The organism is Thalassococcus sp. BH17M4-6 (assembly GCF_049323015.1).
Lineage (GTDB): Bacteria > Pseudomonadota > Alphaproteobacteria > Rhodobacterales > Rhodobacteraceae > Puniceibacterium.
This window is the reverse complement of record NZ_JBMPGU010000001.1, coordinates 1-230686: the sequence shown is the minus strand read 5'-3', so window position 1 is coordinate 230686 and position 230686 is coordinate 1. Positions and strand designations below refer to the sequence as shown.

Genomic DNA, 230686 nt, shown 5'->3' with positions numbered 1-230686 from the left:
GCCCAGGCCACCCGCGCGCTGCTCAAGGATCCGGTGGCGGCATGACCGGGCTGACCCATTTCGATGCCAAGGGCGACGCGCATATGGTCGACGTGTCCGACAAGGCCACGACATCCCGCATCGCCGTCGCCGAAGGCCACATCAGCATGGCACGCGAAACCTTTGATATCATTACCGAAGGCCGCGCCAAAAAAGGCGATGTGATCGGCATTGCCCGGATCGCGGGCATCATGGGGGCCAAGAAAACGCCCGAGCTCATCCCGCTTTGCCATCCGCTGCCGGTGACCAAGGTCGCGGTGGAGTTGACCCCCGACGCCGATTTGCCAGGGCTGCGGATCACCGCGACAGTCAAGACAACCGGCCAGACCGGGGTCGAGATGGAGGCGCTGACCGCCGTCAGCACAGCCGCGCTCACGGTTTATGACATGGCCAAGGCGGTCGACAAGGCCATGACCATCGGCGGTATCCGTGTGACCCTGAAAGACGGCGGAAAATCAGGCCGTTACGAGGCGACATGATCACCGTATCCGAGGCGTTGGATCAGCTTTTCGCGCTCGCCTCGCCCTTGCATGCGGAGGACGTTCCGCTGCTGCGGGCGGCGGATCGGATTCTGGCCGATGACGTGGTGGCAGAGCGTGATCAGCCGCCCTTTCCCGCCTCGGCGATGGATGGCTACGCGGTTTGCGAGGCGCAGCCGGGTGCCGTGCTCACCGTCATCGGCGAATCCGCCGCCGGTCATCGTTTTGATGGCGCCGTCTCCCCCGGCGAGGCAGTGCGCATCTTCACCGGCGCGCCGGTACCGGAGGGAGCGAAATTCGTTGTTATCCAAGAGGATGTGACGCGGAGCGATGATCAGATCACGCTTGGCGACAGGCTCGACGCCGCGCCCCACATCCGCCCGGCCGGGAACGATTTCCGCGCGGGTATGAAAGTGCCCGGCGGCACCCGGCTGGGGGCCAATGACATCGCCCTGCTCGCCGCCATGAACATCGGCACGGTTCGCGTCCGCCGCCGTCCGGTCGTTGCGATCATCGCCACCGGCGACGAGCTTGTCATGCCCGGAGAGACGCCCGGCCCCGACCAGATCATCGCCTCCAACAGTTTCGGCCTGCACGCGCTCATGCGGCAGCTGGGGGCCGCGCCGCGAATGCTGCCCATCGCACGCGATCATCCCGACAGCCTGCGCATGGTGCTGGCGCTTGCGCAGGACGCCGATCTGGTGCTGACCATCGGCGGCGCGTCGGTCGGAGATCACGATCTGGTCGCCCGGGTGGCGGGCAGTCTGGGGCTGGAACAGGCTTTCTACAAGGTTGCGATGCGGCCCGGAAAACCCTTGATGGCCGGACGTTTGGGCGGCGCAATGATGATCGGCCTGCCAGGCAATCCGGTCAGCGCAATGGTCTGCGGACACATCTTCGTGGCGCCGGTGATCCGGGCGATGCTGGGGCTGGGCCAGAGCGCCGCACCCTGCGCGCAGGCGCCGCTGGCCGCGGATATCGGCGCGAACGGCCCGCGCGAACATTACATGCGGGCGCGGCTGGACAACGGCGCGCTGCATGTCTTTGACCGGCAGGACAGTTCCCTGCTCAGCGTGCTGGGACAGGCCAACGCGCTGGTCGTGCGCCCGCCCCACGACCCCGCCCAAAAGGCCGGAGCGATGCAGCACTACATCGCGCTCTGATTTTTCGTGGCTTCCACCCCAAAGTTTACCGAAAATTATCACTTATCCACAAATGATTGACACAAAACAAGAACATGCGTAGAACAAAGCGTGATAGGGTGTGGAGACATGACATGCTGACCAAGAAACAACTCGACCTGCTGGCCTTCATCAACAAGCGCGTGACGCGCGACGGCGTGCCCCCCAGCTTTGACGAGATGAAAGAGGCGCTGGATCTGCGCTCCAAATCCGGGATTCACCGTCTGATCACGGCACTGGAAGAGCGCGGGTTCATCCGCAGGCTGGCGCATCGGGCCCGCGCGATCGAGATCGTGAAGCTGCCTGACAGCATGGGCGCACAGCCCGGCGGGTTCACTCCGCGCGTGATCGACGGCGACGCGCCCGACAGCCGCCCCGCCAATGCGATGCCGGTCGAACAGGTGGCGGCCGTGGGCGTGCCGCTGGTGGGCCGGATCGCCGCGGGCGAGCCGATCCAGTCGCTGAACGACCACCCCGAGGATATTGCCGTGCCGGGGCAGATGCTGCGCGGCAACGGACGGCACTACGCGCTTGAAGTCAAAGGCGATTCGATGATCGACGCGGGCATCAACGACGGCGATGTCGTGGTGATCCGCGAAACCGGCAGCGCCGACAACGGCGATATCGTCGTGGCCCAGGTCGAAGGGTACGAGGCGACGCTGAAGCGATTCCAGCGCAAGGGCGACATGATCGTGCTGGAAGCGGCCAATCCGGCCTACGAACCGCGTGTCTTGCCGCATGGATCGGTCACCGTACAGGGCCGTCTGGTCGGCTTGATCCGCACCTACTGACCGCGTCAGGGCTGGCGCGCCGCCCAGGCCTGCTGCGCCGCGGCGGGCCGCGGGGCGCCGTGCCAAAGCCGCCAGCCGGTCACCTGCCGCGCCGTCGTGACGCGCAGGCCTTGCGGACCCGGCCAAAGCGCCATCGCACCGGCGTCGCGCAGCGCACCGGGCCCGATGATCCGGCACGGCCAGACCTCGGGCACCGCGACAGACAGCACGATCACGTCATCGGGGTCGCATCCGCTCAGCAACTGCGCCGCCTTTTTCCCCTGTATATGAAGCAGCTGCCCCGGCCCCAGCGGATAGGCTGCGACCCGGTCGGCGGGCTTTTCCGGCCAGCGCGTCGCCGCCTGCCACTGTTCCGCGCCATCGCCATCGTTTTCCAGCCAGACATCGGCAACAAAGCTGCTGCCCTTCGCTTTCGACAGCGCGCGCCCTCGGTCCGTCAGCACGCCCACCAGCCCGCCATCCGCCGCGATCAGCACCGGAGGCCGCGCGGTTCCGGCCCAGAGTGTCGCGGCGCAGAGCATCGGGGCCAGCCCCAGCCATCGCGCCCGGCCCTGCCATAGCATGACGAAAAGCCCGCCGAGCGCCATGAGCGGCAATACCCAGACCGCCGGTGCGACCACATGGCCCACCGCGCCGTCCCAGCTGCTGACCTCGGACGCGACGCCGAGGATCCAGCGCAATCCCGGCTGCATGATCGCGAGGCCGATCCAGCCTGCCCCGACCGGCATCAGCAGCACCGCGAGCAAGGCCGCGGGCATCACCAGCAGGCCCATCAGCGGCACCGAAATGACATTGGCCAACAGGCCGTAATGCGACATCTGGTTGAAATGCGCCATGCCCACCGGCGCCGTTGCCAGCCCCGCGACCAACGACGACAGCACCACCGCCGCAACCGGTGCCAGCCAGCGCGGCAGGCGCCAGGCTTCGGGCAGATCACGCAGCGCGCCGAAGACCGCGACCAGCGCCGTGGTGGCTGCAAAGGACATCTGGAATCCCGGCCCCAGCAAAGCCTCGGGGCGCAGCAAGAGTACCACCAGCGCCGCCATGGCCACGGCGCGCAGCGACAGCGCCCGGCGGTCGCAAAGCACCGCCACAAGCGCCACGGCCACCATGACGAAGGCGCGTTCGGTCGCGACATTACCGCCCGACAGCGCCAGATAGCCCGCCGCGACGAAGAGCGCGCCAACAGCTGCGTATTTCTTGATCGGGTGCCGCAGCGCAAAGGCGGGCACGGTCAGGAAGGCCAGGCGCAGCGCGGAAAAGACCACCCCGGCCAAGAGCCCCATGTGCAGCCCGGAAATCGCCAGCAGATGCGCCAGATTGCTGTCGCGCAGGGTTTGTAGCGTCCCCTGCCCGATGCCGCTCCGGTCGCCGGTCATGATCGCGGCGGCAAAAGCGCCGATTTCGCCGGGCAGTCCGGCCTGCACCCGGGCCGACAGCGCCATCCGCGCCTTGAAGAGCAACTGCCCGTCCCCCGCAGGCGCCAGCAGCAGCACCGGCACGCGGGTATAGCCGACCGCGCCAAGCCGCTGGAACCAGGCGTGACGGCGAAAGTCGAAGCCGCCGGGCTCGACCGGCCCGCCCGCCGCCGAAAGGTGGCCGGTCAGGATGACGGTCTGGCCCGGCTCGGGCGTGATGAACCCCTGTTGCCCGTGCAGGGCGATGCGCACGCGTTGGGGCGTACGATCGGGGGCGGTGCGCTCCAGCACCACCCGGTCCAGCGTCAGCCGCACCGCGTCCGACGCCGACCGGTCGATGCCGACGATGCGCCCCTCGATGGGGCCGTAGTAGCGATAATCGATCTGCGGCCCCGCCACGTGATGCGCCCGCGCGCCCGCCAGCGCCAAACCACAGAGCATCAGCCCCACCGCCAGCAGCAGCGCCGCCAGCACCGGGCCGCAGCGGCGCTCCGCGATCAGCAGGGTCACGCCCGCCAGAGCGCTTGCCCCCAGCACCCAGACCGGCGGTTCGACACGCAGCGCGAAATAGCCGCCGATCCCGACCGCCAGACAGACGGGCACCCAGGGAAAAAGGTGCCCGCGCTGTCCCAGCAGCACAGCTTCAACCGTGCCAGGAAGCTGCCGCATGCTTGTCCTTGCCCCGCTCTCGTGGTTAAGGAAGCCTCAACGCTACTGCCCTACGGTTATCAGAAGGTTAACGCCGCCATGTCCGCGCCCGTCGTCACCCGTTTCGCCCCCTCGCCGACCGGCTATCTGCACATCGGCGGGGCGCGCACCGCGCTTTTCAACTGGCTGTTCGCCCGGGGACGTGGCGGCAGGTTCCTGCTGCGGATCGAGGATACGGACCGCGCCCGGTCCACCGCCGAAGCGACGGCGGCGATCCTCAAGGGGATGGCGTGGCTGGGCCTTGACCATGATGGCGAGGTGGTGAGCCAGGCCGCAGGTGCCGCGCGGCATGCCGAGGTGGCGCATCAACTGCTGGACAAGGGGGCCGCCTACAAGTGCTTTTCCACCCAGGGAGAGATCGAGGCGTTTCGCGAAGCCGCCCGGGCCGAGGGCCGTTCGACCCTGTTCCAGAGCCCCTGGCGCGACGCCGATCCGGCGGCGCATCCCGATGCGCCTTTCGTCATCCGGCTCAAGACGCCGCAGGACGGCACCACGGTCATCCGCGATGCCGTTCAGGGCGACGTGAGCATCGGCAACGACCAGCTGGACGACATGGTGCTGCTGCGCTCGGACGGCACACCGGTCTACATGCTGGCCGTGGTGGTGGACGATCACGACATGGGTGTGACCCATGTGATCAGGGGAGACGATCACCTCAACAACGCCGCGCGGCAGATGGGCATCTATACCGCCATGGGCTGGGATGTGCCGGTCTGGGCGCATATCCCGCTGATCCACGGGCCCGATGGCAAGAAGCTGTCAAAGCGGCATGGCGCGGTCGGGCTCGAGGAATATCAGGCCATGGGCTATCCGGCAGCAGGTATGCGCAACTATCTGGCGCGGCTGGGGTGGAGCCATGGCGACGACGAATTCTTTACCGACGCGCAGGCGCGCGAATGGTTCGATCTGTCCGGTATCGGCAAATCGCCCGCGCGGCTTGATTTCAAGAAACTGGAAAACCTTTGCGGGCAGCATATCGCCGTGGCCGACGATGCTGCACTGCTGCATGAAATCGTCGCATTCCGCGCCGCATCGGGCCAGCCCGCGCTGACGCAGGCGCAGCACGACGGCCTTCTGGCGGGCATGTACTGCCTCAAAGACCGCGCGAAGACCTTTCCGGAACTCCTTGATAAGGCGGAGTTTATCTTGACCTCCGCGCCGATCCAACCGGATAAGAAAGCCGCCAAGGCGCTCGACCCGGTATCCCGTGGTATGCTCGCCGAATTGACGCCGCACCTGCAAAATGCTAGCTGGACGCGAGACGATTTGGAGCGGATCACATCCCTGGTGGCGGAAAATCACGGGATGAAATTCGGCAAGCTTGCGGCACCCCTGCGTGCGGCACTGGCCGGACGGACCGCAACGCCAAGCGTATTCGACATGATGCTGGTGCTGGGGCGGGAAGAAAGCATTCTCCGGATCACCCAGGCCGCAGCCTCCGACACGGCCTAGCCCCGCGGGGCAATCGCCAGGAGAGCGTTGAGATTGACCGCACCGGCAGTGTCCGGCGCCTTGTGACAGAGGGATACTTTGATGGCCGAATCCACCAAGACCGCGACGCTTTCCATTGATGGCACCGACTACGACCTGCCGATTTTCTCGCCGACCGTCGGCCCAGATGTTATCGACATCCGCAAGCTTTATGCCCAGACCGGCGCGTTCACCTACGACCCCGGCTTTACCTCGACCGCGGCCTGCGACAGCACGATCACCTTCATCGACGGCGACAAGGGCGAACTGCTGCACCGCGGCTATCCCATCGACCAGCTGGCGTCGAAATCGCATTTCCTCGAGGTTTGCTACCTGCTGCTTTACGGCGATCTGCCCACCGGCGCGCAGCTTGAGGATTTCGAGAACCGCGTGACCAACCACACCATGCTGCACGAGCAGATGCAGAACTTCTTTCGCGGGTTCCGCCGCGATGCGCATCCGATGGCGGTCATGGTCGGCGTGGTCGGCGCGATGTCGGCGTTCTATCACGACAGCACCGACATTTCCGACCCCTGGCAGCGCGAGGTCGCGTCGATCCGGCTGATCGCAAAAATGCCGACGATCGCCGCCTGGGCCTATAAATACCACATCGGGCAGCCCTTCATTTATCCGCGCAACGATCTGGATTACGCGTCGAACTTCCTGCGCATGTGCTTTGCCGTCCCGTGCGAGGAATACGTTGTCAACCCGATCCTCAGCCGCGCGATGGACCGGATCTTTACCCTGCATGCGGATCACGAACAGAACGCGTCGACCTCGACGGTGCGTCTGGCCTCGTCCTCGGGGGCGAACCCCTTTGCATGCATCGCGGCCGGCATCGCCTGCCTTTGGGGCCCCGCGCACGGCGGTGCCAACCAGGCCTGCCTCGAGATGCTCAAGGAAATCGGCACGCCCGACCGGATCCCGGAATTCATCGCCCGCGCCAAGGACAAGAACGACAGCTACCGGCTGATGGGCTTTGGCCACCGGGTCTACAAGAACTTCGATCCCCGCGCGACGGTGATGAAGCAATCCGCCGACGAGGTGCTCGAGCTTCTGGGGGTCGAGAACAACCCGATCCTGGCCACCGCGAAAGAGCTGGAGAAGGCGGCGCTCGCCGATCCCTACTTTGCCGAGAAAAAGCTTTTCCCGAATGTCGACTTCTATTCCGGCATCATCCTTGAGGCGATGGGTTTCCCGACCTCGATGTTCACACCGATCTTCGCACTGGCGCGCACCGTCGGCTGGATTTCGCAGTGGAAGGAACAGATCAGCGATCCGCAGCTGAAAATCGGCCGCCCGCGCCAGCTTTACCTGGGCAATACCGCGCGCGATTACATCGATATCGAAAACCGCTAGACCCGGAACCGGTCCAGCGCGAATCTGCCCGGCCCCGGAAACGGGGTCGGGCTTTTTTGTGTTCGGACTGCCCCAATCGCTCATTCGCACTGTTTCCAAACTGCGATCATCCTTTGTCGTCTGCCAGGTTTCGTTTCAGGAACCGCGCCGCAACCCCCTGAAATACGGCGCAATTGGGGCGGAAAAAGTCTGTTTCCAAAAATCTCGGACGCATTTTCGGGAAATGGTGGCAAGACCTCACCAACGAATTTCCCAGTCACGCAAGGATGAGTGCAATGGCGACTTCCCCCCCGAAAGAGGTGTACTTTGGCTGCGACAACCAGGTGCGTCTGGTCATCACCGAAGATGACGGCAACCTGCTGTTCCAGATCTATGCCGAAGACCCGGAAAACATCGATATCGATGCGCTGTTCTTCAATCTGACGGATGATGCCGACGTGTCGCGGCTGGTCGCCTCGCCGGAATTCAGCGAGGAAATCGGATCGAACGGTGAGAACATCACCGATTTCGACGCCGACCTGAACGGCTTCAACCAGATGGACAACAGCGCCCAGGTGCGCGAGAATTTCGACGTTCGGGTCGAATTCGGCACGGTTCCCTACACCTCGGGTGGCGATGTCAACGAGGCGGCGCTGACCTTCTACCTGGACGGCGGCAATTCCGATCTGACCATCGACAGCATCGACCTGAGCAACATGACCGTGGTGGTGAACACCGACGGTGTCACCGGCACCGCGCTTGTCAGCAACGCCGGGTCGACCCCCGCCCCGGTCGAGGTCGTGGCCCTGTCCGAAGACTTCTCGGGCAGCAGCCTGAACGCCAGCGGCAACATCGCCCATAATGACGGCTGGTACCTGAATTCCCACACCGGAAAGGCCGTGACCAATGGCTGCTACGACGGTCGGCTGGTGTTCGACGAAGTGGCCACCGACGGGCCGGTCAGCCTGACCTTCGACGCGCAGGCCGGAGACCTGACGAAGTTCGAGGCCGGCGGCTGGTACGGCGACAGCTTCCGCGTCGAGGTACAGATCGACGGCGGCGACTGGGTCTTGCTGGACGAATTCGTGGTCAACCACGATGCCACGGCGATGGTCGGGTCGAAGACCGGGCAGACCATCGGCAGCGGCGAGGCCTCGACCCTGACCTATTCGGGCGGGCTGCTCGACGACACCAACGGCGACGTGCAGTTCCGCGTGGTGTCCGATTTCACCTCGTCCAACGAAACCATGAGCATCGACAATGTGGAAATCACCACGACCGAAGCCCCGGCTGGTGTCGAAACGACGGTGGAAACCGTTGTGGCCGAAGAGAATTTCGACGGCCTGCACTATGCCACCCAAAGCGGCGAAGTGCGCTGGAACGAAGGCTGGGATGTCGAGAACGGCGCGCTCAGCACCGATGGCTGCAACGATGGCAACCTGTGGTTCGAAAGCGTCGAGATCGAGGGCGAGGCCAGCGTGTCCTTCGACGCCCGCGCCCCGCATGTCGAAAACTTCGATGCGGGCGGATATTACGGCGACTCGCTTGAGGTCTGGGCGCTGGTCAACGGCACGGAATGGCACCTGCTCGACACTTATGTGGTGAACGCTGACGGCACCGCTCTGGTGGGCGACAAGACCGGCCAGACCATCACCACCGATACACAGACGCTGACTTACGAAGGTGGCGCGCTGGCCGGGGCCGATACCGTTCAGATCGTGCTCGATTCCGACATCTCGGCCCGGAACGAAGAGATCATCATCGACAACTACGTGGTGACCGACACCGTCGTGACCGACGGCGCCGCCGAAACCTGCGAAGAGTTCGAGGATGCGCATGCGGGCGATGTCGTGTCGGACCAGTTCGACGGCTTCACCGTCAGCGGTCAGCGCGCCGGGGACGATCCCGACAGCGAAAACGACGCGATGATCTTCGACACCAGCAACCCCACCGGCTACGACTGGGATCTGCACTATGCCAACCAGGGCAACGCCATCATCATCTCCGAAGACAACGACAGCCACGATCCCGACGACAATGCGGGTGGGGGCACGCTGACCTTCGAATTCGACCAGGTGTCGGACGTGACCAGCCTGACCGTGCTCGACGTGGAAGAGGCCGGCGGCAGCATTGATCTTTACGATGCCGAGGGCGAGCTGATCAACAGCGTGGCGATCCCCGAGGGCGAGAACAACAGCCTGCAGGTGATCGAGGTGAACACCAACGGCGTGGCCAGCATGGATGTGAACCTGGCTGGATCCGGCGCGGTCGACGATGTCTGCTTCAGCGTCGCGCAAGAGCAGGACGACACCTGCCTTGAATACGAGGTCACCTACGACGACTGGATGACCGACAAGGAGCTCGAGGAAGAAGAGCCCGCGGCAGAAGAAGAAGACGAATTGGCCATGGCCGGGATGTGATCCCGCAGCCCTGCCCGAAACAAAAGGCGCGTCCCGCGGGGCGCGCCTTTCTTGCTTTCCAGCCCCTGGCTTTCAGGCCGTAAGGTCAGCGCCCTTCGTACTGCGCCGGGCGCTTTTGCAGGAAGGCCACGACGCCTTCCTTGAAATCCCGGGTCTTGCCGCACTGGCCCTGCAGCTTCGCCTCGAGCGCCAGTTGATCGTCCAGCGTGTTGTCGAACGACGCGCGCATCGCCTGTTTTACCCGCTCAAAGGCGGCGGTCGGCCCCTTGGCCAGATGCGCCGCGCGACCGCGCCAGTGCGCATCGAACGCGTCGTCCGCCACCGCTTCCCAGATCATCCCCCAGTCGTCGGCCTGCCGCGCGGTGATCTTTTCGGCGAAAAGCGCCGCCCCCATCGCCTTGGCCAGGCCCATCTGGCGCGGCAGATACCAGGTGCCGCCCGCATCGGGGATCAGGCCGATCCGGGTGAACGCCTGCAGGAAGAAGGCCGATTCTGTCGCGATCACCACGTCGGCGGCCAGCGCAAGATTCGCCCCTGCCCCGGCCGCGGCGCCGTTCACCGCCGAAATCGTCGGCACCGGGCAGTCAAAGATCGCGCGCAGCATCGGCACGTATTCGTCCCGCAGCGTGCGTTCGAGATCGAGATTCGCCGCCGTGGCCCGGTCGCCCAGGTCCTGCCCGGAACAAAAGCTCTTGCCCGCGCCGGTCATGACCACCACCCGCGCCTCGCGCCCGCCGCGGCTCACCGCATCGGTGATTTCCGCCCGCATCTGGGTGTTGAGCGCGTTCATCACATCCGGACGGTTGAGCGTGATCACCGCTATGTCGTCGGTGATGTCAAAGGTGATGGCGTCGTACTGCATGATCGGCTCTCCGCATGTGATGGTGCGCGCATCAAACACGCGGGCGCCGCAAATGGCAAAGCCAAACGCGGCGTCACTTGAAGACGCGCCGCCGCGTCCGGGTCAGCCCGCCGGTATGGTCGCACGCAGCCGCTGCAGCAGCGCCCGGGCGTCGGCCGGCATCGGGCGTTCCACGCGGATGTATTCCGACCCGTCGGTGGTCCGGCTGAGCGCCCCCGCCTCGATCAGCGAGCGGCGGATCTGCGCGGCATCGCGGAACCCTGTCAGCGCGTCGATGCGTGCGCTGATCTGGCGTTCGGTCATTACCTCGCGCGCGGGCAGCTGTGCCCAGATCACCCAGCAGCAAAGCATCTGGATCGCGGTACGCGCGGGCCATTGCGCCAGCCGCCCCTCGGCATCGAAATAGCGCAGCGCCCGGGTCACGCGCTTTTCATCCACCACCGGGGCTGGTTCGGCGCGGGCGCGCAGGTGCTGGTAATTGCGGTAGCCCGCCGCGCGGGCCACCATCCCCAGCATTTCAAGCTGTTTGGGCGGATCGGGCAGTTCCGCGCGCAGCGCCTTGGCGAATTGCGACAGGTCGGAAATGGTCAGGGGAATCGTCTCTCGGGACATCGGTCTTCTCCGCTGCGACACCGCGCCCCGTTCGGGGAAGGAGGTCCGCCCTTGTCCAAAGGTATCGCCGGGATGGGATCCGATGAGAGGAGTAAGGCAGGTTTAGCAAGTGGCGGCGCCTGGGTGAACTGCGGACCCTGACCTATGGATTAGCACGGGCCGGCCGCCCCGGCAATCCTAGCCGTCCTTGAGGATATCCCGCAGCCGCGCCTGTTCCGCCTCGCTCAGCCCGCTTTCGGTCTCGGCCACGGCACTCGACCGGCCGCGCACATAGAAGACGCCCACCCCCAGCGCCAGCAGCAGCATCGCGGGCCCCGCCGCCCACAGCAGCCAGTTGGCGCCGCCGGTGGTGGGGTTCAGCAGTACGAATTCGCCGTAGCGTTCGACGATGTAGTCGATGACCTCCTCGTCGCTGTCCCCGGCGACCAGCCGTTCGCGCACCAGCAGGCGCAGGTCCCGCGCCAGCGACGCATTGCTTTCGTCGATGCTTTCGTTCTGGCAGACCAGACAACGCAGCCCCTTGGAAAGCTCCCGCGCACGTGCCTCCAACGCCGGATCGTCCAGCACCTCGTCCGGCAGCACCGCCCAGGCCGCCCCCGCGAAGACGCCCACCAAGGCGGAGGAGCTGCCCGCAAGCAACATCAGTGCGAGCAGCAGCGCCCTCATTCCGCAGGCACCGCCGCGGCGGCACGGGTCTTGCGCGCACCTGCCGCCACGCGGTAGCGGCGGTCCGTCAAGCTTACCAGCCCGCCCAAGGCCATGATCAGGCACCCGGCCCAGATCCAGTTGGCCAGCGGCTTGATATAGGTGCGCAGCACCCAGCCGCCGCCGTCCTGGGCGTCACCGATCACCACATAGACGTCGCGCAGGAACCGGTAGTCGATGGCCGCCTCGGTCGTGGGCATCTGCGCCACCGGATAGTTGCGCTTTTCGGGGCGCAGTTCCGCCACCTCGGTGCCGTTGCGGCTCAGCCCGACCACGCCCATGGTCGACAGGTAGTTGGGGCCGCGCACCTCCTCGACGTCACGCAGTTCCAGCTCGAACCCGCCCACGGCAAAGCTTTCGCCGATCTGCGCCACGCGGATATCCTCCTGCTGCCAAGCCATCAGCCCGGCGATGCCGATCATCGTGATGCCCAGGCCCGAATGCGCCAGCGCCTTGCCCCAATCGGCCCGCGGAAGCCGCGCCAGCCTGCGCAGATCGCGCGACTGGCCCAGTCGCCCGGCCAGGTCCGTGACCGCGCCGGCCACCAGCCAGACGCCCAGGAAGACGCCGATGGGACCCATCAGGCTGCGGCCGGTCTGCATGGCCCACACCAGCCCCGCCAGCGCCACGGCAAGACAGAAGGCCGGGACCAGCGACCGCAGGGTGCGCGAGACCTTGCCGCGTTTCCAGGCCATCATCGAGCCCAGCGGCAGGATCAGCCCAAGCAGCATCATGAACGGCGTGAAGGCAAGGTTGAAGAACGGCGGCCCGACGCTCAACTTCCGGTCGAACGCCATTTCGGCCACCAGCGGCCACATGGTGCCCACGAAGACCACGAAACACGCCACCGCCAGCAGGATGTTGTTGGCCACCACGGCGCTTTCGCGGCTGACCACGCCAAAGACGCCCTTGGCCTGCATCACGTTGGCGCGCCCGGCGAACAGCGTCAGCGCCCCACCGGTGAAGAAGACCAGGATCATCAGGATGAAAACGCCGCGTTCGGGATCGTTGGCAAAGGCATGCACCGAGGTCAGCACACCCGAGCGGACGATGAAGGTCCCGATCAGCGAAAAGCCGAAGGCGAGGATCGCCAGAAGGATGGTCCAGCTTTTCAGCGCCTCGCGCTTTTCCACGACGATGGCGGAATGCAGCAGTGCTGCGGCCAGCAACCAGGGCATGAAGCTTGCGTTTTCCACAGGGTCCCAGAACCAGAATCCGCCCCAGCCCAGTTCGTAATAGGCCCACCAGGAGCCCAGACCGATTCCGATGGTCAGGAATATCCAGGCGGCCAGCGTCCAGGGGCGCACCCAGCGGCCCCAGGCGGCATCGACCCGGCCCTCGATCAGGGCGGCGACGGCAAAGCTGAAGCAGATGCTGAGGCCCACGTAGCCGAGGTACAGGAACGGCGGATGAAAGGCCAAACCGGGGTCCTGCAGCAGCGGGTTGAGGTCCTGCCCGTCAAACGGCGGCACCGCAAGCCGCAGGAACGGGTTCGAGGTGAAGAGGATGAAGGCGAAAAAAGCCACGGCGACGGAGGACTGCACCGCCAGCACCCGTGCCCGCAGGGTCGGCGGCAAATTGCCCCCGAACCAGGCCGCCATCGCCCCGAAAAGCGCCAGGATCAGCACCCAAAGCAGCATCGACCCCTCGTGGTTCCCCCAGGTGCCCGAGATCTTGTAGAGCATCGGCTTGGCGGAATGCGAGTTTTCGACCACCAGCTTGAGGCTGAAGTCCGATACGATGAAGGCATGCATCAGCGCGGCAAAGGAAAACGCCGTCAGCAGGAATTGCGCCGTTGCCGCGGGTTCGGCCACGGCCATCCAGCCCGGCCAGCGTTTGTGCGCGCCCACCATGGGCACCACAGCCTGCACGATGGCGATAAGAAACGCGAGGATGAGGGCGAAGTGTCCGAGCTCTGTGATCATACCCCGGACTATAGGGGGCGCAGGGTCACGGGCCAATGGGATTCGGCACTTTCGGCGGTTCACGTTGTCGCGGGGCGCCGGGTGGCCCGCCGGACGGGTTTCCTGCGTCCGGCGGCTGGATTCAAGACCCGGCAAAGCCGGGCGCGCGGTCCTCGTTCCGGGTGCTGCGCCATTCCGCCAGTGCTGGATTTTCGGGGCCGTCATGGCCCACGCCGCCAGCGGACGGGGCGTCGCCGCGCAACGCGTCGATCGCCCCGATGCTTTGCACCACCTGCGGCACGGCGGCCATGGTCGCGGCCAGCTCGCGCTGGAAGTCCTGCCCCTTCGACTGGTGACGCGCGCCGAAATAGAAACTGACAATCGCCCCCAGCAGCCACCAGAGCGGCTCTGGCACCAGCGCGATGCCCGACATCCGCGCGGCGAACCACACCGGATCGACCATCGCCGCCACGAAAAGCCCCAGCGTGCCAAGCGCCATCGCTGGACGCGGCACGCGGTTGAGCGCGTCCATGAACCGGTCGAAAAGGCCGCGGCGGGTCAGCCGGAATTCCTGCCCGAACTGCTGCAGCGCCTGGGCCTGGTGAGTGGCGTCGCGGCCCGCCTGCGCCTCGGCATTCACGCGGAAAACCTCGGCCGTTTCGGCCACCACGTTGCGGCCGCCGCCAAAGACCAGCCCCAGAAGTTTCTCGATCAATCCCATTGTGCCACCCGTTCCTGAAAGGCCGCGTCGCTCAGGTGAAAGCGCGGCGAAATGAACGCCTCGGCCCGGGTGATCCAGCCGCCCTTGCCACCATCGCGGCGGCGCGCGTATTTGCGGCTGGCGGGGCGCCGGTCGGCCAGCGCGAAGTAGTAGTTGCGCCGCGCAATCCCGTAAGCGTCGGCCAGATGGTCGGGCGCCATGTCATAGGCGGCCCTTGCCGCGCCAGCCGTCTGCGGGCCGATGATGCCGTCCACCGTCACGCCCTGCCCCATCTGGCCCAGCAGGCGTTGCAGGATCTTGACCGCGTTGGTCCCGGCGTTGACATACATGTCGAAGACCGACGCCTGCAGCACCTTCGGCAGGGTGCCGATGCGGGGCCGGTCGAAATAATGCCGCACGAAAATCTCCACCGCCTGGTCGCGGTTCAGCCGTTTCACATCCGCGGCGCTGACCCGGCCGTCGCCGTCAAGGTCCAGCCCCAGCCGCTGCATCGTGTGGATCGTGACGCCGAAATTCGTGGCGCCGCCGGGGTCGTCGGGGTCGTTGACATAGCCGCCTTCGCGGGCGACGATTTCTTCGGCGATGCGCCGGACGTCTTGGGGATGTGCGGACATGGGGTGCCTCTGGCCTGCTCAAATCGCCGACCAGACTGCGCCCGCAAGGGTTAACCGCGTCGCACAGCACCGCGCGCCGCCAAGGTCCGTCGAAAGGATGCCATGACCGCAGACGACATCATCGCTCGGCTGGATCTGGCCCCGCATCCCGAGGGCGGGCACTACCGCCAGACCTGGATCGCCCCTGCCGAAGGCGACGCCCGCCCGGCGGGCACCTGCATCTACTTTCTGCTGCGCGCGGGCGAGGCAAGTCATTGACACCGTGTCGACGCGACCGAGATCTGGCATTTCTACGCCGGTGCGCCGCTTGTCCTGTCGCTGGCGCCGTCGCTGGACGGGCCGCGGCAGGATCATGTGCTGGGCCCCGACCTGGCTGCGGGCGCCGCGCCGCAGATCATCGTGCCTGTCGATCACTGGCAGGCCGCCCGCACGACCGGCGACTGGACCCTTGTGGGCTGCACCGTGTCCCCTGCGTTTCAGTTTTCCGGCTTCACCCTGGCCGGGCCCGACGTCACCATTCCCTGATCCCACGAAAAACGCGCCCCCCGGGGTCGGAGGGCGCGTTCCTGTCTTTAGCCGTCAGACGGCGGAAATCGCTTAGTTCAGCGGCGATTCGTCAACAGACTGCATGTTCTCCAGCTCTTCTTCGCTGTAGCCGACAACGACCTTGTAGCTTTCGTCTTCGACCGGCACGAGCTGCACGTTCTGCATCTCAAGCATGACGTGCTTGTCGCCGATGCCCAGGAAACCGCCGACCTCGGCCACGATGCCTTTGATCTTGCCATCGGAGGTCAGGATGATGTCCTCGATCTCGCCGATGTTTTCCCAGTTCTCACCCATTTCCGAGTAGGATTGGGTCGAGAATTCGGCCACGCCGTTCTGCGTGTCAGCCGAGTAGATTTCGCCACCCAGAATGTCGCGAACGCGGATCATGTTGGTGTCGTTCGACGCCATGTCGTTGGCATTTTCGGCAGCGGCGTCGGCGGCTGCAGCGGTTTCGTCTGCAGCGTTGTCCATGGCTTCACCGGTTTCGTCCGCGGCGTTTTCAACCGCTTCGCCGGTCTCATTAGCGGCATTATCGACAGCCTCACCGGTTTCTTCGGCGGCATTCTCGGTTGCCTGCGCGGTGTCTTCTGCGGCGTTCTCGACAGCTTCGCCCGCGTCGTTCATCGCTTCGCCGGTCGCATCTGCGGCGTTTTCTCCAGCATTCTCAAGGCTTTCGCCAGCGTTCTCGAGATTCTGCTCCATCTCTTCGCCATTGGTGTGGCTTTCCGCATATGCGGCGCCGGCGGCAAGGGTCAGGGCGAGGGCGGTTGTTGTAAACAGATGTTTCATGTCTAGTCCTCCTACGGATTTGCAACTGGAGGAAGAACACCCGCAACGCCCTACCGTTCCGTCGAAAAGCTGGAATATATTTCTATCTTCTCACGGAACTGTGAGCGGCGTGAGAGCGTTCGCATGCCCTCGCATACCCACAACGGATTTGACCTGAGGCGGTGGCTTACCCGGTGTGGCGCTGGACGTAGGCGATAAGCTGCGCGGTGGACCCGTCCTTGCCGTCGGTGGGCTTTTCGCCCGTCACCATCGGCCCCAGCGCCGTCGCCAGTTCCTTGCCCAGTTCCACGCCCCACTGATCGTAGGAATTGATCCCCAGGATCACCCCTTCGACAAAGACACGGTGTTCATAAAGCGCCACGATCTTGCCCAGCACCTCGGGGGTGAGCTGCGGATAGATCAGCGTGGTCGAAGGTCGGTTGCCCGGGAACACGCGGTGGCGGGCCTGGCGGTCAAGCTCGGGGCCGACAAGACCCTTGGCCGCCATGATCTTTGTCGCCTCTTCCAGCGACCGGCCGCGCATCAGCGCTTCGGACTGGGCAAAGCAGTTGGCCATCAGCAGCGCGTGATGGTGGCGCAGTTCAGGCTCGAAACCTTCGGCGGCGACCAGGAATTCGCATGGTACGACCCGCGTGCCCTGATGGATCAGCTGGTAAAAGGCGTGTTGGCCGTTGGTGCCCGGCTCGCCCCAGACCACGGGGCCCGAACTGACGGTCAGATCCTTGCCGTCCATCGACACGCCCTTGCCGTTGCTCTCCATCTCGAGCTGCTGCAGATAGGCGGGCAGCCGTGACAGACGGTTGTCGTAGGGCAGCACAGCACGGGTGGCGTGGCCCAGGCCCTGGTTGTGCCAGATGCCCACCAGCGCCAGCAGCACCGGCATGTTCTGATGCGGCGCGGCCGATCTGAAATGGTTGTCCATCTCCTGCGCACCGCGCAGAAAGGCGCGGAAGGCATCAGGCCCGATGGCGATCATCAGCGACAGGCCGATGGGCCCCCAAACCGAATAGCGCCCGCCGACCCAATCCTCGAATCCCAGCACGCGGTCCTCGGGGATGCCGAATTCGGCGGCCTTTGCCTTGTTGGACGACAGCGCGATGAACTTGCCGTCCAGCGACGCGCCCTTGTCTTCAAGCCAGGCCTTCGCGGTGCGGGCGTTGGTCATCGTCTCGATCGTGGTAAAGGTCTTGGAGGCGACGATGAACACGGTCTTTTCCGGGTCGCAGGCGCGCAGCACGTCCGAGATATCGGCCCCGTCCACGTTCGACACGAAATGGCAACGCGGCCCGTCGTGATAGGGCGACAGCGCAATCGCCGCCATCTTGGGGCCAAGATCGGACCCGCCGATGCCGATGTTGACCACATCCGTCACGTCGCTGGCGCGCACGTCGCGGGCAAGGGTCGTCATCTTGTCGAGCGTCGCCAGAACCTCGGGCATGACGTCCTGCCCGTCCACATGCACCGGCCCGCCATCAAGGTTTCGCAGGGCGGTGTGCAGCACCGCGCGGTCTTCGGTTTCGTTGATCTTGGCGCCGCTGAACATCTGCTCGCGCCGCGCCTCGACGCCTGCGTCCTGCGCAAGTTTGATCAGCGCCGCCCGCGCCTGTTCGTCCAGCTGGGTCTTGGAATAGTCGAAGAGCATGCCGACGGCGTTCAGCGAAAATTCCGCCGCGCGGTTGTCATTGTCGAAAAGGTCCAGAATTTGCCGATCGGCCGCACGTTCGGCCTGTTTGCTGATCTCGTCCCACATGTCGGTCACTCCGCCCAATGTACGATTGCGCCGTCCAGGACGGCATTGATCGGCGCCTCAAGCGCCTTCTTGCCCTTGGCGTTTTCAAGCGCCGCGCGCTTTTCCGCGCCGAAGATCACCACGTGCTTGCGCAGCGCACCGTTGAGCACCTGCGCAGTCAGGGTGACACGCGGTTCGGGGGCGCCCGGCGCACGCATCGGCATCAGCACCGGCGCATCGGGGGCCAGCGCATCCCCGAGCCGGTCGGCGCCCGGAAACAGCGATGCCGTGTGCATGTCCGCGCCCATCCCCAGCAGCACCACCGCCAGCGGCAATTCGGCGGTGATGGTCTGGCTTATTTCCGCCAGCCGCTCCTCGGGTTCCTGACAGGGCACATACATCGGCAAGAGCCGCGCGGCGGCGGCTTTTTCCACCAGCAGTCGTTCGCGCAGAAGCCGGGTGTTCGACCGCTCAGAGCTTTCCGGCACCCAGCGTTCGTCGGTCAGCAGGACATCGACCCGGTCCCAGTCCAGTTCGGTGGCGCACAAATCGTCGAAGATCGGTCCCGGCGTCGTCCCGCCCGGCACCGCAAAGGCGACCCGCTCGTCGTGCTTGAGCGCCGCGCGCAGATCCCCCGCCAGCTGCCCGGCCAGGTCGATGATCAGCATCTCGCGGTCAGGGTATTCCTGAAGCTCGTGGCTCATGCCTTGATCTCCCGCCATTTGCGGCCGTCGCGATGCATCAGCATCAGCGAATCCTCGGGGCCGGCGCTGCCCGGATCATAGAGCTTGGGCACGTCGTTGCGCGCGGTCCATCCCGCGATGATCGGATCGGTCCAAGCCCAGGCGGCCTCGACCTCGTCCCCGCGCATGAACAGCGTCTGGTTGCCCCGGATCACATCCATGATCAGCCGTTCATAGGCGTCAGGCACCTCGTCGGCATCGGGGCCAAGCGCGTCGGCAAAGGTCATGTCGAGCGGCACATCGACCAGCCGCATGCCCCCCGGCCCCGGTTCCTTGATGGTCACATCAAGTGTCATGCCTTCGTTGGGCTGCAGGCGGATCACCAGCACGTTGCGGTGCCGCCCCGCTTCGGCCCCGAAAATCGAATGCGGCGCGTCCTTGAAGACGACGGCGATTTCGCTGGTGCGCGCGCGCAGCTTCTTGCCGGTGCGCAGGTAGAACGGCGTGCCGGCCCACCGCCAGTTCGAGATATGCACCTTCATCGCCAGGAAGCTTTCGGTAAAGCTCTTGAGGTTCTCGACATCCTGCCGGTAGCTGGGCTCGTTTTCCGACTTGTCGTACTGGCCGCGCACGATGTGATGCGTCTCGACGGGTTCGAGCGCGCGGATCACCTTGAGCTTTTCGTCGCGCACCGCGTCGGGTTCGAACTTCGCCGGCGGCTCCATCGCGATCAGACACAAAAGCTGCATCAGGTGGTTCTGCACCATGTCCCGCATCGCGCCGGATTTGTCGTAATAGCCGCCGCGCCCGCCGACGCCCACGGTTTCGGCCACGGTCACCTGGATATGATCGACGTACTGTGCGTTCCAAAGCGGCTCGAACAGCACGTTGCCAAAGCGCACAGCCATCAGGTTCTGCACCGTTTCCTTGCCCAGGTAGTGGTCGATCCGGTATATCTGCGTCTCGTCGAAATGCTCGGCCAGCACGCCGTTCAGTTCGCGCGCCGTGCCCAGGTCGTTGCCAAAGGGCTTTTCCACCACGATCCGGCTTTCCGGCGACGCCAGCCCATGCTGGTGCAGCCGTTCCGCCAGCGCCCCGAAGAGCGACGGCCCGACCGAAAAGTAGAACGCCCGCACCCGGTCATTGGTGACGCGCGCGGCCAGATCCTGCCAGCCGTCGGTGCCGGTCGCATCGACGCGGACGTATCCCAGCCGCGACAGGAACGCCTCGAGCACGCCACCCTCGGGGGCTTCGGTGCCACCGAATTCGGCAATCGCCTCGCGCACGAACGCGCGGTAGCCGTCATCGTCCATTTCCGACCTGGCAGCGCCGATCACCTGCGCCTCTTCCGGCATCTGTCCGGCGCAGAAACGCCGGAAAAGACCGGGCAGAATCTTGCGGCGGGCCAGGTCCCCGGTGCCACCGAAAATCACCAGATCGAACGGGTCCACGGGAATAACGCGCGATACCATGTCAGCTGTGCTCCGTCATATGTCTCGTCCGTGCTGCGGCGGGGTCCTCACCCCAGGGCCGTTAGCGCTAACGCGGACCGTTTAGCGCATCTGCTTCGTCTTGTCTAACACTCTGACAGCCTATCACAATGGTGTCACCCGACAGCGACAGCACTGGCCAGTGCCGGGCGGCGCGGATACCTGTCTGACAAACAAGGAAAGATTTGACCGCTCATGAAAGATGCCAACCACACTGCAAATGCCGGGAAATTTGCCGATCCGCGGCTGACCGCCACGGGCGAGGACCGCGCCACGGTGGCGCTCACCCATCCGCAGACGCTGTGGTTCAACACCGGTACGCTGTGCAACATCGAATGCCTGAACTGCTATATCGCAAGTTCGCCCAGCAACGATGCGCTTGTCTACATCACCGAAGCCGAGGTGGTGGACTATCTCGATCAGCTTGACGCACGCCAGTGGCCGGTGACCGAAATCGGCTTTACCGGTGGGGAGCCGTTCATGAATCCCGAGATGATCGGCATGACCCGCGCCTGCCTGGCGCGCGGTTACGAGGTGCTGATCCTGACAAACGCGATGCGCCCGATGATGCGCCGCAAGATGCGCGAAGGGCTCGAGGCATTGCAGGCCGAATACGGGTCCAAGCTGACCTTGCGCATTTCGGTCGATCACTGGTCGGCCGACAACCACGATGCCGAACGCGGCGCGGGCACCTTCGACAAGACGATCGAGGGCATGCGCTGGCTGCGCGATCAGGGCATCCGCATGGCCATCGCGGGCCGCACCATGTGGGACGAAACCGACGCGCAAAGCCGTGCAGGCTATGCCGCGCTCTTCAAGGCCGAAGGGTTCGACATCGACGCCTATGATCCGGCGGCTTGCGTGCTTTTCCCGGAAATGGACGAGACCGTCGAGGTGCCCGAAATCACCACCGCCTGCTGGGGCATTCTCGACAAGAACCCCGACGACGTGATGTGCGCCTCCTCGCGCATGGTGGTCAAGCGCAAGGGCGCGGAGACGCCCGCCGTGCTGGCCTGCACCCTGCTGCCCTACGCACCCGAATTCGAACTGGGCGCGACGCTGGAAGAAGCCGAGCGTGACGTCGCGCTCAACCATCCCCATTGCGCCAAGTTCTGCGTGCTGGGCGGCGCGTCCTGCTCGGGCTGAGGCGGCCCTAGAACCGGTAGGTGCCGTAGATGCCCAGCGTGGCGCTGGGTGACGCGTCCAGCGAATATTTCGGGTCCTTCGCGCCTGCGGGCGTCGAATCCGGCAGGAAACGATTGATCTCGGGCGTCGCGCCGCTGCTGATCTCCAGGAAGCCGCCGTAGGAAAAATTGCGCAGCCGCACATCTATTGACGCCCGCAGCGACGCCGAAAGAACCGTGTCGGAAAACCTGTGGTTCTGGCTGTTGGCATAATTCAGCGCCCCGCCAAGCCCCTGCCCGCGTACCTTTTCCGTCACGTCGAAATCATAGGCGTCATAGCCCACCTGCCCCGACAGCGAAAACGTCGTCGCGCGGTTGCCGACGCCCAGAAAGGTGCGCGCATACCCCAGCCCGGCATAGGCCCCGGTATAGCTGCCGTCGAAAGTGGTGTCGTAGCGCCCCCGCCAGTCGCTGCTTGCGCCAAACGCGGGCGTGTCGGCGTGAAAGGTCGTGGTCTCGCTCTGGTCGAGCGATCCGCCGCGCAGGCCGAAGAAGATGCTGGTCACTCCGACCGAACCGCGCCCGCCCATGCCGCTGCCGCCGCTGCCATCGTGCACGTCCATCCGCAGCGGCAGGTCCAGCCCCAGCGAAAAGATCGAGCCGGTGCGCTCTGTGTCGAAGGACGCGTTGAGCAGATCGGTCGGCGAATTGACGTAGACGCCGGGCGTGCCGCCAATCCCGGTGATCCCGAATCCGCCCAGGAAGGTCTGATTGTCGATGCTGTCCGACCCGTCTAACCGGTAGCCCGACGCCTCGATGTTCAGCGTCAGCGGCAACACCATCCCGGCGTCAATGCAGATATCCGCTGTGGCGCCAAGCTGCGCGCCCGACAGCCGGTAATCGAACTCCAGCGCCGGGTTGCGCAGCGTTCCGGCGATCTCGGTGGCAAAGCCGCTGCGCTTGTGGTTGCGGGTGGTCACAAGGATCGCCCCCTCCGCCGCCGCGACCCCGTAGATCGAGGCCGCCACCGGCCCGCGCAGCACCTCGATCCGTTCGATATCCTCCGGGTCGGGCAGCGCCCCGTTGTTCATTGTATAGCTGTCCGGCCCGGTACGCTGCCCGTCCACGATGATCAGCGGCCCGGGCCGCCCGTCCCCAAGCCCGCGCACGGTGACGTTGGTTGCGCCCTGACCGGGCTGGAGGGTGGTGCCGTTCTCGAACCGCACACCGGGCAGAGAGTTGAGCGCGTCGGTCACGTTGGTCCCGGGCAGTCGCTGAAGATCGTCTGACGAAAGCGCCTCGATCGTCAGGGTGGAACAGCGCGCCCCGCGCGCCTCGGCCGCGTGGGTGAGGAAAAGAGCCGCACTGCAGGCGGCACCGAAAATCACGGTCTTGCAAGTCATGTCTGAAATCTCCCGATGAATGAAATTGCGGAAAACGCATACGATTCAAGAATACGGGGGCGCCATGATACGAACGCCACCGCCCTCGGACCAAGCGTTTTCTGCCCCGCCGGGCCTGGCGGCACACCTTTCGGCTGATTGGGCAGCTATCCACGCAACCCTGACAGCATGCCACCACCCTTTCGCCCGCCTCGGCGCGGCTCTGCCGGGCCGCGCCGAAGCCGCTTGATCGCCGTCCCGCCCCGTGCGACCAAGCGGGCAAAACCGGAGCTTTGCCATGCCGCCGCGCAAGATCATCATCGACACCGACCCCGGCCAGGACGACGCCATCGCCATCCTGCTGGCGCTCGCCTCGCCCGAGGATCTGACCGTGCTGGGCATCACCGCCGTCGCAGGCAACGTGCCCTTGCCGCTCACTCAGGAAAACGCGCGCAAGGTCTGCGAACTGGCGGGCTTTCCCGAAACCCGTGTCTTCGCCGGTTGCGACGCGCCGCTGAAACGCCCCCTGCACACCGCTGAACATGTGCATGGCCAGACCGGGCTCGACGGTCCGACCCTGCCCGCCCCGACCATGCCGCTGCAGGACCAGCACGCGGTCGATTTCATCATCGACACCCTGCGGGCCGAACCGCCAGGCACGGTCACGCTCTGCCCGCTGGGGCCGCTCACCAACATCGCCACGGTCCTGCAGCGCGCCCCCGACATTGCCGGACGGGTGCAGGAAATCGTGCTGATGGGGGGGGCTTATTTCGAGGTGGGCAACATCACCCCGACGGCGGAGTTCAACATCTACGTCGACCCTGAAGCCGCTGATATCGTCTTCAAATCCGGAATCCCGGTCGTCGCGATGCCGCTTGATGTCACGCACAAGGCGCTGGTGACCAAGGCCCGCAACGACGCCTTTCGCGCGCTGGACACGCCGGTGGGCATCGCTGTCGCGCAGATGACCGATTTCTTCGAACGGTTCGACAAGGAAAAATACGGCAGCGCCGGTGCGCCGCTGCACGATCCCTGCGTGACCGCCTACCTCATCCGCCCCGACCTGTTCTCCGGCCGGCATATCAATGTCGAGATCGAGACTGGCTCGGAGCTGACTTTGGGCATGACCGTCGCGGACTGGTGGCGCGTGACGGATCGTCCCGCCAACGCGACCTTCATCGGCGATCTGAACGCGCAAGGGTTTTTCGACCTGCTGACCGAACGGCTGGCGCGGCTATGAAATCGCTGCAACTCGCCACGCCCGACGACCTTGACAAGTTGCTGACCCTGGTCACGGCCTTCCACGCCGAACAGGGGATCGAAGCTGACCCCGACCACCAGCGCGCCGCCGTGGCGCCGCTGCTCGACGGCTCGCCCCATGGCGCGATATGGCTGATCGGACCGCGCAAGGCGCCAGTGGGCTACATCGCCATCACCTTTGGCTGGTCGATCGAATTCGGCGGGCTCGACGGCATCGTGGACGAGATTTTCATCCGCCCCGCCGTGCGCAAACGCGGCATGGGGTCCGAGGCGCTGACCGCGCTGGCCAAGGCGCTCAAGGGCAGCGGCGTGCGCGCTCTGCACCTCGAGGTCGACCGCGACGACGAGGCGACACAACGCTTCTACAGCCGCGCGCGATTCGAGCCGCGCGACCGGTACATGTTCATGTCCCGGATCCTGTAGCCGTCAGGTGACGGACGCGACCACGACCACCATCAGAAGCGAATAAAGCGCTATGCCGCCGCCGATCATCCAGATCGGATAGTTGCGGCCCACGCTGGCCTTGGCAAGTTCCTTGGCCTGGTAGATCAGGTCGGGCCACGTGTAGCTGACGAAATCGCCTTGGGTGAAAACCGCCTGCACCCGCCCCTCGTCATCCACCACCGGCAGGCGGCGGAAGCGTTCGTTCGACATGATCCGCAGCCAGTCCACCACATCGTCGCTGTCATGCGCCACGCGCGGATCGCGGGTCATGATCTCTTGCAGCGGGGTGGTCTTGGCGTCGCGGCCTTCGTTCACCAGCTTGCGCATGATGTCGCGCTCGGTCACCACGCCGATCAGCCGCGCGTCATCGTCCACGATCATCACCGACCCGTAGTTGCGCGCGCTCATTGCGGCCACGGCCTCGCTGACCATGACATCGGCCTCAAAGCTGAGCGGTTTGGGCTTTTTCTTGAATTCGGGGCGGTCCTTCAGGGCCATTCCGATCTGGTCCGTTGCGGTCATTGTCCAAGTCTCCTGTCTGTCCCGGTCCATCGGGTCTGACCATGACCCTAGCGCGATCTGCCCGCTGACAACCCCGCTGGCGAAAGCGGCCCGTAGTCCCTATATCTGCGCCATGACCCTGCACATCCCCTTCGACAACAGCTATGCCGCCCTGCCCGACGGGTTCTTCACCCGGCTCGACCCGACGCCGGTGGCACAGCCCGCGTTGATCGCCTTCAATCAATCGCTCGCCGATCAGCTGGGGCTCACCGGCACCGACGATCCGCGCCTGGCCGCGATCTTCGGCGGCAACGCCGTTCCGGATGGCGCGGCACCGCTGGCGCAGCTTTACGCAGGCCACCAGTTCGGCCAATTCAACCCGCAACTGGGCGACGGCCGCGCGATCCTGCTGGGTGAAACCGTGGGGCGCGACGGCATGCGTCGCGACATCCAGCTCAAGGGGTCCGGCCCCACTCCCTACAGCCGCATGGGCGACGGGCGCGCCTGGTTGGGCCCGGTGCTGCGCGAATATGTGGTGAGCGAGGCGATGCACGCGCTTGGCGTGCCTACGACCCGCGCGCTGGCCGCCGTGCGCAGCGGCGAGGATATCATCCGCGACACCGGCCCGGTTCCAGGCGCGGTGCTGACCCGCGTGGCACAAAGCCACATCCGCGTCGGCACCTTCCAGATCTTCGCCGCCCGGCGCGATCTCGGCGCGCTGCAAACGCTCTACGACTATACGCTGGCGCGACATTATCCGGATGCCAAAGACCCCGCCGAGCTGCTGCAGCGGGTGATTGAACGACAGGCGGCGCTGGTGGCGCAGTGGATGAGCCTGGGCTTCATCCACGGCGTCATGAACACCGACAACTGCACGCTTTCCGGCGAAACCATCGACTACGGCCCCTGCGCCTTCATGGATGCCTACGACCCCGAAACGGTGTTTTCCTCGATCGACCGCTTCGGGCGCTACGGCTACGCCGCCCAGGCCGACATCATCGTCTGGAACATGGCGCAGCTGGCCACCGCGCTGATCCCCCTGATGCCCGAGCCGGAGGCGGCGGTGGAGCAGTTCACCGCACAGGTCCACGCCATGCCCGATCTGATCCGCGCCGAGTGGGAGCGCCGCTTTGCCGCCAAGATCGGCATCAGCACCCCGCGCCCCGAGGACAAGACCCTGATCGCCGACCTGCTCACCCGGATGCAGGCGGGCCGCGCCGATTTCACCAACACCTTCCGCGCCCTGTCGGACGGCACCGCACGGGACGAATTCACCGACCCCGCCGCATTCGACGACTGGCAAACCGGCTGGCAGGACCGCCTCGCGAATGAGCCGGACCCTCAGGCCCTCATGCGCGCCACCAACCCCGCGATCATCCCACGCAATCACCGGGTGGAGGAGATGATCGCCGCCGCCGTCGCGGGCGACGACGCGCCGTTCCACCGGCTCAACGCCGCTTTGGCGACCCCCTTTGACGACAACCCGGACACAGCCGATCTGCGCCGCGCGCCGCTGCCGGACGAGGTGGTGCCTGCCACTTTCTGCGGCACCTGACCCCCCCCCTCTTCTTCTTGGTAAAATACCTCCAGAGAGCACGAGAGACAGCGTCTCTCGTATCCCCGTCAGGGGATCTCATTGGGCTTGGCCCGCCGGTTGATCAGCACGATCCCCACCGCCACCAGCGCCAGCGCGCCCAGGATGCCCGGCCCCAAGGGCTCCCCCAGCAGCAGCCAGCCCATGGCCACCGACAGGACCGGCGACAGAAAACTGAAGGCCGCCACGTCCGACGCGGGGTAGATCGTCAGCAGCCGCAGCCAGAAGAGGAACCCCAGGCTCGCCACGACGACCGATTGAAAGCCCAGGCCCGCCCAATGCACCAGCGCCAGATCGCGGATCAACGGGCCGAAAAGCGGCGCAACCGCAATCAGGATCACGCCGGACACCGCCAGTTGCCAGAAAAGCTGCGTCTCCGCCGGCACGTCCGACACGCGGGTCAGGCGCACCGTCAGCGCGATGCCCGCCCAGGCAAAGGCCGCCAGCAGCGCCAGAAGGTCGCCGCGCAGATCGCCTGCGCCGCGGCTTTCGGGATCGAAGAGCGCCCAGATCACGCCCGCCATGGCCAGCGCCAACCCCAGCGCGCGGCGGCGCGACAGCGTTTCCCCCGGCAGCCAGAAATGCGCAACCGTGGCCAGCCAGACCGGCATCGAATACAGCAGGATCGACGCCCGCGATACTGTGGTGAGGTCAAGCGCGATGAAAAGACAAATGAATTCAAAGGCAAAGCACAGACCCAGGCACATCCCCGGCCAAAGCGTCCGGCGCAGACCGTCAAACCGCTTGCCCCGAAACCAGACCCAAAGCCCCAGCACCATCAGCGCCAGAACAGACCGCAGGGCGGCGGCAAAAACCGGGCTGAATCCGCCGTTGGTGATCTTGATCACCACCTGGTTGAGCGCCAGCACGCTGGCAAAGACCACCAGCCCCGAGGCACCGGCCAAATCGATCGAGCTGCGGCGTTCCATACCCCGCTTGGACACCCGGCGCGCGGCCGCGTCAACCCTCTCTGGCATCCGGCGCGCGACTGGTGCTAGCGTTTGGGAAAATCTCGACAAGGCTCCGCCCATGACTCCCATCTGCGCTTTCGACATCGCCGCCGACGGCACCGCCCGACCGGTCACGGACCTGACGCGTCCCTGCGCCGCCGCCTATCGCTGGGTCCATTGCGACCTGGCCGACCCCGACACCGCGGACTGGCTTGACGCGACGCTGCCCGAGCTGGCCGCCGAAACCCTGCAGCAGGTGGAAACCCGCCCCCGGGTCCTGGCCCATACGGGCGGGCTGATCGTGGCGTTGCGCGGGCTGAACCTCAATGCCGGACAAACGCGCGAGGACATGGTGTCGATCCGGCTCTGGGTCACCGAAACCCTGATCGTGTCGTCGCGCAGACGCCGGGTTTTCGCGGCCGAGGAACTGCGCGCCGAGGTCGAGGCCGGAAAGGCCCCGCCCGCGCCGGGCGCCTTCCTTGCGTCGCTCTGCGAAAAGCTGATGGACAAGATCGAGGAGAACGGTGTGGCTCTCGAGGATATCCTCGACGAGCTTGAGGATGTCCTGTTCGAGGATGACACCGCCCAGGAATGCCGCCAGGTCCCGGAGCTGCGCCGCGCCGCGATCCGGCTGGGGCGGTTCCTCAACCCGCAAGCCACGGCGCTGCATGCGCTGGCAGAAAAACGGTCGCCCGTGCTGGACGAGGATGCGCGCGAGGATCTGGGTGAGATCGCCAACCGCGCGCAGCGCGCGGTCGAGGAATTGACGGCGGTGCGAGAACGGCTCGCCGCCCTTTCCGATCATCTGGACATGGCGCAGAACGCGCGGCTCTCGCGCAATTCCTATGCGCTTTCGGTGGTGGCGGCGGTGTTTCTGCCGATGGGCTTTCTGACCGGGCTCTTCGGCGTCAACGTCGCGGGCATGCCTGGCACCGACACGCCGATGGCCTTTGCCTTGCTGACACTGGCGACGCTGGCCATGGGGGGCCTCGTCTGGCTGCTGCTGCGGCTGCTGCGGCTCTACTAGGCGCGCGCGCTTCGGCCCGGGCTGCGAGGCTGCCTGCCCTTTTCCCCTGCACATGCCCGAAATCTGTGCCATGCTGGCGACAATCGAAGCTTTGCAGGAAAGGATTTGTCATGGGTCTTATGGGAACGCTGGCCAAGGTCGCGATCGGCTATGCCGCGGCACGCGGGGTCGACAAGCTGGGCCGCGGTCAGGGGCTGGGCGGCCTTCTGGGCGGCGGCGCGCAGATCAAGGGGCAGCATCCGGCCTCCGCCACGCAGGCCCAGATGGCCGATGCGATGAGCGGCGACATGTCCTCGGGCGGCAATCCGATGCAGGCGATGATGGACAAGCTCAAGGAAAGCGGCGTCGATCTTTCGGCGATGATGGGCGGCGCCGGGGGGGCCGGAAGTGCGGGCAATCCGATGGCGGCAATGATGCAAAAGCTGCAAGAGGGCGGCGTTGACCTTTCGGCCTTCATGGGCGGCGGCTCTGCCGCGCCGCAGGGCGAAAAGGGCGGGCTCTTGTCCTCTGTCCCCTCGGGCGGCGGGTCCGGGCTTGCGGGCGTCATGGGCGCGCTTGGCGGCGCGGCGGCGATGCAGGGCAAAGGCCTGGGCGGTCTGCTGGACCAGTTCAACACCGCCGACACCGCGCCCGAGGCAGAGAAAAGCGCGGCCCTGATGCTGCGCGCGATGATCCAGGCGGCCAAGGCCGACGGCGGCATCGACGCGGCCGAAAAAGCCAAGATCCTCGAAACCGTGGGCGACGATGCCAGCGCCGAGGATATGGAATTCGTGGCCGCGCAGCTCAAGGCCAAGGTCGACCCCATCGCCCTGGCTGTCGACACGCCCGACGCGCAGCGCATGCAGGTCTATTCCGCCTCGCTCATGACGATCCGCGTCGATACCCAGGCCGAGGCGGAGTATCTGGACGAACTGGCCCGCGCGATGAAGCTGGATGAACCGACGGTGAACATGCTGCACATGCAGATGGGGCTGAAGCCGCTTTACAACTGATGCGCCCATCATGACGGGGCATCCCCTCTTCGGGCTGCTTCTGGCAACCTTCGGCGCGATCCTGCTGTCGCCCGACGCGCTGTTCATGCGCTGGTCGGACATGGACGGTTTTCAGATGCTGGGCTGGCGCGGCCTGTCGATGGGCACGCTTTTCCTCATCGGCTGGCTGCTGACCAGCCGACAACGGCTGCCCGACCTGCGTGTGCTTGTGACCGGCGCGGGCGTGACCGTGGTGGCGTGTCAGGCGATCAACGCCACGCTTTTTCCCATCGGCATCGCCAGCGCGCCGGTGTCGGTGGTGTTGATCGCGGTGGCGACGGTCCCGGTCTGCGCCGCCGTTCTGGCGCGGGTCCTGCATGGAGAGGCGACGCCGCGCGCCACGTGGATCGCCATTGCCTTTGTGCTGGCGGGGATCGTCCTTGCCGTGTCGGGCAAGGGCGCGACCGCGCTGAACCCGCGTGCGCTTGTCGGGGCAGCCTGCGGACTGGGGGTTGCGATGACGCTGGCGCTCAGCTTCGTGACGCTGCGCCATCATCCGAACGTACCGATCCTGCTCTGCGTCGGCGCGGGCGCGCTGCTGGCGGGCACCTTGGGGATCACCGTCACCGAACCCGCGCGAATGACCGATGGCACGGTCTGGGCGATAGCGGTCGCCGCGATTCTGATCCTGCCCGCGTCTTTCCTTGCGCTGTCTGTCGCGTCGCGCCACACGGCGGCGGCGAACGTCAGCCTTCTGATGCTGCTGGAAACGGTTCTGGGGCCGCTCTGGGTCTGGCTGGGCACCGGCGAGGCACCGACGGCACGGATGCTTATCGGCGGCGCGCTGGTGGTGGGCACGTTGGCGGTTTACCTGCTGATCACCGACCGGCAGGCGCGGCGCAGGCGGGCGATCATGCGGCAGGCCCTCTGACCACCAGAGGTGCGGCGACCCGCGCGACAGCCCCGGGGGGGCCGCGCGCGGGTCAGTTCACAGCTTAGGCCGCTTTGGCACGGTTCGGCCTGCGGCGACGCCGGTTGCTGCTTTTGGGGGCGCCGGGCTTCTGCCCGCCGCGCCCACCGTTACCACGTTTCTGTCCGCCACGGTCGGGCGTATCCAGCCCTTCCCAGGGCCGCCCCGAGGCTACCGGAATGCTCATCTTGAGCACCTTCTGAATCGCCTTCAGCTCCCCGATCTCGTCCGGCGCGCAAAACGCCACAGCCGCCCCTTCGCGACCGGCACGCGCGGTGCGCCCGATGCGGTGGACGTAGTTTTCCGGCACGTTCGGCAGATCGAAGTTATAGACATGCCGCACCGCCGGGATATCGAGGCCCCGCGCCGCCACATCCGTGGCAACCAGCACCCTTACCTTGCCCTCGCGGAAGGCCTGCAACGCGCGTTCGCGCTGGCCCTGGCTCTTGTTGCCGTGGATCGACGCGGCCGCAAACCCGGCCTTTTCAAGCTGTTTCATCAGCTTTTCCGACCCGTGCTTGGTGCGGCCAAAGACCAGCGCCAGTTCGTCCCGGTGCGTGTCGAGCAATTCAATCAGCAGCTTCTGCTTTTCCGACTTGGCAATGAAATGCACCGACTGTTCGATCTTGTCGGCAGCCTTGCCCGGGGGGGAGACCTGCACTTTTTGCGGGTTCTTGAGGTATTCGCCCGCCAGCTCTTCCATCAGCTTCGGCATGGTCGCCGAAAAGAGCATCGTCTGCCGTTCAGACGGCAGATGCTTTGAGATCTGGCGCAGCGCGTGGATGAACCCCATGTCGAGCATCTGGTCAGCCTCATCCAGCACCAGGAACTTCGTCGCCCCCAGCCGCACGGCGCGGCGGTCCAGCAGGTCGATCAGCCGTCCGGGCGTCGCGACCAGAAGGTCGACGCCGCGGTCCAGCCGCTTGATCTGGTTGTTGATGGACTGGCCGCCCACCACCACCGCGACCTTGAGCGGGCTGCCCTGCACAAGCTCTTTCAGCGTGTCTGCGATCTGGTTGGCCAGTTCGCGCGTCGGCGCCAGCACCAGCCCCTGCACGCCCTTGGGTTCGGGACGGCCCATGGCGCGGATCTGCGCCACCAGCGGCAAGCCGAAGGCGGCGGTCTTGCCGGTGCCGGTCTGGGCCAGGCCCATCACGTCGCGGCCCTGCATCGCATGCGGAATGGCGCCTGTCTGGATCGGGGTCGGTTCGGTCAGGCCCATGTCGGTCAGACGCGCCACCAGCTTTTCCGGCAGGCCCATGTTGGTAAAATCGTTCAAAACTTATCCTTTCGGACCGCATCGCGCGGCCCATCACCGGCCCATGACAGGTGCCGGTCTTGTGGCGGGGCGTCGTGTCAGCGTTCGGACCGGATGCCCGGATGCCGCCGCACCCCCTGCCCCACGCGTGATTTTGGAAGCAATCCCGACACCTTGTCAGACCCATGGCGCATCTGGCGCCGGTCGCCCTGCTCACGCGGCAGAAGGTCGTCGGTGACCTGCACATGGCCTCTGCGGTGCAGAAAGTCAACCCGTTGCGCGGATCGGCTGTTGGCCTTGCGGCGCGATTCTGGCTAAGACGGGGGACGTTCCGCAAGAGGCCCGGCATGACCGACACGATCATCACCCGTTGCGAAGCCAAGGGTCTGCGCATGACCGACCAGCGCCGCACCATCGCGCAGGTGCTGGAGGATTCGACCGATCATCCGGACGTGGAAGAGCTCTATGGCCGCGCCGCTGATCGTGATCCGCGCATCTCGATCGCGACGGTCTACCGCACCGTGAAGCTGTTCGAGGAGGCGGGCATCCTGGAACGGCTGGAATTCGGCGACGGCCGCGCGCGGTACGAAGATGCCGAACGCGATCATCACGATCACCTCATCGACATGAACTCAGGCGAGGTGATCGAATTCGTCGACCCCGAAATCGAGGCGCTGCAGGAAAAGATCGCCGAAAAGCTGGGCTATCGGCTCAAAGGCCACCGGCTGGAGCTTTACGGCGTGCCGATCAAGAAGACCTAGCTGCCCGGGCTGCCCTCGGCCGGCTGGTAGACGCCTTGCTCCTTAAGCGCGTCGACCACCTCTTTGGGCATGTAGGTCTCGTCATGTTTGGCAAGGATTTCCGTGGCTTGAAAGGTGCCATCCACATATCGGCCCGTTCCCACCATACCTTGGTTTTCCTCGAAGAGATCGGGCAGCACACCGGCATAGGTCACCGGAACGGACGCGCCGCCGTCGGTCACGCTGAAGCGGATTTCCTGCCCTTGGCCGCGGATGAGCGAGCCTTCCTCGACCAGCCCGCCGATGCGGAAGACCTCGTTCGGCGACGGCGGCGCCTCTGCCACCTGGCTGGGCGAACGGAAGAAGTTGATCCCGTCACGCATCGCATAGCCGATGAGCGCGGTCGAAATCACCAGCGCCACGATGGCCACGGCCACCACTTGAATCCGGCGCTGTTTCTTGAGCGATTTCAGTGCCATGCACGTGTCTCCTCATCTCTCGTCAGGCTACGGGAAGCATGGCACGAGCATCAGCCCGGCCGTCTCGTCTTCACCTAACATCAAATTCGCATTCTGCAACGCCTGGCCCGAACTGCCCTTGGTCAGGTTGTCGAGCGCACCCACCACGATCGCCCGCCCGTCGATCCGGTCGCCGGTCACACCGATATGGCAGAAGTTGGAGCCGCGCACATGATGCGTCGACGGGGTTTCGCCGAAGGGCAGCACCTCGATGAACGGCTCGGCGGCGTAGGCCTTTTCCAGCGTGTTATAAACGGCTTGAGGATCGCCCTTGACGTAAGCCGTGGCAAGGATGCCGCGGTTCGCCGGGATCAGGTGCGGCGTGAACTGGATGTGCACGGGCCGCCCGGCCAGCGCCGAAAACTCCTGATCGAATTCGCCCAGATGCCGGTGCGTGCCGCCGACCGCATAGGCGTTCGTGCCTTCCGAAAGCTCTGCATGCAGCAGGTTTTCCTTGAGGCTGCGGCCCGCGCCCGACACGGCGCATTTCAGGTCGAGGATGATGTCCTGCAGGTCGATCACGTCCCCGGCAATCAACGGGCGCAGAATGAACTGCCCGGTCGCCGCGTTGCAGCCGGTCCCCGCCACCAGCCGCGCCTTGGCGATGGCGTCGCGATAGAACTCGGTCAGGCCGTAGACCGCCTCATTCTGCATCTCGACGGCACCGTGCGGATTGCCGTACCACTTGGTGTAATCCTCGGGGTCACGCAGCCGGAAATCGGCGGAAAGATCAACGATCTTGAGAGTTTGCGGCAGCTCGCGAATGACCTCCTGGCTGGTCTTGTGCGGCAGGGCGCAGAAACACAGGTCAATCTGGCTGAAATCGATCTGCTCCCAGGTGACAAGGTCCGGCAGGTCGAGGTGCCGCAGATGCGGAAACACCTGCGCCATGCTTTGCCCGGCCTTGGAATTGGCGGCCAGCGCGGCGATCTGCATGTTCGGATGCGTGGCGATCAGCCGGATCAGTTCGGCCCCGGTATAGCCGCTGGCCCCGATGATGGCGATTTTATGGGTCATATGGTCGTCCTCTGCGCGGCCTTGCGCGCGACATTAGCATCTGAAACGGAAAACAACGATCTGAAAAGCCTCAGGCTTTCTCGAATGTGATCTGTCGTCGCAGGAACTGCGTGGCGCGGTCCGACACCCGCCGCGGGTCGCCCGTGGTCAGGAATCTGGCTTGCGTGCCCGGCCCCATCATGTCGGGATGCCGCTGCAGATAATCGGCCAGCGATTCCGCCACGAGGTTGGCCTGGGAAAAAACCGAAACCTCCGGACCCAGCGCATCCTGAAAGATCTCCTGCATCAGCGGATAATGCGTGCAGCCCAGGATCGCCGCATCGGGGTCGGGCATCTTGCGCTTGAGCGCGTCCACATGGCTGCGGACCAGCGCCTCGGCCAGGATCATGTCGCCCTCTTCGATGGCATCGACGACACCGCCGCAGGCCTGTGCCTCGACATCCACGCCGATGGCGCGGAACGCCAGTTCGCGCTGGAACGCCCGGCTGCGCACCGTTGCGGGCGTGGCGAACAGCGCCACATGTTTCACCGCCACCTCGCGAGGCGGGGAATTGTCGCCCCACTGCCGTTCTGTCATCGCCTCGATCAGCGGCACAAAGACGCCCAGCACCCGCTTGTCGGCGGGAATCCAGCTTTCCTGCATCCGCCGCAGCGCCGCGGCACTGGCGGTGTTGCAGGCCAGGATCACCAGATCGCACCCCGCCTCCCACAGCCGCTCCACGGAGGCGCAGGTGAGTTTGTAGACGTCGTCGGCATCGCGCACGCCGTAAGGCGCGTTGGCGCTGTCGCCCAGATACACGAACGGCACATCGGGCAACCGCGCCGCGACCTTGTCGAGCACGGTCAATCCACCCAGTCCCGAATCGAACACACCCACCGCCATGACGGACTTTCCCTGGTTCAGTATGGCTTACGCCTTGATCTTCCAGCGTTCTTCGAATTCGAAACCGTAATCGAAAGACGTCAGAGGATTTGGACTAAGCTCATACGTCGCTTTGCGCAGGAAATCCATCATTGCGCGGCAGTCCTGCGCGCGGGCCTGCAATTCGGGCTGCGGTATCGGCTTGCCGATGACCACGCGCACCGGCGTGTCCACCCGTTTGCGGAACTCCTTGATCAGCAGGCCCATCCGCAGCGTGGTGTGCAGATGGCTGGCCAGTTGAAACAGCCTGCTGGTATGGCCGTCGAAATAAACTGGCACTACCGTGGCTTCGCTCTTCGCCACCATCCGCGCGGTAAAGCTGCGCCAGCCCGGGTCCATGGGTTTTGCAAAGGGCGTGGCGGCGGTCGACACCGTGCCGCCGGGGAACACTCCGACCGCACCGCCCTGCGCGAGATAGCGCAGCGCCGTCTTGCGGGTGTCGAGGTTCTGCGCCACCGCGTCGCGGGTGCCGTCGAACGATACCGGCAGGATCACCTGCTCGAGGTCCGCTGCCTTGCGAAAGATGCGGTGCGCAAGAATGCGGAAATCGCCGCGTACCACCGACAGGATATGCCCCAGCATCAGCCCGTCGAGGATGCCGTAGGGATGGTTGGCGATGACGATGAGCGGTCCGTCTCGCGGAATGTCGTTCAGCGTGCCGCCCACGACATCGAGCTGCAGCCCGTAGCGCTCGACCATGACCTGCCAGAAGTCGCGCCCCGCTGCGACCTCGGCCTCGTAACCGCGCGCGCGCTTGATCAGGCTCAGCCGTCCAGTCGCATTCTCCATCAGGCGAATCATCGCGCGCCCGCCGCGGGTGCTGGCGGAGAAGGAATAGCTGATGTCACGCGCGATCTGGCGCTGGTTGTCCATGCACGGGCCCCCTAGCTGGTGTCGCGCCTCTCATGGCGCAGATGTGTAACAGCCGTGTAAACGTTTCATGTCACGCTCACTCCGCCGCCTTGTCGGACGCGGCTCCACCGGCCCGGATCACCGCCAGCAGTTCCTCTCGGCGCTTGGCGGCCTTGACCTCGTTGGCCTGTTTGACCGGGCCGAAGCCGCGGATCTGCAGCGGCAGTTCGGCCAGGGCCAGAATCGCGTCGCGGGTGGCCGGGGTCAGCCGTGGCAGCACCTCTGTCAGATCCGCCTCATACTGTTTGATCAGTGCCCGCTCCATCCGCCGCTCTTCGGTGCGGCCGAAGGGGTCAAGCGGCGTGCCGCGCAGCACCTTCATGCGCGCCAGCAGGCCGAACCAGCGCAGCATGCCCTCGCCGTATTGCTTCTTGACCGGGCGGCCGTCCGCGCCCTCCTTCGACAACAGCGGCGGAGCGAGGTGGAAGGACATGCGGAAATCGCCGCCGAACTGCGCGGCGGCCTTGGCACGGGTCTCGAGATGCAGACGCGCCACCTCGTATTCGTCCTTGTAGGCCAAAAGCTTGTGATAGCCCTTGGCCACCGCCTCTTTCACAGCCGCATCGTCGATGGCGTCCAGCCGCGTGCGGTAGCGTTTGGCCAGCCGCTTGCCCTGGTAGGCCACCAGATGGTCCGTGCGGTAGGCGATCCGGTCCGCCAGCGTCCGCGGCAAGGCGACGACGTCCGCAGGACGAAGGAGCTGCGCCGCCGCCTCTGCGTGCAGCACCGCCCAGCGGCCGATCTCGAAGGCGCGCAGGTTCTTCGCCACCGCCGCCCCGTTCAGCTCGATCGCCGCCACCAGTGCCGCCTTCGACAGCGGCACCAGCCCGCGCTGCCATGCCGCGCCCAGGATCATCATGTTGGAGAAGATCGAATCACCCAGCGTGACCCGCGCCAGTTCCGAGGCATCGAATAGGTCCAGCCGCTCGCGCAGCCTGGCCTTCAGCGCCACTGTCAGCCGGTCCGAGGGAAGCGAAAATTCGGTGTTGCGGGTGAAATCGCCGGTGATGATCTCGTGGCTGTTGACCACGCCGCCGGTGCGGCCCGTCTTCATCAGCCCCAGCGTCTTGGCCCCGGCGCTGACCACCAGATCGCCGCCGATCAGCACATCGGCCTCTCCGGTCGCGACGCGGATCGCACTGATATCGCCGGGCTTTTCGGCGAGGCGGCAGTGGATATGCACGGCACCGCCCTTCTGGGCAAGGCCCGCCATCTCCATCATGCCCGCCCCCTTGCCATCGATCTGCGCGGCCTGCGCGAGCACCGCCCCGATGGTCACGACACCGGTGCCGCCCACCCCTGTCACCACCACGTTCCAGGTGCCGTCGATGTTCGGCAACTCCGGCTCGGGCATGTCGGGCAGGTCAATCTCCGTCGTGTCGCCCTTGCGCAGCTCCGCGCCCTCCAGCGTCACGAAAGACGGGCAAAAGCCTTTGAGGCAGGAAAAATCCTTGTTGCACGAGGATTGATCGATCGCCCGCTTGCGGCCCAACTCGGTCTCGTGCGGCACGATCGACACGCAGTTCGACTGTACCCCGCAATCGCCGCAGCCTTCGCAGACGTCTGTGTTGATGAAGACCCGCTTGTCGGGGTCGGGAAAGGTGCCGCGCTTGCGGCGGCGGCGCTTTTCGGCGGCACAGGTCTGGACATAGATGAGCGCGGTCACACCCTCGATCTCGCGCAGGGTCTTCTGCACGGATTCGAGCTCTGCACGTTCGTGCAGCGCCACGCCCTTGGGGAATGCGCCGCGGTCTATCTCTTCCTTTTCATCGTAGACCACCGCCACGGTGCCCACCCCCATCGCGGTCAGTTCGGCCGCGATCTGCTGCGGGGTCAGCCCGCCGTCGTTCCTCTGCCCGCCGGTCATGGCCACGGCGTCGTTGAAGAGGATCTTGTAGGTGATGTTCGTGCCCGCCAGCAGCGCCGCGCGGATCGCCTGGACGCCGGAATGATTATAGGTGCCGTCGCCCAGGTTCTGGAACACATGGTCACGCTTTGAAAACGGCGCCTCGCCAATCCAGTTGGCCCCTTCGGCGCCCATGTGGGTGAACCCGATGGTCGACCGGTCCATCCATTGCACCATGTAATGACAGCCGATCCCGGCATAGGCGCGCGACCCGTCGGGCACCTTGGTCGAACTGTTGTGCGGGCAGCCGGAACAGAAATAGGGCAGCCGTGCCGCGATTTCCTCGGCATTGTCGGCGCGGCGCGCCTCGGCCAGCGTCGCCAGCCCCGCCTTGATCCGGTCGGTGCCGCGCCCTTCCTCGATGAAGATTTCGCCCAGCTTTTCCGCGATCAGGAACGGGTCCAGCGCGCCGCGCGTCGGGAACAGCTCTTCCCCATGCATGGACCCCGCGCCGCCGCCCTTGTGCCAGCCATAGACCCGGCGCCCCTGGCGGTCGTCAAAGATCGCTTCCTTGATCTGCACCTCGATCAGCTTGCGCTTTTCCTCGACCACCACGATCAGGTCCAGCCCTTCGGCCCAGTCGTGAAAGCCCTGCATGTCCAGCGGAAAGGTCTGACCGATCTTGTAGGTGGTGATGCCCAGCCGCTCGGCCTCGTCCTCGGTCACGCCCAGAAGCGACAGCGCATGCACGAGGTCGAGCCAGTTCTTGCCCGCCGCCACAAGGCCGATCCTGGCCCCGGGCTTGCCCCAGACCCGCTTGTCCATCCGGTTTGCGCGGGAAAACGCCTCGGCCGCAAAGCGCTTGTGGTCGATCATCCGCGCCTCTTGCGCGTGCGGCGTGTCCGCCAGCCGGATGTTCAGCCCACCTTCGGGCATGTCGAATTGGGGGGCGACCAGCGACATCCGGTCGGGGCGGCCATCCACCACCGATGTGACTTCAACGGTATCCTTCATGGTCTTGAGCCCGACCCAAAGCCCGGAAAACCGCGACAAAGCAAAGGCATAGATCCCGTAGTCGAGGATTTCCTGCACGCCTGCGGGCGACACGACGGGCATGTAGGCATCCACCATCGCCCATTCCGACTGGTGCAGCACGGTCGAGGATTCGCCGGTGTGGTCGTCGCCCATGGCCATGATCACACCGCCATGTTTCGAACTGCCGGCCATGTTGGCATGGCGCATCACGTCGCCCGACCGGTCGACCCCCGGTCCCTTGCCGTACCAAAGGCCAAAGACCCCGTCGTACTTGCCTTCACCGCGCAGTTCGGCCTGCTGGCTGCCCCACAGCGCGGTGGCCGCCAGATCCTCGTTCAACCCTTCGCGAAACAGCACATCCGCCGCCGCCAGTTCCTTGGCAGCGCGGTTCATCTGCATGTCGACCGCACCAAGAGGAGAGCCGCGATAGCCCGTGACATACCCCGCGGTGTTCAATCCCGCCTTTGCATCGCGCGCCTTTTGCATCAGCATCAGCCGCACCAGCGCCTGTGTGCCGTTCAAAAGCACCTGGTCCTTGCCCAGATCAAAGCGGTCGTTCAGGGATATGTCCTGCTTGGTCATCGGTCGCCTCCCGTCGCTCAATGATCGTACATATAGAGCGATTTTAGGTCATAATCGCTGACCTTACCAGCGGTTTCTGGTTGTAAAAATCAGCCTACACCGCCTTATGCGCTAAAAAACTTCATTCTTTCGTGTAAGAAGACGCCGACCAACGGAAAGTTATCAGTATGGACTGGGACAAGCTCAGAATATTTCATGCCGTGGCGGATGCCGGCTCGCTCACCCATGCGGGGGACACGCTGCACCTGTCGCAGTCGGCGGTATCGCGCCAGATCCGCGCGCTTGAGGAATCGCTGAACACCACGCTGTTTCACCGCCACGCGCGTGGCCTGATTCTCACCGAACAGGGGGAACTGCTGTTCGACGCGACCTCGTCGATGCTCAAACGCATCGATGCCGCCACCGCGCGCATCCGCGACAGCGAGGAAGAGGTGTTCGGCGAATTGCGCGTGACCACCACGACCGGCTTCGGCTCGCTCTGGCTGGCGCCGCGCCTGCCCAAGCTTTACGAGAAATACCCCGACCTCAACATCGACCTCATGCTTGAGGAACGGGTGCTGGACCTGCCGATGCGCGAGGCTGACGTGGCGATTCGCATGAAAGAGCCCAGCCAGGCCGACCTGATCCGCAAACGGCTGATGCACATTCGCATGCGGCTTTACGCGTCGCCCGACTATCTGGCCCAGAACGGCGCGCCCGAGTCGGTCGACGAAATGTACCAGCACCGGCTGATCTGCCAGAACACCCGGTCCGCGCAGGTGCATGCGGGCATGAGCCTGGTGCAGGAACTGATGACGCATGACATCGGGTCGACCCTGACGGTGAACAACTATTTCGGCGTGTTGCAGGCGGTGATCTCGAATCTCGGGATCGGCGTGTTGCCCGATTACATCATCGAGGATTTCCCCTCGGTGGTGCGGGTGCTGCCGGACGTGGAATCCGTCGAGGTGCCGGTGTTTCTTGCCTACCCGGAAGAATTGCGCCAATCCAAACGCATAGCCGCATTCCGCGATTTCGTGCAGGATGAAATCATCGCCTACCGCCGGACCATGCGCGCCAAGGAAGAGGCCTGACAGCTGTGGTATGCATCACACGCATACCCGAAATGCTGCACCTGCGACACGAAATTTCTTGATCGTTCGCGGACCGGCGCTTATTTCATCAATCGAACGATGGGACGCCAATCGGCGCATCATCTTCAACCTCCCTGTTGGACTACGGCCGAGCTTTATGCTCGGCCTTTTTTTTGGCGATCCGGCCCGAACGTGGTAGGCTGGTCCCGTTTTTGACGTGAAATTATTGCTTTTAATGATGTTTTTGTCCCTCCAGAGGGGAAGGAATCTATCATGCAGACCAATTCATTCGAGGCCGTTTCCAAAACACTGTCTGCCATCGAGCGCAAGGAGGCATATAATTGTCTCCGGGGTGAGACACGCGCCGCCCTCACCGCTGCGCTTGACCGCATGCAAACCGCCTGCCGCGCGGGCGATTCCACCGCGCTTGCGGATGCGGTCGAGGATGGCATGCTCTGCCTTGTCCGCGGCATGGGCCACGACATCTCTGCCCGCGACGCCGAGGATCTGATCGACGGGGTCTTTCCGCAGGTGATGTGCCTGACCGGCGGCGAAGGCCGCGCCTATGAGGTGGCCCTGCCCTTTGTCGAGCGGCTTTTCACCCTGCGCGACCTCAGCGGTGCCAGCCCCGACGACCGCTTCGAACCGGATCCCACGCTTTTCAAGGACACGCTTGCGGCGCTTCAGGCGCGCATCGAAGGGCTGTGCCTGGATCAGACCGACCGCGCCGCCCTGCTGGCGCCGCTGCACGATCTAGAAAGACTTTCGAAAAAGGACATAGGCAAGCATCAGAACGCGATCGAGGATGCGATGGCCGCCTATTTCCAGCGCGTCGCGGCCTTCGAATCCATCGCCTATACGCCCACAACCGCGAACTATCTGCGGGGTCGTATCTTGTTCAGCGGGCCTGCGGTGGTGTGCCTCTTCGGCTGGTCCTGGCCGGCGCAGATCCTGGCCGGGCTGGTCATCGTGCTGGTGGGCGGCATCACTTACGTCTTTCAAAGCACCCAATCCAAACGCGCCTTCAAGGCAAGCAAGAAGGCCATCGACGATCTGTCGAAGACCGGAAAGCAGCTGGACAAGGCCATCGATGCCGAGGCCAAGCCGCTGGATGTCGAGGAAATAGACGAGGTGATCGCAAACCTCACCAAGCGTCGCGCGGGACTGCGGAAGGATCCGACCATCCGCGACAAGAAGCAGCGCATCCGAATTCGCAAACGGCTGGACCGGGCGATCAAGCGATTGAAGAAGAACAAGCGCGCGAAAGAGGCCGCGGACGACTGAGGCCGGGCCCCGGCACCCGGTCCCCGTTTTTGCCAGCCGCCCCCTTCCCCCGGGCGCCATGCTCCACTAAAGAGCGCACAACCGTTCCGAGGGGGATTTCACGCCTATGCAAGACCCGGCCATCACCGACGATCTGATCGCAGCGCACGGGATCAAACCCGACGAATACAGCCGTATCCTCGAGATCATGGGCCGCGAACCCACTTTCACGGAACTGGGCATCTTTTCGGCCATGTGGAACGAACACTGTTCCTACAAATCCTCCAAGAAGCATCTGCGCGGCCTGCCCACCGCCGGCCCCCAGGTGATCTGCGGCCCCGGCGAAAACGCCGGGGTGGTCGATATCGGCGATGGCCAGGCGGTCGTCTTCAAGATGGAAAGCCACAATCACCCCTCCTACATCGAACCCTATCAGGGCGCGGCGACCGGCGTGGGCGGCATCCTGCGCGACGTCTTCACCATGGGCGCACGGCCAATCGCCGCGATGAACGCGCTGTCCTTCGGCGAACGCGCGCACCCCAAGACCCGGCGCCTGGTGCATGGCGTGGTCGAAGGCGTGGGCGGCTACGGCAACGCCTTCGGCGTGCCGACCGTGGGCGGCGAGGTGCGGTTCCACGCGGCCTATAACGGCAACTGCCTGGTCAACGCCTTTGCCGCAGGGCTCGCCGACGCCGACAAGATCTTCTATTCCGCCGCCAGCGGCGTCGGTCGCCCCGTGGTGTATCTGGGCGCCAAGACCGGTCGCGACGGTGTCGGCGGGGCGACAATGGCCTCCTCCGAATTCGACGAAAGCATCGAGGAAAAGCGCCCCACCGTTCAGGTTGGCGATCCCTTCACCGAAAAGCGCCTAATGGAGGCGACGCTGGAGCTGATGCAGACCGGCGCCGTGATCTCGATTCAGGACATGGGCGCCGCGGGGCTGACCTGTTCGGCGGTGGAAATGGGCGACAAGGGCGATCTGGGCGTGCGGCTGGATCTGGAAAAGGTGCCGACCCGCGAACCGGGCATGACCGCCTACGAAATGATGCTGTCCGAAAGCCAGGAACGCATGCTGATGGTGCTGGACCCGGCGAAAGAGGCCGAGGCGAAGGCGGTGTTCGTGAAATGGGACCTCGATTTCGCCATTGTCGGCGAAACCATCGCCGAGGACCGGTTCCTGATCGTGCACCACGGCGAGGTCAAGGCCGACATGCCGCTCAAGGCGCTGTCGGGCAATGCGCCCGAGTACGACCGCCCCTGGGAGGAGACACCCCCTGCCGCGCCACTGGCCGAGGTGCCGCAGGTCGATCCCATCGACGCGCTCAAAGCCTTGATCACAAGCGACAATTACTGCTCCCGCGAATGGGTCTATGAACAGTACGACAGCCAGGTCATGGCCGACACGATGCGCATCCCGGGCTTTGGCGCGGGCGTCATTCGCGTGCACGGCAGCGACAAGAAGCTTGCCTTCACCAGCGATGTCACCCCGCGCTACGTCAAGGCGAATCCCGTCGAGGGCGGCAAACAGGCGGTGGCCGAGGCGTTCCGCAACCTCTGCGCCGTGGGGGCAAAGCCGCTTGCCACCACCGACAACCTCAACTTCGGCAACCCGGAAAAGCCCAGCATCATGGGGCAGTTCGTGGGGGCCCTTCAGGGCATAGGCGCGGCCTGTCTGGCGCTCGACATGCCGATCGTGTCGGGCAACGTATCGCTTTACAATGAAACCGACGGGGTCGGCATCCTGCCCACCCCGACCATCGGCGCGGTCGGCCTGATCGCAGCCGGCGAAGAGCCGATCCTGGGCTATGCGCAGGACGGCGATCTGGCGCTGCTCGTAGGCGAAACCACAGGCCACCTGGGCCAGTCCGCCCTGCTGGCCGAGGTATTCAACCGCGAAGACGGCGACACCCCGGCCGTCGATCTTGAGGCGGAGCTGCGCAACGGCACCTTCATCCGCGACAACCGCGCGCTCATCACCTGCTGCACCGACCTGTCGGACGGTGGGCTTGCGCTTGCCGCATTCGAGATGGCCGAGGCGTCGGGCCTGGGCGTGACGCTGGATGCGGGCAATATGGGCACGCTCTTTGGCGAGGATCAGGCGCGTTACCTGATCGCCTGCAGCTTTGATCAGGCCGAAGCATTGATGGCAGCGGCGGCGCAGGCGAGGATCAGCATCGAAACCGTGGGCCGCTTTGGCGGCGATGTCATCCGCATGGGCACATCGGACATGCCACTGGCCGAGGCATCGGCGAGCTTCCGGGGCAGTTTTGCCGCCGCCTTTGCCTGAGCCTTTTTTAATACAGGACAAAAAAACCCCGCGCAGGTAGCCTGCGCGGGGTTTGGTTTTCCGTCAGTCAAGCCCGATCAGGTCGCGCCATCCAGCAGCGGCGTGATCCGGCGCACCGCGGCACGGCGGTTGGCGCGTTCGGCTTCGGGGGTACGGATCAGCAGATCGCTTTCACCGTAGCCCTGCACCACCAGGTTTTCCGGCGGCACGTCGAAATACTCCGTCAGCGCCAGCGCGACCGACTCGGCCCGACGGTCCGACAGGGCCAAATTGTAGCTGCCTGCGCCCACCGCATCGGTGTGACCTTCGACCAGGAACACCTCGGACGGGTTGTCAGCGATCATTGCGCGCATGGCGTTGCCCAAGGCGGCGAGTTCTTCTGCCTCTTCGGGCCGGATCACAGCGGAGTTCGTCTCGAAGTTGATCGTATCGACGTTGATTTCCGGCACCAGCTGACGCACCGCGTCGATGTTGCGGATCTGGCTGAGCGAGAACGTGCGGTCGACGTTGGCCGCCTGCGCCGAGGCCAGCGTGGCCGCGAGATCGTCAGGGTCGACGTCGGCAAACTGCACGGTCCGGCGGTCGGTCGTTTGCGGCAGATCGTTGACCACCACGTCTTGCGACGCTTGGGTGTCATCGAACAACACCACGGTAGAGCCGTCTTCCAGCGTCCGCGTCCGGCGCAGAACGCGACCATCGGCGGCACGCACGGTTTCAACCTCGATGCCATCGGTGCGGGTCACGACCGTGCGGGTCGAGCCGTCCGAATAGCGGTAGGTCTTGACGTCCGATCCGGGCTGACGCAGCAGCGCGTCGTCGTTCTTGATGATGCGGTACTGACCGTCCCGTTCGACCACGACGCGGTCACCGGTGTTGGCCGCAACAGTTTCGTTGTTGCGCAGGAGCGACCCGATGGTCACGGCGCCGAGCCCAAGCAAAGCGGCCTTTTCAAAGTTGCTCAACCCATCATCATCGTCGTCGTCATCGGTGTTGCGCGCACGCGCTTCGCCGCGAAGGTCGGTGTCGAACTCCTCGGCCGAGCTGCGGGCAGTTTCCTCGGTTACGGTTTCCTCGACCACCTCGGCCTCTTCCACCTCGCCTTCGCCGCTGGCGGCGAGCGATCCGGTGGCTGCTGCATCGGCTTCGGCCTGTGCTTCGGCCTGCGCTGCGGAGTCCATCGGCTCTGCGTCTTCGGTGGCTGCGGTTTCAGGGGCGGGCTCGTCCGCAGCCGCCGTCTCGGCGGCAGGCTCTTCGGCAGAGCCGCGCAAAGCGTTGCTGCCACGTTCCACCACGGTTTCGTCGGTGGTTCCCTGAGGATCGGCGTCTTGCGCCACGTCCGGCTCGGCCGCCGGGGCGTCATCGGCCATTTCGGCTTCGGCTGCCGGGGCGTTTCCGGCCGGCGCTTCCTCGGCCACTTCCGGCTCGGCTTGCGGTGCCTCTGCGGCGGGTGCCTCTTCGGCAACCTCGGGTTCGGCCGCAGGCGCGTCTTCCGCGACGTCCGGTTCGGCGGCGGGTTCATTCGCGGCAGGGGCGTCTTCGGCGACCTCAGGTTCTGCGGCCGGAGCGTTCTCAGCGGGGGCCTCCTCGGCAACCTCGGGCTCTGCCGCCGGGGCATCCTCGGCAGGCGTTTCCTCCGCGACCTCGGACCCGGCTTCGGCTTCTGGCTGCTCTGCATTGCCGCGCAGCGCGTCCTGAGCCTGATTGACCAGACCCTGACCTTCCTCGGCGGCCTTTTCGGCCTCTTCTTCAAGCTTCAGACGCAGCAGTTCCTCGTCGGTCAACTCCGCGTTCTCGCCATTGTCCTGCTGTGCATAACCGATGGCGGGCGTCACAGACATGCTGATCACCAGCATCATGGCGGTGGTGGATTTCAAAAGTCCGGATGTCATTGGTATCGTCCTTTTCCTTTGCCGCAACGGCGGCTCGGGCAGACAACGCGCCATGTCGTGTAAGGTTTCCCAAAGCCGCAGGCGGACCTTCGCCGATGGCGGCGTTCAGCCGGACAACATACTGATAAGGCGCGCCTTTTCTCCCATGTCATCGGGCCGGGAAATCACCGCCGCCAGATCCTCGAGCGATTTGACCGAATGGCCGGCGCGAAAGCTGTCGACGTGCGGCAGCATCGTGCGGATGCCCGTGGCCTTGGGCGCGAACCCGTCCCACCGCAGCAGCGGGTTCAGCCAGATCAGCCGCCGCGACGACAGATGCAGCCGCTCCATCTCGCGCTCAAGCGCGCCGCTGTCGTCACGGTCCAGCCCGTCGGTGATCAACAGCACCACCGCCCCCTGCCCCATGACCCGACGCGACCAGTCGCGGTTGAAGGCATGCAGGCTCGACCCGATGCGCGTGCCGCCTTCCCAGTCCTGCGCCTCGGCCCCGGCGGCGCGCAAGGCGGCATCGACATCGCGGGTGGCCAGGTGCCGGGTGATGTTGGTCAGCCGCGTGCCAAAGGTGAAGGCATGCACCTTGGCCCAGCCCGCGCCCTTTTCGTTGGCCACCGCATGCAGGAAATGGAGCACCATCCGGCTGTACTGCGACATGGAGCCGGAGATGTCGCACAGTACCACGAGGTTGGGCCAACGCGGGCGCGGCGTCATATGGGCCAGCGCCCGGATCTCTCCGCCCTGACGCATCGCCGCGCGCATGGTGCGCCGCCAGTCGGTCTTGCGCCCGTGCAGCGCCGCCATCCCACGCCGCGACGGGATGGGTTTGACCGGCAGCTTGAGCCGCGCCAGCATGCGCTTGGCCTCGGCGATCTCGGCGGTGGACATCTGTTCGAAATCGAGGCGGCGCAGCTTTTCCTCGGCGGACATGGTGAGCGAAGCATCGACCTCGATCACCGTTTCCTCTTCCTTCTCTGTCTCCGGCGGCTCCGGCAGGTCGGGCTGGTTGCCGTCGAGCAGCGCCTCCGCAGCCCGCTTTTCTGCCGATTGCGCGACCTTTTCCTCCTGCACGCCGCGAATTGCAGGCAGCATCATCGACATCATGTGTTCGAGGTAGCGCGGATCGCGCCAGTAAAGGCGGAAGATCTGATTGAAGACCGCGCGATGCTCGGGGCGGTTCACGAAACAGGCGTGCAGGGTCCAGTAGAAATCGGCCTTTTCGGAAAACCCCGCCGCCTCGACCGCGCGCACCGCGTCGATCACCCGGCCCGGCCCCACCGGCAGCCCGGCCCGCCGCAGGGCCCGGGCGAAATGGGTGATGTTGTCGGCCAGACGCGGATTGTCGGGGATCTCAAGGGGGATCTGTTCAGCCATGGGTCAGCGCAGCCCTTTCTGATCGACGCCTGTTTGCCAGGGGCCCGTCACGCGTCCAACGATGCCTTGGCCTCGTCCAGCAGGCGCTTAGCCTCGGATCCCTGCAGCTTCTGGATGTCGTCCTGATATTTCAGGATCGCGCCCAAGGTGTCGCTGATCACTTCGGGACTGAGGTCGATGACATCCAGCGCCAGCAGGCATTTCGCCCAATCGATGGTTTCCGCCACACCGGGCTTCTTGAACAGGTCCTCGGTCCGCAGTTTCTGCACGAAGGCCACGATCTCCCGGCTGAGCGTCCCTGCCGCCTCGGGGGCGCGGGCGTGCAGAATCTCGATCTCGCGGTCAAATGTCGGATAGTCGACCCAGTGATAAAGGCACCGGCGTTTCAGCGCATCATGCACCTCGCGCGTCCGGTTCGAGGTGAGGATGACGATGGGCGGTTCGGGCGCGGTGATCGTGCCCAGTTCGGGGATCGTCACCTGGAAATCCGACAGCGCCTCGAGCAGGAACGCCTCGAACGGCTCGTCGGTGCGGTCCAACTCATCGATCAGCAGCACCGGCGCGCCGTTCTCATCCGGGCGCATCGCTTCGAGCAGCGGGCGTTCGACCAGGAATTCGTCCGAGAAAAGCTCGGATTGAAGCGCCTTGCGATCGGCCCCGCCCGATGCCTCGGCGGTACGGATGGCGATCATCTGCGCCGGAAAGTTCCATTCGTACACCGCCGATGCGGCATCCAGCCCCTCGTAACACTGCAACCGGATCAGCCGCCGCCCCAGGGATGCCGACAGCGCCTTGGCAATCTCGGTCTTGCCGACGCCTGCCTCGCCTTCCAGAAACAGCGGGCGCCCCAGCTTGAGCGACAGGAACACCACCGTTGCCAGCGCGCGCCCGCAGACATATCCGGTTTCGGCCAGCATGGACTGCACCGCGTCGATGGATGGGGGGATTTGCATGGCCGCTCCTGCTCGTGGTTCGTGTCTTGCTGCACGTCCAAGGACATAGGGTCAATAGCGCCAAGGTCGCATGAGGGCCGCGAAAACCTTGAAAAAGCGCGCCAAAGATTGACGCATCACGGGCAAGATGCGATGATTCGGTCAACAAAATCGTGCTACGTGGGACAAACCCCGGGCAAGAGCGGCGGACAGGCAGACCATGACCCACCCATTGGCGGAGGCGCGAGAATGCGCATAACCGCGATCACCTGCGTCAAGAACGAAGGGCCGTTCCTGCTGGAATGGATCGCCTTCAACCGGCTGATCGGGGTCACGGATTTTCTGTTCTATTCCAACGATTGCAGCGACGGCACCGATGCGCTGCTCGACGCGCTTGCGGCGCGCGGCATGGTGCAGCACCTGCCCAATCCCGCCAAGGGCCGCAACTACCAGATGGAGGCGCTGAAACACGCGCAGAAACAGGAGGTCGTGCAGTCGGCAGACTGGTGCTGGATCGCGGATGTGGACGAGTTCCTGAACATCCATGCGGGCGATCACACGATACCGGCGCTGATTGACGCCTGCGGCGATCCGCAGGCCATATCGGTCACCTTCCAGTTCTTCGCCAACGACGGCGTGCTGGATTTTGACGACCGCCCCGTGATCGACCAGTTCACTCGCTCGCACAATCCCGACCTGTGGTGCGCCGAAAGCGCGATCGAGGTCAAAACACTGGTGCGAAAGGATTTTCCGCTGCACTATTTCGGCGCGCATCGCCCGTTCTTTCGCGACAACCTGCCTTCGGAACAGCGCCCGCGCTGGACCGACGGGTCGGGCCGTGCCGTGCCGCACAAGTTCCTGGTCGCCGCCAACGCCCGCCGGATCCGCAAGTTTCCCGCCGCGGGCGCGCGCGATCACGCGACGCTCAACCACTATGCGCTGCGCTCGCTCGACAGCTATCTGGTCAAGAACGACCGTGGCGACGTCAACCGCGAAGGCCGCGCCTTTGACGACACCTACTGGCGCGAACGCAACGACCCCGCGTGGGAAGATGCCTCGATCCGCCGCTGTCTGCCGGGGATGACAGCGGCGCTGGAGGAGCTCAAGGCCGATCCGGAGATGGCCGGTCTGCACGACACCTGTGTGCGCCTGCACCGCGAAAAATGCGCACAGCTCAAGGCGCAGCCGGCCTATGCCGAGATGTATGCTCAATTGCGCGACGCGCCGCCCTTTCCGCCCGGCGAACACGCGCTGATGCGTGAACTGGGGCTGGTGGCATGACGGTCCGGGTCATTAACCTGGGGCTGCCCAAAAGCGGGACGACGACGCTGGCCGTGGCGCTGGAAAAGGCCGGGCTGACGGTCGCGGATTTCCGGATCCGCCGCGGCAAATGTCCCGATCCGACGCTGGCCGGGTCCTACGTGGGGCGGCAGATGTACGAGGGGTATTTCCAGACCGGCGATCCGCTCGACCGCTTGCAGGGGTTCGACGCGCTGACCGAAATCAGCGTGCTCAGCACCCGGCTCTGTCTCTGGCCGCAGACCGATTTCGGCGTCCTTGACGCGCTGCGCCACCGGCACCCAGACCTGCGGTTCGTCGCCTCGCGCCGCGACGCGCGCGAGATGTCGGGCAGCATGCTGCGCTGGTCCGACCTGGGATCGGACCGTGTGCCGGGCGGCAATATCCCGGGCCTGCCAAAGGGATACGGCGAAACGACGCTGGAACGCGTGCAGTGGATCGAGGCGCATCACGCCTTTCTGCGCCACATCTTCGCAGGCGATGACAGGTTCCTGGAATACGACACCGCCGATGACGCCGCCCCCGCCCTGATCGGCGCGCACCTGGGGCTGGACCTGCCTTGGTGGGGCAAAGCCAACGCCAACACCGACCTGCCCGCGCGCGGTGTCGCCTGATGCGGATCTACGTGCATATCGGCATGGATGCCGAGGTTGCGGACCGGCTGCAGCGGGTGCTTGACGACAAGCGCGACCAGATGGCGGGCAAGGGCGTTCTCTATGCCCGCAGCCCGGGCGCGCGCAATCACACGCGGCTTTTCATGGCCGTGACCGACCCCGCGGCGGTGGACAGCCTGCGCTTCAACCGCGGCTTCATCGCGCCGGACAAGCAGCAGGTGCTTTACGACGAGGTCGCGCGCGGCATCGCGACCGAGGTGGCGCGGGTGCAGCCACAGACGCTCATCCTGTCCGCGCATCAGCTTGGGGTCACCCTGGCCAGCGCGTCGGAACTCCAGCGCCTGCGCGCCCTGCTGCTGCCGCTGTCCGATGACATCCGCATCATCGCCCAGATCGACGATCCGGCGCGCCTGCTGCTGCGCCGCTACGCCGCACAGATCATCGAAGGCCGCGCCGCGCCGCTGAGCCTGGAAACCGGCCTTCTGGACGCGCCCTACTGGTGGGATGCGGCGCTGGCCACGCGCCCGCCGATCGACCCCGCCGCGGGGCAGTTTCACGAGGTGCAGGGCGCGTGCTTCTGGCTCGATACCGCGCGGCTGGTGCGGGAATGGGACGGCGTCTTTGGCGCGGGCGCGACAGAGCTTCACACCGTCGATCCCGCCGCGCTCTGGTCCGATGCGGCAACCGAGGTCCTGCGCGGCCTTTTCGGGATCACCGACACCATCGGCAAGGCGGAACCGGCAAAACCGCCGCGCGCGCCGTCGGCGGCATGGCTGACCCGGGCGCGGCTTTTCAACGATGCGGTGCTGCGGCTGCTGGCGCGTGGCGACCAGATCCTGCCGCGCCCGCTCTGGCGCAAGTTTCTGGGCGAAATCAAGGTGCCGGGCGATCCCGTCGCCCCGGGCAGCCTGTCCGCCGTGTCTCGGCGGTTTCGAACCGACCTCGACGCGCTGGCGCAAGACCATCCCGGCCTCGATCCCGATCTGCTGCGGCCCGACAGCGCCCTGCCCGACTGGGCAGAGGCCGACCCGACGCGCGGCTTCCGCGCCACGCAGTACCTCATGGCGTTCCGCTGGCGCATCCATCAGGCCACCAAGGCCGCGCTGGCCGACAAGGCCGCCGATCTGGCGCAGCTCGATGCCTCGACGACGCCCGCCCGGGCGGAGGAGAAAGCGACCCCGCCCGCCGCGACCGATGTGGACGCGATTCTGTCGCCCTCGGCCCGCAGCCACATGCCCCCGCTGGCCAAGCAGAATTTCGTCAAACTGCAGAAATCCACCTTTGCCCCGCACAACCGGCTGGGCCACGTCAACGAAGAGGAACTGGCCGCCGCCTACACCCCGATGCCGCCGCGCACCCTGCCCGACGGATGCAGCGGCAACGTCATCGTCGGCTGCATGAAGAACGAAGCGCCCTATATCATCGAATGGGTGGCCTATCACCGGGCCATGGGGGTCGATAATTTCCTCATCTATACAAATGGATGCGACGACGGGACCAGCGAAATCCTCGACCGGCTGCAAGCCATGGGCGTCCTGCAGCACCGCAACAACGACGACTGGAAAGGCAACTCGCCTCAGCAATACGCGCTGAACCAGGCGCTCAAGGAACCGGTGATCATCAACGCCCGCTGGATCATCCACATCGACGTGGACGAATTCATGAACGTGCGCTGTAGCAACGGCACGTTGGACGATTTCTTTGACCGCGTTCCCGACGCCACCAACGTTGCGATGACCTGGCGGCTGTTCGGGCACAACGGCGTGCACCGCCTGGCGGACGACTTCGTGATCGACCAGTTCGACACCTGCGCCCCGAAATACTGCCCCAAGCCGCACACCGTCTGGGGGTTCAAGACCATGTTCCGCAACATCGGCGCCTACGAAAAGATCAGCTGCCACCGCCCCAACAAGCTCGACACCGCGTTCGAGGACAAGGTGAAATGGGTGAACGGGTCTGGCGCCGACATGACCCACGAGGTCGCCAAGAACGGCTGGCGCAACTCCAAGAAGACCATAGGCTATGATCTGCTGCAGCTGAACCACTACGCCCTGCGCAGTGCCGAATCGTTCCTGATCAAACGCCAGCGCGGCCGCGCGCTGCATGTGGACCGGTCCATCGGGCTGAACTACTGGATCCGCATGGACTGGTCGGATTTCAAGGACATCACGATCAAGCGCAACATCCCCCGCACCCGTGCCGAATACGACCGCTTGATGGCCGATCCGGAGCTGGCGAAGTGGCACCGGACCGGGCTGGACTGGCATCGGGCCAAAGCGCTGGAACTGCACGCGAATCCCGAATTCGAAGAGCTTTATCAGCAGGCGCTGACCTTGCGTCTGACGGAAACCGAGCGGGTGGCCTATGCCCTCGCCCTCGATATGGAGAGCTGAGCATGGACGGCGCCCCCGCCCCCCGCGACCCCTACCTGCGGTCACGCGGCATGAAAATTCCGAAACATCCGCAGATCACCACTGGCCGCATCCGCGGCGCGCTCAAGGGCGAAACCTACGAACGCAAGGAATGCGACGCGGTCAGCCGCATGGTGCAGGACGGCGATGTCGTGCTCGAACTGGGCGGCGGCATCGGCTACATGTCGACCCTGATCGCCACCAAAAAGAAGGTACAAGCAGTTCATACGTTCGAGGCGAACCCGACGCTCATCCCCTACATCCATTCGGTGCATGCGGCCAATGACGTCACCAATGTGACCGTGCACAACGCGCTTTTGTCCGATGGTCCCGGCGATCCGGTGCCGTTCTACGTGCGGCAGAATTTCCTTGGCTCGTCCATGGACAAATCCATCGACGAGGGCAGCATCGTCAGCACCGAAATGATCGAACAGCGCGACATTCATGCCGTGCTGGACGAGCTGAAACCCGACGTGCTGGTCTGCGACATCGAAGGGGCCGAGGCGCATCTTCTGCCCGCCGCCGATCTGTCGTGCCTGCGGGTCGCCATTGTAGAACTGCACCCGCAGTGGATCGGCCAGACGGGCGTGCAGGCGGTTTTCGACACCATGCACCGGGCAGGCCTCACCTATTTCCCCAAAGCGTCAGAGGCCAAGGTGGTGTCCTTCAGGAAGGGCTGGTAAGCCTTTGAATATCCTGGCCGTTCTTTGCGTGCGGAACGAGGCGGCGTTCCTGCTGGACTGGCTGGCGCATCATCTGGCCTGCGGTGTGACCCATGTGGTCGCCTGTTCGAATGACTGCGAGGACGGCACCGACGCGATGCTCGACCGGCTGGCGGAACTGGGCCATGTCACCCACATCCGCAACGACGGTCCCTACGACAAGGGCGGCATCCAGTTCAGCGCGCTGAAACTCGCCGACAAGACAGATGCCGTGGCGCGGGCGGACTGGATCCTGCCGCTCGACATCGACGAATTCGTCAACATCCACGTGGGCGACCGGACCATTCCAGCGCTGCTGGACGCCCTGCCCGAGGCCACGGCCATCACCCTGACCTGGCGGCTTTTCGGCAACGCCGGTGTGGTTCGCTATGCCGATACGCCGGTGCCGCAGCAATTCACACGCGCCGCACCTGTGGTCATGTACTGGCCCTGGCGGTCGGCGATGTTCAAGACGCTTTACCGCAACGACAGGACCTACCGGAACATCGGCGTCCACCGCCCCCGCAACCCGGTGAAGGACCGCCTGAATGCGGCGCGCTGGTTCGATGGCGAAGGCCGCGAATTGGAGGCGCAATTCGCCACCCGGCGGATTTTTTCGACCTATGGCCGGTCAAACTATGCGCTTGCGCAGCTCAACCATTATCCGCTGTGCGCGATGGAAAGCTATGTGCTCAAGGCTGCGCGCGGGCGCGCGGTGCATTCCGATCACCTGCTGGGGCTGGATTACTGGGTCGAGCGGAATTTCAACACCGACACCGACGACAGCATCCTGGCCCTGGCAGACCGCACCGCGGCGATCCGCGCCGGGTTTGCCGCAGATCCCCAGCTTGGCCCGATGCACGACCGCGCCGTCGCCTGGCGGCGCGCGCGGTTCGACGCGCTGATGCGGCAGGAACCCTACCGCGCGCTTTTCGGGCGTCTGCTGATGACCCCGCCGTCGCGCCCGCTAGCGCCTGACGCCGCGCGGTTCCTTGTCGCCCATGCCACCGCGGCGCGGGACGACACGGGCAAGAACGAGATGCAGACAAATTGAATTGCGCGCGACCGTTCTGAAGCGGACCTTGCGCAACCGGGAGAGGCGCCGCGCCATTGCAGTCGCGCGCGACTGCGATCAGGTCTTTCCGCTCAACGCTTTATGCCGGCCAAGTTCGCACGCCACCCCGGCTAAGCACCAAGCCCACCCAGATCGCAGCCGCGTGAGGGCGCGACTGCAATGGCGCGGCGGCCTTCGGCCTTGATTCCGCGCAGGGTGCTTGGCTCGAACGCCCGCTCGAGGCGGTTTCAAGCCAATCGCATCGCGCAATGACGCCCCCGCAATTACCCTGCATTTGGCGCATTTCCGCCGCAAATTTCCGGCAAATTCCCCTCATAAGACGCCCTGAAAACGGGGCCGCGACGATGAGGACTTGCAGCAGATGGCCGATGCCGACGATTTTCTAGCGCTCGATCTGACGGGCCTGTCCGGGGCCGACTGGCACGCGGCGCTGGCTGATCTGGGCGAAACGCACGGCTTTTACGAACCGCTGGGCAAACGTCATTCCGCGCTTTTCATCGACGAAGGCGACACGCTGTTGGTGACCTTCGAATCCTCTGCCGGGATCCAGACCCTGTCGGACGACGGCGCGCCGCTGGGGTTTGACTTGGTGCGCAGCGATGGCTGGTCGCACCTGTGCGTGATCTGCGACGGCGACACCTGGTTCCGCGACAAACGGGTTTACGGCTTTTTCGACCAGCTGAACGACGACGGGTTCTTTGACGATTTCGAGCGGGTGATCTTTTTCGGCGCGGGGCCCTGCGGCTATGCCGCCGCGGCGTTTTCGGTGGCCGCCCCCGGGGCCACGGTGGTGGCGCTGCAGCCGCAGGCCTCGCTCGATCCGCGGGTGACGGAATGGGACGACCGGTTTGCCGAAATGCGCCGGACCTCGTTCACCGACCGCTACGGATACGCGCCCGACATGCTGGATGCCGCCGACCGCGCGTTTGTGCTTTACGATCCGCGCGAACAGCTGGACGCAATGCATTCGGCGCTGTTCACCCGCCCCAACGTGGCGCGCTACCGGATGTCCTTCATGGGCGGCGCGCTGCAGGCTGACCTGATCGAGCTTGACCTGCTGGCCCCGATCCTGCGCGCCGCCGCCGACGGCCGGCTCACGACGCTGGAATTCGCCGGGCTGATGCGTGCCCGCCGCAGCCACGCCCCCTACCTGCGCAAGCTTCTGGCCCGCCTCGAGGGGCAGGAGCGGTTCGGCCTGGCGGAAATGCTCTGCGTCAACGTCACCTCGCGCCTGCAGGCCCCACGGTTCCGCCGCAGGCTCGAGGCGTTGCGCGCCGCCCGCCGCCTGGCCGAAGCGCAGGCCGACCCGGGCGACGACACCTAGCGCGCGATTGCCGCGCAAAGGCACTGGCGCAGACGGCCCGCGCCATGCTAACGGCAGCGCCATGACCCAACGCCTGACGATCCGCCGCCCCGACGACTGGCACCTGCACCTGCGCGATGGCGCGATGCTGGCCGCCGTCGCCCCCGAATCCGCCCGCCATTTCGCCCGCGCGATCATCATGCCCAACCTCGTGCCGCCCGTCGTGACCGGCGCGCAGGCCGCGGCCTACCGCGATCGCATCCTGTCGGCCCTGCCCGACGGTGCGGATTTCACCCCGCTGATGACGCTGTATCTGACCGAAGAGACCGATGCCGACGATCTGGCCGCGGCGCATGCCTCGGGCCTGATCACGGCGGTGAAACTCTATCCGGCGGGGGCCACGACCAATTCCGCCTCGGGCGTGACGGATTTCGACAAGGTGCGCCCGGTGCTCGAGAGGATGGCCGAGATCGGCTGCCCCCTCTGCGTGCATGGCGAGGTGACGGATCCGGCGGTCGACATCTTTGATCGCGAGGCGGTGTTCATCGACCGCGTGCTCGACCCCATCCGCAGCAAGACCCCCGGCCTGCGCGTGGTGATGGAGCATATCACCACGAAACAGGGCGCCGACTATGCCCGGTCGGGCGGCCCCGATCTGGGCGCCACGATCACCACGCATCACCTGGTGATCAACCGCAACCATATCCTCGTCGGTGGCATCAAGCCGCATTACTATTGCCTGCCCGTCGCCAAGCGCGAGGAACACCGCAAGGCGCTGGTGGCCGCTGCCACGTCGGGCGATGCCAGCTTTTTCCTGGGCACCGACAGCGCGCCGCATACCGATCCGGCCAAGCTCCAGCCCTGCGGCTGCGCGGGCTGCTTCACCGCGCCCAACACCCTGTCGATCCTGGCCGAGGTCTTTGACCGCGAAGGGGCGCTCGACCAGCTCGAAGCTTTTGCCAGCCTCAACGGCCCCGCGTTCTACCGCCTGCCCGCCAACGAGGCGCGGCTGACCCTGACCAAGGGCGATCCGGTCCAGTATCCGCCGCAACTTGAAACCGACGACGGCCCCGTCACCCTTTTCGATCCCGGTTATGCCCTGCACTGGGCGATCCAGGATTAGGCCCCAGCTGCAGCCGCCACGCCCGAACACGAGGTTCCCATGATCCCGACCGCCGCCCCCACGAACGAAGAAATGGCGCGCCTGACCGCGCGCATGCTGCTGGAAATCAAGGCGGTGCATTTCATGGAGGACGCGCCCTTCGTCTTTGCCAGCGGCCAGGCCTCGCCGGTCTATATCGACTGCCGCAAGCTCATCTCGTTTCCGCGCATCCGCTCCACGCTAATGGATTTCCTCACCGCCAAGGTGCTGCGCGACGCGGGATACGAGGCGTTCGACAACGTCGCGGGCGGTGAAACCGCGGGCATCCCCTTTGCCGCGCTGGTGGCCGAACGCATGGCTCTGCCGATGACCTATGTGCGCAAGAAACCCAAGGGCTACGGCCGCAACGCCCGCATCGAAGGGGCGATGACCGAGGGCCAGCGCGTGCTGCTGGTCGAGGATCTGACCACCGATGGCGGCAGCAAGCTGAGCTTTGTCGATGCCATCCGCGAGACCGGCGCCACCTGCGCCCATACGGCGGTGATCTTCTACTACGGCATCTTCCCCGAAACGATCAAAACCCTGGGCGATCACGGTGTCGCACTGCACCACCTGTGCACCTGGTGGGACGTTCTGGCCGAGGCCAAGGCGCAAGGCACGTTCGACCCGAAAACCCTGGCCGAGGTCGAGGCCTTCCTGACCGATCCGCATAAGTGGCGGGAAGTTAACAAGAAATAAAAACTTCTCCCCAGTATGCGGGAGGCGGCGAAAACGACTCAGTCGACGCCACAACATCTTGTAGACATTTTGCCCCCCCATACCCTATTCTGACAGACGAGACTCGCCCGTGACGCGGGGCGAAACTTTTCCCGGCGGTTGTCCACAGGATTGTTCCGGCTAGGGATGGGGCACCGGTTTCGCTAGAAGAACCGGACCGCAGCAGCCCGAACCGGCGCGCGGACATCAGCAGGACAAGGGGCAGGCCATGAACGAGATCACCACATTCAATCCCACCGGACAGGCGGCGGATGCGGAAGTGCGCGCCGCCGAAACCATGCCGCATTCGATCGAGGCCGAGCAGCAGTTGCTGGGTGCGATCCTGACCAACAACGACATCTACGACCGCGTCGCCAGCATCATCGGCGCGCAGCATTTCTATGATCCGGTGCACGCCCGCATCTATGAAATCGCCGCCGCCCGCATCGCCAAGAACAACCTCGCCTCGCCGGTGACGCTCAAGGCGTTCATGGAGGATGACGAGGGCCTCAAGGAACTGGGCGGCCCGGCCTACCTCGCGCGGCTGGCGGGGGCGGCGATCAGCTCCTTCGCGGTGCGCGACTATGCGCAGATGATCTATGACCTGGCGATCCGGCGCGACCTCATCACCCTGGGGCGCGACATCTCAGCCAAGGCCGCCAAGGTCGAGGTCGCGTCCGAACCCAAGGAACAGATCGTCGAGGCGGAACAGGCGCTTTACAAGCTGGCCGAACAAGGTCAGGCCGAGTCGGGATTTCAAAGCTTTCTCAGGGCCGTAACGGACGCGGTTAACGTGGCCAACGCGGCCTATCAGCGCGAAGGCGGGCTGGCCGGCATCTCGACCGGGCTGGTGGACATGGACAAGAAGCTGGGCGGGCTGCACAAGTCCGACCTGCTGATCCTCGCGGGCCGTCCGTCCATGGGCAAGACCTCGCTTGCCACCAACATCGCCTTCAACGTCGCCAAGGCCTACAAGCGCGGCATCCGTCCCGATGGCACCGAAGGCACGATCCAAGGCGGCGTGGTGGGCTTTTACAGCCTCGAGATGAGCGCCGAACAGCTGGCCGCGCGGATCCTGTCCGAAGCCGCCGAGGTGCCGTCGGAAAACATCCGGCGCGGTGACATGACCGAGGTGGAATTCCGCCGCTTCGTCGACGCCGCCAAATCGCTCGAGGCTTGCCCGCTTTACATCGACGACACGCCCGCGCTGCCGATCAGCCAGCTGGCCGCCCGCGCCCGCAGGCTGAAGCGGACGCACGGGCTCGACGTGCTGATGGTCGACTATCTGCAACTGGTGCGCGGCACCGGCCGGTCGGAGAACCGCGTCAACGAGATCTCGGAAATCACCATGGGCCTCAAGGCCATCGCCAAGGAACTCGACATCCCAGTCATTGCCCTGTCGCAGCTCAGCCGTCAGGTCGAAAGCCGCGAGGACAAGCGTCCGCAACTGTCGGACTTGCGTGAATCCGGCTCGATCGAACAGGATGCCGACGTGGTGATGTTCGTGTTCCGCGAGGAATATTACAAGGAACGCGAAAAGCCCGGCGATCACGACCTGGAAAAGATGGCCGCCTGGCAGGAAGAGATGGAGCGTCTGCACGGCAAGGCCGAGGTCGTCATCGGCAAGCAGCGTCACGGCCCCATCGGCACGGTGGAACTGTCCTTCGAAGGCCAGTTCACCCGCTTCGGCAACCTCGTGAAGCCCTGGCAGAACAACGGCGACGCTGAATTCTGACGAAGTGCCCTCGCGGCCCGCGCCTTGGCGGGCCGCGTCCTGCGGCTTTGCTTAGTGGGCAGAGCCCTTGTTGCCGCCAAAGACCGCGCCCCAGACGGGCGCGATGACCTTGGTCCCCAGCGGGATCAGCAAGAGCCCAAGCAGCAGCCCCAGCACGCCGTCCATCGCAGCGGTCGCGGTCCATTCCACGGCGCCCTTCAGATCCGGTCCCACGCCTTCGGCCACCCAGACGGCCATGTCATGAATGAACTCTTCCGGCAGGTGCCAGCCAAGCTGCCCCAGCCCGTGCACGATGATCGACCCGCCGACCCACAGCATCGCGGCGGTGCCCACGACAGTCAGCGTCTTCATCACATAGGGCATGCCCTTGACGATCAGGCGGCCCAGACTGCGGGTCACACCCAGCCTGCCCCCTTGCGCCATCAGCAGACCCAGATCGTCCATCTTCACGATCAGCGCCACCGATCCGTAGACCGCAATCGTGATCATCACACCGACAGCGGCCAGCGTCGCCGCCTCCATCCAGAACGTGCTTTCCGGTATCGCGGCCAGTGCGATGGTCATGATCTCGGCCGACAGAATGAAATCGGTCTTGATCGCCCCCTTGACCCGTTCCTCTTCCAGATGCAGCGGGTCCTTGATGCTGTGGCTGCCGTCCGGCCCGCCGTCATGATCGCCCTTCGACGTCAACGCATGGGCGATCTTTTCCGCCCCCTCGAAACACAGGTACGCCCCGCCCAGCATCAGCAGCGGCGGGATCATCCAGGGCGCAAAGGCCGACAGGGCCAATCCGATGGGCAGCAGGAACACCAGCTTGTTGATCAGCGACCCGCGCGCGATACGCCAGACGATGGGCAGTTCGCGGGCGGGCTGAAACCCCTGGAGGTATTTCGGCGTCACGGCCGCGTCGTCGATGACCGCGCCTGCCGCCTTCGATCCCGCCTTGACCGCCTGCCCCATGACATCATCGACTGACGCCGCCGCCACCTTGGCGATTGCCGCCACATCGTCCAGAAGTGCCAATAGTCCGCTCATGCCTGCCTCATCTCGTTACCTGCGCCGGTTCACAGCTTGCGCTGCCGCGTCACTACATAGCGCCCCGCCCCCGCCACGGCCAGCGCAAGGCATCCGCCCGCGATGGCCCAGTTCTTGACGAAGATGCTCATTTGCCAGGGATCGGAGGGGATGAGGTGGAAAAAGCTCGTGGCCGCGCAATAGCCCGCCAAGGCAAAGGCCACGGGCCGCACCGCGACCCCGATAAGCAGCGCCAGCGCCGCAAGTGCATTGAATACGAGCGCGGGCCAGACCAGCACCTGCGGCAGGCCGAGACCCGCCAAAAGCCCTTGCGCGGCCCCCGGATCGACCGCCTTTTGCACAGCGCCCGCCACGAAAAGTGCTGCGATCAGAGCTCGCGCGATCAGCAGCGCGGTATCGTCGATTCTGGTCGTCATGCTGCCACCTTGCCTGTTAGCGCCACCCCTTGAAAAAGGTTAGCGCCATCATGCCGCGCACCCAAGGTTTATCGCTAACATATTGTCAAATAATGACTTTTTTCCTTTGCAGATGCAGCATGCCCCCGTATACCAGCTTTGATTGCGACAAGCAGAGGACAGCGCAGATGACCGTCACCATAGGTATCAACGGATTCGGGCGGATCGGCCGCTGCACCCTGGCACATATCGCCGAAAGCGCCCGCAACGACGTGCAGGTCGTCAAGATCAACGCCACCGGCCCGCTGGAAACCTCGGCCCATCTGCTGCGCTACGATTCGATCCACGGGCGGTTCGGCGGCGAGGTTCGGATCAAGGACGATACGATGGATCTGGGCCGCGGCCCGATGCAGATGTTTTCGACCTACGATCCGGCGGAGCTTGATTGGTCGGGCTGCGACGTGGTGCTGGAGTGCACGGGGAAATTCAACGACGGCGAAAAGGCTGGTGTGCACATCGAGCGTGGTGCGAAAAAGGTGCTGATCTCGGCGCCTGCCCGCAATGTCGCGCGCACCGTGGTCTACGGCGTCAACCACCGCGACCTGCTGCCCGAGGATGGCATCGTGTCGAACGGGTCGTGCACCACCAACTGCCTCGCGCCGCTGGCCAAGGTGCTCGACGCCGCCATCGGCATCGAATCGGGCATCATGACCACGATCCACAGCTACACCGGCGACCAGCCGACGCTGGACCGGCGGCACGACGATCTGTACCGCGCGCGCTCGGCGGCGATGGCGATGATCCCCACCTCGACCGGCGCGGCCAAGGCCCTGGGCGAGGTACTGCCGAACCTGCGCGGCAAGCTTGACGGCACCGCGCTGCGGGTGCCCACGCCCAACGTGTCGGCCGTGGACCTGACGTTCGAGGCGGGGCGCGATGTCACCGCAGACGACGTCAACGACGTGGTGCGCGAGGCCGCGATGGGCCGCATGGGCACGGTGCTGGCCTATGATCCCGAACCCAAGGTGTCGATCGACTTCAACCACACCACGGCCAGTTCGATCTTTGCCCCCGACCAGACCAAGGTGGTGGGGAAGCGGCTGGTACGGGTGTTGGCCTGGTACGACAACGAATGGGGCTTTTCGGCGCGCATGGCCGATGTCGCCGCGGCGATGGGGCGGCTTTCGCAGTCGGCCTGAGCGCGACTGAACCAAAGTTGCAAAGGCCGCGATTGCCCCTTCAGGCCAATGGCGCGGCGGATACGGACGCATCACGTCTCTGGCATCGGACCGGCGCATTCTGCCCGGCCGCAGCCTGAAAATTGGAGACTGACATGACCCGCATCATCGCCCTGGCCCTTGCCCTGACCGCGCCCGCCATGGTTCTCGCGTCCAGCGACACCCCGATGGATCCCGCGCGGATGGACCAGATCCGCACCAAACTGACCGCCGACGGCTACGAGGTCCGCAAGATCGACGTCGAGGATGGCGAGATCGAGGTCTACGCGATGAAAGACGGCGCGCGGCTCGAACTCTACCTCGATGCCGACCTCAACGTCGTGCGCGCCAAGACAGACGACTGATCCCGGGCCGGCGCGGGTCCGGCCCGCCCGGCTCTGTCGCTGATTTCCGCCGTCGCCTTTGAAACCCGCTATCTGCGCAGGCTCTTGCAGCGCACGGCGCATCTGCAGGAACAGCTGGGCCTTGCCGCCGGGGCGTTCAACGAGATCGTCGAGGCGCGGTTTCGCGACTGGGGGCTGACCCCGTCCGAGCAGGACGTGGCGCTCTTTACGCTCAAGGGCTGCGCGATCCCCGAAATCGCGACCCTGCGCGGCAGCGCCGAAGGCACGGTCAAGAGCCACCTGAACGGCATCTACCGAAAGGCCGGCGTGACCGGGCGCGGCGCCTTCCTGAGCCTGTTCATCGAGGACCTGATGGCCGAAACCCCCGCGGCGCTGGGAGCAAACCCAGAAGAGGCGTGACAGCCGCCTGCCACTCTGGCATCACTTCGGCATCCGCGGATCGAGAGGGTGCAACGCGCGCCATGACGAATTTCATTGCTGTCGTGATGGGTGTGGTGCTGGTGACGGCGCTTGGCATCGACTACGCGATTTTCGGCTCTGAACACCTGCTTTTTCTGGGAAAGAAGTTTTTTGTCCTGCTCGACTGGGTGGCGTTCTGGCGTTGAGCTTGACCTGCGGCCCGGTGCGGGCCAGCTTGACTCGTGTACGCCGATTTGGTTGTTAGCGGTAACAGACGCGACGACCCACGCAGATACCGAAGGGAAGACATCTCATGACCACCAAGGTTGCCATCAACGGTTTTGGCCGCATCGGCCGTAACGTCCTGCGCGCCATCATCGAATCCGGCCGCACCGATATCGAGGTCGTGGCCATCAACGATCTGGGCCCGGTCGAAACCAACGCCCACCTGCTGCAGTACGACAGCGTGCATGGCCGGTTCCCGGCCCCTGTCACGACCACCGACGACACCATCGATGTCGGCCGCGGCCCGATGAAGGTCACCGCGCTGCGCGACCCGGCCGACCTGCCATGGTCGGATGTGGATGTGGTGATGGAATGCACCGGCATCTTCACCAGCAAGGAAAAGTGCCAGGCGCATCTGAAAAACGGCGCCAGCCGGGTGCTGATCTCGGCCCCGGGCACAGATGCCGACAAGACCATCGTGTACGGCGTCAACCACGACACGCTGACCTCGGACGACGTGATCGTGTCGAACGCGTCCTGCACGACGAACTGCCTGTCGCCGGTTGCCAAGGTGCTGAACGACACGATCGGCATCACCCGCGGGTTCATGACCACGATCCACAGCTACACCGGCGATCAGCCGACGCTGGACACGATGCACAAGGACCTCTACCGCGCCCGCGCTGCGGCGCTGAACATGATCCCGACCTCGACTGGTGCCGCCAAGGCGGTGGGTCTGGTTCTGCCGGAGCTTGCGGGCAAGCTTGACGGTGTGGCGATCCGGGTGCCCACGCCCAACGTGTCTGTCGTCGACCTGACCTTCGAGGCGTCGCGCGACACCTCGGTCGAGGAAATCAACGAGGCGATCCATACCGCCGCGGCCTCCGGTCCGCTCAAGGGCATCCTGGGCGTCACCGACCACAAGCTGGTGAGCATGGATTTCAATCACGATGCGCATTCGTCGATCTTTGCCACTGACCAGACCAAGGTGATGGACGGCACGATGTGCCGGATCCTCAGCTGGTATGACAACGAATGGGGCTTTTCCAACCGCATGGCCGACACCGCCATCGCGATGGGCAAGCTGATCTGACAGCACGGGCCCGCCCCGGGACGCGAGCCCTTGGCAAATGTGTTGCCGTGCTGGGCTCGCGGCAATGCAGTGCACTGAAAACGCCCTCGCAGATTGCTGCGAGGGCGTTTTTCATATCCGCATCGCAGGACGACGCAAACGTTCGTTCTGTTCATCCGGCACGGCCTCAAGGCCGCCCATGGCGGCCCCCGTGCCAGCGCCGGACTGGCCCCATGGACCGACGCTGGCACGGCTGATCGACTGTCCGACAAGGCCTCGAAGCGGATATCGCCCGTTGAGAGTCTGTGGTCGACATCAAGCCAACAACAACGCATGAGATAAAGCCTGCGCCCTGACCGTTGCGGGCTTTTCCGTTCCCGGCACAAACCGCCGCGTCTGGTCCGGTGCACCCGCTATTCAGCGATGCCGGTAATCGCCGCCCGTGCCGCGGCATAGCCCTGGACCGCCGGTGGCAGGGTCGTCTGCGCGACCTGCGGTGGCGCGCCGAGCGGTGCGGCAAGCGGCGCCGTCTGCGCCCCCTGCCGCCGCCCGGGCGCGGTCTGCGAAACGGTCAGCCCCGAATTTTCCGGGGCGGCGGGGCGTGCCGGCATTTTGCCGGGGCCCGCCATCACGGGGCGATAGGTAACACCCGTCATCAGGATTCTCCTGTCTTGGACGCGGCCACATTTACGCCCCTTCCCTTAACAATCCCTGAAAAGAGGCCTGCATAAAATGCATGGCGGCCTTGGCGCTGTGTCAGTTGTGCTGCGGCGCAGCATGGTTAGGTTACCGCTAACCGAAGCGAACAGGTGAAAGGAAAAGATGATGACCCTGTTTTCTGAACTCAAACGCCGCTTTCGCCAACGCGCCGCCTATCGCGCGCGTCTGGCCGAGGTGATGAACGTGGCGGCCGACATCGGCCTGACCGAAGATCAGGCCCGCGCCGCCGCGCGTCAGGATATCTACGGCGCGGCCTGAACGGACCGCCCCACACGACACACACCGCCGACATCGGCAAACACAGAAACCTGGCGCATCGCGTCAGACGAAAGGACAAGACCATGAACTTTGCATTCAACACCCTGCGCGACCGCATCCACAAGAACGCCGCCTACCACCGCACGCTCAGCGAACTCAACGCCCTGCCGCTGGAGATCAAGCTCGACCTCGACATCGCCGGGATCGAGGACAAGGTCGCGCGCCGCGCGGTCTATGGTCGCGCGGTCTAACCGAACTTCTTCATCAGTGCCTGGCGCACCGGGGGTGTCACGAACTTGCTGACATCCCCGCCCAGCCGGGCGATTTCCTTGACCAGTTTCGACGCGATCGCCTGGTGCCGTGCCTCCGCCATCAGGAACACCGTCTCGACGCTGTCATCAAGCGCCCGGTTCATCCCGACCATCTGATATTCATATTCGAAATCCGCGACGGCCCGCAGGCCGCGCACGATCAGCTGTGCCTTGACGTCGCGCGCGCAGTCGATCAGCAGGTTGTCGAACGGATGCGCTACGATCTCGGTGCCGGTCTGTTCTGACAGGCTCTGGCATTCCGCTTCGATCATCTCGACCCGTTCCTCCAGCTCGAACAGCGGACCCTTGTCGCGGTTGATCGCGACGCCGATCACCAGCCGGTCGACCAGCACGGTCGCGCGCCGGATAATGTCGATATGACCGTGAGTGATGGGATCGAAGGTGCCGGGATATAGGCCGATGCGCATGTGCTGCCCCCTGTCGTCTCTTCAGGCGCGGCGGTCGGGCCGGACCGGGTGTTCAGGCACCCGCGCGCAGTTGGTTTTCGGCACGCAACAATATTGCGCCCAGCAATGCAAGGGCGAATGACCGACAAATGTGCCGTGGGCCGGGATCAATCGGGGCTAAAAGCCCATGATCATGCCTTCGAGCGCGCTTTTCTCCATCGACAGCTCGCTCAGCCGCGCCTTGACCACGTCCCCGATGGTGATCAGCCCCACCAGCTTGCCATCCTCGACCACCGGCATGTGGCGGAACCGCCCGTCGGTCATGCGCTGCAGCACGCTGTCGGCCTCTTCCTCGCGGGTGCAGGTTTCCAGCTTGGTGGTCATGTAGCTGTCTACGTCGGCCTCGAGGCAGGCGGCCCCTTCGGCCGCAAGATGCTTGACGATGTCGCGTTCGGACAGGATGCCATCGGCGGTGGACCCGTCGCCGGAAATCACCACGGTCCCGATGCGTCGCTCGGCCAGGATCTTGGCCGCGTCGGCAACGCTGGTGCCCGGCTTGACCGTATAGACAGCGTTGTCGGCCTTGCTTTTGAGGATAACGTGGACTTGCATCATAAAACCTCCGGCGATCAATGCGTTGGGGATCAGGGTCCACCCAAGCCATGGTCGATGTCAAGCAAGACCTTCCAATCGAGCCACTTCGCGCCGCAAACCCTCGGCCAGGGCGGCGGCAAACCGGTTCATCCGCTCCAGCCGTCTGTCGTCGGAATGCCGCACAAGGTAGAAGGCGCGCTTGAGGTGGATTTCGTCGCGAAGCACCGTCACCATGTCGGGCGCGCTCGACAGCGCAAAATCGTGCACGATGCCCAGGCCCGCGCCCTGCCGGAGCCACTGGAACTGCACGACCACGGAATTCGACGCCAGATCGACCCGGGTCACGCCAAGGTCGGCGAGGTAGTCGAGCTCCTTGTCGAACACCATGTCGGGAATGTAGCCAACGGTCTGATGCGCGCGCAGATCCGCCAGCCCGGTGATCGGCGGATGCCGGTCCAGATAGGAGCGGCTCGCGGCCAGATGCAGGTGGTAGTCGGTGATCTTCTGCACCGACAGCCGCCCTGCGGTGGGCGGGCTGACGGCGATGGCCATGTCGGCCTCGCGCTTGGACAGGTTCACCACCCTTGGCAAGGCGACGATCTGCACCTCGAGGGCGGGATTGTCGCGGGCGATGGCGGCGCAGACCTGCGGCAGCAGGAAGTTCGCGCAGCCATCCGGCGCGCCTATGCGGATCTGGCCCGACAGCCCCTCGCTCACACCCGCGACCGCCTCGTTCGCGGCCTGCATCGCCTGTTCCGCCGCTTCCGCATGGCGCAGCATGCGCGCCCCCGCCTCGGTCAGCGCATAGCCTTGCGGCGACTTGGCAAAGAGCGGCGTGCCCAGCGTCTGTTCCAGCCGCGCCACCCGGCGACCCACGGTCGCGGGGTCCATGCGCAGCACACGGCCCGCCGCCGACAGGCTTTCACCGCGCGCGACAGACAGGAAAATCCGCATGTCATCCCAACTCTGAGCCATGGTCACTCCCGCAATTTTGCAAAACCTTTTTGAGAACTTGCCGCTGTATCCGGCAAATTTGCAAGGCTAGACTGCGCCCAAAGAAGGAGGACACCCATGCAGGAACTGACACATTATATCGACGGCGCGCATATCAAAGGCGGCTCGGGCCGCTTTGCCGACGTCATGAACCCCGCCACCGGCGAGGTGCAGGCCCGCGTGCCGCTGGCCAGCACCGATGAATTGAACGACGCCGTCGCCCGCGCCGCCGAGGCGCAAAAGGCTTGGGGCGCCACCAACCCGCAGCGCCGCGCCCGGGTGATGATGAAATTCGGCGCGCTGATCAACGAGCATATGGACGAACTGGCCGAGCTGGTCAGCCGCGAACATGGCAAGACCCTGCCCGACGGGCGCGGCGACGTGCAGCGCGGGCTGGAATTCGTTGAGGTCTGCATGGGCGCGCCGCATATGCTCAAGGGTGAATTCACCGACGATGGCGGTCCCGGCATCGATCTTTATTCCATGCGCCAGCCGCTGGGTGTGGTCGCGGGCATCACGCCCTTCAACTTCCCCGCGATGATTCCGCTGTGGAAGCTTGCGGGCGCCATCGTTTGCGGCAACGCGATGATCCTGAAACCGTCGGAACGCTGCCCCTCCACCGCGCTGCGCCTGGCGGAATTGATCAAGGAGGCCGGTCTGCCAGACGGCGTGCTGCAGGTCGTCAACGGCGACAAGGAAGTGGTGGATGCCATCCTCGACAACGACACGATCCAGGCGGTGGCCTTTGTCGGATCGACCCCGATCGCGCAGTATATCTATGGCCGTGCCGCCAACAACGGCAAGCGCGCGCAGTGCTTCGGCGGGGCCAAGAACCACATGATCATCATGCCCGATGCCGATCTGGACAAGGCCGCCGACGCGCTGGTTGGTGCGGGCTATGGTGCCGCGGGCGAACGCTGCATGGCGATTTCCGTGGCCGTGCCGGTGGGCGAAGACACCGCCGACAAGCTCATCGAAAAGCTGGTGCCGCGGGTCGAAAAGCTGAAGGTCGGCCCCTACACCGCCGGAGAGGACGTGGATTACGGCCCCGTCATCACCGCGCAGGCCAAGGAACGGATCGAACGGCTTATCACCTCGGGTGTCGACCAGGGCGCCGAACTGGTCATCGACGGGCGCGACTTTTCGCTGCAAGGTTATGAAAGCGGGTACTTTGTCGGTCCGTCGCTCTTTGACCGCGCGACCCCGGACATGGACATCTACAAGGAAGAAATCTTTGGCCCGGTCCTGACCCAGGTGCGTACAGGCAGCTACGAAGAGGCGCTGAAGCTGACCATGGACAACCCCTATGGCAACGGCACCGCGATCTACACCGCCGATGGCGACACCGCGCGGGACTTTGCCCACCGGGTCAACGTCGGCATGGTCGGCATCAACTTCCCGATCCCGGTGCCGCTGTCCTACCACACCTTCGGCGGCTGGAAGAAATCGGCCTTTGGCGATCTCAACCAATACGGCCCTGACGCCTTCCGCTTCTACACCAAGACCAAGACCGTCACGGCGCGCTGGTTCTCGGGCATCAAGGACGGCGGCGAATTCAGCTTCAAGGCGATGGACTGACCCTTTCGCGGGGCATCCCTGTTCTCGCCATCTGAAGGCCCCGGCGTTCGCGCGCCGGGGCCTTTGTTTTGGCGCGGCGCGGGCGGGACCATCAGGGCGCGAATCTTGCGAATAATTTTCACGTTCCGATTGCCGAGCCTCCGAACTGCGGTAGGATGCCCCCATTCATTTCCGCAAATCAGGACATTCCATGACCCTCTCCATTGCCAACCTTGCCCGCCTCGTTCCCCTGCAGGGGGTCTGCTATTCCCCCGCCCCGTCAGACGATACTCCGGCCCCGCCGCAGAAATACTTCGACACGGATTTCACCAATTCCTGCTTTCCGCTGATCTGGGGCGCCGGGCCGGAGGGTAGCGTGACCGGGCGCAACGATCTGGCCACCATTTCGGGCACCGGTGCCAACCTGCTGCATCTTTATGACTGGAGCGTTCCGCCCGCCCCCGGCGCCAGCCCGGGCCAGTACGAGCGCAGCCACACCAGCTTTCTGCAAGCAGCGGATGCGGCCGGACTGCGGGTCATCGTGCCTGTATCGAACTACTTTCTGGGCGAGCTGGCCAGCGGCGACACCGCCACGGTCAAAACGCAGATGACCGCCATGGTGACCGAGGTGTATGACGGCGGCACGACTCCGATGGCGGCTGCGGGCCTTTGGGGCATCGCCAACGAATTCGACCTGGCCGGGAATTTCTCTGCCACGACGGTTGCGCAGGCCATGGCGCTGCTGGTCGAGATCGAGGCCGATCTGGGCATTCCGGCCGAGAATGTCCTGCCGATCTGCGCGCCGGTGTCCTTTGCCGCAACGGGCGGCCTGCCCCCCGCCATATCGGCGATGCAGGACCTCAAGGCCGCCATCGACGACAACGGCGAACTCAGCTCGGATTTCTGGTCGACCCGCATCGTCGGGGCGCTCAACAGCTTCAACGACGGGGATTTCCTTGCCAGCTACATCGCGGACACCTTCCCGACGTATTTTCCCGACACGCCGTTCTTTTTCAGCGAAATGGGCATCAACCTTGGCGCGGTCCCGGACGAAGACGCGCAGGCCACCTGGGTTGCGGCGCAGCTGGCCAAAACCGTTCCCTCGGGCCAATTCCTGGGCCGCTGCGTGTTTCAGTTCCTGGATCAGACCGCGATGAAGACCGGGACAGAGGCGACGTTCGGCATGACGAAATTCGACAACACCACCCCGCCGCCCACCGGCACCATCCCCGCAGATTACGTGCCCGGCGGCGGAGAGACCTATCCGGTCGACGCTCTGGCGCAAAAGCCGCTCTTCGCGACCGTGAAGGAAGCCTACTCCGGCTGAGCGGCACCGCTTGCCACCGGCGCGCGCATCGGATTGACTGGTACCGCGCGCTGAGGGGGGCAAGCCATGAAAGAACCGCCGTTTTCCATCGGGATCGAAGAGGAATACCTGCTCGTCGATCGCGACAGCCTGGCCCTGGCCGAAGCGCCAGAAGGCCTGATGGAGTCCTGCGCGTCGGAGCTTGAGGATCAGGTCAGCCCGGAATTCCTGCAATGCCAGATCGAGATCGGCACCAAGGTCTGCGCAGATATCGGCGAGGCCCGCGAGGATCTGCGCCGCCTGCGCGCCACGGTGTCGAAACACGCCGCATACTACAACCTGTCGCCGATCGCCGCCTCGTGCCATCCGCTGGCCGACTGGAAGACGCAAACCCACACCGACAAGGACCGCTACAACACGTTGGAACGGGATCTTGGCGGCGTGGTGCGACGCATGTTGATCTGCGGCTGCCACGTGCATGTGGGGCTTGAGGATAACTGGCTGCGCACCGACCTCATGCGGCAACTGTCGTATTTCCTGCCGCATCTGCTGGCGCTCTCGACCTCTTCGCCGTTCTGGCAGGGGCGCGACACGCAGCTGGCGTCATACCGGATTTCCGTCTTCGACAACCTGCCCCGTACCGGCCTGCCGCCGCAGTTCGAAAACTGGGAGGATTTCGACCGCTCCGTGCAGATCCTCGTGGACATGGGCGTGATCGAGGACAGCTCGAAAATCTGGTGGGACCTGCGCCCGTCAGCGGCCTATCCGACGCTCGAGACGCGGATCATGGATGTGAGCCCGCGGATGGAGCATACGCTGACGCTGGCGGCACTCAACCAGTGCCTCTTGCGGATGCTCTGGCGGCTGCGCGCGAAAAACCAGCGATGGCGCATCTATGATCGCTTTCTTGTCGGGGAAAACCGCTGGCGCGCGCAGCGCTACGGCGTGACCGAGGGATTGATCGACTTTGGCCGCCACGCCATCGTGCCCTTCGCCGAACTGGTGGAGGAACTGATCGAGGTGATCGAAGAGGATGCCGGAATCCTGCGCTGCCAGACCGAGGTCGAGCGCGCGCGAGAGATCGTGGCCAACGGCACCTCCGCCACCCGTCAGCGCGCGGTGGCAGCGAAGGCAAAGGACAGCGGCGCAGACCACGAAGGCCAGATGCGCGGCGTGGTGAGCCACCTGATCGACGAATTCCATGCCGATCTCTAGCCGTGACCACGCCCCCTTGATCCCCGGCACCGGGCCTGCAACAACCGGAATGAAACGCTTGTTCAATTAACGCTGATCACGAGGCCGCCATGGATTTCGCCCTATCCGAGGAACAGACCGCCATTTTCGACATGGCCCACGATTTCGGCCAGGATCACATCGCGCCCTTCGCCCGGCAGTGGGAGGCCGAAGGCACCATCCCGCGCGACCTTTGGCCAAAGCTGGCCGAGCTGGGGTTTGGCGGGCTTTACGTGTCCGAGGATGCAGGCGGATCGGGGCTCAGCCGCCTTGATGCGACGCTGGTGTTCGAGGCGCTGAGCATGGCCTGCCCGTCGGTCGCGGCGTTTCTGAGCATCCACAACATGTGCGCCCGGATGATCGACAGCTTTGCCAGCGACGAGATGAAGTCCCGCGTCCTGCCAGACGCGCTGAGCATGAAGACCGTGCTCAGCTACTGCCTGACCGAACCCGGGTCCGGCTCGGACGCCGCAGCGCTGAAAACCCGCGCCACCCGCACGAACGAAGGCTACACGCTCAATGGCGCCAAGGCCTTCATTTCCGGCGGCGGCTATTCCGACACCTACGTGGTGATGGTGCGCACCGGTGAGGACGGGCCGCGCGGAATCTCGACCGTACTGGTCGAGGATGGCACGCCGGGGCTGAGCTTTGGCGGGCTCGAGGACAAGATGGGCTGGCGCAGCCAACCCACCCGGCAGGTGCAGTTCGACGATTGCGCCATCCCCGCCGACGCGCTTCTGGGAGAGGAAGGCCAGGGGTTCCGCTATGCCATGGCCGGGCTCGACGGCGGCCGGCTCAACATCGCGGCCTGTTCGCTGGGGGCGGCGCAATCCGGCCTCGATGCCACGCTCGCATACATGGCCGACCGGCAAGCCTTCGGCAAATCCATCGACCAGTTCCAGGCACTGCAGTTCCGCCTTGCGGATATGGAGATCGAGATGCAGGCGGCGCGCACTTTCTTGCGCCAGGCGGCCTGGAAGCTCGACACAGGCGCGCCCGATGCGACGAAATTCTGCGCCATGGCCAAGAAATTCGTGACGGAAACCGGGTCGAAGGTGGTTGATCAGTGCCTGCAATTGCACGGCGGCTATGGCTATCTGGCCGACTACGGCATCGAAAAGCTGGTGCGCGATCTGCGGGTGCACCAGATCCTCGAAGGCACGAACGAGATCATGCGCCTGATCGTCGCCCGGCAGATGCTGGCCCGTGGCTGACCTCGCCCCCGTTCCCTGCCCCTGTTCAAAGCGATCACAGCCATGACCGACATCCACATCCGCACCGAAGGCCACGCGGGCCGCATCACGCTCAATCGGCCCAAGGCGCTCAACGCGCTGACCTACAAGATGTGCCTCGCGATCGAAGACGCGCTGCTGGCCTGGCGGCGCGATCCGCAGGTCGCGCTGGTGCTAATCGACGCCGCCGGGGACAAGGCATTTTGCGCAGGCGGTGATATCGCCGAGCTTTATGCCACGGGCCGCGCGGGCGATTTCGCATTCGGTCAGACCTTCTGGCGCGATGAATACCGGCTGAACGCGCTGATCGCGGAATACCCCAAACCGGTGGTGAGCTTTATGCAGGGCTTTACCATGGGCGGCGGGGTCGGCATCGGCTGCCACGGGTCGCACCGGATCGTCGGTGACAGCAGCCGCATCGCGATGCCGGAATGCGGCATCGGGCTGGTGCCGGACGTGGGCGGGTCGTACCTGCTGGCGCGGGCACCCGGGCGGCTGGGGGAATACCTGGGCCTGACCACGGCGCGGATGGGCCCGGGCGACGCGCTGCTGGTGGGCTTTGCCGATCACTATCTGCCCGAGGCAGAGTGGGACACGCTCAAGACCGCGCTGATCGACAGCGGCGACGCCGAGGCCGTCGCCAAGGCCGCCCACCCCGCGCCGGAGGCCGCGCTTGGCCCGAAACAGGCGCAGATCGACGCGCTGTTCGCGGGTGAACGGCTGGCCGACATCATGAACCTGCTGCGGGCCGAGGATACGGCCTTTGCCACCGAAACACGCGACCGGATGACCGCCAACTCCCCTCTGTCCATGGCCTGCGCGCTGGAAATCCTGCACCGTCTGCGCCAAGGCACACCGACGATCCGCAAGGCATTGAAGTTGGAGTATCGCTTTACCCACCGCGCGATGGAGCATGGCGACCTGCTCGAAGGGATCCGGGCCGCGATCATCGACAAGGACCGAAGCCCGAACTGGTCGCATCAGCCCGACAGCGTGCCCGCGGCGACCATGTCGCAGATGCTCAGGCCCGTGCGCGAGGTGCGGCTGGTGTTTCACGAAAAGGAGACGGCTATGAAGATCGGATTTATCGGGCTGGGCAACATGGGTGGCCCCATGGCCGCCAACCTTGCCCGCGCCGGGCACGACGTGCGCGGCTTTGACACCGCGAGCGTCATCATCGACGGCGTGCAGCCGGTCAATTCCGCGACCGAGGCGGCGGAAGGCGCGGATGTGGTCATCACCATGCTGCCCAACGGCGACATCCTGCGCAAGGTCGCGCGCGAGGTGATCCCGGCGATGAGCGAAGGCGCGGTATTCCTGGATTGTTCGACCGTCGATGTCGACAGCGCCCGCGCGGTGGCCGAGGATGCGCAGAATGCCGGTCTGCTGCCGCTGGATGCACCGGTGTCGGGCGGCATCGGCGGCGCGGCGGCCGGCACGCTGACCTTCATGGTCGGCGGACCCGAGGAAGGCTTCAAGAAAGCCGCAGACCTTTTTGATATCATGGGGCAAAAATCCGTTCATTGCGGCCCGTCGGGCAACGGTCAGGCGGCCAAGATCTGCAACAACATGATCCTGGGCGTCACGATGATCGCCACCTGCGAGGCCTTCGCCCTGGCCGACAAGCTCGGCCTGTCGCGCGAGGCGATGTTCGACGTGGTCAGCACCTCTTCGGGCTATTCGTGGTCGATGAACGCCTATTGTCCCGCCCCCGGGGTCGGCCCGCAATCGCCCGCCGACAACGGCTACAAACCCGGCTTTGCCGCGGAACTGATGCTCAAGGACCTTGGCCTGTCCCAGCAGGCCGCCGAAGCCGCGGATGCAGACACGCCCATGGGGGCTGCCGCGCTGGCGCTGTATCGGCAGTTCGTCGAGGACGAGGACGGCAAGGGAAGCGATTTCAGTGCCATGCTGCCCCGGTTCGAAAAACGTAACCGGAGTTGATCCAGATCATATTCGAAACATGACATGTTTCTTATCTGAGGGGCGATAGCGACCTTCGAGAAAGGACAGACGGATGTTTGCAAAGAATATGGGACAGACCGACCGGATCGTGCGCACAGTGGTGGGGGTGATCGCCCTTATCCTGTTTTTCACGATGGCCAGCGGCCTGAAATGGCTGGCGCTGGTGGTCGGGATCGTGATGCTGGCCACCGCTGCCATGGGATCCTGCCCGCCTTACCAGCTTTTGGGCATCAACACCTGCCGCCGAGACTGATCCCGCATCGGCTCCGTATCGGCAAAGACCCGCGTAGTCCTGCCTCCCGTGTGCAACGCATCGCGCCCTTCCGGCGTTAAAAGGCAACTGACACGGACAAAGGACCACGCCCATGAACCGCTTTCTCACGGTTGCCGCGCTGTGCATGAGCACAGCCGCCATCCCTGCCTTTGCCGCGCCTGTGACCGCCCTCGATACCCCGGCGATGTCGCAATTTACAGGCCAGGCAGAGCTGCTGCTTATCAAGAACGACAAGGCCAACAAGGGTAAAAAGCCAAAGAAATTGTTGAAGAAGGGCGGCAAAGGCGCTGAAAAGCGCGGGAAATCCGATGCACCCGGCCAAAATCGTGCGGCTGCCCCCAAGGCCGCAAAGCCGGACAACAACGGCAAGGGCAATGGCCAGGCCGCCGCAAAGCCAACGCAAGCCGCCCCCGCGAAGAGCCAGACGGCGAACGCCCCCGCCGGGCAGATTGACCCCACCGATCCGCAGCGCACCCGGGTCGAGCAGGCCCGTGCCGCATTGCTGGACAGCCTCGACACTGCCCGCGCCCCCGAGGGCCGGGACATGGCGCCCCTTGTCGGCGTCGCGACGCTGGGGCTGCTCGGCAGCGACGTGGTCGTCGGCGATCTGCCCGAGGACGAGCTGCTGACCTATCGCAACTGCCCGCCGGGTCTGGCCAAGAAGGATCCGCCCTGCGTGCCGCCGGGTCTGGCGAAGAAAGGCGTCAGCTATGACGAGTGGACGGGCTATGACAGCGACGACTACGACGCGCTTCTTGAGGAGCGACGCCGCGTCTACTACGGCGACAGCGACTGGGAACGCGACACCTTCCCCGACGACACGGCCTTTCTGCTGCGCTCGGACGATATTGCGCGACTTTACGGTCTGGACCCGGCGCCTGAGGGGCAGCGCTATGCCCTGATCGACGGATTGCCGGTGCTGCTGGACGCCGCCGATTATGGCACCCTGGCGCGGATCAACGACCTGGCGCGCGTGCCCGATACAGAGGACAGCCTTCTCGTTTCCCCGACCGCGGCCCTTGGCCAGGAAGAGCTGCGCCGACTCTACCGCCTGCCCGAGGCTGGTGATGGGTACAACTACGCTGTTCTGAACGGCGATGTGGTGCGGCTCGACAACGACAGCTATGAACTGCTGCAACTGATCCGCGTCACGCGCGCGATCCTGTGACCCGCGTTCCCGCCGCCCCGGCCCACGGGGCGGCGGGCCGCTTGGTTATTCTGCCGCGACCTTGCGCGCCGCCAGCATCGGCTTGAGATACCGCCCGGTGTGGCTGGCCTCGATCTCGGCCACCTCTTCCGGGGTGCCCTCGGCCACGATCTCCCCGCCTCCATCGCCGCCTTCGGGGCCAATGTCGATGAGATGGTCGGCGGTCTTGATCACATCGAGGTTGTGTTCGATCACCACCACGGAATTGCCCTGATCGACCAGTTCGTGCAGCACTTCCAAGAGCTTGCGCACATCCTCGAAATGCAAACCGGTGGTCGGCTCGTCCAGGATATAGAGCGTCCGCCCCGTTGACCGCTTGGCCAGTTCCTTCGACAGCTTCACACGCTGCGCCTCACCTCCCGAAAGCGTCGTCGCCTGCTGTCCCACCTTGATGTAGCCAAGGCCCACACGCACCAGGGCATCCATCTTTTCGCGGATGCTGGGCACCGCCTTAAAGAACTCCTGCGCATCCTCAACGGTCATGTCCAGCACGTCGGCAATGCTCTTGCCCTTGAACTTGATCTCCAGCGTCTCGCGGTTATAGCGCGCGCCCTTGCAGGTCTCGCAGGTGACATAGACATCGGGCAGGAAGTGCATTTCAATCTTGATGACACCGTCGCCCTGGCAGGCCTCGCAGCGCCCGCCCTTGACGTTGAAGGAAAAGCGCCCCGGCTTGTAGCCGCGCGCCTTGGCCTCGGGCAGACCCGCGAACCAGTCGCGGATCGGGGTAAAGGCGCCGGTGTAAGTAGCTGGATTTGAACGCGGAGTCCGTCCGATAGGACGCTGGTCGATGTCGATGACCTTGTCCAGATGCTCCAGCCCCTTGATCGTCTCGCAGGGCGCCGGCGTCTGGCGCGCACCGTTGAGCGCCATGGACGCGGCCTTGAACAGGGTCTCGATGGTCAGGGTCGACTTGCCCCCGCCCGACACGCCGGTGACGCAGACGAACTTGCCCAGCGGGAAGTCGGCGCTGACGTTCTTGAGGTTGTTGCCCGTCGCCTTGACCACGCGCAGTTTTTTCTTGTTGCCCTTGCGCCGGGTGGCGGGCACCGCGATTTCACGGGTGCCGGCCAGATATTGCCCGGTGACGGAATTCCCGTCCGCGATGATTTCCGCAGGGGTCCCCTTTGACACCACCTGCCCGCCGTGCACCCCCGCGCCCGGGCCAATGTCAAAGACGTAATCCGCCTCGCGGATCGCCTCTTCGTCGTGTTCGACGACGATCACCGTGTTGCCCTGATCGCGCAGGTTCTTGAGCGTGCCAAGCAGCCGGTCATTGTCGCGCTGGTGCAGGCCGATGCTGGGCTCGTCGAGCACATACAGCACGCCCGTCAGCCCCGACCCGATCTGCGAGGCCAGCCGGATGCGCTGCGATTCCCCGCCCGACAGCGTGCCCGCGTTGCGCGACAGCGTGAGGTACTGCAGGCCGACGTTGTTCAGAAATCCAAGCCGTTCGCGAATTTCCTTGAGGATTGCACGCGCGATTTCGTTCTTCTGCTGGGTCAGCGCGGCGGGCACGGTTTCGCACCAGTCGAACGCCTCCTGAATCGACATCTGCACCACCTGGCCCACGTGCAGTCGATCCTCGGCCTTGCCCTTGGCGGGTCCGATCTTGACCGCAAGCGCCTCGGGCCGCAGGCGATAGCCGTCGCAGGTGCCGCAGGGGCGGTTGTTCTGGTAACGCTCGAATTCCTCGCGGATCCAGCTTGAATCGGTTTCGCGGTAGCGCCGTTCCATGTTGGGAATGACGCCTTCGAAACTGCGCGTGACCTGATAGACCCGCCCGCCCTCGTCATAGCGGAACGGAATTTCTTCGTCCCCCGACCCGTACAGGAACACCTGCTGCACATGCGCGGGCAGGTCCTTCCACTTGGTCGAGGGGTTGAATTCGTAATGCTTGGCGATGGCCTGGATCGTCTGGGTGAAATAGGGTGATTTGCCCTTGCGCCAGGGCGCCAAGGCCCCATCCCCGATCTTCAGGTTTTGATCCGGCACCACCAGCCGTTCGTCAAAGAACAACTCGACGCCAAGACCGTCGCAGGACGGGCAGGCCCCGAAGGGCGCGTTGAAGGAAAACAGCCGCGGCTCGATCTCGGGAATGGTGAAGCCGCTGACCGGACAGGCGAAATTCTCGGAAAACGTCACGCGCTCCGGCTCGCCCTCCTTCGGGGCGGTCTCAAGAATCGCGATGCCGTCGGCCAGGTCCAGCGCGGTGCGGAAACTGTCGGCAAGCCGCGTTTCAAGCCCGTCCTTCACGACAAGCCGGTCCACAACCACGTCGATGTCGTGGCGGAATTTCTTGTCCAGCGTCGGCGGTTCGTCCAGTTCGTAGAAGGCCCCATCGACCTTGACCCGCTGGAACCCCTGTTTGCGCAGTTCGAGAAATTCCTTGCGGTATTCGCCCTTGCGGTCGCGCACGATGGGGGCCAGCAGGTAGGCGCGCGTGCCCTCCTCCATGTCCATGACCCGGTCGACCATGTCCTGTACCTGCTGCGCCTCGATGGGCTGGCCGGTGGCGGGGCTGTAGGGCGTGCCGACCCGCGCGAACAGCAGGCGCATGTAGTCGTAAATCTCGGTCACCGTGCCAACGGTCGAGCGCGGGTTCTTCGACGTGGTCTTCTGCTCGATGGAAATCGCCGGGCTGAGGCCGGAAATGTGATCCACATCCGGCTTTTCCATCATGTCGAGAAACTGCCGCGCATAGGCAGACAGCGATTCCACATAGCGACGCTGGCCTTCCGCATAGATCGTGTCAAATGCCAGCGACGACTTGCCCGATCCGGAAAGTCCGGTGATCACAACCAGTTGGTCGCGCGGAATATCCACGTCGATGTTCTTGAGGTTGTGTTCGCGCGCGCCGCGCACCTCGATATGCTTGAGCTCGGCCATGGGGTCCCTCGTGTGCAACGGTTAAGACATAGTTTAGGACAGCCGCTTCGCCAATACGAAATGGCGAACAAAAGCTGAACACCGCGACCCGACGTCGCGTGGTTCGGCGCGCCCGCGCCGCATCAGGCTTTCCAGACCAACGCAACTGTGGAATCCTGCCCGCAATTGTTTTTCGAAGGATGCCCCATGTTCCGCACCGTGATTTCCGCCCTGGCCGCCTGTCTGGCCCTCGCCGCCGCCCCCGCACATAGTCAGAGCGCTGCCGGCAACACCATTCTGGTGCTCGATGCCTCGGGCTCCATGTGGGGGCAGATCGACGGGACCGCGAAGATCAGCATTGCCCAGACCGTGATCGGCGATCTGCTGGGCACCCTGCCCGAAGGCCAGGCGCTTGGCCTCACCGCCTACGGCCACCGGACCAAGGGCGATTGCAGCGACATCGAAACGCTGGTCGCTCCGGGTGCCGCGACCCGCGACGCGATCGCGCAGGCGGTCAATGCGGTGCAGCCCAAGGGCAAGACCCCGATGACCGACGCGGTGCGCATGGCCGCCGAGGCGCTGCGCTATGGCGAGGAAAAGGCCACGGTGATCCTGGTGTCCGACGGGATCGAGACCTGCAACCCCGACCCCTGCGCCGCGGCCCGCGCGCTGGAGGAAACAGGCGTCGATTTCACCGCCCACGTGATCGGCTTCGACGTGGCCGACCCCGAGGCGCTGGCCCAGATGCAGTGCCTGGCCGATGAAACCGGCGGCCAGTTCCTGACCGCGGCCAATGCCGCCGAACTCGGCTCCGCGCTCAGCGAGGTGGTGCAGGAACCGCAGGCCGTGGCGGTGCCGGTGACCTTTCGCGCGACCGTGGGCGAAAACGGGCCCGAGATTGCCACCCCGCTGATCTGGGACGTGCAGATGGGTTCCGACCCGGTGGTCGAGGCCGCGCAAGGCTCGACCCTGACCCGCGATCTGGACCGGGGCGATTACACCGTGTCGGTGCTGCGGCCCGAGGACGAGGAAAGCGCCGAGGCGCAGTTCACCGTCGAAAATCAGCCCCAGACCGTCACGCTGGTGCTGCCCGCCATGCTGCCCGACGCCTCGCTCAACGCGGCCGAAGAGGCGGTCGCCGGGTCGACGATCCCGGTCACCTGGGAGGGACCGAACCAGAAAAGCGACTACATCGCCATCGCCGAGATCGAGGAATCGCGCTACGTGAACTACACCTACACCAGCAAGGGCAGCCCGGCAGAGCTGCTGATGCCGCCGACCGCGGGCCTTTACGAATTGCGCTATGTGATGGCCCAGGGCAGCACGGTGCTGGCCACGCGCCCGATAAACGTCACCAGCGCCGAGGCCAGCCTTGACGCCGCCGACAGCGCCCCCGCCGGATCGACCCTGCCGGTCACCTGGCAGGGTCCGGATTACAAGAGCGACTACATCGCCGTCGCTGTGCCCGGAGAGGGACGATACGTCAACTACACCTACACTTCCAAAGGCGATCCCGCGCAGGTGCTGCTGCCCCCGCAACCGGGCCAGTACGAACTGCGCTACGTGATGAGCCAGGACAACACCCTGCTCGCCACCCGGCCCATCGAAGTGACCGCCGTCACCGCCACCATCGACGCGCCCGTCCAGGCCACCGCGGGCGAGACGCTCAGCGTCGGCTGGACCGGCCCGGATTACAAAAGCGACTACCTCGCGGTGTCGAAACCCGACGAAGGCGGAAATGAAAGCTACACATACACCCGCGACGGCACGCCGCTGGGCCTCAAGGTGCCGCTGGAAACCGGCAGCTACGAAATTCGCTACGTGATGAGCCAGGGCACCACGGTGCTCGCCGCCCAACCGCTCGAGGTGGTGGCGGTCGGCGCCACGCTCACGGCCGAAGAGACCGCCCGCGCCGGGGCACCGCTGGTCGTTGAATGGGATGGACCGGCCTACAAGAGCGACTATATCTCGGTCGCGAAGCCCGATGACGACCGTTACGAGGGCTATACCTACACCCGCGAGGGCTCACCGATGATCCTGCAAATGCCGACCGAACCGGGCACTTACGAGCTGCGCTACGTCGCCACCGGCGGCGGGGAATCGGTGCTGGCCCGCCGCCCCGTCACCCTGGAACCGGTGACCGCCACGATCAAGGCCGCGGCCACCGGCTCCGCCGGGGGCAAGCTTGCCGTGACCTGGGACGGCCCCGATTACCGCAACGATTTCATCGGCCTGGTCGGCAAGGGCGCGCCCGAGGGCGAATACCAAAGCTATGTCTATACCCGCGACGACAGCCCGATGATCATGACGCTGCCCGAGGTGCCGGGCATCTACGAACTGCGCTACCATCTGGGCGACGGCCAGCGCGTGATCGCCAGCCGCGAGGTCGAGGTGCTGGCCGACTGACACACCACCCTGCGCACCGCCCCTGTGGCGATGCGCGCCCGGGGCCGCAAGCGCCCCGCCCCCCTCTTCTCTGATTCAAAATAACCTCAGAGAGCACGAGAGACAGCGTCTCTCGTATCCGCGCGCCGCGCGGATCGCCCCGCTTACCGGTAAAGCAGCGAGGTCCCGTTGCGGAAGATATGCACCTTCTCCGGCACAGCCCCCAGCTTGACCTCCTTGCCGCGCAGGTCGGCATGGATGCCGGGCAGCTTGCCGATGATCGGATCCGCCCCCGCCTCTTTCTGGAAATATAGCAGCGTGACCTCGCCCAGGGCCTCGGTGATGTCGACCGTGCCGGAATAGATGTACTCCGCCCCCGTTTCGACCTCGAGGAAATCCTCGGGCCGCACGCCGACGTTGACCTTTGCCCCCATGTCCGAGCTTTCGGTCGGATAGTCCGACACCGCCACGCCGCCCCCGGCCATCTTGATCCGGGTCTGCTTACCGGTCTCGACAATCTCGCCCGGCAGCAGGTTCATCGAGGGCGAGCCGATGAACTGCGCAACGAATTCGCTGTTGGGCCGTTCGTAAAGTTCCAGCGGGCTGCCCACCTGCGCGATGCCCTTGTTGGCCAGCACCACGATCCGGGTGGCCAGCGTCATCGCCTCGACCTGGTCGTGGGTCACGTAGATCATCGTGCTGTCCGGCATCGATTCCTTGAGCTGCGCAATCTCGATCCGTGTGGCCACCCGCAGGGCCGCGTCGAGGTTCGACAGCGGTTCGTCGAAAAGATAGACCTTGGGGTCGCGCACGATCGACCGGCCGATCGCCACCCGTTGCCGCTGACCGCCCGACAGCGCCTTGGGCAGACGGTCGAGATAGGCATCGAGCTGCAGGATCTTGGCGGCCTTGGCGACGGCCTTGTCGATCTCTTCGGGCGATTTCTTCGCGATCTTCAGCGCAAAGCTCATGTTGTCGCGGACCGTCATGTGCGGATACAGCGCGTAGGACTGGAACACCATCGCGATGCCGCGCTGCGCGGGGGGAACGTTGTTGACCACCTGGCCGTCGATTTCCAGCGTGCCGCCGGTGATCTTTTCAAGCCCGGCGATCATCCGCAACAGCGTGGACTTGCCGCAGCCCGACGGGCCGACAAAGACGATCAGCTCGCCCTGCTTGATGTCGAGGTTGATGTCTTTGAGAACATCGACCGTGCCGCCATAGGTCTTGGCAACATCCGTCAGCTTGAGATTGGCCATGGGGTCTCCCCTCCCTCTTGTTCTGTCTGTCAGTCCGCCTTCAGCGCGAGGCTGGGTTGCCACGGCCCGAGGTGCAGTTTTCCGTCCGGTGATAGGCCCGCGCTGCCCAGTTCCGCGCCGATCTGCCGCCAGGTGCCGGAGGGCATTTCGGTCGCGGCGGGATCGCCGCCCAGGTTGAAGGCGCAAAAGATCGTCTGGTCCCCTTCGCGGCGGATGAACCGCAGCACGGTGCCGTCGGCGGTCACCTCTTCGATGCTGCCGGTGCGCAGCGCCGGGTGGTTGCGGCGGAACCGGATCGCGTGGCGATAATGGTGCAGCACGGCAGACGGGTCCTGTTCCTGGGTCGTGACCGCGCGGTTGAGGTGTTCGTGGCTGACCGGCAGCCAGGGATGGCCGGACGAAAAGCCGCCGTTCTGGTTGCTGGGCTCCCACACCATCGGCGTACGGCAGCCGTCGCGCCCCTTGAAGGCGGGCCAGAAGCGTTTGCCGTAAGGGTCCTGCAAATCCTCAAAGGCGACATCGGCCTCCGGCAGGGCCAGTTCCTCGCCCTGGTACAGGCAGGCCGATCCGCGCAGGCACATCATCAGCGTGATGAAACAGCGCGTCGCCCCGTCGCTCAGCTCCCAGCGGGTGGTGTGGCGTGGCACGTCGTGGTTGGAAAACGCCCAGCAGGCCCAGCCGTCGGGCGCGGCGCGCGCCAGATCGTGCATGACCTGCGCCACGTAAGGCGCCGTCGGCATGTGGGTCGACAAAAGCTCGAAGGCATAGCTCATGTGCACCTTGTCGTTCCCGGCGGTGTATTCGCCCAGAATCTCGAGCCCGCGCTGATCGTCGCCCACCTCTCCGACCGAGGTGGCGCCGTATTCGTCCAGCAGGCTGCGGAACCTGCGCAGGAAGGCCAGGTTTTCGGGCTGGGTCTTGTCGTACAGGTGGTTCTGCCAGGTATAGGGGTTCACCGCCGGGGCGGTGATCGGGTTGCGGTCTTCGGGCGCCAGCGGCGGGTTATCGCGCAGCTGCGCGTCGTGGACGTAGAAGTTGATCGTGTCGAGCCGGAACCCGTCGACGCCGCGGTCGAGCCAGAACCGCGTGGCGGCCAGCAGCGCCTCCTGCACCTGCGGTTCGTGAAAGTTGAGGTCCGGCTGTTCGCTCAGGAAGTTGTGCAGGTAGTATTGGCAGCGGGTGCTGTCCCATTGCCAGGCCGACCCGCCAAAGATCGACAGCCAGTTGTTGGGCGGCGTCCCGTCGGGCTTGGCATCGGCCCAGACGTACCAGTTGGCGCGCTTGTTGTCGCGGCTGGCCCGGCTTTCCTTGAACCACGGATGTTCGTCCGAGGTGTGCGACAGCACCAAGTCGATCATCACCTTCAGCCCCAGCCGGTGCGCGGTGCCGATCAGGATATCGAAATCCGCAAGCGTGCCGAACATCGGGTCGACGTCGCAGTAATCGCTGACGTCATAGCCGAAATCCTTCATCGGCGACTTGAAGAACGGCGATATCCAGATCGCATCGACACCCAGCGACGCCACGTGCGGCAGCCGCTGCGAGATGCCCAGCAGATCGCCGATGCCGTCGCCGTTGCTGTCCTGGAACGAGCGGGGGTAGATCTGGTAGATCACCCCGCCACGCCACCAATCGGTATCCTGAGCGGCAGAGGCCATGGAAATGTCCGCCTGTTGGTTCATGAGCGTCGTCTTTCGTTGTGCGCCGGGGTTACTTGACCGATCCGGCCAGCAGGCCGCGCACCAGGTATTTCTGCATCGCGAAGAACACCACGAGCGGCACCGCGATCGAGATGAAGGCCGCCGCCGCGAGGATGCCCCAGTCGCCGCCGCGCGACCCCAGAAGGTCGTCGGCGATCTTGACGGTCATCACCCAGGATTCGGAATTCGACGGCAGGAACACCTTGGCCACCAGCAGGTCATTCCAGGTCCAGAGGAACTGGAAGATCGCAAAGCTGGCCAGTGCCGGGAACGACAGCGGCAGCACGATCTTGGTGAAGACCTGGAAATCCGTGGCCCCGTCCACCTTGGCGGATTCGATGATGTCGCGCGGCAGGCCGACCATGTAGTTGCGCAAGAGATAGATCGCCAGCGGCAGGCCGAACCCGGTATGCGCCAGCCAGATGCCCAGAAAGCTCTGGCCGATGCCGACCGCGTTGTGCAGCTGCAAAAGCGGCACCAGCGCCAGCTGTAGCGGCACCACCAGCAGGCCCACCACCATGGCGATCAGAAAGCCGCGGCCCTTGAAATCCATCCAAGCGAGCGCATAGGCGGCGAAGGCCGCAATGAGGATCGGGATGATCGTCGCCGGGATCGTCACCGTCAGCGTGTTGATGAACGCCCGGTCCATGTTGTCCGAGGTCAGGATCTGTTCGTAATTGTTGAGCCCGAACTCCGGCGGGCTGGCGGCGGTGATGTAGATTGTCGGCGGGCGGCCGATCTCGCCATCCTGCATCCAGGTGAAATCGCCGTTGGCGGCGACCGTCACCGCGCGGTCGATATAGAAATCCTGCACCGGTCGGCCGTCTTCATCGGTTTCGGGCGCTTCGGGCGCGCCGTCCGCGGGCCAGGAGGTCTCGTAATTCTCTTCATCCTCTTCGCCGTTCTCGTCCGTGACGATCAGCTTGAGCCGCCCGTAGGTCTGGCCTGGCTCGGCAATGCCAGGATCGCGCCCGGTGATGCCAAAGCCCGACACGTCGCCCGAACCGGTGGCCGACACGTCATCGGACGCGGTGAAAAGGTTGCCCGAGAACATGTAAAGATCGCCGTCCTGCGTCACGTCCGTCGGTTCGGGCGACACGCGATAGGCCTGCTGGACGGGGAACATCGACGCCCACCAGCCGGTTTCGGAAATCTGTTCGCGGTCGCGAAAGCTGCTGACCAGAAGCCCGATGGTCGGGATCAGCCAGATCAGCACAAGCGCAATCACGCTGAGGTTGGTCACGATGGAGAGAGAGGTCTTTTGTCCGGCCATATTGTCCATTGGAATGTCCCTCTCAGTTCATTTCTTTGCGCGCTTGGCGGATGTTCCAGATCATCACCGGCAGCACGATGACCATGATGACAAAGGCCACCGCTGTCGCCCGCCCGTCGTCGCGGAACATGTAATCCATCATGTAACTCGGCAGGATTTCGGTATCGAAATTGCCGCCCGTCATCGCGTAGACGATGTCGAAGACCTTGAGCACGAGGATGGTGATCGTTGTCCAGACCACGACGATGGTGCCCATGATCTGCGGCACCTTGATCTTGAAGAAGATCTGGAACGGGTTGGCGCCGTCGATGATCGCCGCCTCGATGGTTTCCTCGGGGATGCCGCGCAGCGCCGCGGACAGGATCACCATGGCGAAACCGGTCTGGATCCAGACCAGGATGACCATCAGGAAGAAGTTGTTCCAGAACGGGATCTGCAGCGGGTCGATGGGCGCGGCGCCAAAGAAATCCCGCACGGCGTTGATGATGCCGATGTCGGGATCGTTGGCGTAGACGAATTTCCAGATCAGCGACGCGCCCACGAACGAGATCGCCATCGGCATGAAAATCAGCGATTTCGCGATGTTGCCCCAGCGCAGTTTGTCTGTCAGCTGCGCCACCAGCAGCCCCAGGAAGGTCGCCGCCGCGGGCACGAAGAGCGCCCAGAGGATGTTGTTGAGCACCGCGGTGCGGAACCCCTCTTCAGAGAACATCTGGGTGTAGTTGCCCAGGCCGATGAAGGTATCGCCCGACCGGTTGTAAAGCGACCGGACAAAGCTGCCGACCACCGGATAGGCCAGGTAAAGCCCCAGCGCGAACATCGCCGGGAACAGGAACAGCCAGGGCCGCACCAGCGTCGCCCGGTTGATGTTGCGCCCGTGGTCGTCGCTGCGTGGTGGGAAAATGACCTTATCGAGGATCAGGTTCGAGGTGTAGAAATACGCCACACAGCCGCCGACGCCGACGATGATGGTGATCAGACCCTGCAGAATCGGTGACATGGACACTCTCCCTTGCTGACTGGACAGTCCGGCAGCGGATCGGCGGTCGGGCAGTGGCCCACCGTTTGCGATCTTATGGCCGTTGACCGCTTGCCCCCCGGGATAACGGGGGGCAAGGGTGTGCGACGTTCCGGCGGCTTACTGGATCGAGTCCCAGCGTGCCTGGATGTCTGCCGCCACGTCGGCGGCATCCGCGCCGGTCACGTAGTCGACCATGCCGGACCAGAAGGCCCCGGCACCGATCTCGGACGGCATCAGATCCGAGGCGTCAAAGCGGAAGGTCGTGGCGTTGGCCAGAATCTCACCCTGCGCGCGCAGGCTGTCTTCGGCGTAGGTGTCCAGGTTCACGCCGCCATGCGCGGTCAGGAACCCGCCCTGGGCCATCCAAAGCTCGTGCGCGATGGGGGTCTTGAGATATTCAAGCAGCGCGTTCGTCGCATCCGACGGATTGGTGATGCCAAAGAGTGTGCCCGCCCCCAGCACCGGCGTGCCCAGATCCTTGGACTCGTAGGCCGGGAAATAGAAGAAATCCACGTCCTCGCCCACCACGGTGCCTTCAGGGAAGAAGGCCGGGATGAACGACGCCTGGCGGTGCATGTAGCATTCCGACGGGATCGTGAAGAGGCCGGCCGGGCTGTCGCGGAAGTCGGTGGTGGCCACGGTCGATGCGCCGCCCTGCACGAAATCGTCGTTGCGCGCGAACCAGCCGAATTCGTCGATGGCCTCGATCACCTTGGGATCGTCGAACTTCAGCTCATTGGCGACCCAGGCGTCGTAATCTGCAGGCGACTGCGTGCGCAGCATCATGTCCTCGACCCAGTCGGTCGCGGGCCAGCCTGTCGCCGCGCCGGATCCCAGGCCGATGCACCAAGGCGTGCCGCCGTCGTCGACGATCTGCTGGGTCAGTTCCTTCAGCTCTTCCATCGTTTCGGGGATGTCATAGCCCGCCTCGTCAAAGGCGATGGGGTTGTACCAGACCAGCGATTTCACATCGACGCGGTAGAACATGCCGTAAAGCGCCTCGTTGCCGTCGGGGCCCGCATAGGTGCCCAGATCGACCCAGGACTGGCCCGCGGAATAGTTCTCGGCGATCCAGTCGGACGTGCCTTCGGGCAGCGGCGTCAGCAGGCCCTGGCTGGCCAGATCGGCGGCCAGACCCGGCTGCGGAAACACCGCGAGGTTCGGGGCCGAACCCGCACGGGTGGAGATCACGATGTCCTGCTCGAAGCTGTCGGAGCCGGAGTAGTTCACGGTCGCGCCCGTCGCCTCTTCGAAGTAGTTGAAGACGATGTCGACCTTTTCCTTTTCGTTGCCCGTCCAGGGGCCGGTAATCTCGACCGTGGCGCCGCTCAGGTCGTACTGATCGGCAAAGCTGTTGTAGCTGTCCCAGTTCAGATCGCCCTCGCCCACGGCGAACGGCAGATGCGCCGCGGCATGCGCGGAGCCTGCCGTCAGGGCGATGGTTGCGGCGCTGGCAAATAACGTGTGTTTCATTGTGATGAATCCTCCCAGATCATGTCTCCGCCCTGAGCTTTGGCCCGCATTCGTGGCAAATTCTCAAAGCGCTTTGGCTATGGCGAAACTCTCGCACTTGACCGTGACTGTCAAACACATTTGCCCCAAGTGCAAATGCTTTTCATGCTGCACTGCAGCTATGACGCGAAAAGAAAATCCGCTTTCAAGTCAGCGGAAATTCCGGTTAGTCTGTCAAAATCCAAAGCGGTTTGAACCCAGCCTGCCCGATGAACCTCAAAGAGCTTGCCCAGCACCTGAACCTGTCACAGACCACCGTCAGCCGCGCGCTGAACGGGTATCCCGAAGTGCGCGATGCAACCAGAAAACGTGTGCAGGAGGCGGCCATCGCCTTCAACTACACCCCCAACACCCGCGCCAAGGCGCTGGCGACCGGACGGTCGATGTCCATCGGCACGGTGATCCCCACCTCGAACAAGCACGAGATGGTCAACCCGATCTTCGGCGACTTCGTGACCGGCGCGTCAGAGGCCTATGTGAAGGCCGGCTACGACATGGTCCTGACCCTGATCGAGGATGGCGAGGAGGAGCGGCTGTACCGCGCGATTCGCGCCAAGGGCAATGTCGATGGCATCATGCTGCACAGCCCGACGATGGACGACCCCCGCGTCGGCCTCCTGAAAGAGCTGGGGCTGCCCTTCGTGGTGCATGGCCGCGCGTCCCACCTGCCGCCGGATTATTCCTGGCTCGACATGAACAACAAACGCGCCTTTCAGCGCGCCACCGCCTTTCTTCTGGAACTGGGGCACCGCCGCATCGCGCTGATCAACGGGCTGGAACAGCAGGATTTCGCCTTTCGCCGCCGAAGTGGCTATGTCGAGGCGCTGGCCCAGCACGGGCTGACCGAAGACCCGGCTTTGATGACCAGCTCTGAAATGACCGAGCTTGAGGGCTACCGCGCCGCGCACCGCATGCTCGCCCTGCCCGATCCGCCCACGGCGTTTCTGTGTTCGTCGATGCTCATGGCCATCGGCACGCGCCGCGCCGTGGCAGATGCCCGCCTGGACCTGGGCCGCGACGTGTCGGTGATCACCCATGACGACGATCTGAGCTATCTCAAGAACGGGCAGGATGTGCCGATCTTCACCGCGACGCGGTCGTCGATGCGCGATGCCGGCAGGCGCGCCGCGACGATGCTGCTGCAACAAATCGCGGAACCGGGTGGCCAACCGATGCAGTACATGATGGAAGCAGAGTTGATCGTGGGTCAATCCACGGGCCCCGCGCCACGGCGCTGACACCACCCCTACTGGCGAGGACAGACATGCAGGTCAAACGCAGCGATTTTCCCGATGGCTTTCTTTTCGGAACCGCCACTTCGAGCTACCAGATCGAAGGGCACGGCTTCGGCGGTGCGGGCCAGACCCACTGGGATACCTTTGCCGCGACGCCGGGCAACGTGGTGCGCGCCGAACACGGGCTGCGCGCCTGCGATCACTATCACCGCTTTGAGGCCGATCTTGATCTGGTCAAGGCCGCCGGGTTCGACTGCTACCGCTTTTCCACCTCTTGGGCCCGGGTCCTGCCCGAGGGGCGCGGCACCCCCAACGCCGAAGGCCTGGATTTCTACGACCGGCTGACCGATGCCATGCTGGAACGCGGGATCAAGCCCTGCGTCACGCTGTATCACTGGGAAATGCCAAGCGCGCTGGCGGACCGCGGCGGCTGGACCAACCCGGACGTGGCGCAGTGGTTTGCCGATTTCGCGCAGGTGATCATGGGCCGGATCGGCGACCGAATGCATTCCATCGCCACGATCAACGAACCCTGGTGCGTGGCCTGGCTGTCGCATTTCGAAGGCATCCACGCCCCCGGCCTGCGCGACATCCGCGCCACCGCGCGGGCGATGCACCACGTGCTCAAGGCGCATGGCACGGCAACACAGGCTATGCGCGCCATGGGGCTGGGCAACCTGGGCGCGGTCTTCAACATGGAATGGGCCAAGGCGGCGACCGACAGCGCCGCGGACGAGGCTGCCCGCGCCCGGTTCGACGGCTATTACAACCGCTTCTACCTGAGCGGCGTCTTCAAGGGGGAATACCCGGCAGAGGGGCTGGAGGGGCTGGAGCCGCACCTGCCGCAAGGCTGGCAGGACGATTTCGCCACCATCACCACGCCGGTCGACTGGTGCGGCATCAACTACTACACCCGCCGCATCGTCGAGGCGACGGATGGCGCCTGGCCGTCGCTGCGCGATGTCGAAGGGCCACTGCCCAAGACTTTCATGGATTGGGAAATCTATCCCGAAGGCCTTTACCAGTTCCTGACCCGCACGGCGCGCGAATACACCGGCGACACGCCGATCCTTGTCACCGAAAACGGCATGGCCGCCCCGGACGCGATGACGAACGGCGCGGTCGAGGATACGCACCGCATCAACTACATCGACGATCACCTCCGCTCGGTCCAGCGGGCCATTGCCGACGGCGTGCCGGTTCAGGGCTACATGCTGTGGTCGCTGCTCGACAATTACGAATGGGCTTTGGGCTACGAGAAACGCTTTGGCCTGGTGCATGTGGATTTCGACACGCTGGACCGCACGCCCAAAGCCTCGTATCACGCGCTGGCAAAAGCGCTGAGGACCTGACGCATGGCCGCATCTTCCGACATCCTGGCCGTTGTGGCCGACATCGGTGGCACCAATACCCGCGTGGCGCTGGCGCGCGGCGAAACCGTGCAGACCGACACGATCCGGCGCTACCGCAACGCCGAGGTATCGGGCCTGACCGAGGTGCTGACGCATTACCTGGGCGAACAGGACATGACCCCCGATGCCGCCTGTGTGGCCATGGCCGGGCCGGTCCGGGACGGTGTCGGATCGCTCACCAACCTCGACTGGACGATCGACCGCGAGGTGATCCGCGACGCCACCCGCGCCCGGGTCGTGGCGGTGCTGAACGACCTGACGGCGCAGGGTCATGCGCTGGATCACCTGGGCCCCGGCACCGTTGAAACGCTGCTTCCCGGCCAGCAGGCCAGCCCCAACGCCGCGCGGTTGGTAATTGGCGTGGGCACCGGGATGAACGCCGCGCCGGTCTTTCGGCTGGGCAGCCAGACGCTGGTGCCACCGTCCGAGGCCGGGCATATCACCCTGCCCGTGCAGACCGACGAAGAGGTGCGGCTGATGGAATTCATCGCCCGCAAGCACGGCACCCCGGGGGTCGAGGACGTGCTGTCGGGGCGCGGCTTCGAACGGGTCTATGCCTGGCTCTGCGAAGAGGACGGCGGCGCCGATCCGCTGGATGCGGGCGCGATCATGCAGGCGGTGGAGGGCGGCGACAATGCACGCGCCGACAAGGCCGTCAGCGTCTTTACCCGGATGCTGGGCCGGGTGTGCGGCAATCTTGCGCTGATCACCCTGCCCTTCGGCGGCATTTACCTTTGCGGCGGCGTGGCGCGGCATTTCGGCCCGCACCTGCTGGCCAAGGGCTTTGCCGAAGCCTTTGCCGACAAGGGCCGCTTTGCCAAATTCATGGGCCAGTTTCCGGTGCATCTGGTCACCGACGATTACGCCGCGCTGACGGGATCGGCCTGCCACCTGGCCGAGGCGCTGGCACGGGATGGCGAAAACTGACCTATCTGCGCTCATACAGCGGGCATTTGCCCACAGCCTGCCCGAGAAATGAGCGGTCGGCATTGCTTTGACGAAAGGACTGCTGTTGATAGCGGTAACAGCGACACACGGCCTGCACACCGGGCCAGACACAAGACACAGGACCCGAGATGAACATGGTTTCGAGCAATACCCTCACCACGACGCAGTTCCGCGACACGATCATCCGGCATCTGACCTATAATCTGGGCAAGGATGCAGAGCACGCGCAGGTGCAGGACTGGCGCATGGCGCTGAGCCTTGCGGTGCGCGATCAGATCGTCGACAGCTGGTTCGCATCCACCCGCAGAAGCTATGAAAAACAGGCCAAGCGGGTCTATTACCTGTCGATGGAATTCCTCATCGGGCGACTGCTTGAGGATGGCATCGTCAACCTGCGCCTGGTCGATCAGGCCCGTGACGCGCTGACCGGTCTGGGCCAGGATTATGACGCCGTCCTGGCGGACGAACCGGATGCCGCTTTGGGCAACGGCGGCCTGGGCCGACTGGCCGCCTGCTTCCTCGAATCGCTTTCGACCCTGGGGTGCCCGGCCTATGGCTACGGCCTGCGCTATGAACACGGCCTCTTCCGCCAGTCCTTCAAGGACGGTCGCCAGATCGAAGCGCCGGAAACCTGGCTGCTGCAACAGCACGCCTGGGAATTCGAACGCCCCGAGGCACGGTTCCGCCTGGGCTTTGGCGGCACGGTCGAGGTGAAGGGTGACAAGGCCACCTGGACGCCCACCGAATTCGTCGATGCCGAAGCCTATGACACACCGATCGTCGGCTGGCAGGGCCGCTGGGCCAACACGTTGCGCCTGTGGTCGGCCAAGGCGGTCGATCCCTTCGATCTGGACAGTTTCAACCGCGGCGATTTCGCCGGCGCGGCAGAGCCAGAGGCGCTGGCCCGCACCATTTCCCGCGTGCTCTATCCCGACGACACCACCGATCAGGGCAAGGAACTGCGGCTCAAGCAGGAATATTTCCTGACCGCCAGCGCGCTGCGCGACATCCTGCGGCGGTTTGACAGCGAATACAACGACCTGGGCCTGCTGCCGTCAAAGGTCGCGATACAGCTGAACGACACCCACCCCGCCATCGCCGGGCCGGAACTGGTGCGGCTGCTGCACGACGAACGCGGCCTGCCGTTCGATGAGGCGATGACGCTTGCACGCGGCTGCCTGAGCTACACCAACCACACCCTGCTGCCCGAGGCGCTGGAATCCTGGGGCGAAGGCCTGTTCGGCAAGCTGCTGCCCCGGCACCTGCAGATCGTCGACCGCATCGACGACGCCCATGCCAAGGCCAATCCGACCCGCAAGGTCAGCGCGCGCGCCGACGGTCAGGTCAAGATGGGCGAGCTGTCGTTCATCATGGCGCACAAGGTCAATGGCGTCTCGGCCCTGCATTCTGGTCTGATGACCACAACCGTGTTCGAAGAACTGCATCGCCTGCACCCGGACCGGATCCTCAACCAGACCAACGGCGTGACCCCGCGCCGCTGGCTGCTGTCGTGCAACCCGCGCCTGTCGTCGCTGATCACCGACACCATCGGCGAAGGCTGGGTCGACGATCTGGAACAGCTCAAGGCTCTGGAACCCCATATCGACGATCCCGCATGGCTGGACCGCTATGCCCAGGCCAAGCACGACAACAAGGCCGATCTTGCCGCCTGGATCAAGGATACGCAGGGCATCGAGATTGATCCCGCGATGATGTTCGACGTGCAGATCAAGCGGCTGCACGAATACAAGCGCCAGCACCTCAACATCCTCGAGGCGATCGCGCATTGGCAGGAGATCAAGGCCAACCCCGATGCGGACTGGACGCCGCGGGTCAAGATCTTTGCGGGCAAGGCCGCCCCCGGCTATTTCTTCGCCAAGGATATCATCCGTCTTATCAACGACGTATCGGCGGTCATTAACGCGGATGCAGACACCCGCCATCTGCTGCAGGTAGTTTTCCTGCCCAACTACAACGTCACGCTGGCCGAACGGCTGATCCCCGCCGCGGACCTCAGCGAACAGATCTCGACTGCGGGGAAAGAAGCGTCGGGCACCGGCAACATGAAATTCGCGCTCAACGGCGCGCCGACCGTCGGCACGCTGGATGGCGCGAACGTGGAAATCCGCGAACATGTCGGTGCGGAAAACTTCTTTCTCTTTGGCATGACGGCCGACGAGGTCGATGCCCGCCGTGCCATCGACGGCCATGCGGCCAAGGCGATCGCCGCCGATCCACGCCTCAAGGCCGCGCTGGAAGCCATTGAAACCGGGACGTTTTCGCCAGAAGAGCCTACCCGCTACCACAATATCGTCGAAAACCTCTCGGGGCCGGACTATTTCCTCGTGGCGTCGGATTTCACCGATTACTGGCGCGCGCAGCGCGAGGTCGACACCGCCTTTGCCGATCAGAAAGGCTGGATGAGAATGGCCGCGCTCAATACCGCGCGGTCGGGATGGTTCTCTTCCGACCGGACGATTCAGGGCTACATGGACGACATCTGGGACGCGAAGTCCCTGCTTGGGGGATAAGCACATCCCCCTTGAATGCAAATCGAACAAGCTTAGGGTCTAGCTCATGTCACACACCATAGAACCACAGCTTTTCGCCGATCTGCGCCGCATTCCGGAAGGACGCTGCGACGATCCCTTTGCCATTCTCGGCCCGCACAAGGAAGGCCGGTCACGGGTCGTGACCGCCTTTGACCCCGGCGCCTACGAGATGGCGGCGGTGGTGGCGGGCAAGGCGCATCCGCTGGACCCCGTGCCCGGTCTGCAGGGTGTGTTCCGCGGCTCGGTGGCCGGCACGAAACCCTACCTTCTGCGGGGCAAAAGCGCCGAAGGTGCAGAATGGGAGGTTGAAGATGCCTACCGGTTTGGCCCTGTCTTGGGGGAAATAGACGAATACCTTCTGGGTGAAGGCACCCATCGCAGGCTGTGGCAGTGCATGGGTGCGCATGTGCGCGAACACGAAGGCGTGGAGGGCACCAGCTTTGCCGTCTGGGCCCCGAATGCACGCCGCGTGTCGGTCGTGGGCGATTTCAACCTGTGGGACGGGCGGCGGCACGTGATGCGGCGTCGCGGGTCCACGGGCGTATGGGAAATCTTTGTGCCCGGCATCGGCGAAGGGGCTGTTTACAAATACGAAATCGTCGGCGCGCATGGGGCGGTCATGCCGCTCAAGGCCGATCCCGTCGGCTTCGGTTCGCAGCATCCGCCTGAAAACGCCAGTGTCGTGCGCGACATTCGCGGCTACGGCTGGTCCGACAAGGGCTGGATGGACAAACGCGAGGCGCTGCAAAGCCGCGAGGCGCCGATTTCGGTCTACGAGGTTCATCTTGGGTCGTGGCGGCGCAAGGATGAAGGGCGCCCCCTGTCCTATGTCGAGGCCGCGACCGAGCTGGTCGAGTATGTCAAGGACATGGGCTTCACCCATATCGAGCTGCTGCCGATCAGCGAATATCCCTTTGACGGCTCCTGGGGCTATCAGCCGGTGGGCATGTTCGCCCCAACCGTGCGCCACGGTCCCCCGCATGAATTCCGCGATCTGATCAACGCCGCGCACAAGGCCGGGCTGGGCGTGCTGATCGACTGGGTGCCGGGGCACTTTCCCACCGATGCGCACGGGCTGGGCCAGTTCGACGGCACAGCCCTTTACGAACATGCCGACCCGCGCGAAGGCTTCCACCAGGACTGGAACACCCTGATCTACAACTACGGTCGGCGCGAGGTGGCCAACTACCTGACGTCGAACGCGCTGTACTGGCTCGAGGAATATCACGTCGACGGCCTGCGCGTGGATGCGGTGGCGTCGATGCTGTACCGCGACTATTCCCGCAAGGACGGCGAATGGGTCCCGAACAAGGATGGCGGGCGCGAGAATTACGAAGCCATCGCCATGCTACAGAACATGAACATCCAGACCTACGGAGAGGCGCCCGGCATCATGACTGTGGCCGAGGAATCGACCAGCTTTCCGAAGGTCTCGCAGCCGGTCTTCGACGGCGGTCTGGGCTTCGGGTTCAAGTGGAACATGGGCTGGATGAACGACACGCTCGAATACATCAAGAAAGACCCGATCTACCGCAAGCATCATCACCACCAGATGACCTTTGGCCTGCACTACGCGTTTTCGGAGAATTTCATCCTGCCGATCAGCCATGACGAGGTGGTACATGGCAAAGGCTCCATGCTCCAGCGCATGCCCGGCAACGACTGGGAACGCTTTGCCAACATGCGCGCCTATTACGGCTTCATGTGGGGGCATCCGGGCAAGAAGCTGTTGTTCATGGGGCAGGAATTCGCCCAAGCCCACGAATGGAACCACAATGCGGAACTGGACTGGGCCGCGGCGGAACAGCCCGCGCACAAGGGCATCCAGTCGCTTGTGCGGGACCTCAACGCGCTTTACGCGGGCACCCCTGCCCTGCACGTCCGCGATTGCTTCCCCGACGGGTTCCAGTGGATCGAGGCGAACGACGCGGACCGGTCGATCTATGGCTGGATCCGGCGCGGCAACAAGGGCGATCCGGAGGTTGTGGTGCTCTGCAACTTCACGCCGATCGAACAGACCGCATATCGCATCGGCATGCCCGCCAAGGGCACATGGCGCGAGGCGCTGAATACCGACGCCGGGATTTACGGCGGCGGCGACCGGGGCAACATGGGCAGCGTGGAGGCGGTGGAGGAGCCGAGCCACGGACAGCCCGCAAGCGCGACGGTCGTGATCCCGCCGCTGTCGGCCGTCTATCTGATAAAGGATTGACGCATCGAAAGACTTTCGGATCGTAAGACACTGAATGACGGGCCGCAAAGGCCCGCAGCCCTATAGGGAGGGGATAAGATGACGACATCCAGCAACCGTCTGGCCAGCCGGTCGATGGCGTTCGTGCTTGCCGGGGGGCGCGGGTCGCGCCTCAGGGAACTCACCGACACCCGGGTAAAACCGGCGGTCTATTTCGGGGGAAAGACCCGGATCATCGACTTTGCCCTGTCCAACGCCCTCAACTCGGGCATCCGCAAGATGGCCGTGGCGACGCAGTACAAGGCGCATTCGCTGATCCGGCATTGCCAGCGCGGCTGGAACTTCTTCCGCGCCGAACGCAACGAATTCCTCGATATCCTGCCCGCGTCGCAGCGCGGCGGCGACGAGGCTTGGTATCGCGGCACGGCGGATGCGGTGACGCAGAACATCGACATCGTCGACAGCTACGGCGTCGATTACGTGCTGATCCTGGCGGGCGATCACATCTACAAGATGGATTACGAGCTGATGATCCAGCAGCACGTCGAAACCGGTGCCGACGTGACCATCGGCTGCCTGACCGTTCCGCGCGAAGAGGCGACGGCCTTTGGTGTAATGGCGGTGGATGATCAGGACCGCATCACCAGCTTTCTGGAAAAGCCCGCCGATCCGCCGGGCACGCCCGACGACCCCAGCGTCGCGCTGGCGTCGATGGGCATTTATGTCTTCAACTGGAAGTTCCTGCGCGAACTGCTGATCGAGGATGCGGCGAACGAAGGCTCCAGCCACGATTTCGGCAACGACCTCATCCCCAACATCGTCAAGAACGGCAAGGCGCAGGCGCATCGCTTCACCTCGAGCTGTGTCAAGCACACGCCCGAGGCCCCGGCCTACTGGCGCGACGTGGGCACCGTCGATGCCTTCTGGAAGGCCAATATCGACCTGACCGATTTCAACCCGGATCTGGACCTCTGGGATACCGACTGGCCGATCTGGACTTATTCGGAAAGCGTGCCGCCCGCCAAGTTCATCCATAACGAGGAAAAGCGCCGTGGCACGGCGACCTCGTCGCTGGTGTCGGGCGGCTGCATCATTTCCGGGACCGAGATTTCGGAATCGCTGCTTTTCACGCAGGTGCACACCAATTCCTACGCGCAGCTCAAGCAGGCAGTGGTGTTGCCTTACGTCAACGTTGCAAGGTCTGCGCGTCTGACCAAGGTGGTGATCGACCGCGGCGTGCACATCCCCGAAGGTCTTGTGGTGGGCGAGGATCCGGAAGAGGATGCCAAGTGGTTCCGCGTGTCCGAGGGTGGTGTGACGCTGATCACCAAGTCGATGATGGAAAATCGGGCCAACGCCTTATGACCACTGTCCTGTCCGTTGCATCCGAATGTGTCCCGCTGGTGAAAACCGGCGGGCTTGCGGATGTGGTGGGTGCGCTTCCGCGCGCCATGGCGGATCTGGGCAGCGACATGCGTACGCTTCTGCCGGGCTATCCGGCGGTGCTGGCGGCGGTGGACCGCGACACCGTGGTGCGCGATCTGGGCACACGGTTCGGCGGCCCGGCCCGGCTGGTGCAGGGCAAGCTGGGCGATCAGGTGCTTTACGTTCTGGACGCGCCGCATCTTTTTGACCGGCCGGGCTCGATCTACCTTGGCCCCGACGGCAAGGACTGGCCGGACAACCCCGAACGCTTTGCCGCGCTGAGCCAGGTGGCGGCTGAAATCGGTGACGCGGGCGTGGACGGCTGGATGCCGCAGGTCCTGCACCTGCATGACTGGCAGGCGGGCCTCACACCGGTCTACCTGCGCGAACGCGGCGCGGCAGAGCGTGTGGCAACGCTGCTGACCATTCACAACATCGCCTTTCAGGGCCTGGCCCCGGCCACGCGGCTGGGCAAGCTGGGCCTGCCGGAACACGGCTTTACCCCCGACGGGTTCGAATATTACGGCCAGATCAGCGCGCTCAAGGCCGGGCTGATCTATGCGGATGCGATCAGCACCGTCAGCCGCACCTACGCGTCGGAGCTGATGACGCCCGAATTCGGCATGGGCCTAGATGGTGTGCTGCGCGACCGGCAATCGGTGTTGACGGGTATCCTCAACGGCATCGACCTTGACGTCTGGACCCCGCCCTACGACAGCCCCGACGGCAAGGCCGCCGTCACCCGCGACCTGCGCGAGGTCATGGGCCTGCCTGAGGCCGACGGGCCGCTTTTCGTCGTGATCTCGCGCCTGACCGAGCAGAAAGGCCTCGACCTGCTGATCGACGCCCTGCCCGATCTGATCGAGGCGGGCGGCCAGCTGGCCCTGCTGGGGTCAGGTGATCCGGGGATGGAAAGCGCGTTTCGCACCGCCGCCGCGCGCTTCGACGCGGTGTCGGTGCGCATCGGCTATGACGAGGCGCTGGCCCAGCAGCTTATTGCGGGCGGCGACGTGATCCTTGTGCCGTCGCGGTTCGAGCCCTGCGGGCTGACGCAGCTCTACGGTCTGCGCTACGGCACGCTGCCGCTGGTGTCGATGACCGGCGGGCTGGCCGACACAGTGATCCACGCCAGCCCCGCGGGCCTGGCCGCCGATGTGGCCACCGGGTTCCAGTTCTATCCGACCACGGCACAGGCGCTGCGCGGCGCGCTGATGCAGGCTTGCACGCTTTGGCCGGACAGGAAGAAATGGGAGGGGATGATGCGCAACGCCATGGCCCATCCGGTCGGCTGGGATCAGTCGGCCCGGGACTACGCTGCCCTGTATGAGAGCCTCAAGAAGAACGCATGAAAATTTCCAACGCTCTGGCCCCCGGCCATGCCGCCCCCCTGGGGGCCACCTTCGATGGCGAAGGCGTGAACTTTGCCGTCTTTTCGCAACATGCCATGCGGATGACGCTGTGCCTGTTCTCAGCGGATGGCCGCACCGAAACCCACCGGATCGACCTGCCTGAACGCGATGGCGACGTCTGGCACGGCCATGTCTCGGGGCTCAAGCCCGGGCAGCTTTACGGGCTGCGCGCCGATGGGCCTTACGCGCCCTTCCACGGCCACCGCTTCAACTACAACAAGCTGCTGCTGGACCCTTACGCCAAGCGGCTGACCGGCCATCCGCAGTGGAACGACGCGCTGATGGGCTATACCGTCGGCGACACCAAGGGCGATCTGAGCTTTGATCGCAGGGATTCCGCCCGCTACATGCCCAAATGCGTGATCGACGACCCCAGTTTCGTCTGGTCCGACAGTCCTCCGCGCCCGATGACGCCGCTGTCGCAGACCGTGATCTACGAGGCGCATGTGAAGGGCCTCGTGCAGCAGCATCCCGACATCGCCGACAAGGGCGGGTTCCTGGGGCTGGCCAGCGATCCGATGCTGGATCACCTGACCAGGCTCGGCATCACCGCGATCGAGCTTTTGCCTGTGCAGGCCTTCGTCAACGACCGCTTTCTGGTGGAAAAGAACCTGACGAACTACTGGGGATACCAGACGCTTGGCTTCTTCGCACCCGACCCGCGCTACCTGTCGCAGGGCGCGCTGTGGGAGTTTCAGCACATGGTGTCGCGGCTGCACGGCGCGGGCATCGAGGTGCTGCTTGACGTGGTCTACAACCACACCTGCGAAGGCGACGAGATGGGGCCGACCCTGTCGTTCCGCGGGCTCGACAACCGCAGTTACTACCGTCTGACCGACGACCACCGCCATTCGATCAACGACACCGGCACCGGCAACACGCTGAACCTGGAACACCCGATGGTTCTGCGCATGGTGCTCGATTCCTTGCGCTACTGGGTCGAGGTGATGGGCGTCGACGGGTTCCGCTTTGACCTCTGTGCCACGCTGGGGCGGCTCAGCACCGGGTTCGACCGCAATGCGGCGTTCTTCCAGGCGGTGCGGCAGGACCCGGTGCTGTGCCACACCAAGCTGATCGCCGAACCCTGGGACATCGGCCCGGGAGGCTATCAACTGGGCGGCTTTCCCCCGCCGTTTTCGGAATGGAATGACAAGTATCGCGACGCCGTACGGCAGTTCTGGCGCGGCGATGACGGCATGGTGCCCGCCCTCGCCGACCGGCTGACCGGGTCGGCCACGCAGTTCGATCATTCGGGACGGCCCGCAACGGCGTCGGTCAATCTTCTGACGGCGCATGACGGCTTTACCCTGATGGATGTGGTGAGCTTCAACGAGCGCCACAACGAGGCCAACGGCGAGGACAACCGCGACGGCCACGGCGCCAACTATTCCGACAACATGGGTGTCGAGGGCGCAACCGACGATCCCGAAATCAACGCCGCGCGGGCGCAACGGAGGCGCAACATGCTGGCCACGCTGCTGCTGAGCCAGGGCACCCCGATGATCCTTGCGGGCGACGAGCTGGGCAACAGCCAGCAGGGCAACAACAACGCCTATTGTCAGGACAATGAAATCGGCTGGGTCGACTGGGCCAATGCCGATCCGGCGTTCCTGGCCTTCACGCAGAAACTGGTGGCCTTCCGCAAGGCGCATCCGATCCTGCGGCAAAAACGGTTCCTGCATTCGCGCGAACGGCTGCTCGACGGCATTCAGGATCTGTTCTGGCTGCGCGCCGACGGCACCGAGATGACGGACGAGGACTGGAACGCGCCCGACCTCAAGGTGCTGTGCGCCGAAATGCGCATGGCGTCGGACACGCCGGTTTACGCCGCGCGGGAAGAGGCGCTTTTCCTGGTCTTCAACGTCGGCGAGGCGCTGAGCGTGACCCTGCCCGGCACCGCCAACGACAAGGTCTGGGTGCTGCAGCTTGACACCGCACGGCCCGAGCTCGACTCCGAACCCGCCCCGGGGCCCGAGGTCGAGGTGGCGGCCCTGTCGGTGCGCGCCTACGTCCAGGAAACGACGGATGGCTGATCCGCTGTCAGAGCTTGCGGGCCGGATGGGCATCCTGCCCGGCTTTACCGACGTGACCGGACAGGCCCGGCAGACCCCGGCCCGAACCCAGCGCGCGCTACTGGCCGCGATGGGTGTCGATGCCGGGACGGAGGCCGCCTGCCGCGACGCGCTGGCAGAGATGGCGGCGCGCGACGGGGCGCTGCCACCCTGGCACGTGGCGCGGGTCGGACGACGGCCTGACATCGTGCTGCCCGACGATGCCGAATGGCAGATCACGCGCGAGGATGGCCGCACCCACGCCGGGCGCGGCGGCCCGCTGCCCGCGCTGCCGCTGGGGCGCCACAAGCTCGAGGCCGGCGCACAGGTCTGCTGGCTGCTGACCGCCCCCGCCCGCCTGCCGCTGCCGCCCCGATGCTGGGGCCTCATCGCGCCACTGGCCGGGCTGCGGACACAGACCGAGGGCGGCATCGGCGATTACACCGATCTGGGTCGGATGGCACAGGCCGCAAGTCAGTACGGGGCGGCCTTTCTGGGCATCAATCCGGTGCACGCCGGATTTCCCACCGATCCGGCGGTCTTCAGCCCCTACACCCCGTCGCACCGCAGGCGGCTGTCGACGCTGCACATCCCGGTCAACTACGCAGGCTCTCACACGCCGCTCATCGACTATGCCCACGACATCCCCGCGCGGATGGCGGCGCTGGAAACCGCCTTTGCCGCCTTCGAGGACAGCGGACGCACCGCCGCCTTCGACGCTTACCTGCAGGCCGCAGGCGAAAGCCTGACCCGCTTTGCCACCCATCAGGCGCTGTCGGAACGCCACGGCGCCTACTGGCAGAACTGGCCCGCCGCCCTGCAAGACCCCGAGAGCACCGAAACCGCCCGCGCCGCGGCCGATCTTGCGCCCCGCCTGCGCTTTCACGGCTGGCTGCAATGGCGCGCCGAAACCGCCCTTCAGGATGCGGCCCGGGCGGCGGCCGACAGCGGCATGGCGCTTGGCCTCTACCTCGATCTGGCGGTCGGCACGCATCCGCATGGCGCAGAAACCTGGGAGGACCGTTCGAGCTTTGCCCATGGCGCGTCTCTGGGCGCGCCGCCCGATGCCTTTGCGCTGGACGGGCAGAACTGGCAGCTTGCCCCGTTCAATCCCCGCGCGCTGATCGAGACCGGTTTTGCCCCGCTCGCCGAAACCCTGCGGCGGCAGTTGCGCAGCGCGGGCATGCTGCGCATCGACCATATCCTGGGGTTCGAACGCGCCTACTGGGTGCCCGACGACCCGGACGCTCCCGGGGCCTATGTGCAGATGCCACGCGACGCAATGCTGGCCGTCGCCCGGATCGAGGCCGCGCGCGCGGGCGCGGTGATCGTGGGCGAGGATCTGGGCAACATCCCCGACGGTCTGCAAAAGGCGCTGGCCGCGTCCGGCGTGCTGGGCTGCAGGCTGACGATCTTCGAACAGGTCGGCCGCAAGACGCCGCGTTTTCGCAGCCCCGGCGCCTATCCCAAGGCGACCATCGCCAGCTTCTCCACCCACGACCTCCCGACCTGGAAGGGCTGGCGCGAGGGGCGCGAAATCTCGGCCCGGACCGACCGTGGCCTTCTGGATGCAGAGTTTGACACGCAGGCGCAGGAACACCGCCGCGCCGAAGTGGCGGCGCTGGATCGCGCCACCGGCGCGTTCTGCGATGCCGCGCCCGACAGCGCAGCGCGTATGCACACGCATCTGGCCCAGACCGGCAGCCAGGTCGTGGCCGTGCAGATCGAGAATATCCTTGATATGCTCGACCAGCCGAACCTGCCCGGCACCGTGACCGAATACCCCAACTGGCAGCAGCGCCTGCCGCAGGACATCGACACGACAAAAGACGATCCCCGGCTGGAGGAGGCCGCTCGGATCATGTCAGACAACGGCCGATAGGAGGACGCCATGACCCCGCACAAAGTTGCCACGACCCCGATTGAAGGACAGAAACCGGGCACGTCGGGCCTGCGCAAGAAGACGCAGGTGTTCATGCAGCCGCACTATCTTGAAAATTACATCCAGGCGACTTGGAACGGCATCGGCGGTGTCGAGGGCAAGACGCTGGTGCTGGGCGGCGACGGGCGGCATTTCAACGACCGCGCCGCACAGGTGGTGCTGCGCATGGCCGCGGCGGGCGGCGCCGCGAAGGTGATCGTCGGGCAGAACGCGCTGCTCTCCACCCCCGCCGCATCGCATCTCATTCGCAAGAACAAGGCAAACGGCGGCATCATCCTGTCGGCCAGCCACAACCCCGGCGGGCCGGATGGCGATTTCGGCGTTAAATACAACGTCTCGAACGGCGGCCCCGCGCCCGAGAACGTGACGAAGAAGATCTTCAAGGCGACCCAGAAGATCGAGAAATATCATATCGTCGAAAGCCAGGATGTCGATCTGGGTACGATTGGCGAAACCTCTTTGGGTGACATGGTGATCGAGGTGGTCGACCCGGTGGCCGACTACCGCGACCTGATGGCCGAGCTTTTCGATTTCGACGCGATCAAGGCGCTATTCGCGGACGGGTTCCGCGTGCGCTTCGATGCCATGCACGCCATCACCGGCCCCTATGCCAGCGCCATCCTCGAAGACACGCTTGGCGCGCCCAAGGGCAGCGTCGTCAACGCGACGCCCCTGCCCGATTTCGGCCAGGGCCACCCCGACCCGAACCCGATCTGGGCCAAGGATCTGATGGACACGATGTTCGCCGACGAAGCGCCCGATTTCGGTGCCGCGTCCGATGGCGACGGCGACCGCAACATGATCGTGGGCAGGGGCATCTATGTCACGCCATCGGACAGCCTTGCCGCCATCGCCGCCAACGCCAAGCTGATCCCGACCTATGCCAAGGACATGCGCGGCGTCGCGCGGTCGATGCCGACCAGCCGCGCGCTCGACCGGGTGGCCGAGCATCTGGGCATCGACTGCTATGAAACCCCGACGGGCTGGAAGTTCTTCGGCAACCTGCTCGATGCCGGGGCCGCGTCGCTTTGTGGTGAGGAAAGCGCCGGCACCGGGTCCGATCACGTGCGTGAAAAGGACGGGCTTTGGGCCGTGCTTTTCTGGCTGAACGTGCTGGCCGTGCGCAAGCAGTCGGTGGCCGAACTGATGAAGGAACACTGGCAAACGTTTGGCCGCAATTACTATTCCCGGCACGATTACGAGGCGGTCGATGCCGAAGCCGCCCAAAAACTGGTCGATGACCTGCGCGACAGGCTGGAAAGCCTGCCCGGGCAGGACTTTGCCGGGCTGACGGTGGAAACTGCGGATGAATTCGCCTATGACGACCCCGTCGACGGGTCCCGCAGCGAAGGTCAGGGCCTGCGCATCATCCTGTCGGACGGCGCGCGCATCGTGCTGCGCCTGTCGGGCACGGGAACCGAAGGGGCTACGCTGCGGGTGTATCTGGAACGGGTCGAAACCGACCCCGCCCGCTTGCATGACGACCCGCAGGACGCGCTGGCATCGGTCATCGCCGCCGCCGACGCCATCGCCGGGATCAACGATCGCACCGGGCGCGACGCCCCCGACGTGATCACCTAAACCATCAACGGAGGCTTCATGGCCCTGCAAGATCGCATCACCTATGACGAGGCCGCCGCCACGGCGCGCGCCGAAGAATGCCAGCAGATCCTGACCACGGCGCCCACGATGTTCGACGCCGAGCAACAGGTCGCCCGCTTCCTGGGCGGCCAGGTCGAGGACGATCTGGCCTATTTCGGCTTCTGGATCCCGGAACTGCAGGATCTGCGGGTGCCGTCGGGCGACATCTTTCTGGAACTGCTGGATTCGGTCGAACCGATGGACCTCACGGTGTCCTACCAGGATGTGCCTTTCGAACGGGTCTATGTTCCGGTGGTGCGGCTTGATGCGCATTGCTTTTCGGCGGTGCGCGGCATGCGGCCCGGACGGCGCGACCAGATCGGCGATTTCTACGCGTTGGTCTGGCGCGACAGCGACGGCGAATGGCACCGCATCTTCGACCCGCTGGCAATGTCGCTGCCCTTTGGCGCCATGGCCCCGGCCGAGCTCTACGATGTCGCCGCGATGCAGACCGCACGCGGCGATACGGCGTACTGGGAGGCGCTGAAAGGCGACGCACCGTACAAGTTCGGCCCGCCCTCGAACATCCTGCAGATCCACGTGCCGACCGCCACCGCCGGGGGCACCATCGCGGCCCTGACCCGGCAGTTCGAACGGCTGGCCGAACGGGTGGCGCGCGACCTGCCGCTGGAACCCGCCGACCAGATCTTCATGGGCTACGACTCCGTACAGCTTTTGCCGGTGGAGCCCACGACCGTCTACGAGACCGGCCCGGCCTTTTGGCAGGAAACCGACGCGGGCGACGAGGGGCTGACCGTGTCCCTGCGCCGCCCCGACACGACGAACTGGGGCTATGACATCGTGATTTCGGGCATGGCCGCGGTGAACCCGGTGCTTCTGGAAACCGGGCGACCGGACGAACTGATCGACCTAGCCTCGGTCCTGCACAATTTCCCCGGCAAGCCGAAAAAGCTCGTCTTCGACGTGGTTTACGGCCATTCCGACAATCAGGGACAATGGGCGCTCAACCACCATTTCTTTGCCGGGCCGAACATGTACGGCCAGAACCTCGACTACCAGAACCCCGCGGTGCGGGCGATCCTGCTGGAAATGCAGCGGCGCAAGGTAAACTTCGGCGCCGATGGCGTGCGCGTCGACGGGGCGCAGGATTTCAAATACTGGGATCCGGCGGAACAGGTGCTCAAGCACGACGACGATTACCTGCAAAGCATGGCCGATATCGTGCAGAGCGTCGCGGGCACCGAATATCGCCCCTGGTTCGTGTTCGAGGATGGCCGCCCCTGGCCCGACGAGGATTGGGAGCTTTCCTCGACCTACCGCAGCGTGATCGAACAGCAGCGCGACGATGACGTGTTCCAGTGGGGGCCTTTGACATTCGCCCATAACACGCCGTTCCTCTACACCTTCTGGCTGGGCAAGTACTGGCGTATCCGAGAATGCCTGAGCGTGGGGGCGAACTGGATTTCCGGCACCTCGAACCACGACACCCTGCGGCGCGGCACGCAGGTCAGCCCCAAGATGAACATCAACACCCGGCTGGGCCACAGCCGGATGGAGATCCTCGACAAGGCCTATGACAACCCGGCGGTGCACACGCTGACCTATGTGGCCCTGCCCGGCGTTCCGATGGATTTCCTCAACGCCATGGCGCGCGGGTCCTGGGGGTTCATCCGCAACCAGGACGACAAGTACGGCGTCAAGGTCGTCGCCGAAGAGGCGATCAGCCTCAAGTGGCAGGTGGACGAATATTCCTATTCGATGCCGATGAATTTCCGCCGCCTAAAGGCGCTTGGTTACGAGACGCGCGACGATCTTGCGCGGTTCTGCGAATTCCTGCCCGCGCTGGTCGAGGTCACGGAATACGATCTTGAGGATATCGCGCGCCTTCTGAACGCCACCGATCCCAAGCTCGCCGGGCCGCATTACACCGTGGCCACCCTCAAACAGGTGGCGCGGGCCTGGATGGACGACATGCACGACTACTGCAACATCGTGCATTCGCTCCCTGGTCTGGACCCGGTGCAGTGCAACTATACCCACAGCCTGCGGAAATTCCGCGGCGCGCGGCCCTGGTTGCGCGACAATTATGGACCCAAGGACCACTTCGGCTATCTTGAGCCGCTGAACGGCCGCACGGTGTTCACCGCGCTGCGTCACGGGCCGGACGGCGAACAGGTCTATACGGTGATCCATATGGAGGGCAAGGAAACCGCGGATGTCGATCCGCTGCGGCTCGATGTGCCCGGCCTTGGCGGTTTCGGCTGGGAATGCGTGCTGCGCAGCCCCGGCATCGGCCCCGATTACCTGAGCGGGCCAATCGTGCTGCGCGATTCCATGGCGCTGGTGTTCACCCGCAAGCCCAACTGACGGGGATCAGTCTTATTTTGCAAAGAGTTGGTTCACGTCCTGCTGGCTTGGCACAGGCGATTGTTCCAGGCTGAGGATAACCGCCAGTCCTAGAGCGGGATGCAGACAGTTTGAATCGCGCGGGAGCAGCCTGAACCGGACCTTGCACAACCGAGCGAGGTGCCGCGTCATTGCAGTCGCGCGCGGATGCGATCAGGTCTTTCCGCTTCGCGCTTTATGCCAGCCAAGTCCTCACGCCTCCCCCGCTATGCACCAAGCTCAACCCAATCGCAGCCGCGTGGGGGCGCGACTGCGATGGCGCGGCGGCCTTCGGCCTTGAGTCCGCGCCGGGTGCTTGGATCCTACGTCCGCTCAAGGCCGTTTCAAGCCGATCGCATCACCCCTAGCCCTGCCAACCGTCGAGAAACGACGTCAGGTTGGCCCCCAGCTCTGGCTGCAGATAGCCGCCTTCCTGAACGATCACCGCGGGCAGGCCCCGCCCACGCAAGCGTTCCGCGATCCGGGCAAAGCCCGGCGTCGTGACGGCAAGCCCCTGAAACGGGTCGTTTTCATGGGCGTCGAGCCCCAGCGCGACCACCAGCACATCGGCCGCGAAGGCATCTACACGATCAAGCACCACATCCAGCGCCTCCAGAAACCCGGTGTCACCCGTGCCCCGCGCCAGCGGCAGGTTCAGGTTGCACCCTTCGCCCTCCCCGGTGCCACGTTCATGCGCATGCCCCCAGAAGAACGGGTAGAATCGCGCCGGGTCGGCATGGACAGAGGCGGTGAAGACATCATCGCGGGCATAGAAGACGCCCTGCGTCCCGTTGCCATGATGCACATCGACGTCGACGATCGCGGCGCGCAGTCCTGCCCCGGTCAGCGCCTGCGCGGCGATGCCGGCGTTGTTGAGGAAACAGAAGCCCCCCGCCATATCGGCAAAGGCGTGGTGCCCCGGCGGGCGGCACAGCGCGTAGGCGCTGCCGGCACCGTCGATCACCGCCATCGTCGCGCTCACGGCGGTCTGCGCCGACCAATAGGCGGCCTCCCAGGTGTGCGCGCCGATGGGGCACGCGGTGTCGGCCATGTGCCACCCGGCCTGGCCGACCATCCCGTCGGGATAACTGAGCCCGTGACGACCCGGATGGATATTGGGCACCACCTCGTCCGACGCGCCCTCCATCCGCGTCCAGCGGTCGTGGATGTTGCGCAGAAATGCCACGTATTCAGCAGGATGCACGGCAGAGATAAAGCCCTGCCCGAAGTCCTGCGGGAGCTCAAAGACGCAACCCGCCGCCTCGGCCCCGGCCTTCAGCGCGTCGATGCGCGCGGGCTGTTCGGGGCTGGGTTTCCGGACGCCGTTGGCCAGAAACATCTGCGGGTCATGGGCGGATTGGCGGGGGTGGAGAAAGGCTTTCATGTCCGCAGCAGACCACGATGCCGCCCGCTTGTCACGCCCCGGCGGGGCGCGGTTGCCGCAGAACCCCGGCGGCGGGCAGGCTTATGCCTTCGAATTCAAGAGGCTCTGCGCCGTAGTTGAACCAGAACCGCTCGGCCCCGGTGTCGCGCAGGCGCAGACCGTCGGGCAGGTTCATCGTGGCAAGCCCCGCGCGGCGGCAAAGGTCGCCCAAGAGCCGGTGCAGCGTCTCTGCGTCGCCCCAACCGCCCATGTAGGTCACCCGACCAGTGCTCATGGCCACCGGTGCGCCGTCCTTGGCCAGCAGCACCACATTGGCGTTGCCCTCAAGCTCTTCCAGCCAGCGGATCACCGCGCCACCGCCGTCCAGCGTCACGGGCATGTCGGGGCGCAGGGTCTCGAGCCGCGACACGGTCACATCCAGCCCCGGCCAGGCAGGCGGCAGCGGCACCGGCAGCGCAAAATCCGCATCCCGCGCGGCCGTACGCGGGCCGATCAGCAGCTGCCCCTGCGCGGCATTCAGGACGTCTTTCAGATCGTCCGGCACATGCATCAGCCCGGGCGCGAGGATCAACCGGTAGCCGCTGAAATCGCGGGTCGCGGGCGGCAGGATATCGACCGACAGGCCCAGTTGCCGCAGCGCGCGGTAGTGATCCAGCACCAGATCGAAATAGCTCAGCCCCTGGCCCTGCGGCTGGATCTGCCACATCCATTCCGCGGCGTAGTCGAAGATCAGCGCCACGGGGGCCTGATGCGGGGTCACCTCGGGGGCCCCCGAAAGCTCTGCCATCACCTCCGCCGCCTCGTGAAACGCCTGCGCGGGCACGGAATCGGGGCGCAGCATCCCGGCGTGCAGCTGTTCCTGCGCAAAGGGGGCCTGCCGCCAGCGGAAATAGCACACCGCCTCGGCCCCGTGGGCGAACGCCTCCCATGTCCAAAGGCGCACCATCCCGGGCAGCGGCGCGGGGTTGTAGGGCGCCCAGTTTACCGGGCCGGGCTGCTGCTCCATCACCCACCAGCGGCCCGCCTTGCCGACGGCGCGATACAGATCGTGGTGGAAGGCCTGGAAATCCGGATCGCCCTGCCGGGCATAGGCGCGCTGGCGGTCGGGCGTGGCACCGACGCGGTCCTCAAGAAAGCCCAGCGGATAGCTGTCCCAGGTGGCGATATCCAGATCGGCGCCGGTGGCGAAATGGTCGAATTCGGTCACCCGGCCCATGTAGTTGTGGCCGATGGGCGCGTCGGAATGTTGCCGAATGATGTCGGTCTGTGCGCGATTGAAGGCCACCACCTGATCCGAGGAAAACCGCCGGAACGCCAGCACATGCGCGGGGTTGGGTTCTGTCACCGTAAGGTTGGGCAGGTCGATCTCGTCGAAATCGGCGTAGTCCATGGACCAGAAGATATTGCCCCACGCCGCGTTCAGCGCGTCGATATCGCCACCGTTGCCCATGGGGTACCGGTCGCGCAGCCAGCCGCGAAACGCCTGCCGCGCGGCGTCGGAATAGCTGATCACGGTGTCATGGCAGCCGTATTCATTGTCGGTCTGCCAGGCGGCGATATGGGGATTGCGGCCATAGCGTTCAGCCAGCAGCGTGACGATCCGTCGGCATTCCTCAAGGTATCCGGGATGGGAAAAGCAGTAGTGCCTGCGCGAACCGAACTTGCGTGGGCGGCCACCCGCATCGACGGCCAGCATGTCCGGGTGTCGGGTCAGCATCCAGCGCGGCGGCGTTGCGGTGGGGGTGCCCAGCACGACCTTCAGGCCCGCGGCCCCCAGTACCTCGATGGCGTCATCCAGCCAGTCGAACTGCAGCTCACTGGGGCCGGGTTCCAGCCTGCTCCAGGCGAATTCGCCAATCCGCACCCAGGTCAGGCCAAGATCGGCCATACGCGCCGCATCCTCGGACCAGAGCGCGCGCGGCCAGTGTTCCGGGTAATAACAGGTGCCCAGCGTGCGCTTCATCGGTTAAAGCAGGACCCGGTTGGCGGCCTGCCCCTTGAACCCGGTGGGCACCGAAAACGTCATGCCCGCCAGACGGTCGTCTACGCCTGCCCCATCGGCGGCAGAGGTCACGAACATCGTGGTCAGGTCGGCACCGCCAAAGGCCGGGCAGCTGGTTTGCCCCGCGGCAAGCCCAAGGGCAGTCATGAACCGCCCCTCGGGCGAATAGCAGGCGACGCGGCCCGCGCCCCATTGCGCATTCCAAAGGTTGCCCTGCCCGTCGCAGACCGCCCCGTCGGGCTTTAGCCCTTCGGCGCGCAGGTCGATCCAGTCCTCGGGCGGTGCCGATGGCCAGCCGTCGGCATCCAGCGTCACCCGGCGGATCACGTGCGTGGGCGTGTCGGCGAAATAGGCATAGGCCCCGCCGGGCGCAAAGCAGATCGCGTTGGGGATGGTGACGGAATCGTAAAGCATCCGCACCTGCCCCTGATAAAAGCGATAGATCGCCCCCGCGCCGGACTCTGCCTGCTTGCCCATGGTTCCGATCCAGAAGCCGCCCCAGGGATCCGCGCGCCCGTCGTTCGATCGGGTCACGGGATTGTCGGCCTCAAGATCGGCCACATGGGTTTCGGTGTCGGTTTCGGTGTCAAAGGTGAAAAGATCGCGTTCGGATGCGATCAGCAGCGTCGTGTCATCGACCCAGCCCGCGGCGGATACCATCCGGTCGAACTGCCAGAACCGTTCATGCTGATCGACGCTGGCGTAAAGCCGCCCCTTGAGGATGTCGAACCAGTACAGCGTCTGGGTCTGCGGGTGCCACAGCACGCCCTCACCCAGATCGCAGGCGGTGTCGGAATAGATCAGATGGCTCATGTCGTCAGTGCCTCGTCATATGCCGCCACGATGTCGCGGGCACGGGTGGCGATGTCGGCGGCCGGACGGCCCGCCTTGTAAAGCGCCGACCCGATGCCGAACCCCGTCGCCCCGGCGGCGAACCACTGGGCGAAATTGTCAGGACCGGCACCGCCCACTGCATAGCATTTCGTGCCCTTCGGCAACACTACCGCAATAGCGGCAAGCCCCTCGGGCCCGATAAGCGAGCTGGGAAAGAACTTAAGCCCGTCCGCCCCGGTGCGCAGCGCGGTAAAGCATTCGGTCGGTGTCATCACGCCGGGATAGCTCAGCATCCCGGCCTTCTTGGTGGCCATGATCACCCGCTGGTTGCAATCGGGCGATACCACCAGACCCGCGCCGATCTGCGCCAGGCGCTGCACCTCTTCGGGGGCCAGCACCGTACCTGCGCCGATGAGCGCGCGCTCGCCATAGCCCCTGACCATGGCGGCGATGCTGTCGAACGGGCGCGGCGAGTTGAGCGGCACCTCGATCCGGGTGATGCCCGCATCAATCAACGCCTCGGTGATGGCGGGGGCTTCTTCCGGGGTCAGGCCACGCAAGATGGCGATCAATTCGCGGGTCATTGGGCGGGGTCCTTCAGACTTTGATGGGCGGCGCGCAGACCCTGCAGGGTCATGCGGTCGGCATCGGTGAGTGTGACGGGGCAGCCCTGCGCCTGCAGCGCCTGCCGGTAAGGCGCAACAAGCGCGTCGTCGCCGATGAGCACGACCTCGCGGCCCAGCCAGTAGGGTTTCGCGGCGCCGATCTCGATCCCGATAAGCAGGCCCGAGAGCCGTGCCCGCGCGGTCACCGGATCAAGATCGCCGACCAGCGCCTCGGCCCGCAGGCCGAACAGCCCGCCGGCAAAGACGGCGGGCCGGGTCATCGCATCCTCGCAGGCCTCGGCAAAGGCGGCATCGTCCCAGCCGCTGGCGGCGATGGAATGACGCAGGACCGAGGATTTGCTGAGCAGGGCAAAAAGCTCACCCGTCATGAAGGTGCGAAAGCTGACGATTTCCCCGGCCGAGATATGCGCCCATTTGCAGTGGGTGCCGGGCAGGCAGATCACACCTTCGAACCCGGGGTTGAGCGAAAGGAACCCGGCAATCTGCGTTTCTTCGCCGCGCATGACATCCGCCGGGTGCATCTGCTTGACCCCGGGCAGGATGCGCACGCGCAGGCGCGGATCGTTCGTGCCCACCAGCCGCGCGGCATCGGCCGTGGGCGGCGCGCAGGGCACAGCGGCATAGGGCGCTTCGGCCCAGCCCTGCCGCGAACCGGCCATGCCGCAGACCATCACGGGCGTGATCGCCCCGTCGGTCAGCGCATCGCCCACCAGATCCAGCAGCGCCGGCTCGAACCCGTCCCGCTCAAGCGTGCCCATCCCCTTGGCAGAGCTGCGGTGATCCAGCACCGTGCCGCCTGCATCCAGCAGCCAGGCCCGCAGATGCGAGGTGCCCCAGTCGACCGCGATCCAGTCGGTTTGCGTCATGCCCGTCCCATTCGTCATCAGCCCGTCACCACCACGCCGCCGTCGACAACCATCACCTGCCCGGTCATCATCGCGCCCGCGTCCGAAGACAGGAACAGCACCGGACCGACGATATCCTCGGGCTGTATCTCGCGTTTCAGGCACTGCTTGTCCAGCATCGCGGCCAGCGCCTCGGGCGTGACCCACAGCTCGCGTTGCTTGTCGGTCATCACCCAGCCGGGGGCCAGCGCGTTGATGCGCACGCCGTCAGGGCCGAATTCGCGCGCCAGGCTCCGGGTCATCGCGGTGATGCCGCCGTTGGCGGTGGTATAGCCGGTCATGCCCGCCATTCCCATCATGTAGCTTATGGACGAGAAATTGACGATTGCGCCACGCCCCGCCGCCTGCATCCCCGGCAGCACCGCCTGCGCAGCAAAGAAATAGGCCTTGAGGTTGATCGCCTGCATCCTGTCCCAATAGGCCTCGTCCACGTCGAGCGAGGCATGCCGCTGGTCGTTGGCGGCGTTGTTGATGAGATGCAGCACGGGGCCATGCGCGTCAGCCGCGTGATCCACGGCGGCGCGCAATGCCGCGACATCGGTGATGTCGCAGCGCAGGAACAGCGGCGCACGGCCGTGTTTGGCCTCCATCTCGGCGACAAAGGCGCTGGCGTCGGACCGCTGGACAAAGGCGACCTTGGCGCCCTGCCCCAGAAACCCGTCCGTCAGCGCCGCACCAATGCCCGACCCGCCGCCGGTGATGAAGACCGACGCGCCGTCGAGGTCGGGAAAGATCGCGTTTGTCATGTCTCACTCCTTGCGTCCGTCAGTCTACGGCCCTCGACCACCCACATGGTTTCAGGAAACCGCCAGGGCAGCGTCAGCCCCTGTTGCATGAGATACGCCCCGCTCAAGGTCAGCGCCGCCTGCTTCAGCGCCGGCGCTCCGCGTGACAGGCCGGTCGCCTCATCGGCGTTGAGCAGCCGCACCTCGTACCGCGACGCGGGGTCGAGACCGGCCAGCGGCAGCGGGCGCGGGGTGATCTGGGCGCTGCTGGCGTTCTGCCCGGCAAAGACCACGAACCGCCCGCCATCGCGGGCCAGCTGCAGTTCCGCCGTCACCGCCGGATCGGGGCTGTCCAGCCGCAGGATGTCCGCCGCCATGCGCCAGTCGCGGTTGGCCTTCCACCAGGCGGTGACGCGCTGCAGGACGGCCGCTTCCGCTTCGGTCAGTTCGCGCGGGTCCATCTCGAACCCCATCTGCCGCTGCGCCGCGACCCAGGCGCGCATGGCCATGCCGATGCGGCGGCCCGAGGTGTGACAGTGGCGCGGGCCGACATGGCTGCCGGTGATCGAGGCGGGCAGGAACAGCGCCGCGTCATGCTGGATGCGCAGGCGTTCCAGCGCGTCGTTGCTGTCGGAGAGCCAGACCCGCTGGGTACGGCCAAGGATGCCGAAATCGATGCGCCCGCCACCGCTGGCGCAGGTCTCGATCTCGACCGCAGGAAAGGCGGCGCGCAACCGGTCGAGCAATGCATAGGTGCCGCGCGTCTGGGCCGCGTCGGGCATCGGCAGGACGCGGTTGTGGTCCCATTTGATGTAGTCGACCGGATGATCGGTCAGAACCTTGGCGATGCGGTCGTGAAGATGCTCCTGCACCTGCGCGTTGGCCATGTCGAGCACCCGCTGCTGGCGGCCCTCGATCTGATCGTCCGGGCCCAGGATCCAGTCCGGCTGCGCACGCGCAAGGTCCGAGTTTCGGTTGACCATCTCGGGCTCGAACCAGATGCCGAAGCTGAGGCCCAGCCCCCGCACATGGTCGATCAGCGGACCAAGGCCATCGGGGTATTTGCGCGCATCGACCGTCCAGTCGCCAAGACTGCTGGTGTCGTCGTCGCGCCGCCCGAACCATCCGTCGTCAAGCACGAACCGTTCCGCCCCGAGGGCTGCGGCGCGGCTGGCGATGTCCTTGAGCGTCGGCAGGTCGTGGTCGAAATAGATCGCTTCCCAGCAGTTGTAATGCACCTTGCGCGGCGCGGCGGCATCGACCCAGGGGATGTGATGGTCATGCAGGTAACGCTGGAACGCCCTGCCCACGCCATTGAGCCCGTTGTCCGACACGGTGAGGTACAGCGGCGCGGTGGCAAAGCGCCGGGCAAGGCCATGTTCGGTGCCTGCGGCATGACCGAACTGAACCTGACGGCGACCATCGGGCAGTTCCTCGGCGATCATCCGGTGCCCGCCGGCCCAGCCATAGTGCAGCGCGTGCACGGTGCCGCGGGTGTTGGTGGCCCCGGCCCCCGGCAGCAGCAGCGCCGGGAAATGGCTGTGGTCGGTGCGCCCCAGACGGCTTTCGCGCAAGAGCGACCCGGCGCTCCAGGGGGTGTGTTCGATCCGGAACTCGCCAATCCAGCGGCCTGCCACGTGCAGCCGGTCGGTCCCGCCCTCGGGCGCGGGCACGGCGGGGGCGCACAGCCAGTCCAGCCGCAGGTCGGTGTCGGCGGCAATTTCGGCCTCTGCGGTCAGGATGTCGGTGCCAGGCACGACGGCAAAGCGCGCGGTATAGCGCAGACCAAGCCGCGCATCGACATGGTGCAGCGCCAGCTGACCCGGCGCCTCGTCCGCATGGGAAAACACCAGCCGCGGGTAGATCGGTGCGCCGTCCGCACCCCGCACGCACAGCCCCGACTGACCGGGAAAGGACCGCGCCGCTTCGGGGCACAGCGTCAGCGGCGGCAGCGCGTCGATCATCCCGCCGGTCACGTCGCGCACGGCGGCGCCGGCAAGCGTTTCCAGATCCTCGCCCGCAGGCAGTGTCAGCCCCCAATAGACGACCTGCGCCATTTCCCCCGGGCGAGCGGCCAGCACCAGGGTCTGGCGGCCTGCGTCCAGTCGAAACCCCTGCATTACTTGACAGCGCCCAGCGTCAGCCCCGCGATGAAGTGCTTTTGCATCAGAAAGAACATCAGCACAGGCGGCAATGCGGCAACGATGGAACCGGCACTCATCAGGTGATAGGCCGCGCGGTATTGCGCGTTGAAGCTGGTGATGCCGGCGGTCACGGGCTGGGATTCGGCCCCCTGAGTCAGCACCACAGCCCAGAAATAATCGTTCCAGATGAAGGTAAAGATCAGCACCGCCAGCGCCGCGATGGCGGGTTTCATCAGTGGCAGCACCACATACCAGAAGATGCGCCATTCGGCGACACCCTCGACCCGCGCGGCCTCGATCAGGGGGAACGGCAGCGCGCGGATGAAGTTGCGCATGAAAAGCGTGCAGAACCCGGTCTGGAACGCGACGTGGAAGAGCACAAGCCCGGTCTTGGTGTTGTAAAGCCCCATGTCCAGCGTCAGGTCGCGCACCGGCACCATCAGGATCTGAAACGGCACGAAGTTGCCAGCGACGAACATGAAGAAAAGCCAGATATTGGATTTGAACTTGTAGACGCCAAGCGCAAAGCCCGCCAGCGACGACAGCGCCACCGCGCCGATGACCGTGGGCACGGTGATCAGCACGGAATTGAGCATGTAGCGCGGCATGTCCGAGTTGAAGAAGACCTGGCCATAGTTGGCGGCGGCGTCAAAGGACGACGGCCAGCCCCAGTAGTTGCCGGTGGTGAAATCCGCCCCCGGCTTGATCGAAAAGATCGCCACGGCAATGAGCGGCAAGAGCCACATGATCAGCGCCAGCGGCAAAAGCGACTGATAGCTCAGCTGCCAGCTGCGCGAGGATTTCTGGATCGGTTTGGGAAACATGTGCTATCCCCTTTCACGGGCGGCGACATCGGGTGTGATCAGGGCCTGGGTCATGATCAGCGGGCCTTTTCCTCTGACCACATCGACCACAGGAAGTAGACGATGAAGACCAGCATGATCAGGAACAGCACCACCGCGACGGCCGCGCCATAGCCCATGCGGAAGCCGTATTCCGACAGCGCCTTTTCGAACATGTAGAACGACAGCACCCGGGTCTGGCCGAAGGGCCCGCCGCCGGTCATGATCGAGATGAGGTCAAAGGACCGCAGCGCGCCGATGATGGTCACCACGAAGGCGATGAAGGTCGCGGGTTTGAGCTGCGGGACAACCACGTACCAAAGCATCTTCCAGCCCTTGGCCCCGTCCAGCCGTCCGGCTTCGACCTGTTCGGGATCGACCGCGTTGAGGCCCGTAAGGTACAGGATCATGCAATAGGCGGTCTGCGGCCAGAGGCCTGCGATGATGATGCCATAGGTCGCCAGCGACGGATCGCCCAGCACGTTGATCGGGCCCAGCCCGAAAACCCCCAGCACGTTGTTCAGAAGCCCAGCGTCGGGCAGGTAGAACCACGAAAACACCAGCCCCACGACGACCTGGCTCAGCACGAAGGGAAAGAAGAACAGTGACTTGTAGATGCGGATGCCGGTGACCGTCTGGTTGAGGAAGATCGCGATGAACAGCCCCGCCGGGATCGCTAGAAGATAAAGCAGCAACCATTTGAGATTGTTGACCAAAGAGACCTTGAAGGCGGGGTCGTCCGCCAGTTCGGCATAGTTGCCCAGACCGATGTAGCGCGCCTCGCCCAGGCCGTCCCAGTCATAGAACGAAATCGCGATGCTCTGGTAGATCGGGTAGATCACGTAGAAAAAGAAGAACAGGATGGCCGGGGCCAGGAACAGCCAGGGCGTCACGGCGATCTCGTTGCGCTTGTACCAGCTGCGCTTGGCGCGGTCTGTGGGCAGGGCTGCGGTGGTCATCGGACGCTCCTTCCGGTCGCAATCGCCTGCCGGGTCCGCGCGGCGGCGGCGCGGCGGGCGTGAGGACGTCAGCCGGGCACGTCGCGCGCGCCCGGCTGCAAAGGCTTACTGGTAGACCCGCTCGCGCACTTTCTCGAGCCGGTTGAGGATGTCGTCGAGGTTGTCCGGGAACACCATGAATTCCTGGAAGCCCTGCATCGCCTCTGCCGCCATTTCCGCCGGGAAATCGCGGTCAAAGAACTGCGCGACCCCGCCCGGGCTGTTGGACGACAGCATCTCGAACCCTTCGTTGAGGAACTTGTCGTCATCGACCGAGGATTCGGAGTTCACCGGCAGCTGACCCAGCGCATCGCCCGCGTTGATCTGGGTCTGAACATCCGGCGACACCACGAACTTGAGGAAAGCGCGCGCCGCGTCCTTGTTCGACGCATTGGCCGGGATGTGGAATGTGTCGGTCGGCGCGTCTTCGGCCAGTGCGACATCCGGGTTGATCGCCGGGAACTGGTAGAAGTCGAGCTTGCTGTCATCCAGCCCCGCCTCGCGCAGCGGCGCCACGGTAAAGTTGCCCATCAGCATCGCCCCGGCATCGCCGCCAACAAGGAAGGGCAGCGCCTCTTGCCAGCTGTAGGACTGGTGGTTGTCGACAAACGCGCCCATGTCCAGAAGCTCGCGCCAGTTTGCAAAGGTCGCGCGGACGCGGTCGTCGGTCCAGGGCACCTCGCCACGGGCCAGTTCCATGTGGAAATCATAGCCGTTGGTGCGCAGGTTGAGGTAGTCGAACCAGCCGCCGGCGGTCCAGTAGTTCTTGGACCCCAGGGCAAAGCACTTGCGGCCCGAATCGATCAGCGCCTGGCAGTTGGCCTTCATCTCTTCAAAAGTGGCAGGCTCGCTCAGCCCCAGCTCTTCGTAGATGTCCTTGCGGTAGTAGATGCCCCATTGATAGTAGGTGTAAGGCACGCCCCACTGCTTGTCGTCAATGGTCATCGCGCCCTTGGTCGAGGCGAGAGCATCGGCGATTTCCGGCTCTTCCCACAGGTCCGACACATCCTCGAACAGGCCCGCGTCGACGTAGGGGCCCATGCGGTTGGCCGCGTACCAGTTCGCCACATCGGGGCTGTCGGCGGTCAGAAAGTTCCGAATCTGGGTCTTGTAGGCCTCGCGGTCGATCACCGTGAGTTCGATGTTCAGATCGGGGTGCATTTCACCGAACTGGGCCACCAGCCCTTCCATCACCGCGCGCGGCGCGGGGTTCGACATGTCCGAGAAAATCTTGAGATCGCCCGTCAGGGCCTGGTCTTGGGCAAAGGCCTGCGGGGCCGCGAATGCAGCCAAGGCCAGCGCCGACAGCGACGCCTTCAACGTGGAATGCATGGTGTCCTCCCTAATGCTTCCGGTACGAAACCCGGGCTTCGGTCAATGGGCCTCCTCTTTGTCCCATTATTTGAAACCTAGTTTTGCATATTGAAATCATAACGCCGAGTCGCCTATGCTTGTCAACAGCCGAATCCCGAGGAGGGGGTGACGGCGACGGGAGGAGAGCCAGGATGCGGGACGCCGGGGACGGGACAGTCGCAAAGGCGCTGGAGGTGCTGGATCGCGTGGCGGCCTACGGGCGGCCCGTGCGGTTTTCCGACCTGCTGGAAAACAGCCCCTACCCCAAGGCGACGCTGTATCGCTTCCTGCAGACCCTCACGCGGCAGCGCATGCTGTCCTACGATCCCGACCGGCAGACCTATGCGCTTGGCATGCGGCTGGTGAAGCTAGCGCATACCGCCTGGGCGCAGTCGTCGCTCGCCCCGATCGCGCAGGACCATCTGGACCGGCTGAGCGGAATGATCGGCGAAACCGTGCACCTGGCGCAGCTCGACAACGGTCAGGTTCTTTACGTGGACAAGCGCAACGCCCGCCAGCCGATCCAGATGTTCGCGCAGGCGGGCAAGATCGGACCCGCCTATTGCACCGGCGTCGGCAAGGTGATGCTGGCCCACCTGCCCGAAGAGGCGCTGGATCAGGCGCTGGCGCGGCAAAGCTGGCACCGCTTCACCGACCACACCCACACCGGCCCCGACAGCCTGCGCGCCGAGCTTGCGCAGATCCGCGCCAATGGCTTCGGCTATGACCGCGAAGAGCATGAGCCCGGCATCATCTGCATCGCCGTGCCGATCCTGACCGCCACGGGCGGGGTCCTGGGCGCGCTGTCGGTCACATCATCCACCAGCCGCACCGATCTTGACCAGCTGGGGCGACTGTCGATCCCGCTGCGCCAGACCGCCGAGGCCATTGCCCGGGATGCCCAGCCCTGGGCCTTTCCGCAGACACAGACACGCAAACAGGGAGGAGCCTGAACCATGTCCGGAGTGACGCTGAACAAGGTGATCAAACGCTACGGCGACGTCCAGGTGATCCACGGGATCGACCTGCAGATCGAGGATGGCGAATTCTGCGTCTTCGTGGGCCCCTCGGGCTGCGGCAAGTCCACGCTCTTGCGGATGGTCGCGGGGCTTGAGGAAACCACCGAAGGCCAGATCACCATCGGCAGCCGCGACGTGACACGGATGGACCCGGCCGAGCGCGGGGTGGCAATGGTGTTCCAGACCTACGCCCTTTATCCGCATATGACGGTGCAGGAAAACATGGGCTTCGGGCTCAAGATGAACGGCCATCCCAAGGCCGAGATCGCCGAAAAGGTGGCCGAGGCGAGCCGCATCCTTAAGCTGGATGACTACCTCAAGCGCAAGCCCGCGGCCCTGTCTGGCGGCCAGCGCCAGCGGGTCAGCATCGGCCGGGCCATCGTGCGTGGGCCCGAGGTGTTTTTGTTCGACGAACCGCTGTCGAACCTCGATGCCGAGTTGCGCGTCGAAATGCGCGTGGAGATCGCCCGTCTGCACAAGGAAATCGGCGCCACGATGATCTATGTCACGCATGATCAGGTCGAGGCGATGACGCTGGCCGACAAGATCGTGGTGCTCAAGTTCGGCGAGATCGAACAGGTGGGCGCCCCGATGGATCTGTACCGCGACCCCGACAACAAGTTCGTCGCCGGGTTCATCGGATCGCCCGCGATGAATTTCGTATCCGGCACGGTAAAAGGCGGGCGCATCGCGGTCGAAGGGTTGGGCCTTGATCTGCCCGCCCCCGCCGCGGCAAGCGACGGCCAGGCGGTCGATGTCGGCCTGCGCCCCGAACACCTGACGGTGACGCGCGACGGGCCGCACCGCGTCGACATCGCCGAAAGCCTGGGCGGGGTGTCCTATGCGCATCTGATCACCGGCAAGGGTGAAAAGATCGTGGTCGAGGAACGCGGCACCCACCGGTCGAAAAGCGGCGACAGCGTCGGCGTCGAGATCGACCCGGAGCAGGTCTTTGTGTTCGACGCGAAGACGGAACTGCGGTTGCGATAGCACGTCGGACAGGCTGCCGGAGTCCGTCTATGCCGGGCGTTTCCGTAAGGGAGCAAAGCACCGAAGCCTTGATGCCGCGACCGGCCTGTCCGCCCGCGCGCGTTTTTCTTGAGAAAAACGGACCGGAAATCTTGAGATTTCCGTGCCTCTACCCGCCCAGCGGGATCACATCGACGCTGTGGGTGCTTTTCTGGGTGCCCGAAGACCGCACCGCGCCCTTGACCGGCGCCACGTCAGAATAATCGCGCCCCACCGCGACGGAAATATGATCCGACCCGGCCAGCAGATCGTTGGTGGGGTCGTATTCGATCCAGCCCAGCTCGATCCCGCACCAGACCCGCACCCAGGCGTGCATCGCATCCGCCCCTTCCAGCCGCGGCTGGCCCTCGGGCGGTTCGGTGCGCAGAAAACCGCTGACATAGCCCGCCGGAATGCCGATGCTGCGCAGCCCCGCGATCATCACGTGGCTGAAATCCTGACAGACGCCGTGACGGTTGGCAAAGGCTTCGGACGGCGGCGTGTCGACATCCGTCGCCTTGGGATCAAAGCGCATCTCGGCATGCAGCGCCTGACCCACCGATTGCAGCGCGCCAAGCGCGGTACAGCCGGGCACGAGCGCGGCGCGGGTGAAGGCGGTGATCGCGGGATCAAATCCCACGCGCGGCGAGGCGCTGAGGAAATGGTGCGGGCTTTCAGGGTCCAGCCCGGGCTGCGCCGCCAGTTCCTGCGCCAGCCGCGGCAGCGACGGCGACAGATCGAACTGCAAGGGCCGCGACAGCCGTTCGACCCGTGACTGCAGCGTCACCTTGAGCGTCTTGATCGGCTGGTGAAAGGCCAGTTCGGCAATGGCATTGCCGAAGAAATCGCTGCGGTCGCTGCGTTCCGCCGGGCGCGGGGTCACGCTGATCATGCCGGTGATCCGGCGCTGTTCGCCGATCCGGTTGGCGGGCAGCACCCGCAACACGTTGCGCGCCTGCGCCGAGGGGCGTCCGTAGTCGTAGGCGATGGTCAGCGACAGATCATAGAGCATGGCAGATCACGTCAGATAACTGTTGGTCAGCGTGTCCGAAAGCTGGGTCAGCGACCGGCTGAGCGCCTGCAAGCGGCCTGCATCCATCCTCGCAGGTTCGGCCGTGGCCAGCCGCGTTTCGATCCTCAGGATCGCGGCCGACAGCGGCGACAGCGTGCCGTTGACCTCGGCCTCGGGCAGTTCGGACACCAGCCTGCGCATGAACGATACCTGAAACCGGATCGACCGGGGGTTGCGGTGATCCAGCGCCAGAAGGTCGATGACGGTGTTGCGGTTGGTCTCGATCAAATAGCGGCGGCGGTGCGCCATCACCGAATCGCCCAGCTCGATCGCGATGTCGAAGCCGCCCTCGGGCGCGTCGGGCGCGCAGAAATCCCCCAGCACGTAGGCCATGCTTTGCGCCCGTTCCAGCGCCCGGCCCAGGCTCAGGAACCGCCAGCCGGAAAACCGGTACATGTTGTCGTGCACCAGGCCCGAAAACGCCGCCGTGCCGCGCAGCATCTGGCCCAGGGCGCGCGCCGCCTCGTCGCCGTGCGACACGCGGCTGCGGCGGTCGGCGATGTCGTCCTGCAGGGCGCGCAGCGCGGTCCAGCCGTCGATGGAAAACCGGTCGCGCACCTTGGACGCGCAGCGGATGGCATACATGACCTGATCCGGGATCGCCTGCGGCACCGGCTGGTCCAGCGGCACACCCGAACGTTCCAGAAAAGCGCCGATGCGGCGCACCCGCGCATCGCGCAGATCGCCGGTTTCCGCCAGCCGCATGTGGCTGGCGCGCACCAGCCGGATCAGCCCCTCGGCCCGTTCCACGTAGCGGCCCAGCCAGAACAGGTTGTCGGCGGCGCGGGCGGGCAGCAGGCTGGGCGTGGCGCGCTGAAACGGGCCGTCCTTGGCCACAAGGCTGTCGGCAGGCACCGGATCGTCGCTGACGATCCAGACATCCGCGACCGACCCGCCCTTGCGCAGCGCCAGCGCGGTGGCATCGCCCGACCGCCCGATCCGGGCATAGCCGCCCGGCATCAGGGTCCAGCCCTGGTCGGTCCGCGCGGCAAAGACCCGCAGCATCACCGGCCGCGGCACCAGCGCGCCGTTGTGAAAGACCGGCGTGGTCGACAGACTCACCGCCTCCTGCCCCACCAGGTGCCGCGCCTGCTGGTCGATCCACTGGCTCAGATCCTGCGCCCGGCCATCCTGGAACCGCCCGGCGATCACCGTGTCGGGCCCCACCTCGAACGGCAGGTCCTGGGAATAGGCGTTGGCAAGCATCATCCGTCCCGCGTTCTGACGCACGTACTGCCGTTCCTTGTCCTGCCCGCACCACCAGGTGGCGATGTTGGACATGGCCAGTGGCTGGCCCTGCAGGTGCCGGGCGATGCGCGGCAGGAACGCCAGCAGCGCGCGGGTTTGCAGCACCCCCGTCCCCAGCGCGTTGAGCATGGACAGATGCCCGCCCCGGATCGACGCCGCCAGCCCCGGCGTGCCGATCTGCGATCCGTCGTCCAGTTCCAGCGGATCGGCAAAGCTCGCATCCATGCGCCGCCAGAGCACCGACAGGGGTTTGAGCCCTGCGACGGTGCGCACCATGGTGCGCCCGTTCTCGACCGTCAGATCCTCGCCTTCCAGCAGCATCAGGCCCAGGTAGCGCGCGATATAGGCGTGTTCGAAATAGGTCTCGGTCCCCAGGCCCGAGGTCAGGATGCCCAGCCGCCCATCGTTGCCGCGCGCCGCCGCCTGCATCGCATCGCGGAAGGCCCGGAAAAAGCCCGACAGCCGGTGAATGTGCCCCTGCGGGAACGGATCGGAAAAGGTGCGCGTGGTCGCCACCCGGTTTTCCAGCGCAAAGCCCGCGCCCGACGGTGCCTCGGTCCGGTCGCCCAGCACGAACCACGACCCGTCGGGATTGCGGCCCAGTTCGAACGCCAGGAAATGCAGGTAATGCCCCGAGGGCGGCGCCACGCCCACCATCGGGCGCAGCCACGCCGGATTGCCCGCCACCAGTTCCGGCGGCAGGTGGCCCGACCGGACCAGATCGCCGGGGCCGTAAAGGTCCGCCACCACCCGTTCCAGCAGATCGGCCCGCTGCCGCAGGGCGGCGCTGATCTGCTGCCATTCGCCCTCGTGCAGCAGCACCGGCACATGGCTCAGCGGCCAGTCCCGTTCGGTGGGGCCATCCTCGCGGTACTGGCGAAAGAACACGCCCGCGTCGCGCAGGTACCTGTCGCCCCTCGCAAAGCGCCGGGCCAGATCCTCGTCGCTCAGCCGGGCGAAGCGGTCGAGGAACGGTTTCCAGACGGCGCGCACCTGCCCGCCGGGGCCGATCATCTCGTCCGCGACGCCCGCAGGCACGCTGTAGTGCGCGATCAGCGCCGCCGCCGGGTCATGCTCCATACTGTCGGGCCAGTCCATCCGTCACCTCCCCCGCATCAGATCCCGGGCGCGCGCCGCAAATCAAGCGTCATCGGGAATTCCGGGTGGGTGCGGTCGGGTGCGGGCCAGTAGGCGCCAGGTGTGTGGCCCAGCGGTTCGAACCGGGCAAGCCTGCGCGCCTCGGCCTCGTTGCCGTTGACCGGGAAGGTTTCGTAGTTGCGCCCGCCGGGATGGGCCACGTGATAGACACAGCCCCCCAGCGCCCGGCCCGACCACTTGTCGAAGATGTCAAAGGTCAGTGGCGCGTTGACCGGCAGCACCGGATGCAACGCCTCGGCCGGTTGCCAGGCCTTGAATCGCACGCCTGCAACCGACACGCCCGAGGTTTGCGTCCGCGTCAGCGGCACCGCGCGCTGGTTGCAGGTCACGCCATAGCGTTCGGGGTTCGAGGTGGTCAGCTGCACCTGCAGCCGTTCGACCGAACTGTCGGTATAGCGCACCGTGCCGCCGATGGCACCGGTTTCGCCCAGCACATGCCACGGCTCCAGCGCCTGGCGGATCTCCAGATGCACGCCCTCATATTCGACCTGCCCGCAGAACGGGAAGCGGAATTCGGACTGCGCCACGAACCATTCGGGGTCGAGCGTGAAGCCATGCGCATCAAGATCGCGCAGAAGGTCCATGAAATCCTGCCAGAGGTAGTGCGGCAGCATGTAGCGGTCGTGAAGTTCCGTGCCCCAGCGCACCGGGGTGCCGTCAACGGGCGCCTGCCAGCACCGTGCGATTATGGCGCGGATGAGGACCTGCTGAGCCAGGCTCATCTTCGGATCTGGCGGCATCTCGAAGCCGCGGAATTCCACCAGCCCCAGCCGCCCGGTCGGGCCGTCGGGGGAATAGAGCTTGTCGATGCAGATTTCGGCACGATGGGTGTTGCCGGTCACATCCGTCAGCATGTTGCGCAGCAGCCGGTCCACCAGCCAGGGGGGCGGGACGGATCCGTTCTGTGGCGCGTGGATCTGGCTCAGCGCGATTTCCAGCTCGTAGAGCGTGTCATGCCGCGCCTCGTCTATGCGCGGAGCCTGGCTGGTCGGGCCGATGAACATGCCGGAAAAGAGGTAGCTGAGCGACGGATGCCGCTGCCACATCAGGATCAGCGACTTCAGCAGATCGGGCCTGCGCAGGAACGGGCTGTCGTTGGGGGTGGAGCCGCCGACAACCACATGGTTGCCCCCGCCGGTGCCGGTGTGCCGCCCGTCGATCATGAACTTGTCGGCCCCCAGACGGCACTGGCGCGCCTCTTCATAGATCGCCTCGGTCGTGGCGACACAATCTTCCCAGCTGTGGGCGGGGTGGATGTTGACCTCGATCACACCCGGATCGGGGGCCACGCGGATGACATTGACCCTCGGGTCATGCGGCGGCGCATAGCCTTCGATATGCACCGGCAGGCCCATCCGTTTCGCGGTGCGTTCGGCCGCGGCCACCAGATCGAGGTAATCCTCCACATCCTCGACCGGCGGCATGAAAACGCACAGCTTGCCGTCGCGCGGCTCGACCGAAATGGCGGTGCGCACGGCACCGCCTACGGGGCCGAGTTCCTGTTCGATCACCGTCTGCACATCCGCCTGCGCGGTCGGGGCCGACACGGGTTGCGTATGGTCCGACGACACCTCGGGGCTGGTGACGCCGTTGCCATGGTCGACATCCGGCAGCGGCCCGCGCGGCACCGTTGGGTCGGTGATGTAGGTATAGGGATATTGCGATGGCGGCACGTATGGCAGCGCGCCCAGCGGAATGCGGTAGCCCACGGGGCTGTCGCCGGGCACAAGGAACACGTGCCCGCGCCGCAGCTTCCATTTCTCGGACCGCCAGCGCCGCCCGGTGGCCCTGGACTGCCAGGCCTGGATCGGCAGCACATAGCCCGTGGGTTCGGTCAGGCCCCGCGCGAACACCGTGGCGATGCGGTGGCGTTCCTCGGGGTCTTTCAGCTTGTTGTTCTCGGGTGTGACGTTTTCCGGCAGGTTGCCTTCCTTGATGATCCATTCCGCCGGATCCTCGAAGGCGGGCACGGCATAGTCCGGCTCCACCCCCAACTCGCCCGCAAGCGTGGTCATGAAGGTCTCTGCCGCCTTGGCATCGACGCCGGTGTCGGCGGTTTCGGTGGCAATCAGGTCCGCATCGGACCAGATCGGTTTCTCGTCGTTGCGCCAGTAAAGCGAGAAGGTCCAGCGCGGCAGGGTTTCGCCCGGATACCACTTGCCCTGCCCGTAGTGCAGAAATCCGCCGGGGGCGAAACGGTCGCGCAGGCGGCGGATCAGCTTGTCGGCCAGACCGCGTTTCATCGGGCCGACGGCGGCGGTGTTCCACTCGGCGGATTCGTAATCGTCGATGCTGACGAAGGTCGGCTCGCCCCCCATGGTCAGGCGCACATCGCCGGTTTCCAGCGCGGTGTCGACCTCGCGACCAAGCGCGTTGAGCCTGTCCCACGCTTCGTCCGAAAACGGTTTGGTGATGCGCGGATGTTCGGCCACGCGGGTGACCTGCATGTCGAAGTCAAAGGTGGTCTGCACCTCGCCCAAGGCGGTGAACCCGCCCGCGATGGGGGCAGCGTTCTGGTAATGCGGCGTGGCGGCCAGCGGGATGTGGCTTTCCCCCGCAAACAGGCCCGAGGTCGGGTCGAGACCGATCCAGCCCGCGCCAGGCAGGTAGACTTCGACCCAGGCGTGCAGGTCGGTGAAATCGTGATCGGTGCCCGACGGCCCGTCGAGCGCATCGAGGTCCGGTTTCAGCTGGATCAGGTAGCCCGACACGAACCGCGCGGCCATTCCCAGGTGCCGCAGCACGTTGACCAGCAGCCACGAACTGTCACGGCACGAGCCCAGCGCCTTGGTCAGCGTTTCCTCGGGCGTCTGCACGCCCGGCTCCATCCGGATGGTGTATTCGACATCCGCCGCGATCTTGGCATTCAGCATCACCAGCCAGTCGACGATCCGCGTCTTGTCACGCGGAACCTGCGCGATGTATTCGGCCAGCTGCGCGCTTGGCGGATCGACCCGGCGATAGATCGAGAGGTCGTCCACCAGCTCCGCCGGATACTCGAACGGATAGTATTCGGCGCTGTCCTCGACGAAGAAGTCGAACGGGTTGTAGACCGACATGTCGGCCACCACGTCCACCTCGATCTTGAATTCGCGCACCGGTTCGGGAAACACATAGCGCGCCAGCCAGTTGCCGTAGGGGTCCTGCTGGTGGTTCACGAAATGCGGCTGCGGCGACACCTTGAGCGAATGCGAAATCACCCGCGTGCGGCTGTAGGGAGCGGGCCGCAGCCGGATGATCTGCGGACTGAGCGTGACGTTCCGGTCGTATTTGTAGTGGGTCAGGTGGTGGATGCTTGCGTAAATGGCCATGAGGTCCAGCGGCTCCTGTTATTTGGCACAACATCACAGGAACCGGCAGGCTTTGCATCCCCATTCGCGCAAACTGCCTGTTTTAGGGGCGCAACCGCGCCCGAACGTCGCGGCGCTGCCGAAATTCCGGTCAGTCGCGCCAGGCCGCGCGCTGCGCCAGCGCCGCAGTGCGCAGCGCGGCAAAGTCCACGCCGACGGCGATGAATGTTCCGCCCGCCGCCTCGACCTCGCGCAGGGCCGCTTCGTCCAGGGTCAGAAAGCCCGCGGGCTTGCCTGCGGCGTTGATCCGGCGCACGGCGTCCAGCACGGCAGCGCGCACCTCGGGGTGGCTGCTCTGGCCCGGATACCCCATGGAGGCGGCGAGGTCCGCAGGGCCGATAAAGATGCCGTCGACCCCGTCCACCGCTGCGATATCCTCGATCCGCTCCAGCGCCTCTGCGGTTTCCACCTGCACCAGCAGGCAGATTTCAGCCTCAGCCTTGGCGGCGTAATCCTTGATCGCGCCATAGCGGCTGGCGCGGGTGTTGCCCGCGACCCCGCGGATGCCGCGCGGCGGATAGCGCACGGCGGCCACGGCGGCGGCGGCCTCTTCGGCGGTCTGGACATAGGGCACCAGGAACGACTGCGCCCCGCAATCCAAAAGCTTCTTGATCATCACCGGATCGTTCCACGCCGGGCGCACAACGGTGCTGACCGGATAGGGCGCCGCCGCCTGCATCAGCGGCAGGGTCATCACCGGATCAAGCGGCCCGTGTTCGCAATCCAGCAGCAGCCAGTCATAGCCGCAGCCGGCCAGCATCTCGACCACGCCGCTGTCGGGGATCTGACACCAGTACCCGATCTGCTTGCGCCCGTCCCTGAGCGCGGCCTTGAAGGCGTTCACGGGCATGTCCATGGCGCTACCTCAGCCCCCGGCGGGCGATCTGTTCGGCCAGTTGGGTCGTCGCGGCGCTGCGGGCCGCGGCGATCTGGCTGATGCTCGCATCCTCGGGCAGCGGCACGCTGATGCCGAACTGTCCCGACCGGTCGCGCCCGCCCTCTTCGGGGGCGACAAAGAACTGCCCCGAGATCCGGAAGGTGCCGTCCTCGGTGGCCAGCATCTCCTCGAGCCGGACATCGACCTTGGCGTCCGGGAAACTGCGGAACGGCCAGGGATCGGGCGCGGCAATGGCCCCGGTGATGGCGGCAAAGTCGCGCGCCAGTTGCAGGGTCATGGCCCGGGCCGGATCATCGGCCCATAGCGGCCCCAGTTCGGTGATGGCGCCGTCGGCCCCCTGCACGAAGATGTTCTCGGACGCCGCATAGGTCGGCAGCGTCACCTCGACCACCTCGAGCTTGCCGTAAAGCGACGACACCTTGGCCGATGGCGCCACCGCGGGGCTGGCAAAGCGCACGTCCGGGCTGGAACAGGCGGTGGTCAGGGCCGCTGTCAGCGCCAGCAGCGGTATCGTCATCAGGCGTGTTTTCATTGTCATTTACCGTCCCAGAAGCAGCGAATTCGGATTGCGTTCGATGGTGCGCGCCAGTCTTTCGATGGCTTGCGCGGCCGATTGGATGCTGTCGATGGCCCCCCGGGTTTCCCGCGAAAAGCGCGAGTCTTCCGAGAAATCGGCCAGCGTGGTGCCCGCCTGCGACGCCACCCGGCGCAGATCGCGTGCCAGTTCCGGCAGGCTGGCGCTGGCATTTGCGATGGCATCCGCCGCCTGGCTGGCCGAGGCCAGCGTGGCGTTGGCATTGCTGATGAGGCCGCCGTCCTGCAGTTCCTGCAACGTGCCGCGCAAGGATGCCAGAGAGGCGTTGAGTTCCGCCGGGATCTGTCGGGTGCTGTCCTGATCCAGAACGTCGCCCGCGGCGTTGAGCAGATCGGTCGCGGCATCCGCCAGTTCGTCGATCCGCGCCTCGCCTGCCTGATCCAGAATGCCCCGGGCCTGTTCGACCAGCTGCGGCAGGCCGTCGGCGGCCACGGCCACATCGTCAACGGCGGCGGTGATCTTGGCGACGGTGTCCTGCGTCTCGACCTCGGTCATTAGCCGGTCGAGCGTCGCGGCGGTGTCCTGGAGACCTGCCAGAAGCGCGTCGGTCCGCGCGGGCAGCCCCTGCACGCCCTCACTCTCGGTGACCTCGCGGACCGAGGCGAGGATGCCGCGAATTTCGCCCGGCACCGCTTGCAGGTCCTCACCGGCCAGCAGCGCGTCGGCTTCGGACAGCAAGGATTCGGCGCTGGTCAGCAGCTCTTCGAGGCTGGCGGACAGTTCTGCCAGCGGCACCTCTTCGGCATTGGCCAGCAGCGCACGCATGTCGTCCACAAGCGCAGGCAAGCTGTCGACGGTGCTGCCCGCGTTTTCGATCACACCGGTCAGCTTGGCCACGGTCTCTTGGGTCTGCAGTTCGGTGGTGACGTCATCCAGCGTCTGCGCGGTCTCCAGCAGCGAATCGAGCAATCCGCCCAGCTGATCGGGCAGCGCCCGGACGCCTTCGCTTTCGGTGATTTCGCGCACCGAGGCGAGGATGCCCCGCACGTCGGCGGGCACCGCCTGCAAGTCCTCGCCCGCCAGCAGCGCATCCGCTTCGGACATGAGCGACTCGGCGCTGGTCAGCAATTCCTCGAGGCTGGCCGAAAGCTCTGCCAGCGGGACCTCTTCGGCGCTGGCGATGAGTGCCCGCACGTCCTCGACCAGCCCGGGCAGCGTGTCCAGCGTGCTGCCTGCGCCGTCGATCACGCCGGTCAGCCTGCCGACGATGTCCTGATCCTCAAGATCGGAGGTCACGTTGTCGATGGTCTGCGCGGTTTCCAGCAGCGATTCAAAGATGTCGCCCAGCTGTCCGGGCAGGCCCTGCACGCCCTCGCTTTCCGCCACCTCGCGCGCGGCGGCCAAAAGGCCGGTCAGTTCCTGCGGCGCACGCTGCAGATCCTCGCTTCCGATCAGGCTCGACGCATTGTCGAGGAAATCGACAACCGACTGCATCACCTCTTCGATGGGCAGGTCGCTGACGCGCTGCAGCGCGCCCTGGGCCGTCGCCCCCACATCGGTCACGTTCGACGCGGCGGTCGGCATCGCGGGCAGCGGTTCCGCCGTACGATCCAGAGATGCATCCGCCGCCCCCGGCACCTCGGCCAGTTCGATCTTGAGCCCGCCGGTGAAGATCGACGCGTTTGTCAACCGCGCCCGCAGCCCTTCGGCGATCCGGGTGTCAAGGTAATCGAACAGCTCCGCCTCGCCCGCGTCATCGCCCAGGCCGATGCGGCTGGGATTGAGCTTGACGGAGGTGATCAGCCGCACCTCGCTGTCGCCAAAGCGGTCGCGATCGACGATGCCGTTGATGCTGGTCACCTCGCCCACGCGCAACCCGCCCAGTTCGACGGCGGCACCGGTGGACAGGCCGGCCAGATTTTCCTCGAACACCATGATCATGTCGACGGTGGCGCCTTCGCCCGACACCAGGAAATCGTCGCGCGCCGCGTCTTCGTCGGGGAAAAGATCGAATTCCATGCCATCGGCCAGCGCCTCGCCGCCCGACCCGATGGTTTCGAAGGTGATCCCGCCGGAAATGAGCGAGGCCAGCGAAGTGAAATTGAGCTTGGCACCCGACGCGCCCAGCGAAAAGCTGAAGCCCGAGATGTCCCAGAACCGGGTCGAGCTGGTGACGTATTCCGTATGCGGGTCGTAGATCACCGCCTCGGCGGTGACGCCGGTGCCGTCGGAATTGACCGCGCTTTCGCCGATCACGCCGACCTGCACGTTCTTGTAAAGGATCGGCGTGCCCGCCCCTGGCAGACCTTCGGCGGATTTGAGCGTGAAGGATTTGCCTTCGGTGCCGGTCGACAGCAGCGGCGCTGTATCGAGCCCCTCGAACATGGATTGCGCGGTGCCGGGCACGTTGTCCCAGGACCCGCGGATATAGACGCCCGAGAGCACCGTATCGAGGCCCGAGACCCCCTGCGCCGTCACCTGCGGGCTGACCACCCAGAATTTGGCATCGCTGTCGACATACGGCGCCAGCGCTTTGTCCAGGCGGATGTCCACCACGACCTGCGTGAGATCGTCATCGAAGCGCACGCCTTCGACAAGGCCCACGGTGATGTCGCGGTAGCGCAACTGCGTTTCGTCCGCGCGGATGCCCGCCGCCTCGTCAAAGGCGACCTCGATCAGCGGGCCCTGGTCGTTGTAGGTGCGCCAGACCGCCCCGAGCGCCACGACCAGCGCGATCAGCGGGATCGCCCAGACCAGCATGGAGGTGTCCCAGAAGGATTTGCGGCCCTCTTCGATGGGCACATCGCCCGGCGTGCGCTGGCCGGTGTCGGGGGTATGATCGGTCACGCTTGGCGATCCTTTGTTTGGCTGGGCAGATCCCAGAACAGACGGGTGTCGAAAGACTGCGCCGAAAGCATGGTGAAGATCACCGACAGCGCAAAGGTCATGGCGGCGGGACCGGGCTGGATCGAAGCGACGACCGACAGCTGCACGAGCGAGCTGAGGATGGCGACGACGAAGACGTCGATCATCGACCAGCGGCCGATGAATTCCACCACCTCGTACATATGATGCCGGCGGTTCGCCGACAGGTTCGATCCGCGCCGCACCGCGATGGCAAGATAGGCGATGGCCAGGAACTTGCCCATCGGGATGAGCACGCTGGCCACGAGGATGATCAGCGCCACCCCGATGGCGCCGTGATGGATCAGGTCGACCGCGCCGCCCACGATCGTGCTTTGCGAAGTGGAGAGGAGCGTGTTGGTCACCAGCATCGGATAAAGGTTGGCCGGGATATAACAGATCACCCCGGCGATCCACAGCGCCCAGACCCGGCTCAGGCTGCCGGTGTCGCGCGACCGCAGGCGGCCGCCGCAACGCCCGCATTCAGCGGTGCCCATGGGCCAGACCCGCGCGCAGCGTTGGCAGGCGACCAGCCCGGCCTCGCGGGCGGTCACGTATCGGGCGTTTCCAGTGATTTCCATACCGACCATGTACAAAGGTATCTGTCGTTGAAGATGACGATGATCACCAGCGCGGTGAACATCCAGAAGGCGGGGCCGAAGCCGATATGCGCCAGATCCGCCACCTTGACCAGCGCGACGGCCACCCCGATGGCAAAGATCTCGGCCATGGCCCAGGGCTTGAGCTTCTGACTCAGCCGAAAGGCGCGGCGCGCCTGCGGAAAGGCCGGGCGGTCGCGCACGATGGGCAGCAGCACGTAGAGAATGAGCAGCATCCGCAGCAGCGGGATGATCAGGATCATCGCCGCCACGGCCACCGACAGCAGCAGCATCGGGCCGGACTGGAACGCCTCGGCGGAATCGAGGATTGTGGCCTTGTTGGCAAAGCCCTTGACCGAGATGTTCAGGAAGGGAAAGAACATTGCCGCCACCACAAGGATCAGCATCGCAAAGGTCAGTGCGATGATCTTTATCCCGGCCTTGCGCTTCGGCGCGATCAGCACAGTGTGGCAGCGCGCGCAGACCGCGCGGCGACCGACTCCGGGCGTGCGGGCACGGTAAAGCGTGTCGCAATGCGGGCAGGCCATCAGCGCATCGAGCGGCACACCGCTCAGGTCCGCGATATCGCTTTTGGCCATGCTCACCGTCTTCCCGGTCCCCTCGCAACGCACGCTTGCCCGTCGGCATTCCGCCATGTCTAACCGCTCTGACGGCGAAAGGGAACTGCGCGAACGTATCACGCCTGCGTGTGACCAATAGGGCCGCGGGGCGATCGGTTCTTGCCAGCCCCTGCCGGGCCGTGACATCACTTTGTCATGTCCGCCATTGCCCCCTTTTCGCCCCCTGCCCGCGCCACCTTTGCCGCCGCTCTCTGCGCGGCCCTGCTGGCCGCTGCCGTGCAGGCCGGGCCGCTGTCCGAAAAACTGCCCAAGCCGGTCACCGATGCCGATTACCGCCCCGTGGACGAGGCCGCGGCGCGGCTGGGCCAGCTGCTGTTTTATGACCCGATCCTGTCGGGCAACAAGGAGGTCGCCTGCGCCACCTGCCACCACCCGCGGTTCGGCACCGGCGACGGCCTGTCGCTGTCGCTGGGCGACGGTGGCATCGGGCTGGGCCCCGACCGCGTGGCAGATCCCGACAACCCGCCCGAACAGCGCGTGCCGCGCAACGCGCAGGCGCTCTTCAACCTCGGGGCGCACGAATTCACTGTGCTCTTTCACGATGGCCGGATCGAAGTCGATCCGACCCGCCCCGGTGGTCTGCGCACCCCGCTGGCGCAGGACATGGTGGCAGGCTTCGACAGTCTGCTGTCGGCGCAATCGATGTTCCCCGTGCTCAGCCCCGACGAGATGGCCGGGCATTTCGGCGAAAACGAGGTCTCGGCCGCGGTGCGCAAGGGCGAACTGACCGGCCCGGGCGGCGGCTGGGATCTGATTGCAAGGCGTGTCGCGGCGGTGCCCGCCTATGCGCAGTCCTTCGCGCAGGTCTATCCCGAGATCACCGACCCGTCCGAGATTGGATTTACGGATATCTCCAACGCGCTGGCATCGTTCATCGAATTCGAATGGCGGTCCGACACCGCGCCCTTCGATTCATGGCTGCGCGGCGCGGCAGAGCTTGCGCCCGAGGCCGAAGCCGGGGCGATGATCTTCTACGGCTGGTCGGGCTGCGCCGACTGCCACGCGGGCAAGTTCCAGACCGACCACGGATTTCACGCCACGGGCGAGGTGCAGATCGGCCCGGGCAAGGCGCGGCGGTTCGAGGATCACGCCCGCGATCCGGGCCGGTTCGGCGTGACCGGGCGCGACGCCGACCTTTACGCCTTTCGCACGCCGTCCCTGCGCAACGTGGCGCTGACCGCGCCCTATGGGCATGCCGGGGCCTTTGCCGACCTCAAAGCCTATGTTGCGGCGCACAGCGGCAGCACCCCGGCCTTCGACAGCTTCGAGGTTGCCCGCGCGGTCCTGCCGTCCCTGCCCGTCGACGATATGCGCATCGTCGCCAGCGATACAGACCGCGCCGCGGTCGAGGCGGCGCGGGTCGACATGCGGCCCTTGTCCGATGAGGAGTTGCGGCTGATCCTGGCGTTTCTCGACAGCCTGACCGATCCGGTGGCCAAGACCGGACGGCTGGGCGTGCCCGAAACCGTACCGAGTGGTTTGAAGGTGCCGAATTAGCGCTCTGGTTCATGTCGTCGCCAAGGGCGCGGACGCAAGGCCTCTTGCAGCCGTTTCAAGACAATCGCGTCACACCCTAGCGGTGGAATGGAGATCGCCGCACCGCGGCCCGTCGATGGCGCGGCGCGGCAGCTACATGGGCGACCGAGCCGTGCCGGGTCTTGCGCGGCGCCCTCAGGCCGCTTCGCGCTTGGGGTTCTTGCCCATGATGATCATCGACAGGATGTCATCCTCGGTCACATCCTCGACCCGCTCTGTGCCGACCAGCTGACCGTTCTTCATCACCGACACCCGGTCGCAAAGGTCGAGCATTTCGCGCGTATCGTGGCTGATGAGGAAAATACCCAGCCCCTGCGCCTTGAGCTCCTTGATCAGGTCCGCAACCATCGCGGTTTCGTGCACACCCAGCGCCGCCGTCGGTTCGTCCATGATCAGGATGCGCGCGTTGAAATAGACCGCGCGGGCGATGGCGACCGATTGCCGCTGACCGCCCGAAAGCGCCGACACCGGCACGTTGAACTTGCGGAAGTTGGGGTTGAGCCGCGCCATGATCTTGCGCGTCTCCGCCTCCATCGCGGAATCGTCGACCAATCCGATGGCAGAGGTCAGTTCGCGCCCCAGAAAGAGGTTCGCGGCGGCATCGAGGTTATCGGCCAGCGCCAGCGTCTGATAGATCGTCTCGATCGAGTTGTTGCGCGCATCGGCGGGGCTGCGCACCGTGATCGGCTTGCCGTCGATCAGAATCTGGCCCGAATCCGCCTGATAGGCCCCCGACAGGATCTTGATCAGGGTCGACTTGCCCGCGCCGTTGTGGCCCAGAAGGCCCACGACCTCGCCCGGGTAGACGTCGATGCTGACACCGTCGACGGCGTGAATGCCGCCGAACGAGATCCGGATGTCGCGCATCTCGACCAGCGGGGTGCCGCTGCGGTCGACCGTATCGGGTGCTTTTGCGTCTGCCATGGTCTTATCCTCCCACGCGGCGGCGATAGATGATGTCGATCAGGACCGCGGCCACCAGGACCGTGCCCACGACGATGTTCTGCAGGGGTGCATCGACGCCGACCATCGCCATGCCCGATTGCAGCGACTGCATGATCAGCGCGCCCAGGATGGCGCCGTAGATCGTGCCGATCCCGCCTGCCAGAGCCGTGCCGCCGATGACGGCCGCCGCGATAACACGCAATTCGTCCAGCGTGCCGATATCGTTGGAGTGGAAGGTCAGGCGCGACGACGCGACCAGCGCCGCAATGGCGACCAGCACACCCATGAGGGCAAACACCTTCACCGTCAGCAGGCGGGTGTTGATCCCCGAAAGCTCTGCCGCGTCGGGGTTGCCGCCGGTGGCAAAGATGTAGCGTCCAAAGCGGGTCTTGCGGGCCACCACGGTCATCACCACCGCCACCGCGATCAGCAGCAGCACCGAAATCGGCAGGCCGTAGCTGGCGGTATAGCCTTCGGGCACCTCGAGGTTTTGCGCCGCGAACTGCCGTGCCAGCACCCGCTCGGGCACCTGGTAGGCGTTGAGGATCGCGATGAAGCCCAGGATGGCGACGACGAAGATGCCGCCGACCACGCATTCGGCCCAGACCGGTTTGACCGGAAAGTCATGCCGCTTCTTCGCGCGGCGGGCAGAGATCAGCGCCAGCACCGCAGCGGCGGCGGCCAGCAGACCGGCGATCCAGGACCACGTCGCCCCCAGCGTGCCGTTGATCCCGCCAAACAGCTGGAACGTGTCGTTCAGCGGCCCGATGGTCTGGCCGTTGGTCAGATACCAGGCGACGTTGCGCCAGACCAGAAGCCCGCCCAGCGTCACGATGAAGGCCGGGATCGACAGATAGCCGACCAGCCAGCCCTGAAAGCCACCGATCACCGCGCCTGCGATCACACCGGCCAGGATGGCGACCCACGCGAGCATCGGGCTGCCCAGCGGAATACCCAGCAGATCAATGGCCCAGGCGGTCTGGGTCATTGCCATGATCGCCGAACAGGTGGCCAGAAGCGACCCGACCGCAAGGTCGATGTGCCGGGTGACGATGATGAACACCATGCCCGTAGCCATGATCGCGACCGATACGGTCTGGATCGTCAGGTTGAACAGGTTGCGCGGGGTCAGGAATTGCCCGCCCGTCAGGATATTGAACAGCACACAGATCAGCAGGAACGCCCCGATCATGCCCAGAAGGCGCAGGTCAAGCTCGAGCTGACTGAAAAAACTGCGGGATGCCCCGCTTTGACCCGAGGGGGACCCCTGGCCGGTGGACGTATCGGTCATGTCTGGATGCTCCTGACGTGGCCCGCGCATGTCTCGTCACGCGGAATGTTCAGAGAAAAAGTGTGGCGGACCGGCTGCTTAGGCGCAGCCGCGTGCCGCAGGGGGTTGGCCGGGGCGGATATGCCCGCCCCGGCCGGAGTGACTTAGTTGCAGGGCGACGGACCGCCGGAGACACCCTGGCAAAGCGCGTCCTTTTCGATCCAGCCTGCGTCGACGACGACGTCGAGGTTGTCCTTGGTGACCGGAACCGGCTCAAGGAATTCGGCCCACATGGTCGTGCCTGCGGGCGACGTCCACTCTTCGGCACCTTCGATGTCGCTCATCGCAGCGCCACCAGCCAGTTCCACGGCGATCATGCCTGCGGATTTGCCCAGTTCACGGGCGTCTTTCCAGACACTGACGGTCTGGGTGCCCTGTGCGACACGGTTCAGTGCGGCATGGTCGCCGTCCTGGCCCGACACCGGGATCCCATCAAGGCCCTGCGCGGTCAGCGCGGCCACGGCGCCGCCGGCGGTGCCGTCGTTCGAGGCGACAACGGCGTCGACCTCGTTGTTGGTCTGGGTCAGGATCTGTTCCATGTTGCGCTGCGCGTTGGCAGGCAGCCAGCCATCGGTATAGGCCTCGCCCACGATGGTGATGTCGCCCGCGTCAATCGCCTCCTGCAGCACTTCCTGCTGACCGCCGCGCAGGAAATCCGCGTTGGGGTCGGTGGGCGAGCCCTTGATCATCACGTAGTTGCCGGTGGGCTGCGCCTCGAGCACGGCACGCGCCTGCATACGGCCCACTTCGATGTTGTCGAAGGTCAGGTAGAAGGCGCGGCTGTCTTCGATCAGGCGGTCATAGGCGATGACCGGGATGCCCGCGTCTGCGGCGGCCTGCACGGCCGGAATGATCGCCTGGGTGTCCTGCGCCAGGATGATCAGCGCGTCGACGCCCTGTGCGATCAGCGATTCGACGTCCGACAACTGCTTGGCCGAGGACGACTGCGCGTCCGACGACACGTATTCCGCGCCGCTTTCGTCCAGCGCGCCCTTGATGGCAGCTTCGTCGGTCTTCCAGCGCTCTTCCTGGAAATTCGACCAGCTGACGCCGACGGTGACGCCGTCCTGTGCGACGGCAGAGACGCCGGGGACGGCAAAGGCCATCGTCGCGGCGACGAGTAGTGCTTTTTTCATGAGTATCCTCCCAGTGGTGCCGCGCAGACGCAGTCGCTGACGCGGCGGCTTTATGCCTTCCGCACCATGACTCGATATATTTCATCTGTCAAAATAAATCCTTTTCGGATGGCTGAGTTTTTCATAGGCTTGCTGTCAACCGCATGCTGCAATGCCGCATTTCGGGGCAAAACCTGTCTGATTGGCAAGAATTTCTTATGGCAGACGAAATAACTATGCTGGAAACGCCCGATCCCGGGGATGCCGCAGCGCAGCGCGAGGGCTGCGGCCCACGCCGGGCGATTCGCGGCGGCGACGACCCGTCCGCCGCCCCGCTGCGCCAGCAGATCTTCGAATCGGTGCGCGGCGCGGGCACGCTCAGCCGGGTCGAGGTGGCGCGCATCCTGGGCGTCAGCCCCGGGTCGGTCACCGCCGCCACGACCGACCTGATCGGCGCGGGCTACCTGGAAGAGATCACCCTGCCCCGCGATGCCGAAGCCACGCCGCGCGGCCGTCCACCGGTGGCGCTGGCGGTCTGCCCCGGCGCGGTGCTGGTGGCGGGCATCAAGATCTCCGAAGTGGCGCATTCCGCCGTGCTGCACGATTTCGCCGGTGGCATGATCGCCGACGTCACCCTGCCCGGCAGCCGCCGCCCGATGCCCCCCGAAGAGGCGCTGGCCGTCATCGACACCCTGCTGGACGAGGTTCTGGACCGCGCGGGCCGGTCCCGGTCCGAGGTGCAGGCGGTGGGCGTCGGCCTGCCCGGGTTCATCGACGGCGACACAGGCGCGGTGCTGTGGTCGCCGCTGCTGGCGACCTCGAACCTCGCCTTCGCGCAGCGCCTGTCGGACCGGCTGGGCATCGCGGTCAAGATCGACAACGACGCCAATCTGCTGACACTCGCTGAACTCTGGTTCGGCGACGGTCGCGACGTCTCGAATTTCGCCGTCGTGACCATCGAACACGGCGTCGGCATGGGGCTGGTGCTGAACAATCGGCTTTATCGCGGCGCGCGCGGCCTGGGGACAGAGCTGGGCCACACCAAGGTGCAGCTTGACGGCGCGCTATGCCGCTGCGGCCAGCGCGGCTGCCTCGAGGCCTATGTGGCCGACTACGCGCTGGTGCGCGAAGCCTCGACCGCGCTTGATTGGATGAGCACGTCGAACCTGCAGCCCAATGCGATGCTGAGCCAGCTTTACGAGAACGCCAAATCCGGCAATGTCGCCGCGCGGTCGATCTTTCGTCGTGCGGGCCGCTATCTGGCGCTGGGGCTGGCCAATGTGATCAACCTTTTCGATCCGGAACTGATCATCCTGTCGGGCGAACGGATGGAATACGACTATCTTTATGCCGACGAGGTGCTGGGCGATCTGACGATGTCCGCGATCCGCGTCGACAAGCCAAACCCGCGCGTCGAAATCCACGCCTGGGGCGACATGATCTGGGCCCGGGGGGCGGCTGCGCTGGCGCTGAGCCATGTGACGACCGAACGGCTGGGCGCCCCCGGCGCGCTGGAGGAGGCGTGATGCGGCTCGCTGCCCTGCTGTGCCTGACCGGCCTGCCTGCGCTCGCCGATCCGATGTTTGTCGAAAGGTCGGATGCCCTGCCGGTGGAACACATCTATACAGGCGGTTGGGATCATTTTGTCGGCGGCGGCGTGGCGATCTTCGACTGCAATGGCGACGCCCGCCCCGATCTCTTCGCCGCCGGCGGCACCCATCCGGCGACGCTGCTGGTCAACCGCAGCGCGCCCGGCGGCGATATCCTGTTCGACGCGGCAAAGGTGCCCGAAATCACGGCCGCGACCGGCGCCTATCCGCTGGACATCGACAACGACGACGTGCTCGACCTCTTTGTGCTGCGGCTGGGGCCGAACCTGCTGCTGCGCGGCAAGGGCGATTGCACGTTCGAGGATGCGACGGCGGCCCTGGGGATCGAGACCGGCGCCGCCTGGACCACCGCCTTTACCGCCACGTGGGAGCCGGGCCAGACCCTGCCGACACTGGCGATCGGCAACTACGTCGATCAGGATCACCCCGACGCGCCCTTCGGCACCTGCGACACCAACTGGCTGCTGCGTCCCGACGGCGGGCGCTACGGCGCGCCGCTGCCGCTCGACCCAGGTTTCTGCCCGCTGTCGATGCTGTTTTCCGACTGGCGGCGCGGCGGTGAGGTGATGCTGCGCCTGTCGAACGACCGGCAGTATTATGTCCGCGACGGGTATGAGCAGATGTGGACGCTGGCCCCGCTGCGCGAACTGGGCCCCGACGACGGTTGGGACCGGTTGCAGCTTTGGGGGATGGGCATCGCCAGCCGCGACCTGTCGGGCGACGGGCGGCCCGAGGTCATGCTGACCTCGATGGGGGATCAGGTGCTGATGACCAACACCGGCAGCGGCTTTGCCCCTACGCCTTACGAGGTCGGTGCCACGGCGCATCGCCCTTTCACCGGCGACGATGGCCGCCCCTCGACCGGCTGGCATGCGGAATTCGGCGATGTGGACAATGACGGGCGGGCCGATCTCTTCATCGCCAAGGGCAATGTCGACCAGATGCCCGACATGGCGATGGCCGACCCCAACAACCTGCTGATGCAGCGCGCCGACGGCACCTTCGAGGAAAAGGCCGACGTGGCGGGCGTGGCATCCGACCATCGCGGGCGCGGCGCGGGGCTGGCGGACCTCAACGCCGACGGGCGGCTGGACCTCGTCGTCGTCAACCGCCGCGCGCCGCTGCAGGTCTGGCAGAACGCCACCCGGGGCACCGACAACTGGCTGACGGTGGACCCGCGCCAGAGCGGTGCCAACCGCCGCGCCGTCGGAGCCTTTGTCGAGGTGCGGACCGCTGCGGGCACGCAAGCACAAGAGGTGACGGTGGGCGGCGGCCACGCGGGCGGACAGGCAGGGCCGCTGCATTTTGGCCTGGGCGGCGCGGAAACAGCCGAGGTCCGGGTGATCTGGCCCGATGGCACGGCGGGCGACTGGCAGGCCGTCGCCGTGAACAACGCCCACCTGATGCGCCGCGACTGACGCCGTCTGGCAAACGACGCGGGTCACGGTGCGTTCCGGCCCTTCCCGCGCACCCGATTGACAGCCCGAGCGTTGCGGGTTCAAACGCTTTTCAAACGCATATCGAAAGGCATCCCCCATGTTCGACACCCAGCCAGGCCTGATGCAGGCGGTCCGCGACCGCTTTGCCCATGTGGACAGCTGCCCGTTCGAAGGGCCGCGGGTGTTCTTCGAAAATGCGGGCGGCGCGCTGACGCTGAAATCGGTGGTCGAGACCAGCGCCCGCATGGCCGCGATCCCCGACAATCAGGGCCGCGACAACCCCGCCGCACAGGCGCTGGTCGCGATGATCGACCAGGCGCGCGACGACATGGCGGTTCTGTTCAACGCGCCGCAGGGCCGGTTCGTCGTCGGTGAAAGCGGGACAGAGCTGCTTTTTCGCCTCATCCGCAGCGCCTGTCTGGGCACGCCGGAAGGGGCCGTTCTGGGCAGCACGCTGGAACATCCCGCGTCGCGCAGCGCGGCGCACCGCTGGGCCGGGATGGCGGGCAAGCCGCACCGGCTGGTCGCGCATGACGATACCACCGGGTCCGTTGCGGCCCCGGCCTATGCGGCGCTGGTCACAGCTGACACGCAGGTCGCCACAATCGTCCACACCTCGCCCGTGACCGGCATGGCGGTGGACGTGGCGGCGGTGGCGGCGGCGATCCGCGACGTGGCGCCCGACTGCTACATCGTCGTGGACGGTATCCAGCATGGCGCGCACGGGCGGCTCGATATCGAAAGCTACGGCATCGACGGTTACGTGGTATCGCCCTACAAGATGTTTTCGCGACATGGCTACGGCGTGGCGTGGCTGTCCGACCGGCTGGCCGCCCTGCCCCATGACCATCTGCAGGACGCCCCCGGCGCGCCCTGGGATCTGGGCACCCGCGACACCGGCGCCTATGCCACCTTCTCGGACGTGGTGGCCTATTTCGACTGGCTGGGCGGCGAGGTGTCGGACGCAACCGACCGGCGCGCCCGCATCGTCGCGGCGGGGGCGGCGATCCATGCGCAGGAGAATGCGCTGACCGATGCAATGATCTTCGGCACCGGCAACCAGACCGGCCTGGCCGATCTGCCCGGCGTGACCCTGATCGGCGGCGCCGACAATCCGCTGCGCGAAGGGCTCGTGTCGCTCAGCGTCGCAGGGCAAAGCGCACCCGACACGGTGGCGCGCCTGCGCGGGCACGGCATCCGGGTGCATTCGCGCAAACAGGATCATTACTCCGGCAACATCCTGACCCCTCTGGGCCTCGAGACCTGCGTGCGGGTGTCGATGTGCCACTACAACACCCTTGGCGAGGTCGCGCAGTTCCTCGCCGCCATGCGCGAGATCACGCAAGCCTGACCGCGCTGGCGCTCGCCGCGACGACGCATTTGCCGCCCGTTTCCGCGCAAGCGCGCGAAAGAGCCGATTAGGGCTCGACCGCGGGTCGGCCGATAACCGACGTTCAGAGGCTGCATGTCAAGGGCGGCTGTGCGGACGAAGCTGCCGTTCGACATTTTTTCTGCATGACCGCTTTGCGCACATCGCTACTGCAGCGAAAGCTGCCAACGGGCGAAAAATCGACCTTCTTTGTAGTTGCGAACCAGCTAGGCTGGAGAACTGGAAGCCGACATTCATCTGGCGATAATCGCAAGTTCAGCCTTGCACCGCCGCAAGGCGGCATAGGCTCCTCTTGGTCAATCCTCGCAGGAGCGGCAAATTGTGCGATGGACGGAAAACACGCGTTAACCGTGTGGGAATCAAGGCTTTTTGTGCTGTGTCGAATGCATTTCCGGGTCCAAGCTTGTAAATCAACGATAACAGTGCAACCATGTTTTATGTATAAAAAGGAAAAAGAATGTTCAAATTTCTTATGGCCTGCATTGCAGGCGGTCTCGTGCTGGCGGCCCCTGCCAAGGCCCTTGTAATCGACTTCACACAAGCTGGGCTCACCGACCAATCCGGCGCAAATCAGCAGACCATTTTTGCAATCAACTATGGAAGTGGGGCAAGTGCCGGTTCACTGACGATGGGGGTGACATCAAATCAGGGCGCAGTGACCTTTGCAAACCCGTTTCCGGGAACAACGTTGGATCCCGCGCCATCGTTCTGCACAAACGGAACTCTCGCTTGTGATACGGGTGGCGCCGGGGTTCGCAGCACCACCCTGTCCACCGGCCAACAACTTGGTGTCAGTCTGTCTGCATCCGATCAGGCTTTAGGCTACTCAGTCAGAATTCAAGAATTCTATTTCCTAAACCTTGTCTTTGACAGCGCGCTACCTTCGGGCGAGCAGGAAGCGGCCTTCGTGCGCTACAATTCTGGCGGCTTCGACGAGACTTTCGCCGCAACCGACTCCAGTCAAGTTGGGGCGCTTGCAGCAGCTGCGACGAGCGCTGATGCTTCCAGTACGATTGGCTTTCTTTTGGACGCCGGTCAATTCAATGACTCCTCGCTTCTCGGAGATTACTCGCTGGCTGGCATCCGGTTCAGCCTGTTGTTCAATGGCGAGCTCGTCGACACGACTACCGAAGATCCGATGACCGTCGTACCACTTCCGGCTTCTGCTCTATTGCTACTTGCAGGGCTCGCCAGTATTGGCGCTTTGCGCTTGCGCGCTAGACGCACATAAGAGCCATTTGTGCGAAAAAGTATGATCCGCACGAAGAAATTTACGCGAACACCGTTGACAAAGGCAAAGCCGGAAACGCGTTAAATTGCTCTGTTGCCGTTCAATACCCAACTAACTAACATCGGTGAAAGGCCGCAAAAGCAAGACCGGCTGGCCATCACAACATGTACGCATTGCCTGAAGTGATCGAATTTGCCAATCACTGAAAATTACGCTTGTAGCGAATGGCCGATATGCAGGCTGCAATCGCATGATCAAGGCAAAGTGGGCAGCGGTAACTCTGGGTCGCCTTCGAACCAGGCAACGTAAGCTTTTTCTTGCATCGCGTCTTGATGTAATCGTAGCAGCATACATCATTTTGGGCTCTGACCAGAAATTCGCGAAGCTCTGTTCGGCTGGCCGTTTCTTGACGCGGCTCTGTAAAGTGGAACGAGGGCGGACTGGAACGCCCCATGTCGGGGGGATGCCACCCGCTGCGGCCCGGGAACAGCGGTCTTGGCCGCGTTCCATCCCAAGGTGCTACCGCGCCGCCCCGGCGGGGCGGCGCGGCATCAGGTGCCGAAGGTGCTATTGCCTTGCCGCCTGCAGCGCGGCGGCCAGGCGCATCAGTTCGATCGCCTCGGTGCGGTAGCCAAAGGCATCTTCGCCGCGCGCCGACACGGCCAGCGCTGTCGCGTCGTCCAACCCCCAGTCACCCAGGTATTTGCCGTCGCGCAAAAGCTGGCCGAAGCCCGCGATGGCGGTGGCAAAGCGCACATCGGCATCCGCCGCCGCCACCGTGTTGGCAATCGGGGTTTCGATCAGCTGGCTGGTTGCATCCCCGGGGGCCTTGTAGCGCAGGCGCAGGAAGCCAAGCTCTTGGGCATCGCCGGTCGCAGCCGCCTCCCCGTACCGCAGCGGCGCGTTCAGCACCGCATCCGACCCCACGGGCGTCACCTCGTAGAGCGCGGTGACCGAATGGCCCGCGCCGATCTCGCCCGCGTCGACGGCGTCGTTAGCGAAATCCTCGCGCGCCAGCGCCCGGGTCTCATAGCCGATGAGCCGGTATTCCGCGACCGCGGCGGGGTTGAATTCCACCTGGATCTTGACGTCGTCGGCGATCGGAAAAAGCGCGCCGGAAAGCTCGTCCACCAGCACCTTGCGTGCCTCGGACAGCGTGTCAATATAGGCCGCGCGCCCGTTGCCGTTCTGCGCCAGCGCCTGCATCGTCGCATCGTCAAGGTTGCCGCGGCCAAAGCCCAGAACCGATAGATAGGTGCCGCCCTCGCGCTTGTCGGCGATGAAATCCTCGAGCGCGCCGGGGTCGGACAGCCCGACGTTGAAATCGCCGTCGGTGGCCAGCAGGACGCGGCTCAGCTCGCCCTCGCCCTGCATCTCTTCGGCCACCGCATAGGCCTGCTGCAACCCGGCCTGCCCGGCGGTCGACCCGCCGGCCTGCAGCCCGGAAAGGGCGGCCATGATCTTGCCCCGCTCCGCCGCAGGTGTCGGTTCCAGCGCCAGGCCCGCACTGCCCGCATAGGTGACGATGGCCACCTCATCCTCGGCGCGCAGTTCGGCCAGCATCAGCCGGAACGACTGCACCAGCAACGGCAGCTTGTCGGAATCCTGCATCGAGCCCGAGGTGTCGATCAGGAACACCAGGTTCAGCGGCGGACGGTCGGCCACAGCGGGCATTTCCCCCTGCAGGCCGATGTGCACCAGCCGGGTGCCGTCGTTCCACGGGGCCTGAACCACCGACACCGCAGGCCGGAACGGCGCGTCTCCGGGTTCGGGCGCGGCATAGTCGTAAGGGAAGTAGTTGATCATCTCCTCGATGCGCACGGCGTCGGGCGGCGGCAACTGGCCGCGCAGAATCGACGACCGCACGATGCCATAGGAGGCGGTGTCCACGTCGATGGAGAAGGTCGAAACAGGGTCTTCGGCCGTGACCTTCAGCGGGTTGGGATCGGCATTGGCAAAGGCCTCGGTGTCTGCCTCCGCCATGACCATCAGTTCAGGGCTGGCACGGGACGGCGACGGCGGCGCAAGATAGCTTGTCGCGGCATCGCCTTGCGGCGCGGTCTTCATCTGCACCCGAGGGGCCGGCGAAGGCATCGACTCTGCCATGATGCCGCCGGTGACGGCGCCTGGCGATGGCGCATCGGCCATCGCCAGAGGATCCGCAGGCTGGCGCAGGCGCGGGCTTTCCTCGACCTCTGTCGCCACCACCGGCGTGGGGGCGCGCGAAAACTCCCCAACCGGCAGCACCACGAACAGCGCCACCGACGCGGCCACCAGCGATGTCGTGCCCACCAGGGCCTTGCGGGATGTCATTTCAGCAAACATGCGGATCACTCCTGTCATCAGCCCGCCCCCCTTGGGCGTGCTTTCAGGTGTGTGACGCACCTCAGACCGCGATCCTTGGAGGGCGTCGAAATTTTTCTGCGCCAGCGCCAGATGCCGCGCCTTGGCATCGCGGTCCGGTTCCGGCGTCGCGGCCTGCATTGCCGCCCGCAGCTTGTCCAGTTCGTCGGTCATTGCCGTACCTCTTGCTCTGCCATGGCGCGCAGCCGTTTGCGGATCTCGGACATGCGCCACGACACCGTGCCTTCGGACACGCCGAGGATGGCGGCGGTGTCCGCATGGCTTTGATCCTCGCTGACCACAAGCACCGCGGTGTCGCGCAGATCGTTGGGCAGCGCGGCCATTGCGGTGGTCAGCCATGACAGCGCCTCCGTGGTTTCCGCCGCCTCGGCCTGCCGCGCCAGTTCCACCTCACCCCAGCCGCTGGCGGCGCGTGCGTGGCTGGCCCGGCGGCGGCGCAGGTCGTGACTGGCGTTGACAACGACGCGGTAAAGCCAGGTGGTGAACCGCGCCTGCCCGCGCCAGCCCTGCAGCTTGCCGGGCAAGGCGGCGCAGATGTCCTGCGTCAGATCCTCGGCATCGGCGCGGCTGCCCGACAAGCGAAAGGCCAACCGGAAGATGCGATCATAGTTCCGTTCGACCAGCAGGCCAAAGGCGTCCCGGTCCCCCCGGGCCGCAGCTTGGGCCAGATCCTCGTCGGTTGCTGTCATGCGCATCACAATGGGTAGGACGCGCGCGGCGGGTCAATCCTTGGCGCGAGCCGGAAATTTTTTACGTCACCCCGGTGGCGGGCGCTCGCGGATGCCGACCCCTCCGCGAAATTTCGCTTTGTGGTTGTGGCACGCGATGTTACGCTTGGCGTATTAGTACCGAAAACCGTTTTTGCTGAACATATTGGGCCGCCGTTGGCCCGGACTGGATTGCCTTATGGATCGCTTCCGTTCCCTCTTGGCGCGTGTCTTGCCACTGCTTTTCTGCCTTGCCGCCCTGCCCGCAAGCGCGCAGGACGCAACCAACCCGACGCCCGAGCATGCGCCGGATGCCGCCACCCGCGCGGACAATACCGCGCCTGACGACACCGCCGAAGCGCCCGACACCCCTACCGAGCCCTCCGGCGCGCTCGGCGTATTGCCTGCGCCGGAACTGCCGGATTTCTCTGCCCCCCGGGACGACGGCGACTTTATCGGTCGTCTGACAGAGGAGCAGGAAAAGAACATCACCGACCGCGCCTTCCCCCTGCGCACGGCGATCTGGGACAGCCCCGAGATCTTTGTCTGCTGGGAGGATATGTCGGACGAGTTTGCCGAGGCCCGTGCCACCGTGCAGGCGGCAGTGGAAAACACCTGGGCCGCCGCCTCGGCGCTGGAATTCTTTGGCTGGGTGCAGTGCCGCGAGGAGATGGGCGGTATTCACATCGCCATCGAGGATGACGGCCCGCATGTGAAGCATCTGGGCAAGTTCATAGACGGCATGCCGAAAGGGATGGTGCTGAACTTCGTCTACGACATCTGGACGCCGGGATGTCAGGACCAGATGGACTACTGCAACCGGGTGATCGCGGTGCATGAGTTCGGGCATGCCATCGGCTTTGCCCATGAACAGAACCGCCCCGACACGCCCGGCGAATGCGACCAGGCGCAGGGCGAGATGGGCGACGACACCAGCCTGACGCCCTGGGATCCGGATTCGGTGATGAACTACTGCAACCCGGTCTACGGCAACGATGGTCAGCTCAGCCCGCTAGACGTGGCGGCCGTACAATACATTTATGGGAAGTGAGGCCGTGAAATATCTGATATCCCTTCTCTTTCTATGCGCAAGCCTGGGCATGGCCCGGGCGCAGCAGGACCATCACGAGGTTGTGCGCCCCGGCCTCGTCAGGCTCAGCGCGGTTGGAACCGCCTCGGCCGACGGGCACGAGCTTCTCGGGGTGCCGGGTGGCGTCAAGGCGCAGGCGACCGGCTTTTTCGTGGGCAACGACGGCTTTATCCTGACCACCCGGCATTTCCTCGAACCGCTGGAAAAGGCCGGTGCCAAGCAGGTCAAATTCACCGCCTCGCGCAACAACGATGGATCGAACGCCTTTCCCCTGCTCATCGCGTCCGAGCTTGAGCGTGTCGATCTGCTGCTGATGAAGGCCAAGCTGCCGTTCGACATGGAAAAACCGCAGCCGCTGCGGATCGGGCGCACCAGTTCCTATGACCGCAGCAATCCCTCGCCGCTGTTCACCTCGGGATTTGCGGGCGACACCTACCGCCGCAAGACCGCCGATTACAACGATTCCGAAAGTGGCGATTTTCCCTATGCCTGGTCGCTGAACCTGGAAACCGACAGCGGCCAGAGCGGCAGCCCGGTCTATGACGGCGACGGTACGGTGCTGGGGGTGATCAAGGGCACGGTCGATCAGGCCAGCGGGCTGACGCTGATGATCCCCATCGAATTCGCCATGCCGCTGATCGGGCATATGGAGATTGACCGGCTCAACCAGCAGGTGACGCTTCTGCGCAAGATCATCGGCAAGATGACCCAGGACGACCCTCCGCTGCACGACCGGCTGGAAGAGATCGAGGACAACATGACCGAACTGGGCAGCCGCTTCGACTGGAACGTCGAAACCGCGCCCGACGGCACGCTGCGCATCCGCTATGAAAAGCTCATCGGCGGCGGCGTGCAGGTCGACGGCATCTTCATCAACATCCGGCCTTTCCTGCGCTTCAACGACGGCGACGACACGGTCAGCCGCGCCGGATCGCCGCTGCGGCTGAACCCGAACCAGAACTTCTTTGAACGCGAACGGCTGGATGACAATGCCCGCGTCGGCGAATTCATCATCCCGGAGGTGCACCAGAAGCTCGAGACGCTGGCCAGCGTGCTGGCCGACGTCAAGCTGGAAGAGCCGTTTCGGAGCCTCGACGTGACGGTTGTGCCGTCGGTCGACGGCACCAAGCTCGAGCCGCGAAAGATGTCTGTCGTGCCCGATTTCGAATGGAACCTGACCCCATGATCCCCCTGCCCCTGTCCCTGATCCTGAGCGCGGCGCTTGCCCTGATCCTGACCACCCTGCCCGGGGCGCCCGCCGCCGCGGGGCCGGACTTTTCGCCGGTGCAGACCCTCACGGTCGAAAACCGCACCGCGCTCGATATCACGCCCGACAAGGTCTATCTGCAGGGCGACGATGCCTATGTGCTGGGCACCAATGCGGCGGGCGCGTCGGTGATCGAGCTGCGCGACGGACAGACCCTGCAGGCGCTGACCAGCGTGACGCTGAAGATGGCGGCGGACGATCTGGCCATCGACCCGCGCGGGCGGGCCGTCTATGCCATCGTCAACGATGGCAAATCCTCCTATGTCGCCGTCTTCGACCGCAAGCTTGAACGGATCGGCGGGCTGAACCTGCGGCGGCTGCTGCAATATGCGGTGCTTTCGGCCACGCCGGACGATTTCCTGACCATCGGGGCGCTGCGCACCGACAGTTCCGACGGGTTTTTCGGTGTGGTCGACGTGAACGACCCCACCGATCCGCAGTTTCGTCAAAGCTACCGCGCGTCGGACGCCTGGCGTGGCGTGACAGGGGCCTGGTTCGATGCGCAGAACCTGACGCTTTTCGCCAATGCCGCCTGGGATTCGCGGCTGCAGGCGATCAGCGTCGGCAAGGAACGGATCCTGAGCGAGGTGAGCGAGGAAAGCGCCAGCAAGACCGCGCGCCAGCCCTATGCAACCTTCCCGCTGTTGGGCAACCTGCCCTGCCGGTCGGGCCGCGGCACCAGCTTTCTGGTCGCCGACATGGGGCTGCAGGTGCTGTCGCTGGTGGATTACAACGACCTTTTTCAAAGCCTCGACCCGCAATCCACGGTCAGCTTTTCGCTGGCGCCGACGCGCGCGATCTCTCCGGTTCTGCCGGGCACCAACATGCGCGAACCGGCGGGGCTGGTCTCGGCTTCATGCGATCAGTCGGTGATCCTGGTGGGCAGCCGGCTCAGTTTCGAGATCGACCAGTTCGCCCGTAACGACGGCCTGTCGATCCTCGAACTTGTGGGCACCGTCACCCTGCCCTTCCTACCCTCCGACCTCGATGTGAGCGAGGACGGCAGCTATGCGCTCGCCACCTCGGCGCGGGACAACAGCCTGCTGCGGCTGGCCGCCACCGACGGCGGCAGCGGGTCGGTGCGGATCATCGGCGATCCGGATGTGCGCGAATTGCAGCGGCTGCTTACGGAAATCGGCCTGCCGGTGGGGTCGATCGACGGTCTTGTGGGGGCCAACACCCTGCGCGCGACCGCGCTGGCCGAAAAGCAGCTGGGCATCCAGCTTGACCCGCAAAACGATCTTCAGGGCTCTATCGATCTGCTCAGACGCGCGACGGAGTGAGCCGGTATTTTCCATTCCTTATTGACGCAGGACATGCCATGACCCGCAACAGATTTTCCGCCAAACTCATTTCTCTGGCCCTTCTGGCCCCGCTGATGACTGCCGCCTGCTGGGATGACACGCCCGACCCCGCCGACCTGGTGCAGGGCTGGACACCCGAGAACCGCAGCGACTGGTACTGGGCCACGCAAGGCTCGCGCCTGATCCCTGAGGCGTGGTGGAACGCGCTGGAGCAACCAGACAGCACCACGCCGTTCCGCGACATGGACAACCTTCTGGCTTATGGCTTTATCGCGCCGCCCGACGGCAGCGGCGTCGATCGGCCCATCGGTTTTGCCAAGGACATCCAGGCCGACACCGATTTCGTCAACACCGGCCTGCGCTGGTACGACGGCCAGCAAGGCGGCGATGACACCGCGGAAACCTGGATGGGGCTCAATTGCGCGGCCTGCCACACCGCCCGCGTGACCTATCAGGGCACCGACATGGTGATCGACGGCGGACCCAGCCTGCTGGATTTCCAAAGCTTCATCGAAGGATTGGACGACGCGCTCAAGGCCACGCGCGACGATCCCGAGAAATGGGAGCGGTTCAATGCCGCCGTGCTCGACGGCAAGGACACGCCGGAAAACCGCACCATGCTGGAGGACGCCTTTGGCCAGTTCCTGGCCTGGCAGATGCTGACGGACGAGATGAACGAAACGCCGGTGCGTTACGGCTTTGGCCGGCTGGACGCGGTGGGCCATATCCTCAACAAGATCCTGATGTTCACCGGGGCCGAGGCGAAGGACGGCAACGCCGCCAACGCGCCGGTCAGCTATCCCTTCCTTTGGGACATCTGGCGGCAGGAGCGCGTGCAGTGGAACGGCGTGGCGGCCAATTCCCGGCTGAACCTGCCCGGCGACACGCTGGAATACGGTGCCCTTGGCCGCAACACGGGCGAGGTCATGGGCGTGTTCGGCGAGGTACTGATCAAACCCAACACCGGCACTGCCGACACGATCAAGGGCTTTCAGTCCTCGGTCAAGGTCAACAACCTGATGCGGATGGAACAGATTCTGCAGGCGCTTGATGCCCCCGCCTGGCCCGAGGCCTTTCCGCCCATCGACACCGATCTGGCCGCCGCCGGAGAGCCGCTGTTCCGCGAACATTGCGCCGATTGTCACCTGCTGCCCGACATGCAGGAAGAGGGCAAGCCGACGGAAGTCATGGTGCCGTTCGAAAAGACCCCGCGCGAGGAGCTGACGGACATCTGGATGGCCTGCAACGCCTATGTCTATCGCGGCCCCACCGGACCGCTGAAGGGGTCGAAGGACAACAACGGCGACGTGATGGAAGAGATCGAGCCGGTGGCCAACATGCTGGGCGCAACGGTCAAGGCCTCGCTCATCGGTGCCAAGGGCGACCTGATCGCCGAGGCGGTGCCGACCTTCTTTGGGGTGCGGCTGCGCCCGGACGTGACCATGGCCAAAAGCCCCTTTGACCCCCGCGCGGGCGAACGCGCCGAATGCATGCGTGCCAAGGACGTGCTGATCCTGGGCTACAAGGCGCGCCCGCTGGACGGGATCTGGGCCACCTCGCCCTACCTGCATAACGGATCGGTGGCCAACCTGTACGAACTGCTGCTGCCTGCCGACGAACGGATGACCAGCTTTACCGTCGGCAATTACGAATTCGATCCCGAAAAGGTCGGCTACGTGACCACCGGCGGCGGGTTCGAACTGGTGACGCGCCAGGGCGCCCGGGTGGTCGAAGGCGATTCCAACAAGGGCCACGAATACGGTGCGTCCGGGTTCACCGAAGAAGACCGCCGCGCGCTGGTGGAATTCATGAAAACGCTCTGAGGGGACCAGATGACCGATTACCTTGCCCGGCTTGACGCCGCCGCCCCGGCAGAGAAATGGAAACTGGCGCGCGGGTTCCTGTTCGACGAACCCCTGCCCTTCTTCGCCCAGATGCGCGCCGAACGCCCGGTCTACGTGACCGACGACGTGACGCTGGTCTTCCGCTTTGACGACTGCACCAAGGTGCTGCGGCGGCCAGAAACCTTTGGCGTCGACCTCTACAAGCCCAAGCAGGGCGGCTATTTCATGGCGCAGGACGACACCGCCGGTCACTGGCGCGAAAAGTCGATCATGAAGGCGATCCTCGATATCGAGGACGTACCGAAGATCCGCGACTGGGTGCGCAACACCACCGATGCAATCCTCGATGACGCCGGCGGCCGGATCGAGATGGTGCGCGGCCTGTCGCGCGGCGTGCCGGTCAAGCTGGTGCAGGACTGGTTCGGCTTCACCCGATCAGACCCCGACAAGCTCATCGACTGGTCCTACTGGAACCAGCAGGACGCGTTCTGGAACCAGCCGTTCGACCATGTGGTCGAGGGGCTGGATCAGGCAGGAATCGTGAAGAACCGCGAACAGGCCAACGTGATGATGGCGATCTACCTGGGGCGCCTGGTGCTGCGCCGGTCGGCGGCCGTGCGGTTCGGCAGCCGCAAGGACGACCCGGTCTCGCGGCTTCTGCGGCTGTCGTTCAGCGACGGCGTCGATTTCGGAGTAAAGGACGTAGTCTTCAACGTCGGCGGGCTTCTGATCGGCGCGGTCGAGACGACGTCACACACGGTCTGCAACGCGCTGCAGGTGCTTACAGCCGATCCCGACCTGCACCGACGGGCACGCGACGCGGCACTTGGCGGGCGGGCCGAGGACTTCGACGGCTACGTGTGGGAGGCGCTGCGCTACAAGCCCGCCTTCCCGTATTTCTTCCGCACCTGCCACCGCGATACGCCGATGGCCATGGGCACGGCGCAGGAAACGCTGGTCCGCAAGGGCACCACGGTTCTGGCCGTCACGCACAGCGCGATGTTCGACGCCGCGGCCTTTCCCGATCCCCACGGGTTTCTGTCGGACCGCGATTTCAGCGATACCTTCACCTTTGGCCAGGGGCTGCACAGCTGCCTGGGGCGGCATATCTCGGGCGTGATGGTGCCCGAAATCGTGCGCCAGATTCTGCGCCGCCCCGACCTCGCCGTCGGCGCGGGACCGGACTATGACGGCACGTCGGTGCCGCAAAGCTGGCAGATCAGCTACGACAGCGGCGCGGGGAACTAATAAAACCTGAATGAAATCAGGACGCATCGGCGGAGCCTTGCCACCGCCCCGGCGCTCCGTGCGTGCCCCCCTTTTATCATGCTGCGCCGCGGCATACCTGCACTGCAAATCCACAGACAGCAGATGCAACACCATGGCAGAAACTCCTGACACCACCGACACCCCGGCCATCGTGGCCGAAAACGCAACCCGTGAAACCGACGCCAACCTCGACGCGCTGATCCTGCTGGGCACCTTCGGGCCGCAGGACAACCTGACCGCACTTCTGCGCCTGTCGAACGGCAAGATCGCCAAGGTCTCCCGCGGCGACGAGATCGGCGGCGACACCGTGATCGCCATCGACGAGGGGCGGCTGGCGCTGGCGCAGAACGGCACGGCGCACTGGCTGGCCATGCCGTGAGTTGACAGTGCCCCGGGTTTCGGCTTTGACGCGGCCATGACGCAAAAGATCGCCCTTGTCACCGGTGCCTCGCGCGGGCTGGGTTATGCCCTGGCGCTGGCGCTTGCCGAAACCCACCACATCGTCGCCGTCGCCCGCACCGTGGGCGGGCTGGAAGAGCTTGACGATGCGATCCAGGCGGAGGGCGGCCAGGCGACGCTGGCGCCGATGGACATCACCAAGCCCGACGCCATGGCGCAGCTTTGCCGGTCGGTCTATGACCGCTGGGGCAAGGTCGACCTCTGGGCGCATACGGCCGTGCACGCCGCCCCGCTGACGCCCGTGGGCCATATGGATGCCCGGGACTGGGACAAGAGCCTGACCATCAACGCAGGTGCCATGGGGCATCTCGTGCCCTACATCGCGCCGCTTCTGGGCAGCGAGGGCACCGCACTTTTCTTCGACGATCCGCATGCGGGCGAAAAGTTCTTCGGGCATTACGGGACCACCAAGGCGGCGCAGATTGCTCTGGCGCGCAGCTGGCAGGCGGAATCGGAACGGATCGGGCCCAGGGTGCGCATCCTGACACCGCGCCCGATGGCCACCGCCACCCGCGCGCGGTTCTTCCCCGGTGAGGATCGCAGCGTGCTCGCCCATCCCCGTGACGAAGCGGCGCGCCTGCTGGCCGACCTGGATTGAGGGGCCAGCCCCTCAAACTCCCCGGAGGATATTTGCCAAGAAGAAGCAGGAACCGGCGCTGAAGCCGGAAAGCGCTCGGGCTTTCTTCTTGGTCAAAATACTCCCGCCGGAGGCATCCGGCATCGGCCATCCGCCCGGCCGGCTTGCCCCTTGCAGCGCAAAGCCATATGCAGTCGTAAACCACGGACAGGCGGGATCATGCGCATTCTCATCACCAATGACGACGGGATCAACGCGCCGGGCCTCGCGGTACTGCGCGAGATCGCGACCGATCTGGCCGGACCCGAGGGCGAGGTCTGGACCGTGGCCCCGGCGTTTGAACAATCGGGCGTGGCGCATTGCATCAGCTACACCCATCCGATGATGGTCAGCCGCATGGACGCGCGGACCTATGCCACCGAGGGCAGCCCGGCGGATTGCGTGCTGGTGGGGCTCCATGACGTGATGAAGGACGCCCCCCCCGACCTGGTGCTGTCGGGCGTGAACCGCGGCAACAATTCCGCCGAAAACGCGCTTTATTCCGGCACCTTGGGCGGCGCGCTTGAAGCCGCATTGCAGGGCCTTCCGGCAGTCGCGCTGTCGCAATACCTGGGCCCCGACAATGTCCGCGCCGACGACCCGTTCGAGGCGGCGCGCCTGCACGGAGTCGACACCCTGCGCCGTATCCTTGCGCATGATCCGCCCGGCGAATCGGAGTACCGCACATTCTATAACGTCAATTTCCCGCCCGTGCCGGCCGCAGCGGTCAGGGGCACGCGCGTGGCGCCGCAGGGCCTGCGGCAGGGCACATCCTTCAGCGTGGAGCCCGCCACCTCGCCCTCGGGGCGGCGGTTCCTGTGGATCCGGGGCGGCGACCAGCGCGCCGCGACCCGCGCTGGCACCGATGCGCAGGTGAACCTTGATGGCTATATCTCGGTCACGCCGATGCGGGCGGATCTGACCGCGCATGACATGCTGGACAGTCTGAAAGACGCCTTCGCATGACCGACGACGCGGAACGCAAGATGCAGTTCCTCTACGCGCTGCGGTCAAAGGGCGTGACCGACAAGGCGGTGCTGTCGGCGATGGAAAAGATCGACCGGGCGCCCTTCATTCGCGGCTATTTCACCGAGCGCGCCTATGAGGACATGCCGCTGCCCATCGCCTGCGGGCAGACCATCTCCCAGCCCTCGGTCGTCGGGCTGATGACCCAGGCGCTGCAGGTCAGCGCGCGGGACAAGGTGCTCGAGGTCGGGACCGGGTCGGGCTACCAGGCGGCAATCCTGTCGCAGCTGGCGCGCCGGGTCTATACGGTCGACCGGCACATGCGGCTGGTGCGCGAGGCGCGGAGCGTCTTTGACGCGCTCAGCCTGACCAATATCACCGCTTTCACCGCGGACGGATCGCACGGCCTGCCTGACCAGGCGCCGTTCGACCGCATTCTTGTGACCGCCGCCGCCGAGGACCCGCCCGGGCCGCTCTTGGCGCAGCTCAAGATTGGCGGTATCATGGTGGTGCCCGTGGGCCAGTCGGACGCGGTGCAAAGCCTGATCCGTGTTACCCGGCACGAGGCGGGTTATGAATACGATGAGTTGCGCCCCGTGCGCTTTGTGCCGCTGGTCGAAGGTCTGGGCAAGGACAGCTGACCGGCAAATGCAGTCATGACGTCCCGGCGACAAGGGGCGCGCCTGAGGATATCGAGATGACACATGCCCGCATGACCTCCCACACACGCCTGACCGGCGCGGTGATCGCGCTGACAGCACTGGCCGCCTGCGGCGACAGCCCGCTGGATTTCGACATGCGCGGCCGGATGGGCGGATCGGTCGACACCTCGGGCGCCGCGCTCAGCGCCACCGCCCCGCGCCCCAAGCCCGACAGTCGCGGTGTGCTGAGCTATCCCAGCTACCAGGTCGCCGTGGCGCGGCGCGGCGACACGCTGTCGACGCTGGCCACCCGCATCGGCCTGCCGGTGGGTGAGCTCGCCACGTTCAACGGCATCCGGCCCGAGGATCCGCTGCGCGCGGGCGAGGTCATCGCCCTGCCCCGCCGGGTGGGTGAGACGACGGGCGTCATCCGCCCGGCCGCAGAGGTCGATATCACGACGTTGGCGTCGGACGCGATCGACCGCGCGCCCGCAACCCCCGCCCGCACGACCACCGCCGCGCGCAGCGGCGCGGGCGCGGAACCGGTGCGCCACCAGGTCAACCGCGGCGAGACGGCGTTCACCATCGCGCGGCTTTACGGCGTGACGCCGCGGTCGCTGGCCGAATGGAACGGGCTCGACAGCGATTTTTCGGTGCGCGAAGGCCAGTACCTGCTGATCCCGGTCAGCGCCGCGTCGGCCGCGCCGGTCGAGACCGCGACGCTCGAGCCGCAGACCACCGCCCCCCCGGGCACGGGGTCGCGCACACCCGAGCCGCCCTCCGCCTCCAAACCCCTGCCGGAGGCCGCGACCGCCGCGGCGGCGGCCCCGGCGCCGCCGGTCCCCAAGCCCGATATCGGCGAGACCAGCAAGCCCGCCGCCAGCAGCAGCGCCAAGATGTCTTATCCGGTGCAGGGCAGCATCATCCGCGAATATGCCAAGGGCCGCAACGACGGCATCGACATCTCGGCCCCCGCCGGCACGCCGGTGAAGGCCGCCGCCAGCGGCCAGGTCGCGGCGATCACCACCAACACCGACAACGTGCCGATCGTGGTGATCAAGCACCCCGACAATCTGCTCACGGTCTATACGCACCTCGACGGGCTGACGGTGAAGAAGGGCGACGCGGTCAGCCGCGGCCAGAGCATCGGCAAGGTCCGCGCAGGCGATCCCGCGCGCATCCATTTCGAGGTGCGCGACGGGTTCGACAGCGTCGATCCGATGGCCTACCTGAACTGAGGGATCTTGCTTCGGCGTGGTCGGGTCGTGGATCGCCCCCTTGGGGCGATACGAGAGACGCTGTCTCTCGTGCTCTCTGGAGTTTCAGCCAAGAAGAAGGGTCGGATCAGCCGATGCGCACGCCCCGGCGGCCGGCCAGATCGGTGAAGTATTGCCAGGCCACCCGGCCCGAGCGGGCGCCGCGCGTGGCCTGCCATTCGATGGCTTCGGCGCGCAGGGTGTCGTCGTCGATCTTGACCCCGTAGGCGTCGCAATAGCCGCGGATCATCGCGAGGTAGCTGTCCTGATCGCAGGGATGGAAGCCCAGCCAGAGACCGAACCGGTCCGAGAGCGAGACCTTTTCCTCGACCGCCTCGGCGGGGTTGATGGCCGAGCCGCGTTCGTTTTCGATCATGTCGCGGGGCATCAGGTGGCGGCGGTTCGACGTGGCGTAGAAGACCACGTTGTCGGGCCGCCCTTCGATGCCGCCGTCCAGCACCGCCTTGAGGCTCTTGTAATGCTGGTCGTCATGACTGAAAGACAGGTCGTCGCAGAAAAGGATGAAGCGGTGGTCCGAGGCGCGCAGCAGATTCAGCAGGCGTGATACCGAGGGCAGATCCTCGCGTTGCAGTTCCACCAGTTTCAGCGCCAGGCCGCGGGCCTGAAGATCGCCGTGGATCGCCTTGACGATGCTGGATTTTCCCATGCCGCGGGCGCCCCAGAGCAGGGCGTTGTTGGCAGGCAGGCCGCGGGCGAACTGCTCGGTATTGGCCAGCAGCGTGTCACGGGTGCGGTCAAGCCCCACCAGCAGATCGAGCGGGATGCGGCTTACGGTTTGCACCGGTTCCAGCCGGTCGGGCGCGACATGCCAGACGAAGGCCTCTGCCGCGTCGAAATCCGGCGCCCGCAGCGGGGCGGGCGCCATGCGTTCCAAGGCTGCGGCGATCCGGTCCATCGGGTCGGTCACCGGCCCTTGTCCTTGTCCTCCGGATCCTCCTCGTCGAATTCGCGGAAGAGCGGATCGTCCTCGAAATCGGCCTCGGCGGTGTCGTCTTCGGCGGCGTCGTCGTCTTCATCCTCGAACCACAGGCCCTGCGCGCGCAACTCGGCCTCGCGCTTGCGCTCGACCCTCGCGACGAGGAAGATCGATACCTCGTAAAGCCCGTAGACCACCACGAAGAGGATGATCTGGGTGATGACGTCGGGGGGCGTCACCAGGGCGGCGAGCACCAGGATCGCCACGACCGCGTATTTGCGCACGTTGCCCAGCCCAACGGCGGACACGAGCCCCGCCTTGCCCATCAAGGTCAACAGCACCGGCAGCTGGAAGCAGAGGCCGAAGGCGACGATGAACTTGATTGTGAGATTGAGGTATTCTTGGGCCGAGCCCTGGAAGACCACCGACAGGCCCTGGGTCACCTCTTCGCCCACCACAGCCTCGCCCGAGGCGCCGAACTGCTGGAAGCCCAGGAAGAAGTCGTAGGCCAGCGGCGTGACCACGTAAAAGGCAAAGGACGCGCCCAGCAGAAACATGAAGGGCGAGGCAATCAGGAACGGCAGAAACGCGCCCTTTTCGGACTTGTAGAGCCCCGGCGCCACGAACCGCCACATCTGGTTGGCGATGAAGGGAAACGCCAGCATGAAACCGCCCAGAAGCGACACCTTGATCGCGACGAAAAAGCCTTCCTGCGGAGAGATGAAGATCAGGTCGCAATCCTGGCCGCGCTGCGACAGCACCTGGCAAAGCGGGTTGGTCAGGAAGTTGAAGATCGGCGTGGCAACGGTGAAACAGATCACCATGCCGATCAGGAAATAGATCACGCTGTGGATGAGCCGCGTGCGCAGTTCCGCCAGATGTTCGATCAGCGGGGCGCTGCTGTCCTCGATCTCGTCCTGGGCGCTCATGCCTTGTCCTCGGGACCGTCGGGCGCATTGGGGTCGGGCGTCAGCGCGGCGTCAAGCTCATTGGCCTTGGCCAGCGCCGCGTCGGCGTCGCGCTTCATGCGTTCGGCGGCCTTGCGCGCCGATGCGGCCTCGATCTTCTTGCGGTCGGCGGCGCGTTTCGCGCTCAGCTTGCCGGTTTCGCTTTCGGGATCGATCTTGAGGTCGGTCATCGACTTAGCGGCACTTTTCACCCCGTCCATCGCCGAGGACATCGGGTTGGTCGCGGATTTGAAGGTCTTGGCCACGTCGCGCATGCCGGAATCGTCTGCCGCGTCGTTCATCGCGCGGCTGAATTCACGCGCCATGCCCTTTGCCTTGCCGACAAACCGTCCGACATTGCGAAAGAGCACCGGCAGGTCCTTGGGCCCCACCACGATGAGGGCCACGACCCCGATGACCAGAAGCTCGGTCCAGCCAAGATCGAACATTCGGGTTTAAACCTTGTCTTTCTCGGTGTCCGGAGTGACATCGCGGGCCTTGTCGGCCTGGTCTTCGTCGTCCAGTTCCTTGGAGCCGTCGCTGACGCCCTTCTTGAAGGCGGTGATGCCCTTGCCGACCTCGCCCATCAGGCTCGAGATCTTGCCGCGGCCGAACAGCACCAGCACCACCACCGCGATCAGCAGAAGGCCGGGAAGGCCGATATTGTTGAGCATGTCTTTCTCCTCTCGTGCGGGGCCTGCACGCCCCGGCTGAAATCACCTGCGCTGTCTATCGGGTTTCGCGGCCTCGGAAAAGCGCCAAACAGGGGTTTTGCGGCACCTCTGGGCGCATATTTGCCGGGCTGTTTGTCAGTAACTTGTCAGGTGACAGGTTTCTGTCAGTATTGCGCCGAAACCAACAGGGAATCACCCGGGTGAAACGCGCCGACAGGCTCTATGCGCTGATGCAGCAACTCCGCTCGGGCGGGCTGCACCGGGCCGAGGATCTGGCCCGCGATCTGGGTGTGTCGGTGCGCACGATCTACCGTGACATGGACACGCTCGCGGCCTCGGGCGTGCCGGTCGAGGGGGCGCGCGGTCTGGGCTATACCGCGCGCGCCGCGATCACCCTGCCCCCGTTGAACCTGACCGACCCCGAGCTCGAGGCGCTGCACTTGGGCCTCGCAGCCGTCGGGGCCTCGGACATGGCCGAACTGGCTGCGGCGGCGCAGGCGCTGTCGGCCAAGATCGACGCGGTGCTGCCGCAGGACACCGGGCCCACGCCGGGCCGCTTCGGTTTTGCCACCTACCCGTTTGCAGAGGCCGCAGAGGGCTTTCGCCACATGCCCGCCTTCCGCGCCGCCATCCGGGCGCGGCAGAAGCTGCGGCTGCGGCTGCAGGGCGACGCCGCAGACCGGCTGGTCCGGCCTCTGCACATCGACTACTGGGGCCGCATCTGGACCTGCATCGTGTGGGAGGAGACCGCCGACGCCTTCGCCAGCTTCCGCATCGACCGGATCACCGATCTGGCCCCCGCCCCGGGTCTCTTCGTCGATGAGCCGGGCAAGACCCTTGCGGACTACAGAAAACGGTCCTGATCTTCTTCGGTTTCCAATAACCTCAGAGAGCACGAGAGACAGCGTCTCTCGTATCCGGCGCAGCCGGATGCCCTATCCCGTCACCGGAAAGATGAAACACCGGTCGCGGCGCACGGTCAGCCACATCGGCGTGCCGCGTTTGGGCAGGAACACGTTGGGCACCGTGGCCTTGAGCACCGCATCCTCGAAATCCATGCGGAACTCCACCAGGCTTTCCGATCCCATGAACCGCGCGCGCTCGACAACGCCGCGGGCCGCCGTGCCCTGTTCGGCGGTCGGGTTGGGGCCGCGCCCGGCGCGGTCGAAATCGATGCCCACGTGCTGCGGGCGAAAGACGATGTCGACCGACGCGCCGTCAGGCTGGCCGGGCGCCAGGAACTGGCCAAAGGGCGTGTCCACCAGCGCCCCCTTAACAATGCCCCGTATCACGTTGACATCGCTGAAAAACGCGACGGCTTCGCGGTCCGCCGGAGCATTGTAGATGTTGTAGGGCGCGCCGCGCTGCACGATCCGACCGTCGCGCATCAGCGCGATCTCGTCGGCCATGCGCATCGCCTCTTCGGGCTCATGCGTGACTAGCAGGACGCTGGTGCCTTCCTCTTTCAGCAGCGCCAGCGTTTCGTCCCGGATGCCGTCGCGCAGACGGTTGTCGAGGCCGGAGAACGGCTCGTCCATCAGCATGACGCGCGGGCGCGGCGCCAGCGCCCGGGCCAGCGCCACGCGCTGCTGTTCACCGCCCGACAGCTGATGCGGAAAGTCGTCGATGAAATGCAAGAGCCCCACCCGGTCCAGCAGTTCAACCACCCGCGCGCGTTGATCGGTCTTGCTGCCCGACAGGCCAAAGGCGACGTTCTGCCCGACGCTGAGATGCGGAAACAGCGCGAAATCCTGGAACATCAGCCCGATCGACCGGCGTTCGGGCGGCACGCGAAACACCGTGTCGCAGATCAGTTTGCCATCGACGAGGATCTCGCCTTCGTCCTGCGCATCGACCCCGGCGATCATCCGCAATGTCGTGGATTTGCCGCAGCCCGACGGCCCCAGAAGACAGGTGACATGGCCCGGCAGGATGCTGAGGCTCACGTCATCGACCACCCGCTTGCCGTCGAAACGGCGCACGAGATGCCGGATTTCCAGTCTCGGGACTGCTGCGTTCACGCTCGCCTCGCCACCTTTCCCGATGAAAACCATCGGGTTTGATGCGGCGTATCAGGCAGCGGCCCCCTTCGCAACCCTGCGGCTGCCCAGCAGCGCGGCGGCAAAGCCGATGATCAGCACCGTCATGCAGATCACCAGAAGCTGTTCGTATTTGTGCCCCGCTGGCAGCAGCGCCGCGATCCAGGCCGTGCCGCGCGCGAAATAGACCGCCGCGCCCAGTATCGCCGCGGCAAAGGCGACAAGATAGGCCCAAAGCGCGATCCGGCGGCGCAGCACCAGACCGAAGATCAGCACCGGCGTCAGGAACATGCTGGCGGTGCCGCTGACCGCCACCGCGTCAAAGAGCGTCTGGTTGCCCCAAAGCGTGAGCGCCGTGCCCGAGGCCATCACGATCACCATCGCCACCCGCCCGCCGGTCAGCGTGCGCGGCGCCAGCCGCAACTCCTCGACCGCGAGCCGCGCCGCAGAGGCCAGCGCAGAATCGAGCGTGGAGAGCGCCGAGACCAGCAGCGACACCATCAGCAGGACGAATACCCACGCCGGAAACATCGCCGCCCAGGTGCCGATCAGCTCGCCCTCGTACGCCGCCCCCGTCAGGCTGGCCTGAATGCCGAAAAAGCCGAAGGCGATGATGCAGAGCGCCGAGATCCAGAAGGCGTGCAGGAAGGACGCGCGCGTCGTGGCAGGATCGGCCAGAAACCCGCGGTCCATCATCACCGGATCATGCGCCGGGTAGGAGAAGACCTGCAAGGCCGCCACCAGCATCAGCACCCAGCCCAGATAGCCGCCCGCGGCGCCGGGGGCGGTAACAACGGCCGCCAGATCAAATCCGGGCATGGTCAGCAGGGCGACAAAGGCGATGGCAAAGACCACGAGAAAGACCGCCATCTGCAGCACGTCGGTGCGCAGCGCCGCACTGAGCCCGCCCCAGGCGGAATAGGCCAGGCCGAGCGCCGCGACAATCAGGATCGCCGCCGTGCCGCTGCCGGGCAGAAGGGCGGCGAAGATCAGCCCGACGACCAGCAGGTTGGCAAAGACCTCGGACAGAAGCCGCAGCGCGATGACAAGGTTGTAGGCCGCGGTGCCGGTGGCGCCGAATTCGCTGCGCAGCCAGTCCTGCACCGACCCCGCGCCGCGCGCCCGCAGCCGCGCGACGATGAAGCCGCCGGTCAGGAAGGACCCGTAGTAGGCCGCATAGGCCAGCGTCCCCGCGATGCCGTAGTAATAGCCCAGGATGGCCGAGTTCATCAGGGATCGGGCAAAGATCCAGGTTGTGACCTGGCTCAGCACCAGGACCCAAAGGCCCGGGGCGGCGCCGTTGGCGCCGGTGCCGCCGAAAAAGCCCTCGACACTGGCGCGGCGCGGGGCGGCCAGCAGGCTGGCCAGAAGGATGACGCCGAAAATCGTAATGAGGGCTGTGGCTTGCATGGGAAACTCCAGACGGGACCCGGCACCGCTAGCAAGCGGTGCGGTGCCGCGCCAGCCCTGTTGCACGCTGCCCGCGCGAATGTGAGCCGGCGCGAGGACGCCCGCACGGGCGGAAGAGCCGCCTCTCCGCCCTGCCGGGCGTCGGCGCCGACTAGCCCACCGCCTTGCCCAGCCGCGGAAGCCGCGCCTTTTTCAAAAGCGCGCGCATCTGCCAATCCTCGCCCGATAGCCTGCGCGCCTGATCGAGGACCCGCCCGCACACCTCCGCGACCGTGTCGGGATCGGCTTGCCAGAATCCCAGCAGAAGCGCATCGGGATCGGCCCGGCTCAGCCCCTCGTCCGCCAGTTCGCCGCGCGGGAAATCCGCCGCGTTCAGCGTCACGATCACCTCGGCCGATCCGGCCACCGCCGCCGCCAGCACATGGATGTCGCCCGGATCCGGCAACCACAGCCGCGCCTCAAGCGATGGCGGCCAGGACACCTCGGCTCCGGGCCAGGCCGCCCGCAGCTGCGCGATTTCGGCCCGTGCCTGCGCCTCCCCGCCGGGGCCAAGCTTGCGCGCCGCCCGCGCCCATTCCTCGAGGATGCGGGCCGACCACAGCGGCGTGTAGGCCCCGCGCGCCGCCACCCCCAGCAGCACCTCGCGCATCACCGTGGGATACAGTACGCAGGTGTCCAGAACGACCTTCACAGCCGGAAGAACAGCGCCTTGAGGTATCCGCTTTCCGCCAGTTGCGGCAGCAGCGGATGGTCCGGCCCCGCGCCGCCCGTGTGGATCAGCTGCGCGCGCCTCCCGGCCCGCCCGATGCCGCGCAGGCAGGCCCCGGTGAAGGCGGTGATGTCCGCCGCATGCGAGCAAGAGCAGAGCACCAGATAGCCGCCCTCCGCCACCAGCGGGGCGGCCAGCCGCGCCACCCGTTCGTAGGCGCGCAACCCCTTGTCGAGCGCCGGTTTCGACGGGGCAAAGGCGGGCGGGTCGCAGATCACGAGGTCAAACGCCTCGTCCTCTTCGCCCAGGGCCGTCAGCGCGTCAAAGGCATCGCCCTGGCGCACCGCGAACCGGTCCGCCGCGCCCATCCGCGCCGCACCGTCCTGCGCCAAGGCCAGCGCCGGGGCCGATCCGTCGACCGCCAGGGCCGAGGCCGCCCCGCCCGCCAACGCCGCAAGGGCAAAGCCGCCCACGTGGCTGAACACGTCCAGCACCCGCGCGCCCTGCGCCAGCCGCGCGGCAAAGGCGTGGTTCGGGCGCTGATCGAAGAAAAGCCCGGTCTTCTGTCCGCCGGTCACATCGGCCAGATAGGTTGCGCCGTTCATCACCACCGGCACCGGCGCGTCCGGGGCCTGCCCCCGCAGGGCCGCGTCCACGTCATCGAGCCCTTCCAGCGACCGCCCCCGCCCGCCTGCGTTCTTGAGGATCGTGGCACACGCCGTGACATCGGCCAGCGCCTCTGCCAGCGGGGTCAGCAGCACATCGGCCCAGGCGGCATTGGGCTGCACGACGCAAATGTCGCCAAAGCGGTCGATGATCACCCCGGGCAGCCCGTCGGCCTCGGCATGAACAAGGCGGTAGAACGGCGCGTCGAAGAGCCGTTGGCGCAAGTCCAGCGCGCGGGCAATTCGTGCGGCGAACCAGGCCTGATCGGGCGCATCCGTGCCTTCGGGATCAAGCATCCGGCAGAAGATCTTGGAATTGGGATTGACCGCCACCAGCCCCATGGGCGTGCGCTCATGGTCCTGCAACTGCGCCACCGTCCCGGGGCGCAGCGCCTTGGTGCGGCGGTCGAGCACCATTTCATTGGCAAAGACCCAAGGAAAGCCGCGCCGGACCGCGCGGGCATTGGCCTTGGGCGTCAGGCGCACCACGGGAAGGGTGGCGTCGGTGTCGGGGGAGGATGCGGCTTGGCTCATGCCGCCCTCTTAGCCGCTCCCCCTCTGCGAGGAAAGCGCCCTTTCAACGGGGCGCTTTCCGGCACGAAAGGGCAAGGTGCCTAGCGGATGCGGTTGATCGCCTGCATTAGTCCCATCTCGGTCGCCTGGTAGCCCTGGGGATCGGTCAGTTCCTGTTCGATGACCCCGACAAGGTGGTTGGTGATGCGGTATTTCTGGGTGACACCCCGCGCCTCGGCCGCCAGGGCGCGGCTGCCGCCCAGCCCTTCGAGATCGGCGCGCACGGTTCGCTGGGGCACAAGCACCGCGCCGGTTTCGGGGTCGCGCACTGTCATGTCAAAGGTGATCGCGTGGATGCCACCGACGGTATAGCGGGCCTTTTCGGTCATGGCGTGAAACCGCTTCACGACGATGTCGACCCGCACCGGACGTTCGCCCTGCACCGCCTGGGCGCTGCGCGCAAGGCTGGTCTCGAAGATCGCCTTGACCTGTTCGTAGCGGTCGCCCGCCGGGTCGCCACGCCAGACGATGTCGCCGCCGGGATAGTAGCGGTTGGCCTCAGACACGCGCAGGCTGCGCGGGACCTGTACCGAATATTCGGCGATCCGCACGGACGGCGCGATCTGCGCGACATGCATCGGTTCCGGCGGGGCATTGCGCGAGGCGGTGTCCACCGTGGCGCAGGCCGACAGTGACAGCCCCATCAGCAGGCCGCAAAACAGCTTGGATTTCTTCATGCTCGTCTTCCTCTTTTTCGAGGTCTTGGCGCCTCATCCATTGCTATGCCGAGCGAATCGGGCAGGTTTATGGCAAATTTCGCGAAAATCCTTTGAGGGGCGCGGTCAGGCCCGGCATGGGTGCCGCGCTTGGGCACCCCCCGTGCCCCCTGGGCCGCAGACATCCGGTTCACGGCTTTACTGTTAGCGCTAACCGATCTAGATATAAACCAGACCACCCCAAACAGCTTTCCTCAGGACAAGGCACATCCCATGACCCTGAACGCCACCATCGCCAAAGTCACCGACCGGATCGAAGAGCGCAGCGCCGAGATGCGCGGCATTTACCTTGACCGCATGCGCCGCGCCGCGGACGAAGGGCCGCGCCGCGCGCACCTGACCTGCGGCAACCAGGCTCACGCATACGCGGCCATGGGCGAGGACAAGGACAAGCTGGCCGGGGGCCGCACGCCCAATATCGGGATTGTCACCGCCTATAACGACATGCTGTCAGCGCACCAGCCGTTCGAGAAGTTCCCCGAAGTGATCCGCGCCGCTGCCCGCGCGCAGGGCGCCACGGCGCAGGTCGCAGGCGGTGTGCCCGCCATGTGCGACGGTGTCACCCAAGGCCAGGTGGGGATGGAGCTGTCGCTCTTTTCCCGCGACGTGATCGCGCTCGCCGCCGGGGTGGCGCTGTGCCACAACGTCTTTGACTCCGCGCTTTACCTGGGCGTCTGCGACAAGATCGTGCCGGGCCTCGTGATCGGGGCCGCGACCTTTGGCTACATCCCCGGCATTTTCCTGCCCGCCGGGCCGATGACCAGCGGCCTGCCCAACGACCAGAAGGCCAAGGTCCGTCAGCAGTTCGCCAGTGGCGAGGTCGGGCGGGACGCGCTGATGAAGGCCGAGATGGAAAGCTATCACGGCCCCGGCACCTGCACCTTCTACGGCACCGCGAACAGCAATCAGATGCTGATGGAATTCATGGGCCTGCACCTGCCCGGCGCATCCTTCGTGAACCCGAACACGCCGCTGCGCGAGGCGCTGACCGTGGCCGGCACCGAACGCGCGCTGGAAATCACCGCGCTTGGCAACGACTACCGCCCGGTCTGCGACGTTCTGGATGCCAAGGCCTTTGTCAACGGCATGGTGGGTCTGATGGCCACCGGCGGATCGACCAACCTGGTGCTGCATCTGCCTGCCATGGCGCGGGCCGCGGGCATCGCGCTGGAGCTAGAGGATTTCGACGAGATTTCCAACGCCGTGCCGCTGATGGCCAAGGTCTATCCCAACGGTCTGGCGGATGTGAACCACTTCCACGCTGCGGGCGGGCTGGGCTACATGATCGGCGAGCTTCTGGACGCAGGCCTGCTGCACGAGGACGTCAAGACCGTCGCGGGCGACGGGCTGAAGCTCTATACCCAAGAGCCCAAGTTGCAGGATGGCCGCGTGACCTATGCCCCCGGTGCGGGCACGTCGCAGAACGAAAAGATCCTGCGCCCGGTCTCCGATCCCTTCCAGAAAACCGGCGGGCTGCAGCAGCTTACCGGCAATCTGGGCCACGGTATGATGAAAACCTCGGCCGTCGATCCGTCGCGCCACGTGATCGAGGCGAAGGCCCGCGTGTTCCAGGATCAGGAAGAGGTGAAGGCCGCCTTCAAGGCGGGCGAATTCACCGAAGACACCATCGTCGTCGTCCGCTTTCAGGGTCCGTCGGCGAACGGCATGCCGGAGCTGCATTCGCTGACCCCGACACTGGCGGTGCTGCAGGACCGCGGACTCAAGGTCGCGCTTGTCACCGACGGGCGCATGTCGGGTGCCAGCGGCAAGGTGCCGTCGGCGATCCACATCTCACCCGAGGCGGCCAACGGCGGCCCGCTCGCGCGGGTCAAGGAGGGCGACGTGATCCGGCTTGACGCCACAAATGGCACCATCGACTGCCTGGCCGAGGATTTCGACAGCCGCGAGCCGGTCAGCGCCGATCTGTCGGACAATGGCCACGGCGTCGGGCGCGAACTGTTCCGCGCCTTCCGCGAAAACGTCGGCCTGTCGTCGAACGGGGCGGCGGTGGTGGTCTGATCGCCCCCTTGCCCCTGCGGCATCACGCCCCTTAGAACCTGCTCAAACCAATCAAAGGTCCAAACATGCTTACGCCCCTAGCCGCCTCCTCCCAGTCCGAAGCGCTGTGTCGGCTGGCCCCGGTGATTCCGGTGCTGGTGATCGACGATGCCGGTTCCGCCCGCGCCCTGGCCGAGGCGCTGGTGAGCGGCGGCTTGCCCGCGCTCGAGGTCACCCTGCGCACGCCCGCGGCGCTCGACGCGATCCGCGAAATGGCCAAGGTAGAGGGCGGCACCGTCGGCGCGGGCACCCTTCTGACGCCGCAGGATGTGCACAACGCCGTCGAGGCGGGCGCCAAGTTCGGTGTCTCGCCCGGTGCCACAGACACCATCCTGACCGCCTGCGAAGAGGCGGACCTTCCGCTGCTGCCCGGCGCCGCCACCGCGTCCGAGGCGATGCGCCTGCTGGAACGTGGCTACGCCGTGCAGAAGTTCTTTCCGGCCGAGGCCAATGGCGGTGTGCCGGCACTCAAGGCCATCGGCGCGCCGATTCCTCAGGTGCGGTTCTGCCCGACGGGCGGCGTGTCGCTGAAGAACGCGCCTGATTACCTAGGCCTATCCAACACGCTGTGTGTGGGCGGAAGCTGGGTCGCGCCCAAGGATCTTGTGGCCAAGGGCGACTGGAAAGCGATCGAGGAACTCGCCCGCGAGGCCGCGGCGCTGTCGCGCAGCTAGGGCGTGATGCGATTGGTTTGAAACGGCCTTGAGCGGACCTTGCGCAACCGGGCGAGGAGCCGCGCCATTGCAGGCGCGTGCGGTTGCGATCAGGTGTTTTAGCTCTGCGCTTTATGCCAGCCAAATCCGCACGCCTCCCCGGCTATGCGCTAAGCGCAGCCACATCGCAGCCGCGTGGGGGCGCGACTGCGATGGCGCGGCGGCCTTCGGCCCTGATTCCGCGCCGGGTGCTTGGCTCAAACGTCCGCTTCAGACCGCTCGCGCGCATTTCGACCTGAGCTCACCCCGCTGTAGGGCGGCCCCTACTCCCGGTCGCGCGCCCTGCCCCTCCAGCCGCCGCGACGGCGCGGGGCGGCGATGCTGGCGCGTCCTTCGGTTAGCACCTCGGTCATCGGATGCCCCGGCGTGCCGTACCGCGCCAGCAACGCGTCGATCAGCGCACCGGTATCGGCGTCCATCGGCACGGCCAGCGCCCAGTCCAGAAAGATCGTCCGGCATTCGCCATAGGTGATCCCGTCGATCTTGTAGGCCTCGGCGATGAGGCCCTTGGGATCAATTGCGTCGCCCTTTTTCATCGACTCTCCTCGATTTCCGGAAGGGCGGCATCGATGATCGACGCGGACCGCGCGGTCATGTCCATCAGCCTTTCCGCCAGCGCGCCGATGCTGTCGGCCCCGGTCAGGCGGCGCAGAAAGGCACAGCCGCCCGCGCCCTGCGTGTCGGGGTCGAAACCGCTGTCCGAAATCAGCTTTGTCCCGCATTGCAGGCTCCAGCAAAGCGCGTAGGTCGCAGCCAGGTGATCGGCGTCGGCGCTGCTTAGCCAGCCCGCCTGCGCGGCGGCCGCCAGCCCGTCTCCCACCGCCCCGGGGGCGGTGCCGGACAAGAGCGCGCCCGCCTGCGCCACCAGTTCGATATCCTGCATCCGGCCCGGACCGAGCTTGGCGTCCCAGGCCCCCGACGGGGCCTTTGCCGCGGCGATCCGCGCGCGCATCTGCGCCACTTCGGCCAGGATATCGGCGCGATCGCGCGGCGCCGACAGCAGCGTTTGGCGGAATTCCGTCACATCTTCGGCCAGATCGTCCGGGCCCGCCACCGGCCGCGCGCGGGTCAGCGCCAGATGCTCCCACACCCAGGCGTTTTCGCGCTGGTAGGTCTGGAACGCGCCCCAGGAGGTGGCCACCGGACCCTGGTTGCCCGAGGGGCGCAGCCGCATGTCGACCTCGTAAAGCTTACCTTCGGCCATGGGCGCGGTCATGGCGGTGATCAGCGCCTGAGTAAGACGCGCGTAATACTGCCGCGCCGCCAAGGGTTTGCGCCCCTCGGAAAAGGCGTCGCCCTGCGGATCGTAGATCACGATCACGTCGAGGTCGGACCGCGCGTGCAGCCGCCGCGCGCCCAGCGACCCCATGCCCAGCACGATCGCACCCCGCCCCGGCGGGGCCCCGTGTTTCAGCGCGAATTCCGTCTGCACCACGGGCCAGAGCGCGGACAGCGTCGCGCCCGCCAGATCGGCATAGGCATACCCCGCCTCATCGGCGTCGATCAGCCCGCGCAGAAGGTGCACACCGACGCGGAAATGCCATTCCTTGCCCCAGCGCCGGGTCGCATCAAGCTGGCTTTCGTAATCCGGCTCGCGCGCCAGAACCTCGGCCAGGTCGGCGTGCAGCGCATCCGCGCCCGGCCAGGGGGAAAAGAAATCACCGCCGATCACCGCGTCGAACACGCCCGCGTTGCGCGACAGGTGCCGCGCCAGATCGGGCGAGGTGCCGGTGATGTCGACCAACAGGTCGATGAGTTGCGGATTGGCCTCAAACAGCGAAAACACCTGCACCCCCGCGGGTAGGCCTTCCAGAAAACCGTCAAAGGCCAGCAGCGCCTCTTCGGGCCGTGCGGTGCTGTCCAGCCGACGCAGAATTTCCGGCTTCAGCCGCTTGAAGATCTCGACCGCGCGGCCCGAGCGCAAGGCGGCATAGCGCGGCCAGCGGGCGGTGATGTCGTGATGCTGCAGCGCCGCCGGTTCCGGTTCACCTGCGGCGTCGGGGGCAAAGAAATCCTCGGTCAGGTGATGCACCGCCTCGAGCCGCCGGGTCAGATCGCGGCGCAGGTCGGCGGGGTCCTGCCCCATCAGGCAGGCGAGACGCCGGAAGCCGTCGTCGGAGTTTGGCAGATCGTGGGTCTGCGCATCCTCGACCATCTGCACCCGGTGTTCGACCTCGCGGTGCGCGCGATAATGCTCGGCCAGTTCCCTTGCCACCTCGAGCGGGACCCAGCCCTTGTCGGCCAGCACGCCCAGGCCCGGCACCGTGCCGCGCGCCCGCAATTCCGGGTCGCGTCCCCCGGCGATCAATTGGCGCGTCTGGGTAAAGAACTCGATTTCGCGAATACCGCCGCGCCCCAGCTTCATGTTGTGCCCCGGCAGGGTGATCGGCCCGCCCAGCCCCTTGTGTTCGCGGATGCGCAGGCGGATGTTGTGCGCATCCTCGATGGCGGCGAAATCCAGATGCTTGCGCCAGACGAAGGGGCGCAGGGTCTGCAGAAACCGCTCGCCCGCGGCGATATCGCCAGCACAGGCCCGCGCCTTGATATAGGCCGCACGTTCCCAGGTGCGGCCTAGGCTTTCGTAATACCGCTCCGCCGCTTCCATCGCCATGCAGACCGGGGTGACCGCCGGATCGGGGCGCAGGCGCAGATCGGTGCGGAAGACATAGCCGTCGCCGGTCGAATCGCTGAGCAGCGCCGACATCTGCCGCGTGGCGCGGACAAAGCCCTGCCGCACCTCGAAAAAGCTGTCGGGATCGAACCGGGTTTCATCGAACAGGCAGATCAGGTCGATATCCGAGGAATAGTTGAGCTCGTGCGCGCCCATCTTGCCCATGGCCAGCACCACCATGCCGCCCGCGCTGTCCAGATCGTCCTCGGTCACGCCGGGCAGCTTGCCGCGCTTGACCTGCTGCGCCACGCCGATGCGCAACGCCGCGTGGCAGGCGGCATCCGCAAGGTCGGTCAGCGCGCCGGTCACTGTTTCCAGCGGCCAGACCCCCGCGAGATCGGCCAGCGCCGTCAGCAGGGCGACGCGGCGCTTGGCCTGCCGCAACCGCGCTGCGGCGTCGGACCCGTTGGCCTGCCGTGCCGCCTGCAGCGCCTGCGAAAGGGCTGCGTCAGGGTCGTCGAGCGCGCCCTGAAGCCAGTCGGCTTCCTTGCCGATGAGGCCGCGCAGATACGGGCTCGACCCGCCGGTGCCTTCCAGCACCTCGCGCACGGCCCCCTTGGCCCAGGGCACCAGCGCGCGGGTGTCGGCGGCGCGGTCGGGGTCGAAGGGATGCGGGCTGCGGGTGATATGATCGGCAAAACTCATGTCGGCAGATGGCCACTTCTGGCGCAGCGTTGCAATGGGTGGCAGCGCACCGCCCGGGCGAATTCTCGGGCACGCGCGGCGCGCAGCCGCTTGCATCCCTCCGGCCCGACGGCCAGTTTGGCCACAGCATCACGAAAGGGACGACATGAGCAAGAGCCTGAAACGCGTGCGCGCGGCGCTGATCGACGCGGGCCAGCCCGATGCGGTGCGCGAGGTCGGACAGGCCCGCACCGCGCAAGAGGCCGCGGATGCGGTCGGTTGTCACCTCGACCAGATCGCCAAGTCGATCATCTTTCGCGCCGAGGCGACGGATACCGCGGTGCTGTTCCTGACAGCGGGCGGCAACCGCGTCGACCACGCCAAGGCCTCGGCGCTGGCGGGCGAACCGCTGGGCAAGGCGGGGGCCGAACTGATCCGCGCGCAGACGGGGTTTGCCATCGGCGGCGTCGCCCCCATCGGGCACCTCAACCCCATTCGCGCCTGGGTCGATCCCCGGCTCTTGCAGTTCGAAACGGTCTGGGCCGCGGCCGGTACGTCACGCCACGTTTTCCCGCTGGCCCCCGATATTCTGCTGTCTCTGACCGGCGCCGTGACGGCGGATTTCGTGCTCTGACGCTAGCCGAAACCCTATTTCGGCGCCCGTTCTTGCTGAAAAATCCCACAAAATCAATCTGAAACCGAAAAAATCGGACCCAATGTAAAAAACATTCACATAAACCCTTGAAGGTGCCGCCCCCGGTTGCCATCTGTTGTCATGTGAAAAGCATTCACATTGCAACATCAACAACGGAGACCAGCATGACATCCGCACAACAGACTGCCCCCTACGTGGCCAACCCCGGTTGGTTCTCCCGCGCCGAGTCCTGGCTTGACAGCAAGGGCAAGGCCGCATGGATCGCCGCGATGGTTCTGGGCTTTATCTTCTTCTGGCCGGTCGGCCTGGCCCTTCTCTTCTACATGATCTGGAGCAACCGCATGTTTTCGAAATCCTGCCGCAAATCCATGAAAAGCAACAGCTTCACCGCGATGAAGTCGAGCGGAAACGCCGCATTCGACGCCTACAAGGCCGAGACCCTGCGCCGCCTGCAGGACGAGCAGGAGAACTTTGAAGCCTTCCTGGCCCGCCTGCGCGAAGCCAAGGACAAGGCAGAGTTCGACCAGTTCATGGAAGAACGCGCCAACGCCGCGCAGGACAGCCGTGACGACCAGGCCAACGCCTGATCCGGCACACCCATTGCATGGCCCCCTTGCCGGGGCCATGTTTTCTGTTCACCCCCCCACCGACCCGAGGGACCCCATGCACGCCTATGCCTCTCACCTGCCCGACCCGGCGCATCAACCCGAATTCTATGCCACCGTTCCGGTCAAGCGGGCGATGGCCTGGGTGTTCGACACCCTTGTCACCATGGCGCTGGTTGTGCCTGCGGTCGTGATGACCGCCTTCATCGGGCTTTTCTTCCTGCCGGTGCTCTATTTCACCGTCGGCTTTATCTACCGTGTCCTGACCATCGCGGGCGGCTCTGCCACCTGGGGGATGCGGCTGATGTCGATCGAACTGCGCGACGCGCAGGGCCAGCGGTTCGACCTGGGCCAGGCCTTTGCCCATACGGCGGGCTACACGTTCTCGCTGCTCGTGGCGCCGCTGCAGCTGGTGTCTGCGATCTTCATGTGCGTGACCGATCGCGGTCAGGGCCTGACCGATCTGGCGCTGGGGTCGGTGATGATCAACCGCCGGGCCTGACCCGCTATTTTCGGGGGGGTTGGCGGCACAGAGTTCTGTTGCTAGGTTTGAAACGATCAGGTTTCCCAGAGTAATGAGATCTCATGCGTCACACGCTGCCCCTTGCGCCCCAGTTCTATGTGACGGCTCCGCAACCCTGCCCCTACCTGCCCGGCCGGATGGAGCGAAAGCTGTTCACGGCGTTGCAGGGCGAAAACTCTGAAAAACTGAACGACAGCCTGTCCAAACAGGGCTTTCGCCGGTCGCAGAACGTGCTCTACCGCCCGTCCTGTTCGGATTGCGCCGCGTGCCTGTCGGCGCGAATCGACGTGGCGAAGTTCCGGCCGTCGAAAAGCCAGCGCCGCACGCTCAACCGCAACAAGCACCTGTCGCGCCGCGCGTCGTCGCCTTGGGCCACGGAAGAGCAGTACACGCTGTTCCGCCGCTACCTGGACGACCGGCATGCGGATGGCGGCATGGCGGATATGGATGTCTTCGAATTCGCCGCGATGATCGAGGAAACCCCGATCCGCAGCCGCGTCGTCGAATATTCCGATGACGACGACACGCTGACGGCGGTGTGCCTGACGGATGTGCTCGATGACGGGCTGTCGATGGTTTATTCGTTCTACGAACCCGACCTGCCCAAGCAAAGCCTGGGCTCGTGGATGATCCTCGATCATATCGAGATCGCGCGCGAGGCGGGCCTGCCATTCGTCTACCTGGGCTACTGGGTGCCCGGCAGCCCGAAGATGGGCTACAAAGCGACGTTCTCGGGGCTTGAGCTCTACCGGCAAGGCCGCTGGCAGCCGATGGGCGATCCGGCGGACTACAGCGCCGACATGCACCCCCTGTCGACAGATCCGATTGCCGAACAGGTCGCCAATATCTCGCTTCCCGACACGCGCGGCTGACAAGACGGGCGCGCCGACGGCGGGCACACGGACGGCACCGGCTTCGCGTCCCGAACACGGCTGTCCCAGAATGTCGGCTCAGCGGACAAACCGCAAATTCGCTGCAGCCGCCCCAATGACTGCTATTGATCAGCGGATCAATATGCTTTGGCGCAGGTAGGCGTTATTCTGCAATAAAGGATCAATATCCTAGGGAATTTTGGGTGGACAGCACCCAAACGGTGATACGACGCTCAACTCTGCAGGCTGCAAAAGATAGAAATGAATTAGGTATTTGAGGCGCTATCCAAGTGTTTCTTGATCGCGTCTCTGCAAGTGTCTCGTACCAATTTTGCCTCTGTTAGAACCAACTCTATCGGCTCGCCTGTTCCCATCAGCGTATTCAAGCGTTCTGATGAGTCGCTAACTACTTTGTTAATATCTTCACCAAGCTTCGCGGCAAGATCAGGGTCTTGACCTATCATGTGCCCAATCCACCGCGTGATTGCTGATAGCTTAGCGGTCGTGTCGGCAACAGCGTTGTGGTACTCTTGCACGTTCTTAGAGCTGAAGTTTAGGACGCCAACTGATATTCGAAAAGAAGCTTCATAGAACTCCTTCGTGGGGGCTTCGGATGAACGACGTATCGTTCGCTCTGCCTTCTCAATAGCCGCATCGAACTTATCTAACGCTTCCTCTAGTGGCGTTAACATCGAAATACGGTTCTGGACGGCTCCCACACTGGAAGAGGGGAGTGTCTTAGCTTGGCTGATCTGAATAAGCTGTAAAATTACCGCTGCACCCTGTAAGCACACGGCTGCGAGCAAAAAAGGATCAGGATCGACTAGCTCATTATTCCTCTGGTTCATGTTATCTAAACTACTGTTGTTCGCTGTTTCATGTTACCTGTGACATCTTCAAAATCTTACTGGTCACCGGTGGGAAACTCCAGTTCGTAATGGCCCAATATCGTGGACAAGGCCACAATCTCCAAAGCAGACCTTTGCTTCGATGCAGAACAAGTGCATACGGAGGCAATCCCGCCGTTCGCAGCGCTTGGACCAGCGGCGAAAAAGGCCGCTCCAACCGGAGCGGCCTTCTTTCTCACTGTTCCGGCTGGATCAGTTCGGGATCAGGTCCGGTACGATGGTGACGATGCCGGGGAAGAACCACAGGATCGCCAGCCCGACCACCTGGATTAGCACGAAAGGCGCCACGCCACGGTAGATGTGGCCGGTGGTGACCTCTTTGGGTGCCACGCCGCGCAGATAGAAGAGCGCAAAGCCGAAGGGCGGTGTCAGGAACGAGGTTTGCAGGTTCACCGCGATCATGATCGTGACCCATTTGGGGTCGAACGATCCGCCATAGATCACCGGCCCGACGATGGGCACCACGATGTAGATGATCTCGAGGAAATCGAGCACGAAGCCCAGCACGAAGAGCACCAGCATTACGATCAGGAAGACTTTGATCTCGGAATCGAAGCTTTGCAGGAACTGCTGGATGTAATGCTCGCCCCCAAAGGAGATGACCACGAGGTTCAGAAGCTGCGAGGCGATCAGGATGGTGAAAACCATGCTGGTCACCTTGGCGGTTTCGCGCACCGCAGGCGTCAGTACGCCCGAGGTGTAGAGTACCCAGCAACTGAAGAGCAGCCCGAAGAGCGCATAGAGGTAGGCCGCATAGCTCACCACGAAGGCGATCCAGGATTCCACGCTGACCCCATCGAGGTTGATCCGCAGGTCGAAATTGATGCCCACGAGGATCATGATCATCACCGCGAAGGTCGACCAGATGATGATCTTGGGGCTGCGGTCCTGTTCCTTGAGCTTGCGGTAGGCCGCGAGCATGATCGCGCCCGCCGCCCCCAGCGCCGCAGCCGGGGTCGGGTTGGTGATCCCGCCCAGGATCGACCCCAGCACCGCCACGATCAGGACCAGCGGCGGAAAGACGACGCGGATCAGTTCGTTCTGCGCCATGCGCGACGCGGCGGTCCGTGTCGACCAAAGCGCCAGCGCCGCAGGGATGGCCATCATCAGCACCATCGCCCCCATCGAGGTCTGCGGCCCGACAAAGAGCACATCGACCAGCAGCACGCCCAGGATGCCGATGGCCCCCAGGATCAGCGGCTTGGGGTCCGACGACGGCGACACGCCGCGCGCGGTGGTGAGCAGCAGGCCCAGCATGACCGCAAGGATCGCCACGCCGGTGCCGATGGGCGCGGCATCTGCCACCATAACGGCGCGCGCTTCCTCGATCTCTTCGGGCGTCAGGCGCACGCTTTCTGCGGCACCGCCGGCCTCGTCGATGGCGGCCTGTTCGGCAAGTGCCGCATCCCATGCCGCCTGCCCGTGCAGTTCGATCATCGACGCCTGGCATTCCGGCCCCACGTTGGTGCGCAGGCTCGCCGCCTCCCCGATGTCGGAAAAGCTGTCGACGGTGATGCTCTGGCTGCCCACAAGCCCGACATTGGCCAGCAGGATCGTACCCACGATCAGCGCGATGGGCGCGCCCAGGAACCAGGTAAAGCCCTCGCCCCGGGTGATCACCTCACCATTTGCGGCGCCCATTTCGACCGCCGGCGCCTTTTCGGGATTGAGCAGCGCAAAGGCGAAGGCATAACCCGCGTACAGAAGCGCCAGCAGGATGCCGGGCAGCAGCGCCGCCTGAAAGAGCGTGCCGACCGACACGACCGCCGGTTCGCCCAGGTAGGTCAGCGCATCGGTGCAGCCCGCGAGTTGCGCGCGATTATCCTGCGCGGCGGAATAGAGGTCGCCCGCAAGCGTGCCCAGCAGAACGATCACGATGGACGGCGGGATGATCTGACCCAGCGTGCCGCTGGCCGCGATCACGCCTGTCGCCAGTTCCGGCGAATAGTTGTTGCGCAGCATGGTGGGCAGCGCCAGCAGGCCCATGGTGACGACCGTGGCCCCCACGATGCCGGTCGAGGCCGCCAGAAAAGCGCCCACCACGACGATGGACACGGCCAGACCGCCGGGCAGAGGGCCGAAAACCCGGGCCATGGTGGTCAGCAGGTCGTTGGCGATCTTGGAGCGTTCGAGCACGATCCCCATCAGCACGAACATGAGAACCGCCAGCAGCGTTTCGATGCTTTGCCCCGCCAGAACCCGTTCGTTGATCCGGTTGACGATAAAGCTCACGTTGCGGTCCAGCGCGGTTTCCCAGCCGTTGGGAAAGACCGGCATGCCGATGCGCGGCAGGTCCGGGTTTCGGAAGATCGAAATGGCCTTTTCATTGGCCCCCGACGCCACCAGCGCGTTGTACGCGTCCGAGCTTTGGTCGATGGCCTGGTGGATCAGCAACCCGGCGCTGTCGAGCGCCGCGATTATCCCGAAAGAAATGACCCCCGCGCCGCCGATGGCAAAGGCCACCGGAAACCCCGACAGGATCGCCGAAAAGAGCGTGACGAATACGATGATCAGGCCGATCTCGACGCCATCAAGTCCGAATAGCATGTCTGTTCCCCGCCCTTAAAATTCCGCGTGGTCGTAGGCGTCTTCGCCTGCGTCGAGCACGTCTTTGTCCAGATATTTGCCTTCGGACTCCTCGCCCTCCTTCAGCTCGAGGTACGAGCGGTAGAAAAAGGCGATGGCCTGCAGGAAGATCAGCCCGCAGAAGGCCACCAGCAGGATCTTGAAGAGGAAGTACGCGGTAAAGCCGTTGGGGCTGAAGCCGATGGTCTCAACGTTCCAGCGCAGGGCGCGGGATTTGTTCAGAAGTCGGTCCAGCGTGTCCGACGCCGACGGGTTCGGCACGATCAGATGGCGCCACAGGAAGAACCAGCCGTAAAGCCATATCAGCACCGCCATCGGCATCATGAAGAACAGGCTGCCGAACATGTCGATGATGCGCTTGGCACGGTAGCTGACGGCGGAATAGATCAGGTCGACCCGCACGTGCCCGCCCTGCACGAAGGTGTAGGTCAGGCAAAGCGCCACGACCAAGGCATTGTAAAGCTTGAGCTCTTCGGCCCACCAGCTGATGTCGAACTGCAGCGGGATGCCAAAGCCGATGGAAATGTCGGGCCGGGTAAAGATGCGCTGCAGAAAGACGATGATGACCTGTTGCAGGACCATCAGCAGCCCCGCCCAGGCGAAGAAGCGGCCCAGCCCGTTGGCCAGCCCTTCGAGCACGCGCACGCAGCCCCACATGAAGCTGTTGCGCCACAGGCCAACGGCTGTCAGCACCAGAAAGGCGGTGAAGACCACAAAGAAGAATTCGACCGATCCGCCGTAGTAGACGAACCGCATGATCGCCTCCTTGTTGCTCCAGTCAAGCCAGAGCTGCGGATGCGTGATCGCATAGCCGAAGTTCACGAAGGCCATGGCGATGTTCTGCAGCACCCAGAGGATCCCCTCTGCCAATGCGCCGAACGCCCCGGCCAAACCGACTGCGCCGTCTTCTTCCATGAATTCCCCCAAGGCTTCGGTTTTGCCCGAAGTACATTATGCGGTTAAGGGGTCCCCGCGCGTGGCGGAAACCCCCGGTCCTGTTCCGATCAGTGACGGATCACTGGCCCAGCACGCGCACGCGCTGTGCGACGTAGTAGCCGTCGGACTTGTTGATCCAGCTTGCCGACGAAGCCAGCGATTCCTCGAACGATCCACGGATGCGGGCAAAGAGCTCGTCACCCATGTTCTCGTCCATCACCTCGGCAGACGCGCGGCCGAAGGCATCCCAGACGTCGTCCGAGAACTGCAGCGTCTTGACGCCCTGCGCCTGCAGACGTGCCAGTGCCGCACCGTTGTTGGCCAGCGTTTCGGCCAGCTGGTAGTGGGTGACCGCCTGGCTGGCGATGTCGAGGATGTTCTTGTGGTTTTCGCTGAGGTCGTTCCACACGTCGAGGTTGACCGAAGAGGCCAGCGCCGAGCCCGGCTCGTGGAAACCGGCGGTGTAGTAGATCTTGGCGACTTCCTGGAAGCCGGCGCGTTCGTCGGCCATCGGGCCCACCCACTCCAGACCATCGAGCGCGCCCGAGCTGAGCGCCTGATAAAGCTCGCCGCCGGGGATGTTCTGGACCGACGCGCCCAGCTTGCCCAGCACCTGGCCGCCCAGGCCGGGCATGCGGAACTTGAGACCGTTGAAATCGTCGGCGCTGGTGATCTCGTTGCGGAACCAGCCACCGGACTGCGAACCGGAGTTGCCCGCGATCAGACCCTTGAGGTTGAAGATCGAGCCCAGCTCGTCGTGCAGTTCCTGACCGCCGCCGTGGTGGTACCAGTTGGCCACTTCCTGCGCGGTGCCGCCGAACGGCACGGCGGTGAAGAAGGCATAGCCCGGGTGCTGACCGACGAAGTAGTAGTCGGCCGAATGGTACATGTCGGCCTGGCCCGAGGACACGGCGTCGAACACTTCCAGCGCGCCCACAAGTTCGCCCGGGGCCTTCTTGTCGATGGTCAGGTTGCCGTCCGATACCTTGTTGACATAGTCGACCAGGTAGCTTGCGGCGTCATCGAGAACGGCAAAGCCACGCGGCCACGACGTGACCATGGTCAGGGTCCGCTTGCCCTGCGCATAGGCCGGTGCGGCCAGCGTCGATGCAGCGGCAGCCGAGCCGCCAAGCGCCGATGTTCTCAGAAAAGAGCGACGATCCATAAGGTTCCTCCCGTTTTTATGGATGCGCGGCGGGCAATGGCGCGCCCGACCTGCGCGGATCGTGAAGTGGGCAGACCCTAGCCAGACTGAAGTGGCAAAGGAATACCCATTCCTACGGAGGAAACGCGGAAAATTTGCGCGTTTCCCGGTCTGAGAGAGGGCCGAATCCCGCTTTTCGCTTGAATCCTCTCGCCGCGTTGCTGCCGCAAGAACACCTTTGATCTGGCCCCGCGCTTGCGCTACCAGACCACATGCGCCCGATCATGGCCCGTCTTCGCATCTCTTACGGTCAGAAACTGTTTCTTCTGGCGGCGCTGCCGCTCATCCTCGCGGTTTCGGCCATCGCGGTGCTGGTCGCGGTGCAGTCGCGCGCGCTGGCCGACCGGGAAATCCGCAGCCTCGAGGCGCAGTTGCTTGCCGCCAAAAAGGCCGAATTGCGCAACTACGTGACCCAGGCGCGCAACGGCTTCTATTTCATCTACGGCTCGGCGCCGCCCGACGACGAAGAGGCGAAACAGCGCGTCATGCAGATCCTCGCCGCGATGATCTATGGCGATGAAGGGTTCTTTTTCGTCTACGACTACGACGGCACCAACCTTGTCAGCCCGCGCCAGACCGACCTGATCAACCGCAACTGGATCGACCTGACCGACAGCGAAGGCACCCCGGTGGTGCAACGCTATATCGACACCGCCCGCGCCGGGGCCGGATACATCGAACACCTCTGGCCCAAGCCCTCGACCGGAGAGGAGGCGCGGATGATCTCTTACGTGACATCCTTCCCGTCCTGGCAATGGGCCGTCGGCACCGGCGTTTTCATCGACGACGTTGTGGCGTCGGTCGCCGCCGCGCGGGCCGAGGTGCAGGCGCGGGTGCAGCGCACCTTTCTTTATATCGGCGTCATCACCCTGGCCGCGCTGCTGCTGGTGTTCCTGTCGGGCATTGGCCTCAACATCCGCGAACGTCGGCTGGCGGATGCCAAGCTCAAGGAACTGACCCAGCGGGTGTTCGACGCGCAGGAGGAGGAACGCGGACGGGTGGCGCGCGAATTGCACGATGGTATCAGTCAGATCCTGGTGGGCGTGAAATACGCGCTTGACGTGGCGCGCCGCCGGGTCAAGGCGGGTGATGCGCGGGCCGATGCCACGCTGGAGAAAGGCGCCGACAACCTCGGCCTCGCCATTCAGGAGGTGCGCCGGATCAGCCGCGACCTGCGCCCCGGCGTGCTGGACGATCTGGGCCTTGGTCCCGCGCTCAAGACCCTGACCGAGGATTTCCGCGCCCGCACCGATATCGAGGTGCGCTTTGACACGGTCGTCTTCCGCAACCGGCTGGACCAGGATGCCAAGATCGCGCTTTACCGCATCGCGCAAGAGGCACTGACCAATATCGAACGGCATTCCGGCGCGACGCAGGTGTCGATCGATGTGCGCGGCCATATCCGCGGCGCCACCCTGCGCATTGCAGACAACGGGCGCGGCCTGCCGCAGTCCGGCGCCGAAGCCGTGCATGAAGGCATCGGCCTGCGCAACATGCAGGAACGCATGGACCAGCTGGGCGGCACCCTGCGGATCCTCTCCACCCGCCAGGGCACGGTGATCGAGGCGCAGGTGCCGCTCAACCACATGCTGCCCCCCGAAGACCGTCCCCACCCCAACGCAGACAAGGCCCGCGCATGACACATCCGACCCGCGTCGTCATCGTCGACGATCACCCGATGGTGGCCGAAGGGATCGAGGCGATCCTAGAAAGCTATGACGACCTGTGCGTCGCAGCGACGCTGTCGGACGGCCAGCAGATCATCGACCGGCTCGAAGAGTTGCAGCCTGACGTGATCCTGATGGATCTGAACATGCGCGGCGTGGGCGGGCTGTCGGCGACCGAGATCATCCTCGAACGCCGCCCCCGCACGCGCGTGCTGATACTGTCGATGCATGACAGCCCGGAATATATCTCGACCGCGCTCAGCCACGGCGCCATGGGCTATGTGCTCAAGGATGTGCCGACCGAGGAAATCAAGCGCGCCATCGACACGGTGATGGCGGGCGGGCGGTATCTTTGCACCGGGGCCGAAGGGGCGCTGGCCCCGCCGGGCAGCGGCCGGGGCGAACAGCTCACCACCCGCGAGCAGACGATCCTGCTGCAACTGGCACAAGGCCGCTCGAACCGTGAGGTGGCGCTGGCGCTCGATATCTCGGTCCGCACGGTCGAGACGCACCGCAAGAACATCAAGCGCAAGCTGGGGATCAGTTCGACGGCGGGGCTGACCCGCTATGCGCTGGAACACGGGGTGCTGCAGGGCACGGGCGTGAACGGGTAGCCGAGTGGATTGGCGAGGTGCCGCTTGCCACGCGTATAGAGCGGTCAAAGGCCGCCGCGAGATCGCCGGGCCGCCCCCCGGGCTGGCCATCGCGCGAAGCTTTGAGGAAAGCGTGATGTCCGTCGGACCTCGGCTCAGATCATCGGGGCAAAGACCGGCGCGTTGTCGCATTCCCAGTCGATAAAGATCACCTGCCCGCCGAAGAACGCATCGTGGCTGGCCTGTTGCGCGGCCCCCTGGCGCAGCCCCGAGGTCAGCAACGCCACGCCGATGAGCCCGGCCAGCAGAACCGCCTTGCAAAAATCGAAATCCCGTATCTGGCTGCGTCTGGTCATCAGTGGCCTCCACCCGGCTGTACCGATGTGTTCAGTTTGCGGCAAAGCCGGGTTACAGGCAATTCACAGTTTCGCGTTCTGGCGCGGATCGGCGGCCCATCGCCCAGCAACGGGGCACCAGTGCACCAAAAATGTCCCTAGAAATTCTGATCGCGCAATAAACGCAAAGAAAACGCAGCGTTCCGGCAATGTTTTTTGCAAAACCATGGTTGACGCCCCCTGCCCCCCGCCATAATGTCCCGCTCGCAAACAAAGGAGTCGTGTCGTATGGCACCGCTAGTCGTCATTGCAGGAAGAACGCGCATGGGCCGGTGACGGACACCCACAAGGTACCCCATGCGCCCCCGAAGACCCCTCGGGGGCTTTTTTGTGCGCAGAACAGGCAACATCGTAAACGGAGCAAAACGATGACACGTCAGATGACCGGAGCGAAAATGGTGGTTCAGGCCCTCAAGGATCAGGGTGTGGACACGGTATTCGGATATCCCGGCGGCGCGGTGCTACCGATTTACGACGAGATCTTTCAGCAGAACGCCATCAAACATTTCCTCGTCCGCCATGAACAGGGCGCCGTGCATGCCGCCGAAGGCTATGCCCGCGCCACCGGCAAGCCCGGCGTGGTGCTGGTGACCTCTGGCCCCGGGGCCACGAACGCGGTCACGGGCCTGACGGATGCGCTGATGGATTCCATTCCGATCGTGGTGCTGACCGGCCAGGTGCCAACCTTCATGATCGGATCGGACGCCTTTCAGGAGGCCGACACCGTTGGCATCACGCGTCCCTGCACCAAGCACAACTGGCTGGTCAAGGATACCGAAAAGCTGGCCGGGGTGATCCATCAGGCCTTCCACGTGGCCACCTCGGGCCGCCCCGGGCCGGTGCTGGTCGACATCCCCAAGGACGTGCAGTTCGCCAGCGCCGACTACACCCCCAAGGCCAAGACCCCGGTGAGCCATTACCAGCCGCAGCTCAAGGGCGACATGGAGACGATCACCGAACTGGTCGAGGCCATCGAGACCGCCGAACGCCCTGTCTTCTACACCGGCGGCGGCGTGATCAACTCGGGCCCGGGCGCGAGCCAGCTGTTGCGCGAACTGGTCGAGGCGACGGGCTTTCCCATCACTTCGACCCTGATGGGTCTGGGCGCCTACCCGGCCTCCGGCAAGCATTGGCTGGGGATGCTGGGCATGCATGGCCTTTACGAGGCGAACCTTGCCATGCACGGCTGCGATCTGATGATCAACGTCGGCGCACGGTTCGACGACCGGATCACCGGGCGGCTGGATGCCTTCAGCCCGAAGTCGAAGAAGGCGCATATCGACATCGACCCAAGCTCGGTCAACAAGGTGATCCGCTGCGACATGCCGATCATCGGCGACGTGGGCCATGTGCTCGAGGACGTGCTGAAGGTCTGGAAGGCGCGCGGCCGCAAGGTCAACCGCGAAGGCCTGCGCAAATGGTGGGCGCGGATCGAGGAGTGGAAAAAGGTCGACTGCCTGAAGTTCAAACCCTCCGAAGGCTCGATCAAGCCGCAACATGCGCTGGCGCGGCTCGAGGCGCTGACCAAGGGCCGCGACCGCTATATATGCACCGAGGTCGGCCAGCACCAGATGTGGGCGGCTCAGTACCTCGGCTTCGAGGATCCGAACCGCTGGATGACCTCCGGCGGGCTGGGCACCATGGGCTACGGCTTCCCGGCGTCCATCGGCGTGCAGGTGGCGCATCCGGAGGCGCTGGTCATCAACGTCGCGGGCGAGGCGTCCTGGCTGATGAACATGCAGGAGATGGGCACCGCGATCCAGTACCGCCTGCCGGTGAAGCAGTTCATCCTCAACAACGAACGGCTGGGCATGGTGCGCCAATGGCAGGAACTGCTGCACGGCGAGCGCTATTCGCACAGTTGGTCCGAGGCCCTGCCCGATTTCGTCAAGCTGGCCGAGGCGTTCGGTGCCAAGGGGATCCTGTGCAAGGACCCCGCCGACCTCGACGACGCGATCATGGAGATGCTGGACTATGATGGCCCGGTGATCTTCGACTGCCTGGTCGAGAAACACGAAAACTGCTTCCCGATGATCCCGTCGGGCGAGCCGCACAACAAGATGCTGCTGGGCGAAGCCTCGACCAAGGATGCCATCGGAACCAAGGGCGCGGTGATGGTGTAATCCAGACCCAAAAGTTTTGAGAAAACTTTTGCCGAGACTTTTCTGAAAAGTCTCGGCGCCCCAGACAAAGGAACGAAGAAGATGTCCGCCCTACAGATCAAGAAAGGCTCGTCCAAGCATTCGGCCTACAACCTGCGCCCCAACTTTTCCGACGTGCAGGAAACCCATACCCTCGCGGTGCTGGTGGAAAACGAACCCGGCGTGCTGGCGCGCGTCATCGGCCTGTTTTCCGGGCGCGGCTACAACATCGACAGCCTCACGGTGGCAGAGGTCGACCACAAGGGCCATCTGAGCCGCATCACCATCGTCACCACCGGAACCCCGCAGGTGATCGAACAGATCAAGGCGCAGCTGGGCCGGATCGTGTCGGTGCACGAGGTGCATGACCTCACGGTCGAGGGCGGATCGGTCGAGCGGGAACTGGCGCTGCTCAAGGTCGCGGGCAAGGGCGACGACCGGGTCGAGGCGCTGCGGCTGGCGGATGTGTTCCGCGCACATGTGGTCGACAGCACGCTGGAAAGCTTTGTCTTTCAGCTGACCGGCACGCCGGAAAAGGTCGATGCCTTCGCCGACCTGATGCGGCCCCTTGGGCTGGTCGAAGTGGCGCGCACCGGCGTCGCGGCACTGGCGCGCGGGCTGTGACGGGCCGACCCCCGCCGGAGTCGACGCGGCCCATGCCTGGTAAAAGAATTCAGGCCGGAACGGCGCGCCGCTCTTCGCTGACATAGGGCTGGATCGGCACCACGTTGCCGACCGCCGCCCCGGGCCCGCGCTGCGCGGGGCGTTGTGGGCCTGCTGCCAGGCGCTGCGCCAATCCGGGATATTGCGACTGACGCACAAGCTGCGGATTGCGCGCATAGCGCAGGTTCGCCTCTTGCCGCATGTCGAACTGCACCAGATCGCCCGCGTCAAGGAACACACCCTCAAGCGCCGATTTCGCGCCAGGCGTGTAAAAGGCCAGATCCCCGTGATCCTCGCACCAGATGACCGCCTTGCGGTCATCGGCATTGGTCCACAGGACGACCCCGTACATGCTTTTGCTGGACATGAATAAGACCCTTCAATTCATCCTTTTTTCCACAGTCCGCGAAAACGTCCCGGCCCGACATGATTTTTGCCGCGACTCCTTCTTGCATTTTGTGTCGTTTCGAATAACGCTTGCAGCGAATAAGCATCAGGCCTGACGCTATTGCGCGTCACACACCCCCGGTTGCAGCAGAAGGTAGCGGCAGATTTCCCGTCATACTGGCGCTATAATCCTCCCGACAACGATAGGAAGAGTAAAGGAATGGCACAGTCCCGCAAATCCGCAGGCCCGACCCCCAGCCCGGCCGAATTGCGGAGCATGCTTGGGGCCAACCTGCGTCGGCTGACGCGCGACGCGGTGTCGATTTCGGCGCTGTGCCGCGATCTGGGCATCAACCGGACGCAGTTCAATCGCTACCTCGCCGGGGAAAGCTTTCCCCGCCCCGATGTGCTGCACAGGATCTGCAGCTTTTTCGACGTCGACGCGCGAATCCTGCTCGAGCCGGTGGAAGAGATCGAAACCCACCGCAAGGACCTGCTGCACCACCCGGTCGTCGCGGAATTCGTCGGCGCAGGCAGCATCAGCCTGCCGGAAGAGGCGTTCCCGTCGGGCTTTTACCGGTTTTCGCGCCGCAGCTTCATGGATGACAACCGGTTCGTGCAAGGGCTGCTCTATGTGTTTCGCGAAGACATCTTTACCTTCGTGCGCGGGTTCGAGGCGAAGGAGGCGATGCAGGCGCAGGGCATGCCGGTGGACAAGCGCACCCGCGAATTCCGCGGCTTCCTGATCCCGCAGGAAGGCGGCATCGCGGCGCTGGTCAGCCGCCGCAATTCGCTGACCACCTCGTTCAACTACCTGGCCCGGGTGCCCTCGTTCCAGAACAATTTCTGGGTCGGCTACGCCGCCCGCACGGTGCGCGAGAACATCACCGGGCGCCGGGTGGCGCGGCAGGTTTATGAACATCTGGGCCACGACACCGGCCCGGTTCTGAAGGCCGCGCGCGAGGCGGGGTTTTGCGGCTTGGACGACCTGCCGCCGTTCCACCGCACCCAGCTGCGCGCCGAAGATCCCCTGACCTGAGCCCGCCGCCGGTGTCGCTTCGCGGCAGCGAATGTCGGGAACAGACCAGAGCCGCCGCCCCCCGGCCTGCCACACTTTGCCATCTGCAATGTGGAAAGGATTTGACATGGCCGCTGGCATCACCGACCTGTCCGCCGTGCGCCGCCCGCCCGAAACGGCAAACGGCCTGCCCAATGCCCATTACATCGACACACGTGTTTTCGAGGAAGAACGCGGCGCGCTGCTGTTTTCGCAATGGGCCGGGCTCGCCGTCGCCGCCGACGTGCCCGAGCCGGGCGATGCCAGGCCCATCACCTTTCTGGGCATGCCGCTTTTGCTGCTGCGCGGGCGCGACGGCACGCTGCGGGTGTTTCAGAACATCTGCCGCCATCGTGGCATGATCCTGGTCGAAACCCCGCGCAAGATCGAAGGCGCGGTGCGATGCCCCTATCATTCCTGGTGCTACGGCACCGATGGCGCTCTGGTCAGCACCCCGCATGTGGGCGGGCCGGGCCACAACACCCACGATGCGATCGACCGGAGCACGCTGGGCCTCATCGAGGTGCGCAGCCATGTCTGGCGCGATGTGGTCTGGATCAACGTCAGCGGCGATGCCCCGCCCTTTGAGGTGGCGATGGCCGATCTGATCGCCCGCTGGGCGGAGTTCGAACAGCCGCTCTGGCACGGCGGGCCGGACAGCACGATCACCCTGACGGTCGACTGCAACTGGAAGCTCGCGGTGGAAAACTTCTGCGAAAGCTACCACCTGCCGTGGGTGCATCCAGGCCTCAATGCCTATTCCCGGCTCGAGGATCACTACCACATCGAACGGCCCGGCGAATTTTCCGGTCAGGGCACGCTGGTCTATCGGCAGCTGACCAATGAAGAGGGCCAGACCTTTCCCGATTTCGCCGACCTGTCGGACCGCTGGGACACCGCAGCGGAATATATCGCGGCCTATCCGAACGTGATGCTTGGCGTGCACCGCGATCACGCCTTTGCCATCGTGCTGGTGCCCGAGGGGCCGGAACGCACGGTCGAGCATATTCACCTCTATTACGCCCGCCCCGACACCGATGGCGGCCTGCGCCAGCGCAACACCCAGCTTTGGAAGACCGTGTTCGAAGAGGATATCTTTGTGGTCGAGGGCATGCAGCGCGGGCGGCACGCCAGCGGCTTTGACGGCGGGCGGTTTTCGCCGGTGATGGACAGCCCGACCCATTGCTTTCACGACTGGGTGGCGGGCAAGGTCGATGCCTGGCGGGGACAGCCGCACGCGGCAGAGTGAGCGGGCCGCTGCATCAGCGCCTGCTGGCGGCCCACGCCAGCGGCGATGGCCGCGCGCTGGTGGGTCTTTACGCCGAGGCGGCGGCCATCGCCAACAGCAAGGACGCGGCCTGCTTTTTCCTGACGCATGCCTATGTGCACGCGCTTGAGGCGGGCGATGCCCGCGCCGCCGCGCTGCATGCCGCGCTCAAATCCGAGGGGCGCGAAGCCTAAAGCGTTTCGCGTTGAAACCGAATCCTTTAACGCTGCCTGAAATCAAAGATTTCAACGCGTTAAATGATGCATAATGTTTCAGGTTGAACGCGAAACGCTTTAATATCCGCTGTCGGAGGTCAAAACGTAGTGGCCCGGCGACACCTCGTCATAAACCGATTTCGACGGCTCGTACCCAACCTCGTGGATCGGTGACGGGATCGGCTTGAAGTTGAGGTCTTTCTCCGATTTGCGCTTGCGCGGATCGGCGATCGGCACCGCCTTCATCAGGGCCTGGGTATAGGGGTGCTGCGGGTCCTCGAACACCGCGGCGCGCGGACCCAGTTCGACGATCCGGCCCAGGTACATCACGCCGACGTTGTGGCTGACGCGTTCGACCACCGCCATGTCGTGGCTGATGAACAGGAACGACAGGCCCATTTCGGCCTGCAACTCCATCATCAGGTTCACCACCTGCGCCTGCACCGACACGTCGAGCGCCGAAACCGCTTCGTCCGCGATGATCAGCTTGGGATTCAGCGCCAACGCCCGGGCGATAGCAACCCGCTGGCGCTGCCCGCCCGACAATTCGTGCGGATAGCGGCGCAGAAAGCTGCGCGGCAGCTCCACCCGGTCAAAGAGCATGGCGATGCGGTCGGTCATCTCCTTGCCCTTGAGGGTGCCGAAATTGCGCATCGGTTCGGCCACCTGGTCGGAGAGATTCATTTGCGGGTTGAGGCTGGCGAACGGATCCTGAAAGATCATCTGCATGTCCAGCCGCGCGGTGCGCAGGTCGCGCTGGTTCAGCGCCATGATATCCTTGCCGTCCAGCTCGATACGGCCCGACATCGGTTCGACCAGCCGCAGGATCGATCGGCCGGCGGTGGACTTGCCGCAACCGGATTCGCCCACAAGGCTGAGGGTCTGGCCGCGATTGATGTCGAAAGACAGATCCTCGACCGCGTGGACATTGGCGATGGTCTTGCGAAAGAACCCGCCCTTGACCGGAAAGCGCGTGGTCAGGTTGCGCACCTTGAGCAGCAGGTCGGTGCTGCCGGGAATGGGTTTGGGGTCATGCGCGTCCGACCCCAGGAGCTTCATCGGTTCAGGCAGCGGCTTGCCGGACATTTCGCCCAGCTTGGGCACCGCGGCCAGCAGCGCCTGGGTATAGGGATGCTGCGGATTTTCAAAGATTTCCTCGACCGTGCCTTCCTCGACCTTGTTGCCGCGGAACATCACGACCACGCGGTCGGCCATCTGCGCCACCACGGCCATGTCATGGGTGATGAACATCACCGCCGTGCCTGTTTCACGCTTGAGCCGGTCGATCAGCGCCAGAATTTCCGCCTGGATGGTCACGTCGAGCGCGGTGGTGGGTTCGTCCGCGATCAGCATGCGCGGCTTGCAGGCCAGCGCCATGGCGATCACGACCCGCTGGCGCATGCCGCCCGACAGTTCGTGCGGATACTGTTTCAGCCGCCGTTCGGGTTCGGGAATGCGCACCTGCTGCATCAGCTCCAGCGCCCGCGCCTCGGCCTGTTCCCTGTCCATGCCGCGATGCACGCGCAGACCCTCTGTCAGCTGACGGCCCACGGTGAACACGGGGTTGAGCGCGGTCATCGGTTCCTGGAAGATCATGCCGATCTCGTTGCCGCGGATCGTGCGCATCAGGTTCTGGTCGGTCGCGGCCAGGTCGATCTCGCCCCCCTCTTTGCGATCAAAGAGCAGCCGGCCGTTGGCGATGTCCCCGCCACCGTATTCGATGAGCCGCATCAGCGACAGCGACGACACCGATTTGCCCGACCCGGATTCGCCCACGACGCAGACGGTTTCACCCGGCCCGATCTCGAACGACACGTCCTCGACCCCGACGACGGGGCCGTCCTTCGTCTCGAACTCGACCCTCAGATTCTCGATACGCGCGATTGCGTGGTCCAGCATGCCTGCCCCCTGCCCCGATACAGATGCAAACGCTACCGGCAGGTCCGCATCCCTGTCAAACCAGCATGCCCCTTTCCGTCAGGCAAAGTCTTGCAATTTCCCGAAAAGCTGTTTCGATGCGAACACCGTGGGGATGGCCTGCCCGATATCTGATCGTTTTGCCCCGAATGCGGGGCGTGGCGCAGCCGGGCAAATGCTTTTCCCTCAATAACGACACAACTGACGCAATGATGTGTCCAACATGGAGAATGTTATGAAGCTGAGAACCCTATTGCTTGGTGCCGCGGCCGCCTGCGCGCTGGCCCCTGCCGCCATGGCAGAGCGTGCATCGGACGGCACCGTCAACATCATCTACTGGCAGGCGCCGTCGATCATGAACCCGTACCTGTCGGGCGGCACCAAGGACATCGAAGCCGCGTCGATGGTCATCGAACCGCTGGGCCGCTATGACCCCACGGGCGCGCTGGTGCCCTACCTGGCCGAAAGCATCCCGACGGTCGAAAACGGCGGCGTGAGCGAAGACCTCACCTCGATCACCTGGAAGCTGAAAGAGGGGCTGATGTGGTCCGACGGCACGCCGGTGACCTCGGCCGACGTGGTCTTTACCGCCGAATACTGCATGGACCCCGAAGGCGGCTGCGCGCAGCTGGCCAAATATTCCGGCGTTCAGTCGGTCGAAGCCGTGGATGACCTGACCGTCAAGGTCACCTTCGCGCAGCCGACGCCCAACCCCTACGGCCCCTTCATGGGTGGCCAGTCGCCGATCATCCAGAAGGCGCAGTTCGAAAACTGCAAGGGCGCCAATGCCTCGACCTGCACGGACGAAAACTTCGCCCCGATCGGCACCGGCCCCTTCGTGGTGACCGAATTCCGCCCCAACGACGTCATTTCGATGGAGGCGAACCAGAACTACCGCGAGGCTGACAAGCCCGCCTTCGCAAATGTCAACTTCAAGGGCGGCGGCGACGCCAATGCCGCGGGCCGCGCGGTGATGGAGACCGGCGAATTCGATTACGCCTGGAACCTGCAGCTGGCCCCCGACGTGCTGGCCGCGATGGCCGAGGGCGGCCAGGGCACACCTGTCGCAGCTTTCGGGACCCTGGTCGAACGGATCGAGATGAATCTGACCAACCCGTCGCCGGATCTGCCCGCCGACACCCGGTCGACCGTGGCCGAACCGCACCCGTTCCTGACCGACCTCAACGTGCGCAAGGCGCTGTCGATGGCCATCGACCGCGAACTGCTGGTCGAGGTGGGCTATGGCCAGGCCGGCCGCGCCACCTGCAACCTGGTGCCCGCCCCTGCGCTTTATGCCAGCGACAACACCGAATGCCTGACGCAGGACATCGAGGGCGCCAAAGCCCTGCTTGAGGAATCGGGCTGGACCGACAGCGACGGCGACGGCGTGCGCGACAAGGACGGCATGAAACTGTCGATCCTCTACCAGACCTCGACCAACGCCGTGCGTCAGGACTTCCAGGCCCTGATCAAGGATTGGTGGAGCCAGATCGGCGTCGAAACCGAACTGCGCAACATCGACGCGTCGGTGTTCTTCGGCGGTGACCCGGGGTCGCCTGACACCTTCCAGAAGTTCTATGCGGACGTGGAAATGTACGCCAACAACTTCGACGGCACCGACCCGCAGTCGTACCTGTCGATGTACCGCTGCGGCAACGAACCCAAGCCGTCTTCCCAGTGGCAGGGCGAGAACATCAACCGCTTCTGCGACGAAGATTACGACGCCCTGCTGGACGAGCTGGCGCGCACCGGCGAGCTTGAAGAGCGCGGCCGGATCGCCAAGCAGCTCAACGACATGCTGACCAAGGACACCTACACCATCGTTCCGCTGGTGGACCGTGGCCGCGTGTCGGCCCATTCCAACACGCTGGGTGGTGTTGAACTCAACACCTGGGATTCCGAGCTCTGGAACGTGGCCGACTGGTACCGCATCGACCAATAAACGGGCACTTTGGACGCGGCAGGCCCCCGGTCTGCCGCGTCTGCACTTTGCAGGGGGGGCGAAACCGCCTAGTGTCGATCCCACGCTTGCGATCCCGTTCCTTCACCCCAATCCGGATGATGTGATGCCCCACCGCACCCAACTGATGACCCGAGGTGCCGCATGCTGACCTTTGCAATCAGGCGATTGGTCCTGTCGGTTCCGACACTTCTGTTCATCAGTTTCGTGATCTTCATGCTGCTGCAACTGGCCCCGGGCGATCCGATGGCCCAGGTGCCGCTGACCGTTCCGCCCGAGGTCAAGGAAAAGATGCGCCAGGCGCTCGGTTTGGGCGAACCACCCCTCGTGCAGTACTGGAAATGGCTGGTCCAGATCTTCTGGATCGAACCGCAGGTGCTGATCGACCACTGGTTCGGCACCAGCTTTTCCGAAGGCAAGCTGCGGGTGATCAGCTGGCAGACCCGGTCGCCGGTGATGGACATTGTGATGCAGCGGATGCCCCAGACCCTGTGGGTGGTGGGCCTGTCCTATATCGTCGGCATCCTGATCGCGCTGCCCATCGGGATCTATTCCGCCTACCGGCAGTATTCGCTGTTCGACCAGTCGGGCACCTTCATCACGATGATCGGCTTTTCGATCCCGCCGTTCTTTACCGGGCCGCTGCTCATCGTGATCTTTTCGGTGCAGCTGGGCTGGTTCCCGTCGATCTATGACACCACGCATGTCGTCAACGACTGGGCCAGCTTCAAGATCCAGCTGCAGCAGATGATCATGCCGGTGATGGTGCTGGCGCTACAGACCACGGCGCAGATCAGCCGCTACATGCGCGCCTCGATGCTCGACAACCTCAACCAGGATTATGTCCGCACCGCCCGCGCCAAGGGCCTGTCCGAAGCGGTTGTGGTCATGGTGCATGTGCTGCGCAATTCGATGATCCCGGTGATCACCGTCATCGCGCTCGGTATCCCGGCGATCTTTGGCGGTGCGATCATCACCGAGAACGTGTTCAAGGTGAACGGCATCGGCCAGCTTCTGATCACCGCGCTCTTCGCCAACGACCTGCCGATGGTGATGACTTTGACCTTCATCTTCGCCGTGCTGATCGTGATGTTCAATCTCGTCGCCGACATCCTTTATGGCGTGCTCGACCCGAGGATCCGCTATGACTAGCCCCGCCCCCATCGCCGCCCTCAAGGACAAGGAACCGGACAAGCCGCCGCGCAGCCAGTGGGTGGACGTCTGGGCGCAGTTTTCCAAGCACAAGGGCGCCATGCTGGGCGGCGGGTTCCTGATTTTCATCACCCTCGCGGTGCTGGTCGGCCCCTGGATCTGGACGCTCGACCCGCAACAGCTCGACATCCGCAACAAGGACCTCCGCCCGATCTACACCGCGATCTGGGACAGCAGCGCCAAGGTGTCCTGGGGCCATCCCTTCGGCACCGACAACCTGGGCCGCGACCAGCTGGCGCAGATGATCTATGGCGGCCGTGCGTCGATGGCCGTGGGCTGGGCGGCGATGGTGCTGTCGCTGCTGATCGGCACCGCCATCGGGGTGATCGCGGGCTATTTCAAGCGTCTTGACGGCCCGCTGATGCGCCTGACGGATCTTTTCCTGTCGCTGCCGATCCTGCCGCTGCTGCTGGTGGCGGTGACGCTTTTCCGCCAGCCTTTGCGTGCAAACTTCGGCCCCGAGGGCGGCATGTTCATCCTGATCGTCACGGTCATCGGCATCACCTCGTGGATGCCGACCGCCCGGATCGTGCGCGGCGACATCCTGGCGCTGAAGGAACGCGAGTTCATTCTGGCGGCCCGGTCCATCGGCACGACACCCTTCAAGATCATCCGCCGCCACCTGCTGCCCAACGTGCTGTCGCCGATCATGGTGTCGGCGACGCTGGGCCTTGCCACGGCGATCATCACCGAATCCGCGCTGTCGTTCCTTGGCGTGGGCTTTCCGTCGGACTTCCCCACCTGGGGCAAGATGCTGGCCGACGCCGTGCCGAGGATGGAGAAGTTTCCCGAACGGGTGGTCCTGCCGGGTATCGCGATTTCGCTCACCGTGCTGGGGGTGAATTACCTGGGCGACGGTCTGCGCGATGCGCTCGATCCGCGTATCCGGGGGCGCTAAGCGGGCCTTTCGTCAAAAAAGGATCAACGCCCTGCCCCCGCGCCGCGGAGCCGAACGGACCGGGGCGTTGCAGGACCATGCCGGAACACCTGTGCCACCTTGCGCCGCGATCCGGAACACCCGTTCCGTTCCGACTCTCTGAACTTATCTATAGAGTCCTTGCTATCCGCCATTCACCCCTAGATGAGGAACAAAATTCCTGATCCGGGAGAAATGACATGTTCGAATCCTTTGGCTTTGAAGAGCTGACCGCCCCGCAGGCGGTCGTCTACTTCGCGCTGGCGCTGGGGCTGGCCTTCGGCTTTCTGGCCGAACGTACCAAATTCTGCTTTCGCCGCGGCCTTGTCGGCGAAGACCGCAAACAGGCGCTTGGCGTCTGGCTGACCGCGCTGGCCGTCGCCATTCTGGGCACGCAGCTGGTCGTGGCGCAGGGGCTGATCAGCTTTGCCGATCACCGGTTCATGGCGTCCGATCTGCCGGTGCTTGCCATTGTGGCAGGCGGGCTGATGTTCGGCGCAGGCATGGTGCTGACGCGCGGCTGCATCTCGCGGCTGACGGTGCTGACCGCTTCGGGCAACCTGCGCGCGGTTGTCGTGCTGCTGGTCTTTGCCATTGCCGCACATGCGACGCTCAAGGGCCTGCTGGCACCGCTGCGCACCACGCTTGGCTCGGTGACCGTACCGCTGGGTGACAGCGTGAGCCTCGCCGCCCTTCCCGGCGGTGCGCTGGTCTGGGCCGGTCTGCTGGCCGCCGCGGCGCTGGTCTATGCCCTGCGCTCGGGCAGCCGCCCCGGTACGCTGGTTCTGGCCGCGCTTCTGGGGGCGCTGGTGCCGCTGGGCTGGGCCGGAACCGGCTTTGTGCTCTACGACGACTTCGATCCCATCGCGATGCAGTCGCTGTCCTTCACCTCGCCCTTTGCCGATACGCTTTTCTGGTCCATCGCCTCGACCTCGATCCCGGCAGGCTTTGGCGTCGGTCTCATCGGCGGGACGCTGGGTGGCGCGCTGGTGGCCTCGCTGCTGTTCCGCAGCTTCCGGTGGCAGAGCTTTTCCAGCCCCGCGGAAACCGGCCGCTACGCACTGGGTGCCGCGCTGATGGGTGTCGGCGGCGTGCTGGCCGGCGGCTGCACCGTGGGTGCGGGCCTTTCTGGCGTGCCGACGCTGTCGGTCGCGGCGCTGCTGGCGATCGGATCAATCGCGGCGGGCGCGCTGGCCCTCAACCGAGGTCTGGCCCTTGCTTCTCCATCGCGTGACGGATCCGCCGGATCGCGCCCCACACAAACGCTACAACCGGCAGAGTGACCATTGCCGTCAAGAGGCCCTTGCTCACCCCAAGGGCCTCTGCCAGCGGGTAAAGCAGATACCCCACCAGCGACACGGCGTAATAGCTGATCGCCACCACCGACAGCCCCTCGACCGTCTTTTGCAAGCGCAGCTGCATGTCGGCGCGCTGGTTCATCGATTCCAGCAGCTGCTGGTTCTGGGCCGAGCGTTCAACCTCGACCCGCGTGCGCAGCAGATCGCCCGCGCGCATCGCCCGGTTGGCCATGGTCTCAAGCCGCCGTTCCGAGGATTTGACGGTGCGCATCGCCGGGTCGTAGCGCCGCATCATGAACTCCGCAAAGGTCTGCCGCCCCTGCCAGCGTTCCTCGCGCAGCACCTTGATGCGCTGCGCCACGATCGCCTCGTAGGCGCCCGTCGCGCCCAGCCGGAACGACGCCTGGGCCGACAGCGCCTCAAGCTCGGCCGACACCGACAGCAGCGATTTCAGTGTCTCTTCGGCGGGTGCGGTGCCGTGGGTCATCGCCTCCATCAGCTTGGACAATTCGGAGTCGATCTCGCTCATCCGGGGGCCGATCTCCTTGACCCGCGAAAAGCCCAGCATCGACATGGTCTTGTAGGTCTCGATCTCGCACAGCCGCTGCACGATGCGCCCGATCCGGCGTTCGCCCACATGCTTTTTGGCGAAGACGGCAAAGCGCTGATGTCCGGCGGGATCGATGCGGAAATCGCCCGCCATGATCGCTTCGTCGTCGATGACCGAACTGACGGCGACGCTTTCGGGCACGAACCAGTCTTCCAGCTGGTCCTCGATATCGTCATCCTCGGGCCGCACGCAGATGCGGATCAGCGCCGAGGTGATGCGCACGCCCGGCGCCTCGTCCAGCCATTCGGTCGGGAAGACCCCGAAATCCGCCGGATCATAGACCCGGTCGCCCAACCCGTTCAAAAACACCGTGTAGGTCACGAATTCGGTGTGCTGTTCCCATTTCAGCGTGTGCTGGCCGATCTGCCCGGAAAAATGCGTGGCCCCCGGCTGCGGATGCGCGGCGCCATAGCGATCCAGCAGGTCGGTGAGGTGCTTGAGGTCCAGCGCCTTGTCGCGCGATGCCGCCTGGTGCGGTTTCTTGATCGCCAGATATACTGCCCGGCACGGCGCCTTGAGCGACGGAAACGGACGCGCATGTAGTTCGTTGGCAAGCCGGTAGCGCAGCGGGTGATCATGAATAGGTGGCATGGCGGCACTCCTGCGTGGTTTGAGGCCAGTTAGGCCCGACCCGGAACGAAGTAAAGGAAAACTGCATGATTTTCAGCTTGTTAGCGGTGCACCGTTGTATGCTGCGCGGTTTTCGCGCAGCCGGGCTAGAATGCCGGTTGCCACAGTTCGACCGGGTTGCCTTCGGGGTCGTGGATGCGGGCGAACCGACCGACCTCGGGCATGTCCCATTCCGCGCGGCGGTCGACCTCGATTCCCGCTGCCTCCAGCTGGGCTGCCATCGCGTCCAGATCGGCCACACGAAAGTTCAGCATGAAGGCCTGGCTGTCGCGGCTGAAATAGTCCGTATCCTCGGGAAACGGGGCAAAGACCGTGGGACCGGCGGCCTGCTGCCAGGGGCCGGTATCGGTGACCGGATCAACGCCCAGGTGCTGCGCATACCACTGTGTCAGCGCTGCCGGGTCCTTGGCCCGAAAGAACACGCCGCCGAACCCATTGACCTTTTGCATGCCACCCTCCGTCATTGCCTGGGCCAGTCTATCGCAGGCGGCGACAATCGCCAAACCCGGGGGCCGTTCACGGCAGCGGCGCGTCCGGCAACACGAACTGCGGCACCAGATCATCGACGCAAGACTGGTCAAGCTTCGCCTCGGGATCGAGGATGAACTTCGCGCTGATGTCGAGCCCGCAGCGGGAATAGAGCGATGCGCCATGCCCCGAATTGGGGAAGATGATCACCTGTGCGTTCGACAGCGTCTTGGCGGCCTCGCCGCTCCACCTCCAGGAGGTTTGCGTGTCGTTCGTGCCGCCCAATGACAGGACGGGCACGTCCGACACAACGGGGTCGTGAAAGCCATCTCTCGGCGCCGGTTCAAAAAGATCGCACACGTCATAAAGGCTCACGATTCCCTGCACCTGGGCGGGCGTCGCGATGACGCCGTAGGGAAAGTCCGCCACCCTCTGTTCCAACCCGGCGCGGGAGTTGTAGGGCAGATCCTCCTGACAGGCATAGATGAAAAGACCCATGTTCCCCTCAACCGCCCCTTCGTACGGGGCGAGGTCCGTCGCGGCGATATCAAAGGTGCGCGCGACATCGTCATCGGTCATCGCAGCCACCAACGACAGGAGTGCGGCCTGATCCGGCCCTTGGAAATGCGCCATGACCCATTGGGCAATCGCCGCGCGGGTCCGGTCGCCGACGTGCAGCCGGGCATAATCCTGCACCGCCGGGACAAGCGCCTGCTGGGTCAGCTGACCCAGCGCGTCCGTCGCGCGCTGATCGAACGCCTCGGCCACCGACAGGGCGGCAGGGGCGGCCACCACATCGTGCTTGAGCTGCGCCATCGCCGCCGCCACCCCTTCGGACTGGTCGGTCATCGCCTGGGCATTCTCCAGCACCGCCAGCGCCAGCGCCCGTTCGTCGCCGCTCAGCCGCGTCGCGCCGGGCCCCAACAACTCTGACGCGGTGCCGGGCAGGTTCGCGCCATCGGCATAGGTGGTCAGATACCAGTCGAATGTGGTGGCATCCCCCGCGGCCAATTCGGTGATCATGCGCGGCAGATAGGCGGTGAGGTCGCGCACCCAATGCTGACTGAAATGGGTCCGAGTTTTAACAAGACCGTAGAAGGTATCCGCTGTCACCTCCGGCATGCCCCGGCTGGCGGGGATCGGGTTCGAGGTCAGAATGTCGCCAAGGTCGATGAAGGTCTTGCGCAGGTCCGGGTAGGCTTGCGCGCAGGCGGGTTGGGCAGCGCATTGTTCGAAAAGCGCGTCCATCGCATCGCCGTGCGGGCCAAAGAAGTCGTCGTAAAGCAGCTTGTTCGTCGGCGCCACGCCGTCGACGATCACCGCGCGCACGCCCTCCGGCGCGGTGCGCAGCACCTCGAGCGCCAGCCGGGTGCCGTAGGAAATGCCAAGGATGTTGTATTCGGGATACCCCAGCGCGGACATCAGCGCCCGAACATCGCGGGCATTGTTCGTGGTGTTGTAGTCCGAAACATCTGCGCCGCTGTCGTAAAGCTCGCGGGTGCAGGGGGCAAAGATCATCTCTGCCTCGGCCCCCTCCTCTTCGGCCGGGGGCATCCCGGCGGATTCGAGCACGAGATCGACCATGTTCTCGGCAATCGTCTCAGAGCAGCGGACGGTGCTTGACGACAGCATCGCGGCGCGCTGATCGAAGGTGACAACGTCGCGGTACTGGCGATGATCGCCCAGGATCACCTCGGTCGCCGAGGCGATGGAATCGAGCGCGCCGGCCGCCGGGCCGCCGTGAAGATAGACGATCGCATCGTCGAACGGGTTGGTCGAACGCGCGCGCCCCACGGCGAATTCCAGCGCGACGCGCCGTCCCTCGGGCGCGGCGTAATCCTCGGGCACGCTGACGGTGCCGCACAGGATGGTCTGTCCTTCGATATCCAGCGGCGCGGTCGTTTCGGGACAGGCCGACACCGTCACCGGGTAGCGGTCGTCAAAGCCCCCGGCGCGCAGGGTCTCAAAAGCCGGGTCCGGCTCTGCCAGGAGCAGGCCGATGGCAGCGACGATCTGGTCGGGGGTCATGGGGCCTCCTTGGGTGGTCAGGTCTTGCAAGCGTAGCACACTTTTTGCGTGCTGCCGTGACCGAACCGCCTTTAGATATCCTGCGGCCACACCGGCCCGCTTTGACCGGACACAGCTTGCAGGAAGGGATCCGCCGCAATGCCGAACGACGTCTCTATACCCCAAGCCGCCAAACTGCTGCGCAGGGCGAACCGCGTGTTGGTGATCGGCTGTTCGGGCGGCGGCAAAAGCACGCTGGCCCAACGGATATCAGAGCGTTTCGATCTTGCGTACCTGTCCTACGACCGCGACGTACGCTGGCTGCCGGGCTGGCAGGTCCGCGACCGGGCCGAGCAGCGCCGGATCGTGGCAGAAATGGTGCAGCGGGATCGCTGGGTGATGGACGGCACGACCGTGTCGACCTTCGACCTGCGGCTGCCGCGCACCGATCTGGTGATCTGGGTGCGCGTCCCGCGCCGCGTCGCACTGAGCGGTGTCGCGCGCCGGGTGCTGGCAAATTACGGCAAGGTCCGAAGCGACATGGCGGACGGATGCCCCGAAAAACTGCCCGACCGCGAATTTCTGACCTTCATCTGGACATTCGAGCGCCGCGTCGCGCCGCGTATCGTGACCGGCCTCGACCGCTTCGGCCCGGAGGTGCCGGTTGTGACGCTGCGGTCGCGGTGCGCGTTTCCCGCACTTATCGAAGGATAGAGCAAGATGCGAAAGGACGGAACCGGCCGACGTGGCCTGCTTCCTCACCAAGGGTGCCGGACCCATCCGTTTTGCGCCCGCTGGCTTGGAACAAGGCGCGCGGTGCGCAGGCTGCCCAAGTCAGAGCGGCGGATCGCATCGCCCCGCCATGCACCGTTTCAACTTGAGCTCATCGCGCGCCAAAGCAAGTTGCAGACAGACTGAACCGCGCGCGAGCAGCCTGACGCGGACGTACGAGCCAACCACCCGGCGCGGACTCAAGGCCGAAGGCCGCCGCGCCAGCACAAAGCAAAAGCCCCGCCGGTCCGGCGGGGCTTTCGGCAGTGTCGGCTGTGTCGCGGATCAGCTGATCTTGGTCAGCAGATCATCCAGCGACTTCTTTGCATCGCCGTAGAACATCCGCGTGTTGTCCTTGAAGAACAGCGGGTTCTCGATCCCGGAATAGCCGGTGCCCTGTCCGCGTTTGGACACGAACACCTGCTTGGCCTTCCAGCATTCCAGCACCGGCATGCCAGCGATGGGGCTGTTGGGATCGTCCTGCGCCGCGGGGTTCACGATGTCGTTCGACCCGATGACGATGGCGACATCCGTATCGGGGAAGTCGTCGTTGATCTCGTCCATTTCCAGAACGATGTCATAAGGCACCTTGGCCTCGGCCAGCAGCACGTTCATGTGGCCGGGCAGACGGCCCGCGACGGGGTGGATGGCGAACCGCACCTCCTTGCCCTTGGCGCGCAGGCGGCGGGTCAGTTCGGCCACGTTCTGCTGCGCCTGTGCCACGGCCATGCCGTAACCCGGGATGATGATGACCGAATCCGCCTCGTCCAGCGCGTTGGCCACGCCATCGGCGTCGATGGGCACCTGCTCGCCCTCGACCTCGGCCGCGGGGCCGGTCGAACCGCCAAAGCCGCCCAGGATCACCGACACGAAGGACCGGTTCATCGCCTTGCACATGATGTAGCTCAGGATCGCCCCCGAAGAGCCCACGAGCGCGCCCACGACGATCAGCAGGTCGTTGCCAAGGCTGAAGCCGATAGCCGCCGCCGCCCAACCGGAATAGCTGTTGAGCATCGACACGACGACAGGCATGTCCGCGCCACCGATCCCCATGATCAGGTGGTAGCCGATAAAAAGCGCCAGCAGTGTCAGCAGCACCAGCGTCCACGACCCGGCATCGGCCAGGTAGGCGATGGCCAGCAGCAGCGACAGCGCCGCCGCACCGGCATTGAGCATGTGCCCGCCCGGCAGCTTTTTCGCCGCCGAGTCGACCTTGCCCGCCAGTTTGCCATAGGCGATGACCGACCCGGTAAAGGTCACGGCGCCGATCCAGATGCCCAGCACCAGCTCGATCTTGAGGATGTTGATCTCGACCGCGGTCTTCTTGGCGACCAGCGTGGCAAAGCTGCCTTCGACCACCTCACCGGCGGTCTTGGCGGCCTCGACCATGTTGATGGTGAGATCGGCGTTGAAGCCCACGAACACCGCGGCAAGGCCCACAAGGCTGTGCATCACGGCGACAAGTTCGGGCATCTGGGTCATTTCGACCTTGGTGGCCAGCTGGTAGCCGACCCCCGCGCCCAGCGCGATGAGGACGATGGAGGCGATCCAAAGCCCCTGGCCCGGCCCAACCATGGTTGCAAGCACGGCAATCGCCATGCCGACGATGCCGTACCACACGGCGCGCTTGGCGCTTTCCTGGTTCGACAGGCCGCCCAACGACAGGATGAAGAGGACGGCGGCGACCGCGTAGGCCGCAATCGTGAATCCGTATTCCATGACGCGGCTCCTTTACGATTTCTGGAACATGGCGAGCATGCGCCGGGTGACAAGGAAACCGCCGAAGATGTTGATGGCGGCCATGAAGATGCCCAGCGCGGCCAGCGCCGTGATCAGAAGCGAGCTTGATCCGATTTGAATGAGCGCGCCCAGGATGATGATCGACGAGATCGCGTTCGTCACCGCCATCAGCGGCGTGTGCAGCGAATGCGCCACGTTCCAGATCACCTGGAAGCCGATGAACACCGACAGCACGAAGACGATGAAATGCTGCATGAAGCTTGCCGGCGCCACCAGGCCCGCCGCCAGCACCAGACCCGCACCGATGGCGATCAGCGTCACCTGCTGTTTGGTCTGCGCCTTGAAGGCGGCCAGTTCCTTTTCGCGCTTTTCCTCGGGCGTCAGTTCCTTGACCTTTTCCTTCGGCTTCTGGGCCGCGATGGCCTTGACCTTGGGGGGCGGCGGCGGGAACGTGACCTCTTTTTCATGCGCGATTGTCGCGCCACGGATCACGTCATCGTCCATGTTGTGATTGACCTGACCGTCCTTTTCGGGCGTCAGATCGGTCATCATGTGACGGATGTTGGTGGCGTAAAGGGTCGAGGATTGCGTCGCCATACGGCTGGGGAAGTCGGTGTAGCCGATGATGGTCACGCCGTTGTCGGTGACGATCTTTTCGTCCATCACCGTCAGCTTGCAGTTGCCGCCCTTTTCTGCCGCGAGGTCGACGATGACCGATCCGGGCTTCATCGCCTCGACCATGTCCTTGGTCCAAAGCTCGGGCGCTTCGCGGTTGGGGATCAGCGCCGTGGTGATGACGATGTCCATGTCGGGGGCCAGTTCGCGGAACTTGGCCAGCTGGGCCTCGGCAAATTCGGGGCTGGAGACGGAGGCATAACCGCCGGTTTCCGCGCCGTCCTTTGCCTCTTCCTCGAAATCGAGGAAGACGAACTCGGCCCCCATCGATTCAACCTGCTCTGCCACTTCGGGGCGCACGTCAAAGGCATAGGTCATCGCACCAAGCGAGGTGGACGTACCGATGGCGGCAAGACCTGCGACACCGGCGCCGACAACCAGCACCCTGGCGGGCGGCACCTTACCGGCCGCCGTCACCTGACCGGTGAAAAAGCGGCCGAAATTGTTGCCCGCCTCGATCACAGCGCGGTAGCCCGCGATATTGGCCATTGACGACAGCGCGTCCATCTTCTGGGCGCGGCTGATGCGCGGCACCATGTCCATGGCGATGACAGACGCGCCCTTTGCGGCGGCGTCCTTCATCAGCTGTTCGTTCTGCGCGGGCCAGAAGAAGGAAATGAGCAGCTTGTCGGCGCTCAGGCGCTTGACCTCGGCATCCGAGGGCGGGCGAACCTTGGCGATGATGTCGGCGGCCTTCCAAAGGGCGGCGGTGGTCTTGATCACCTCGACACCGGCCTCGGCATAGGCTTCATCGGTAAACCCGGCTTTCATGCCGGCCCCCGCTTCGATCGCGCAGTCATAGCCCAGCTTTTGCAGCTGGCGCGCCGAATCCGGGGTCATGGCGACGCGCGCCTCGCCCTCGAACACTTCCTTTGGCGTTCCTATCTTCACGTTGTCTGTCCCCTCTTGTGTTCAAACAAGCACGTTGCGTCGCTGCGGCGACGGGTCCCGAATGGGTCTACCCTTCTGACCTAGCACACACAACCTCATCAGAAGTCGTAGAGCATAGGGCGAAGGAAAGTTAAAGCCACCTGTTCGTTTGTTGCGCGTAACGGTCGAATTCCGCAACAAACTTAGCCTTCAGTCGCGCCTCTTCAGGCAGGATAAAGCGCCTCTCAAGGGTCCAGACAAGGATCGGAACCAGCGGTAGCGCCAACACCGCATCCCAGCGCAGGATCAGCCCGGCAAGGATCAGCGAATCGGCCAGGTAGATCGGATTGCGCGACCGGCTGAAGATTCCGCTGGTGATCAGGCGCTCGGGCGTCAGGTGCGGGATGATGGTGGTGCGGTGGCGGCGGAACTCGTACGCGGCGAGCGCGATCAGCAAGAGCCCGGCGCCCACCAGCAGCCCGCCCGCGAAATCCGCCCAGACGCCGCCGAACCCCAGCCCCATCGGCAGATAGGTCGCCTGCACCCAGGCCAAGGCGCAGAAGACGGCAAGCCAGATGGGTGGCAGATCGAACCATTTCATCGCAATCCCTCCGCGAGGACGCCCGTCAGGGCGGATCGAGCAGGCCGCATTTACCTGCGCAAACGCGGCCTTATTCCCACTCCATCTCCTCGAACACCCGGCCCGCGTTCTTGGTGGCCAGCTCCTCGAATGTGTCGAGATGCGCCCAGTTCGACTGATCGACATAATAGGCTCCCGCCAGATCGCCGCCCTCGTCCAGATGCGCGCCCACCTTGGCGCGAATGTCCCTGAGGTAGTCCGAGGTATAGCGCGTCACCTGCGCCATGTTCGTCGGATGGCCATGGCCCGGGATCACGTAGGTTGCCCCCAGACCGGTGAACGGCCCGTCAAAGGTGTCTATCCAGCAGGAGGTGCAGGTGTCCTGAAAGATCGGCGGCATGCGTTCGTGAAACGCGATGTCGCCCGCGATCACGATGTCCCAGTCGGGGATCCAGACCTGCGTGTCCCCCGGCCCGTGGGCCGAGCCAAGGTGCAGCACCTCGAGCGTCACATCGCCCATCTCGATCACCTCGCGGTCGGAAAACGACCGGTTCGCCGCCACCACCCGCGTGCCTTCAGCCTTGTCTCGGTTATAGCGCTGCATGCCTTGCAGGATGAAATCGCCGTTCTCCTCGACCTCGGCAATCGCCTCTTCATGGGCGAGGATATCGACACCCTGGTCCGCCCAGTAGCTGTTGCCCAGCATCGCATGACCCTGGCCGTTTTCGTTGATCACCAGCTTCACGGGCTGGTCGGTCACGGCCTTGATCTCGTCATGCAGCGCCGCCGCCAGCCGCGCCGAGGCGCCGCCGTTGATGACCACCACGCCGTCGCCGGTCACCACGAAGGACAGGTTGTTGTTGTGGCCGGCGTTTTCGTAGGTCGGCGGAGCGGTCGCGCCGATGGCGCTCCAGACATGCGGGATGACCTCGACGGGTTTGTCGTATAGTTCGGAGGCCGGGTATTTGTCGGCGATATCCTCGGACGCCGCCGCCGCGACAGGCAGCAGACAGGCAAGAGCGGTCGATACGTGGCGCATGAGATCCCCCTTCACAGGCCAACACATTCACACAGGCGAATGCGTTTGGCAACGGGCATCTTGCCAACCCCGCCCGCTCGGATAGGCTGTGCCCAATCAACGGAGGACATCCATGTCACTGACAGGCAAACACGCGCTGATCACCGGCGGCGGCACCGGCATCGGCCTTGGCATCGCAAAGGCGCTTGCGGGCGAAGGCGCGCAGGTGACGATCACCGGACGCCGCGCCGCCGTGCTCGAAGCCGCGGCCGACGAACACGGCCTTTTCGCGCAGGTGATGGACGTGATGGACGAGGCGTCGGTCAGGGACGGCATCGCCGCCGCGGTGGCCGCCCGCGGCCCGGTGCAGATCTGCGTGCCCAATGCAGGCATCGCCGAAGGCCGCGCCCTGCACAAGACGGACATGGAATTCTGGCGCACGATGATGGCCACCAACCTGGATGGCGCGTTCCTTACGATCCGCGAAAGCCTGACCTCGATGCGCGAAACCGATTGGGGCCGGGTCATCGCCGTATCGTCGATCGCGGGTCTGCGGGGCCTCAAGGGCGCGCCGACCTACACCGCCAGCAAGCACGGGCTCATCGGCCTGATCAAGGGGCTGGCGGCGGATTATCTGGGCAAGCCCTACACCTTCAACGCGCTTTGTCCGGCCTATGTGGATACCGAGATCGTCCCCTCCAACATCGCCCGGATCATGGAACGCACCGGGATGAACCGCGAAGAGGCGGAAAAGATCGTCATCGGCGCCAACCCGCACGGGCGGCTGATCACCGCCGATGAGGTGGCCGAAGCCGCGCTTTGGCTTTGCGCGCCACATTCGGGCAGCGTCAACGGCCAGGCCATCCAGATCGCGGGGGGCGAATTTTGACCGATTTCACCTGGACCCGGAAGCAGTTTCACCTGCCCATGGGGATGATCTACCTCGACGGCAATTCGCTGGGTCCGATGCCCAAGGCCGCGCCCGCGCGGATCGACGCGATGCTGCGGGCGGAATGGGGCGAACAGTTGATCACCGGCTGGAACGCCAGCGGCTGGATGGCCCAGCCGCGCAGCCTGGGCGACCGCATCGCGCGGCTGATCGGGGCGGAAAAGGGCCATGTGGTGATGGGCGACACGCTGTCGATCAAGGTCTACCAGGCGCTTGCCGCCGCCCTGCAACTGCGCCCCGACCGGCGGGTGATCCTGTCGGATACCGGCAACTTTCCGTCCGATCTTTACATGGCGCAGGGGCTGGTCAAGCTGCTGGGCGACCGGGCCGAACTGCGCGTCGTCAAACCGCAGGATGTGGCGGACAATATCACCGAAGACGTGGCCGTCACCCTGCTGACCGAGGTCGATTACCGCACCGGACGGATGCACGACATGGCGGCGCTCACCGCACTGGCCCAGAACAAGGGCGCGCTGACGATCTGGGATCTTGCGCATTCCGCCGGGGCCATCCCTGTCGATCTGGCCGGGGCGCAGGCCGATTTCGCCGTCGGCTGCACCTACAAGTACCTCAACGGCGGGCCGGGCGCGCCCGCGTTCATCTACGTCGCCCCGCGCCACGCGGATGTGGTGGACCCGGCGCTTGCGGGCTGGCTGGGCCACGCCAAACCCTTTGATTTCTCGCGCGACTACACCCCCGGCGCCGGGGTCGAACGCATGCGCGTGGGCACCCCGCCGGTGGTGCAGATGACCCTGCTGGAAACCGCGCTCGATATCTGGGACAGGGTGGATATGGCCGACGTGCGCCGCCAGTCCATCGCCCTGTGCGAGGATTTCATCGAACGGGTCGAGGCAGAGTGTCCGCAGCTCAAACTCTTCAGCCCGCGCGACGCCACCCGGCGCGGCAGCCAGGTCAGTTTCCGGGCCGAGAACGGTTATGCCATCATGCAGGCCCTGATCGCCGACGGCGTGATTGGCGATTTCCGCGCGCCGGACGTGATGCGCTTCGGCTTCTGTCCGCTCTACATCACCCACGACGATGTCGAAGAGGCGGTGTCGGTCCTGACCCGCATTCTGCGCGGCGCGCTCTGGGACAAGCCGGAATTCCTGCAACGCAAGGCGGTCACCTGACCGCCGCACCCTGCCCGCCCGGCGCGGTGTTGCGGCCAGCGCAACAATAGACCGCCCTTGGGCCGGGCCCCTGACGGCGGCGCCGCGCAGGCCGCAGGCCCTTGATTTGGGGGAAAATACGCCTTTCAGCCATATCTTTGCGCCGCAGTTAAACCGCATTTCATTCAAATTTTCGCCCTTCCGAGACTGTATCTCATTTGGAAACCGGCAGCGTCACAGCTGTGCCCTGCCGGATTTGCAACCGGTGCCCCGGCAGATGTGGCGCGTCGGGTAAGGGGTACGGCGGGCGTTTTGTCCGTGGTTTTGATGAGGTTACGGACATGCCCGACGGGTATCTTGTATCGCTGGGAGACGCGTATTTCGACGCCGGTGACACGATCAGCGGCGGCATTGTCACGTTCACCACCGATACCATCCTGGGGGCGGGCGAATGGGTCTGGACCGGCACTTTCGGCGGCACCACCTACACATATGAAAGCGAACCGGGCGTCTATCACCTGGCCACCGACGGCAACGTCTATTTCGTGCCCGACCTGGGGCCGGTCACAACGCTGTCGGACGGCTTTGCCTCGCTCACGCCCACAAACGGCACGGTGGACGGCACCGGCGGGGCCGAGCTTATCGATCACGACTACCTCGACACCGGGGGCGACGGCGTCGATTTCAACCCCGGCAATCCCAACGACAGCATCCTCGCGGGTGCGGGCAACGACACCGTCGCCGCAGGTCTGGGCAACGATACCGTCGGCGGCGGCGATGGCAACGACCTGATCTACGGCGATTTCGGCGTCTATGCCGCCGATCCGATCAGCGACCAGCTGCAGTGGGACAACGAAGGCGGCAACACAACCAACGTCGCGGCGGGCTTTACCCAGGACACCGGCGCGGTCGACGTGACCGTGTCCTTCACCAACACCGGCAACAACAACCCGACCTTCCAGATCGACACCGACGACACGCAATACGTCGCGGGCGGAGAGCCGTTCGACAACAACTCGTCGGTCTACCTGTTCGGCAATGGCGACGGGGCGACCTCGACCACCACCATCGACTTTGCCCCCAGCGCAGGCTCCAGCGTCGGGGATGAGGTCGAAAACGTCCGCTTCCGCATCAACGATGTCGACTGGGGCAGCGGCAACCACACCGATGTGGTGACCGTCAACGCCTATGATGCCGATGGCAACCCGGTGGCCGTAACGCTGACGCCCTCGGGCGGCGACACGGTCGTTGGCAACACCATCACCGCCAACACCGTCGGTGACGCCCCGGCGGACGCGGGCGGGTCCGTCCTGGTGGAAATCGCGGGCCCCGTCGCCAGCGTCGAGATCATCTATGGCAACGCCCAGGGCGGCACGCAGGCGATCTGGGTCACGGATGTCCACTTTGACGCGATCCTGGACGAGGCTGGTGACGACAGCCTGTCGGGCGGGCTGGGCAACGACACGATCTTTGGCGATGCGGGCAACGACACCCTGCTGGGCGATGGCGGCGCCGACAGCCTGATCGGCGGCGCAGGCGACGATTCCGTCAACGGCGGCAGCGGCAACGACACGCTGGTGGGCGGCGCGGGCAACGACACCTTCACCGGCGGTACCGGCGTCGATACGCTGGACTATTCGGCCTCGGCGGGTGCCGTGCAGGTGAACCTTGCGACCAACAGCGTCGCGGGCGGCGATGCGCAGGGCGACGTGCTGACCGGCGGGGTCGAGAACGTGATCGCCACCGCGCAGGCCGATACGCTGACCGGCGACGGGCTGGCCAACAGCTTTGCCGCGGGGGCCGGCAACGACACGCTATCGGGCGGCGGCGGCAGCGACACCCTGCTGGGCGAGGACGGCGCCGACACCATATCGGGCGGCACCGGGAACGACAGCCTCGTGGGCGGTGCAGGCGACGACACGCTCGAAGGCGGCGCAGGCGCGGACACTCTCAACGCCGGTGCGGGGATGGACTATGTGTCCTACGCCACCTCCACCGCCGGGGTGACTGTCAACCTGACCACAAACACCTTCAGCGGGGGCCATGCCACCGGCGACGTGAGCGAAGGCGGCATCGACGGCATCATCGGATCGGGCTTCAACGACAGCCTGACCGGCTATGACCCGCAGGGCCCGGACTGGACCAACGTGATCTCCGGCGGTGCGGGCGACGACACGATCGACGGCATGGGCGGCGACGATTCGCTTTATGGCGAGGCCGGGGCCGACAGCATCCTGGGCGGGGACGGCAACGACGTTGTGGATGGCGGAACCGACGCCGACACGCTGGACGGCGGGCTGGGCGACGACACCCTTGTGGGCGGGTCCGGCGGCGACAGCATCAGCGGCGGCGACGGCGCGGATTTCATCGACGCGGGCACCGGCAACGACATCGTCAGCGGTGGTGCTGGCAACGACACGATCGGCGGCAACGACGGCGACGACGTCATCGCCGCCGATGATGGCGACGACGCCGTGCTTGGCGGCAGCGGCAACGACACAATCGGCGGCGGCGCCGGCGCCGACACGATCCTTGGCGGTGCCGATGACGACGTGATCTCGGGCGGCACCGGCGCGGACGAGCTTTACGGCGACGGCGGCAACGACACGATCTTTTTCGGTCAGGGCGATACCGTGTCGGGCGGCGACGGCGACGACGTGTTCAACCTTGTCGATTTGGCCGAGGCGGGCAGCGCAGGCATCACCATCCTGGGCGGCACCACGTCGCAAAGCGCGGGCGACACGCTGAACCTCAACGGTCTGGCGGACCGCACGACCCTCAGCGTGGTCGATAACGGCGGCGGTGAATTCAGCGGCTCCGTCACCATGCTGGACGGCACGCTGATCACCTTTTCGAACATCGACAACGTGATCTGCTTTACCCCCGGCACCCGCATCCTGACGCCGCAGGGCCCGCGTCCCGTGGAAACCCTGCGCCCCGGCGATCTCATCGTGACCCGCGATCATGGTCCGCAGCCGCTGCGGTGGGTCGGGTCCAAGACCGTCCCGGCGCAGGGCCACCTGGCCCCGGTGCAAATCGCCGCCGAGGTCCTGCCGGGGGCCAACCGGCCGTTGCTGGTGTCACCGCAGCACCGCCTGCTGTTCGAAGGGTACGAGGCCGAACTGATGTTCGGCCCGTCCGAAGTGCTGGTCTCGGCCAAGCACATGATCGACGGGCAGAATATCCGCCAGGTCGAGGGGGGCGACGTCACCTATATTCATCTGATGCTGGACCGGCACGAGGTGATCTATGCCGAAGGCGCGGCGACCGAAAGCTTCCACATCGGGCACCACAGCCTCGAAACGCTGAGCGATGCGTCGCGCGCCGATCTTTTCGAGGCGTTCCCGCATCTCAAATCCGATCCCGGCGCCTATGGCGACACCGCGCGGCTTTGTCTCAAGCGGCACGAGGCGCTGTCGCTCTTTGCCGGGCATTCCGGCAGGAAGGCGGCCTGAGCCATGGGATGTTGCCTGACCATCGAACTGACCTGCGGCGCGGCCCGGCGCGCCCGTGTTCAGGCGGATTTGCGCCCCGGCAGGGCCCGCGCGGCGGCAAAGTCGCGCACCGCGTCGCCGAAGCTGGTGAACAGCGGCCGCGACACCGGGTCGTTCGCCGCGTCCCATTCGGGATGCCACTGGACCGACAGGCTGAAACCCGGCGCGCCTTCGATATACGTGGCCTCGGGCGTGCCGTCGGGCGCGTAGCCGTCTATGACGATGCGCCGTCCCGGGGTCTTGATCCCCTGCCCGTGAAGCGTGTTGGTCATCACCTCGGTCGCGCCGAACAGCCCGTGAAACGGCCCGCCTTCGGACACGGTCACGATATGGCGCAGCGCGAACTTTTCCTCCAGCGTGCCATCGGGCGGCATACGGTGGTTCATCCGCCCCGGCAGATCGCGAATCTCGGGGTACAGCGTGCCGCCCATGGCGACGTTGACCTCTTGAAAGCCGCGGCAGACGCCGAAAAACGGCTGGCCCCGTTCGACGCAGGCCCGCACCAGCGGCAGAACGATGGCATCGCGGGCGCGATCGAATTCGCCATGGGCGGCAGTGACTTCTTCGCCGTATTCCTCGGGGTGGACATTCGGCCGCCCGCCGGTCAGCAGGAAGCCGTCGCAGGTGTCCAGCAACTCCGCGACCGACACCAGCCGCGGATCGGCGGGAATGACCAGCGGAATGCAGTCCGCGACGCAGGCGACCGCCTCTGAGTTCATCGTGCCGCCGGCGTGGGCGGGATACTGATCGTTCAGCAGGTAATGATTGCCGATGATGCCGACGATGGGGCGGGTCATGTGCGTCCTTTGCCTGGGGTTATGACAAATACATAGGCCATTTGTCGGTGTTGGAAAAGATCGGGCCGGACCGGTGCGCAGGTTTTGCGCCCGCAAGACCGCCCTGTGATCAAATCCGCGGCGCTGGCCCGTCGCCCTACCCGATCAGCCCGGCCACCACGCCGCCCAGATCGTCGAAATTGTGCAAGAGCGCCTCTGGCCCCAGATCGCGCACATCCTCGTCGCCCGGGCCAAAGGTCACCAGCACGCACGGCACCCCGGCGGCCCGCGCTGTCTTGCGGTCGGTCGCGGTGTCACCGATGAGGCAGCTTTGCGCAACCGCCCCGCCCGCCTGAAGCACAGCCGCCTCATAGGGCTGCGGGTCGGGCTTGCGCACCGGCAGCGTGTCTGCCCCGATCAGGGAACCGAAGAGATCGCGCACGCCCAGGCTGACCAGCAGGTTCTGGGCCAGCCCCTCGGGTTTGTTGGTGCAGATGCCGACCTTGTAGCCCGCACGCCGCAACGCCTCGACCGCATCCACAGCGCCGGGATACATCACCGTATGGCTGTTGATGTCGTCGCCATAAGCCCGGAGCAGTTCGGGATACCAGCGGTCGACCTCGGCCTCGGACAGCGCCCCCATCCGCCCCAGCCCCAGCGTCAGCATCGCCCGCCCGCCGCGCAACGCGGTACCTGCGTCCGCCTTGGCGTCAAGCTGCGGACCCGCCCCCATCGCAACGAAGCAGCGGTTCGCCGCGGCAATCAGATCGCCGGACGTGTCGGCCAACGTCCCGTCGAGGTCGAAAATCACCGTGCGCATCTTTGAATCCTTCCTGTCACAACCCGCAATCCAACGTGAAGCGACCCACCTTGCCCTGCGCCACAGGATCGATAAAACGGACCCGGACAAATAACAAAGAGAAACCATATGCGCATCGCCCTGATCATCCTTGCCGCGGGCAAAGGCACAAGGATGGAATCGGACCTCCCGAAAGTGCTGCACAAGATCGCGGGCGCGCCGATGCTGGTCCATGCCATGCAATCGGGCGCGGCGCTTGAACCCGAGCGCGTGATTGTCGTCGCGGGTCATGGCGCGGAGAAGGTCGAGGCCGCGGCGCTGGATCACGATCCCGAGGCGCAGATCGTCGTGCAATCCGAACAACTTGGCACCGGGCATGCCGTGGCGCAGTCGCGGGACGCGCTGGAGGATTTCGACGGAGATGCCATCGTGCTTTATGGCGACACGCCGTTCATCAGCGACGCGACGCTGGAAAAGATGGTCGCGGCGCGGAAAGGCGCGGACGTGGTGGTTCTGGGGTTCGACGCCGCCGATCCAGCGCGCTATGGGCGGCTGATCCTCGACGGCGACAGGCTCGACCGGATCGTCGAATACAAGGATGCGACGGATGAAGAGCGCGCGATAACCCTTTGTAACTCCGGCTTGATCGCGGCGGATAGCGCCACGCTGTTTGATCTGCTTGACGCTGTCGGAAACGACAATGCAGCGGGCGAATACTACCTGCCCGACATCGTCGCCATCGCCCGCGACCGCGGCCTTTCGGCCACCGCCGTCACCTGTGACGAAGCCGAGACGCTGGGTGTGAACAGCCGCGCCGAACTGGCCCGTGCCGAGGCGCTGTTTCAGGCCCGCGCCCGCGCCGCGCTTGTGGCGGACGGCGTGACGATGCAGGCCCCCGACACGGTGTTTCTGAGCTGGGACACCGCCATCGGACGCGATACCGAGGTTGAACCCAATGTGATCTTCGCCCCCGGCGTCACCGTCGAATCCGGTGCCCGCATCCGGGCGTTTTCGCATCTCGAAGGCTGCCACGTATCGCGCGGCGCGGTGGTCGGCCCCTATGCCCGCCTGCGCCCCGGCGCAGAGCTGGCCGAGGATGTGCATGTGGGCAATTTTGTCGAGGTGAAGAACGCGCAGCTCGCCACCGGGGTCAAGGCGAACCACCTGAGCTATATCGGCGATGCGGATATCGGCGCGGGCACCAACATCGGCGCGGGCACGATCACCTGCAATTATGACGGTGTTTTCAAACACCGCACGGTGATCGGCGAAGGCGCCTTTATCGGGTCGAACACCATGCTCGTCGCGCCGGTCACCGTGGGCGACGCGGCGCTGACCGGAAGCGGGTCGGTGATCACCTCGGACGTGCCTGCGGGCGATCTGGCGATGGGCCGGGCGCGGCAGGAAAACAAGCCCGGTATGGGGCGCAAACTGATGGAGATGCTGCGCGCCCGAAAGGTGCGTCAGCAGAAAGGGCAAGACTGATGTGCGGTATCGTGGGCATTCTGGGCGGGCACGAGGTCGCCCCCACCCTGGTCGAGGCGCTGGGGCGGCTGGAGTATCGCGGCTACGACAGCGCCGGGATCGCGACCGTCAACGCGGGCCATCTGGACCGCCGCCGCGCGGTCGGCAAGCTGGTGAACCTCAGCGATCTGCTGGTGCACGAGCCGCTGGCGGGCAAGGCCGGTATCGGTCACACCCGCTGGGCCACCCATGGCGCGCCGACCACCACCAACGCGCATCCGCACCAAGCAGGCCCCGTCGCCGTGGTGCACAACGGCATCATCGAGAATTTCCGCGAACTGCGCGAAGAGATGGAGCGCGCGGGCCTGTCCTGCACCTCGGACACCGACACTGAAACGGTGGCCGTGCTGACGCAACATCACATGTCCCAGGGGCTCAACCAGGTGGATGCGGCGTTCAAGACGCTGGACCGGCTGGAAGGCGCCTTTGCGCTGGTGTTCCTGTTCGACGGGCAGGACGATCTGATGATCGCCGCGCGCAAGGGCAGCCCGCTGGCCATCGGCCACGGCGATGGCGAGATGTACGTCGGATCGGACGCTATCGCCCTCGCGCCGCTCACCGACCGGATCACCTATCTCGCCGAAGGTGACCGCGCCGTGATCACCCGCGCCTCGGTCGAGATACGGGACGAGGCGGGAGAGATCGTGACCCGCCCGGTCAAGCGGATCCACCAGGATGCCACCCGCGTCGACAAGGCCGGGTACAAGCACTTCATGGCCAAGGAAATCGCCGAACAGCCCACCGTTCTGGCCGGGGCGCTGTCCAGCTACGTGCGCGACCGCAAGATTAACCTGCCCGGCGAAGGCATTGATTTCACAACCGTTGACCGGTTGTCGATGGTGGCCTGCGGCACCGCCTTCTATGCCTGCCTCACAGCTAAATACTGGTTCGAACAGCTGGCCGGGCTGCCGGTCGATGTGGATATCGCTTCGGAATTCCGCTACCGCGAACCGCCCATCCCGGCGCGGACCACGGCGCTTTTCGTCAGCCAGTCGGGCGAAACCGCCGACACGCTGGCCGCGCTGCGCTATTGCCAGGGCAAGGCGGATCGGATCGTGTCGGTCATCAACGTCCCGGAAAGCTCGATTGCGCGGGAAAGCGATCTGGCGCTGCCAATTCATGCAGGCGTGGAGGTCGGCGTCGCCTCCACCAAGGCGTTCACCTGCCAGCTCAACGTGCTGCTGCTGCTGGCGCTGAAGGCGGCGGTGGACCGGGGCCGGATGACAATTGACGCGCAGGTCGAAGTGCTTGAGGCGCTCAATGGCCTTCCGGGTGTGCTGAACATCGCGCTGGACCGGGACACGGCGATTGCAAAGGTGTCGCGCCGCCTCGCCGAGGCGCGTGACGTGCTGTTCCTGGGGCGCGGGCTGATGTACCCCCTGGCGCTTGAGGGTGCACTGAAACTGAAGGAAATCAGTTATATACATGCCGAAGCTTATGCATCGGGCGAACTCAAGCACGGGCCCATCGCGCTCATTGACAAGACCGTGCCGGTGGTGGTCATGGCCCCCCGCGACAGCCTCTTCGACAAGACCGTGTCGAACATGCAGGAGGTGATGGCGCGCGGCGGCAAGGTGCTGTTGATCACCGACGCGGCGGGCGCGGCCGAGGCCGGGGGTGATGTCTGGCAGACCGTGGTGCTGCCCGAGGTGCCCGATGTGCTGACGCCGATCCTGTATGCCCTGCCCGCGCAGTTGCTGGCCTATCACACCGCCATCGCCAAGGGCACGGATGTGGACCAGCCCCGCAACCTCGCGAAATCCGTCACGGTGGAATGACGCCAGAGCACGCGCTGGATGCTCTGCGGGCGGCGGCGGACCCTGGCCGGGCCGCGCAGATGGCCGCCTATCACAAGGCGCCGCGCGTCTATCTGGGCGTGCCGAACCCTGCGACAAATGCGCTGACCCAGGGCTGGCGGCAGAGCCTGAACCTGCCCGACCGGATCGCGCTCGCCGACGGGCTGTGGCGCAGCGACATTTTCGAGGCCCGGCTGGCGGCGGCCAAGCTGCTGACCCAGGCGCGCATCCGCCCCGACGCAGAGGTCTGGGCACTGATCCAGGCCTGGGTGCCGGAGTTCGACAGCTGGGCCATCGCCGATCATGCCTGCATGGCCGGGCAGCGGCGGCTGACCGCCGATCCCGCGCGGCTGGACACGGTCGAGCACTGGACGCAAAGCCCACACATGTGGACGCGGCGCGCGGCGCTGGTGGTTACCCTGCCCTGGACAAAGCAGAATTTTCCCAAGCCCGAAGAACGGTCGGCGCGGACCCGCATCCTGGGCTGGGCGGCGGGCTATGTGCCTGACCGCGACTGGTTCATCCAGAAGGCCGTCGCCTGGTGGCTGCGCGATCTGTCGAAACATGATCCGGAAAGCGTCCGCGCGTTTCTGGCCGATCACCGCGATGGGATGAAGCCGTTCGCGCGCCGCGAGGCGGCGAAATACCTCTGATTCGCCAAGAACTTGGCCAGAACGGTGGTCAGCCGCCTGCGAAAACCTCGATCGTCGGCAGATCGGTCAGCGACGCGCCGATGAGCCGCATCGCCGCAAGCGAGATCCGGCTGCCGCCATCGGCAATCGGGATGAGGTCGACCTGCGCGGATTTGCCCGTGCCGGGCAGCAGCACGCGGCCCGAGGTGGGGGCGTCCACCAGCGTCGTTTCCAGCCAGAACCCCGGCCGCGCCGGATCGCCCAGCGACGCCACGGTCGTGCCCAGCGACCGTTCGCCAGCGGGTTCGGCCGGGGCCGCGGCGGCGGCGCGTTCCTCTGCGGTGGTGGTGTCGAAATCCTCGACCGTGCGGGCGGCAGGCGGCGGGGTGCGCGAGATGACGGGCGCGGCCGCCGCCTCTTCTGCCGGGGGCGGGGCCGCGGCGGCGGGCTGCGGCTGGGCCTGGTTCATCATGTCGGAACAGGCACCCAGCGGCACCAGACAGATGAGCGGAAAAAGTTTCGAGAAGTCACCCATATGGCACCTAAGTCGTGATCGCGTTTCGATGGCGATACTTGCCCATCGGCGCGCGGAATACTAGGGTCTGCGCATGACATCGCCCCTGATTGATCCCTTCCTGCGCCCGATTTCGTATCTGCGCGTCTCGGTCACCGACCGCTGCGATTTTCGCTGCGTCTACTGCATGTCCGAGAACATGACCTTTCTGCCGAAGAAAGAGCTTCTGACGCTCGAGGAGCTGGACCGCATGTGTTCGACCTTCGTGCGGCTGGGGGTGGAAAAGCTGCGCATCACCGGCGGCGAACCGCTGGTGCGGCGCGATATCCTGACGTTCTTTCGGGCCATGACCCGGCATCTTGAGGCCGGCACGCTGAAGGAACTGACGCTGACCACCAACGGATCGCAGCTCGAACGGTTCGCGGACGATCTTTATGCCGCGGGCGTGCGGCGTGTGAACATCTCGCTCGATACGCTGGACGAGCAGAAGTTCGCCGATATCACCCGCTGGGGCCGCCTGCCTCAGGTGCTGCGCGGCATCGACGCCGCGCAAAAGGCCGGACTCAGGGTCAAAATCAACACCGTGGCGCTTAAGGGCTTCAACGAGGATGAATTGCTGACCCTCACCGAATGGTGTGCACGCCGCGACATGGACCTGACCTGGATCGAGGTCATGCCGATGGGCGACATAGGCAACGAGGATCGGCTGGGCCAGTACTGGAAGCTGGACGACCTGCGCCGGACGCTGGGCAAGCACTACACGCTGACCGATCTGCCCGAAAGCACCGGCGGCCCCGCGCGCTATGTGCGGCTGGAAGAGACAGGCCAGAAAATCGGGTTCATCACGCCGCTCACGCATAACTTCTGCGAAAGCTGCAACCGCGTGCGGCTGACCTGCACCGGCGAGCTTTTCATGTGCCTGGGCCAGGAGGACAACGCCGACCTGCGCTCGGCCCTGCGCAACCATCCGGGCAGTGACGCCCCGCTGGAGGCGGCGATCCGCGCTGCGATCGCGCGCAAGCCAAAGGGCCACGATTTCGACTATTCCCGGCAGTCGGTCGACGGACGCGTATCGCGGCACATGAGCCATACGGGCGGGTGAGGCACCGGAAAATTCGGATTTTCCGGTCCGTTTTCCTTGAGGAAAACGGCCGCTTCACGGGCGGCTGATCTCTCCCCCGCCCACCGCCGCGCGCACGCCGGTCGTGGACGGGCACGAGGTCGGTAGCCCCCGCGCCACCCGCACCGCGAGATAGGCAAAGGCCTGCGCTTCAAGCATGTCGCCATCAAGCCCCACCGCCTCCACCGGCTCGACCGGGCAGTCGAGGCCGGCGGCCAGCATCGCCATCATCACCGGGTTGTGCCGCCCGCCGCCCGTCACCAGCAGCCGCGCGGGCGGGGTCGGGCAATGCTCAACCCCGCGCATCACGGCGGCGGCGGCCATCGCGGTCATGGTGGCGGCGGCATCTGCATCGTCGAGCTCGCGCACGAGGTCCAGCATCAGCGAAAAATCGTCCCGGTCCAGGGACTTGGGCGGCATCTTGAGGAAATAACCTTCGTCGAGGAACAGCTCCAGCGCGCCATCGACCACCTGTCCCGTGGCGGCCAGCGCGCCGTCACGGTCACATTCCAGCCCGCGGCGCTGGGTCATCAGGTCGTTGATCGGAGCGTTGGCAGGCCCGGTGTCGAAGGCCAGTAGCGCGCCCTGGGCCTCGGGCCGGTCAACCGACGGATCGACCCATGTGAGGTTGCCCACCCCGCCGAGGTTGAGAAAGGCCATGGGTGCTGTCGCGCCGATCCATTTGGCGCAGGCGAAATGATAGAACGGCGCCAGCGGCGCGCCCTCACCGCCCAGCCGCACGTCGTTGCTGCGGAAATCCCAGACCACGGGCACGCCCAGCGCTTTCGCCAGCGCCCCGCCGTCGCCCAGCTGGTGCGTGCCGCGCCCGCGCGGATCATGCGCCAGGGTCTGGCCGTGAAACCCGATCAGATCGACCCCGTCATAGGCGCCCAACGCCTCGATATGAGCGGTCTGGATCACCTCTTGCGCCGCTTCCAGCCCCGCGCCCGGCCAGCGGCCCAGCACCGCCCGCAGTTCGGCCCTTTCGGCATCGGAATAGGGCCGGTAGCCTGAGCGGCCGAACTCGAGGATGACCTCACCATCGGTGCGCAGCATCGCCGTGTCGACACCGTCCAGCGACGTGCCCGACATCGCCCCCAGCGCCCAGATCGCCTGCCTGCCCAACATGGTCTTTTCCTTCGCCACTCCGGTCACTATAGGTTGCGCGCACTTTAGAGGGAACAGACCATGACCTACCATCCCAAATCGGACTTCATGCGCGTCATGATAGAGCGCGGCTTTCTGGCCGACTGCACCGATTATCAGGGCCTTGACGAGGCGCTGACCAAGGGGGTGGTGCCGGGCTATATCGGCTTTGACGCGACGGCGAAATCGTTGCACGTGGGCAGCCTGATCCAGATCATGACGCTGCGCTGGCTGCAGAAGACCGGGCACAAGCCCATCACGCTCATGGGCGGCGGCACCACCAAGGTGGGCGACCCGAGCTTTCGCGCCGAGGAACGCCCGCTGCTGACGCCCGCGCAGATCGACGACAACATCGCCGGGATCAAGCAGGTGTTCGAAAAATACGTCGATTACGGCGACAACCCCACCGGCGCGCTGATGCTCAACAATGCCGAATGGCTGGACGGGCTCAACTACCTCGACTTCCTGCGCGACATCGGTCGGCATTTTTCGGTCAACCGGATGCTGGCGTTCGAGTCGGTGAAATCGCGGCTCGACCGCGAACAGTCGCTGTCGTTCCTCGAATTCAACTACATGATCCTGCAGGCCTATGATTTTCTGGAACTGAATCGCCGTTACGGCTGTCTGGTGCAGTTCGGCGGATCGGACCAGTGGGGCAACATCGTCAACGGCATCGACCTGACGCGCCGGGTGCTGGATCACGAGATCTATGGCCTGACGACGCCGCTTCTGACCACCAGCGACGGCAAGAAGATGGGCAAGACCGCCAACGGGGCGATCTGGCTCAATGCCGACATGCTGAGCCCCTATGAGTTCTGGCAGTTCTGGCGCAACACCACCGATGCCGATGTGGGCCGGTTCCTCAAGCTTTATACCGAGCTCCCGGTCGAGGAATGCGACCGTCTGGGCGCGCTTGGCGGGTCCGAGATCAACAGCGCCAAGATCCGTCTGGCCAACGAGGTCACGACGCTTTGCCACGGGGCCGAGGCCGCCGCGACGGCAGAGGCGACCGCGCGTGAGGTCTTCGAGCGGGGCGGCGTGGGCGACGATCTGCCAACGCTGGAGCTGACGGCGGACGAGCTGTCGGACGGCGTATCCATCGTGCAGGTGCTGGTGCGCGCGGGCCTTGCCAAATCGGGCAAGGAGGCCAAGCGGCTGATCGCCGAAAACGGTGCCCGCATCGACGATGCGCCGCTGACGGATGCGGGGTTGATGCTGGATGCGGGCGCCTTGGCCACTCCTGTGAAGCTGAGTGCCGGGAAAAAGCGCCACGCGCTGGTCAAGCGCGCCGAATAGCTATGGCACCGGTGATCCGCCGCATAAGGCGGATCACCAGATCACCTCGGCAATGCCAAGCGCGGCCATGGGCAGCGACAGACCCATCGCCAGCAGCAGGGCCGCGGCAGGGGTGGGTCGGGGGCGCGGCGCCCTGGGCCCCCTCTTTGCGATATCACTCATGTGCGCATTAACGCGGATTTCGTTTTCGATTGCGTTAATGCATCCATGACACCTCCAATTCCCTTGCTGCAATCGCCCGAATTCGCCCGCACCCTGACCGCGCTTGGCCTGCCGGTGCGGCGGCATCAGGGATGCTTTGGCCCGGGGTCAAGCGCGGTTTGGCAGGTTCAGTCTCGGCGTCTCGCGGTTCTGGGGCCAGTCGATCTGATCTCTCGCGGGCCGGTATGGGACGGTCCGCCCCGCATGGCGGCGTGGCTGCAGGCCCTGCCCCGATCCCGCCCGCTGATCCTGAACGCGGGCACTGCCTGCCCGAACGGCCTGCGCGATGCCGGGTTCTGGCCACTGATCACCCCGGCGAGCCTTGCGATACTTGATCTGCAAGACCCCACCCTCATGCGCGCGGCGCTACACCAGAAATGGCGCAACCGGCTGGTCCGGGCCGAAGGCGCGGGGTTGCAGGTGACGCAGGGCCCGCTTAGCCCCGGTCACTGGCTGCTGTCGGCAGAGGTCGCGCAACAGCGGAGCAAACGCTATCGCGGCCTGCCAGCGGGTACCTGGCTCCCCTTTGCAATGGCCAATCCGGGCAAGGCGCAGGTGGTCGAGGCGCGCGATCGCGATGGCCCCGTGGCCGCCGCGCTGATCCTGCGCCATGGTGCGATGGCGACATATCAGATCGGCGTCAGCACCGACTCCGGCCGCCGCAGCAACGCGATGAATCTGGTGCTTTGGCGGGCGATCTGTGCCTTGGCCGATGTCGGCGTTCGCCAGCTGGACCTTGGGGCGGTCAACACCGACGACGCGCCGGGCCTCGCACGTTTCAAACTGGGCACCGGCGCACAGATCCACCGGCTGGGCGGCACCTGGCTCTATGCCCGGGCGCTGGCCCCACTGGCCTGCCGGCTGCCCGAACGCCTCGCGGCCTAACGCCCCAGCATCCAGGTGCCTTCCGGCCAGAACGCATCAAATGCAAAGGCGAACATGACGTCATGCGGCACGTCATGCCCCTGCTCGTCGCGCACCCGCACAGACCCGACATCGCGCCCGCGCGCGATGGTGCTGGCATCCAGGGCAGAAGCCTGGCCCGCGCGCCAGTCGATCGTTACCCCGGCCTCGGCAATGGTCTGCTCCTGCCGCAGCCGATCCATGGGCCAGGCCCTGTCGCCCACGCGCACCACCCGCATCAGTGCAGGGATGCCGTGCGGCGGCGGATCGCCGGAATAAAGGAACGGGCGCTTCGAACTGTCGTAGTTGCGGTAGGGATTGCGACCGTAGTCGCGGTTGTAGCCCGGTTCCGCCATGACCAGGCCGCCTGGATTGCGGGCGCTGAACGCCTCCCAGGACTCGAGCCAGCTGGGCACCTGCCGCAGTTCCGCCCCGGTCAGCTCGCCGACGATGGCCTCGCCTATGGCCTGCTGCCACCAGCTTTGGGTTTCGCGATCATACATCACCATGTCGGAAAACCGCAGCTTGCCGGTCACGCCGAAGGTCAGTTCCCGGCCGTCGACCCGCCGGTCGAAGGTCAGCGCAGAATTGCACAAGGGGCAGAAGGTCACCGCGACGGGGACGCCGCCAATCCGGTCGTTGACGATTTCATGCCAGGTCAGATAGCGGATCGGATAGGCGCGCGGCGTAGCGCCTGCAATCTCGACTGCGATCACGGGTTCCGGCCCGGCGATGCCGCGCTTGTCCGCAACCTTGACGAAATCCGGATCGCTCAGCGCCGGGATGCCGTCCTTTCCCGGCCCGCCCGAGATGATCTCGGCCCAGTTGGCGACACTGGTGCGGTCAAAGTTCGTGTCGGGCCATTCGTTTTCCCAGAAAGGCGGCGTGGCCTGGGCCATGCCTGCAACCCACAGCGCGACGACGATTCCCCAAAGACGCAGCATCCGCACCCCTCCGATATGCCTCTGGGCAAAGTCTGCACCAAAGGCCCCGGCACGCCCAGCCCACCCCACGCAGACGTGAGGGAGAAGCGCAGTCACCTGTTTCATCTGCCCGGAAATACTTCGGGGAGCGCGAGGGGCAGCGCCCCTCGCACATGTCGCAGTACGCGCCGTATTCGCGCCTCTAGTCGGTGACGGTGACCGACTGCATCACGTCCGGTGCGCCGATCACGGCGCCGTTGGGGCCCTCGCCGCGCTTGATCGCGTCGAGCACGTCGAGCCCGTCGGTCACCTCGCCCACGATCGTGTACTGACCGTTGAGAAACTCGCCCGGGGCAAACATGATGAAGAACTGCGAATTGGCCGAGTTCGGGTTCTGCGACCGGGCCATGCCCACGACGCCCCGCTCGAACGACAGATCCGAAAACTCCGCAGGCAGGTCGGGCAGGTCGGACCCGCCGCGCCCGGCCATGCTCATGTTGCCGCCGGTCTTGCCGAATTCCACGTCACCGGTTTGCGCCATGAAGCCGTCGATCACCCGGTGAAAGACCACACCGTCATAGGCGCCCTGCTCTGCCAGCGTGGTGATCCGTTCAACATGCTGCGGGGCCACGTCTTCGAAAAGGTCGATTGCGATGGTGCCGTTGGCCTCACCGGCGACCTCGATCTCGATCCCGGTCGCAAGCGCGGGGCTGGCGGCCAGAAGCGCCGCGGTGCACAGAAGCTTACGCATCGGCGGCCACCTTCACGGAAATCATCCGGTCGGGATCGGCGGGCGGTTCGCCCTTGGTGATGGCGTCCACATGCTCCATCCCCGAAATCACCCGGCCATAGACGGTGTACTGACCGTTGAGGAAATGGTTGTCCTTGAAGTTGATGAAGAATTGCGAATTGGCGGAGTTCGGGTTCTGGCTGCGCGCAGCGCCCAGGGTGCCGCGGTCATGCGGCAGCTTGGAGAATTCCGCAGGCAGGTTCGGCAGTTCCGAACCGCCGGTGCCCGCGGCGCGGATGTTGAAATCCTTTTCCATGTTGCCGTTGGCCACGTCGCCCGTCTGCGCCATGAACCCGTCGATCACCCTGTGAAAACAGACGTTGTCATAAAGCCCTGCGCGCGCCAGGTCCTTCATCCGTTCGGAATGCTGCGGGGCCACTTCGGGCAGCAGTTCGATGACGACGGTGCCGCCTTTCAGCTCCATCAGGATGGTGTTTTCGGGGTCCTTGATCTCGGCCATGTGTCGCTCCCTTGGCTTGTCTGGTCCTTAGGTAATCGTCGGGGCGGCGAATGCCAAGCGGTGCATTGACCTCTGCGGCGCAACCGGCCAAACCTAGGCGCGACCGCAGACACCCCCGGAGATTGACGACATGGCCTGGAAAACGCTCGACCAGATGGATCTTGACGGCAAGCGCGTGCTGACCCGCGTGGACATCAACGTGCCGGTCGAGGATGGCCGCGTCACCGACGCCACCCGGATCGAACGCATCGCGCCCACGGTCGCGGATATCCTCGCCGCAGGGGGCAAGCCGGTGTTGCTCGCGCATTTCGGCCGCCCCAAGGGCAAGCGCGTGGACGAGATGAGCCTGCAACCGCTGATCCCGGCGCTGGAAAAGGCGCTTGATGCAAAGGTTGTCTTTGCCGCCGATTGCATTGGCCCCGCCGCAAAGGCTGCGGTGGACGCGCTGCAACCCGGTGAAGTGCTGCTGCTTGAAAACACGCGCTTTCACGCGGGCGAAGAAAAGAACGACGCAGAGCTTGCGGCGGGCATGGCCGAACTGGGCGATGTCTATTGCAACGACGCCTTTTCCGCCGCCCACCGCGCCCATGCCTCGACCGAAGCGCTGGCGCGGCTTCTGCCCTCCTGCGCGGGTCGTCTGATGCAGGCCGAACTCTCGGCGCTGGAAAAGGCGCTTGGCGATCCCGAACGCCCGGTGCTTGCCGTGGTTGGCGGGGCCAAGGTGTCGACCAAGCTCGAACTGCTGTCGAACCTGGTGGAAAAGGTCGACATGCTGGTGATCGGCGGCGGTATGGCCAACACCTTCCTGGCGGCGCAGGGCCTCGACGTGGGCAAATCGCTTTGCGAGCACGAGATGACCGGCACCGCGAAAGAGATCGCCGAAAAGGCCGCCGCGGGGGGCTGCGAGATCCTGCTGCCGCGCGACGTGGTCGTGGCGCGTGAGTTCAAGGCCGGGGCCGAGAACGAGGTTGTGAAGGCCGAGGACTGCCCGGCGGATGCGATGATCCTGGACGCTGGCCCGGATTCGGTGGCGCATGTGGGCCAGGCGCTTGAGCGGGCGAAGACGCTCATTTGGAACGGCCCGCTGGGGGCGTTCGAGATCGCCCCCTTCGATGCCGCCACCAACGCCGCCGCGGGCCATGCCGCGAAGCTCAGCCGCGAAGGCAAACTCGTGTCGGTCGCCGGTGGCGGCGACACGGTGGCCGCGCTCAACAAGGCCGGGGCGGCAGAGGATTTTACCTACATCTCGACCGCGGGCGGCGCGTTCCTGGAATGGATGGAGGGCAAGACCCTGCCCGGGGTGGCGGCGTTGGGGTGACGCAAAGGCCCTAGTTTCTGGCGCGCCGCCATCCAGCGGCACGCGCCTCCGCTTCGGTACAGAACCACCGTTCACCTTCCAGCAAATCAATTCGGGTCTGGTTGTAGAATTCTTGCCCGACCATGTGATAAATCCGGTCGCCCGACGATCGGCTGACATTGCCCTTGATACGGCATTTGGATGACAGGCCCGCCGCTGCGGCTAGTCCTGCAGAAGTGTCCCTGATCTCATCAAGACCTCGCCGAACGTAGACCTTCGTTTCCTCGGTCATGACCCGGCTGGCAGTCAGTCCCGTGGTCCCGACTACGGCGAGCAGTATGATCCATTTCGTTCGCCCCGAGACGCGCCTTCTTCTCATAGCACTGACCTTTCGTTTTCGCCGCCGTGTCGCAAGGGGCACAACAACATCACCCCCATTTCGATTTGGCCGCTGCGGCATTTTCGAATCACTTTCTCTCAAACCGCTTCAACAGGGGATTCCCTGTATGGAATCATTGTGGCATAGTTGTGCCCACGCGCCCGTCAGAGGCGCACCGGAGAGGCAGAGCATGACCACCCGTCGCACCCGTCCCGCCTTTGGCGTCCTGATCTTTTTCGCGGTCTGCGTGACGCTGGCGGGGTACTTCACCTTCGCCGCCGTGCAGGGCGATTACGGCGTGTTCCGTCGTGCGGAAATCGCCGTCGAGGCGGCAGAGTTGCGCCGCGAACTGGCGGGACTCGAGGCCGAGGTGGCGCGGATGGAGAACCTCACCCGGCGGCTGTCGGACGATTACCTTGACCTCGACCTGCTCGACCAGCAGGCCCGCGACGTGCTGGGCCTGACCCGCTCTGACGAAATCGTGGTGCGCTGAGCGGGCCGCGATACCGACCTCAGTCGCTTTGACAGACCCCGCGAACAGCCCTACCCTGAGCAAAACCGTTTAGCGCTAAACTAACTGTCAGGGAGGTGCGGCCATGGCTGCGCGCAAGACCACCGCCAAACCCGATGCGTCGGCCGAAGAGCTGACGCAGTTCTACCGGGACATGCTGCTGATCCGCCGGTTCGAGGAAAAGGCGGGCCAGCTTTATGGCATGGGCCTGATCGGCGGGTTCTGTCACCTCTACATCGGACAGGAAGCGGTGGTTGTCGGGCTTGAGGCCGCGGCACAGGATGGCGACAAGCGCCTGACCTCGTACCGCGATCACGGGCACATGCTGGCCTGCGGGATGGATCCGAATGGCGTGATGGCGGAACTCACGGGCCGCGCCGGGGGCTATTCCAAGGGCAAGGGCGGCTCGATGCACATGTTCTCGAAGGAAAAGGATTTCTACGGCGGGCACGGCATCGTGGCGGCGCAGGTGCCGATCGGCGCGGGGCTGGCCTTTTCCGACAAGTACAAGGGCAACAAGAACGTCACCTTCACCTATTTCGGCGATGGCGCGGCCAACCAGGGCCAGGTCTACGAGACCTACAACATGGCCGAGCTTTGGGACCTGCCGGTGGTTTTCGTCATTGAAAACAATCAGTACGCCATGGGCACATCGGTAACGCGCTCGACCAAGAGCCCGTCGATGTGGGAACGCGGCGCGGCCTACGGCATCCCCGGAGAGGCGGTTGACGGCATGGAAGTGCTGGCGGTGCGCGATGCGGGCCTCAAGGCGGTGAAACACTGCCGCGCGGGCAAGGGCCCGTATATCCTCGAGATCAAGACATACCGCTACCGCGGCCATTCGATGTCGGACCCGGCCAAGTACCGCACCCGTGAAGAGGTGCAGAAGATGCGCGAGGAACGCGACTGCATCGAACACGTCCGCGCCCTTCTGCTTGATGGCGGCCACGCCAGCGAAGAGGACCTCAAGACCATCGACAAGGAGATCAAGAGCGTCGTGAACGCCGCCGCCGATTTCGCCCGCGAAAGCCCGGAGCCGGATCTGGACGAGCTCTGGACGGATATTTATGCGACGGAGGATGTGTGATGGCCACGGAAATCCTCATGCCAGCCCTCAGCCCCACGATGGAGGAAGGCACGCTGGCGAAATGGCTGGTGAAGGAGGGCGATACGGTCAGCGCGGGGGACGTGATCGCCGAGATCGAGACCGACAAGGCGACGATGGAATTCGAAGCGGTCGACGAAGGCGTGATCGGGTCGCTGCTGGTCGAGGAAGGCACGCAGGCGGTCAAGGTCAACACCCCCATCGCGCTGCTGCTGGACGAGGGCGAGGATGCCGAGACCGCGACCGTCGAGAGCGCGCAATCGCAGCAGCCTGCGCCCGCCGACAAGACGCTGACCTCGGAAAGCCAGCCCGCAGTGGCCAAGGATCACCCCTCGCCCGCCAAGGTCGCGGCCGCCACGCCGGAACCCGACTGGCCGCAGGGCACAAAGGTCAAGAAACAGACCGTCCGCGAGGCTTTGCGCGATGCCATGGCCGAGGAAATGCGCCGCGACGACACGGTGTTCCTGATGGGTGAAGAGGTGGCCGAATACCAGGGCGCCTACAAGATCAGCCAGGGCCTTTTGGAAGAGTTCAAGTCAAAGCGCGTGATCGACACGCCGATCACCGAACACGGCTTTGCCGGCCTTGCGGTCGGTGCGGCCTTCGGAGGGCTGCGGCCCATCGTGGAGTTCATGACCTTCAACTTCGCCATGCAGGCGATGGACCAAATCGTCAACTCCGCGGCCAAGACGCTTTACATGTCGGGCGGCCAGATGGGCGCGCCGATGGTGTTCAGGGGGCCCAACGGTGCTGCGGCCCGGGTGGCGGCACAGCACAGCCAGGATTACGCGGCGTGGTACGCGCAGATCCCGGGGCTGAAAGTGGCGATGCCCTACTCCGCCTCCGACGCCAAGGGCCTGCTGAAAACCGCGATCCGCGATCCCAACCCGGTGATCTTTCTGGAGAACGAAATCCTGTACGGACGGTCGTTCGAGGTGCCGGTGATGGACGATTTCACCGTGCCCTTCGGCAAGGCGCGGATCTGGCGCGAGGGTCAGGATGTCACCATCGTGAGCTTCGGCATCGGCATGACATATGCGCTGGAAGCCGCTGAAAAGCTTGCCAAAGACGGGATCGATGCAGAGGTGGTCGATCTGCGCACCCTGCGTCCGATGGACACCGCGACGGTCATTGCCAGCGTGCAAAAGACCAACCGCTGCGTCACGGTCGAAGAAGGCTGGCCGGTAGGCAGTATCGGCAATCACATCTCGGCCGTGCTGATGCAGGAGGCCTTCGATTACCTCGACGCGCCGGTGCTCAACTGCACCGGCAAGGACGTGCCGATGCCCTATGCCGCGAACCTCGAAAAGCACGCGCTCGTCACCACCGAAGAGGTCGTGGCCGCCTGCAAGAAGGTGACCTACCGATGACCGGCAGCGGGGTCGAGGTGCTGGGCCGCGACGTGGCGCGCGAGGCCTACCGCGTGCGCAGCGGCGACGTGGTGGCGTTCGTGCCGGAATGCCTGATGGACGGTCTGCGCCCCGGGACGCGCCCCAGCCATCAGGAGGCCTATGAATGGATCGCCGCGCACGGGCCCCAGCTGCGCCGCGCGGTGACGGCGCTGGCGCAGGGAGAGACGCCGAAAAAGCCCTTCGACCTCATGGACCTGGATGCGGAGACCCCCGATGCCCGTTGAGATTCTCATGCCCGCCCTCAGCCCCACGATGGAGGAAGGCGCACTGGCGAAATGGCTGGTGAAGGAGGGCGATACGGTCAGCGCGGGCGACGTGATCGCCGAGATCGAGACCGACAAGGCGACGATGGAATTCGAAGCGGTGGACGAAGGCACGATGGGGCAGATCCTCGTCGCCGAAGGCACCGCCGCGGTCAAGGTCAACACGCCCATCGCTGTCCTTCTGGAGGATGGCGAAAGCGCCGATGATATCGCCCCGCCACCTGCCGCCGAACAGGCGACTGAGCGGGCGCCGCAGGCCCCGGTGACGCCTGCCGATGCCGCCCCCGCGCCGCCTGCGCCCGGACGGGACGGCACGCGGATCTTCGCCTCGCCCCTCGCGCGCCGCATCGCAGAGCAGAAGGGGCTGGATCTCGCGCAGATCACCGGGTCGGGCCCGCGCGGCCGGATCGTCAAGGCCGATGTCGAAAGCGCCAGCGCCACACCGAAGACGCCCGACCGGGCGGAGGAGGTGCCGCAACAGGCCGCCACGGCTCCCGCATCCCCCTCGGCCAGCCAGGTCGCCGCCCTCTATGCCGACCGCGCCTTTGAAGAGGTGCCGCTTGACGGCATGCGCAAGACCATCGCCGCCCGCCTGACCGAGGCAAAGCAGACCATCCCGCATTTCTACCTGCGCCGCTCTGTCCGGCTCGACGCTCTGCTGGACTTCCGCGCTCAGATCAACGCGCAGCTCTCGGCGCGCGGGGTCAAGCTCTCGGTCAACGATTTCATCATCAAGGCCTGCGCCCTCGCCCTGCAAGAAGTGCCCGACGCCAACGCCGTCTGGGCCGGGGACCGCATCCTGCGCCTGACGCCGTCGGATGTCGCCGTGGCCGTCGCCATCGAGGGCGGGCTTTTCACGCCGGTGCTCCGCGACGCTGAGGCCAAGTCGCTCTCTGCCCTCTCGACCGAGATGAAGGACCTCGCGGCCCGCGCCCGCGACCGCAAGCTTGCCCCGCAGGACTACCAGGGCGGGAGCTTTGCCATTTCCAACCTCGGGATGATGGGGATCGAGAATTTCGACGCGGTGATCAACCCGCCGCACGGCGCGATCCTCGCCGTCGGGGCCGGGATCAAGCAGCCGGTCGTGACCGAGGACGGCAGCCTTGGCGTCGCCACGGTCATGTCCATGACGCTCAGCGTCGATCACCGGGTCATCGACGGCGCGCTTGGCGCTGATCTGCTGGCCGCCATCGTCCGTCACCTGGAAAACCCGATGGCCATGCTGGCCTGAGCGCGCCTGCTTCTCCGGTTCTCAAATACCTCGGGGGTGCGGGGGCAGCGCCCCC

General features: G+C 65.2%; 196 protein-coding genes and 2 pseudogenes (1 of these 198 cut by a window edge). 106 read left to right on the top strand and 92 right to left on the bottom strand.

The annotated features are described in order from the left end of the window. The 4 genes from trpC to lexA form a co-directional block, all read left to right on the top strand. Positions 1-45, top strand: partial view of an indole-3-glycerol phosphate synthase TrpC gene (gene trpC, locus ACOXXX_RS00990; protein ID WP_422824669.1) — the 3' end only. It extends 759 nt beyond the left edge of the window; the window shows 45 of its 804 coding nt (coding positions 760-804); its start codon lies off the left edge, out of view; its stop codon occupies positions 43-45. After that, entirely contained in the window at positions 42-518 is a 477-nt protein-coding gene (moaC, locus tag ACOXXX_RS00985) for a cyclic pyranopterin monophosphate synthase MoaC (protein ID WP_422824668.1), read from the top strand. Before trpC ends, moaC begins: the two co-directional genes overlap by 4 nt. Further along, positions 515-1681, top strand: a complete 1167-nt coding sequence (gene glp, locus ACOXXX_RS00980; RefSeq protein WP_422824667.1) for a gephyrin-like molybdotransferase Glp — start codon at positions 515-517, stop codon at positions 1679-1681. The genes moaC and glp overlap by 4 nt, the downstream gene beginning before the upstream one ends. A gap of 113 nt (positions 1682-1794) precedes the next feature. Continuing rightward, positions 1795-2490, top strand: a complete 696-nt coding sequence (gene lexA / locus ACOXXX_RS00975) for a transcriptional repressor LexA (RefSeq protein ID WP_422824666.1) — start codon at positions 1795-1797, stop codon at positions 2488-2490. A gap of 5 nt (positions 2491-2495) precedes the next feature. Here lexA and ACOXXX_RS00970 read toward each other — a convergent pair whose 3' ends face one another. Next, a complete protein-coding gene (locus ACOXXX_RS00970; protein WP_422824665.1) occupies positions 2496-4577 on the bottom strand; it encodes a ComEC/Rec2 family competence protein in 2082 nt (693 codons plus the stop codon). Between the two features lie 78 nt (positions 4578-4655). Here ACOXXX_RS00970 and gltX point away from each other — a divergent pair, with 78 nt between their 5' ends. The 3 genes from gltX (at position 4656) to ACOXXX_RS00955 (ending at position 9844) form a co-directional block, all read left to right on the top strand. Further along, positions 4656-6068 carry a glutamate--tRNA ligase gene (gltX, locus tag ACOXXX_RS00965; protein WP_422824664.1) on the top strand — a complete coding sequence of 471 codons (1413 nt, stop codon included), beginning with the start codon at positions 4656-4658 and terminating at the stop codon, positions 6066-6068. 81 nt (positions 6069-6149) lie between these two features. Further along, entirely contained in the window at positions 6150-7445 is a 1296-nt protein-coding gene (gene gltA / locus ACOXXX_RS00960) for a citrate synthase (RefSeq protein WP_422824663.1), read from the top strand. A gap of 275 nt (positions 7446-7720) precedes the next feature. After that, positions 7721-9844 carry a hypothetical protein gene (locus ACOXXX_RS00955; protein ID WP_422824662.1) on the top strand — a complete coding sequence of 708 codons (2124 nt, stop codon included), beginning with the start codon at positions 7721-7723 and terminating at the stop codon, positions 9842-9844. 85 nt (positions 9845-9929) lie between these two features. On the opposite strand, the gene ACOXXX_RS00950 is transcribed toward ACOXXX_RS00955, so the two are convergent. The 6 genes from ACOXXX_RS00950 to ACOXXX_RS00925 all read right to left on the bottom strand — a co-directional run bounded on the left by ACOXXX_RS00950 (position 9930) and on the right by ACOXXX_RS00925 (position 15262). Then, positions 9930-10706 carry an enoyl-CoA hydratase-related protein gene (locus ACOXXX_RS00950; protein WP_422824946.1) on the bottom strand — a complete coding sequence of 259 codons (777 nt, stop codon included), beginning with the start codon at positions 10704-10706 and terminating at the stop codon, positions 9930-9932. A 102-nt stretch (positions 10707-10808) separates the two neighbouring features. Then, complete coding sequence (locus ACOXXX_RS00945) at positions 10809-11318, bottom strand: DUF2087 domain-containing protein (protein WP_422824661.1); 510 nt, start codon at positions 11316-11318, stop codon at positions 10809-10811. A 177-nt stretch (positions 11319-11495) separates the two neighbouring features. Continuing rightward, positions 11496-11984, bottom strand: a complete 489-nt coding sequence (locus tag ACOXXX_RS00940) for a cytochrome c-type biogenesis protein (RefSeq protein WP_422824660.1) — start codon at positions 11982-11984, stop codon at positions 11496-11498. Further along, complete coding sequence (locus tag ACOXXX_RS00935; protein WP_422824659.1) at positions 11981-13948, bottom strand: heme lyase CcmF/NrfE family subunit; 1968 nt, start codon at positions 13946-13948, stop codon at positions 11981-11983. The genes ACOXXX_RS00940 and ACOXXX_RS00935 overlap by 4 nt, the downstream gene beginning before the upstream one ends. 121 nt (positions 13949-14069) lie before the next feature. Then, positions 14070-14648, bottom strand: coding sequence for a holin family protein (locus ACOXXX_RS00930; RefSeq protein WP_422824658.1), 579 nt, complete (start codon positions 14646-14648; stop codon positions 14070-14072). Further along, complete coding sequence (locus ACOXXX_RS00925) at positions 14639-15262, bottom strand: holin-associated N-acetylmuramidase (protein ID WP_422824657.1); 624 nt, start codon at positions 15260-15262, stop codon at positions 14639-14641. Before ACOXXX_RS00925 ends, ACOXXX_RS00930 begins: the two co-directional genes overlap by 10 nt. Before the next feature lie 102 nt (positions 15263-15364). Here ACOXXX_RS00925 and ACOXXX_RS00920 point away from each other — a divergent pair. Beyond that, positions 15365-15787, top strand: a pseudogene (locus ACOXXX_RS00920) (cupin domain-containing protein). Positions 15788-15859: 72 nt separating this feature from the next. On the opposite strand, the gene ACOXXX_RS00915 reads toward ACOXXX_RS00920, so the two are convergent. The 4 genes from ACOXXX_RS00915 to zwf all read right to left on the bottom strand — a co-directional run bounded on the left by ACOXXX_RS00915 (position 15860) and on the right by zwf (position 20481). Then, the gene (locus ACOXXX_RS00915) at positions 15860-16597 is read right to left on the bottom strand and encodes a PRC-barrel domain-containing protein (RefSeq protein WP_422824656.1); all 738 of its coding nucleotides are present in this window, start codon (positions 16595-16597) and stop codon (positions 15860-15862) included. 166 nt (positions 16598-16763) lie between these two features. Further along, positions 16764-18347: a glucose-6-phosphate isomerase gene (gene pgi / locus ACOXXX_RS00910; RefSeq protein ID WP_422824945.1), complete on the bottom strand. Its 1584-nt coding sequence runs from the start codon at positions 18345-18347 to the stop codon at positions 16764-16766. A 5-nt stretch (positions 18348-18352) separates the two neighbouring features. Continuing rightward, on the bottom strand, positions 18353-19030 hold the full coding sequence (gene pgl / locus ACOXXX_RS00905; RefSeq protein WP_422824655.1) for a 6-phosphogluconolactonase: 678 nt from the start codon (positions 19028-19030) through the stop codon (positions 18353-18355). Then, positions 19027-20481 (bottom strand): glucose-6-phosphate dehydrogenase, encoded by a 1455-nt coding sequence (gene zwf / locus ACOXXX_RS00900; protein WP_422824654.1) that lies wholly within the window; start codon positions 20479-20481, stop codon positions 19027-19029. Before zwf ends, pgl begins: the two co-directional genes overlap by 4 nt. A 213-nt stretch (positions 20482-20694) precedes the next feature. Here zwf and ACOXXX_RS00895 point away from each other — a divergent pair, with 213 nt between their 5' ends. Beyond that, the gene (locus tag ACOXXX_RS00895) at positions 20695-21645 is read left to right on the top strand and encodes a radical SAM protein (RefSeq protein WP_422824653.1); all 951 of its coding nucleotides are present in this window, start codon (positions 20695-20697) and stop codon (positions 21643-21645) included. A gap of 7 nt (positions 21646-21652) precedes the next feature. Here the strand turns inward: ACOXXX_RS00895 and ACOXXX_RS00890 are convergent, their stop codons facing one another. Continuing rightward, positions 21653-23026: a TonB-dependent receptor plug domain-containing protein gene (locus ACOXXX_RS00890; RefSeq protein WP_422824652.1), complete on the bottom strand. Its 1374-nt coding sequence runs from the start codon at positions 23024-23026 to the stop codon at positions 21653-21655. A gap of 277 nt (positions 23027-23303) precedes the next feature. On the opposite strand from ACOXXX_RS00890, the gene ACOXXX_RS00885 reads away from it, so the two are divergent. After that, on the top strand, positions 23304-24245 hold the full coding sequence (locus ACOXXX_RS00885; RefSeq protein ID WP_422824651.1) for a nucleoside hydrolase: 942 nt from the start codon (positions 23304-23306) through the stop codon (positions 24243-24245). Further along, a complete protein-coding gene (locus tag ACOXXX_RS00880; protein ID WP_422824650.1) occupies positions 24242-24688 on the top strand; it encodes a GNAT family N-acetyltransferase in 447 nt (148 codons plus the stop codon). The genes ACOXXX_RS00885 and ACOXXX_RS00880 overlap by 4 nt, the downstream gene beginning before the upstream one ends. 3 nt (positions 24689-24691) lie before the next feature. Here ACOXXX_RS00880 and ACOXXX_RS00875 read toward each other — a convergent pair whose 3' ends face one another. Next, complete coding sequence (locus ACOXXX_RS00875) at positions 24692-25231, bottom strand: CBS domain-containing protein (protein WP_422824649.1); 540 nt, start codon at positions 25229-25231, stop codon at positions 24692-24694. A 112-nt stretch (positions 25232-25343) separates the two neighbouring features. Here ACOXXX_RS00875 and ACOXXX_RS00870 point away from each other — a divergent pair, with 112 nt between their 5' ends. Further along, entirely contained in the window at positions 25344-26765 is a 1422-nt protein-coding gene (locus ACOXXX_RS00870) for a protein adenylyltransferase SelO (RefSeq protein ID WP_422824648.1), read from the top strand. A 68-nt stretch (positions 26766-26833) separates the two neighbouring features. Here ACOXXX_RS00870 and ACOXXX_RS00865 read toward each other — a convergent pair whose 3' ends face one another. Next, on the bottom strand, positions 26834-27733 hold the full coding sequence (locus ACOXXX_RS00865) for a DMT family transporter (protein ID WP_422824647.1): 900 nt from the start codon (positions 27731-27733) through the stop codon (positions 26834-26836). A 100-nt stretch (positions 27734-27833) separates the two neighbouring features. On the opposite strand from ACOXXX_RS00865, the gene ACOXXX_RS00860 reads away from it, so the two are divergent. The 3 genes from ACOXXX_RS00860 (at position 27834) to ACOXXX_RS00850 (ending at position 30683) form a co-directional block, all read left to right on the top strand. Next, the gene (locus tag ACOXXX_RS00860) at positions 27834-28781 is read left to right on the top strand and encodes a zinc transporter ZntB (protein ID WP_422824646.1); all 948 of its coding nucleotides are present in this window, start codon (positions 27834-27836) and stop codon (positions 28779-28781) included. A gap of 110 nt (positions 28782-28891) precedes the next feature. Then, entirely contained in the window at positions 28892-29773 is an 882-nt protein-coding gene (locus tag ACOXXX_RS00855) for a DUF533 domain-containing protein (protein ID WP_422824645.1), read from the top strand. A gap of 10 nt (positions 29774-29783) precedes the next feature. Beyond that, positions 29784-30683: a DMT family transporter gene (locus tag ACOXXX_RS00850; RefSeq protein WP_422824644.1), complete on the top strand. Its 900-nt coding sequence runs from the start codon at positions 29784-29786 to the stop codon at positions 30681-30683. Positions 30684-30747: 64 nt separating this feature from the next. On the opposite strand, the gene ACOXXX_RS00845 is transcribed toward ACOXXX_RS00850, so the two are convergent. Beyond that, positions 30748-32001, bottom strand: coding sequence for a DEAD/DEAH box helicase (locus ACOXXX_RS00845; RefSeq protein ID WP_422824643.1), 1254 nt, complete (start codon positions 31999-32001; stop codon positions 30748-30750). A gap of 326 nt (positions 32002-32327) precedes the next feature. On the opposite strand from ACOXXX_RS00845, the gene ACOXXX_RS00840 reads away from it, so the two are divergent. Next, positions 32328-32741: a Fur family transcriptional regulator gene (locus ACOXXX_RS00840; RefSeq protein WP_422824944.1), complete on the top strand. Its 414-nt coding sequence runs from the start codon at positions 32328-32330 to the stop codon at positions 32739-32741. Here the strand turns inward: ACOXXX_RS00840 and ccmE are convergent. From ccmE to ACOXXX_RS00815, 5 genes are all read right to left on the bottom strand, one after another. After that, positions 32738-33199 carry a cytochrome c maturation protein CcmE gene (ccmE, locus tag ACOXXX_RS00835; RefSeq protein ID WP_422824642.1) on the bottom strand — a complete coding sequence of 154 codons (462 nt, stop codon included), beginning with the start codon at positions 33197-33199 and terminating at the stop codon, positions 32738-32740. The two genes, ACOXXX_RS00840 and ccmE, sit on opposite strands and share 4 nt — an antisense overlap. A 27-nt stretch (positions 33200-33226) precedes the next feature. Beyond that, a complete protein-coding gene (gene argC, locus ACOXXX_RS00830; protein ID WP_422824641.1) occupies positions 33227-34255 on the bottom strand; it encodes an N-acetyl-gamma-glutamyl-phosphate reductase in 1029 nt (342 codons plus the stop codon). Between the two features lie 70 nt (positions 34256-34325). Further along, positions 34326-35138, bottom strand: coding sequence for a glutamate racemase (murI, locus tag ACOXXX_RS00825; RefSeq protein ID WP_422824640.1), 813 nt, complete (start codon positions 35136-35138; stop codon positions 34326-34328). Between the two features lie 27 nt (positions 35139-35165). Then, a complete protein-coding gene (locus ACOXXX_RS00820) occupies positions 35166-36050 on the bottom strand; it encodes a lysophospholipid acyltransferase family protein (RefSeq protein ID WP_422824639.1) in 885 nt (294 codons plus the stop codon). A 76-nt stretch (positions 36051-36126) separates the two neighbouring features. Continuing rightward, positions 36127-39552, bottom strand: coding sequence for an indolepyruvate ferredoxin oxidoreductase family protein (locus ACOXXX_RS00815; protein WP_422824638.1), 3426 nt, complete (start codon positions 39550-39552; stop codon positions 36127-36129). A gap of 167 nt (positions 39553-39719) precedes the next feature. On the opposite strand from ACOXXX_RS00815, the gene ACOXXX_RS00810 reads away from it, so the two are divergent. The 3 genes from ACOXXX_RS00810 to purL all read left to right on the top strand — a co-directional run bounded on the left by ACOXXX_RS00810 (position 39720) and on the right by purL (position 44175). Further along, positions 39720-40625: a LysR family transcriptional regulator gene (locus ACOXXX_RS00810; RefSeq protein ID WP_422824637.1), complete on the top strand. Its 906-nt coding sequence runs from the start codon at positions 39720-39722 to the stop codon at positions 40623-40625. A gap of 273 nt (positions 40626-40898) precedes the next feature. After that, complete coding sequence (locus tag ACOXXX_RS00805; RefSeq protein ID WP_422824636.1) at positions 40899-41909, top strand: hypothetical protein; 1011 nt, start codon at positions 40899-40901, stop codon at positions 41907-41909. Between the two features lie 106 nt (positions 41910-42015). Next, positions 42016-44175 (top strand): phosphoribosylformylglycinamidine synthase subunit PurL, encoded by a 2160-nt coding sequence (purL, locus tag ACOXXX_RS00800; protein WP_422824635.1) that lies wholly within the window; start codon positions 42016-42018, stop codon positions 44173-44175. 77 nt (positions 44176-44252) lie between these two features. Here purL and ACOXXX_RS00795 read toward each other — a convergent pair whose 3' ends face one another. From ACOXXX_RS00795 to ACOXXX_RS00785, 3 genes are all read right to left on the bottom strand, one after another. Continuing rightward, positions 44253-46064, bottom strand: coding sequence for an OmpA family protein (locus ACOXXX_RS00795; protein ID WP_422824634.1), 1812 nt, complete (start codon positions 46062-46064; stop codon positions 44253-44255). Between the two features lie 105 nt (positions 46065-46169). Further along, positions 46170-47432 (bottom strand): vWA domain-containing protein, encoded by a 1263-nt coding sequence (locus ACOXXX_RS00790; protein WP_422824633.1) that lies wholly within the window; start codon positions 47430-47432, stop codon positions 46170-46172. A gap of 47 nt (positions 47433-47479) precedes the next feature. Then, positions 47480-48385: an AAA family ATPase gene (locus ACOXXX_RS00785; protein WP_422824632.1), complete on the bottom strand. Its 906-nt coding sequence runs from the start codon at positions 48383-48385 to the stop codon at positions 47480-47482. A 228-nt stretch (positions 48386-48613) separates the two neighbouring features. On the opposite strand from ACOXXX_RS00785, the gene ACOXXX_RS00780 reads away from it, so the two are divergent. From ACOXXX_RS00780 to ACOXXX_RS00740, 9 genes are all read left to right on the top strand, one after another. Continuing rightward, complete coding sequence (locus ACOXXX_RS00780; RefSeq protein ID WP_422824631.1) at positions 48614-49645, top strand: glycosyltransferase family 2 protein; 1032 nt, start codon at positions 48614-48616, stop codon at positions 49643-49645. Continuing rightward, positions 49642-50277: a hypothetical protein gene (locus ACOXXX_RS00775; RefSeq protein ID WP_422824630.1), complete on the top strand. Its 636-nt coding sequence runs from the start codon at positions 49642-49644 to the stop codon at positions 50275-50277. Before ACOXXX_RS00780 ends, ACOXXX_RS00775 begins: the two co-directional genes overlap by 4 nt. Beyond that, positions 50277-52670 carry a glycosyltransferase family 2 protein gene (locus ACOXXX_RS00770; protein WP_422824629.1) on the top strand — a complete coding sequence of 798 codons (2394 nt, stop codon included), beginning with the start codon at positions 50277-50279 and terminating at the stop codon, positions 52668-52670. Before ACOXXX_RS00775 ends, ACOXXX_RS00770 begins: the two co-directional genes overlap by 1 nt. Positions 52671-52672: 2 nt before the next feature. After that, positions 52673-53371, top strand: a complete 699-nt coding sequence (locus ACOXXX_RS00765) for an FkbM family methyltransferase (protein WP_422824628.1) — start codon at positions 52673-52675, stop codon at positions 53369-53371. A 4-nt stretch (positions 53372-53375) separates the two neighbouring features. Next, positions 53376-54443 (top strand): glycosyltransferase family 2 protein, encoded by a 1068-nt coding sequence (locus ACOXXX_RS00760; RefSeq protein WP_422824627.1) that lies wholly within the window; start codon positions 53376-53378, stop codon positions 54441-54443. 382 nt (positions 54444-54825) lie between these two features. Next, positions 54826-55788, top strand: coding sequence for a phosphoadenosine phosphosulfate reductase (locus ACOXXX_RS00755; protein ID WP_422824626.1), 963 nt, complete (start codon positions 54826-54828; stop codon positions 55786-55788). A gap of 61 nt (positions 55789-55849) precedes the next feature. Next, entirely contained in the window at positions 55850-56890 is a 1041-nt protein-coding gene (pyrC, locus tag ACOXXX_RS00750; protein WP_422824625.1) for a dihydroorotase, read from the top strand. Between the two features lie 39 nt (positions 56891-56929). After that, positions 56930-57607, top strand: a complete 678-nt coding sequence (locus tag ACOXXX_RS00745; RefSeq protein WP_422824624.1) for an orotate phosphoribosyltransferase — start codon at positions 56930-56932, stop codon at positions 57605-57607. 247 nt (positions 57608-57854) lie between these two features. After that, positions 57855-59360: a replicative DNA helicase gene (locus ACOXXX_RS00740; RefSeq protein WP_422824623.1), complete on the top strand. Its 1506-nt coding sequence runs from the start codon at positions 57855-57857 to the stop codon at positions 59358-59360. Between the two features lie 51 nt (positions 59361-59411). Here the strand turns inward: ACOXXX_RS00740 and ACOXXX_RS00735 are convergent, their stop codons facing one another. Then, complete coding sequence (locus ACOXXX_RS00735) at positions 59412-60395, bottom strand: DUF808 domain-containing protein (protein WP_422824622.1); 984 nt, start codon at positions 60393-60395, stop codon at positions 59412-59414. A gap of 29 nt (positions 60396-60424) precedes the next feature. Beyond that, the gene (locus tag ACOXXX_RS00730) at positions 60425-60811 is read right to left on the bottom strand and encodes a DoxX family protein (protein ID WP_422824621.1); all 387 of its coding nucleotides are present in this window, start codon (positions 60809-60811) and stop codon (positions 60425-60427) included. Between the two features lie 167 nt (positions 60812-60978). Here ACOXXX_RS00730 and gap (ACOXXX_RS00725) point away from each other — a divergent pair, with 167 nt between their 5' ends. The 5 genes from gap (ACOXXX_RS00725) to gap (ACOXXX_RS00705) all read left to right on the top strand — a co-directional run bounded on the left by gap (ACOXXX_RS00725) (position 60979) and on the right by gap (ACOXXX_RS00705) (position 64089). Further along, entirely contained in the window at positions 60979-61989 is a 1011-nt protein-coding gene (gene gap, locus ACOXXX_RS00725) for a type I glyceraldehyde-3-phosphate dehydrogenase (protein WP_422824620.1), read from the top strand. A gap of 134 nt (positions 61990-62123) precedes the next feature. After that, a complete protein-coding gene (locus ACOXXX_RS00720; RefSeq protein WP_422824619.1) occupies positions 62124-62372 on the top strand; it encodes a PepSY domain-containing protein in 249 nt (82 codons plus the stop codon). An 84-nt stretch (positions 62373-62456) separates the two neighbouring features. Then, positions 62457-62771: a helix-turn-helix transcriptional regulator gene (locus tag ACOXXX_RS00715; RefSeq protein WP_422824618.1), complete on the top strand. Its 315-nt coding sequence runs from the start codon at positions 62457-62459 to the stop codon at positions 62769-62771. A 62-nt stretch (positions 62772-62833) separates the two neighbouring features. After that, on the top strand, positions 62834-62977 hold the full coding sequence (locus ACOXXX_RS00710) for a hypothetical protein (RefSeq protein ID WP_422824617.1): 144 nt from the start codon (positions 62834-62836) through the stop codon (positions 62975-62977). Positions 62978-63084: 107 nt separating this feature from the next. Further along, positions 63085-64089, top strand: a complete 1005-nt coding sequence (gene gap / locus ACOXXX_RS00705) for a type I glyceraldehyde-3-phosphate dehydrogenase (protein ID WP_422824616.1) — start codon at positions 63085-63087, stop codon at positions 64087-64089. Positions 64090-64481: 392 nt separating this feature from the next. Here gap (ACOXXX_RS00705) and ACOXXX_RS00700 read toward each other — a convergent pair whose 3' ends face one another. Continuing rightward, positions 64482-64724, bottom strand: coding sequence for a hypothetical protein (locus ACOXXX_RS00700; protein ID WP_422824615.1), 243 nt, complete (start codon positions 64722-64724; stop codon positions 64482-64484). Positions 64725-64893: 169 nt separating this feature from the next. On the opposite strand from ACOXXX_RS00700, the gene ACOXXX_RS00695 reads away from it, so the two are divergent. Next, positions 64894-65046 (top strand): hypothetical protein, encoded by a 153-nt coding sequence (locus ACOXXX_RS00695; RefSeq protein ID WP_422824614.1) that lies wholly within the window; start codon positions 64894-64896, stop codon positions 65044-65046. An 83-nt stretch (positions 65047-65129) separates the two neighbouring features. After that, entirely contained in the window at positions 65130-65297 is a 168-nt protein-coding gene (locus ACOXXX_RS00690) for a hypothetical protein (RefSeq protein WP_422824613.1), read from the top strand. Here the strand turns inward: ACOXXX_RS00690 and coaD are convergent. The 3 genes from coaD to ACOXXX_RS00675 form a co-directional block, all read right to left on the bottom strand. Next, positions 65294-65785, bottom strand: a complete 492-nt coding sequence (gene coaD / locus ACOXXX_RS00685) for a pantetheine-phosphate adenylyltransferase (RefSeq protein WP_422824612.1) — start codon at positions 65783-65785, stop codon at positions 65294-65296. The genes ACOXXX_RS00690 and coaD overlap by 4 nt on opposite strands. 156 nt (positions 65786-65941) lie before the next feature. Continuing rightward, a complete protein-coding gene (locus tag ACOXXX_RS00680; RefSeq protein ID WP_422824943.1) occupies positions 65942-66376 on the bottom strand; it encodes a CBS domain-containing protein in 435 nt (144 codons plus the stop codon). A 60-nt stretch (positions 66377-66436) separates the two neighbouring features. After that, entirely contained in the window at positions 66437-67333 is an 897-nt protein-coding gene (locus ACOXXX_RS00675) for a LysR family transcriptional regulator (RefSeq protein WP_422824611.1), read from the bottom strand. 96 nt (positions 67334-67429) lie between these two features. On the opposite strand from ACOXXX_RS00675, the gene ACOXXX_RS00670 reads away from it, so the two are divergent. The 8 genes and pseudogenes from ACOXXX_RS00670 to ACOXXX_RS00635 all read left to right on the top strand — a co-directional run bounded on the left by ACOXXX_RS00670 (position 67430) and on the right by ACOXXX_RS00635 (position 76086). Next, positions 67430-68929 carry a CoA-acylating methylmalonate-semialdehyde dehydrogenase gene (locus ACOXXX_RS00670; RefSeq protein ID WP_422824610.1) on the top strand — a complete coding sequence of 500 codons (1500 nt, stop codon included), beginning with the start codon at positions 67430-67432 and terminating at the stop codon, positions 68927-68929. A gap of 190 nt (positions 68930-69119) precedes the next feature. Next, complete coding sequence (locus tag ACOXXX_RS00665; RefSeq protein WP_422824609.1) at positions 69120-70235, top strand: hypothetical protein; 1116 nt, start codon at positions 69120-69122, stop codon at positions 70233-70235. A gap of 66 nt (positions 70236-70301) precedes the next feature. Beyond that, the gene (locus tag ACOXXX_RS00660) at positions 70302-71429 is read left to right on the top strand and encodes a carboxylate-amine ligase (protein ID WP_422824608.1); all 1128 of its coding nucleotides are present in this window, start codon (positions 70302-70304) and stop codon (positions 71427-71429) included. A gap of 89 nt (positions 71430-71518) precedes the next feature. After that, complete coding sequence (locus ACOXXX_RS00655) at positions 71519-72661, top strand: acyl-CoA dehydrogenase family protein (RefSeq protein ID WP_422824607.1); 1143 nt, start codon at positions 71519-71521, stop codon at positions 72659-72661. Positions 72662-72703: 42 nt separating this feature from the next. Then, a pseudogene (locus tag ACOXXX_RS00650) lies at positions 72704-73657 on the top strand (enoyl-CoA hydratase/isomerase family protein); the annotation flags it as partial. Positions 73658-73750: 93 nt separating this feature from the next. Beyond that, positions 73751-74623 carry a 3-hydroxyisobutyrate dehydrogenase gene (mmsB, locus tag ACOXXX_RS00645; RefSeq protein ID WP_422824942.1) on the top strand — a complete coding sequence of 291 codons (873 nt, stop codon included), beginning with the start codon at positions 73751-73753 and terminating at the stop codon, positions 74621-74623. A gap of 73 nt (positions 74624-74696) precedes the next feature. Beyond that, positions 74697-74897 (top strand): YgaP family membrane protein, encoded by a 201-nt coding sequence (locus ACOXXX_RS00640; protein ID WP_422824606.1) that lies wholly within the window; start codon positions 74697-74699, stop codon positions 74895-74897. Between the two features lie 112 nt (positions 74898-75009). Beyond that, positions 75010-76086 (top strand): hypothetical protein, encoded by a 1077-nt coding sequence (locus ACOXXX_RS00635; protein WP_422824605.1) that lies wholly within the window; start codon positions 75010-75012, stop codon positions 76084-76086. A gap of 45 nt (positions 76087-76131) precedes the next feature. On the opposite strand, the gene uvrA is transcribed toward ACOXXX_RS00635, so the two are convergent. Beyond that, positions 76132-79014, bottom strand: a complete 2883-nt coding sequence (gene uvrA, locus ACOXXX_RS00630) for an excinuclease ABC subunit UvrA (RefSeq protein WP_422824604.1) — start codon at positions 79012-79014, stop codon at positions 76132-76134. Positions 79015-79200: 186 nt separating this feature from the next. Here uvrA and ACOXXX_RS00625 point away from each other — a divergent pair, with 186 nt between their 5' ends. Continuing rightward, a complete protein-coding gene (locus ACOXXX_RS00625; protein ID WP_422824603.1) occupies positions 79201-81399 on the top strand; it encodes a vWA domain-containing protein in 2199 nt (732 codons plus the stop codon). 143 nt (positions 81400-81542) lie between these two features. Here the strand turns inward: ACOXXX_RS00625 and ACOXXX_RS00620 are convergent, their stop codons facing one another. From ACOXXX_RS00620 to ACOXXX_RS00600, 5 genes are all read right to left on the bottom strand, one after another. After that, the gene (locus tag ACOXXX_RS00620; RefSeq protein ID WP_422824602.1) at positions 81543-82637 is read right to left on the bottom strand and encodes an ABC transporter ATP-binding protein; all 1095 of its coding nucleotides are present in this window, start codon (positions 82635-82637) and stop codon (positions 81543-81545) included. A gap of 29 nt (positions 82638-82666) precedes the next feature. Continuing rightward, positions 82667-84319: an alpha-amylase family glycosyl hydrolase gene (locus tag ACOXXX_RS00615; RefSeq protein WP_422824601.1), complete on the bottom strand. Its 1653-nt coding sequence runs from the start codon at positions 84317-84319 to the stop codon at positions 82667-82669. Between the two features lie 28 nt (positions 84320-84347). Then, the gene (locus ACOXXX_RS00610) at positions 84348-85619 is read right to left on the bottom strand and encodes a carbohydrate ABC transporter permease (RefSeq protein ID WP_422824600.1); all 1272 of its coding nucleotides are present in this window, start codon (positions 85617-85619) and stop codon (positions 84348-84350) included. Between the two features lie 13 nt (positions 85620-85632). After that, positions 85633-86610 (bottom strand): carbohydrate ABC transporter permease, encoded by a 978-nt coding sequence (locus tag ACOXXX_RS00605; protein ID WP_422824599.1) that lies wholly within the window; start codon positions 86608-86610, stop codon positions 85633-85635. Between the two features lie 138 nt (positions 86611-86748). After that, on the bottom strand, positions 86749-88104 hold the full coding sequence (locus tag ACOXXX_RS00600; protein ID WP_422824598.1) for an ABC transporter substrate-binding protein: 1356 nt from the start codon (positions 88102-88104) through the stop codon (positions 86749-86751). A gap of 248 nt (positions 88105-88352) precedes the next feature. On the opposite strand from ACOXXX_RS00600, the gene ACOXXX_RS00595 reads away from it, so the two are divergent. The 11 genes from ACOXXX_RS00595 to gghA all read left to right on the top strand — a co-directional run bounded on the left by ACOXXX_RS00595 (position 88353) and on the right by gghA (position 107277). Continuing rightward, positions 88353-89381, top strand: a complete 1029-nt coding sequence (locus ACOXXX_RS00595; protein WP_422824597.1) for a LacI family DNA-binding transcriptional regulator — start codon at positions 88353-88355, stop codon at positions 89379-89381. 26 nt (positions 89382-89407) lie between these two features. After that, positions 89408-90730 (top strand): GH1 family beta-glucosidase, encoded by a 1323-nt coding sequence (locus tag ACOXXX_RS00590; protein ID WP_422824596.1) that lies wholly within the window; start codon positions 89408-89410, stop codon positions 90728-90730. A 3-nt stretch (positions 90731-90733) separates the two neighbouring features. Beyond that, a complete protein-coding gene (locus ACOXXX_RS00585; RefSeq protein WP_422824595.1) occupies positions 90734-91717 on the top strand; it encodes a glucokinase in 984 nt (327 codons plus the stop codon). Between the two features lie 155 nt (positions 91718-91872). After that, positions 91873-94269 carry a glycogen/starch/alpha-glucan phosphorylase gene (locus ACOXXX_RS00580; protein ID WP_422824941.1) on the top strand — a complete coding sequence of 799 codons (2397 nt, stop codon included), beginning with the start codon at positions 91873-91875 and terminating at the stop codon, positions 94267-94269. A 46-nt stretch (positions 94270-94315) separates the two neighbouring features. Continuing rightward, positions 94316-96502 (top strand): 1,4-alpha-glucan branching protein GlgB, encoded by a 2187-nt coding sequence (glgB, locus tag ACOXXX_RS00575; protein ID WP_422824594.1) that lies wholly within the window; start codon positions 94316-94318, stop codon positions 96500-96502. Between the two features lie 78 nt (positions 96503-96580). Next, entirely contained in the window at positions 96581-97846 is a 1266-nt protein-coding gene (gene glgC / locus ACOXXX_RS00570; RefSeq protein ID WP_422824593.1) for a glucose-1-phosphate adenylyltransferase, read from the top strand. Further along, the gene (glgA, locus tag ACOXXX_RS00565) at positions 97843-99255 is read left to right on the top strand and encodes a glycogen synthase GlgA (RefSeq protein WP_422824592.1); all 1413 of its coding nucleotides are present in this window, start codon (positions 97843-97845) and stop codon (positions 99253-99255) included. Before glgC ends, glgA begins: the two co-directional genes overlap by 4 nt. Then, positions 99252-101348, top strand: coding sequence for a glycogen debranching protein GlgX (glgX, locus tag ACOXXX_RS00560; protein ID WP_422824591.1), 2097 nt, complete (start codon positions 99252-99254; stop codon positions 101346-101348). The genes glgA and glgX overlap by 4 nt, the downstream gene beginning before the upstream one ends. Further along, positions 101341-103248, top strand: a complete 1908-nt coding sequence (gene malQ, locus ACOXXX_RS00555) for a 4-alpha-glucanotransferase (protein WP_422824590.1) — start codon at positions 101341-101343, stop codon at positions 103246-103248. Before glgX ends, malQ begins: the two co-directional genes overlap by 8 nt. A 9-nt stretch (positions 103249-103257) precedes the next feature. Further along, on the top strand, positions 103258-104889 hold the full coding sequence (locus ACOXXX_RS00550; RefSeq protein WP_422824589.1) for an alpha-D-glucose phosphate-specific phosphoglucomutase: 1632 nt from the start codon (positions 103258-103260) through the stop codon (positions 104887-104889). An 18-nt stretch (positions 104890-104907) separates the two neighbouring features. Beyond that, a complete protein-coding gene (gghA, locus tag ACOXXX_RS00545; RefSeq protein WP_422824588.1) occupies positions 104908-107277 on the top strand; it encodes a glucosylglycerol hydrolase in 2370 nt (789 codons plus the stop codon). Positions 107278-107659: 382 nt separating this feature from the next. Here the strand turns inward: gghA and ACOXXX_RS00540 are convergent, their stop codons facing one another. The 10 genes from ACOXXX_RS00540 to ACOXXX_RS00495 all read right to left on the bottom strand — a co-directional run bounded on the left by ACOXXX_RS00540 (position 107660) and on the right by ACOXXX_RS00495 (position 119087). Next, positions 107660-108679, bottom strand: coding sequence for a histone deacetylase family protein (locus tag ACOXXX_RS00540; protein ID WP_422824587.1), 1020 nt, complete (start codon positions 108677-108679; stop codon positions 107660-107662). Between the two features lie 31 nt (positions 108680-108710). Beyond that, a complete protein-coding gene (locus ACOXXX_RS00535; protein ID WP_422824586.1) occupies positions 108711-110642 on the bottom strand; it encodes a beta-galactosidase in 1932 nt (643 codons plus the stop codon). 3 nt (positions 110643-110645) lie between these two features. After that, positions 110646-111494: an SMP-30/gluconolactonase/LRE family protein gene (locus ACOXXX_RS00530; RefSeq protein ID WP_422824585.1), complete on the bottom strand. Its 849-nt coding sequence runs from the start codon at positions 111492-111494 to the stop codon at positions 110646-110648. Further along, positions 111491-112099, bottom strand: coding sequence for a 2-dehydro-3-deoxy-6-phosphogalactonate aldolase (locus ACOXXX_RS00525; protein WP_422824584.1), 609 nt, complete (start codon positions 112097-112099; stop codon positions 111491-111493). The genes ACOXXX_RS00530 and ACOXXX_RS00525 overlap by 4 nt, the downstream gene beginning before the upstream one ends. Beyond that, positions 112096-113007, bottom strand: a complete 912-nt coding sequence (locus tag ACOXXX_RS00520) for a 2-dehydro-3-deoxygalactonokinase (RefSeq protein WP_422824583.1) — start codon at positions 113005-113007, stop codon at positions 112096-112098. The genes ACOXXX_RS00525 and ACOXXX_RS00520 overlap by 4 nt, the downstream gene beginning before the upstream one ends. Positions 113008-113024: 17 nt before the next feature. Then, the gene (locus tag ACOXXX_RS00515) at positions 113025-113792 is read right to left on the bottom strand and encodes an SDR family NAD(P)-dependent oxidoreductase (protein ID WP_422824582.1); all 768 of its coding nucleotides are present in this window, start codon (positions 113790-113792) and stop codon (positions 113025-113027) included. After that, positions 113789-115891 (bottom strand): alpha-galactosidase, encoded by a 2103-nt coding sequence (locus ACOXXX_RS00510; protein WP_422824581.1) that lies wholly within the window; start codon positions 115889-115891, stop codon positions 113789-113791. The genes ACOXXX_RS00515 and ACOXXX_RS00510 overlap by 4 nt, the downstream gene beginning before the upstream one ends. Next, the gene (locus ACOXXX_RS00505; RefSeq protein WP_422824580.1) at positions 115891-116739 is read right to left on the bottom strand and encodes a carbohydrate ABC transporter permease; all 849 of its coding nucleotides are present in this window, start codon (positions 116737-116739) and stop codon (positions 115891-115893) included. The genes ACOXXX_RS00510 and ACOXXX_RS00505 overlap by 1 nt, the downstream gene beginning before the upstream one ends. 56 nt (positions 116740-116795) lie before the next feature. Continuing rightward, positions 116796-117716: a carbohydrate ABC transporter permease gene (locus ACOXXX_RS00500; RefSeq protein ID WP_422824579.1), complete on the bottom strand. Its 921-nt coding sequence runs from the start codon at positions 117714-117716 to the stop codon at positions 116796-116798. Between the two features lie 105 nt (positions 117717-117821). Then, positions 117822-119087, bottom strand: coding sequence for an ABC transporter substrate-binding protein (locus ACOXXX_RS00495; RefSeq protein ID WP_422824578.1), 1266 nt, complete (start codon positions 119085-119087; stop codon positions 117822-117824). A 173-nt stretch (positions 119088-119260) separates the two neighbouring features. Here ACOXXX_RS00495 and ACOXXX_RS00490 point away from each other — a divergent pair, with 173 nt between their 5' ends. Both ACOXXX_RS00490 and ACOXXX_RS00485 read left to right on the top strand, forming a co-directional pair. Beyond that, a complete protein-coding gene (locus ACOXXX_RS00490; RefSeq protein ID WP_422824577.1) occupies positions 119261-120061 on the top strand; it encodes an IclR family transcriptional regulator in 801 nt (266 codons plus the stop codon). 3 nt (positions 120062-120064) lie between these two features. Continuing rightward, the gene (locus tag ACOXXX_RS00485) at positions 120065-121117 is read left to right on the top strand and encodes an ABC transporter ATP-binding protein (RefSeq protein WP_422824576.1); all 1053 of its coding nucleotides are present in this window, start codon (positions 120065-120067) and stop codon (positions 121115-121117) included. A 148-nt stretch (positions 121118-121265) separates the two neighbouring features. Here ACOXXX_RS00485 and ACOXXX_RS00480 read toward each other — a convergent pair whose 3' ends face one another. From ACOXXX_RS00480 to ACOXXX_RS00445, 8 genes are all read right to left on the bottom strand, one after another. Next, complete coding sequence (locus tag ACOXXX_RS00480) at positions 121266-122147, bottom strand: transglutaminase family protein (RefSeq protein ID WP_422824575.1); 882 nt, start codon at positions 122145-122147, stop codon at positions 121266-121268. 6 nt (positions 122148-122153) lie between these two features. After that, positions 122154-124553, bottom strand: coding sequence for a circularly permuted type 2 ATP-grasp protein (locus tag ACOXXX_RS00475; RefSeq protein ID WP_422824574.1), 2400 nt, complete (start codon positions 124551-124553; stop codon positions 122154-122156). Between the two features lie 17 nt (positions 124554-124570). Beyond that, the gene (locus ACOXXX_RS00470; RefSeq protein ID WP_422824573.1) at positions 124571-127924 is read right to left on the bottom strand and encodes a DUF2126 domain-containing protein; all 3354 of its coding nucleotides are present in this window, start codon (positions 127922-127924) and stop codon (positions 124571-124573) included. 130 nt (positions 127925-128054) lie between these two features. After that, the gene (locus ACOXXX_RS00465) at positions 128055-128819 is read right to left on the bottom strand and encodes an HpcH/HpaI aldolase family protein (RefSeq protein ID WP_422824572.1); all 765 of its coding nucleotides are present in this window, start codon (positions 128817-128819) and stop codon (positions 128055-128057) included. A 4-nt stretch (positions 128820-128823) separates the two neighbouring features. Continuing rightward, the gene (locus ACOXXX_RS00460) at positions 128824-129378 is read right to left on the bottom strand and encodes a PqiC family protein (protein WP_422824571.1); all 555 of its coding nucleotides are present in this window, start codon (positions 129376-129378) and stop codon (positions 128824-128826) included. 21 nt (positions 129379-129399) lie between these two features. Then, positions 129400-132243, bottom strand: coding sequence for an MlaD family protein (locus ACOXXX_RS00455; RefSeq protein WP_422824570.1), 2844 nt, complete (start codon positions 132241-132243; stop codon positions 129400-129402). Further along, positions 132240-132890 (bottom strand): paraquat-inducible protein A, encoded by a 651-nt coding sequence (locus ACOXXX_RS00450; RefSeq protein ID WP_422824569.1) that lies wholly within the window; start codon positions 132888-132890, stop codon positions 132240-132242. Before ACOXXX_RS00450 ends, ACOXXX_RS00455 begins: the two co-directional genes overlap by 4 nt. Further along, the gene (locus tag ACOXXX_RS00445) at positions 132851-133498 is read right to left on the bottom strand and encodes a paraquat-inducible protein A (protein WP_422824568.1); all 648 of its coding nucleotides are present in this window, start codon (positions 133496-133498) and stop codon (positions 132851-132853) included. The genes ACOXXX_RS00450 and ACOXXX_RS00445 overlap by 40 nt, the downstream gene beginning before the upstream one ends. Positions 133499-133675: 177 nt before the next feature. Here ACOXXX_RS00445 and ACOXXX_RS00440 point away from each other — a divergent pair, with 177 nt between their 5' ends. Then, positions 133676-135037 (top strand): cytochrome-c peroxidase, encoded by a 1362-nt coding sequence (locus tag ACOXXX_RS00440; protein WP_422824567.1) that lies wholly within the window; start codon positions 133676-133678, stop codon positions 135035-135037. A gap of 174 nt (positions 135038-135211) precedes the next feature. On the opposite strand, the gene ACOXXX_RS00435 is transcribed toward ACOXXX_RS00440, so the two are convergent. The 3 genes from ACOXXX_RS00435 to xylF form a co-directional block, all read right to left on the bottom strand. Beyond that, positions 135212-136000: an ATP-binding cassette domain-containing protein gene (locus ACOXXX_RS00435; RefSeq protein WP_422824566.1), complete on the bottom strand. Its 789-nt coding sequence runs from the start codon at positions 135998-136000 to the stop codon at positions 135212-135214. A gap of 4 nt (positions 136001-136004) precedes the next feature. Continuing rightward, positions 136005-137312 carry a sugar ABC transporter permease gene (locus ACOXXX_RS00430; RefSeq protein WP_422824565.1) on the bottom strand — a complete coding sequence of 436 codons (1308 nt, stop codon included), beginning with the start codon at positions 137310-137312 and terminating at the stop codon, positions 136005-136007. A 143-nt stretch (positions 137313-137455) separates the two neighbouring features. Further along, the gene (gene xylF / locus ACOXXX_RS00425) at positions 137456-138487 is read right to left on the bottom strand and encodes a D-xylose ABC transporter substrate-binding protein (protein ID WP_422824564.1); all 1032 of its coding nucleotides are present in this window, start codon (positions 138485-138487) and stop codon (positions 137456-137458) included. A 197-nt stretch (positions 138488-138684) separates the two neighbouring features. On the opposite strand from xylF, the gene ACOXXX_RS00420 reads away from it, so the two are divergent. From ACOXXX_RS00420 to ACOXXX_RS00405, 4 genes are all read left to right on the top strand, one after another. Further along, positions 138685-139992 (top strand): ROK family transcriptional regulator, encoded by a 1308-nt coding sequence (locus ACOXXX_RS00420; RefSeq protein ID WP_422824563.1) that lies wholly within the window; start codon positions 138685-138687, stop codon positions 139990-139992. Then, on the top strand, positions 139992-141494 hold the full coding sequence (locus ACOXXX_RS00415; protein ID WP_422824562.1) for a CRTAC1 family protein: 1503 nt from the start codon (positions 139992-139994) through the stop codon (positions 141492-141494). Before ACOXXX_RS00420 ends, ACOXXX_RS00415 begins: the two co-directional genes overlap by 1 nt. A 118-nt stretch (positions 141495-141612) precedes the next feature. After that, positions 141613-142866: an aminotransferase class V-fold PLP-dependent enzyme gene (locus ACOXXX_RS00410; RefSeq protein ID WP_422824561.1), complete on the top strand. Its 1254-nt coding sequence runs from the start codon at positions 141613-141615 to the stop codon at positions 142864-142866. A 496-nt stretch (positions 142867-143362) separates the two neighbouring features. After that, complete coding sequence (locus ACOXXX_RS00405; protein ID WP_422824560.1) at positions 143363-144136, top strand: hypothetical protein; 774 nt, start codon at positions 143363-143365, stop codon at positions 144134-144136. 567 nt (positions 144137-144703) lie between these two features. Here the strand turns inward: ACOXXX_RS00405 and ACOXXX_RS00400 are convergent. After that, entirely contained in the window at positions 144704-146653 is a 1950-nt protein-coding gene (locus tag ACOXXX_RS00400) for a vWA domain-containing protein (protein WP_422824559.1), read from the bottom strand. Then, a complete protein-coding gene (locus ACOXXX_RS00395; RefSeq protein WP_422824558.1) occupies positions 146650-147189 on the bottom strand; it encodes an RNA polymerase sigma factor in 540 nt (179 codons plus the stop codon). The genes ACOXXX_RS00400 and ACOXXX_RS00395 overlap by 4 nt, the downstream gene beginning before the upstream one ends. A 250-nt stretch (positions 147190-147439) precedes the next feature. Here ACOXXX_RS00395 and ACOXXX_RS00390 point away from each other — a divergent pair, with 250 nt between their 5' ends. The 10 genes from ACOXXX_RS00390 (at position 147440) to ACOXXX_RS00345 (ending at position 157901) form a co-directional block, all read left to right on the top strand. Continuing rightward, entirely contained in the window at positions 147440-148258 is an 819-nt protein-coding gene (locus ACOXXX_RS00390; RefSeq protein ID WP_422824557.1) for a M12 family metallopeptidase, read from the top strand. Between the two features lie 49 nt (positions 148259-148307). After that, positions 148308-149483 (top strand): S1 family peptidase, encoded by a 1176-nt coding sequence (locus tag ACOXXX_RS00385; RefSeq protein ID WP_422824556.1) that lies wholly within the window; start codon positions 148308-148310, stop codon positions 149481-149483. Beyond that, positions 149480-150847 carry a peptidoglycan-binding domain-containing protein gene (locus ACOXXX_RS00380; RefSeq protein ID WP_422824555.1) on the top strand — a complete coding sequence of 456 codons (1368 nt, stop codon included), beginning with the start codon at positions 149480-149482 and terminating at the stop codon, positions 150845-150847. The genes ACOXXX_RS00385 and ACOXXX_RS00380 overlap by 4 nt, the downstream gene beginning before the upstream one ends. Before the next feature lie 38 nt (positions 150848-150885). Next, on the top strand, positions 150886-152691 hold the full coding sequence (locus ACOXXX_RS00375) for a di-heme-cytochrome C peroxidase (RefSeq protein WP_422824554.1): 1806 nt from the start codon (positions 150886-150888) through the stop codon (positions 152689-152691). Positions 152692-152700: 9 nt separating this feature from the next. After that, positions 152701-153960 (top strand): cytochrome P450, encoded by a 1260-nt coding sequence (locus ACOXXX_RS00370; protein ID WP_422824553.1) that lies wholly within the window; start codon positions 152701-152703, stop codon positions 153958-153960. A gap of 133 nt (positions 153961-154093) precedes the next feature. After that, positions 154094-154360 carry an amidophosphoribosyltransferase gene (locus ACOXXX_RS00365; protein WP_422824552.1) on the top strand — a complete coding sequence of 89 codons (267 nt, stop codon included), beginning with the start codon at positions 154094-154096 and terminating at the stop codon, positions 154358-154360. 36 nt (positions 154361-154396) lie between these two features. Beyond that, a complete protein-coding gene (locus ACOXXX_RS00360; protein WP_422824551.1) occupies positions 154397-155038 on the top strand; it encodes an SDR family NAD(P)-dependent oxidoreductase in 642 nt (213 codons plus the stop codon). Positions 155039-155236: 198 nt separating this feature from the next. Next, the gene (gene surE, locus ACOXXX_RS00355; RefSeq protein ID WP_422824550.1) at positions 155237-156022 is read left to right on the top strand and encodes a 5'/3'-nucleotidase SurE; all 786 of its coding nucleotides are present in this window, start codon (positions 155237-155239) and stop codon (positions 156020-156022) included. Beyond that, positions 156019-156663 carry a protein-L-isoaspartate(D-aspartate) O-methyltransferase gene (locus ACOXXX_RS00350; protein ID WP_422824549.1) on the top strand — a complete coding sequence of 215 codons (645 nt, stop codon included), beginning with the start codon at positions 156019-156021 and terminating at the stop codon, positions 156661-156663. The genes surE and ACOXXX_RS00350 overlap by 4 nt, the downstream gene beginning before the upstream one ends. Before the next feature lie 56 nt (positions 156664-156719). Further along, the gene (locus ACOXXX_RS00345; protein WP_422824548.1) at positions 156720-157901 is read left to right on the top strand and encodes a peptidoglycan DD-metalloendopeptidase family protein; all 1182 of its coding nucleotides are present in this window, start codon (positions 156720-156722) and stop codon (positions 157899-157901) included. A 106-nt stretch (positions 157902-158007) separates the two neighbouring features. On the opposite strand, the gene ACOXXX_RS00340 is transcribed toward ACOXXX_RS00345, so the two are convergent. The 4 genes from ACOXXX_RS00340 to ACOXXX_RS00325 are packed head-to-tail and all read right to left on the bottom strand — an operon-like array spanning position 158008 to position 160477. After that, entirely contained in the window at positions 158008-158835 is an 828-nt protein-coding gene (locus ACOXXX_RS00340) for an ATP-binding protein (RefSeq protein ID WP_422824940.1), read from the bottom strand. An 8-nt stretch (positions 158836-158843) separates the two neighbouring features. Next, the gene (gene tatC / locus ACOXXX_RS00335) at positions 158844-159785 is read right to left on the bottom strand and encodes a twin-arginine translocase subunit TatC (RefSeq protein WP_422824547.1); all 942 of its coding nucleotides are present in this window, start codon (positions 159783-159785) and stop codon (positions 158844-158846) included. Continuing rightward, on the bottom strand, positions 159782-160252 hold the full coding sequence (gene tatB, locus ACOXXX_RS00330; RefSeq protein WP_422824546.1) for a Sec-independent protein translocase protein TatB: 471 nt from the start codon (positions 160250-160252) through the stop codon (positions 159782-159784). The genes tatC and tatB overlap by 4 nt, the downstream gene beginning before the upstream one ends. Before the next feature lie 6 nt (positions 160253-160258). Further along, the gene (locus ACOXXX_RS00325) at positions 160259-160477 is read right to left on the bottom strand and encodes a twin-arginine translocase TatA/TatE family subunit (RefSeq protein WP_422824545.1); all 219 of its coding nucleotides are present in this window, start codon (positions 160475-160477) and stop codon (positions 160259-160261) included. A 200-nt stretch (positions 160478-160677) separates the two neighbouring features. Between ACOXXX_RS00325 and ACOXXX_RS00320 the strand changes: the two genes are divergently transcribed. Continuing rightward, positions 160678-161340, top strand: coding sequence for a helix-turn-helix transcriptional regulator (locus tag ACOXXX_RS00320; protein ID WP_422824544.1), 663 nt, complete (start codon positions 160678-160680; stop codon positions 161338-161340). A 72-nt stretch (positions 161341-161412) separates the two neighbouring features. Here ACOXXX_RS00320 and ACOXXX_RS00315 read toward each other — a convergent pair whose 3' ends face one another. The 5 genes from ACOXXX_RS00315 to ACOXXX_RS00295 all read right to left on the bottom strand — a co-directional run bounded on the left by ACOXXX_RS00315 (position 161413) and on the right by ACOXXX_RS00295 (position 166550). Continuing rightward, the gene (locus ACOXXX_RS00315; protein ID WP_422824543.1) at positions 161413-162531 is read right to left on the bottom strand and encodes an ABC transporter ATP-binding protein; all 1119 of its coding nucleotides are present in this window, start codon (positions 162529-162531) and stop codon (positions 161413-161415) included. Positions 162532-162549: 18 nt separating this feature from the next. Beyond that, positions 162550-163926 (bottom strand): sodium:proline symporter, encoded by a 1377-nt coding sequence (locus ACOXXX_RS00310; RefSeq protein ID WP_422824542.1) that lies wholly within the window; start codon positions 163924-163926, stop codon positions 162550-162552. Positions 163927-164077: 151 nt separating this feature from the next. Further along, positions 164078-164617: an RSP_2648 family PIN domain-containing protein gene (locus ACOXXX_RS00305; RefSeq protein WP_422824541.1), complete on the bottom strand. Its 540-nt coding sequence runs from the start codon at positions 164615-164617 to the stop codon at positions 164078-164080. After that, positions 164614-165834 carry an RSP_2647 family RNA methyltransferase gene (locus tag ACOXXX_RS00300; protein WP_422824540.1) on the bottom strand — a complete coding sequence of 407 codons (1221 nt, stop codon included), beginning with the start codon at positions 165832-165834 and terminating at the stop codon, positions 164614-164616. Before ACOXXX_RS00300 ends, ACOXXX_RS00305 begins: the two co-directional genes overlap by 4 nt. 80 nt (positions 165835-165914) lie before the next feature. Continuing rightward, positions 165915-166550 (bottom strand): DUF6778 family protein, encoded by a 636-nt coding sequence (locus tag ACOXXX_RS00295; protein ID WP_422824539.1) that lies wholly within the window; start codon positions 166548-166550, stop codon positions 165915-165917. Between the two features lie 252 nt (positions 166551-166802). Here ACOXXX_RS00295 and edd point away from each other — a divergent pair, with 252 nt between their 5' ends. Both edd and eda read left to right on the top strand, forming a co-directional pair. Next, on the top strand, positions 166803-168608 hold the full coding sequence (edd, locus tag ACOXXX_RS00290) for a phosphogluconate dehydratase (RefSeq protein WP_422824538.1): 1806 nt from the start codon (positions 166803-166805) through the stop codon (positions 168606-168608). 65 nt (positions 168609-168673) lie between these two features. After that, on the top strand, positions 168674-169321 hold the full coding sequence (eda, locus tag ACOXXX_RS00285) for a bifunctional 4-hydroxy-2-oxoglutarate aldolase/2-dehydro-3-deoxy-phosphogluconate aldolase (protein ID WP_422824537.1): 648 nt from the start codon (positions 168674-168676) through the stop codon (positions 169319-169321). A 302-nt stretch (positions 169322-169623) separates the two neighbouring features. Here eda and ACOXXX_RS00280 read toward each other — a convergent pair whose 3' ends face one another. Next, positions 169624-169896, bottom strand: coding sequence for a hypothetical protein (locus ACOXXX_RS00280; RefSeq protein WP_422824536.1), 273 nt, complete (start codon positions 169894-169896; stop codon positions 169624-169626). After that, positions 169893-172676 (bottom strand): glutamine-synthetase adenylyltransferase, encoded by a 2784-nt coding sequence (locus ACOXXX_RS00275; RefSeq protein WP_422824535.1) that lies wholly within the window; start codon positions 172674-172676, stop codon positions 169893-169895. The genes ACOXXX_RS00280 and ACOXXX_RS00275 overlap by 4 nt, the downstream gene beginning before the upstream one ends. A 145-nt stretch (positions 172677-172821) precedes the next feature. Here ACOXXX_RS00275 and ACOXXX_RS00270 point away from each other — a divergent pair, with 145 nt between their 5' ends. The 4 genes from ACOXXX_RS00270 (at position 172822) to ACOXXX_RS00255 (ending at position 175310) form a co-directional block, all read left to right on the top strand. After that, positions 172822-173289, top strand: coding sequence for a YbaK/EbsC family protein (locus ACOXXX_RS00270; RefSeq protein ID WP_422824534.1), 468 nt, complete (start codon positions 172822-172824; stop codon positions 173287-173289). A gap of 185 nt (positions 173290-173474) precedes the next feature. Beyond that, positions 173475-173897 carry a DUF2852 domain-containing protein gene (locus ACOXXX_RS00265; protein ID WP_422824533.1) on the top strand — a complete coding sequence of 141 codons (423 nt, stop codon included), beginning with the start codon at positions 173475-173477 and terminating at the stop codon, positions 173895-173897. Positions 173898-173973: 76 nt separating this feature from the next. After that, entirely contained in the window at positions 173974-174417 is a 444-nt protein-coding gene (locus ACOXXX_RS00260) for an RDD family protein (protein ID WP_422824532.1), read from the top strand. Between the two features lie 83 nt (positions 174418-174500). Then, positions 174501-175310, top strand: coding sequence for an arginyltransferase (locus ACOXXX_RS00255; RefSeq protein WP_422824531.1), 810 nt, complete (start codon positions 174501-174503; stop codon positions 175308-175310). A gap of 266 nt (positions 175311-175576) precedes the next feature. Here the strand turns inward: ACOXXX_RS00255 and ACOXXX_RS00250 are convergent, their stop codons facing one another. The 4 genes from ACOXXX_RS00250 to ACOXXX_RS00235 form a co-directional block, all read right to left on the bottom strand. Further along, a complete protein-coding gene (locus ACOXXX_RS00250) occupies positions 175577-176158 on the bottom strand; it encodes a hypothetical protein (protein ID WP_422824530.1) in 582 nt (193 codons plus the stop codon). A gap of 252 nt (positions 176159-176410) precedes the next feature. Beyond that, positions 176411-178765 (bottom strand): TRAP transporter large permease, encoded by a 2355-nt coding sequence (locus tag ACOXXX_RS00245; RefSeq protein ID WP_422824529.1) that lies wholly within the window; start codon positions 178763-178765, stop codon positions 176411-176413. A 15-nt stretch (positions 178766-178780) separates the two neighbouring features. Further along, the gene (locus tag ACOXXX_RS00240) at positions 178781-179719 is read right to left on the bottom strand and encodes a TRAP transporter small permease subunit (protein WP_422824528.1); all 939 of its coding nucleotides are present in this window, start codon (positions 179717-179719) and stop codon (positions 178781-178783) included. Positions 179720-179819: 100 nt separating this feature from the next. Continuing rightward, entirely contained in the window at positions 179820-180905 is a 1086-nt protein-coding gene (locus tag ACOXXX_RS00235; protein WP_422824527.1) for a TRAP transporter substrate-binding protein, read from the bottom strand. 251 nt (positions 180906-181156) lie between these two features. Between ACOXXX_RS00235 and ACOXXX_RS00230 the strand changes: the two genes are divergently transcribed. Then, entirely contained in the window at positions 181157-182584 is a 1428-nt protein-coding gene (locus ACOXXX_RS00230) for a cache domain-containing protein (RefSeq protein ID WP_422824526.1), read from the top strand. Beyond that, entirely contained in the window at positions 182581-183225 is a 645-nt protein-coding gene (locus tag ACOXXX_RS00225) for a response regulator transcription factor (RefSeq protein ID WP_422824525.1), read from the top strand. Before ACOXXX_RS00230 ends, ACOXXX_RS00225 begins: the two co-directional genes overlap by 4 nt. Positions 183226-183359: 134 nt before the next feature. On the opposite strand, the gene ACOXXX_RS00220 is transcribed toward ACOXXX_RS00225, so the two are convergent. After that, positions 183360-183560, bottom strand: coding sequence for a hypothetical protein (locus ACOXXX_RS00220; protein WP_422824524.1), 201 nt, complete (start codon positions 183558-183560; stop codon positions 183360-183362). 407 nt (positions 183561-183967) lie between these two features. Between ACOXXX_RS00220 and ACOXXX_RS00215 the strand changes: the two genes are divergently transcribed. Next, on the top strand, positions 183968-185722 hold the full coding sequence (locus ACOXXX_RS00215; RefSeq protein WP_422824523.1) for an acetolactate synthase 3 large subunit: 1755 nt from the start codon (positions 183968-183970) through the stop codon (positions 185720-185722). A gap of 81 nt (positions 185723-185803) precedes the next feature. After that, the gene (ilvN, locus tag ACOXXX_RS00210) at positions 185804-186364 is read left to right on the top strand and encodes an acetolactate synthase small subunit (protein ID WP_422824522.1); all 561 of its coding nucleotides are present in this window, start codon (positions 185804-185806) and stop codon (positions 186362-186364) included. Positions 186365-186413: 49 nt separating this feature from the next. On the opposite strand, the gene ACOXXX_RS00205 is transcribed toward ilvN, so the two are convergent. Beyond that, on the bottom strand, positions 186414-186770 hold the full coding sequence (locus tag ACOXXX_RS00205) for a hypothetical protein (RefSeq protein ID WP_422824521.1): 357 nt from the start codon (positions 186768-186770) through the stop codon (positions 186414-186416). Positions 186771-187010: 240 nt separating this feature from the next. On the opposite strand from ACOXXX_RS00205, the gene ACOXXX_RS00200 reads away from it, so the two are divergent. From ACOXXX_RS00200 to ACOXXX_RS00190, 3 genes are all read left to right on the top strand, one after another. After that, complete coding sequence (locus ACOXXX_RS00200) at positions 187011-187829, top strand: helix-turn-helix domain-containing protein (RefSeq protein WP_422824520.1); 819 nt, start codon at positions 187011-187013, stop codon at positions 187827-187829. A gap of 106 nt (positions 187830-187935) precedes the next feature. Next, the gene (locus ACOXXX_RS00195) at positions 187936-189096 is read left to right on the top strand and encodes an aromatic ring-hydroxylating oxygenase subunit alpha (RefSeq protein WP_422824519.1); all 1161 of its coding nucleotides are present in this window, start codon (positions 187936-187938) and stop codon (positions 189094-189096) included. After that, positions 189093-189308: a hypothetical protein gene (locus ACOXXX_RS00190; protein WP_422824518.1), complete on the top strand. Its 216-nt coding sequence runs from the start codon at positions 189093-189095 to the stop codon at positions 189306-189308. Before ACOXXX_RS00195 ends, ACOXXX_RS00190 begins: the two co-directional genes overlap by 4 nt. 99 nt (positions 189309-189407) lie before the next feature. On the opposite strand, the gene ACOXXX_RS00185 is transcribed toward ACOXXX_RS00190, so the two are convergent. Continuing rightward, positions 189408-191228 (bottom strand): ABC transporter ATP-binding protein, encoded by a 1821-nt coding sequence (locus tag ACOXXX_RS00185; protein WP_422824517.1) that lies wholly within the window; start codon positions 191226-191228, stop codon positions 189408-189410. A gap of 253 nt (positions 191229-191481) precedes the next feature. Here ACOXXX_RS00185 and ACOXXX_RS00180 point away from each other — a divergent pair, with 253 nt between their 5' ends. From ACOXXX_RS00180 to ACOXXX_RS00165, 4 genes are all read left to right on the top strand, one after another. After that, positions 191482-193188 carry a peptide ABC transporter substrate-binding protein gene (locus tag ACOXXX_RS00180; protein ID WP_422824516.1) on the top strand — a complete coding sequence of 569 codons (1707 nt, stop codon included), beginning with the start codon at positions 191482-191484 and terminating at the stop codon, positions 193186-193188. A 162-nt stretch (positions 193189-193350) separates the two neighbouring features. Continuing rightward, positions 193351-194358, top strand: a complete 1008-nt coding sequence (locus tag ACOXXX_RS00175; RefSeq protein WP_422824515.1) for an ABC transporter permease — start codon at positions 193351-193353, stop codon at positions 194356-194358. Next, positions 194351-195316, top strand: a complete 966-nt coding sequence (locus tag ACOXXX_RS00170) for an ABC transporter permease (protein ID WP_422824514.1) — start codon at positions 194351-194353, stop codon at positions 195314-195316. The genes ACOXXX_RS00175 and ACOXXX_RS00170 overlap by 8 nt, the downstream gene beginning before the upstream one ends. Positions 195317-195534: 218 nt before the next feature. After that, positions 195535-196617 (top strand): YeeE/YedE family protein, encoded by a 1083-nt coding sequence (locus ACOXXX_RS00165; protein ID WP_422824513.1) that lies wholly within the window; start codon positions 195535-195537, stop codon positions 196615-196617. On the opposite strand, the gene ACOXXX_RS00160 is transcribed toward ACOXXX_RS00165, so the two are convergent. The 3 genes from ACOXXX_RS00160 to ACOXXX_RS00150 form a co-directional block, all read right to left on the bottom strand. Next, on the bottom strand, positions 196532-197833 hold the full coding sequence (locus tag ACOXXX_RS00160; protein ID WP_422824512.1) for a DUF3422 family protein: 1302 nt from the start codon (positions 197831-197833) through the stop codon (positions 196532-196534). The genes ACOXXX_RS00165 and ACOXXX_RS00160 overlap by 86 nt on opposite strands. Before the next feature lie 125 nt (positions 197834-197958). Beyond that, on the bottom strand, positions 197959-198321 hold the full coding sequence (locus ACOXXX_RS00155) for a VOC family protein (protein WP_422824511.1): 363 nt from the start codon (positions 198319-198321) through the stop codon (positions 197959-197961). A gap of 67 nt (positions 198322-198388) precedes the next feature. After that, positions 198389-200368, bottom strand: a complete 1980-nt coding sequence (locus ACOXXX_RS00150; RefSeq protein ID WP_422824510.1) for an alpha/beta hydrolase — start codon at positions 200366-200368, stop codon at positions 198389-198391. A 138-nt stretch (positions 200369-200506) separates the two neighbouring features. Between ACOXXX_RS00150 and ACOXXX_RS00145 the strand changes: the two genes are divergently transcribed. Beyond that, positions 200507-201061, top strand: coding sequence for a hypothetical protein (locus tag ACOXXX_RS00145; protein ID WP_422824509.1), 555 nt, complete (start codon positions 200507-200509; stop codon positions 201059-201061). Positions 201062-201403: 342 nt separating this feature from the next. Here ACOXXX_RS00145 and ACOXXX_RS00140 read toward each other — a convergent pair whose 3' ends face one another. The 4 genes from ACOXXX_RS00140 to ACOXXX_RS00125 all read right to left on the bottom strand — a co-directional run bounded on the left by ACOXXX_RS00140 (position 201404) and on the right by ACOXXX_RS00125 (position 206022). Beyond that, positions 201404-202837 (bottom strand): NAD(P)(+) transhydrogenase (Re/Si-specific) subunit beta, encoded by a 1434-nt coding sequence (locus ACOXXX_RS00140; RefSeq protein ID WP_422824508.1) that lies wholly within the window; start codon positions 202835-202837, stop codon positions 201404-201406. Between the two features lie 12 nt (positions 202838-202849). Beyond that, on the bottom strand, positions 202850-204424 hold the full coding sequence (locus ACOXXX_RS00135; protein ID WP_422824507.1) for a Re/Si-specific NAD(P)(+) transhydrogenase subunit alpha: 1575 nt from the start codon (positions 204422-204424) through the stop codon (positions 202850-202852). Between the two features lie 130 nt (positions 204425-204554). Continuing rightward, positions 204555-205004: a methyltransferase family protein gene (locus tag ACOXXX_RS00130; RefSeq protein ID WP_422824506.1), complete on the bottom strand. Its 450-nt coding sequence runs from the start codon at positions 205002-205004 to the stop codon at positions 204555-204557. 70 nt (positions 205005-205074) lie between these two features. Next, positions 205075-206022: an MBL fold metallo-hydrolase gene (locus ACOXXX_RS00125; protein WP_422824505.1), complete on the bottom strand. Its 948-nt coding sequence runs from the start codon at positions 206020-206022 to the stop codon at positions 205075-205077. A 112-nt stretch (positions 206023-206134) separates the two neighbouring features. Here ACOXXX_RS00125 and ACOXXX_RS00120 point away from each other — a divergent pair, with 112 nt between their 5' ends. From ACOXXX_RS00120 to ACOXXX_RS00110, 3 genes are all read left to right on the top strand, one after another. After that, positions 206135-206890: an SDR family NAD(P)-dependent oxidoreductase gene (locus tag ACOXXX_RS00120; protein WP_422824504.1), complete on the top strand. Its 756-nt coding sequence runs from the start codon at positions 206135-206137 to the stop codon at positions 206888-206890. Then, positions 206887-208080, top strand: coding sequence for a kynureninase (gene kynU, locus ACOXXX_RS00115; RefSeq protein ID WP_422824503.1), 1194 nt, complete (start codon positions 206887-206889; stop codon positions 208078-208080). The genes ACOXXX_RS00120 and kynU overlap by 4 nt, the downstream gene beginning before the upstream one ends. A gap of 320 nt (positions 208081-208400) precedes the next feature. Beyond that, on the top strand, positions 208401-211514 hold the full coding sequence (locus ACOXXX_RS00110; protein WP_422824502.1) for a Hint domain-containing protein: 3114 nt from the start codon (positions 208401-208403) through the stop codon (positions 211512-211514). A 59-nt stretch (positions 211515-211573) separates the two neighbouring features. On the opposite strand, the gene ACOXXX_RS00105 is transcribed toward ACOXXX_RS00110, so the two are convergent. Both ACOXXX_RS00105 and ACOXXX_RS00100 read right to left on the bottom strand, forming a co-directional pair. After that, complete coding sequence (locus tag ACOXXX_RS00105) at positions 211574-212350, bottom strand: gamma-glutamyl-gamma-aminobutyrate hydrolase family protein (protein ID WP_422824501.1); 777 nt, start codon at positions 212348-212350, stop codon at positions 211574-211576. Positions 212351-212486: 136 nt separating this feature from the next. Beyond that, entirely contained in the window at positions 212487-213149 is a 663-nt protein-coding gene (locus ACOXXX_RS00100; protein ID WP_422824500.1) for an HAD-IA family hydrolase, read from the bottom strand. Positions 213150-213257: 108 nt separating this feature from the next. On the opposite strand from ACOXXX_RS00100, the gene glmU reads away from it, so the two are divergent. Genes glmU through ACOXXX_RS00085 form a run of 3 tightly spaced genes read left to right on the top strand, consistent with a single transcriptional unit; the run spans position 213258 to position 217101 of the window. Beyond that, positions 213258-214613: a bifunctional UDP-N-acetylglucosamine diphosphorylase/glucosamine-1-phosphate N-acetyltransferase GlmU gene (gene glmU, locus ACOXXX_RS00095; protein WP_422824499.1), complete on the top strand. Its 1356-nt coding sequence runs from the start codon at positions 213258-213260 to the stop codon at positions 214611-214613. After that, on the top strand, positions 214613-216430 hold the full coding sequence (gene glmS, locus ACOXXX_RS00090; RefSeq protein WP_422824498.1) for a glutamine--fructose-6-phosphate transaminase (isomerizing): 1818 nt from the start codon (positions 214613-214615) through the stop codon (positions 216428-216430). Before glmU ends, glmS begins: the two co-directional genes overlap by 1 nt. Continuing rightward, the gene (locus ACOXXX_RS00085) at positions 216427-217101 is read left to right on the top strand and encodes a DNA alkylation repair protein (RefSeq protein ID WP_422824497.1); all 675 of its coding nucleotides are present in this window, start codon (positions 216427-216429) and stop codon (positions 217099-217101) included. Before glmS ends, ACOXXX_RS00085 begins: the two co-directional genes overlap by 4 nt. Before the next feature lie 28 nt (positions 217102-217129). On the opposite strand, the gene ACOXXX_RS00080 is transcribed toward ACOXXX_RS00085, so the two are convergent. Continuing rightward, a complete protein-coding gene (locus ACOXXX_RS00080) occupies positions 217130-217615 on the bottom strand; it encodes a hypothetical protein (RefSeq protein ID WP_422824496.1) in 486 nt (161 codons plus the stop codon). 73 nt (positions 217616-217688) lie between these two features. Between ACOXXX_RS00080 and moaA the strand changes: the two genes are divergently transcribed. Beyond that, a complete protein-coding gene (moaA, locus tag ACOXXX_RS00075) occupies positions 217689-218696 on the top strand; it encodes a GTP 3',8-cyclase MoaA (protein WP_422824495.1) in 1008 nt (335 codons plus the stop codon). A gap of 54 nt (positions 218697-218750) precedes the next feature. Here moaA and ACOXXX_RS00070 read toward each other — a convergent pair whose 3' ends face one another. Then, positions 218751-219842: an anhydro-N-acetylmuramic acid kinase gene (locus ACOXXX_RS00070; RefSeq protein WP_422824494.1), complete on the bottom strand. Its 1092-nt coding sequence runs from the start codon at positions 219840-219842 to the stop codon at positions 218751-218753. A 60-nt stretch (positions 219843-219902) separates the two neighbouring features. Between ACOXXX_RS00070 and tyrS the strand changes: the two genes are divergently transcribed. Beyond that, entirely contained in the window at positions 219903-221156 is a 1254-nt protein-coding gene (tyrS, locus tag ACOXXX_RS00065) for a tyrosine--tRNA ligase (RefSeq protein WP_422824493.1), read from the top strand. A gap of 33 nt (positions 221157-221189) precedes the next feature. On the opposite strand, the gene ACOXXX_RS00060 is transcribed toward tyrS, so the two are convergent. Further along, the gene (locus ACOXXX_RS00060; RefSeq protein ID WP_422824492.1) at positions 221190-221318 is read right to left on the bottom strand and encodes a hypothetical protein; all 129 of its coding nucleotides are present in this window, start codon (positions 221316-221318) and stop codon (positions 221190-221192) included. Between the two features lie 45 nt (positions 221319-221363). Here ACOXXX_RS00060 and ACOXXX_RS00055 point away from each other — a divergent pair, with 45 nt between their 5' ends. Further along, positions 221364-222242 (top strand): GNAT family N-acetyltransferase, encoded by an 879-nt coding sequence (locus ACOXXX_RS00055; RefSeq protein ID WP_422824491.1) that lies wholly within the window; start codon positions 221364-221366, stop codon positions 222240-222242. Here the strand turns inward: ACOXXX_RS00055 and ACOXXX_RS00050 are convergent. The 3 genes from ACOXXX_RS00050 to ACOXXX_RS00040 all read right to left on the bottom strand — a co-directional run bounded on the left by ACOXXX_RS00050 (position 222239) and on the right by ACOXXX_RS00040 (position 224433). Continuing rightward, positions 222239-223204: a DUF3179 domain-containing protein gene (locus tag ACOXXX_RS00050; protein WP_422824490.1), complete on the bottom strand. Its 966-nt coding sequence runs from the start codon at positions 223202-223204 to the stop codon at positions 222239-222241. The two genes, ACOXXX_RS00055 and ACOXXX_RS00050, sit on opposite strands and share 4 nt — an antisense overlap. Before the next feature lie 181 nt (positions 223205-223385). Continuing rightward, positions 223386-223934: a peptidylprolyl isomerase gene (locus tag ACOXXX_RS00045; protein ID WP_422824489.1), complete on the bottom strand. Its 549-nt coding sequence runs from the start codon at positions 223932-223934 to the stop codon at positions 223386-223388. Beyond that, a complete protein-coding gene (locus tag ACOXXX_RS00040; RefSeq protein ID WP_422824488.1) occupies positions 223927-224433 on the bottom strand; it encodes a peptidylprolyl isomerase in 507 nt (168 codons plus the stop codon). Before ACOXXX_RS00040 ends, ACOXXX_RS00045 begins: the two co-directional genes overlap by 8 nt. Before the next feature lie 130 nt (positions 224434-224563). On the opposite strand from ACOXXX_RS00040, the gene ACOXXX_RS00035 reads away from it, so the two are divergent. Further along, positions 224564-225751 carry a phosphoglycerate kinase gene (locus tag ACOXXX_RS00035; protein WP_422824487.1) on the top strand — a complete coding sequence of 396 codons (1188 nt, stop codon included), beginning with the start codon at positions 224564-224566 and terminating at the stop codon, positions 225749-225751. Between the two features lie 10 nt (positions 225752-225761). On the opposite strand, the gene ACOXXX_RS00030 is transcribed toward ACOXXX_RS00035, so the two are convergent. Further along, positions 225762-226022: a hypothetical protein gene (locus ACOXXX_RS00030; RefSeq protein ID WP_422824486.1), complete on the bottom strand. Its 261-nt coding sequence runs from the start codon at positions 226020-226022 to the stop codon at positions 225762-225764. Positions 226023-226299: 277 nt separating this feature from the next. Here ACOXXX_RS00030 and ACOXXX_RS00025 point away from each other — a divergent pair, with 277 nt between their 5' ends. The 5 genes from ACOXXX_RS00025 to ACOXXX_RS00005 all read left to right on the top strand — a co-directional run bounded on the left by ACOXXX_RS00025 (position 226300) and on the right by ACOXXX_RS00005 (position 230631). Beyond that, the gene (locus ACOXXX_RS00025) at positions 226300-226602 is read left to right on the top strand and encodes an FtsB family cell division protein (protein ID WP_422824485.1); all 303 of its coding nucleotides are present in this window, start codon (positions 226300-226302) and stop codon (positions 226600-226602) included. Positions 226603-226705: 103 nt separating this feature from the next. Further along, positions 226706-227707 carry a pyruvate dehydrogenase (acetyl-transferring) E1 component subunit alpha gene (gene pdhA, locus ACOXXX_RS00020; protein ID WP_422824484.1) on the top strand — a complete coding sequence of 334 codons (1002 nt, stop codon included), beginning with the start codon at positions 226706-226708 and terminating at the stop codon, positions 227705-227707. Next, the gene (locus ACOXXX_RS00015) at positions 227707-229095 is read left to right on the top strand and encodes a pyruvate dehydrogenase complex E1 component subunit beta (RefSeq protein WP_422824483.1); all 1389 of its coding nucleotides are present in this window, start codon (positions 227707-227709) and stop codon (positions 229093-229095) included. The genes pdhA and ACOXXX_RS00015 overlap by 1 nt, the downstream gene beginning before the upstream one ends. Then, the gene (locus ACOXXX_RS00010) at positions 229092-229361 is read left to right on the top strand and encodes a hypothetical protein (RefSeq protein ID WP_422824482.1); all 270 of its coding nucleotides are present in this window, start codon (positions 229092-229094) and stop codon (positions 229359-229361) included. Before ACOXXX_RS00015 ends, ACOXXX_RS00010 begins: the two co-directional genes overlap by 4 nt. Beyond that, a complete protein-coding gene (locus tag ACOXXX_RS00005) occupies positions 229351-230631 on the top strand; it encodes a pyruvate dehydrogenase complex dihydrolipoamide acetyltransferase (protein ID WP_422824481.1) in 1281 nt (426 codons plus the stop codon). The genes ACOXXX_RS00010 and ACOXXX_RS00005 overlap by 11 nt, the downstream gene beginning before the upstream one ends. Positions 230632-230686 lie beyond the last annotated feature (55 nt).

Coding starts and splice junctions, on each gene's coding strand:
- tatB (WP_422824546.1), bottom strand. CDS start 160,252: ATGTTCGATCTTGGCTGGACCGAGCTTCTGGTCATCGGGGTCGTGGCC.
- ilvN (WP_422824522.1), top strand. CDS start 185,804: ATGTCCGCCCTACAGATCAAGAAAGGCTCGTCCAAGCATTCGGCCTAC.
- ACOXXX_RS00765 (WP_422824628.1), top strand. CDS start 52,673: ATGGACGGCGCCCCCGCCCCCCGCGACCCCTACCTGCGGTCACGCGGC.
- ACOXXX_RS00260 (WP_422824532.1), top strand. CDS start 173,974: ATGCACGCCTATGCCTCTCACCTGCCCGACCCGGCGCATCAACCCGAA.
- ccmE (WP_422824642.1), bottom strand. CDS start 33,199: ATGGCACTGAAATCGCTCAAGAAACAGCGCCGGATTCAAGTGGTGGCC.
- ACOXXX_RS00030 (WP_422824486.1), bottom strand. CDS start 226,022: ATGACCGAGGAAACGAAGGTCTACGTTCGGCGAGGTCTTGATGAGATC.
- ACOXXX_RS00635 (WP_422824605.1), top strand. CDS start 75,010: ATGAACCGCTTTCTCACGGTTGCCGCGCTGTGCATGAGCACAGCCGCC.
- ACOXXX_RS00840 (WP_422824944.1), top strand. CDS start 32,328: ATGACCGACACGATCATCACCCGTTGCGAAGCCAAGGGTCTGCGCATG.
- ACOXXX_RS00695 (WP_422824614.1), top strand. CDS start 64,894: ATGACCCTGTTTTCTGAACTCAAACGCCGCTTTCGCCAACGCGCCGCC.
- ACOXXX_RS00935 (WP_422824659.1), bottom strand. CDS start 13,948: ATGATCACAGAGCTCGGACACTTCGCCCTCATCCTCGCGTTTCTTATC.
- ACOXXX_RS00160 (WP_422824512.1), bottom strand. CDS start 197,833: ATGCCACCTATTCATGATCACCCGCTGCGCTACCGGCTTGCCAACGAA.
- ACOXXX_RS00895 (WP_422824653.1), top strand. CDS start 20,695: ATGAAAGATGCCAACCACACTGCAAATGCCGGGAAATTTGCCGATCCG.
- tyrS (WP_422824493.1), top strand. CDS start 219,903: ATGACCTACCATCCCAAATCGGACTTCATGCGCGTCATGATAGAGCGC.
- ACOXXX_RS00195 (WP_422824519.1), top strand. CDS start 187,936: ATGGCCGCTGGCATCACCGACCTGTCCGCCGTGCGCCGCCCGCCCGAA.
- ACOXXX_RS00880 (WP_422824650.1), top strand. CDS start 24,242: ATGAAATCGCTGCAACTCGCCACGCCCGACGACCTTGACAAGTTGCTG.
- ACOXXX_RS00200 (WP_422824520.1), top strand. CDS start 187,011: ATGGCACAGTCCCGCAAATCCGCAGGCCCGACCCCCAGCCCGGCCGAA.
- ACOXXX_RS00460 (WP_422824571.1), bottom strand. CDS start 129,378: ATGACGATACCGCTGCTGGCGCTGACAGCGGCCCTGACCACCGCCTGT.
- ACOXXX_RS00025 (WP_422824485.1), top strand. CDS start 226,300: ATGACCACCCGTCGCACCCGTCCCGCCTTTGGCGTCCTGATCTTTTTC.
- glmS (WP_422824498.1), top strand. CDS start 214,613: ATGTGCGGTATCGTGGGCATTCTGGGCGGGCACGAGGTCGCCCCCACC.
- glgB (WP_422824594.1), top strand. CDS start 94,316: ATGTCACACACCATAGAACCACAGCTTTTCGCCGATCTGCGCCGCATT.
- ACOXXX_RS00155 (WP_422824511.1), bottom strand. CDS start 198,321: ATGCAAAAGGTCAATGGGTTCGGCGGCGTGTTCTTTCGGGCCAAGGAC.
- glmU (WP_422824499.1), top strand. CDS start 213,258: ATGCGCATCGCCCTGATCATCCTTGCCGCGGGCAAAGGCACAAGGATG.
- ACOXXX_RS00035 (WP_422824487.1), top strand. CDS start 224,564: ATGGCCTGGAAAACGCTCGACCAGATGGATCTTGACGGCAAGCGCGTG.
- ACOXXX_RS00395 (WP_422824558.1), bottom strand. CDS start 147,189: ATGACAGCAACCGACGAGGATCTGGCCCAAGCTGCGGCCCGGGGGGAC.
- zwf (WP_422824654.1), bottom strand. CDS start 20,481: ATGGTATCGCGCGTTATTCCCGTGGACCCGTTCGATCTGGTGATTTTC.
- ACOXXX_RS00385 (WP_422824556.1), top strand. CDS start 148,308: ATGGCCCGGGCGCAGCAGGACCATCACGAGGTTGTGCGCCCCGGCCTC.
- ACOXXX_RS00745 (WP_422824624.1), top strand. CDS start 56,930: ATGATCCCGACCGCCGCCCCCACGAACGAAGAAATGGCGCGCCTGACC.
- ACOXXX_RS00050 (WP_422824490.1), bottom strand. CDS start 223,204: ATGCTGCGTCTTTGGGGAATCGTCGTCGCGCTGTGGGTTGCAGGCATG.
- ACOXXX_RS00610 (WP_422824600.1), bottom strand. CDS start 85,619: ATGGACAATATGGCCGGACAAAAGACCTCTCTCTCCATCGTGACCAAC.
- ACOXXX_RS00605 (WP_422824599.1), bottom strand. CDS start 86,610: ATGTCACCGATTCTGCAGGGTCTGATCACCATCATCGTCGGCGTCGGC.
- ACOXXX_RS00310 (WP_422824542.1), bottom strand. CDS start 163,926: ATGCAAGCCACAGCCCTCATTACGATTTTCGGCGTCATCCTTCTGGCC.
- ACOXXX_RS00240 (WP_422824528.1), bottom strand. CDS start 179,719: ATGGAAGAAGACGGCGCAGTCGGTTTGGCCGGGGCGTTCGGCGCATTG.
- ACOXXX_RS00295 (WP_422824539.1), bottom strand. CDS start 166,550: ATGAAGAAATCCAAGCTGTTTTGCGGCCTGCTGATGGGGCTGTCACTG.
- ACOXXX_RS00450 (WP_422824569.1), bottom strand. CDS start 132,890: ATGGTCGGTATGGAAATCACTGGAAACGCCCGATACGTGACCGCCCGC.
- ACOXXX_RS00215 (WP_422824523.1), top strand. CDS start 183,968: ATGACACGTCAGATGACCGGAGCGAAAATGGTGGTTCAGGCCCTCAAG.
- pgi (WP_422824945.1), bottom strand. CDS start 18,347: ATGTGGGACGAGATCAGCAAACAGGCCGAACGTGCGGCCGATCGGCAA.
- ACOXXX_RS00430 (WP_422824565.1), bottom strand. CDS start 137,312: ATGACCGATACGTCCACCGGCCAGGGGTCCCCCTCGGGTCAAAGCGGG.
- ACOXXX_RS00740 (WP_422824623.1), top strand. CDS start 57,855: ATGAACGAGATCACCACATTCAATCCCACCGGACAGGCGGCGGATGCG.
- ACOXXX_RS00475 (WP_422824574.1), bottom strand. CDS start 124,553: ATGGACTGGCCCGACAGTATGGAGCATGACCCGGCGGCGGCGCTGATC.
- ACOXXX_RS00345 (WP_422824548.1), top strand. CDS start 156,720: ATGACACATGCCCGCATGACCTCCCACACACGCCTGACCGGCGCGGTG.
- ACOXXX_RS00435 (WP_422824566.1), bottom strand. CDS start 136,000: ATGGCAGACGCAAAAGCACCCGATACGGTCGACCGCAGCGGCACCCCG.
- ACOXXX_RS00820 (WP_422824639.1), bottom strand. CDS start 36,050: ATGGACAACCAGCGCCAGATCGCGCGTGACATCAGCTATTCCTTCTCC.
- ACOXXX_RS00805 (WP_422824636.1), top strand. CDS start 40,899: ATGCAGACCAATTCATTCGAGGCCGTTTCCAAAACACTGTCTGCCATC.
- ACOXXX_RS00420 (WP_422824563.1), top strand. CDS start 138,685: ATGGCAGACGAAATAACTATGCTGGAAACGCCCGATCCCGGGGATGCC.
- glgA (WP_422824592.1), top strand. CDS start 97,843: ATGACCACTGTCCTGTCCGTTGCATCCGAATGTGTCCCGCTGGTGAAA.
- ACOXXX_RS00080 (WP_422824496.1), bottom strand. CDS start 217,615: ATGGGTGACTTCTCGAAACTTTTTCCGCTCATCTGTCTGGTGCCGCTG.
- ACOXXX_RS00415 (WP_422824562.1), top strand. CDS start 139,992: ATGCGGCTCGCTGCCCTGCTGTGCCTGACCGGCCTGCCTGCGCTCGCC.
- ACOXXX_RS00585 (WP_422824595.1), top strand. CDS start 90,734: ATGGCCGCATCTTCCGACATCCTGGCCGTTGTGGCCGACATCGGTGGC.
- ACOXXX_RS00500 (WP_422824579.1), bottom strand. CDS start 117,716: ATGACCACCGCAGCCCTGCCCACAGACCGCGCCAAGCGCAGCTGGTAC.
- ACOXXX_RS00410 (WP_422824561.1), top strand. CDS start 141,613: ATGTTCGACACCCAGCCAGGCCTGATGCAGGCGGTCCGCGACCGCTTT.
- uvrA (WP_422824604.1), bottom strand. CDS start 79,014: ATGGCCGAGCTCAAGCATATCGAGGTGCGCGGCGCGCGCGAACACAAC.
- ACOXXX_RS00470 (WP_422824573.1), bottom strand. CDS start 127,924: ATGGCCATTTACGCAAGCATCCACCACCTGACCCACTACAAATACGAC.
- ACOXXX_RS00780 (WP_422824631.1), top strand. CDS start 48,614: ATGCGCATAACCGCGATCACCTGCGTCAAGAACGAAGGGCCGTTCCTG.
- ACOXXX_RS00465 (WP_422824572.1), bottom strand. CDS start 128,819: ATGGACATGCCCGTGAACGCCTTCAAGGCCGCGCTCAGGGACGGGCGC.
- ACOXXX_RS00615 (WP_422824601.1), bottom strand. CDS start 84,319: ATGAACCAACAGGCGGACATTTCCATGGCCTCTGCCGCTCAGGATACC.
- ACOXXX_RS00490 (WP_422824577.1), top strand. CDS start 119,261: ATGCGGGACGCCGGGGACGGGACAGTCGCAAAGGCGCTGGAGGTGCTG.
- ACOXXX_RS00340 (WP_422824940.1), bottom strand. CDS start 158,835: ATGGACCGGATCGCCGCAGCCTTGGAACGCATGGCGCCCGCCCCGCTG.
- moaC (WP_422824668.1), top strand. CDS start 42: ATGACCGGGCTGACCCATTTCGATGCCAAGGGCGACGCGCATATGGTC.
- ACOXXX_RS00680 (WP_422824943.1), bottom strand. CDS start 66,376: ATGCAAGTCCACGTTATCCTCAAAAGCAAGGCCGACAACGCTGTCTAT.
- ACOXXX_RS00185 (WP_422824517.1), bottom strand. CDS start 191,228: ATGCTGGACCACGCAATCGCGCGTATCGAGAATCTGAGGGTCGAGTTC.
- ACOXXX_RS00085 (WP_422824497.1), top strand. CDS start 216,427: ATGACGCCAGAGCACGCGCTGGATGCTCTGCGGGCGGCGGCGGACCCT.
- ACOXXX_RS00140 (WP_422824508.1), bottom strand. CDS start 202,837: ATGGAATACGGATTCACGATTGCGGCCTACGCGGTCGCCGCCGTCCTC.
- ACOXXX_RS00180 (WP_422824516.1), top strand. CDS start 191,482: ATGAAGCTGAGAACCCTATTGCTTGGTGCCGCGGCCGCCTGCGCGCTG.
- ACOXXX_RS00070 (WP_422824494.1), bottom strand. CDS start 219,842: ATGTTGGGCAGGCAGGCGATCTGGGCGCTGGGGGCGATGTCGGGCACG.
- ACOXXX_RS00380 (WP_422824555.1), top strand. CDS start 149,480: ATGATCCCCCTGCCCCTGTCCCTGATCCTGAGCGCGGCGCTTGCCCTG.
- ACOXXX_RS00580 (WP_422824941.1), top strand. CDS start 91,873: ATGGTTTCGAGCAATACCCTCACCACGACGCAGTTCCGCGACACGATC.
- purL (WP_422824635.1), top strand. CDS start 42,016: ATGCAAGACCCGGCCATCACCGACGATCTGATCGCAGCGCACGGGATC.
- ACOXXX_RS00300 (WP_422824540.1), bottom strand. CDS start 165,834: ATGAGCCAAGCCGCATCCTCCCCCGACACCGACGCCACCCTTCCCGTG.
- ACOXXX_RS00815 (WP_422824638.1), bottom strand. CDS start 39,552: ATGACCAAGCAGGACATATCCCTGAACGACCGCTTTGATCTGGGCAAG.
- eda (WP_422824537.1), top strand. CDS start 168,674: ATGCTTACGCCCCTAGCCGCCTCCTCCCAGTCCGAAGCGCTGTGTCGG.
- ACOXXX_RS00045 (WP_422824489.1), bottom strand. CDS start 223,934: ATGCGTAAGCTTCTGTGCACCGCGGCGCTTCTGGCCGCCAGCCCCGCG.
- ACOXXX_RS00495 (WP_422824578.1), bottom strand. CDS start 119,087: ATGCATTCCACGTTGAAGGCGTCGCTGTCGGCGCTGGCCTTGGCTGCA.
- murI (WP_422824640.1), bottom strand. CDS start 35,138: ATGGCGGTGGGTGTGTTCGATTCGGGACTGGGTGGATTGACCGTGCTC.
- ACOXXX_RS00925 (WP_422824657.1), bottom strand. CDS start 15,262: ATGTCCGCACATCCCCAAGACGTCCGGCGCATCGCCGAAGAAATCGTC.
- ACOXXX_RS00175 (WP_422824515.1), top strand. CDS start 193,351: ATGCTGACCTTTGCAATCAGGCGATTGGTCCTGTCGGTTCCGACACTT.
- gghA (WP_422824588.1), top strand. CDS start 104,908: ATGGCCCTGCAAGATCGCATCACCTATGACGAGGCCGCCGCCACGGCG.
- ACOXXX_RS00315 (WP_422824543.1), bottom strand. CDS start 162,531: ATGGTTTTCATCGGGAAAGGTGGCGAGGCGAGCGTGAACGCAGCAGTC.
- ACOXXX_RS00915 (WP_422824656.1), bottom strand. CDS start 16,597: ATGAAACATCTGTTTACAACAACCGCCCTCGCCCTGACCCTTGCCGCC.
- xylF (WP_422824564.1), bottom strand. CDS start 138,487: ATGAAAAAAGCACTACTCGTCGCCGCGACGATGGCCTTTGCCGTCCCC.
- ACOXXX_RS00270 (WP_422824534.1), top strand. CDS start 172,822: ATGAGCAAGAGCCTGAAACGCGTGCGCGCGGCGCTGATCGACGCGGGC.
- ACOXXX_RS00230 (WP_422824526.1), top strand. CDS start 181,157: ATGCGCCCGATCATGGCCCGTCTTCGCATCTCTTACGGTCAGAAACTG.
- ACOXXX_RS00790 (WP_422824633.1), bottom strand. CDS start 47,432: ATGGCTGAACAGATCCCCCTTGAGATCCCCGACAATCCGCGTCTGGCC.
- ACOXXX_RS00060 (WP_422824492.1), bottom strand. CDS start 221,318: ATGAGTGATATCGCAAAGAGGGGGCCCAGGGCGCCGCGCCCCCGACCC.
- ACOXXX_RS00945 (WP_422824661.1), bottom strand. CDS start 11,318: ATGTCCCGAGAGACGATTCCCCTGACCATTTCCGACCTGTCGCAATTC.
- ACOXXX_RS00770 (WP_422824629.1), top strand. CDS start 50,277: ATGCGGATCTACGTGCATATCGGCATGGATGCCGAGGTTGCGGACCGG.
- ACOXXX_RS00875 (WP_422824649.1), bottom strand. CDS start 25,231: ATGACCGCAACGGACCAGATCGGAATGGCCCTGAAGGACCGCCCCGAA.
- ACOXXX_RS00405 (WP_422824560.1), top strand. CDS start 143,363: ATGTTCAAATTTCTTATGGCCTGCATTGCAGGCGGTCTCGTGCTGGCG.
- ACOXXX_RS00690 (WP_422824613.1), top strand. CDS start 65,130: ATGAACTTTGCATTCAACACCCTGCGCGACCGCATCCACAAGAACGCC.
- ACOXXX_RS00885 (WP_422824651.1), top strand. CDS start 23,304: ATGCCGCCGCGCAAGATCATCATCGACACCGACCCCGGCCAGGACGAC.
- ACOXXX_RS00550 (WP_422824589.1), top strand. CDS start 103,258: ATGACCCCGCACAAAGTTGCCACGACCCCGATTGAAGGACAGAAACCG.
- ACOXXX_RS00375 (WP_422824554.1), top strand. CDS start 150,886: ATGACCCGCAACAGATTTTCCGCCAAACTCATTTCTCTGGCCCTTCTG.
- ACOXXX_RS00040 (WP_422824488.1), bottom strand. CDS start 224,433: ATGGCCGAGATCAAGGACCCCGAAAACACCATCCTGATGGAGCTGAAA.
- gap (WP_422824616.1), top strand. CDS start 63,085: ATGACCACCAAGGTTGCCATCAACGGTTTTGGCCGCATCGGCCGTAAC.
- pyrC (WP_422824625.1), top strand. CDS start 55,850: ATGACCCAACGCCTGACGATCCGCCGCCCCGACGACTGGCACCTGCAC.
- ACOXXX_RS00110 (WP_422824502.1), top strand. CDS start 208,401: ATGCCCGACGGGTATCTTGTATCGCTGGGAGACGCGTATTTCGACGCC.
- ACOXXX_RS00145 (WP_422824509.1), top strand. CDS start 200,507: ATGCCGAACGACGTCTCTATACCCCAAGCCGCCAAACTGCTGCGCAGG.
- ACOXXX_RS00700 (WP_422824615.1), bottom strand. CDS start 64,724: ATGACGGGTGTTACCTATCGCCCCGTGATGGCGGGCCCCGGCAAAATG.
- ACOXXX_RS00535 (WP_422824586.1), bottom strand. CDS start 110,642: ATGAAGCGCACGCTGGGCACCTGTTATTACCCGGAACACTGGCCGCGC.
- ACOXXX_RS00440 (WP_422824567.1), top strand. CDS start 133,676: ATGTCCGCCATTGCCCCCTTTTCGCCCCCTGCCCGCGCCACCTTTGCC.
- ACOXXX_RS00730 (WP_422824621.1), bottom strand. CDS start 60,811: ATGACGACCAGAATCGACGATACCGCGCTGCTGATCGCGCGAGCTCTG.
- ACOXXX_RS00865 (WP_422824647.1), bottom strand. CDS start 27,733: ATGGAACGCCGCAGCTCGATCGATTTGGCCGGTGCCTCGGGGCTGGTG.
- argC (WP_422824641.1), bottom strand. CDS start 34,255: ATGACCCATAAAATCGCCATCATCGGGGCCAGCGGCTATACCGGGGCC.
- ACOXXX_RS00255 (WP_422824531.1), top strand. CDS start 174,501: ATGCGTCACACGCTGCCCCTTGCGCCCCAGTTCTATGTGACGGCTCCG.
- ACOXXX_RS00670 (WP_422824610.1), top strand. CDS start 67,430: ATGCAGGAACTGACACATTATATCGACGGCGCGCATATCAAAGGCGGC.
- ACOXXX_RS00360 (WP_422824551.1), top strand. CDS start 154,397: ATGACGCAAAAGATCGCCCTTGTCACCGGTGCCTCGCGCGGGCTGGGT.
- ACOXXX_RS00515 (WP_422824582.1), bottom strand. CDS start 113,792: ATGACAAACGCGATCTTTCCCGACCTCGACGGCGCGTCGGTCTTCATC.
- ACOXXX_RS00055 (WP_422824491.1), top strand. CDS start 221,364: ATGACACCTCCAATTCCCTTGCTGCAATCGCCCGAATTCGCCCGCACC.
- ACOXXX_RS00400 (WP_422824559.1), bottom strand. CDS start 146,653: ATGACCGACGAACTGGACAAGCTGCGGGCGGCAATGCAGGCCGCGACG.
- glgC (WP_422824593.1), top strand. CDS start 96,581: ATGACGACATCCAGCAACCGTCTGGCCAGCCGGTCGATGGCGTTCGTG.
- ACOXXX_RS00625 (WP_422824603.1), top strand. CDS start 79,201: ATGTTCCGCACCGTGATTTCCGCCCTGGCCGCCTGTCTGGCCCTCGCC.
- glgX (WP_422824591.1), top strand. CDS start 99,252: ATGAAAATTTCCAACGCTCTGGCCCCCGGCCATGCCGCCCCCCTGGGG.
- ACOXXX_RS00595 (WP_422824597.1), top strand. CDS start 88,353: ATGAACCTCAAAGAGCTTGCCCAGCACCTGAACCTGTCACAGACCACC.
- ACOXXX_RS00755 (WP_422824626.1), top strand. CDS start 54,826: ATGGCCGATGCCGACGATTTTCTAGCGCTCGATCTGACGGGCCTGTCC.
- ACOXXX_RS00510 (WP_422824581.1), bottom strand. CDS start 115,891: ATGCAGGGGTTTCGACTGGACGCAGGCCGCCAGACCCTGGTGCTGGCC.
- ACOXXX_RS00445 (WP_422824568.1), bottom strand. CDS start 133,498: ATGGCCAAAAGCGATATCGCGGACCTGAGCGGTGTGCCGCTCGATGCG.
- ACOXXX_RS00855 (WP_422824645.1), top strand. CDS start 28,892: ATGGGTCTTATGGGAACGCTGGCCAAGGTCGCGATCGGCTATGCCGCG.
- ACOXXX_RS00015 (WP_422824483.1), top strand. CDS start 227,707: ATGGCCACGGAAATCCTCATGCCAGCCCTCAGCCCCACGATGGAGGAA.
- ACOXXX_RS00280 (WP_422824536.1), bottom strand. CDS start 169,896: ATGAAAAAGGGCGACGCAATTGATCCCAAGGGCCTCATCGCCGAGGCC.
- ACOXXX_RS00735 (WP_422824622.1), bottom strand. CDS start 60,395: ATGAGCGGACTATTGGCACTTCTGGACGATGTGGCGGCAATCGCCAAG.
- surE (WP_422824550.1), top strand. CDS start 155,237: ATGCGCATTCTCATCACCAATGACGACGGGATCAACGCGCCGGGCCTC.
- ACOXXX_RS00120 (WP_422824504.1), top strand. CDS start 206,135: ATGTCACTGACAGGCAAACACGCGCTGATCACCGGCGGCGGCACCGGC.
- ACOXXX_RS00710 (WP_422824617.1), top strand. CDS start 62,834: ATGACGAATTTCATTGCTGTCGTGATGGGTGTGGTGCTGGTGACGGCG.
- ACOXXX_RS00720 (WP_422824619.1), top strand. CDS start 62,124: ATGACCCGCATCATCGCCCTGGCCCTTGCCCTGACCGCGCCCGCCATG.
- moaA (WP_422824495.1), top strand. CDS start 217,689: ATGACATCGCCCCTGATTGATCCCTTCCTGCGCCCGATTTCGTATCTG.
- ACOXXX_RS00105 (WP_422824501.1), bottom strand. CDS start 212,350: ATGACCCGCCCCATCGTCGGCATCATCGGCAATCATTACCTGCTGAAC.
- ACOXXX_RS00480 (WP_422824575.1), bottom strand. CDS start 122,147: ATGCTCTATGATCTGTCGCTGACCATCGCCTACGACTACGGACGCCCC.
- gltX (WP_422824664.1), top strand. CDS start 4,656: ATGTCCGCGCCCGTCGTCACCCGTTTCGCCCCCTCGCCGACCGGCTAT.
- ACOXXX_RS00775 (WP_422824630.1), top strand. CDS start 49,642: ATGACGGTCCGGGTCATTAACCTGGGGCTGCCCAAAAGCGGGACGACG.
- ACOXXX_RS00325 (WP_422824545.1), bottom strand. CDS start 160,477: ATGCTCAACAATATCGGCCTTCCCGGCCTTCTGCTGATCGCGGTGGTG.
- coaD (WP_422824612.1), bottom strand. CDS start 65,785: ATGCGCATCGGCCTATATCCCGGCACCTTCGATCCCATCACTCACGGT.
- gltA (WP_422824663.1), top strand. CDS start 6,150: ATGGCCGAATCCACCAAGACCGCGACGCTTTCCATTGATGGCACCGAC.
- ACOXXX_RS00590 (WP_422824596.1), top strand. CDS start 89,408: ATGCAGGTCAAACGCAGCGATTTTCCCGATGGCTTTCTTTTCGGAACC.
- ACOXXX_RS00250 (WP_422824530.1), bottom strand. CDS start 176,158: ATGAACCAGAGGAATAATGAGCTAGTCGATCCTGATCCTTTTTTGCTC.
- ACOXXX_RS00165 (WP_422824513.1), top strand. CDS start 195,535: ATGTTCGAATCCTTTGGCTTTGAAGAGCTGACCGCCCCGCAGGCGGTC.
- ACOXXX_RS00600 (WP_422824598.1), bottom strand. CDS start 88,104: ATGAAACACACGTTATTTGCCAGCGCCGCAACCATCGCCCTGACGGCA.
- ACOXXX_RS00205 (WP_422824521.1), bottom strand. CDS start 186,770: ATGTCCAGCAAAAGCATGTACGGGGTCGTCCTGTGGACCAATGCCGAT.
- ACOXXX_RS00795 (WP_422824634.1), bottom strand. CDS start 46,064: ATGACATCCGGACTTTTGAAATCCACCACCGCCATGATGCTGGTGATC.
- ACOXXX_RS00275 (WP_422824535.1), bottom strand. CDS start 172,676: ATGAGTTTTGCCGATCATATCACCCGCAGCCCGCATCCCTTCGACCCC.
- mmsB (WP_422824942.1), top strand. CDS start 73,751: ATGAAGATCGGATTTATCGGGCTGGGCAACATGGGTGGCCCCATGGCC.
- ACOXXX_RS00660 (WP_422824608.1), top strand. CDS start 70,302: ATGAAAGAACCGCCGTTTTCCATCGGGATCGAAGAGGAATACCTGCTC.
- ACOXXX_RS00665 (WP_422824609.1), top strand. CDS start 69,120: ATGACCCTCTCCATTGCCAACCTTGCCCGCCTCGTTCCCCTGCAGGGG.
- ACOXXX_RS00150 (WP_422824510.1), bottom strand. CDS start 200,368: ATGACCCCCGACCAGATCGTCGCTGCCATCGGCCTGCTCCTGGCAGAG.
- ACOXXX_RS00655 (WP_422824607.1), top strand. CDS start 71,519: ATGGATTTCGCCCTATCCGAGGAACAGACCGCCATTTTCGACATGGCC.
- ACOXXX_RS00860 (WP_422824646.1), top strand. CDS start 27,834: ATGACTCCCATCTGCGCTTTCGACATCGCCGCCGACGGCACCGCCCGA.
- ACOXXX_RS00170 (WP_422824514.1), top strand. CDS start 194,351: ATGACTAGCCCCGCCCCCATCGCCGCCCTCAAGGACAAGGAACCGGAC.
- ACOXXX_RS00620 (WP_422824602.1), bottom strand. CDS start 82,637: ATGGCCAATCTCAAGCTGACGGATGTTGCCAAGACCTATGGCGGCACG.
- lexA (WP_422824666.1), top strand. CDS start 1,795: ATGCTGACCAAGAAACAACTCGACCTGCTGGCCTTCATCAACAAGCGC.
- ACOXXX_RS00130 (WP_422824506.1), bottom strand. CDS start 205,004: ATGAAATGGTTCGATCTGCCACCCATCTGGCTTGCCGTCTTCTGCGCC.
- ACOXXX_RS00970 (WP_422824665.1), bottom strand. CDS start 4,577: ATGCGGCAGCTTCCTGGCACGGTTGAAGCTGTGCTGCTGGGACAGCGC.
- ACOXXX_RS00235 (WP_422824527.1), bottom strand. CDS start 180,905: ATGGATCGTCGCTCTTTTCTGAGAACATCGGCGCTTGGCGGCTCGGCT.
- ACOXXX_RS00540 (WP_422824587.1), bottom strand. CDS start 108,679: ATGAAAGCCTTTCTCCACCCCCGCCAATCCGCCCATGACCCGCAGATG.
- ACOXXX_RS00870 (WP_422824648.1), top strand. CDS start 25,344: ATGACCCTGCACATCCCCTTCGACAACAGCTATGCCGCCCTGCCCGAC.
- ACOXXX_RS00940 (WP_422824660.1), bottom strand. CDS start 11,984: ATGAGGGCGCTGCTGCTCGCACTGATGTTGCTTGCGGGCAGCTCCTCC.
- ACOXXX_RS00955 (WP_422824662.1), top strand. CDS start 7,721: ATGGCGACTTCCCCCCCGAAAGAGGTGTACTTTGGCTGCGACAACCAG.
- ACOXXX_RS00530 (WP_422824585.1), bottom strand. CDS start 111,494: ATGAGCCATCTGATCTATTCCGACACCGCCTGCGATCTGGGTGAGGGC.
- malQ (WP_422824590.1), top strand. CDS start 101,341: ATGGCTGATCCGCTGTCAGAGCTTGCGGGCCGGATGGGCATCCTGCCC.
- ACOXXX_RS00125 (WP_422824505.1), bottom strand. CDS start 206,022: ATGCGCCACGTATCGACCGCTCTTGCCTGTCTGCTGCCTGTCGCGGCG.
- ACOXXX_RS00010 (WP_422824482.1), top strand. CDS start 229,092: ATGACCGGCAGCGGGGTCGAGGTGCTGGGCCGCGACGTGGCGCGCGAG.
- ACOXXX_RS00785 (WP_422824632.1), bottom strand. CDS start 48,385: ATGCAAATCCCCCCATCCATCGACGCGGTGCAGTCCATGCTGGCCGAA.
- ACOXXX_RS00220 (WP_422824524.1), bottom strand. CDS start 183,560: ATGACCAGACGCAGCCAGATACGGGATTTCGATTTTTGCAAGGCGGTT.
- edd (WP_422824538.1), top strand. CDS start 166,803: ATGACCCTGAACGCCACCATCGCCAAAGTCACCGACCGGATCGAAGAG.
- ACOXXX_RS00100 (WP_422824500.1), bottom strand. CDS start 213,149: ATGCGCACGGTGATTTTCGACCTCGACGGGACGTTGGCCGACACGTCC.
- ACOXXX_RS00640 (WP_422824606.1), top strand. CDS start 74,697: ATGTTTGCAAAGAATATGGGACAGACCGACCGGATCGTGCGCACAGTG.
- ACOXXX_RS00350 (WP_422824549.1), top strand. CDS start 156,019: ATGACCGACGACGCGGAACGCAAGATGCAGTTCCTCTACGCGCTGCGG.
- ACOXXX_RS00810 (WP_422824637.1), top strand. CDS start 39,720: ATGGACTGGGACAAGCTCAGAATATTTCATGCCGTGGCGGATGCCGGC.
- ACOXXX_RS00890 (WP_422824652.1), bottom strand. CDS start 23,026: ATGACTTGCAAGACCGTGATTTTCGGTGCCGCCTGCAGTGCGGCTCTT.
- ACOXXX_RS00485 (WP_422824576.1), top strand. CDS start 120,065: ATGTCCGGAGTGACGCTGAACAAGGTGATCAAACGCTACGGCGACGTC.
- ACOXXX_RS00505 (WP_422824580.1), bottom strand. CDS start 116,739: ATGTTTCCCAAACCGATCCAGAAATCCTCGCGCAGCTGGCAGCTGAGC.
- ACOXXX_RS00525 (WP_422824584.1), bottom strand. CDS start 112,099: ATGACCCGCGAATTGATCGCCATCTTGCGTGGCCTGACCCCGGAAGAA.
- ACOXXX_RS00245 (WP_422824529.1), bottom strand. CDS start 178,765: ATGCTATTCGGACTTGATGGCGTCGAGATCGGCCTGATCATCGTATTC.
- ACOXXX_RS00675 (WP_422824611.1), bottom strand. CDS start 67,333: ATGGCTCAGAGTTGGGATGACATGCGGATTTTCCTGTCTGTCGCGCGC.
- glp (WP_422824667.1), top strand. CDS start 515: ATGATCACCGTATCCGAGGCGTTGGATCAGCTTTTCGCGCTCGCCTCG.
- gap (WP_422824620.1), top strand. CDS start 60,979: ATGACCGTCACCATAGGTATCAACGGATTCGGGCGGATCGGCCGCTGC.
- ACOXXX_RS00365 (WP_422824552.1), top strand. CDS start 154,094: ATGGCAGAAACTCCTGACACCACCGACACCCCGGCCATCGTGGCCGAA.
- pgl (WP_422824655.1), bottom strand. CDS start 19,030: ATGAGCCACGAGCTTCAGGAATACCCTGACCGCGAGATGCTGATCATC.
- ACOXXX_RS00950 (WP_422824946.1), bottom strand. CDS start 10,706: ATGCAGTACGACGCCATCACCTTTGACATCACCGACGACATAGCGGTG.
- ACOXXX_RS00370 (WP_422824553.1), top strand. CDS start 152,701: ATGACCGATTACCTTGCCCGGCTTGACGCCGCCGCCCCGGCAGAGAAA.
- ACOXXX_RS00005 (WP_422824481.1), top strand. CDS start 229,351: ATGCCCGTTGAGATTCTCATGCCCGCCCTCAGCCCCACGATGGAGGAA.
- ACOXXX_RS00520 (WP_422824583.1), bottom strand. CDS start 113,007: ATGACGCAAACCGACTGGATCGCGGTCGACTGGGGCACCTCGCATCTG.
- pdhA (WP_422824484.1), top strand. CDS start 226,706: ATGGCTGCGCGCAAGACCACCGCCAAACCCGATGCGTCGGCCGAAGAG.
- ACOXXX_RS00265 (WP_422824533.1), top strand. CDS start 173,475: ATGACATCCGCACAACAGACTGCCCCCTACGTGGCCAACCCCGGTTGG.
- ACOXXX_RS00225 (WP_422824525.1), top strand. CDS start 182,581: ATGACACATCCGACCCGCGTCGTCATCGTCGACGATCACCCGATGGTG.
- ACOXXX_RS00850 (WP_422824644.1), top strand. CDS start 29,784: ATGACGGGGCATCCCCTCTTCGGGCTGCTTCTGGCAACCTTCGGCGCG.
- tatC (WP_422824547.1), bottom strand. CDS start 159,785: ATGAGCGCCCAGGACGAGATCGAGGACAGCAGCGCCCCGCTGATCGAA.
- ACOXXX_RS00930 (WP_422824658.1), bottom strand. CDS start 14,648: ATGGGATTGATCGAGAAACTTCTGGGGCTGGTCTTTGGCGGCGGCCGC.